217 protein-coding genes, 1 tRNA gene, 2 pseudogenes, 1 riboswitch and 1 other annotated feature (1 of these 222 only partly in view) are annotated in these 230686 nt (G+C 65.0%); of the genes and pseudogenes, 124 read left to right on the top strand and 96 right to left on the bottom strand.

Annotated elements, in window-relative coordinates; genetic code table 11:
- Positions 1 to 51 precede the first annotated feature (51 nt).
- From E5673_RS13595 to E5673_RS13580, 4 genes are all read right to left on the bottom strand, one after another.
- Positions 52 to 252 carry a DUF2842 domain-containing protein gene (locus tag E5673_RS13595; protein ID WP_056048481.1) on the bottom strand — a complete coding sequence of 67 codons (201 nt, stop codon included), beginning with the start codon at positions 250 to 252 and terminating at the stop codon, positions 52 to 54.
- A complete protein-coding gene (locus tag E5673_RS13590; protein ID WP_136190410.1) occupies positions 249 to 782 on the bottom strand; it encodes a 5-formyltetrahydrofolate cyclo-ligase in 534 nt (177 codons plus the stop codon). The genes E5673_RS13595 and E5673_RS13590 overlap by 4 nt, the downstream gene beginning before the upstream one ends.
- A gap of 192 nt (positions 783 to 974) precedes the next feature.
- Positions 975 to 1283 carry a cell division protein ZapA gene (locus E5673_RS13585; RefSeq protein ID WP_056048487.1) on the bottom strand — a complete coding sequence of 103 codons (309 nt, stop codon included), beginning with the start codon at positions 1281 to 1283 and terminating at the stop codon, positions 975 to 977.
- Positions 1283 to 1477 (bottom strand): hypothetical protein, encoded by a 195-nt coding sequence (locus tag E5673_RS13580; protein ID WP_181321090.1) that lies wholly within the window; start codon positions 1475 to 1477, stop codon positions 1283 to 1285. The genes E5673_RS13585 and E5673_RS13580 overlap by 1 nt, the downstream gene beginning before the upstream one ends.
- A 144-nt stretch (positions 1478 to 1621) precedes the next feature.
- Here E5673_RS13580 and gap point away from each other — a divergent pair, with 144 nt between their 5' ends.
- The 3 genes from gap (at position 1622) to E5673_RS13565 (ending at position 4408) form a co-directional block, all read left to right on the top strand.
- Positions 1622 to 2632: a type I glyceraldehyde-3-phosphate dehydrogenase gene (gap, locus tag E5673_RS13575; protein ID WP_056048489.1), complete on the top strand. Its 1011-nt coding sequence runs from the start codon at positions 1622 to 1624 to the stop codon at positions 2630 to 2632.
- A 127-nt stretch (positions 2633 to 2759) separates the two neighbouring features.
- A complete protein-coding gene (locus E5673_RS13570; protein WP_136191519.1) occupies positions 2760 to 3221 on the top strand; it encodes an MOSC domain-containing protein in 462 nt (153 codons plus the stop codon).
- On the top strand, positions 3218 to 4408 hold the full coding sequence (locus E5673_RS13565; RefSeq protein ID WP_136190409.1) for a phosphoglycerate kinase: 1191 nt from the start codon (positions 3218 to 3220) through the stop codon (positions 4406 to 4408). Before E5673_RS13570 ends, E5673_RS13565 begins: the two co-directional genes overlap by 4 nt.
- On the opposite strand, the pseudogene E5673_RS13560 reads toward E5673_RS13565, so the two are convergent.
- Positions 4405 to 4872: pseudogene (locus tag E5673_RS13560) on the bottom strand (TlpA disulfide reductase family protein). The gene E5673_RS13565 and the pseudogene E5673_RS13560 overlap by 4 nt on opposite strands.
- Positions 4873 to 5035: 163 nt before the next feature.
- Between E5673_RS13560 and E5673_RS13555 the strand changes: the two are divergent.
- The 26 genes from E5673_RS13555 (at position 5036) to E5673_RS13430 (ending at position 29149) form a co-directional block, all read left to right on the top strand.
- Entirely contained in the window at positions 5036 to 5266 is a 231-nt protein-coding gene (locus E5673_RS13555; RefSeq protein WP_136190408.1) for a ribbon-helix-helix protein, CopG family, read from the top strand.
- A complete protein-coding gene (locus E5673_RS13550) occupies positions 5263 to 5592 on the top strand; it encodes a type II toxin-antitoxin system PemK/MazF family toxin (protein ID WP_247599390.1) in 330 nt (109 codons plus the stop codon). Before E5673_RS13555 ends, E5673_RS13550 begins: the two co-directional genes overlap by 4 nt.
- A 13-nt stretch (positions 5593 to 5605) precedes the next feature.
- Positions 5606 to 6526: a class I fructose-bisphosphate aldolase gene (locus tag E5673_RS13545; RefSeq protein ID WP_136190407.1), complete on the top strand. Its 921-nt coding sequence runs from the start codon at positions 5606 to 5608 to the stop codon at positions 6524 to 6526.
- Between the two features lie 74 nt (positions 6527 to 6600).
- Positions 6601 to 7290 (top strand): thiamine phosphate synthase, encoded by a 690-nt coding sequence (gene thiE, locus E5673_RS13540; protein ID WP_136190406.1) that lies wholly within the window; start codon positions 6601 to 6603, stop codon positions 7288 to 7290.
- A 65-nt stretch (positions 7291 to 7355) separates the two neighbouring features.
- A complete protein-coding gene (locus E5673_RS13535; protein WP_247599389.1) occupies positions 7356 to 8369 on the top strand; it encodes a L,D-transpeptidase family protein in 1014 nt (337 codons plus the stop codon).
- 4 nt (positions 8370 to 8373) lie between these two features.
- On the top strand, positions 8374 to 8979 hold the full coding sequence (locus E5673_RS13530) for a M23 family metallopeptidase (protein ID WP_136190405.1): 606 nt from the start codon (positions 8374 to 8376) through the stop codon (positions 8977 to 8979).
- An 87-nt stretch (positions 8980 to 9066) separates the two neighbouring features.
- Positions 9067 to 9630, top strand: coding sequence for an elongation factor P (efp, locus tag E5673_RS13525; protein ID WP_056482276.1), 564 nt, complete (start codon positions 9067 to 9069; stop codon positions 9628 to 9630).
- A gap of 111 nt (positions 9631 to 9741) precedes the next feature.
- Entirely contained in the window at positions 9742 to 10554 is an 813-nt protein-coding gene (locus E5673_RS13520; protein WP_056048515.1) for an inositol monophosphatase family protein, read from the top strand.
- A 581-nt stretch (positions 10555 to 11135) separates the two neighbouring features.
- Positions 11136 to 11510 carry an NADH-quinone oxidoreductase subunit A gene (locus tag E5673_RS13515; protein WP_121903273.1) on the top strand — a complete coding sequence of 125 codons (375 nt, stop codon included), beginning with the start codon at positions 11136 to 11138 and terminating at the stop codon, positions 11508 to 11510.
- A complete protein-coding gene (locus E5673_RS13510; RefSeq protein ID WP_056058310.1) occupies positions 11501 to 12049 on the top strand; it encodes an NADH-quinone oxidoreductase subunit B in 549 nt (182 codons plus the stop codon). Before E5673_RS13515 ends, E5673_RS13510 begins: the two co-directional genes overlap by 10 nt.
- On the top strand, positions 12046 to 12870 hold the full coding sequence (locus E5673_RS13505; protein WP_136190404.1) for an NADH-quinone oxidoreductase subunit C: 825 nt from the start codon (positions 12046 to 12048) through the stop codon (positions 12868 to 12870). The genes E5673_RS13510 and E5673_RS13505 overlap by 4 nt, the downstream gene beginning before the upstream one ends.
- Positions 12867 to 14102, top strand: coding sequence for an NADH-quinone oxidoreductase subunit D (locus tag E5673_RS13500; RefSeq protein WP_056048527.1), 1236 nt, complete (start codon positions 12867 to 12869; stop codon positions 14100 to 14102). The genes E5673_RS13505 and E5673_RS13500 overlap by 4 nt, the downstream gene beginning before the upstream one ends.
- The gene (locus E5673_RS13495; protein WP_056048529.1) at positions 14102 to 14770 is read left to right on the top strand and encodes an NAD(P)H-dependent oxidoreductase subunit E; all 669 of its coding nucleotides are present in this window, start codon (positions 14102 to 14104) and stop codon (positions 14768 to 14770) included. The genes E5673_RS13500 and E5673_RS13495 overlap by 1 nt, the downstream gene beginning before the upstream one ends.
- Positions 14770 to 16071, top strand: coding sequence for an NADH-quinone oxidoreductase subunit NuoF (gene nuoF, locus E5673_RS13490; RefSeq protein ID WP_136190403.1), 1302 nt, complete (start codon positions 14770 to 14772; stop codon positions 16069 to 16071). The genes E5673_RS13495 and nuoF overlap by 1 nt, the downstream gene beginning before the upstream one ends.
- Entirely contained in the window at positions 16071 to 18065 is a 1995-nt protein-coding gene (nuoG, locus tag E5673_RS13485; RefSeq protein ID WP_136190402.1) for an NADH-quinone oxidoreductase subunit NuoG, read from the top strand. Before nuoF ends, nuoG begins: the two co-directional genes overlap by 1 nt.
- Entirely contained in the window at positions 18062 to 19108 is a 1047-nt protein-coding gene (gene nuoH / locus E5673_RS13480) for an NADH-quinone oxidoreductase subunit NuoH (protein ID WP_056058320.1), read from the top strand. Before nuoG ends, nuoH begins: the two co-directional genes overlap by 4 nt.
- Positions 19105 to 19590 carry an NADH-quinone oxidoreductase subunit NuoI gene (gene nuoI / locus E5673_RS13475; protein ID WP_055877898.1) on the top strand — a complete coding sequence of 162 codons (486 nt, stop codon included), beginning with the start codon at positions 19105 to 19107 and terminating at the stop codon, positions 19588 to 19590. Before nuoH ends, nuoI begins: the two co-directional genes overlap by 4 nt.
- Positions 19591 to 19633: 43 nt before the next feature.
- The gene (locus tag E5673_RS13470) at positions 19634 to 20245 is read left to right on the top strand and encodes an NADH-quinone oxidoreductase subunit J (RefSeq protein ID WP_056048540.1); all 612 of its coding nucleotides are present in this window, start codon (positions 19634 to 19636) and stop codon (positions 20243 to 20245) included.
- A 2-nt stretch (positions 20246 to 20247) separates the two neighbouring features.
- On the top strand, positions 20248 to 20550 hold the full coding sequence (gene nuoK, locus E5673_RS13465) for an NADH-quinone oxidoreductase subunit NuoK (protein WP_175518104.1): 303 nt from the start codon (positions 20248 to 20250) through the stop codon (positions 20548 to 20550).
- 5 nt (positions 20551 to 20555) lie between these two features.
- The gene (nuoL, locus tag E5673_RS13460) at positions 20556 to 22661 is read left to right on the top strand and encodes an NADH-quinone oxidoreductase subunit L (protein ID WP_136190401.1); all 2106 of its coding nucleotides are present in this window, start codon (positions 20556 to 20558) and stop codon (positions 22659 to 22661) included.
- Positions 22661 to 24196: an NADH-quinone oxidoreductase subunit M gene (locus E5673_RS13455; RefSeq protein WP_136190400.1), complete on the top strand. Its 1536-nt coding sequence runs from the start codon at positions 22661 to 22663 to the stop codon at positions 24194 to 24196. The genes nuoL and E5673_RS13455 overlap by 1 nt, the downstream gene beginning before the upstream one ends.
- On the top strand, positions 24196 to 25641 hold the full coding sequence (nuoN, locus tag E5673_RS13450) for an NADH-quinone oxidoreductase subunit NuoN (protein ID WP_136190399.1): 1446 nt from the start codon (positions 24196 to 24198) through the stop codon (positions 25639 to 25641). Before E5673_RS13455 ends, nuoN begins: the two co-directional genes overlap by 1 nt.
- A 2-nt stretch (positions 25642 to 25643) precedes the next feature.
- Positions 25644 to 26375: a biotin--[acetyl-CoA-carboxylase] ligase gene (locus tag E5673_RS13445; RefSeq protein WP_136191516.1), complete on the top strand. Its 732-nt coding sequence runs from the start codon at positions 25644 to 25646 to the stop codon at positions 26373 to 26375.
- 10 nt (positions 26376 to 26385) lie between these two features.
- Positions 26386 to 27162, top strand: coding sequence for a type III pantothenate kinase (locus tag E5673_RS13440; RefSeq protein WP_136190398.1), 777 nt, complete (start codon positions 26386 to 26388; stop codon positions 27160 to 27162).
- A 63-nt stretch (positions 27163 to 27225) separates the two neighbouring features.
- On the top strand, positions 27226 to 28863 hold the full coding sequence (locus E5673_RS13435; RefSeq protein WP_136190397.1) for a ribonuclease J: 1638 nt from the start codon (positions 27226 to 27228) through the stop codon (positions 28861 to 28863).
- A gap of 4 nt (positions 28864 to 28867) precedes the next feature.
- Entirely contained in the window at positions 28868 to 29149 is a 282-nt protein-coding gene (locus tag E5673_RS13430; protein ID WP_093397299.1) for a DUF1467 family protein, read from the top strand.
- Between the two features lie 147 nt (positions 29150 to 29296).
- On the opposite strand, the gene E5673_RS13425 is transcribed toward E5673_RS13430, so the two are convergent.
- A complete protein-coding gene (locus E5673_RS13425) occupies positions 29297 to 30076 on the bottom strand; it encodes an SDR family oxidoreductase (protein WP_136190396.1) in 780 nt (259 codons plus the stop codon).
- Between the two features lie 285 nt (positions 30077 to 30361).
- On the bottom strand, positions 30362 to 32569 hold the full coding sequence (locus E5673_RS13420) for a hypothetical protein (RefSeq protein ID WP_247599388.1): 2208 nt from the start codon (positions 32567 to 32569) through the stop codon (positions 30362 to 30364).
- 358 nt (positions 32570 to 32927) lie between these two features.
- Here E5673_RS13420 and E5673_RS13415 point away from each other — a divergent pair, with 358 nt between their 5' ends.
- From E5673_RS13415 to E5673_RS13405, 3 genes are read left to right on the top strand one after another with little or no spacing between them, the layout of a single operon-like run.
- The gene (locus tag E5673_RS13415; RefSeq protein ID WP_136190394.1) at positions 32928 to 34109 is read left to right on the top strand and encodes a hypothetical protein; all 1182 of its coding nucleotides are present in this window, start codon (positions 32928 to 32930) and stop codon (positions 34107 to 34109) included.
- A gap of 35 nt (positions 34110 to 34144) precedes the next feature.
- Complete coding sequence (locus tag E5673_RS13410) at positions 34145 to 35242, top strand: DUF2336 domain-containing protein (protein WP_136190393.1); 1098 nt, start codon at positions 34145 to 34147, stop codon at positions 35240 to 35242.
- Positions 35239 to 36621: a HAMP domain-containing sensor histidine kinase gene (locus tag E5673_RS13405; protein WP_136190392.1), complete on the top strand. Its 1383-nt coding sequence runs from the start codon at positions 35239 to 35241 to the stop codon at positions 36619 to 36621. The genes E5673_RS13410 and E5673_RS13405 overlap by 4 nt, the downstream gene beginning before the upstream one ends.
- Here E5673_RS13405 and E5673_RS13400 read toward each other — a convergent pair.
- The 3 genes from E5673_RS13400 to gltX are packed head-to-tail and all read right to left on the bottom strand — an operon-like array spanning position 36595 to position 39492.
- A complete protein-coding gene (locus E5673_RS13400) occupies positions 36595 to 36798 on the bottom strand; it encodes a hypothetical protein (protein WP_056058354.1) in 204 nt (67 codons plus the stop codon). The genes E5673_RS13405 and E5673_RS13400 overlap by 27 nt on opposite strands.
- A complete protein-coding gene (locus E5673_RS13395) occupies positions 36798 to 38081 on the bottom strand; it encodes a citrate synthase (RefSeq protein WP_060524737.1) in 1284 nt (427 codons plus the stop codon). Before E5673_RS13395 ends, E5673_RS13400 begins: the two co-directional genes overlap by 1 nt.
- Positions 38082 to 38106: 25 nt before the next feature.
- Positions 38107 to 39492: a glutamate--tRNA ligase gene (gene gltX, locus E5673_RS13390; protein WP_247599387.1), complete on the bottom strand. Its 1386-nt coding sequence runs from the start codon at positions 39490 to 39492 to the stop codon at positions 38107 to 38109.
- Between the two features lie 135 nt (positions 39493 to 39627).
- On the opposite strand from gltX, the gene E5673_RS13385 reads away from it, so the two are divergent.
- Positions 39628 to 41817: a ComEC/Rec2 family competence protein gene (locus tag E5673_RS13385; RefSeq protein ID WP_210731874.1), complete on the top strand. Its 2190-nt coding sequence runs from the start codon at positions 39628 to 39630 to the stop codon at positions 41815 to 41817.
- A 660-nt stretch (positions 41818 to 42477) separates the two neighbouring features.
- Here E5673_RS13385 and lexA read toward each other — a convergent pair.
- Both lexA and E5673_RS13375 read right to left on the bottom strand, forming a co-directional pair.
- Positions 42478 to 43152, bottom strand: coding sequence for a transcriptional repressor LexA (gene lexA, locus E5673_RS13380; RefSeq protein WP_136190391.1), 675 nt, complete (start codon positions 43150 to 43152; stop codon positions 42478 to 42480).
- Between the two features lie 68 nt (positions 43153 to 43220).
- Entirely contained in the window at positions 43221 to 44402 is a 1182-nt protein-coding gene (locus E5673_RS13375; RefSeq protein WP_136190390.1) for a molybdopterin molybdotransferase MoeA, read from the bottom strand.
- Positions 44403 to 44952: 550 nt separating this feature from the next.
- On the opposite strand from E5673_RS13375, the gene E5673_RS13370 reads away from it, so the two are divergent.
- A complete protein-coding gene (locus E5673_RS13370) occupies positions 44953 to 45645 on the top strand; it encodes an energy transducer TonB (protein WP_247599386.1) in 693 nt (230 codons plus the stop codon).
- Positions 45646 to 45741: 96 nt separating this feature from the next.
- Here the strand turns inward: E5673_RS13370 and moaC are convergent, their stop codons facing one another.
- From moaC to E5673_RS13350, 4 genes are read right to left on the bottom strand one after another with little or no spacing between them, the layout of a single operon-like run.
- The gene (moaC, locus tag E5673_RS13365; protein ID WP_136190388.1) at positions 45742 to 46209 is read right to left on the bottom strand and encodes a cyclic pyranopterin monophosphate synthase MoaC; all 468 of its coding nucleotides are present in this window, start codon (positions 46207 to 46209) and stop codon (positions 45742 to 45744) included.
- Positions 46206 to 46982: an indole-3-glycerol phosphate synthase TrpC gene (gene trpC, locus E5673_RS13360; protein ID WP_136190387.1), complete on the bottom strand. Its 777-nt coding sequence runs from the start codon at positions 46980 to 46982 to the stop codon at positions 46206 to 46208. Before trpC ends, moaC begins: the two co-directional genes overlap by 4 nt.
- Position 46983: 1 nt before the next feature.
- Positions 46984 to 47976, bottom strand: a complete 993-nt coding sequence (gene trpD, locus E5673_RS13355; protein WP_136190386.1) for an anthranilate phosphoribosyltransferase — start codon at positions 47974 to 47976, stop codon at positions 46984 to 46986.
- Entirely contained in the window at positions 47973 to 48656 is a 684-nt protein-coding gene (locus E5673_RS13350; protein WP_136190385.1) for an aminodeoxychorismate/anthranilate synthase component II, read from the bottom strand. The genes trpD and E5673_RS13350 overlap by 4 nt, the downstream gene beginning before the upstream one ends.
- Before the next feature lie 184 nt (positions 48657 to 48840).
- Here E5673_RS13350 and E5673_RS13345 point away from each other — a divergent pair, with 184 nt between their 5' ends.
- The gene (locus E5673_RS13345; protein ID WP_136190384.1) at positions 48841 to 49245 is read left to right on the top strand and encodes a hypothetical protein; all 405 of its coding nucleotides are present in this window, start codon (positions 48841 to 48843) and stop codon (positions 49243 to 49245) included.
- A gap of 156 nt (positions 49246 to 49401) precedes the next feature.
- Here the strand turns inward: E5673_RS13345 and trpE are convergent, their stop codons facing one another.
- Entirely contained in the window at positions 49402 to 50895 is a 1494-nt protein-coding gene (gene trpE, locus E5673_RS13340; protein WP_136190383.1) for an anthranilate synthase component I, read from the bottom strand.
- A 4-nt stretch (positions 50896 to 50899) separates the two neighbouring features.
- Positions 50900 to 52855 (bottom strand): peptidylprolyl isomerase, encoded by a 1956-nt coding sequence (locus E5673_RS13335; RefSeq protein ID WP_136190382.1) that lies wholly within the window; start codon positions 52853 to 52855, stop codon positions 50900 to 50902.
- 144 nt (positions 52856 to 52999) lie between these two features.
- Here E5673_RS13335 and tpiA point away from each other — a divergent pair, with 144 nt between their 5' ends.
- Together tpiA and E5673_RS13325 are read left to right on the top strand one after the other, a co-directional pair.
- Positions 53000 to 53749 carry a triose-phosphate isomerase gene (tpiA, locus tag E5673_RS13330; protein ID WP_210731742.1) on the top strand — a complete coding sequence of 250 codons (750 nt, stop codon included), beginning with the start codon at positions 53000 to 53002 and terminating at the stop codon, positions 53747 to 53749.
- Between the two features lie 167 nt (positions 53750 to 53916).
- The gene (locus tag E5673_RS13325; RefSeq protein WP_247599385.1) at positions 53917 to 54615 is read left to right on the top strand and encodes a hypothetical protein; all 699 of its coding nucleotides are present in this window, start codon (positions 53917 to 53919) and stop codon (positions 54613 to 54615) included.
- A gap of 108 nt (positions 54616 to 54723) precedes the next feature.
- Here E5673_RS13325 and E5673_RS13320 read toward each other — a convergent pair whose 3' ends face one another.
- Both E5673_RS13320 and E5673_RS13315 read right to left on the bottom strand, forming a co-directional pair.
- Positions 54724 to 56109 (bottom strand): leucyl aminopeptidase family protein, encoded by a 1386-nt coding sequence (locus tag E5673_RS13320; protein ID WP_136190380.1) that lies wholly within the window; start codon positions 56107 to 56109, stop codon positions 54724 to 54726.
- A complete protein-coding gene (locus E5673_RS13315) occupies positions 56106 to 57497 on the bottom strand; it encodes a serine hydrolase domain-containing protein (RefSeq protein ID WP_136190379.1) in 1392 nt (463 codons plus the stop codon). The genes E5673_RS13320 and E5673_RS13315 overlap by 4 nt, the downstream gene beginning before the upstream one ends.
- 166 nt (positions 57498 to 57663) lie before the next feature.
- Between E5673_RS13315 and E5673_RS13310 the strand changes: the two genes are divergently transcribed.
- The gene (locus E5673_RS13310; RefSeq protein WP_107954842.1) at positions 57664 to 57810 is read left to right on the top strand and encodes a lmo0937 family membrane protein; all 147 of its coding nucleotides are present in this window, start codon (positions 57664 to 57666) and stop codon (positions 57808 to 57810) included.
- A gap of 104 nt (positions 57811 to 57914) precedes the next feature.
- Here the strand turns inward: E5673_RS13310 and rimO are convergent, their stop codons facing one another.
- Positions 57915 to 59267, bottom strand: coding sequence for a 30S ribosomal protein S12 methylthiotransferase RimO (gene rimO, locus E5673_RS13305; RefSeq protein ID WP_136190378.1), 1353 nt, complete (start codon positions 59265 to 59267; stop codon positions 57915 to 57917).
- A 94-nt stretch (positions 59268 to 59361) separates the two neighbouring features.
- On the opposite strand from rimO, the gene E5673_RS13300 reads away from it, so the two are divergent.
- Complete coding sequence (locus E5673_RS13300) at positions 59362 to 60504, top strand: anhydro-N-acetylmuramic acid kinase (protein WP_136190377.1); 1143 nt, start codon at positions 59362 to 59364, stop codon at positions 60502 to 60504.
- 306 nt (positions 60505 to 60810) lie between these two features.
- Here the strand turns inward: E5673_RS13300 and E5673_RS13295 are convergent, their stop codons facing one another.
- From E5673_RS13295 to E5673_RS13280, 4 genes are all read right to left on the bottom strand, one after another.
- Entirely contained in the window at positions 60811 to 61137 is a 327-nt protein-coding gene (locus E5673_RS13295) for a hypothetical protein (protein WP_136190376.1), read from the bottom strand.
- An 89-nt stretch (positions 61138 to 61226) separates the two neighbouring features.
- Complete coding sequence (locus E5673_RS13290) at positions 61227 to 62405, bottom strand: VWA domain-containing protein (RefSeq protein WP_121903247.1); 1179 nt, start codon at positions 62403 to 62405, stop codon at positions 61227 to 61229.
- A 12-nt stretch (positions 62406 to 62417) separates the two neighbouring features.
- Positions 62418 to 64319 carry a CocE/NonD family hydrolase gene (locus tag E5673_RS13285; RefSeq protein ID WP_136190375.1) on the bottom strand — a complete coding sequence of 634 codons (1902 nt, stop codon included), beginning with the start codon at positions 64317 to 64319 and terminating at the stop codon, positions 62418 to 62420.
- A gap of 160 nt (positions 64320 to 64479) precedes the next feature.
- Positions 64480 to 65046 carry a CHAP domain-containing protein gene (locus E5673_RS13280; RefSeq protein ID WP_056482168.1) on the bottom strand — a complete coding sequence of 189 codons (567 nt, stop codon included), beginning with the start codon at positions 65044 to 65046 and terminating at the stop codon, positions 64480 to 64482.
- Between the two features lie 364 nt (positions 65047 to 65410).
- On the opposite strand from E5673_RS13280, the gene E5673_RS13275 reads away from it, so the two are divergent.
- Positions 65411 to 65836, top strand: a complete 426-nt coding sequence (locus E5673_RS13275; protein ID WP_056482165.1) for a hypothetical protein — start codon at positions 65411 to 65413, stop codon at positions 65834 to 65836.
- A 58-nt stretch (positions 65837 to 65894) separates the two neighbouring features.
- Here E5673_RS13275 and E5673_RS13270 read toward each other — a convergent pair whose 3' ends face one another.
- Entirely contained in the window at positions 65895 to 66749 is an 855-nt protein-coding gene (locus E5673_RS13270) for a MoxR family ATPase (RefSeq protein ID WP_060525606.1), read from the bottom strand.
- A 66-nt stretch (positions 66750 to 66815) separates the two neighbouring features.
- The gene (locus E5673_RS13265) at positions 66816 to 67550 is read right to left on the bottom strand and encodes a hypothetical protein (protein ID WP_247599384.1); all 735 of its coding nucleotides are present in this window, start codon (positions 67548 to 67550) and stop codon (positions 66816 to 66818) included.
- Between the two features lie 208 nt (positions 67551 to 67758).
- Between E5673_RS13265 and E5673_RS13260 the strand changes: the two genes are divergently transcribed.
- From E5673_RS13260 to E5673_RS13235, 6 genes are all read left to right on the top strand, one after another.
- Positions 67759 to 70071 carry a S9 family peptidase gene (locus E5673_RS13260; protein WP_136190374.1) on the top strand — a complete coding sequence of 771 codons (2313 nt, stop codon included), beginning with the start codon at positions 67759 to 67761 and terminating at the stop codon, positions 70069 to 70071.
- A 6-nt stretch (positions 70072 to 70077) separates the two neighbouring features.
- Entirely contained in the window at positions 70078 to 70794 is a 717-nt protein-coding gene (locus E5673_RS13255; protein ID WP_136190373.1) for an MgtC/SapB family protein, read from the top strand.
- A gap of 363 nt (positions 70795 to 71157) precedes the next feature.
- Positions 71158 to 72183, top strand: a complete 1026-nt coding sequence (locus E5673_RS13250; protein ID WP_136190372.1) for an aspartate-semialdehyde dehydrogenase — start codon at positions 71158 to 71160, stop codon at positions 72181 to 72183.
- A gap of 497 nt (positions 72184 to 72680) precedes the next feature.
- A complete protein-coding gene (locus tag E5673_RS13245) occupies positions 72681 to 77330 on the top strand; it encodes a YadA-like family protein (RefSeq protein ID WP_168711630.1) in 4650 nt (1549 codons plus the stop codon).
- Positions 77331 to 77532: 202 nt separating this feature from the next.
- Entirely contained in the window at positions 77533 to 78240 is a 708-nt protein-coding gene (locus tag E5673_RS13240; RefSeq protein WP_247599683.1) for an alpha/beta fold hydrolase, read from the top strand.
- 104 nt (positions 78241 to 78344) lie between these two features.
- On the top strand, positions 78345 to 80177 hold the full coding sequence (locus tag E5673_RS13235; RefSeq protein WP_136190369.1) for a M2 family metallopeptidase: 1833 nt from the start codon (positions 78345 to 78347) through the stop codon (positions 80175 to 80177).
- 280 nt (positions 80178 to 80457) lie between these two features.
- On the opposite strand, the gene E5673_RS13230 is transcribed toward E5673_RS13235, so the two are convergent.
- From E5673_RS13230 to E5673_RS13220, 3 genes are all read right to left on the bottom strand, one after another.
- Complete coding sequence (locus E5673_RS13230; protein WP_136190368.1) at positions 80458 to 80952, bottom strand: hypothetical protein; 495 nt, start codon at positions 80950 to 80952, stop codon at positions 80458 to 80460.
- Between the two features lie 64 nt (positions 80953 to 81016).
- Complete coding sequence (locus E5673_RS13225; protein WP_056058443.1) at positions 81017 to 82453, bottom strand: AMP nucleosidase; 1437 nt, start codon at positions 82451 to 82453, stop codon at positions 81017 to 81019.
- 181 nt (positions 82454 to 82634) lie between these two features.
- The gene (locus tag E5673_RS13220) at positions 82635 to 83114 is read right to left on the bottom strand and encodes a peroxiredoxin (protein ID WP_136190367.1); all 480 of its coding nucleotides are present in this window, start codon (positions 83112 to 83114) and stop codon (positions 82635 to 82637) included.
- 109 nt (positions 83115 to 83223) lie between these two features.
- Here E5673_RS13220 and E5673_RS13215 point away from each other — a divergent pair, with 109 nt between their 5' ends.
- The 10 genes from E5673_RS13215 to trxA all read left to right on the top strand — a co-directional run bounded on the left by E5673_RS13215 (position 83224) and on the right by trxA (position 100261).
- A complete protein-coding gene (locus E5673_RS13215) occupies positions 83224 to 83778 on the top strand; it encodes a YqgE/AlgH family protein (RefSeq protein ID WP_136190366.1) in 555 nt (184 codons plus the stop codon).
- Between the two features lie 215 nt (positions 83779 to 83993).
- A complete protein-coding gene (ahcY, locus tag E5673_RS13210; protein ID WP_107954828.1) occupies positions 83994 to 85427 on the top strand; it encodes an adenosylhomocysteinase in 1434 nt (477 codons plus the stop codon).
- A 193-nt stretch (positions 85428 to 85620) separates the two neighbouring features.
- Positions 85621 to 88719 (top strand): TonB-dependent receptor, encoded by a 3099-nt coding sequence (locus E5673_RS13205; protein WP_136190365.1) that lies wholly within the window; start codon positions 85621 to 85623, stop codon positions 88717 to 88719.
- Between the two features lie 140 nt (positions 88720 to 88859).
- Positions 88860 to 91220, top strand: coding sequence for a PAS domain-containing sensor histidine kinase (locus E5673_RS13200; protein ID WP_136190364.1), 2361 nt, complete (start codon positions 88860 to 88862; stop codon positions 91218 to 91220).
- Positions 91221 to 91338: 118 nt separating this feature from the next.
- Positions 91339 to 91788, top strand: a complete 450-nt coding sequence (gene tsaE, locus E5673_RS13195; protein ID WP_136190363.1) for a tRNA (adenosine(37)-N6)-threonylcarbamoyltransferase complex ATPase subunit type 1 TsaE — start codon at positions 91339 to 91341, stop codon at positions 91786 to 91788.
- A complete protein-coding gene (locus E5673_RS13190) occupies positions 91785 to 92753 on the top strand; it encodes a phosphotransferase (protein WP_136191511.1) in 969 nt (322 codons plus the stop codon). The genes tsaE and E5673_RS13190 overlap by 4 nt, the downstream gene beginning before the upstream one ends.
- On the top strand, positions 92750 to 93505 hold the full coding sequence (locus E5673_RS13185) for a nucleotidyltransferase family protein (RefSeq protein ID WP_247599383.1): 756 nt from the start codon (positions 92750 to 92752) through the stop codon (positions 93503 to 93505). Before E5673_RS13190 ends, E5673_RS13185 begins: the two co-directional genes overlap by 4 nt.
- On the top strand, positions 93498 to 96458 hold the full coding sequence (gene addB / locus E5673_RS13180) for a double-strand break repair protein AddB (protein WP_136190361.1): 2961 nt from the start codon (positions 93498 to 93500) through the stop codon (positions 96456 to 96458). Before E5673_RS13185 ends, addB begins: the two co-directional genes overlap by 8 nt.
- Complete coding sequence (addA, locus tag E5673_RS13175) at positions 96448 to 99873, top strand: double-strand break repair helicase AddA (protein WP_136190360.1); 3426 nt, start codon at positions 96448 to 96450, stop codon at positions 99871 to 99873. Before addB ends, addA begins: the two co-directional genes overlap by 11 nt.
- A gap of 64 nt (positions 99874 to 99937) precedes the next feature.
- A complete protein-coding gene (gene trxA, locus E5673_RS13170) occupies positions 99938 to 100261 on the top strand; it encodes a thioredoxin TrxA (RefSeq protein ID WP_055877560.1) in 324 nt (107 codons plus the stop codon).
- A gap of 53 nt (positions 100262 to 100314) precedes the next feature.
- Here the strand turns inward: trxA and argJ are convergent, their stop codons facing one another.
- Positions 100315 to 101535, bottom strand: coding sequence for a bifunctional glutamate N-acetyltransferase/amino-acid acetyltransferase ArgJ (gene argJ / locus E5673_RS13165; RefSeq protein ID WP_136190359.1), 1221 nt, complete (start codon positions 101533 to 101535; stop codon positions 100315 to 100317).
- Positions 101536 to 101681: 146 nt separating this feature from the next.
- On the opposite strand from argJ, the gene E5673_RS13160 reads away from it, so the two are divergent.
- From E5673_RS13160 to E5673_RS13145, 4 genes are all read left to right on the top strand, one after another.
- Positions 101682 to 101933: a hypothetical protein gene (locus E5673_RS13160; RefSeq protein WP_136190358.1), complete on the top strand. Its 252-nt coding sequence runs from the start codon at positions 101682 to 101684 to the stop codon at positions 101931 to 101933.
- Positions 101934 to 102032: 99 nt separating this feature from the next.
- Positions 102033 to 104771: a preprotein translocase subunit SecA gene (gene secA, locus E5673_RS13155; RefSeq protein ID WP_136190357.1), complete on the top strand. Its 2739-nt coding sequence runs from the start codon at positions 102033 to 102035 to the stop codon at positions 104769 to 104771.
- A gap of 287 nt (positions 104772 to 105058) precedes the next feature.
- Positions 105059 to 105475, top strand: a complete 417-nt coding sequence (locus tag E5673_RS13150; RefSeq protein ID WP_136190356.1) for a secondary thiamine-phosphate synthase enzyme YjbQ — start codon at positions 105059 to 105061, stop codon at positions 105473 to 105475.
- A gap of 127 nt (positions 105476 to 105602) precedes the next feature.
- Positions 105603 to 106223, top strand: a complete 621-nt coding sequence (locus E5673_RS13145) for a hypothetical protein (RefSeq protein ID WP_056059563.1) — start codon at positions 105603 to 105605, stop codon at positions 106221 to 106223.
- Between the two features lie 169 nt (positions 106224 to 106392).
- On the opposite strand, the gene mfd is transcribed toward E5673_RS13145, so the two are convergent.
- Together mfd and E5673_RS13135 are read right to left on the bottom strand one after the other, a co-directional pair.
- Positions 106393 to 109863: a transcription-repair coupling factor gene (mfd, locus tag E5673_RS13140; protein ID WP_136190355.1), complete on the bottom strand. Its 3471-nt coding sequence runs from the start codon at positions 109861 to 109863 to the stop codon at positions 106393 to 106395.
- A 118-nt stretch (positions 109864 to 109981) separates the two neighbouring features.
- A complete protein-coding gene (locus E5673_RS13135; RefSeq protein ID WP_056048683.1) occupies positions 109982 to 110248 on the bottom strand; it encodes a succinate dehydrogenase assembly factor 2 in 267 nt (88 codons plus the stop codon).
- A gap of 72 nt (positions 110249 to 110320) precedes the next feature.
- On the opposite strand from E5673_RS13135, the gene recG reads away from it, so the two are divergent.
- Positions 110321 to 112372: an ATP-dependent DNA helicase RecG gene (recG, locus tag E5673_RS13130; RefSeq protein WP_136190354.1), complete on the top strand. Its 2052-nt coding sequence runs from the start codon at positions 110321 to 110323 to the stop codon at positions 112370 to 112372.
- A 4-nt stretch (positions 112373 to 112376) separates the two neighbouring features.
- Here the strand turns inward: recG and E5673_RS13125 are convergent, their stop codons facing one another.
- From E5673_RS13125 to serS, 5 genes are all read right to left on the bottom strand, one after another.
- Positions 112377 to 112694: a PilZ domain-containing protein gene (locus E5673_RS13125; RefSeq protein WP_056058490.1), complete on the bottom strand. Its 318-nt coding sequence runs from the start codon at positions 112692 to 112694 to the stop codon at positions 112377 to 112379.
- A 107-nt stretch (positions 112695 to 112801) separates the two neighbouring features.
- Positions 112802 to 114025, bottom strand: a complete 1224-nt coding sequence (tyrS, locus tag E5673_RS13120; protein WP_136190353.1) for a tyrosine--tRNA ligase — start codon at positions 114023 to 114025, stop codon at positions 112802 to 112804.
- A gap of 100 nt (positions 114026 to 114125) precedes the next feature.
- Positions 114126 to 115274, bottom strand: a complete 1149-nt coding sequence (locus E5673_RS13115; RefSeq protein WP_136190352.1) for a M23 family metallopeptidase — start codon at positions 115272 to 115274, stop codon at positions 114126 to 114128.
- A complete protein-coding gene (gene surE / locus E5673_RS13110; RefSeq protein ID WP_136190351.1) occupies positions 115274 to 116038 on the bottom strand; it encodes a 5'/3'-nucleotidase SurE in 765 nt (254 codons plus the stop codon). Before surE ends, E5673_RS13115 begins: the two co-directional genes overlap by 1 nt.
- On the bottom strand, positions 116038 to 117315 hold the full coding sequence (gene serS, locus E5673_RS13105) for a serine--tRNA ligase (RefSeq protein WP_136190350.1): 1278 nt from the start codon (positions 117313 to 117315) through the stop codon (positions 116038 to 116040). The genes surE and serS overlap by 1 nt, the downstream gene beginning before the upstream one ends.
- Positions 117316 to 117418: 103 nt before the next feature.
- Here serS and E5673_RS13100 point away from each other — a divergent pair, with 103 nt between their 5' ends.
- The 5 genes from E5673_RS13100 (at position 117419) to E5673_RS13085 (ending at position 120263) form a co-directional block, all read left to right on the top strand.
- On the top strand, positions 117419 to 117859 hold the full coding sequence (locus tag E5673_RS13100) for a host attachment family protein (protein ID WP_056482080.1): 441 nt from the start codon (positions 117419 to 117421) through the stop codon (positions 117857 to 117859).
- A gap of 90 nt (positions 117860 to 117949) precedes the next feature.
- Positions 117950 to 118246 (top strand): hypothetical protein, encoded by a 297-nt coding sequence (locus E5673_RS19705; RefSeq protein WP_168711627.1) that lies wholly within the window; start codon positions 117950 to 117952, stop codon positions 118244 to 118246.
- A gap of 114 nt (positions 118247 to 118360) precedes the next feature.
- Entirely contained in the window at positions 118361 to 118669 is a 309-nt protein-coding gene (locus tag E5673_RS20070) for a hypothetical protein (RefSeq protein ID WP_247599714.1), read from the top strand.
- 674 nt (positions 118670 to 119343) lie between these two features.
- Positions 119344 to 119814, top strand: coding sequence for an RNA polymerase-binding protein DksA (dksA, locus tag E5673_RS13090; RefSeq protein WP_056058504.1), 471 nt, complete (start codon positions 119344 to 119346; stop codon positions 119812 to 119814).
- 59 nt (positions 119815 to 119873) lie between these two features.
- Positions 119874 to 120263, top strand: a complete 390-nt coding sequence (locus E5673_RS13085) for a PilZ domain-containing protein (RefSeq protein ID WP_056059568.1) — start codon at positions 119874 to 119876, stop codon at positions 120261 to 120263.
- Between the two features lie 50 nt (positions 120264 to 120313).
- On the opposite strand, the gene E5673_RS13080 is transcribed toward E5673_RS13085, so the two are convergent.
- On the bottom strand, positions 120314 to 120469 hold the full coding sequence (locus tag E5673_RS13080; protein WP_082441033.1) for a YdcH family protein: 156 nt from the start codon (positions 120467 to 120469) through the stop codon (positions 120314 to 120316).
- 252 nt (positions 120470 to 120721) lie between these two features.
- Here E5673_RS13080 and E5673_RS13075 point away from each other — a divergent pair, with 252 nt between their 5' ends.
- Together E5673_RS13075 and E5673_RS13070 are read left to right on the top strand one after the other, a co-directional pair.
- On the top strand, positions 120722 to 120919 hold the full coding sequence (locus E5673_RS13075; protein ID WP_056058507.1) for a DUF465 domain-containing protein: 198 nt from the start codon (positions 120722 to 120724) through the stop codon (positions 120917 to 120919).
- A 115-nt stretch (positions 120920 to 121034) separates the two neighbouring features.
- Positions 121035 to 121496, top strand: coding sequence for a DUF1465 family protein (locus tag E5673_RS13070; RefSeq protein WP_247599382.1), 462 nt, complete (start codon positions 121035 to 121037; stop codon positions 121494 to 121496).
- A 111-nt stretch (positions 121497 to 121607) separates the two neighbouring features.
- Here the strand turns inward: E5673_RS13070 and E5673_RS13065 are convergent.
- Positions 121608 to 121684, bottom strand: a tRNA-Pro gene (locus E5673_RS13065).
- A gap of 108 nt (positions 121685 to 121792) precedes the next feature.
- On the opposite strand from E5673_RS13065, the gene lepA reads away from it, so the two are divergent.
- Positions 121793 to 123613 (top strand): translation elongation factor 4, encoded by a 1821-nt coding sequence (gene lepA / locus E5673_RS13060; protein ID WP_056049136.1) that lies wholly within the window; start codon positions 121793 to 121795, stop codon positions 123611 to 123613.
- 336 nt (positions 123614 to 123949) lie between these two features.
- On the opposite strand, the gene E5673_RS13055 is transcribed toward lepA, so the two are convergent.
- Positions 123950 to 124168, bottom strand: coding sequence for a hypothetical protein (locus E5673_RS13055; RefSeq protein WP_136190349.1), 219 nt, complete (start codon positions 124166 to 124168; stop codon positions 123950 to 123952).
- 305 nt (positions 124169 to 124473) lie between these two features.
- On the opposite strand from E5673_RS13055, the gene E5673_RS13050 reads away from it, so the two are divergent.
- The 5 genes from E5673_RS13050 to E5673_RS13030 all read left to right on the top strand — a co-directional run bounded on the left by E5673_RS13050 (position 124474) and on the right by E5673_RS13030 (position 132549).
- Entirely contained in the window at positions 124474 to 126792 is a 2319-nt protein-coding gene (locus tag E5673_RS13050) for a TonB-dependent receptor (protein WP_136191509.1), read from the top strand.
- Positions 126793 to 127064: 272 nt separating this feature from the next.
- Positions 127065 to 130433 carry a polysaccharide deacetylase family protein gene (locus E5673_RS13045; protein WP_136190348.1) on the top strand — a complete coding sequence of 1123 codons (3369 nt, stop codon included), beginning with the start codon at positions 127065 to 127067 and terminating at the stop codon, positions 130431 to 130433.
- Positions 130434 to 130512: 79 nt separating this feature from the next.
- The gene (modA, locus tag E5673_RS13040; protein WP_136190347.1) at positions 130513 to 131271 is read left to right on the top strand and encodes a molybdate ABC transporter substrate-binding protein; all 759 of its coding nucleotides are present in this window, start codon (positions 130513 to 130515) and stop codon (positions 131269 to 131271) included.
- Complete coding sequence (modB, locus tag E5673_RS13035) at positions 131271 to 131960, top strand: molybdate ABC transporter permease subunit (RefSeq protein WP_136190346.1); 690 nt, start codon at positions 131271 to 131273, stop codon at positions 131958 to 131960. Before modA ends, modB begins: the two co-directional genes overlap by 1 nt.
- Complete coding sequence (locus E5673_RS13030) at positions 131950 to 132549, top strand: ATP-binding cassette domain-containing protein (RefSeq protein WP_136190345.1); 600 nt, start codon at positions 131950 to 131952, stop codon at positions 132547 to 132549. Before modB ends, E5673_RS13030 begins: the two co-directional genes overlap by 11 nt.
- A 17-nt stretch (positions 132550 to 132566) precedes the next feature.
- On the opposite strand, the gene E5673_RS13025 is transcribed toward E5673_RS13030, so the two are convergent.
- Together E5673_RS13025 and htpG are read right to left on the bottom strand one after the other, a co-directional pair.
- Entirely contained in the window at positions 132567 to 134798 is a 2232-nt protein-coding gene (locus E5673_RS13025; RefSeq protein ID WP_136190344.1) for a glycoside hydrolase family 3 N-terminal domain-containing protein, read from the bottom strand.
- A gap of 78 nt (positions 134799 to 134876) precedes the next feature.
- Entirely contained in the window at positions 134877 to 136781 is a 1905-nt protein-coding gene (htpG, locus tag E5673_RS13020) for a molecular chaperone HtpG (RefSeq protein ID WP_136190343.1), read from the bottom strand.
- Positions 136782 to 137146: 365 nt separating this feature from the next.
- Here htpG and E5673_RS13015 point away from each other — a divergent pair, with 365 nt between their 5' ends.
- The 7 genes from E5673_RS13015 (at position 137147) to E5673_RS12985 (ending at position 144493) form a co-directional block, all read left to right on the top strand.
- Complete coding sequence (locus tag E5673_RS13015) at positions 137147 to 138790, top strand: flavin monoamine oxidase family protein (protein WP_136190342.1); 1644 nt, start codon at positions 137147 to 137149, stop codon at positions 138788 to 138790.
- Between the two features lie 133 nt (positions 138791 to 138923).
- Positions 138924 to 139451, top strand: coding sequence for a RidA family protein (locus E5673_RS13010; RefSeq protein ID WP_136190341.1), 528 nt, complete (start codon positions 138924 to 138926; stop codon positions 139449 to 139451).
- 170 nt (positions 139452 to 139621) lie between these two features.
- The gene (locus E5673_RS13005; RefSeq protein ID WP_136190340.1) at positions 139622 to 140101 is read left to right on the top strand and encodes a DUF4126 domain-containing protein; all 480 of its coding nucleotides are present in this window, start codon (positions 139622 to 139624) and stop codon (positions 140099 to 140101) included.
- Positions 140098 to 141480: an FAD-containing oxidoreductase gene (locus E5673_RS13000; RefSeq protein WP_210731872.1), complete on the top strand. Its 1383-nt coding sequence runs from the start codon at positions 140098 to 140100 to the stop codon at positions 141478 to 141480. Before E5673_RS13005 ends, E5673_RS13000 begins: the two co-directional genes overlap by 4 nt.
- Entirely contained in the window at positions 141477 to 143135 is a 1659-nt protein-coding gene (locus E5673_RS12995) for an FAD-dependent oxidoreductase (RefSeq protein WP_136190338.1), read from the top strand. The genes E5673_RS13000 and E5673_RS12995 overlap by 4 nt, the downstream gene beginning before the upstream one ends.
- Positions 143132 to 143437 (top strand): UBP-type zinc finger domain-containing protein, encoded by a 306-nt coding sequence (locus E5673_RS12990; RefSeq protein ID WP_136190337.1) that lies wholly within the window; start codon positions 143132 to 143134, stop codon positions 143435 to 143437. The genes E5673_RS12995 and E5673_RS12990 overlap by 4 nt, the downstream gene beginning before the upstream one ends.
- 378 nt (positions 143438 to 143815) lie before the next feature.
- The gene (locus E5673_RS12985; protein ID WP_247599381.1) at positions 143816 to 144493 is read left to right on the top strand and encodes a peptidylprolyl isomerase; all 678 of its coding nucleotides are present in this window, start codon (positions 143816 to 143818) and stop codon (positions 144491 to 144493) included.
- A 355-nt stretch (positions 144494 to 144848) separates the two neighbouring features.
- Here E5673_RS12985 and E5673_RS12980 read toward each other — a convergent pair whose 3' ends face one another.
- Positions 144849 to 146465, bottom strand: coding sequence for an NAD(P)/FAD-dependent oxidoreductase (locus E5673_RS12980; RefSeq protein WP_136190335.1), 1617 nt, complete (start codon positions 146463 to 146465; stop codon positions 144849 to 144851).
- 54 nt (positions 146466 to 146519) lie between these two features.
- Here E5673_RS12980 and cobO point away from each other — a divergent pair, with 54 nt between their 5' ends.
- The 5 genes from cobO (at position 146520) to cobS (ending at position 150397) form a co-directional block, all read left to right on the top strand.
- Positions 146520 to 147125: a cob(I)yrinic acid a,c-diamide adenosyltransferase gene (cobO, locus tag E5673_RS12975; protein WP_136190334.1), complete on the top strand. Its 606-nt coding sequence runs from the start codon at positions 146520 to 146522 to the stop codon at positions 147123 to 147125.
- A gap of 191 nt (positions 147126 to 147316) precedes the next feature.
- A riboswitch (cobalamin riboswitch) is annotated at positions 147317 to 147511 on the top strand.
- A gap of 171 nt (positions 147512 to 147682) precedes the next feature.
- The gene (locus tag E5673_RS12970; RefSeq protein WP_136190333.1) at positions 147683 to 148090 is read left to right on the top strand and encodes a DUF1636 domain-containing protein; all 408 of its coding nucleotides are present in this window, start codon (positions 147683 to 147685) and stop codon (positions 148088 to 148090) included.
- The gene (gene cobT / locus E5673_RS12965; RefSeq protein WP_136190332.1) at positions 148087 to 149100 is read left to right on the top strand and encodes a nicotinate-nucleotide--dimethylbenzimidazole phosphoribosyltransferase; all 1014 of its coding nucleotides are present in this window, start codon (positions 148087 to 148089) and stop codon (positions 149098 to 149100) included. The genes E5673_RS12970 and cobT overlap by 4 nt, the downstream gene beginning before the upstream one ends.
- Before the next feature lie 11 nt (positions 149101 to 149111).
- A complete protein-coding gene (locus E5673_RS12960; protein WP_136191508.1) occupies positions 149112 to 149669 on the top strand; it encodes a histidine phosphatase family protein in 558 nt (185 codons plus the stop codon).
- On the top strand, positions 149666 to 150397 hold the full coding sequence (cobS, locus tag E5673_RS12955; RefSeq protein WP_136190331.1) for an adenosylcobinamide-GDP ribazoletransferase: 732 nt from the start codon (positions 149666 to 149668) through the stop codon (positions 150395 to 150397). The genes E5673_RS12960 and cobS overlap by 4 nt, the downstream gene beginning before the upstream one ends.
- On the opposite strand, the gene E5673_RS12950 is transcribed toward cobS, so the two are convergent.
- From E5673_RS12950 to E5673_RS12940, 3 genes are read right to left on the bottom strand one after another with little or no spacing between them, the layout of a single operon-like run.
- Complete coding sequence (locus tag E5673_RS12950; RefSeq protein ID WP_348769899.1) at positions 150377 to 151819, bottom strand: cobyric acid synthase; 1443 nt, start codon at positions 151817 to 151819, stop codon at positions 150377 to 150379. The two genes, cobS and E5673_RS12950, sit on opposite strands and share 21 nt — an antisense overlap.
- Entirely contained in the window at positions 151819 to 152757 is a 939-nt protein-coding gene (cbiB, locus tag E5673_RS12945) for an adenosylcobinamide-phosphate synthase CbiB (protein WP_136190329.1), read from the bottom strand. The genes E5673_RS12950 and cbiB overlap by 1 nt, the downstream gene beginning before the upstream one ends.
- Positions 152750 to 153736 (bottom strand): aminotransferase class I/II-fold pyridoxal phosphate-dependent enzyme, encoded by a 987-nt coding sequence (locus tag E5673_RS12940; protein ID WP_247599380.1) that lies wholly within the window; start codon positions 153734 to 153736, stop codon positions 152750 to 152752. The genes cbiB and E5673_RS12940 overlap by 8 nt, the downstream gene beginning before the upstream one ends.
- Before the next feature lie 82 nt (positions 153737 to 153818).
- Between E5673_RS12940 and cobU the strand changes: the two genes are divergently transcribed.
- On the top strand, positions 153819 to 154376 hold the full coding sequence (gene cobU / locus E5673_RS12935) for a bifunctional adenosylcobinamide kinase/adenosylcobinamide-phosphate guanylyltransferase (protein ID WP_136190328.1): 558 nt from the start codon (positions 153819 to 153821) through the stop codon (positions 154374 to 154376).
- A 324-nt stretch (positions 154377 to 154700) separates the two neighbouring features.
- The gene (locus tag E5673_RS12930) at positions 154701 to 155438 is read left to right on the top strand and encodes a Crp/Fnr family transcriptional regulator (protein ID WP_056058576.1); all 738 of its coding nucleotides are present in this window, start codon (positions 154701 to 154703) and stop codon (positions 155436 to 155438) included.
- A 5-nt stretch (positions 155439 to 155443) separates the two neighbouring features.
- Here the strand turns inward: E5673_RS12930 and E5673_RS12925 are convergent, their stop codons facing one another.
- Both E5673_RS12925 and E5673_RS20065 read right to left on the bottom strand, forming a co-directional pair.
- A complete protein-coding gene (locus E5673_RS12925) occupies positions 155444 to 155662 on the bottom strand; it encodes a hypothetical protein (protein WP_136190327.1) in 219 nt (72 codons plus the stop codon).
- 190 nt (positions 155663 to 155852) lie between these two features.
- Positions 155853 to 156428, bottom strand: a complete 576-nt coding sequence (locus E5673_RS20065; RefSeq protein ID WP_247599379.1) for a hypothetical protein — start codon at positions 156426 to 156428, stop codon at positions 155853 to 155855.
- Positions 156429 to 156486: 58 nt separating this feature from the next.
- Here E5673_RS20065 and E5673_RS20060 point away from each other — a divergent pair, with 58 nt between their 5' ends.
- The 4 genes from E5673_RS20060 to E5673_RS12905 all read left to right on the top strand — a co-directional run bounded on the left by E5673_RS20060 (position 156487) and on the right by E5673_RS12905 (position 159184).
- On the top strand, positions 156487 to 156879 hold the full coding sequence (locus tag E5673_RS20060) for a hypothetical protein (RefSeq protein ID WP_247599378.1): 393 nt from the start codon (positions 156487 to 156489) through the stop codon (positions 156877 to 156879).
- A 546-nt stretch (positions 156880 to 157425) separates the two neighbouring features.
- Positions 157426 to 158220 carry a TIGR04255 family protein gene (locus E5673_RS12915; RefSeq protein WP_168711626.1) on the top strand — a complete coding sequence of 265 codons (795 nt, stop codon included), beginning with the start codon at positions 157426 to 157428 and terminating at the stop codon, positions 158218 to 158220.
- Positions 158221 to 158273: 53 nt separating this feature from the next.
- A complete protein-coding gene (locus tag E5673_RS12910; RefSeq protein WP_136190325.1) occupies positions 158274 to 158720 on the top strand; it encodes a hypothetical protein in 447 nt (148 codons plus the stop codon).
- Between the two features lie 2 nt (positions 158721 to 158722).
- Entirely contained in the window at positions 158723 to 159184 is a 462-nt protein-coding gene (locus E5673_RS12905; protein ID WP_136190324.1) for a hypothetical protein, read from the top strand.
- Between the two features lie 224 nt (positions 159185 to 159408).
- On the opposite strand, the gene E5673_RS12900 is transcribed toward E5673_RS12905, so the two are convergent.
- Positions 159409 to 159846 carry a hypothetical protein gene (locus tag E5673_RS12900; RefSeq protein ID WP_136190323.1) on the bottom strand — a complete coding sequence of 146 codons (438 nt, stop codon included), beginning with the start codon at positions 159844 to 159846 and terminating at the stop codon, positions 159409 to 159411.
- Positions 159847 to 159942: 96 nt separating this feature from the next.
- Here E5673_RS12900 and E5673_RS12895 point away from each other — a divergent pair, with 96 nt between their 5' ends.
- A complete protein-coding gene (locus E5673_RS12895; protein WP_136190322.1) occupies positions 159943 to 160614 on the top strand; it encodes a hypothetical protein in 672 nt (223 codons plus the stop codon).
- On the opposite strand, the gene E5673_RS19700 is transcribed toward E5673_RS12895, so the two are convergent.
- Positions 160611 to 160772: a hypothetical protein gene (locus E5673_RS19700; protein ID WP_168711625.1), complete on the bottom strand. Its 162-nt coding sequence runs from the start codon at positions 160770 to 160772 to the stop codon at positions 160611 to 160613. The genes E5673_RS12895 and E5673_RS19700 overlap by 4 nt on opposite strands.
- Positions 160773 to 160908: 136 nt before the next feature.
- On the bottom strand, positions 160909 to 161160 hold the full coding sequence (locus E5673_RS12890; RefSeq protein WP_210731739.1) for a hypothetical protein: 252 nt from the start codon (positions 161158 to 161160) through the stop codon (positions 160909 to 160911).
- Between the two features lie 205 nt (positions 161161 to 161365).
- Here E5673_RS12890 and E5673_RS12885 point away from each other — a divergent pair, with 205 nt between their 5' ends.
- The 3 genes from E5673_RS12885 (at position 161366) to E5673_RS12875 (ending at position 162376) form a co-directional block, all read left to right on the top strand.
- Complete coding sequence (locus tag E5673_RS12885) at positions 161366 to 161632, top strand: hypothetical protein (RefSeq protein WP_136190321.1); 267 nt, start codon at positions 161366 to 161368, stop codon at positions 161630 to 161632.
- An 8-nt stretch (positions 161633 to 161640) separates the two neighbouring features.
- Positions 161641 to 161952, top strand: a complete 312-nt coding sequence (locus E5673_RS12880) for a PilZ domain-containing protein (RefSeq protein WP_136190320.1) — start codon at positions 161641 to 161643, stop codon at positions 161950 to 161952.
- Positions 161953 to 162040: 88 nt separating this feature from the next.
- Entirely contained in the window at positions 162041 to 162376 is a 336-nt protein-coding gene (locus E5673_RS12875; RefSeq protein WP_136190319.1) for a hypothetical protein, read from the top strand.
- On the opposite strand, the gene E5673_RS12870 is transcribed toward E5673_RS12875, so the two are convergent.
- Positions 162373 to 162813, bottom strand: a complete 441-nt coding sequence (locus E5673_RS12870) for an HIRAN domain-containing protein (RefSeq protein ID WP_136190318.1) — start codon at positions 162811 to 162813, stop codon at positions 162373 to 162375. The genes E5673_RS12875 and E5673_RS12870 overlap by 4 nt on opposite strands.
- 621 nt (positions 162814 to 163434) lie before the next feature.
- Between E5673_RS12870 and E5673_RS12865 the strand changes: the two genes are divergently transcribed.
- From E5673_RS12865 to E5673_RS19695, 5 genes are all read left to right on the top strand, one after another.
- Positions 163435 to 163701: a hypothetical protein gene (locus E5673_RS12865; protein ID WP_136190317.1), complete on the top strand. Its 267-nt coding sequence runs from the start codon at positions 163435 to 163437 to the stop codon at positions 163699 to 163701.
- A 136-nt stretch (positions 163702 to 163837) separates the two neighbouring features.
- Complete coding sequence (locus E5673_RS12860) at positions 163838 to 164008, top strand: Flp family type IVb pilin (RefSeq protein WP_136190316.1); 171 nt, start codon at positions 163838 to 163840, stop codon at positions 164006 to 164008.
- A 40-nt stretch (positions 164009 to 164048) separates the two neighbouring features.
- A complete protein-coding gene (locus E5673_RS12855; protein ID WP_136190315.1) occupies positions 164049 to 164306 on the top strand; it encodes a hypothetical protein in 258 nt (85 codons plus the stop codon).
- Positions 164307 to 164355: 49 nt separating this feature from the next.
- Complete coding sequence (locus tag E5673_RS12850; protein WP_136190314.1) at positions 164356 to 164562, top strand: hypothetical protein; 207 nt, start codon at positions 164356 to 164358, stop codon at positions 164560 to 164562.
- A gap of 353 nt (positions 164563 to 164915) precedes the next feature.
- On the top strand, positions 164916 to 165062 hold the full coding sequence (locus tag E5673_RS19695; RefSeq protein ID WP_168711624.1) for a hypothetical protein: 147 nt from the start codon (positions 164916 to 164918) through the stop codon (positions 165060 to 165062).
- A 187-nt stretch (positions 165063 to 165249) separates the two neighbouring features.
- On the opposite strand, the gene E5673_RS12840 is transcribed toward E5673_RS19695, so the two are convergent.
- The 16 genes from E5673_RS12840 to E5673_RS12765 all read right to left on the bottom strand — a co-directional run bounded on the left by E5673_RS12840 (position 165250) and on the right by E5673_RS12765 (position 183000).
- Entirely contained in the window at positions 165250 to 166440 is a 1191-nt protein-coding gene (locus E5673_RS12840) for an acyltransferase (RefSeq protein ID WP_168711623.1), read from the bottom strand.
- Positions 166441 to 166757: 317 nt separating this feature from the next.
- On the bottom strand, positions 166758 to 169133 hold the full coding sequence (locus tag E5673_RS12835; protein ID WP_136190311.1) for a hypothetical protein: 2376 nt from the start codon (positions 169131 to 169133) through the stop codon (positions 166758 to 166760).
- 38 nt (positions 169134 to 169171) lie between these two features.
- Entirely contained in the window at positions 169172 to 169498 is a 327-nt protein-coding gene (locus E5673_RS12830; protein ID WP_136190310.1) for a hypothetical protein, read from the bottom strand.
- Positions 169499 to 169597: 99 nt separating this feature from the next.
- Positions 169598 to 170218 (bottom strand): hypothetical protein, encoded by a 621-nt coding sequence (locus E5673_RS12825; protein ID WP_210731738.1) that lies wholly within the window; start codon positions 170216 to 170218, stop codon positions 169598 to 169600.
- 530 nt (positions 170219 to 170748) lie between these two features.
- Positions 170749 to 171072 (bottom strand): hypothetical protein, encoded by a 324-nt coding sequence (locus E5673_RS12820; RefSeq protein WP_136190309.1) that lies wholly within the window; start codon positions 171070 to 171072, stop codon positions 170749 to 170751.
- Between the two features lie 86 nt (positions 171073 to 171158).
- Positions 171159 to 171698 carry a hypothetical protein gene (locus E5673_RS12815; protein ID WP_136190308.1) on the bottom strand — a complete coding sequence of 180 codons (540 nt, stop codon included), beginning with the start codon at positions 171696 to 171698 and terminating at the stop codon, positions 171159 to 171161.
- Between the two features lie 279 nt (positions 171699 to 171977).
- Positions 171978 to 173999 (bottom strand): SGNH/GDSL hydrolase family protein, encoded by a 2022-nt coding sequence (locus tag E5673_RS12810; RefSeq protein ID WP_136190307.1) that lies wholly within the window; start codon positions 173997 to 173999, stop codon positions 171978 to 171980.
- Positions 174000 to 174051: 52 nt separating this feature from the next.
- Positions 174052 to 174453: a hypothetical protein gene (locus E5673_RS12805; protein WP_136190306.1), complete on the bottom strand. Its 402-nt coding sequence runs from the start codon at positions 174451 to 174453 to the stop codon at positions 174052 to 174054.
- A gap of 86 nt (positions 174454 to 174539) precedes the next feature.
- Positions 174540 to 176372 carry a hypothetical protein gene (locus E5673_RS12800; protein WP_136190305.1) on the bottom strand — a complete coding sequence of 611 codons (1833 nt, stop codon included), beginning with the start codon at positions 176370 to 176372 and terminating at the stop codon, positions 174540 to 174542.
- Positions 176369 to 176770, bottom strand: a complete 402-nt coding sequence (locus tag E5673_RS12795) for a hypothetical protein (RefSeq protein WP_136190304.1) — start codon at positions 176768 to 176770, stop codon at positions 176369 to 176371. The genes E5673_RS12800 and E5673_RS12795 overlap by 4 nt, the downstream gene beginning before the upstream one ends.
- Positions 176770 to 177354 (bottom strand): hypothetical protein, encoded by a 585-nt coding sequence (locus E5673_RS12790; protein WP_136190303.1) that lies wholly within the window; start codon positions 177352 to 177354, stop codon positions 176770 to 176772. Before E5673_RS12790 ends, E5673_RS12795 begins: the two co-directional genes overlap by 1 nt.
- Positions 177351 to 177944, bottom strand: a complete 594-nt coding sequence (locus E5673_RS12785) for a hypothetical protein (RefSeq protein ID WP_136190302.1) — start codon at positions 177942 to 177944, stop codon at positions 177351 to 177353. Before E5673_RS12785 ends, E5673_RS12790 begins: the two co-directional genes overlap by 4 nt.
- Positions 177941 to 179893, bottom strand: coding sequence for a phage portal protein (locus E5673_RS12780; protein ID WP_247599377.1), 1953 nt, complete (start codon positions 179891 to 179893; stop codon positions 177941 to 177943). Before E5673_RS12780 ends, E5673_RS12785 begins: the two co-directional genes overlap by 4 nt.
- 143 nt (positions 179894 to 180036) lie before the next feature.
- Positions 180037 to 180261, bottom strand: coding sequence for a hypothetical protein (locus tag E5673_RS12775; RefSeq protein WP_136190300.1), 225 nt, complete (start codon positions 180259 to 180261; stop codon positions 180037 to 180039).
- A 2-nt stretch (positions 180262 to 180263) separates the two neighbouring features.
- A complete protein-coding gene (locus E5673_RS12770; RefSeq protein WP_247599682.1) occupies positions 180264 to 182282 on the bottom strand; it encodes a terminase gpA endonuclease subunit in 2019 nt (672 codons plus the stop codon).
- An 88-nt stretch (positions 182283 to 182370) separates the two neighbouring features.
- Positions 182371 to 183000: a hypothetical protein gene (locus tag E5673_RS12765; protein ID WP_136190298.1), complete on the bottom strand. Its 630-nt coding sequence runs from the start codon at positions 182998 to 183000 to the stop codon at positions 182371 to 182373.
- A gap of 1112 nt (positions 183001 to 184112) precedes the next feature.
- On the opposite strand from E5673_RS12765, the gene E5673_RS12760 reads away from it, so the two are divergent.
- On the top strand, positions 184113 to 184703 hold the full coding sequence (locus E5673_RS12760) for an SGNH/GDSL hydrolase family protein (RefSeq protein WP_136190297.1): 591 nt from the start codon (positions 184113 to 184115) through the stop codon (positions 184701 to 184703).
- Between the two features lie 69 nt (positions 184704 to 184772).
- Here the strand turns inward: E5673_RS12760 and E5673_RS12755 are convergent, their stop codons facing one another.
- The 3 genes from E5673_RS12755 to E5673_RS12745 are packed head-to-tail and all read right to left on the bottom strand — an operon-like array spanning position 184773 to position 186246.
- Positions 184773 to 185345 carry a hypothetical protein gene (locus E5673_RS12755; protein ID WP_136190296.1) on the bottom strand — a complete coding sequence of 191 codons (573 nt, stop codon included), beginning with the start codon at positions 185343 to 185345 and terminating at the stop codon, positions 184773 to 184775.
- Positions 185346 to 185375: 30 nt separating this feature from the next.
- The gene (locus E5673_RS12750; RefSeq protein WP_136190295.1) at positions 185376 to 185636 is read right to left on the bottom strand and encodes a hypothetical protein; all 261 of its coding nucleotides are present in this window, start codon (positions 185634 to 185636) and stop codon (positions 185376 to 185378) included.
- A complete protein-coding gene (locus tag E5673_RS12745; protein ID WP_136190294.1) occupies positions 185620 to 186246 on the bottom strand; it encodes a hypothetical protein in 627 nt (208 codons plus the stop codon). Before E5673_RS12745 ends, E5673_RS12750 begins: the two co-directional genes overlap by 17 nt.
- Positions 186247 to 186525: 279 nt before the next feature.
- On the opposite strand from E5673_RS12745, the gene E5673_RS12740 reads away from it, so the two are divergent.
- From E5673_RS12740 to E5673_RS12715, 6 genes are all read left to right on the top strand, one after another.
- Positions 186526 to 186963: a hypothetical protein gene (locus E5673_RS12740; protein ID WP_136190293.1), complete on the top strand. Its 438-nt coding sequence runs from the start codon at positions 186526 to 186528 to the stop codon at positions 186961 to 186963.
- On the top strand, positions 186960 to 187250 hold the full coding sequence (locus E5673_RS12735; protein ID WP_136190292.1) for a hypothetical protein: 291 nt from the start codon (positions 186960 to 186962) through the stop codon (positions 187248 to 187250). The genes E5673_RS12740 and E5673_RS12735 overlap by 4 nt, the downstream gene beginning before the upstream one ends.
- Complete coding sequence (locus tag E5673_RS12730) at positions 187240 to 187584, top strand: hypothetical protein (RefSeq protein ID WP_136190291.1); 345 nt, start codon at positions 187240 to 187242, stop codon at positions 187582 to 187584. The genes E5673_RS12735 and E5673_RS12730 overlap by 11 nt, the downstream gene beginning before the upstream one ends.
- Before the next feature lie 103 nt (positions 187585 to 187687).
- Positions 187688 to 187939, top strand: a complete 252-nt coding sequence (locus E5673_RS12725; RefSeq protein ID WP_136190290.1) for a hypothetical protein — start codon at positions 187688 to 187690, stop codon at positions 187937 to 187939.
- A gap of 686 nt (positions 187940 to 188625) precedes the next feature.
- A complete protein-coding gene (locus E5673_RS19690; RefSeq protein ID WP_168711622.1) occupies positions 188626 to 188835 on the top strand; it encodes a hypothetical protein in 210 nt (69 codons plus the stop codon).
- 13 nt (positions 188836 to 188848) lie between these two features.
- The gene (locus tag E5673_RS12715; RefSeq protein ID WP_168711621.1) at positions 188849 to 189829 is read left to right on the top strand and encodes a tyrosine-type recombinase/integrase; all 981 of its coding nucleotides are present in this window, start codon (positions 188849 to 188851) and stop codon (positions 189827 to 189829) included.
- Positions 189830 to 189927: 98 nt separating this feature from the next.
- On the opposite strand, the gene E5673_RS12710 is transcribed toward E5673_RS12715, so the two are convergent.
- The 4 genes from E5673_RS12710 to E5673_RS12695 are packed head-to-tail and all read right to left on the bottom strand — an operon-like array spanning position 189928 to position 193623.
- Entirely contained in the window at positions 189928 to 190944 is a 1017-nt protein-coding gene (locus E5673_RS12710) for an arginine N-succinyltransferase (RefSeq protein WP_136190287.1), read from the bottom strand.
- Positions 190941 to 192146 (bottom strand): hydrolase, encoded by a 1206-nt coding sequence (locus E5673_RS12705; protein WP_136190286.1) that lies wholly within the window; start codon positions 192144 to 192146, stop codon positions 190941 to 190943. The genes E5673_RS12710 and E5673_RS12705 overlap by 4 nt, the downstream gene beginning before the upstream one ends.
- A gap of 40 nt (positions 192147 to 192186) precedes the next feature.
- Positions 192187 to 193089 carry a DUF481 domain-containing protein gene (locus E5673_RS12700; protein ID WP_056481996.1) on the bottom strand — a complete coding sequence of 301 codons (903 nt, stop codon included), beginning with the start codon at positions 193087 to 193089 and terminating at the stop codon, positions 192187 to 192189.
- 39 nt (positions 193090 to 193128) lie between these two features.
- Positions 193129 to 193623 (bottom strand): RNA pyrophosphohydrolase, encoded by a 495-nt coding sequence (locus E5673_RS12695; protein WP_136190285.1) that lies wholly within the window; start codon positions 193621 to 193623, stop codon positions 193129 to 193131.
- Between the two features lie 74 nt (positions 193624 to 193697).
- Between E5673_RS12695 and E5673_RS12690 the strand changes: the two genes are divergently transcribed.
- The 3 genes from E5673_RS12690 (at position 193698) to E5673_RS12680 (ending at position 197446) form a co-directional block, all read left to right on the top strand.
- Positions 193698 to 194600 (top strand): histone deacetylase, encoded by a 903-nt coding sequence (locus tag E5673_RS12690; RefSeq protein ID WP_136190284.1) that lies wholly within the window; start codon positions 193698 to 193700, stop codon positions 194598 to 194600.
- 33 nt (positions 194601 to 194633) lie between these two features.
- Entirely contained in the window at positions 194634 to 195995 is a 1362-nt protein-coding gene (locus E5673_RS12685; protein WP_136190283.1) for a deoxyribodipyrimidine photo-lyase, read from the top strand.
- Between the two features lie 206 nt (positions 195996 to 196201).
- Positions 196202 to 197446, top strand: coding sequence for a cyclopropane-fatty-acyl-phospholipid synthase family protein (locus E5673_RS12680; RefSeq protein ID WP_136190282.1), 1245 nt, complete (start codon positions 196202 to 196204; stop codon positions 197444 to 197446).
- Positions 197447 to 197527: 81 nt separating this feature from the next.
- Here E5673_RS12680 and E5673_RS12675 read toward each other — a convergent pair whose 3' ends face one another.
- Positions 197528 to 198238 (bottom strand): SDR family NAD(P)-dependent oxidoreductase, encoded by a 711-nt coding sequence (locus tag E5673_RS12675; RefSeq protein WP_136190281.1) that lies wholly within the window; start codon positions 198236 to 198238, stop codon positions 197528 to 197530.
- A 16-nt stretch (positions 198239 to 198254) separates the two neighbouring features.
- The gene (gene purF / locus E5673_RS12670; RefSeq protein ID WP_056058607.1) at positions 198255 to 199712 is read right to left on the bottom strand and encodes an amidophosphoribosyltransferase; all 1458 of its coding nucleotides are present in this window, start codon (positions 199710 to 199712) and stop codon (positions 198255 to 198257) included.
- 132 nt (positions 199713 to 199844) lie between these two features.
- On the opposite strand from purF, the gene hisI reads away from it, so the two are divergent.
- Genes hisI through E5673_RS12650 form a run of 4 tightly spaced genes read left to right on the top strand, consistent with a single transcriptional unit; the run spans position 199845 to position 202980 of the window.
- Positions 199845 to 200207: a phosphoribosyl-AMP cyclohydrolase gene (gene hisI / locus E5673_RS12665; protein ID WP_136190280.1), complete on the top strand. Its 363-nt coding sequence runs from the start codon at positions 199845 to 199847 to the stop codon at positions 200205 to 200207.
- Entirely contained in the window at positions 200204 to 200689 is a 486-nt protein-coding gene (locus E5673_RS12660; protein ID WP_136190279.1) for a hypothetical protein, read from the top strand. Before hisI ends, E5673_RS12660 begins: the two co-directional genes overlap by 4 nt.
- A gap of 32 nt (positions 200690 to 200721) precedes the next feature.
- Positions 200722 to 201174 carry a MerR family DNA-binding transcriptional regulator gene (locus E5673_RS12655; RefSeq protein WP_056049049.1) on the top strand — a complete coding sequence of 151 codons (453 nt, stop codon included), beginning with the start codon at positions 200722 to 200724 and terminating at the stop codon, positions 201172 to 201174.
- A gap of 3 nt (positions 201175 to 201177) precedes the next feature.
- Entirely contained in the window at positions 201178 to 202980 is a 1803-nt protein-coding gene (locus tag E5673_RS12650) for an acyl-CoA dehydrogenase C-terminal domain-containing protein (RefSeq protein WP_136190278.1), read from the top strand.
- Between the two features lie 141 nt (positions 202981 to 203121).
- Here E5673_RS12650 and E5673_RS12645 read toward each other — a convergent pair whose 3' ends face one another.
- The 3 genes from E5673_RS12645 to E5673_RS12635 are packed head-to-tail and all read right to left on the bottom strand — an operon-like array spanning position 203122 to position 206701.
- Positions 203122 to 204435, bottom strand: a complete 1314-nt coding sequence (locus E5673_RS12645; RefSeq protein ID WP_247599376.1) for a cell wall hydrolase — start codon at positions 204433 to 204435, stop codon at positions 203122 to 203124.
- Positions 204432 to 205352, bottom strand: coding sequence for a cysteine synthase A (gene cysK, locus E5673_RS12640; protein ID WP_056048760.1), 921 nt, complete (start codon positions 205350 to 205352; stop codon positions 204432 to 204434). Before cysK ends, E5673_RS12645 begins: the two co-directional genes overlap by 4 nt.
- A complete protein-coding gene (locus tag E5673_RS12635) occupies positions 205349 to 206701 on the bottom strand; it encodes an MFS transporter (protein WP_136190277.1) in 1353 nt (450 codons plus the stop codon). The genes cysK and E5673_RS12635 overlap by 4 nt, the downstream gene beginning before the upstream one ends.
- A gap of 472 nt (positions 206702 to 207173) precedes the next feature.
- Between E5673_RS12635 and pdhA the strand changes: the two genes are divergently transcribed.
- Both pdhA and E5673_RS12625 read left to right on the top strand, forming a co-directional pair.
- Complete coding sequence (gene pdhA / locus E5673_RS12630) at positions 207174 to 208226, top strand: pyruvate dehydrogenase (acetyl-transferring) E1 component subunit alpha (RefSeq protein WP_056475462.1); 1053 nt, start codon at positions 207174 to 207176, stop codon at positions 208224 to 208226.
- The gene (locus tag E5673_RS12625) at positions 208226 to 209653 is read left to right on the top strand and encodes a pyruvate dehydrogenase complex E1 component subunit beta (protein WP_136190276.1); all 1428 of its coding nucleotides are present in this window, start codon (positions 208226 to 208228) and stop codon (positions 209651 to 209653) included. Before pdhA ends, E5673_RS12625 begins: the two co-directional genes overlap by 1 nt.
- 45 nt (positions 209654 to 209698) lie before the next feature.
- Here the strand turns inward: E5673_RS12625 and E5673_RS12620 are convergent, their stop codons facing one another.
- From E5673_RS12620 to E5673_RS12610, 3 genes are read right to left on the bottom strand one after another with little or no spacing between them, the layout of a single operon-like run.
- The gene (locus E5673_RS12620; protein WP_136190275.1) at positions 209699 to 210412 is read right to left on the bottom strand and encodes a histidine kinase; all 714 of its coding nucleotides are present in this window, start codon (positions 210410 to 210412) and stop codon (positions 209699 to 209701) included.
- The gene (locus E5673_RS12615) at positions 210409 to 211002 is read right to left on the bottom strand and encodes a TadE/TadG family type IV pilus assembly protein (RefSeq protein WP_247599375.1); all 594 of its coding nucleotides are present in this window, start codon (positions 211000 to 211002) and stop codon (positions 210409 to 210411) included. The genes E5673_RS12620 and E5673_RS12615 overlap by 4 nt, the downstream gene beginning before the upstream one ends.
- Positions 210999 to 212858: a Tad domain-containing protein gene (locus tag E5673_RS12610; protein WP_247599374.1), complete on the bottom strand. Its 1860-nt coding sequence runs from the start codon at positions 212856 to 212858 to the stop codon at positions 210999 to 211001. The genes E5673_RS12615 and E5673_RS12610 overlap by 4 nt, the downstream gene beginning before the upstream one ends.
- 135 nt (positions 212859 to 212993) lie before the next feature.
- Here E5673_RS12610 and E5673_RS12605 point away from each other — a divergent pair, with 135 nt between their 5' ends.
- Positions 212994 to 213647 (top strand): squalene/phytoene synthase family protein, encoded by a 654-nt coding sequence (locus tag E5673_RS12605; RefSeq protein WP_136190274.1) that lies wholly within the window; start codon positions 212994 to 212996, stop codon positions 213645 to 213647.
- Positions 213648 to 213712: 65 nt separating this feature from the next.
- Positions 213713 to 214184: pseudogene (locus tag E5673_RS12600) on the top strand (EF-hand domain-containing protein).
- Here E5673_RS12600 and trmFO read toward each other — a convergent pair.
- Positions 214120 to 215487, bottom strand: coding sequence for a methylenetetrahydrofolate--tRNA-(uracil(54)-C(5))-methyltransferase (FADH(2)-oxidizing) TrmFO (trmFO, locus tag E5673_RS12595; RefSeq protein WP_136190273.1), 1368 nt, complete (start codon positions 215485 to 215487; stop codon positions 214120 to 214122). The pseudogene E5673_RS12600 and the gene trmFO overlap by 65 nt on opposite strands.
- Positions 215488 to 215545: 58 nt before the next feature.
- On the opposite strand from trmFO, the gene E5673_RS12590 reads away from it, so the two are divergent.
- Together E5673_RS12590 and E5673_RS12585 are read left to right on the top strand one after the other, a co-directional pair.
- Complete coding sequence (locus E5673_RS12590; protein ID WP_136190272.1) at positions 215546 to 215989, top strand: DUF488 domain-containing protein; 444 nt, start codon at positions 215546 to 215548, stop codon at positions 215987 to 215989.
- Positions 215990 to 216106: 117 nt separating this feature from the next.
- Positions 216107 to 216162, top strand: a sequence feature (sul1 is cis-regulatory element that is thought to sense ions involved in sulfur or methionine metabolism; They are found in Alphaproteobacteria).
- Between the two features lie 71 nt (positions 216163 to 216233).
- Positions 216234 to 217706: a SulP family inorganic anion transporter gene (locus tag E5673_RS12585; protein ID WP_136190271.1), complete on the top strand. Its 1473-nt coding sequence runs from the start codon at positions 216234 to 216236 to the stop codon at positions 217704 to 217706.
- Positions 217707 to 217779: 73 nt separating this feature from the next.
- Here the strand turns inward: E5673_RS12585 and E5673_RS12580 are convergent, their stop codons facing one another.
- The 9 genes from E5673_RS12580 to E5673_RS12540 all read right to left on the bottom strand — a co-directional run bounded on the left by E5673_RS12580 (position 217780) and on the right by E5673_RS12540 (position 224957).
- Complete coding sequence (locus E5673_RS12580) at positions 217780 to 218124, bottom strand: hypothetical protein (RefSeq protein ID WP_136190270.1); 345 nt, start codon at positions 218122 to 218124, stop codon at positions 217780 to 217782.
- Between the two features lie 11 nt (positions 218125 to 218135).
- On the bottom strand, positions 218136 to 219599 hold the full coding sequence (locus E5673_RS12575; RefSeq protein ID WP_136190269.1) for a L,D-transpeptidase family protein: 1464 nt from the start codon (positions 219597 to 219599) through the stop codon (positions 218136 to 218138).
- Positions 219600 to 219727: 128 nt separating this feature from the next.
- Positions 219728 to 220543 (bottom strand): RNA methyltransferase, encoded by an 816-nt coding sequence (locus tag E5673_RS12570; protein WP_136190268.1) that lies wholly within the window; start codon positions 220541 to 220543, stop codon positions 219728 to 219730.
- A gap of 107 nt (positions 220544 to 220650) precedes the next feature.
- A complete protein-coding gene (locus E5673_RS12565; RefSeq protein ID WP_133019681.1) occupies positions 220651 to 220926 on the bottom strand; it encodes an HPr family phosphocarrier protein in 276 nt (91 codons plus the stop codon).
- On the bottom strand, positions 220923 to 221330 hold the full coding sequence (locus E5673_RS12560; RefSeq protein ID WP_056058662.1) for a PTS sugar transporter subunit IIA: 408 nt from the start codon (positions 221328 to 221330) through the stop codon (positions 220923 to 220925). The genes E5673_RS12565 and E5673_RS12560 overlap by 4 nt, the downstream gene beginning before the upstream one ends.
- Positions 221331 to 221345: 15 nt before the next feature.
- Positions 221346 to 222260, bottom strand: coding sequence for an RNase adapter RapZ (gene rapZ, locus E5673_RS12555; protein WP_056481931.1), 915 nt, complete (start codon positions 222258 to 222260; stop codon positions 221346 to 221348).
- Positions 222257 to 222688, bottom strand: coding sequence for an aldolase (locus tag E5673_RS12550; protein WP_136190267.1), 432 nt, complete (start codon positions 222686 to 222688; stop codon positions 222257 to 222259). The genes rapZ and E5673_RS12550 overlap by 4 nt, the downstream gene beginning before the upstream one ends.
- Positions 222689 to 222697: 9 nt before the next feature.
- Positions 222698 to 224281, bottom strand: coding sequence for a stimulus-sensing domain-containing protein (locus E5673_RS12545; protein WP_136190266.1), 1584 nt, complete (start codon positions 224279 to 224281; stop codon positions 222698 to 222700).
- The gene (locus tag E5673_RS12540) at positions 224250 to 224957 is read right to left on the bottom strand and encodes a response regulator transcription factor (protein WP_056058673.1); all 708 of its coding nucleotides are present in this window, start codon (positions 224955 to 224957) and stop codon (positions 224250 to 224252) included. Before E5673_RS12540 ends, E5673_RS12545 begins: the two co-directional genes overlap by 32 nt.
- A gap of 179 nt (positions 224958 to 225136) precedes the next feature.
- On the opposite strand from E5673_RS12540, the gene E5673_RS12535 reads away from it, so the two are divergent.
- Positions 225137 to 226747, top strand: coding sequence for a phosphoenolpyruvate carboxykinase (locus tag E5673_RS12535; protein ID WP_136190265.1), 1611 nt, complete (start codon positions 225137 to 225139; stop codon positions 226745 to 226747).
- A gap of 128 nt (positions 226748 to 226875) precedes the next feature.
- On the opposite strand, the gene E5673_RS12530 is transcribed toward E5673_RS12535, so the two are convergent.
- Both E5673_RS12530 and E5673_RS12525 read right to left on the bottom strand, forming a co-directional pair.
- Positions 226876 to 227313 (bottom strand): NfeD family protein, encoded by a 438-nt coding sequence (locus E5673_RS12530; RefSeq protein WP_136190264.1) that lies wholly within the window; start codon positions 227311 to 227313, stop codon positions 226876 to 226878.
- On the bottom strand, positions 227313 to 228284 hold the full coding sequence (locus tag E5673_RS12525; protein WP_136190263.1) for an SPFH domain-containing protein: 972 nt from the start codon (positions 228282 to 228284) through the stop codon (positions 227313 to 227315). Before E5673_RS12525 ends, E5673_RS12530 begins: the two co-directional genes overlap by 1 nt.
- Positions 228285 to 228403: 119 nt before the next feature.
- Between E5673_RS12525 and guaB the strand changes: the two genes are divergently transcribed.
- Both guaB and E5673_RS12515 read left to right on the top strand, forming a co-directional pair.
- Positions 228404 to 229861, top strand: a complete 1458-nt coding sequence (gene guaB / locus E5673_RS12520) for an IMP dehydrogenase (RefSeq protein WP_056048837.1) — start codon at positions 228404 to 228406, stop codon at positions 229859 to 229861.
- 445 nt (positions 229862 to 230306) lie between these two features.
- Positions 230307 to 230686: the beginning of an RsmB/NOP family class I SAM-dependent RNA methyltransferase gene (locus tag E5673_RS12515; protein ID WP_136190262.1), read on the top strand. Its footprint extends 808 nt past the window's final position; the window shows 380 of its 1188 coding nt (coding positions 1-380); its start codon is at positions 230307 to 230309; its stop codon lies beyond the right edge, outside the window.

The raw sequence follows: 230686 nt of genomic DNA, 5'->3' as shown, positions 1-230686 counted from the left end.
CGGCAAGGGAGCCGGCGGCGGTGCAGCGCACCGGATTAGGGAAACGCCGGGCTACCGCCCGAGCTCCATCCAGCGCAGGACCGGCTTCAGCGGTGCGATCCAGATCAGGCCAGTGAATAGGTAGAACACCAACTGCCCCAGCCAGTGCCAGCTGCCGACGATGTTCGACAAGCTAACGATAGCCACGCACCACACCAGGATCAGCAGAAGGATGCCCAGCATCCCGACGGGTTTGCGCCAGGTTGGCGTCATGGCGTGATCCAGTCTGATTCGGTGGCGATGGCGTGGAGCGGGACGTCCCACGGGTCCGGGGTCAGCGTTTCGACCTCCTGCACCGACAACGCAACCCCCACGCGCCACGCGTTCGGGTGGGCGACGAACGCGCGGTCATAATAGCCGGCGCCCTGGCCGATCCGGTTGCCGCTGCGATCGAAGCCGACGAGCGGTGTCAGGATGATGTCGGGTTCGAGTTCGGCCGCGTCCTCGGCGGGCTGGTGCAGTCCGAATGGCCCGGCGATCAGGGCTGCCTCGGTTGCCCAGGACAGGAAGCGCATCGGCAGCGAGCGGCGGACGACATGGGGCAGGGCGATGACGCACCCGGCATCGACGGCGGCGCGCGCGAAGGGCGAAGGATCGGCCTCGCCGCCGAACGGGACATAGGAGGCGACCGTCAATCCGGGTTTCAGCCGTGCCAGAAACGCCGACGGCACAGGAAGCTCGACCGGCGGGCGCGCTTCCCGCGCGGCGCGGAGCGAGGCTCTCAGCGCGCTCTTGTCGGTCATGCGGCGACCTTGGAAGATGGTGGTGTGGCGGGCCCACCATGGCCGTGTGCCGGGTTATCCACTGACGCACGGTACGTCAGGTGGGGACCATGTGCTTCGGACCAGGATCCTAACAGGGACAGCCCCCTATGGATGATGAATAGCCTCAGGGATAATAAAGGCTCGTACCGGGCAGAACCCGCCACAGCCAATCTAGGCGTTCGGAGGGCTTAGCTCAAGGGCTTGTGCAAGCCCTTCGAGACGATCGGCGATCCGGGTAAGTGCGATCTCGCTGACCGCGGAGCCTTCGGGTGGGCGGTGCGCGGCTTCGTCAAGGTCGTCGGCGAGCATCAGCGCGACGAACAGCATCGCCCGCTCGGCGCTGAGGCCACCCGCCGCGCGGTCCGCGGTCGCCCAGCGTTCGGCGACCATCGCACCCAGCAGCCGCACGCGCGACTCTTCGCCGTCACGGCAGGCGACGGCGTGGGGACGGCCGCCGATATCGAGCATGACCTGGGCCATCAGTTGGGGCTCCCGCGCGTGATGACGTCGTCGAGCGCGGCGACGGCTTCGGCCATCCGCGCCTTGAGAGCGGCGTGGCGCTTGGCGAGCGCGTCGCCGGCTTCGGTGCGGGCTGCAATGGCGGATTCGATCCGTGCGATCGCGGCGTCGATCCGTTCGACGGCAGTTGGTCCGTCGGGAAGTGTTTCTGACATGCCATGCGAGATAGCATGGACGGGGGGTGCGACAAGTCGGTTTAGGCGAAACCCATCACCATCCACGGTGTTGACAGGGCGCCCCACCGCCCCGCAAAGGCTGCGCGCCCGGAACGGACTCGCGGGCGTAGCGGAGATACAGCAATGACGGTCAAGGTTGCGATCAACGGTTTCGGGCGCATCGGCCGTCTCGTCGCCCGTGCGGTACTCGAACAGTCGAACGGCGCACTCGAACTCGTCGCGATCAACGATCTCGGCGATGCCAAGTCGAACGCCTGGCTGTTCAAGCGCGACAGCGTGCACGGCAAGTATCCGGGTGAGGTTTCGGCCGAGGGCAACGAGCTGGTCGTCGACGGCAAGCGCATCCGCGTCACCGCCGAGCGTGACCCGGCGAACCTGCCGCATGCCGAGCTGGGCGTCGACATCGTGCTCGAATGCACCGGCTTCTTCACCGACAAGGCGAGCTGCCAGAAGCATCTCGATGCCGGCGCCAAGAAGGTGCTGATCTCGGCACCGGGCAAGAACGTCGACCTGACCGTCGTCTACGGCGTCAACCACGACAAGCTGACCGCCGAGCACACGATCGTCTCGAACGCGTCGTGCACCACCAACTGCCTGGCGCCCGTCGCCAAGGTGCTGAACGATGCGATCGGTATCGAGCGCGGCCTGATGACGACCGTGCATGCGTACACCAACGACCAGAAGATCCTCGACCAGATCCACCCTGACCTGCGTCGCGCACGCGCTGCTGCGATGTCGATGATCCCGACGACGACGGGAGCCGCTCGTGCGGTTGCCGAAGTGCTGCCGGAGCTGAAGGGCAAGCTCGACGGCTCGGCGATCCGCGTGCCGGTGCCGGACGTGTCGCTGATCGACCTGACCTTTACCCCGTCGCGCGATACGACGCGTGAAGAGGTGAATGCGGTGCTGAAGGCGGCCTCCGAGAGCGGCCCGCTGGTCGGCGTGCTCGACTGGTCGGACGAGCCGCTGGTGTCGATCGATCTGCAGCATACCCCGGCGTCGTCGACGATCGACAGCCTGGAGACCGCGGTGATCGACGGCAAGCTGGTCCGGGTGGTCAGCTGGTACGACAACGAATGGGGCTTCTCGAACCGGATGGTCGATACGGCGACCGCGATGGCGAAGTTCATCTAAGCCTGCGATCCATGCCCCCCCTCTTCCGTTCGCTTCGAGCGCAGTCGAGAAGTCGTCTCCCGTGACAGATGGTGTCTCGACTGCGCTCGACACGAACGGGGAGGGGGCGGTGGCTCAGGCCTTCGGGATGGTGGGCACCATCGCCGGCATCGCCCGACACCCCCGCGCGAAAGCCCCGATGGAGGTCATCGACCATGTCGAGATCACCATCGAGGCCGGGCTGCACGGCGACTTCCGCGGCTATGTGAAGCCCGGCGGCATGGGCCGGCGCCAGGTCACGTTGCTGGAACGCAGCGACTGGGCCACGGCGATGGCCGAGGTCGGCCAGGATATCCCATGGTATGAACGCCGCGCGAACCTGCTCGTCGACGGCTTCGACTTACCCCAGATACCCGGCACCCGGCTGCGCATCGGCGCGGACGTCGTGCTGGAGGTGACGCGCCACACCGATCCGTGCGAACGCATGGAGGCATTGGCGCCAGGATTGTTCGCCGCGCTGACGCCCGACTGGCGGGGCGGGGCCTGTACCCGAGTTTTGATGGGCGGCAGTATCGCCGTCGGTGATGAGATCAGGATCGAAGAACCATGACCAAGCCATTCAAGACGCTCGATGATATGGGCGACATCCAGGGCAAGCGCGTGCTCGTCCGCGAAGACCTGAACGTGCCGATGGCCGAGGGTCGCGTCACCGACGACACCCGCCTGCGCGCGACCGTCGCCACCGTTGGGGAACTCGCCGACAAGGGTGCGATCGTCCTTGTCCTAGCACATTTCGGCCGTCCCAAGGGTGTGCCGAGCCCGGAGTTCTCGCTGTCGCAGGTCGTGAAGCCGTACAGCGAAGTGCTCGGTCGCGAAGTCCGCTATATCGATTGGGAAGGCGCCGACGCCGCGGTTGCGACGCTGGAACCCGGCGACATCGCGGTGCTGGAGAACACGCGCTTCTTCGGCGGTGAAGAGGCTAACGACGCAGCGGTGGTCCAGCGGTTCGCCAGCCTCGGCGATCTCTACGTCAACGATGCCTTCTCCGCTGCACATCGCGCGCACGCCTCGACCGAAGGCCTTGCACACTTATTGCCCGCCTTTGCCGGCCGCGCGATGGAAGCCGAACTCGACGCGCTCCAGAAGGCGCTCGGTGCGCCCGAGCATCCGGTCGCGGCGGTCGTCGGTGGCGCCAAGGTATCTTCGAAGCTCGACGTGCTACGCCATCTCGTCACCAAGGTAGATCATCTGATCATCGGCGGCGGCATGGCCAACACCTTCCTCGCGGCGCGCGGCGTGGATGTCGGCAAAAGCCTGTGCGAGCATGAGCTTGCGAGCGTTTGCGAACAGATCATGGAAGCGGCGGACAAGGCGAACTGCACGGTCCACCTGCCGTACGACGTGGTGGTCGCCAAGGAGTTCAAGCCGAACACCGCCACCCGCACCGTCAACGTCCACGAAGTCGCCGCCGACGAGATGATCCTCGATGTCGGCCCGGCCGCGGTCGAGTCGCTCGGGGACGTTCTCAAGAACTGCCGCACGCTGGTCTGGAACGGCCCGCTCGGTGCGTTCGAGACGGTGCCGTTCGACAAGGCGACCGTCGCGCTCGCCAGGACGGCGGCGGCTCTGACCGAAGGCGGCTCGCTCGTCTCTGTCGCCGGTGGCGGCGATACGGTCGCTGCGCTCAATCACGCCGGTGTCGCGGACGCCTTCACGTTCGTCTCGACCGCTGGCGGCGCGTTCCTGGAATGGATGGAAGGCAAGGACCTTCCCGGCGTTGCAGCGCTGACCCGTTAGGGCGCTGGTTCCCGCAGCAGCGGGACCAGCAGGCAGTTCAAGTCGTTAAGGTCGAACGCGCCGGTTTTCGCATAGCGAACGATACCGGCGCGATCGATGATGAAGTTGGTGGGGAGGGCGCCCAGGTGCGTGAACGGTCCCTTGATCCGCCGTGCGGACTGGATCGCCATCGCGGCGAACAGCGGCTTGAGCCTCGCCGCGGACAGTGAATCCTCCGTCGCCACCGCGAAAACGCGCAGGCCATTGTCCTTTCGAAGCCTATAGTAATTATCGAGCAGCGGCAGTTCGGCCTTGCAGGGGCCGCACTAGGTCGCCCAGAAATTCAGGACGACGACCTGGCCGCGAAGGTCGGCGCTGCGGACCTTGCTGCCGTCGATGAGCGTCAGTTCGAAATCGGGTGCACGCTCGCCGATCTTTACTGCCGCCGTTGCTGGTCCCGGTGCTACGGATGCCGCCATCAGCATCGCGCACGTTATGATCCCGCGCAAAATCGTCATCGCCCTCGTCCCCCTGTGGACATTCTCCGCGTCCGACGACCTTCCGTCAATCGCGCGGCCAACCGAGCGGGCAGGGGATTGATCCCGGCCATTCGCGCGCCTATGTTTAACATGTTAAACGGAGACTCGGATGCTCGGCGTCAGGCTCGATAGCGAACTCGAAGAACGACTCGCGGCAGTTGCGCGCACCCAAGGGCGCAGCAAAAGCGATATCGCACGCGAAGCCGTGCGACGCTATGTCGAACGCCACGACGAGGCGTTCCTTGCGGAGGCACGGCGTCAGTCGCTCGCGGCGGCGGACCATGATCGTCGGGCCGGTGAAGAAGATTGGGACGCACTGATCGCGGCGCCACTTGCATGAAATTCGTGCGCGGTATGATCGTAGTTGGGACTGGCAAGGGCGATTTCTCTGGAAAACCGCGCCCTTTTCTCGTTGTCCAGTCCGACCTCTTTGCGGATCATGCGACGATTTCTCTGTGCCCGCTGACGAGTGTCATCAGCGGGACGAACCTGTTTCGCGTCTCGCTCGAGGCGTCTCCCGAGACCGGCCTTCTCCGCGACAGCGATATCCAGGTCGACAAGCTTGATACGCTCGACCGCAACGCGATCGTAAAAATCATCGGTACGATACCCATCACCACCATGACCCGGGTCGACGACGCACTGCGCCGCTGGCTCGAACTCTAGACAGGAATTCAGCATGACCTCGACAATCACCCCGCAAATCAAAACCATTCTCGACAAATACGAAGCCACCAGCCCGGCGGTGAAGGCGAACCTCGCGCGCATCCTGATGCAGGGCAAGCTCGGCGGCACCGGCAAGATGGTGATCCTGCCGGTCGACCAGGGGTTCGAGCATGGCCCGGCGCGCAGCTTCTCGGTCAATCCGGCGGCGTACGACCCGCACTACCACTATCAGCTGGCGATCGACGCGGGGCTCAGTGCCTATGCCGCGCCGCTCGGAATGCTCGAAGCGGGAGCGGATACGTTTGCCGGGCAAATTCCGACGATCCTGAAGTGCAACAGCTCGAACAGCTGGGCGACGACGATCGATCAGGCAGTGACGGCCACGGTGTCGGATGCAGTGCGGCTTGGCTCGGCGGCGATCGGCTTCACCATCTATCCTGGCGCGGAACAGTTCTTCGACCTCGTCGAGGAAATCCGCGAACTGAGCGAAGAGGCGAAGTCGGTCGGCATCGCGACGGTGATCTGGTCGTATCCGCGCGGCGGCGAGCTGACCAAGGACGGCGAGCTCGCGCTCGACGTCGGCGCCTATGCCGCGCATATCGCGGCGCTGCTCGGCGCTCACATCATCAAGACCAAGCTGCCGACCGCGCATATCGAGCAGAAGGAAGCCAAGCCGCTGTATGCGAACACCGACTGGTCGAAGCAGTCGGACCGCGTGAAGCACGTCGTCCAGTCGAGCTTTGCCGGGCGCCGCATCAACGTCTTCTCGGGCGGCGCGTCGAAGGGCGAGGACGCGATCTTCCAGGACGCGCGCGACATCCGCGACGGCGGCGGCAACGGCTCGATTATCGGCCGCAACACCTTCCAGCGTCCGCGTGACGAAGCGCTGGCGATGCTCGACCGGATCATCCGGATCTACAAGAACGAAGAATAGCCTCGGTTTGCTTGCACCTCACCTCGGTCATGCGCCGGGGTGACGTGGCGGGTATGAGCGGCTAGGGGGCGGACATGACCGAATTCGAAGATCCGCTGGGCCCGCTCGATCCCAATTTCGCCGAGAATTTCCGCCGCGACATGCGCCGGCCGGCTTGCCAGTTGTATCTGGTATCGCCGCTGGACGTCGGGGGTGACTTTCCGGAGCGTCTTGCTCGCGCGCTTGATGCTGGCCCCGTGGCTGCGTTCCAGTTCCGCGTGAAGGATATCGACCAGCATGCGGCGGCCGCGCTGGGCGAGCCGTTGCGCGCGATCTGTGCCGAGCGCGACGTCGCGTTCATCGTCAACGACGATATCGGACTGGCCAAGCGGCTCGACGCGGATGGCGTACATCTAGGGCAGGACGATGGCGATCCGCGCGAGGCGCGCGCGCAGCTCGGGCCCAATGCGCAGATCGGGGTGAGTTGTCACGGCAGCCGCCATCTGGCGATGGAAGCGGGCGAGGCTGGGGCCGATTACGTTGCGTTCGGGGCGTTCTATCCGACGACGACGAAGGTCGCGACGCACACCGCTGAGCCGGTGATCCTGTCGTGGTGGTCGACGCTGTTCGAGATGCCATGCGTCGCGATCGGCGGGATTACGCCGGAGAATGCTGGTCCGCTGATTGCTGCGGGTGCCGACTTCATTGCGGTGTCGAGCGCCGTTTGGGGTAGCGACGAGGTCGCTGCGATCAAGGCGTTCGGCGAGGTTCTCGCGAAGCGCTGAGCCGTTGGAAACAACCGTCGTCCTGACCGTTTGATGCAGCAGCGTAACGGTTTGGGATGATGGGCATGACGGCATTTGCGATGAAGGCTTCGGTTCTTGCGGCATGCCTGCTGGGTGCCGCGTCGCCCTCGTTGGCACAGACGGCACCAGCCAAGCCCGTACCGATCGATCGCAACATCCTGCACGTACAGGTTATCCTCGACCATCTCGGCTTCGGGCCGGGCGTGCTCGACGGGCGCGGCGGGCAGTCGCTGGTGGCGGCGCTGAAGGGGTTTCAGGAGGCGAAGGGGCTGCCAATTACCGGCAAGTCTGACGCGCGGACGTTGCAGGCGCTGTATCCGTACCGCGCCGCGCGGCCGACGGTGACGGTCGCGCTGACGCCGGAAATGCTGGCAGGGCCGTTCGTTAATCCGTTCCCGAAGGATCCTGCCAAGCAGGCTGAACTGCCGTCGCTGGGCTACAAGAATGTCATGGAGAAGCTCGGCGAGATGTTCCACACGACGCCGGCGGTGATCGTGGCGCTGAACTCGCCGACGACGAAGCTGGCGCCGGGCACCAAGGTCGTGTTTCCCAACGCACTGCCATCGTCGCGCGCGTACGATCCGAAGCTCAAGCCCGACTGGATCGCCACGCTCACCATGCTGAACGTCGATGCGAAGCAGCCGCAGGCGGACCATGTCGTGGTCGACAAGTCGGACGGCGTGCTGCGCGTGCTCGACGCGAACGACAAGCTGATCGCGCAATTCTCGGCGACGATGGGGTCGAGCCACGATCCGCTGCCGCTCGGCACGTGGACGATCAAGGGCTCCGATTACAATCCGAAGTTCCACTTCAATCCGGCACTGTTCTGGGATGCGAAGAAGGGGCAGACGAAGGAGATGTTACCGCCGGGGCCGAATGGTCCGGTCGGTGTCGTATGGATGGATCTGTCGAAGGAGCATTATGGCATTCACGGCACGCCGAACCCCGAGACGATCGGGCGTGCCGAGAGCCATGGCTGCATCCGCCTGACCAACTGGGATGCGGCGCGATTGTCGATGATGATCAAGCCGGGGACCAAGGCCGTGTTCCAGGCTTGAGGCGATGACGCGGACGTTCTGGATCATTCTCGGGCTGATCGTGGTTGTGGTCGGCGGCTTTGCGTCGATGGTGTCGTTCGGGAGCAGCGGTAGCGGCATCGAGCGGCGGGTGCCTTGGCGTAAGTCGGCGCCCCCGGCTGAGGTCGCTACCGTTTCCGTGACGCCGGGGGCGCTGGTTGTCCCAGTGGCAGGCGTCCCACGCAAGGCGATTGCGAACAGTTGGAACGATGCGCGGGGCGGCGGGCTGCGAGGCCATCATGGCACGGATATCATGGCACCGGGCGGCACGCCCGTCGTCGCGGCTGCGCCGGGGCGGGTCGAAAAGCTGTTTCAGAGCGGGCTTGGCGGCATCACGCTTTACGTCCGCTCGCCGGATCGCCGCTGGACCTATTATTACGCGCATCTTGCGGGGTACGCGGCCGGCATTCGCGAGGGGATGGCGGTCAAGGCGGGCGACACCTTGGGCTATGTCGGCGACTCCGGCGATGCGGGGGCAGGCAACTACCACCTCCATTTCGGGCTGACCAAGATGCAGCCGGGTGAGCGCTGGTGGCAGGGCGAGAACGTGAACCCGTACCCGCTGCTTGCCGGACGCGAGCGCGCCCGCTAAAGCCCGCCGCTTCGGGTTTCCGCAGAGCCACGCCTTGATGGCCATGCTTCGCGGACAGCCCCTAGCTCTTTCCAGCAGGAATCGGTCATGAAGATCAACGCGGTCGAGATTCGTCCCGGCAACATTCTTGAATATGAGGGCGGCATTTGGCGCGCCGTCAAGATTCAGCATACCCAGCCCGGCAAGGGCGGTGCCTATATGCAGGTCGAGATGAAGAACCTCATCGACGGCCGCAAGAACAACACCCGCTTCCGCTCCGCCGAGAGCGTCGAGAAGGTGCGGCTCGAGACCGTCGACTTCCAGTTCCTGTTCCGCGAAGGCGACATGCTCACCTTCATGGACAAGATCAATTACGAGCAGATCTCGCTCGACGCCGACATCCTGGGCGACGCCGCGGCGTTCCTGCAGGACGGCATGGACGTGGTGATGGAGCTCTGGGAAGAACGGCCAATCTCGGTCCAGCTGCCCGACACGATCGAGGCGCTGATCGTCGAGGCGGACGCCGTCGTGAAGGGGCAGACTGCTTCGTCGAGCTACAAGCCTGCCGTGCTGGAGAACGGCGTGCGCGTAATGGTGCCGCCGCATATCGGTGCGGGCACGCGGATCGTGGTCGATGTGTACGAGCAGACCTACGTGCGTCGCGCGGACTGAGTTCCCCTTCCGCTTGCGGGAGGGGTTAGGGGAGGGCCTTCTTCCAGCTTCGCGTATCGGTTCAAGCCCTCCCCCGACCCCTCCCGCAAGCGGGAGGGGAGGAGATTTCTAATGCCCAGCCATTCCGGCATCATGACCGTCATCGAGCGCGCCGCCCGCAAGGCCGCGCCGCGCCTGCGCCGCGACTTCAACGAGGTCCAGCAGCTCCAGGTGAGCCGCAAGGGTCCAGCCGATTTCGTCAGCCAGGCCGACCAGCGCGCCGAGCAGACGATCTTCGAAGAACTCAGCCACGCCCGTCCCGACTGGGGCATGCTGATGGAAGAGCGCGGCGAGGTCGAGGGCGATCCGAACAAGCCGCGCTTCATCGTCGATCCGCTGGATGGTACGTCGAACTTCCTCCACGGCATCCCGCATTTCTGCATCTCGATCGCAGTCGAGGAGCCGATGCCGAACGGCAAGCGCGAGGTGACCACCGCGCTGGTGTATCAGCCGCTGACCGATGAAAGCTTCTGGGCGGAGAAGGGTCGGGGTGCTTGGCTCACCGACCAGCGCCTGCGCGTGTCGTCGCGGCGTGATCTGTCCGAATCGCTGATCGCGACGGGGATTCCGTTCCTGGGGCATGGTGACTTCGCTCAGTGGAGCCGGATTTTCGGCGCGGTTGCGCCTGAGGTTGCGGGCATCCGTCGTCTTGGTGCTGCGGCCCTCGATCTGGCATGGCTTGCGGCCGGTCGGTTCGACGGCTTCTGGGAATCGAACCTGAAGCCTTGGGACGTTGCGGCTGGCATGCTGCTGGTTAAGGAAGCCGGTGGCTTCGTCACCGACTTCCGTGGCGGCGATCGTGCAATGGAGCGTAACGAGTTCCTCGCTGCGAACGATGCATTGCACTCGCGTCTGCACAAGCTGGTGGCCGGAGCGCTGCGCTAAGGCGGATGAACGATCCTCCCCCGCAAGGGGGAGGTGGCAGGCGTTTGCCAGTCGGAGGGGGAGGTAGGGCAACCTCTGTTCCGCGTCCTCCCCCTCCGTCACCTTCGGTGCCACCTCCCCCTGGCGGGGGAGGATCGTAAGGTTGGAGGGCATCAGCGCGCAGTCCGTGATGCCGGCTTGTTCCGGCATCCACTCGCGCAAAACATCTTCCGTCGTCTGTTTGCGATACCGGAGGACTTCGGGACTACTCGGTGTACCCCCTAGAGCCGAAGTTAGCTTGTCTCCCCGCGAAGGCGGGGATCTAGATTGGACTCCCGCCTTCGCGGGAGAACAAGGAGGCGGGGGCTGTCTTTCGAACGCGGCGTCGTCTTTGCTTCTCAGCAAGGCGCCGGACACGTCCGAGGTGACGGATCGGTATCGGCGACGTCATGGGGCGCCAACGCTCGTCCACGCCAGGTAACGCATGTTTCCCGTCACTCCGTCCGTCCACTTGCGAGTGATTCTCACACCCTCCACGCCTTGCCCATCACCCCCCATCGGCCTAAAGCGGCCCCGTTCCGTTCGCACTTGCGAGAAGCAATTTGGTCGACCTGTCGCACTATCTTCCGATCCTCCTGTTCCTCGGGGTCGCCATCGCATTGTCGAGCACGTTCGTGTTCCTGCCGATGGCCGTCTCGCGCCTCACGGGGTCACACAAGCCTACGCCTGAGAAGCTCAGCGAATACGAGTGCGGCTTTCCCGCATTCGAGGATCCGCGGAGCCAGTTCGACGTACGCTTCTACCTGATCGCCATCCTCTTCATCATCTTCGATCTTGAGGCCGCGTTCCTGTATCCCTGGGCCGTCTCGGTCTTCACGCTCGGCTGGACCGCGTGGATTTCGATGATGATCTTTATCGGCGAATTGGCCCTTGGCCTCGTCTACGCATGGAAGAAGGGAGCACTCGATTGGGAGTAGAGCTTCAGCCCGCACCCGGTTCGCCCAGTTCGCTGGTGCCACCCGACCAGGGCTTTTTCGACGGTTTGAACGGTGAACTGACGGACAAGGGTTTCCTCGTCACGTCGACCGAAGAGCTGTTCCAGTGGGCCCGTACCGGCTCGCTGTGGTGGATGACGTTCGGGCTCGCGTGCTGCGCGGTCGAGATGATCCACGTCAACATGCCCCGCTACGATCTGGAGCGCTTCGGTGCCGCACCGCGCGCGTCGCCGCGTCAGTCGGACGTGATGATCGTTGCCGGCACGCTCTGCAACAAGATGGCCCCGGCACTCCGCAAGGTCTATGACCAGATGTCCGAGCCCAAGTACGTGATCTCGATGGGATCGTGCGCGAACGGCGGCGGCTATTATCATTACAGCTACAGCGTCGTGCGTGGCTGCGATCGGATCGTGCCGGTGGATATCTACGTTCCTGGGTGCCCGCCGACGGCTGAGGCGCTGCTGTACGGCATCATGCAGTTGCAGCGGAAGATCCGGCGGTCCGGGAGCATCGAGCGTTGAGGGCTCCCGCACCAGCTTACGCGTCGAACGACGGCGTGATCGACAGCGCCCGCGCGGCGCTCGGCGGCATGCTGATCGACGCGGTCGATCATGTCGGCGAAGTCGCGCTGCACGTTCGTCGTGAAGACCTGTACGACGCGATGATCGCGCTGCGCGATACGCCGGGGCTTGCCTACCAGCAGCTCATGGAGATCGCCGGCGTCGACTATCCGGATCGTGCTGAGCGCTTCGAGGTCGTCTATTGCATGTTGTCGCTGACGCGGAATCACCGCCTGCGCGTGCATGTCGCGACCGACGAGGAAAAGCCGGTGCCGTCGGTGACGGACATCTGGCCGGTCGCCGGCTGGCTCGAGCGCGAAGTGTACGACATGTACGGCGTGCTGTTCAGCGGTAACCCGGACCTGCGCCGCATCCTGACCGACTACGGCTTCCGCGGTCATCCGCAGCGGAAAGACTTCCCGCTGACCGGGTATGTCGAGCTGCGCTATTCGGAAGAGTCGAAGCGCGTCGTGTACGAGCCCGTTCAGCTTGCGCAGGACTTCCGTACGTTCGATTTCATGAGCCCGTGGGAGGGCGCGAACTACGTCCTTCCGGGTGACGAGAAGGGCGCATTGCCCGAGGCCAAGGGTGCTCCGACGCCGCTCAAGGCTGACACCATCGTAAAGGCGGACGCGGCGCAGTCGCCTACCCAGGCGCCGACCGAACCCAAGAGCACCGAGTCGACCGCACAGACGGGCGCCGGCAAGTCGGAGTCCGATGCGACGCCGAAGCCTGCGAACCCCGACGTGGTCCCGACTAAGGGTGGAGGACAGAACCAGTGAGTCTGTATGTCGAAGAGCTTCTGGGCGAGGCCGACGCAGCCGATCCCACGACCGGCGACGTCACGATCCAGAACTACACGATCAACTTCGGTCCGCAGCATCCCGCCGCGCACGGCGTGTTGCGCCTCGTCATGGAGCTCGACGGCGAGATCGTCGAGCGCGTCGATCCGCATGTCGGCCTGCTCCACCGCGGCACCGAGAAGCTGATCGAATACAAGACCTACACGCAGGCGCTGCCGTATTTCGATCGTCTCGATTACTGCTCGCCGTTGTGCATGGAGCATAGCTGGGTGTTGGCGGTCGAGAAGCTGCTCGATCTCGAAGTGCCCGAGCGCGCGCAGTATCTGCGGGTGTTCTTCGCCGAGCTGACGCGCATCTCGAACCACATGCTCAATCTGGGCTCGCACGTCATGGACGTCGGCGCGATGACGCCGAACCTGTGGCTGTTCGAAATCCGCGAAGACTGCATGAACTTCTTCGAGCGTGTCAGTGGCGCGCGCATGCATTCGAACTATTTCCGTCCGGGTGGCGTGCATCAGGATGCGCCGCTTAAGTTGCTCGCCGATATCGGCGACTGGCTCGACACGCGCCTGCCGCGGCTGTTCGAGGACGCTATTTCGCTCGTCGCGGACAACCGCATTTTCAAGCAGCGCAACGTCGACATCGCCGTGGTCAGCCGTGACGACGCGATCAAATGGGGCTTTTCCGGCCCGATGATCCGCGGCTCGGGTATCGCCTGGGATCTGCGCAAGTCGCAGCCCTATGACGCCTACGCCAAGATGGACTTCGAGGTGCCGGTCGGCACGCGCGGCGATTGCTATGACCGGTTCATGGTACGCGTCGAGGAAGTGCGTCAGTCCGCGCGGATCATGAAGCAGTGCCTGCGCGACATGCCCGAGGGGCCGATCGCGTCGCTCGACCGCAAGGTCGTGCCGCCCAAGCGCGGTGAGATGAAGCAGTCGATGGAAGCGCTGATCCATCACTTCAAGCTCTACACCGAGGGCTTCCACGTGCCCGCCGGCGACGTCTATGTCGCGACCGAAAGCCCCAAGGGCGAGTTCGGCGTGTATCTGGTCGCCGATGGCTCGAACAAGCCGTACCGCTGCAAAATCCGCCCGACCGCGTTCTCGCATCTGCAAGCCATGGACTTCATGGCGAAGGGCCACATGCTGGCGGATACGACCGCGATCCTCGGCGCGATGGATATCGTTTTTGGTGAATGTGACCGCTAATGGCTGAAGCTCCGAAAATTCCCGACGAGGCCGAGACTCGCGCACGCTGGGGTTCGTTCGCGTGGACGGACGAGAATCAGGTGAAGGCGAACGAGATCCTCGGGCGCTATCCCAAGGGTCGCGAGCAGTCGGCGTCGATCCCGTTGCTTGATCTGGCGCAACGCCAGGTCGGCGCGGAAACGCAGACGCAGGGCTGGTTGCCGGTGCCGGTGATCGAGTTCGTCGCGCGTCAGATCAGCGTGCCGTACATGCGCGTGTACGAGGTCGTGACCTTCTACACGATGTTCAATCTCGCGCCGGTCGGTCGCTTCCACGTCCAGGTCTGCGGCACGACGCCGTGCATGCTGCGCGGGTCGGACGACGTTCTGGCCGCGTGCAAGAATCGCGGGCTGGTCAAGGGCGGCACGACGCCGGACGGCATGTTCACGCTGACCGAGGTCGAGTGCCTGGGCACGTGCGCGAATGCGCCGATGGTGCAGATCAACGACGATAACTTCGAAGATCTCGACTACGACAAGACGACCGAGATCCTCGAGGCGCTGGCCAATGGCGGGCACCCGACGCCGGGTCCGCAATTCGGTCGTCGCGCGAGCTGCCCCGAAGGCGGCCCGACCTCGTTGAAGGCGATGGTCGACGCGAACCACGATTACCGGGGGGAGTGGGCCTGATGCTCGCCGACAAGGACCGCATCTTTACCAACGTCTACGGTTTCCAGCCGTGGAACATCGCCGCAGCGATCATGCGCGGCGATTGGGACAACACCAAGGATTTGATGGCGCTCGGCCAGGACGCGATCATCGACGTGATGAAGGCGTCGGGTCTGCGCGGCCGTGGCGGTGCGGGCTTCCCGACCGGCACCAAATGGTCGTTCATGCCGAAGGAGCCCAAGCCCGACCGGCCGAACTTCCTCGTCATCAACGCCGATGAGTCCGAGCCGGGCAGCTGCAAGGATCGCGAGATCATCCGCCACGATCCGCACAAGCTGATCGAAGGCGCGCTGATCGCCGGGTTCGCGATGCGCGCGCGTGCCGCGTACATCTACATCCGCGGCGAATATATTCGTGAGGCCGAAGTGCTCTTCGCAGCCGTTGCCGAGGCTTACGACCGCGGCTTCATCGGCAAGAACGCGTGCGGCTCGGGCTACGACTTCGACGTGTTCGTGCATCGTGGCGCCGGCGCCTACATCTGCGGCGAAGAGACCGCGATGTTGGAAAGCCTCGAGGGCAAGAAGGGTCAGCCGCGGCTGAAGCCTCCATTCCCGGCGGGTGCCGGTCTTTATGGCTGCCCGACGACGGTCAATAACGTCGAATCGATCGCGGTTGCGCCGACGATCCTGCGGCGTGGCGCTGCGTGGTTCTCCAGCTTCGGCGCGGAGAACAACCGTGGCACCAAGCTGTTCCAGATCAGCGGCCATGTGAACAAGCCGTGCGTCGTCGAGGAAGAGATGAGCATCTCATTCCGCGACCTGATCGAGACGCATTGCGGTGGCATCCGTGGCGGCTGGGACAATCTGCTCGCGGTGATCCCGGGTGGTTCTTCGGTGCCGCTCGTGCCCGCCGCGCAGATCATGGATTGCGCGATGGACTTCGACGGCCTGAAGGCGGTCGGCTCGGGCCTCGGCACCGCGGCGATCATCGTCATGGACAAGTCGACCGACATCGTCCGCGCGATCAGCCGCATCTCGTATTTCTACAAGCACGAGAGCTGTGGCCAGTGCACGCCGTGCCGCGAAGGCACCGGCTGGATGTGGCGCGTGATGGAGCGGATGCGCACCGGAGACGCCGAGCTGTCCGAGATCGACATGCTCCAGCAGGTCACAAAGCAGGTCGAGGGTCACTCGATCTGCGCGCTCGGTGACGCTGCAGCCTGGCCGATCCAGGGCCTTATCAAGCATTTCCGCCCCGAGATGGAGCGCCGTATCCGTGAGCGCGGTGGCGACACCGCGCCGATGATGGAAGCCGCAGAGTAATGCCCTTAGTCAAAGTCGATGGCGTAGAGATCGAGGTGCCGCAGGGTGCCACCGTGCTGCAGGCGTGCGAGCTTGCCGGCAAGGAGATCCCGCGTTTCTGTTATCACGAGCGGCTGAGCATCGCCGGCAATTGCCGGATGTGCCTGGTCGAGGTGAAGCCTGGTCCGCCCAAGCCGCAAGCGTCGTGCGCGCTGCCGGCGGCGGACAAGCAGGAGATCTTCACCAACTCGCCGATGGTCAAGAATGCCCGCGAGGGCATCATGGAATTCCTGCTGATCAACCATCCGCTCGATTGCCCGATCTGCGATCAGGGTGGCGAGTGCGATCTCCAGGACCAGTCTGTCGCCTACGGCCGCGGCCACTCGCGCTACGACGAGAACAAGCGCGCGGTCACTGAGAAGTATATGGGTCCGATCGTCAAGACGGTCATGACCCGCTGCATCCAGTGCACGCGCTGCATCCGGTTCGCCGAGGAAGTGTCCGGCGTCGAGGAGATCGGTGCGATCTTCCGCGGCGAGGACATGCAGATCACCTCGTATCTCGAGAATGCGGTCAAGAGCGAGCTGAGCGGCAACGTCGTCGATCTGTGCCCGGTGGGCGCGCTGACGTCGAAGCCGTACGCGTTCGAGGCGCGCCCTTGGGAATTGCGCAAGACGCTGACGATCGACGTGATGGATGCGGTCGGCACCAACATCCGGCTCGACAGCCGTGGTCGTCAGGTGCTGCGCTGCGTACCGCGGATCAACGAGGACGTGAACGAGGAGTGGGCGACCGACAAGACGCGCCACGCGATCGACGGCCTCGTCCGTCGTCGCCTCGACAAGCCTTATGTCCGGGTGAACGGCAAGCTACAGCCTGCGACGTGGGATGAAGCGTTCGAAGCGATCAAGGCGGTGAACGCCGGGTCGAGCGTCGCGGCGGTTGCCGGCGATCTGGTCGATTGCGAGACGATGTACGCCGCCAAGGCGCTGCTCGCGAAGATGGGGTCGAGCCTGCTCGAAGGTCGTCAGACCGGTATGGACTATGACGCGACGAGCATTGCCGCGGTCAATTTCAACACGACGATCGCCGGTACCGAGCGTGCCGACGCGATCCTGTTGGTGGGTACCAACCTGCGCTGGGAAGCGCCGCTGGTGAACACGCGGGTGCGCAAAGCCATCAAGAAGGGCGCAAAGGTCTTTGCGATCGGGCCGGAGACGGATTTGACCTACAAGGTCGAGTGGCTCGGCGACGATCTGGCGCTGCTCGGCAATCTGCCCGAGGCGGTGACCGAGGCATTCGCGAAAGCAGAACGCCCGATGGTGATCGTCGGTGGCGGCGCGCTGAAGGGTGGCCATGCGGCTGCGCTCAAGCTCGTCGATACGCTGGGTGTCGTGAAGGACGGCTGGAACGGCTTCAACGTTGTCCACATGGCGGCCTCGCGGATGGGCGGGCTGATGCTCGGCTACGCGCAGAAGGGCGGGATCGCCGACGTGATGGGGGCGAAGCTCGGCTTCTTCCTCGGCGCGGACGAGGTCGATTATGCGAAGTTCGCAGGCTTCAAGGTGTTTGTGGGCCATCACGGCGACAAAGGTGCGGCGGCTGCCGACGTAATCCTGCCGGGTGTCACCTACGCCGAGAAGTCGGGCACGTGGGTCAATCTCGAAGGGCGCGTTCAGCGCGGCGAGCGCGCTGTGTTCGCACCGGGCGACGCGCGTGACGACTGGTCGATCTTCCGAGCGCTGTCCGACACGCTCGGCCACACGCTGCCGTTCGACAGCTTCGAGGGGCTGCGCGAGGAAATGTACGCAGACGTGCCTGCGTTGCGGCATCAGGCGCTCGCGACGTTCGAGTGGAACCCGCCTTCGCTCAACGGTGCAGGTGAGGGTGTCCTCGCCGGCTATCCGATCAAGGACTTCTACCTGACCAACGCGATTTGCCGTGCGTCGCCGACGATGCAGCGCTGCTCGGCCGAACTTCTCCACGGAGAAGATTACGCGGAGGCAGCCGAATGATCTCCTGGTTCGAATCCTCGCTCGGTTACGACTGGGCGTTCTTCCTCGCGACGATCATCGACATCCTCGTGATCGCGTTGCCGCTGATGCTGGCGGTGGCGATGATCATCTATGCCGACCGGAAAATCTGGGCGGCGATGGCATTGCGGCGTGGTCCCAACGTCGTCGGTCCGTTCGGCTTGCTGCAGAGCTTTGCCGACGGCCTGAAGGTGTTCCTGCAGGAGACGATCGTCCCCGCAGCCGCCAACCGGACGCTGTTCCTGCTGGCACCGATCATTACCTTCACGGTCGCGCTGATCGTCTGGGCGGTGGTGCCGTTCGGCGTCGGCGTCGTGCTCGCGGACATCAACGTTGGGCTGCTCTACGTGCTCGCGGCCTCGTCGCTCGGCGTCTACGGGATCATCCTGTCGGGTTGGGCGTCGAATTCGAAATACCCGTTCTACTCGGCGCTTCGTGCGGCCGCGCAGATGGTGTCGTACGAAGTCGCGATCGGCTTCATCCTGATTTCGGTCGTGCTGTGGACCGGCAGCTTCAATCTGTCGGCGATCGTGATGGCGCAGAAGTCGCATGTCTGGTTCTTCAACGGGTACATCCTCAATCCGCTGATGTTCCCGATGGCGGTGATGTTCTTCATCTCGTCGCTGGCCGAAACGCAGCGCGCGCCGTTCGATCTGACCGAGGCGGAGAGCGAGCTCGTCGCCGGATACCAGACCGAATATTCGTCGATGTCGTTCGCGCTGTTCTGGCTCGGCGAGTACGCCAACGTGCTGCTGATGTGCGCGCTCAACGCGACGCTGTTCTGGGGCGGCTGGCTGCCACCGGTCGACTGGGCACCGCTGTATTACGTGCCGGGGATCATCTGGCTGTTTGCCAAGATCCTGTTCTTCTTTTTTCTGTTCAGCTGGGTGAAGGCGACCGTGCCGCGCTATCGCTACGATCAGCTGATGCGGCTCGGCTGGAAGGTCTTCCTCCCCGTCTCGCTGTTCTGGGTTTTCCTCGTGTCGGGCTATCTCATGCTGACGCGCGTTGGAGTGGGTTCATGAGCGTCGCTCAGATCATCAAGTCGTTTACTTTGTGGGAATTCGTGAAGGCGCACGCGTTGACGCTTCGCTATTTCTTCAAGGAAAAGGCGACGATCAACTATCCGTACGAGCGCAATCCGGTGTCGCCGCGGTTCCGTGGTGAGCATGCGCTGCGTCGCTATCCGAACGGCGAAGAGCGGTGCATCGCGTGCAAGCTGTGCGAGGCCGTGTGTCCCGCGCAGGCGATCACGATCGAAGCCGAGCCGCGCGACGATGGTTCACGCCGCACCACGCGCTACGACATCGACATGACCAAGTGCATTTACTGCGGCCTGTGTGCCGAGGCGTGCCCGGTAGATGCGATCGTCGAGGGACCGAACTACGAGTTCGCTACCGAGACGCGCGAAGAGCTCATCTACGACAAGTCGAAGCTGCTCGATAATGGCGACCGTTGGGAAAGCGCGATCGCGGCTAACCTTGCCGCCGATGCGCCGTACCGTTAATGGCGCGCTCATTCTTCTCGTGGGCGTCTAAGGGGCCGCAATCGTGATTCAGGCCTTAGCCTTCTACCTCTTCGCCTTCGTCGTCGTCCTGTCGGGCGCGCTGACGATCGCGTCGCGCAACCCGGTCCATTCGGTGATGTGGCTGATCCTCGCGTTCTTCAACGCGGCGGGGCTCATGATCCTGGTCGGTGCCGAGTTCATCGCGATGCTGCTCGTCATCGTCTATGTCGGCGCGGTCGCGGTGCTGTTCCTGTTCGTGGTCATGATGCTCGACATCGACTTCACCGAGCTTCGTGCAGGCGTCGCCCGGTATTTCGGGATCGGTCTCGCACTCGCGGTTGCACTCGCGGCCGAGGTGATGATCGCGATCGGCGCCTGGAGCACCGGTCCGATCCAGCTCGCACGTCGTGCCGCACCGATCGACGACACCGTGCCCAACATCCAGGCGATTGGTAACCTGCTCTACACGCGCTATCTGTTCGTATTCGAGGGTGCCGGCCTGGTGCTGCTGGTCGCGATGATCGGTGCGATCGTGCTGACCCACCGCCAGCGTGGCGGCGTCAAGGCGCAGAACATCAGCCGCCAGAACGCGCGTCGTCCGCAGGACGCCACGCGCAACACGAGCCCGGTCGTCGGGCAGGGAGTCGAACTGTGACGATCGGTCTCGTCCATTATCTGGTCGTCGCGGCGATCCTGTTCACGATGGGGGTGCTCGGCATCTTCCTGAACCGCAAGAACCTCATCGTCATCCTGATGGCGATCGAGCTGATCCTGCTGGCGGTGAACATCAATCTCGTCGCGTTCTCGGCGTTCCTCCACGATCTCGTCGGACAGGTGTTCGCGATGTTCGTGCTGACGGTCGCCGCGGGTGAAGCCGCGATCGGCCTCGCCATTCTCGTGATCTATTTCCGCGGTCGCGGCACCATCGCGGTCGACGACGTCAACCGGATGAAGGGGTAATACGGTTGATCCAGCTTATCGTCTTCCTGCCGTTACTGGCCGCGATCGTTGCCGGGTTCGGCAATCGCGCGATCGGCAACGTGCCGGCGAAACTCGTCACCACGGCTGCGCTGTTCGCGTCGTGCCTGTTGTCCTGGCCGATCTTCATCGGCTTCCTTTCGGGCGCCAGCACGGCCACCGTCGCGCCGCTGCTCGACTTCATCCACTCGGGCGACATGAACGTCGCGTGGTCGCTGCGCGTCGATGCGCTGACTGCGGTGATGCTCGTGGTCGTCACGTCGGTCTCGGCGCTCGTCCATCTGTATAGTTGGGGCTATATGGACGAGGATCCCGACCAGCCGCGGTTCTTCGCGTATCTGTCGCTGTTCACCTTCGCGATGCTGATGCTCGTGACGGCGAACAACCTTGTCCAGATGTTCTTCGGCTGGGAAGGCGTGGGTCTCGCATCCTACCTCCTGATCGGGTTCTGGTTCCGCAAGCCTTCCGCCAGCGCCGCGGCGATCAAGGCGTTCGTCGTCAACCGCGTCGGCGATCTTGGCTTCATGCTCGGTATCTTCGGCACGTTCCTGGTGTTCGGCACGGTCTCAATCCCCGAGATCCTCGCCGCGGCTCCTGGCATGGCGGGCTCGACGCTCGGCTTCCTCGGCTACCGCTTCGATACGATGACGGTGCTCTGCTTACTCCTGTTCGTCGGCGCGATGGGCAAGTCGGCACAGCTCGGCCTGCACACCTGGTTGCCGGACGCGATGGAAGGCCCGACCCCGGTGTCGGCGCTGATCCACGCGGCGACGATGGTCACCGCTGGCGTGTTCATGGTCTGCCGCCTGTCGCCGATGTTCGAGATGAGCCCGGTCGCGTTGACCGTGGTCACCTCGGTCGGTGCCGCGACCTGTTTGTTTGCGGCGACCTGCGGTCTCGTGCAGACCGACATCAAGCGTGTGATCGCGTATTCGACCTGTTCGCAGCTCGGCTACATGTTCTTCGCGGCCGGTGTCGGCGCGTACGGCGCGGCGATGTTCCACCTCTTCACACACGCGTTCTTCAAGGCGCTGCTGTTCCTCGGCGCGGGCTCGGTCATCCACGCGATGCACCACGAGCAGGACATGCGCTATTATGGCGGCCTGCGTAAGAAGATCCCGGTGACCTTCTGGGCGATGATGGCAGGTACGCTCGCAATCACCGGCGTCGGCATCCCCGGTATCTTCGGCAACACCGCGATCGGTTTCGCAGGCTTCCATTCGAAGGATGCGATCATCGAGGCGAGCTGGGCTGCGGGTCAGCCGGGCGTGTGGTTTGTCGGCGTGCTCGTCGCGTTGCTGACCAGCTTCTATTCGTGGCGCGTGATGTTCCTGACCTTCTGGGGCAAGCCGCGTTGGGCCGCATCGGAGCACATCCAGCATGCGCTCCATGACGCACACGGTCACGATGACCAGGCGCATGACGCGCATCATGTCGACGATCACCAGGCGAACCCGGCGCAGGCCGAGGACGCAGGTCATGCGCCACACGGTCATCACGACGCAGCGCATGCGCCGGCCGAGGGCGACGGTGGGTATCACCCGCACGAGAGCCCGCTGCCGATGCTGATCCCGCTGATCGTCCTGTCGATCGGCGCGGTCCTCGCCGGCTTCGTGTTCCATGGCTTCTTCATCGAGCCGACCGCAGGCGAAGAGTTCTGGAAGGGCGCACTCGCGTTCCGCGAACATCTGATGCACGAGATGCACGGCGTGCCGTTGCTGATCAAACTGTCGGCGACGATCGCGATGCTGCTCGGCCTGCTGACCGCCTGGTACGCCTATATCAAGGCACCGATGTTCCCGGCCAAGGTCGTCGAACAGTTCGGCGTGCTCTACGACTTCCTGCTGCATAAGTGGTATTTCGACGAGCTGTACGACCTGATCTTCGTCCGCCCGGCCTTCGCGATCGGCCGTTTTCTGTGGCACCGCGGCGATGAGAAGACGATCAACCGGTTCGGGCCCGACGGCGCGACCTGGGTCGTCCAGATCGGCGCCCGTGTCGCCAACCGCTTCCAGACGGGATACCTCTACACCTATGCCTTCGTCATGCTGATCGGGCTGACCGCAGCCGTAACCTGGGCGATCGGACTGTAATGACCGGCTTTCCTATCCTTTCCGTCCTGATCGCGGTCCCGATGATCGCAGCCGTCGTGTGCCTGTTCGTCTCGGCGAACACGGCGCGGACTTTGGCTCTGGCGGCGACGCTGATCGACTTCGTGCTCGGCATCATGCTGTGGATGAACTACGACATCGGCGGCGCGCAGTGGCAGTTCGTCGAGCATGCCCCTGGCATCTTCGGTCCGTTCGGCTGGTCGCTCGGCATCGACGGCTTCGCGCTGATGCTGATCATGCTCAGCGTGTTCCTGATGCCGATCTGCATCGGCGCCAGCTGGCGCTCGATCACGACGCGCGTGCCCGAATACATGGCGGCGTTCCTGTTCACCGAAGTGCTGATGATCGGCACGTTCGCGGCGCAGGACCTGTTCCTGTTCTACGTGTTCTTCGAAGCCGGGCTCATCCCGATGTACCTGATCATCGGCATCTGGGGCGGTGCGAACCGGATCTACGCGTCGTACAAGTTCTTCCTGTACACGCTGCTCGGCTCGGTCCTGATGTTCATCGCGATGCTGTACATGGCGAAGACCGCGGGCACGACCAACATCCCGGCGCTGATGAACTACGACTTCCCGGCGCACGTCCAGACGTGGCTGTGGCTGGCGTTCTTCGCATCGTTTGCGGTCAAGATGCCGATGTGGCCGGTCCACACCTGGTTGCCCGACGCGCACGTTCAGGCGCCCACCGCTGGCTCGGTGATCCTGGCAGGCGTGCTGCTGAAGCTCGGCGGATACGGCTTCCTGCGCTTCCTGCTGCCGATGTTCCCCGAAGCCTCGGGCCAGTTGACCTGGCTGATCTTCGGCCTGTCGGCGGTCGCGGTGATCTATACGTCGCTCGTCGCGCTCGTTCAGTCGGACATGAAGAAGCTGATCGCCTATTCGTCGGTCGCGCACATGGCGATCGTCACGATCGGCCTGTTCGCGTTCAACCGGCAGGGCATCGAAGGCGCAATGATCATGATGCTGAGCCACGGCCTGGTATCGGGTGCGTTGTTCCTGTGCGTCGGCGTGATCTACGACCAGCTCCATACCCGCGAGATCTCGCGCTATGGTGGCCTCGCGATCAACATGCCGAAGTACGCGATCTTCTTCCTGTTCTTCACGATGGCCTCGATCGGCTTGCCGGGCACCAGCGGCTTCGTCGCCGAGTTCCTGTCGCTGATGGGCACGTATCAGGTCTCGACCTGGACCGCGCTGCTCTGCACGACGAGCATCATTCTCGGCGCTGCATACATGCTGTTCCTGTACCGTCGCGTCGTGTTCGGCGAGATCAAGTCGGACGACGTCCGTGCGATGGTCGATCTGTCCGGCCGCGAGATGTGGCTGCTCGCACCGATCGCAGCCGTCGTGCTGTGGATGGGCGTGTATCCCGAGAGCTTCCTGGCACCGATGCGCAAGGACGTGGGCGTACTTCTCGCCCGGGTCGACCGCGCCAAGCCGGCCAGCGACTCCAACCCAACTGCGGGGAAGCCCGCCGCAACCGTCCATAGTGCCGCGCACGGGGAGGCACACTGATGGATTACGCCGCTAATATCGCAATGACGCTGCCCGAACTGGTCCTGGCGTTGGGTGCGATCGCCCTGATGCTCGTCTCGGCCTGGGGCGGGGACAAATCGACGCGCGCCGTCTCGATCGCCGCTGTGTTCGTCCTCGTGGGGGCAGGGATCGCACTGGTCGGTCCCGCCTCTTCGGGTGGCTATGCGTTCGACGGCCTGTACCGCGCGGACGCGTTCGGCGCGTTCGCCAAGGTGCTGATCTACATCGCCTCTGCGGTCGCGATCGTCATGGCGCCGAGCTTCTTCGCACGCACGCACGGCGACGATCTGCGTCCTGAATATCCGGTGCTGATCCTGCTGTCGGCCTGCGGCATGGGGATTATGGTCTCGGCCACCGACATGCTGACGCTGTATGTCGGTCTCGAGCTCCAGAGCCTTGCGGCCTACGTCCTCGCCAGCTTCATGCGGCGTGACGGGCGTTCGGCGGAAGCCGGTCTGAAGTATTTCGTGCTCGGCGCGCTGGCCAGCGGCATCCTGCTGTACGGCATATCGCTGGTCTACGGGTTCAGCGGTACGACGTTGTTCTCGGGCATCTCGGAAGCCTATGCCGGCAGCAAGTCGCTCGGCCTGCTATTCGCTCTGGTGTTCGTGTTCGCAGGGCTCGCGTTCAAGATCAGCGCCGTGCCGTTCCACATGTGGACGCCCGACGTGTACGAAGGCGCACCGACTCCAGTCACGGCGTTCTTCGCGTCCGCCCCCAAGGTCGCCGCACTTGCGCTCAGCGTCCGCGTGGCAGTCGATGCGATGGGCCCGGCGACCGACCAGTGGCGTCAGATCGTGATCTTCGCGGCACTCGCCTCGATCATCCTCGGTGCGGTCGCGGCGATCGGCCAGACCAACATCAAGCGCCTGCTTGCTTACTCGTCGATCAATAACGTCGGCTTTGCGCTGATCGGTCTTGCGGCTGGGACGCCGGAAGGCGTGTCGGGCGTGCTGATGTACCTGACGATCTACGTCGCGATGACGCTCGGTTCGTTCCTGGTCGTGTTGCAGATGCGTGGTGACGACGGGCAGCCGGTCGAGACGATCGACAGCCTCGCCGGCATGTCGCGGACGCGGCCTGCGCTGGCCGCGGCACTCGCGATCTTCATGTTCAGCCTTGCCGGCATCCCGCCGCTGTTCGGCTTCTACGCGAAGTTCGCAGTGTTCAGCGCAGCCGTCGATGCCGGGCTGTTCCCGCTGGCGGTGGTCGGTATCGCTGCTTCGGTGATCGGCGCGTATTACTATCTGCGCGTCGTCAAGACGATGTACTTCGACGATCCGGCACCCGCGTTCGCGCCGATGGAGAGCAAAGTCGAGGGTGGCCTGATCGCCATCGCCGCGGTGTTCGTGTCGCCAGCCGGCTACCTCCTCATCCCCGTGCTTGGTGCGTGGACGATGTCGGCCGCACGGGCGTTGTTCTGAGCATCATCCGCACCGTCGCGGAGACAGGATCGACCAACGCCGACCTGCTGGAGCTTGCACGCGGCGGTGCCGAGGACGGTCTCTGGTTGCGCGCGATCCGGCAGACGGCGGGGCGGGGGCGGCTCGGGCGCGAATGGTCGTCGCCCGAGGGTAACCTCTACGCGAGCACGCTGGTGTGGCTTCGACCGAACGATCCGCCGGCCGCCAGCCTCGCGCTGGTCGCCGCGGTAGCCTTGCAGGAAACCGTCTCGACGTTCCTCGTCGCCGGGATCTGCCAGGGTACGACTGACGCGAGCGAAACGCTGGTCCTGAAATGGCCGAACGATCTGTTGCTCGCGGATGCCAAGCTGTCGGGCATCCTGCTTGAACGCGCGGATGACGCGGTGATCGTCGGCTACGGCGTCAACATTGCGCATCATCCGGATTTGGCCGACCGTGCGACGACCGATCTTGCGGCTCACGGCGTGGTGGTCGACCCGGCTATGTTCCTCGACATCCTGGCCGACAGTTTCGCGCGATGGATCGGCCGCTGGCGCACCGAGGGCATCGCCCCCGTCCGCGAGCGCTGGGTCGATTGCGCCCATCCCGCCGGCACCGCGCTGACCGCTCGCCTCCCCGATGGCAGCGGCATCGACGGTCTGTTCGTCGGGCTCGACACCGACGGTGCGCTGATCCTCCGCTTGGCGTCTGGCGAGCGGCGTGTCATTCACGCTGCCGACGTCTTCCTGCTTTGAGGCCCCGCTGATGCTGCTCGCGATCGATGCCGGCAATACCAATGTCGTGTTCGCGCTCGTCGAGGGCGGCGAGATCGTCGCGCGCTGGCGGATCGCGACCGATCCGCGGCGCACGGCGGACGAGTATGCGGTGTGGTTGAGCCAGTTGATGCAGCTCGGCGGGCATGATCGTAATGCGATCGAGGGCGTGATCGTCGCCACCGTCGTGCCGCGCGCGCTGCACAATCTCCAGGTGCTCGCGTCGAAATACTTCGACACCGAAGCGCTGATCGCCGGCCACGCGCCAGTCGAATGGGGCATCGCGATCGACGTCGACGAGCCGGCCTCGCTCGGCGCCGACCGTGCGGTCAACACGATCGCCGCGCACGCGCTGCATCCAGGCGACCTGATCGTGATCGACTTCGGCACCGCGACCACGTTCGACGTCGTCGACTATAGCGGCGCGTACAAGGGCGGGATCATCGCGCCGGGGATCAACCTCTCGCTCGACGCGCTGGTGACCGCGGCCGCGAAACTGCCGCGGATCGCGATCGAGGCGCCGGTAGACACGAGTGTCATCGGGCTCAACACCGTCTCGCAGATGCACATCGGCATCTATTGGGGCTATGTCGCGATGATCGAGGGGCTGGTCGCGCGGATGAAGCGCGAGATCGGCCGTCCCGTGAAGGTCGTCGCCACCGGCGGCCTCGCCACATTATTTGAGAAACAGACCGACGTGTTCGACGTCATCGAAGCCGACCTGACGATCCAGGGGCTGGCGATGATGTGGGATCGTCACCATATCTAGGGCCATTGGGCTCGCGCCGACCGGCCTGCGGGCCATATTCCTGTATAATCCTGAAAGTAATCAATGACTCCGAAGAACGAACTCCTTTTCTGTGGCCTTGGCGGCTCCGGCGAAATCGGCATGAACGTCAACCTGTACGGCTGCCAGGGCAAGTGGGTGATGGTCGATCTCGGCATCACCTTCGCCGATCCGCAATATCCGGGCGTCGACGTGATCCTGCCCGACCTGTCCTTTATCGAGGACCGGATCGACGACCTGCTCGGCATCGTCATCACGCATGGTCATGAAGATCATATCGGTTCGCTGCCGTACCTCGCCGAGGACCTCGGCGTGCCGATCTACGCGACACCGTTCACGATGGGCCTGATCCGCGGCAAGCTCGAGGAAGAGGGCATCGCCAACCGCGTGAAGCTCAAGATGATCCCGATGGGCGGCAATTTCCAGCTTGGGCCGTTCGGCTTCACCTTCGTCGAGATGTCGCATTCGATTCCGGAAGCGAACGCGCTGCTGATCGACACGCCTTATGGTCGGGTGTTCCACACCGGCGACTGGAAGCTCGACAAGAACCCGGTGATCGGCAACCCGACCACGCCCGAGGGCTTCATGGCGATCGGCGACAAGGGCGTCGACGTGCTGGTCTGCGATTCGACAAACATCTTCAACACCACCGCATCGGGCAGCGAGAGCACCGTGCGGAAGGGTCTGTTCGAGGAGGTCACCAAGGCCAAGGGCCGGGTGATGATCACCAGCTTCGCGTCGAACGCCGCGCGGCTGCACACGTTCGGTGAAGTCGCGAAAGAAACCGGGCGCAAGCTGTGCGTCACCGGGCGCTCGCTCGATCGGATCATCAAGGTCGCGCGTGCGACGGGCTATCTGAAGGACTTCCCCGACACGATCAGCCCCGACGAGGCGATGCGCCTGCCCAAGAACAAGGTGCTGGTCGTCGCTACCGGTGGCCAGGGTGAAGAGCGCGCGGCGCTCGCGCGCGTCGCCAATGGCCAGCACACGATCACGCTTGAGGCCGACGACACGGTGATCTTCTCGTCGAAGCAGATCCCGGGCAACGAGGTCCAGATCGGTCGCATCCAGAACACGCTGGCGGCCAAGGGCATCCGCATGATCACGGAGCGCCAGGCGCACGTTCACGTGTCGGGTCATCCGGGTCAGCCGGAACTCGCGCAGATGTACGACTGGCTGCGTCCCGAAGTGCTCGTGCCGACGCACGGCGAGATGCGCCACATGATGGAGCATGCGCGCTTCGGTCTCGAGCAAGGCATTCCGCGCGCGATCGTGCAGAGCAATGGCGACATCATCCGCCTGGCCCCTAAGGGCCCGGCGAAGATCGGCAACGCGACGGTCGGGCGTCTGGTGCTCGACGGCGACGTGATCCTGCCGGCGGACGGCGCGACGATCGCCGAGCGCCGCAAGCTGGCGATCAACGGCCAGATCTCGGTCGGTGTCGCGCTCGGCAAGGACGGCCGGATGGTCGGCCAGCCGCAGGTTCGCGTGCAGGGTGTGCCGGTCGAGGAAGACCGCGCGGCGTTCATCGCCGATGCGGTGCAGGCGGCGGCGGATACGGTACGTGGCGGCAAGCGCGAGAGCGAGAAGATGCGCGAGCAGATCCGTCTCGCGGTTCGCAAGGTCGCCAAGCGCTGGACCGGCAAGCAGCCGATCGTCGACGTGCTGCTGATCGAGGGCTGATCGGGTGCGCTGGACCTCGGCACTCGCGATCTACGTTCTGTTCTGGTCGTTCTCGGTGTTCCTGGTCCTGCCGTTCGGCGTAAAGACGACGCGTGAGGTCGGGGGCGAACACGTCCCCGGCCAGGCCGAAAGCGCGCCGCACGAGTTTCGGTCGGGGCGGACGGCGTGGCGGGTGACTGTGGTCGCGACGGTATTGTTTGTGTTGTTCCAGCTGAACTATTCGTACGGGTGGATTACGCCACAGAGCGTCGACCTGTTCGACCGCGGGAACATGGTCACGCGCTGAATTACCTTAGCGATCCTCCCCCGCAAGGGGGAGGTGGCTGGCTATTGCCAGACGGAGGGGGAGGTAAGCGCAAACCTCTGCTCCGTATCCTCCCCCCGTCACCTTCGTGCCACCTCCCCCTGGCAGGGGAGGATCACACGGTCGGCGTTATCCCGGCGTGGCAGCGGACCCTGCCAGCAAACCGCCGTCGATACTGATCTCGGTCCCCGTGATATACGTCGCCTCGTCCGACGCGAGCATTACCGCGACCGCAGCCACCTCGTCCGACATCCCGAACCGCTTCAACGGCGTATCGGCCACCAGAGCCGCCATCCGCGTCTCCCGGTCCATCCCATCCCCGAGCATAGGCTCCCAGATCGGCGTCAGAATCGCTGCTGGATGCACCGAGTTGCAGCGGATTTTCCACCCCTGCTGCGCGCAATACAGCGCGACCGTCTTGCTGTGATTGCGGATCGCCGCCTTTGACGACGCATAGGCTGCAGCGAGGGGAATGCCGACCAGCCCCGACCGCAACGAGATGTTGATGATCGAGCCGGTACCCCCCGTTTTCATCGCACCGATCGCATAGCGACAGCCGAGGAACGTGCCGTCAAGGTTGACCGCATGGACCGCGCGCCAATCCGACAAGGTCGCATGCTCGGGATCATGCGCGACCATGCCTTGCTCGAAACCAGTTACGCCCGCATTGTTCACGAGCACGTCGACCACCGGAACGATCTCCGCGAGGCGCTGCCAATCCGCCTCCTCGCGGACGTCCAGCTTTTCGAACCGGCAGCCGATCGCCGCCGCAGTTTCGACGCCAGCGGTTTCGTCGATGCCGGTGAGGATGACGATTGAGCCTTCGTCATGGAACCGCTCCGCGATGGCGCGGCCGATACCGCGCGCTGCGCCGGTTACGACGCAGATCTTGTTGTTCAGTCTTGGCATGTGAACCTCAAAATAATTGTCCGGTCCGCGGATTGCTCCCCCGGCGAAGGCCGCGTCAGCGGTGACGCTGGATTATTTCGACGACTCCTATGTGTTTGCTCGTGTGGCAGCGCGTTGGGAGCAACCAGATCAGCCAATTTCTCTGCCATGCTGGGCTCGTTTCGGCATCCACCGTTCCACATGCTCGATGGTCATGGGTGTGCTGAAGGGTGGACCCCGGAACCAGTCCGGGGCGACGGAGATGTCCTGCCGATAGGCCAGCCGAAACAGCGACGGTCGACGGGACTAGCGCAGGCGTTCGATGGCCTGTGCCAGTGCGACGTACAGCTTGCCCATGTCGGACGACAGCAACGTGACCCCGAGCGGCGAGCCGTCGCGTTGCGTCAGGATCGTGCGGAGCATTGCTTCGAAATCGTGGATGTAGCGGTTGACCATCTCGCGGAAGGGCTCGTCCTCGTCATAGAGACCGGCGATCTCGCGGACTTCGCTGGCGTCCAGGATACGGACGGCACGTCGGGTGAAGACACCGCGGTCGCCCTTGAGATATGCTCCCCAGACACTGTCGGAGATTTCGGGGGCGATCGCCTTGGTGATGTCGATCGACGCCGAATTTAGCGATTCGATCAGCAGAGAGACGCGGCGTGCGAAGGTGTCCTGATCGGCGTCCTCGCGCTCGGTTCGCGCTTCCTGGAGCCGCGTTTCGACGATCGCGGTCTGGTCGACGATCGCCTGGACTTCGCGCGCGAGGCGTTCGGTCGCGCCTGTGGCGGCGTCGACCGCGGCACCGGTGGCGTCGGTGAGCGCCTTGACCTGGCGTTCCACAGTGTCGTTGGTCGCGCGGCGCATCGCGTCGGCGCTGGCCGCTTCGAGTGCGGCGGCGGCTTCGGGGATGACCTTCGACAGCGTCTCGCGCGCCTCGTCGGCGGCGACGGCAGCGGTCTCGCGGACGCGGTGGAGCGCCTCGATCAACTGCGGCGCGGCGTCTTCGACGAAATGCTGAGTCCGGCCGATCGCCTCGTCGACCATGTGACCGAGCGCATCGGCCTTCGCGCGGCCTGTGTTGAGCGTGTTGAGCAGGTCGGTCGAGAGCGTGTCGAGCACATGGCGCTGTTCGCCGATCACCCCGGCGATCGCCTCGATCGCGTCGTGCGTGCTCTCCGCGGCAGTGACGAGCGCGAGCAGTTCGGGGCGTGCCGAAACGACGATGCTCTTGCTGGCGAGGACCTGCGTATCGAGGCGGCCGAGTGCGGCTGGCATCGTTTCGTCGATTTCGCGCGCGGCAGAGTCGAGGGCGACGAGCAGTGTTTCGGTCGTCGCGATAGTCCGGTGCGCCATGTCGTCGCCAGCCCGAAGCGCTTCGGTCATGGCATCCGCGGAGCCGCCTAGCGCGCTGATCGATACCGCGAGATCCTGCGTGCGCTCGGTGCCGTGGCGATGGAGCAGTTCGATCCGGGATTCGACTTCGCCGAGTCCGGTGTGAAGATCGTCGACGATACGGTCGCCGGCGCTGCGTTGCAGGTCGAGACGGATCGCGACGCGTTCGATCGCGTCCTCGACACTGGCGATCCGCTTGGCGAGCGCTTCGGCGCTGTCGCGAGCGGCGCTGTCGAGTGCGGCTTGGTTCGCGCCGACCATCGCCAGCATCGCGTCACCCTGCGCGGCGATGCCACGGCGCGAGTGATCGACCGCGTCGGCGGTGCGGTTGAGCAGTGCGTCGACTGCTGCGGACATGCCGTCGGTGACTGATTCGAGATGCGCGCCGGCAGTCTGGCTGGTCGCCTCCATGCGGACGATATGCGCGGCGAGGCGCTGTGCGGCGCCGCTCGCCATCGCGTCGGCGTCTCGGCCGCGTTCGGCCAGCGCTACGATCTGCGCGTCGAGCGCTGCGGCGTGTTCGCTCGCAGACAGCCCGGTGCGTTCGAGGCGCTTGGCGACGTCGTCGATATCCGCCTGCGCGCGGGGGAGGGTGGCGATCAGGACGCCGAGGCTGGTCTGCGCGCCGGCAGTCGAGGTCGCGAGATTGCGCGCGTGCGCGGCGGCCTGGTCAATCTCGGAGACCATGCCGCGGCCGATCGCCGCGAGTTGTTCGGTCGCGCCACCGCCCATCGCCATCAACGCGTTCAATTGCTCGGCGAGTTGCTGGCGGTTGGCGTCGATCGTGTTCGACAAGGCGGCGACGGTGCGTTCGAGGCTGGCGGCCTCGTCACGCATCGCCTGCGCGGTGATGCCGAACCGGTGCGCCTCGCTACGGCTGGTGCGCATCGCGAGCAGCCAGACGATGCCGATCAGCGCGGGGACGACGCAAAGCGCAGCGATGAACTGGACCAAGGCAACCGGCTCGATCGTCGCAAGCGAACGGCGCGCGAGCCACAGCATCGCCGCCAGCCAGACGACCACGACGGCAACCGCGATACCTACGTAAAGGCGTCCGCGGTCGGGCGCAGGGTCTTCATAAACCTCATCGAAACTGGATTCTGTGACGGTGTCGGACATGTTTTCTATCACCGGATCCATCACGATATCCGCGCAAATGGGATGGGCATTGCCTGCCGACGCGCGAAACCCGATCATTGACGAACCCCCGTTCATGAACTGCGGAAGTATCATGAATTGCGGCGGGACAAAACGGATGATGCGATCCTTGCGCGTTCATCCGTCCGGTAAGCAGGGCGGCACGGCGTACGATCCGGCGACCATAAGGTCAGGGACCCTTGATCGACGGAACGCGCGAGAATTCGAGCATCGATCGACGTGCGGTTTCGTGCCCTCAACGCCGAACCGAGCCTTGGCGCAGGGCGGTTCGGCCGAACGCGGGCTTTGCAGGACGGCGCGTACCGCCTAACAGCCTGCAATGCTTGCCGGCCTATTATTTGCAATTCATGACGCCGACGATCGCCCCGATCGTCTTGCTGCGACCTTGCCCTTCAGCGGCGTGACGTTGATCGAGTATCAGGCGCGGTTGCTGATCGCCGCCGGCGTTTCGCAGATCATCATCGTCGTCGCGCGCATGACCCCAGAATTGCTCGGGGCGATCAACCGCATCGGACGACGCGGCGTGAGCGTCGATACGGTACGATCCGCGATGGAAGCGGGCGAGAAACTTCACCCGCTGGCACCGGTGCTCATGCTCGGCGACGGGCTCGTCACCACCGACGCGATCGTCAAGGCGATGGCGGTCGAAGAGGGCGACTGCCTGCTCGTCGTCCCCGAGAGCGACGCGGGGCCGGGGTTCGAGCGTGTCGGCGGGCACATGGCGTGGGCCGGCGTCGCTCGGCTGAGTTCGAGCCGGATCGCCGAAGTCGCGGGCTTGCCGCAGGATTACGATCTCCAGTCGTCGCTGTTGCGGTTCGCAGTGCAGTCGCGCGCGACACACGTGCTGTTGCCGACCGATGCGGTGCGCGGTGGGCACGGGATCGAGCGCCAGGCGCGGACGCTGGAAGAGCGCGGGCGCGCGGTGCTGATGACGATCGTGTCGGGGCGGCGAGGCTGGTTCGACCGCTTTGTTCTCGCACCGATCGCGCGGCTCGCTTTGCCGCTGCTGGTCGATCGCGGTGCGGCTGGTACAACCGTTGGAGCGGTCGGCGCAGCGCTGGGCGTGGCCGGATTGGTGACGATCGGCTTCGGGCTGCCGTCGATCGGCCTGGTCCTGTCGCTCGTAGGATGCATAGCCTTGGCACTCGGCTCGGTGCTCAGTGGACTTCGCGACGATGCGCCGATGGCCCGTGGGCAGACCCTCGCGATCGGCGGCGTGGCGGCGGCATCGATCCTGGTCTTCGCGTTTTTCGTCAGTGGCTATGCGGGAAACAACACCGCATTGGCGATCGGTACCGCGCTCGTCGCGATCGGCGCGCTGGCCGAACGCGCCATACTCGAGCGCGAACGGAAGATGTGGTGGGGAAGTCCGGCAGCCTATCTGTTGATCGTCGCGCTGTTCGCGATCCTGGGGTTCCCGGTGTTCGGGCTCGGCCTGACCGCGGTGTATGCGACCGCGACGCTGGCGGTCGTGATCGAGCGACTTCGCCGAACGCCTTAGGCGGACCTTAACGTCCGGAGGCTAAGCACGGGATCATGTCGGTCGGTCCAGACCCAGTGCGCGACGTCGTGTCGCCCTATGATCCCGTTGCGCGAGCGGAGGATGCACGCCTGCGCGCGGACGCGCGGCTGACCGGAACGATCGCGGATTTCTTTCTCGATGCCGATGCACGGCTCGACGACCGGACGCGACTGATGCTCGCGCAGGTGCTTGGCGCGATCGTCGGGGCGATCGAATGGGATATCCGCCGACATGCCGCACGACTGCTGGCGGGCGGCGGCGCGACGCAGGCCGGCGAGGCGATGTTGAAGGCCGGGGCGGGGGGCGTTCTGGATCGGCTAACGCGTGCGGGATTGCTCCGCGATGAAGAATTGATGGACGAACTGATCGCGCGCGTACGCCATGACCTGATCGCCGCGTCGTTGCCGGTCGAGGTCGCGGAACCCGACGAAGCGAGCCTGCTGGTGAGGCTGGCGGGGGTGCCGGACAGCGTGGTGGCATCGGCGGCGTCTGCATTGCTGGCTGCGGAAAGCCGGCGGCGGGTGGCGAACGAGCAGGGATCGGTCGGGGGCAGTGAGTTACCCGCCGAACTGCATCACCGGCTGGTCTGGTGGGTGGCGGCGGCCGTGCGCGACGGCTTGAAGTCCGTCACGGGGGAAAGCGACCGGGCGATCACCGATGCGGCGCAGCGTAGTCTCGCCGCGCATGACGAGGGCGAGCGGCCCGATGCGGTGGCGACGCGGCTTGCCGGTGCGCTCGATGCCCGACCGAACGAACTGCCCGCGGTACTGGTCGAATCGATCGGCGACCGGCGGCTGTCGTTGTTCGTCGCGGTGCTGGCGCATGCGATCGGGATCGCGTTCGATCAGGCGCGGGCGATCACGCTGGACCCGGAGGGCGATCGGCTGTGGCTGGCGTTGCGTGCGATCGATCTCGATCGGCCGACGATCGCACGGATCGGGCTGGCGCTATCGGAGGCGGATCCGCGGCGCGATATCGAGGCGTTTGCAGATGCGCTCGATGCGATCGTGTCGGTCGGGGTCGAGGATGCACGTGCGTCGCTCGCGCCATTGGCGCTGAACCGCGATTTTCGGATGGCGTTGCGCGCTCTGGCGCGTACGGATCGGCGATGAGCGTGTTCGACCCTTCGATCGAAAGTCCGATTGCGCACGCGATCGTGGCGCCCGACGGTTCGCTGTCGTTTGCGGACCCGGCGCTGGTTGCGCTCAACCAGCGGGCGGGCGGGATGCGCGGTGCGCCACTCGCGGTGCCGCAGCTTGCGACGATCGCCCGGTTGGCGCGTCGGCTGGGGATCGTCGTGTCGCGCGGCGTGGTCGTCGCGGACGACGAAACGGATGTGGACCTCTGGGTGCGGGCTCAACCGGATGGTGAGAACGTACGGCTGACGGTGAGCGGCTGGCGCGAGATCGCGGCTTGGCGGCCGGCCCGACCGTCGCCGGATACGCAGGACGATTTCCACGGCAGCGATACGGATTGGCGGTGGGAGACGGATTCCGCGCTGCGGCTGACGTTTGTCACGCTCGATGCAGGGCCGAAGCACGGGTTCGACGCCCTCGCGCTGCTCGGCCAACCGCTGACGGCGATGTTTTCGCTGGATGCCGGTACGGATGGGGCTTTGCCGATCCTCGATTCTCTCGCCCGGCGACGCCCGATGACGGCGCAGCCCGCGCGGCTGCGGAGTTCCGGACGCGCGGTGACGTTGACGGCCAATGTTCGACACGATGCGGCGGGCGACTTTGCCGGGTTCGTTGGCGCTGCACGCATGGTGGTCGAAGACGCGCCGTCCCCTGCTGCCTCGGCCGATACACTGTCGCCGACCTTTACGAGCGGACTCGACAAGGCGTTGCGGGTTCCGCTCGCGCGTATTGTCGCCAACGCAGACAGCATCAATGCGCAGGCGGATGGCCCGGTGCAGGGCGATTACGCGGATTACGCCGCGGATATCGCCAGCGCCGGACGGCATCTGCTCGAACTGGTCGATGACCTCGTCGATCTCCAGGCGGTCGAGCGGCCAGATTTTGCGCTGTTGCCCGAGCCGATCGACCTTGCCGATGTGGCGCGACGGGCGGCCGGGCTGTTGTCGGTGCGCGCGGCGAACGCAGGCGTCACGATCACGCGCCCGGCGCTGGACGTGCGTGTTCCGGCGCTCGGCGATTTCCGCCGCGTGTTACAGGTTCTGGTCAATCTGGTCGGCAACGCGGTGCGTTACTCGCCACGCGGTGCGCAGGTGATCGTCACGGTGACGCGCACGCAGACCCATGCGGTCGTCGCGGTCGCGGATAAGGGCAAGGGAGTCGCGCCCGAGGATCAGGTGCGGATTTTCGAGAAGTTCGAGCGGGTCGATCCGTCGGAGGCCGGCGGTAACGGGCTCGGCCTGTATATCGCACGGCGTCTCGCGCGGGCGATGCAGGGGAATCTCACGGTCGAGAGCGCGCCCGGCGAAGGCGCGCGGTTCGTGCTGACGTTACCGGCGGATCCGGCGCGCCACTAATATCAACGCGAGGCCGAACGCGGCAAGGAATGCGCCGCGATCCGCCCATGGCCGCTGGTCGAGCATGAAGCTCGACTGCGGCCAGTGGACGTACCCGAGCCCCTGACCGATCCAGAGCAAACCCATCAGCGCGCAGAGCACGCCGACGACCATCAGGATCGGCCGGAGCGTCTTCATCAGCGTGACGCCATCGGGACGTAGTCACGCGCGGTCGGGCCGCTGTAGAGCTGGCGCGGACGGCCGATCTTCTGGTCGGGATCGGTGATCATCTCGTTCCACTGCGCGACCCAGCCGACGGTGCGGGCGAGCGCGAAGAGGACGGTGAACATCGAGGTCGGGAAGCCGATCGCCGACAGGATCACGCCCGAGTAGAAATCGACGTTCGGGAACAGCTTCTTCTCGATGAAGTACGGATCGCTGAGCGCCAGACGCTCGAGCTCGATCGCGACGTCGAACACGGGGTCGGTGACGCCCAGTTCGCCGAGCACTTCCTTGACGGTCGTCTGCATGACGGCCGCGCGCGGATCGTAGTTCTTGTAGACGCGGTGACCGAAGCCCATCAGGCGGAACGGATCGTTCTTGTCCTTGGCGCGGGCGATGTACTCGGGGATGCGGTCGACGGTGCCGATCTCATGCAGCATGTTGAGCGCGGCTTCGTTCGCACCGCCATGCGCGGGGCCCCACAGGCAGGCGATGCCGGCGGCGATGCACGCGAACGGGTTGGCGCCCGACGAGCCGGCGAGACGGACAGTCGAGGTCGACGCGTTCTGCTCGTGATCGGCGTGGAGGATGAAGATGCGGTCCATCGCCTTTTCGACGATCGGGTTCACGACGTACTTCTCAGCGGGGACGCCGAACGTCATCTTCAGGAAATTGCCGGTGTAGCTCAGCGTGTTGTCCGGATAGACGAACGGCTGGCCGACGCTGTACTTGTACGCCATCGCGGCGATCGTCGGCATCTTGGCGATCAGGCGGTGCGACGCGATGACGCGCTGCGCCGGATCGTGGATGTCGGTCGAATCGTGATAGAAGGCCGACAGCGCGCCGACGACACCGCACAGGATCGCCATCGGATGTGCGTCGCGGCGGAAGCCACGGAAGAACTGCGCAAGCTGCTCGTGTACCATCGTGTGGCGCGTGATCGTGGTCGAGAAGTTCGCCAGCTCGTCTTCGCTCGGCAGTTCGCCGTTGAGCAGGAGGTACGCGACCTCCATGAAGTTCGACTGCTCGGCCAACTCGCCGATCGTGTAGCCGCGGTGCAGCAGCGTGCCCGCGTCACCATCGATATAGGTCAGCTTCGACTGGCACGACGCCGTCGAAGTGAAGCCCGGATCATAGGTGAAATTGTCCGTCTGCGCGTACAGCTTGCGGATATCGATGACATCGGGTCCGACCGTACCGGACATCACCGGATACTCGAAATCCTTGCCGTCGACCTTGAGGGTTGCGGTCTCGCTCATGCTTGTATCCTTCCTCGAAATCTTATCAGCTAGCCATCCGGTCGGCGATCCGTCCCAGGCTCTCGTCGCGCCCGAGCAGGTCGAGCACATCGAAGATCCCCGGCGACGTCTTGCGTCCCGTCAGCGCGGCGCGAAGCGGCTGTGCGACCTGGCCGAGCTTGACGCCCCGCGCTTCGGCCACGCGCCGTACCGCGCCTTCGAGCGCTTCCGTATCCCACGTGGCGAGCGCGTCAAGTTCGGCATGGACATTGACCAAAATCGCACTCGCTTCACCCTGTAAAAGGCTCGCCGCGGCGTCATCCATCGCCAAAGGACGCTGGCTGAACAGGAAATTCGATCCTTCGGCCAGCTCGTTCAGGTTTGCGGCACGCGGCTTCAGGACGGGCATCGCGCGGGTCAGAAGATCGAGTCCGCCGCTCGGCAGGTCGTGACCGAGCCGGTCGGCGGCAAGTTGAGCCAGCCGTGCATCGTCGGCCTCACGGATATAATGCCCGTTGAGGTTTTCGAGTTTCTTCAGGTCGAAGCGCGACGGCGACTTGCCGACGCCCGACAGGTCGAACCATTCGACCGCCTGCTCGCGGCTGATGATCTCGTCGTCGCCGTGACCCCAGCCGAGCCGGAGCAGGTAATTGTCGAACGCCTCGGGAAGGATGCCCATCTCGTCGCGATACGCTTCGATGCCGACCGCGCCGTGACGCTTCGACAACTTGGCGCCATCGGGGCCGTGGATCAGCGGGATGTGCGCGTAGATCGGCTCAGGCCAGCCCATCGCGCGGTAGATAGGCAACTGGCGGAACGCGTTGTTGAGGTGATCGTCGCCGCGGATGACGTGCGTCACACCCATGTCGTGATCGTCGACGACAACCGCGAGCATGTAGGTCGGCGTGCCGTCCGAGCGCAGCAGGACGAGGTCGTCGATCTCTTCGTTCTTGACCGTGACCGCACCTTGCACGCGGTCCTCGATCGTGACGGCGCCTTCCTGCGGCGCGCGCAGGCGGACGACGTGGGGAAGGTTCGGCGCTTCGCTCTCGGGGCGATCGCGCCAGGGGCTGCGGATGCGGAGCGGCTTCTTCGCGGCCTGTGCCTCGGCGCGCATCGCCGCAATCTCGTCGTTGGTCATGTAGCAGCGATAGGCGTGGCCGTTCGCGACCATCTCGTGGGCGACCTGCGCGTGACGCTCGGCGCCCGCGAACTGCATGACGACGTCGCCGTCCCAGTCGAGCCCGAGCCAGCGCATGCCGTCGATGATCGCGTCGATCGCCGGCTGGGTCGAGCGGACCCGGTCGGTATCCTCGATCCGCAGCAGGAATTTACCCCCGTTCGCCTTGGCGAACAGCCAGTTGAACAGCGCGGTGCGCGCGCCGCCGAGATGCAGGAACCCCGTCGGCGACGGAGCGAAACGGGTAACCACGGGTGCGGCCGAAGCGGCGGTGCCCGTATCAGATATTGCGCCCAACCGCGGGTGCTCCCAGACTGATGAAACGATGGAGAAACGATGGCCATGACAGCCGTCGCCGCCCCTAGCATGCGTCCTTGGCGGCGACAAATGGGCGTGCCGCGATGGGGGGCTGTCGTCGGGCTTGCCGTGGAACGCTGGCTCGAGGTGGAGCGCGACCAGCTGGTGTTGTGGCTGCCGGTGATGCTGGGTGGCGGGATCGCGTTGTGGTTCGCGTTGCCGGACCCGGCGGCGTGGTCCGTGGCGATGCTGCTGTTGGTGGCGAGCGGGTTGGGGTGCCTCGCAGTGGGGCAGGGCGGCCGCGCGGCGCGGTCGCTGGCGATCGGGTTGCTGACGACGGCGTTGGGGCTTGGGCTGATCTGGGCGCGCTCGGAGTCGGTAGCGCGGCCGGTGTTGGGCGGCCCGACGATCGCGAGTTTCTCGGCCAAGGTGGAGGCGATCGAACCGCTGGTCGCGCGGAAGCTGGTCCGGCTGACGCTGCTGCCGATCGGGAAAGGCGCGGAGACCGACGGGCAACCGGTTGCCCTGCCATACCGCGTCCGCGTCAATCTGGCGGAGGCGGATGCGCCTAAGCTGTTGGGGCCTGGGGCGGTCGTGCATCTGCGAGCCCGGCTGATGCCGCCGCCACTGCCTGCGGTGCCCGGCGCCTACGACTTCGCCCGGGTCGCGTGGTTCGGCGAGATCGGTGCGACGGGGCGGGGCTTCGCACCAATAGTCGTGACGACGCGAAGCGAATCGGGAGCCGGTATCCGTGTCGCGTTGTCGCACCATATTGTGTCGCGACTGGACGGCAGCGCAGGCGGTATCGCTGCAGCGCTCGCAACCGGCGACGTCGGTGCGATCAGCGAGGAGGATTCGGAAGCGATGCGCCGCGCCGGACTCGCGCATCTGCTGTCGGTGAGCGGATTGCACATCACCGCGGCGGTGGCGGCGACGATGTTGATCGTGCTGCGGCTGCTGGCGCTGAGCCCGTGGTTGGCGCTACATGCGCGCTTGCCTTTGATCGCTGCGTTGGCGGGAGCGGCGGCAGCGATCGGCTATACGTTGTTGACCGGTAGCCAGGTCCCGACGATCCGGTCGTGCGTGGCGGCATTGCTTGTGCTGGCGGCGCTCGCAATGGGGCGTGAGGCGATGACCTTGCGCCTCGTCGCGGCGGGGGCGGCGTGCGTCATGCTCGTGCTGCCCGAATCGGCGGCGGGACCGAGCTTCCAGCTTTCGTTTGCGGCAATCACCGCAATCATGGCGCTGCACGAACATCCAGCGATTCGCGTATTCTTCGGGCCACACGAGGAGGGCCGACCGCGCCGTCTCGCTCGTGGGGTAGCATCGCTGTTGCTAACCGGCCTGCTCGTCGAGTTCGCGCTCATGCCGATCGCGGTCTATCATTTCCACAAGGCCGGGCTCTACGGCGCGTTCGCCAACATCGTCGCCATTCCCTTGACGACCTTCGTCGTTATGCCGCTGGAAGCTTTGGCGTTGCTGCTCGATGCGGCCGGGCTCGGGGCGCCGATATGGTGGCTGGTGCAGCGATCGCTCGATGCGCTGCTGTGGCTGGCACACGGTGTTGCCAGCGCACCAGGTTCGGTGCGGTCGTTGCCCGCGATGCCGACGGCGGCGTTCGCGCTGATGATCGTCGGGGGGATTTGGATTGCGCTCTGGCGGACGCGGTGGCGACGCCTCGGGCTGATGCCGCTAGCAGCCGGCGCGGTCTGGGCGCTGACCACGCCAGCGCCTGACGTTCTGGTGACGGGAGACGGGCGCCACGTTGCGGTACGAACCGCGGCGGGGCTCGCGATGCTGCGCGACCGAGCGGGCGACTACACGCGCGACATGCTGGCCGAGAATGGCGGGGTGGATGGCGAGCCGCTGCTGCTGGCGGACCAACCCGATGCGCGGTGCAGTCGCGATCTGTGCGTCACCGATATCGCCGCACGGGGACGGACGTGGCGCATCCTCGCGACCCGCAGCGCCTATATGGTTCCGATTGCTGAGTTCATCGCCGCCTGTCACGGCGCCGATGTCGTCGTCAGCGAACGCGGTCTGCCGAAACGGTGTGTACCGCGGTGGCTGAAACTGGATCGTCGTGTCCTTCGGCGTACGGGCGGCGTCGCGCTGACCTTGGGGAGCGGGACAGTCGTGACCATCCTGAACGCAGGCGATCGTCACCCCTGGCGCGATCCGCCTCTCCTCGAACGCACCGCGTCCTCGTTTAGGCCGCGCCATGATCGGTTTCACGGTACTGTATCGGCGTTTCGCGCCGGCCAAGGCCGTCAAAAATAGAACTGTTCACGCGAAGGCGCAAAGGCGCGAAGGTGATGCGGCTTGGGAGGCCTTACACCTCCATGAACGATAAGCCGACGTCAGTTTTTTGCCGCCAGCGAAAGCCGGTAAGCGCTGATCCAGGCACCATATCTTCGCGCCTTTGCGCCTTCGCCTGAACAAAATCTTTCGTCTTCCCGTGCGGTCACAGCAAGACGAACTGGTTCACGCGGAGACGCGGAGAAGGTTGTTGTATGACGGGGTGGCTCGGGCTGGGGACTGTTTAGTCTTCCTTCCGAAGACGTTTGGAGGTGCTTCGTTTTCCCTAAGCGCAACCCCTCCGCGTCTCCACGTAAACCAATTCTTCGGCCGCGCTGAAGATTGAGGACGAGATGTTCGCGCAGAGGCGCAGAGACGCAGAGATTGGGCATTCGAGTCGAGAACGCGACTATGCATCAGAGCGTGAGAGGGGCTTCCGGACGCTTGGGGGCTGGTTGGGCGTGTCGAAAAACTAGCCGCTTTTCGACACGCCCAGTACATCTCGCTTAACTTGCCCAAGAGATCCGGCCGCTGTTGTCGGCCGGAGAAGCGACTTGGCTTAAGGCTAGGCTGTCGCTTTTCCCGAGCAACCAGAAACCGAAACCGGCCTGCGTCGTGATGACGGAGGCCGGTCCAGGCAGTTCAGTCGTAGCGGCGGAGGATGCCGGAGAGTTTGCCTTGGACGCGGACTTGGGCGGGGGCGTAGCGTTGGGGGTCGTAGGCTCGGTTTGCCGGGTCGAGGCGGACCATGGCGCCTTCGCGACGGAAGTATTTTAGAGTGGCTTCGCTGTCTTCGATCAGGGCTACGACGATCTCGCCGTCGCGGGCAGTTTCGGTGCGGCGGATCAGGGCGTAGTCGCCGTCGAGGATGCCGGCTTCGACCATCGAGTCGCCCGAAACCTCGAGTGCGTAGTGTTCGCCGGTGCCGAGCAGCGCGGCGGGGACGGCTAGCATCGTGCTGCCCTCGAACGCCTCGATCGGGACGCCGGCGGCGATGCGGCCATGCAAGGGGATCTCGATGACGTCGTTGGCCGGTTGTGGCGTTGCAGCGGCGGGGGCTGCCTTCACGTTCGATGGCTTGGACGGCGTCTTTTTTTCCGCACGTTCGGGCATGCGCAGCACTTCGAGCGCGCGCGCGCGGTTTGGCAGGCGGCGGATGAAGTTGCGCTCCTCGAGCGCGCTGATCAGACGGTGGACGCCCGACTTCGACTTGAGGTCGAGGGCGTCCTTCATCTCCTCGAACGACGGCGAGACGCCGGTATCGTTGAGGCGATCGTTGATGAAGCAGACGAGTTCGTGCTGCTTGCGCGTGAGCATGGCGGTTCTCCGTCCGGAACAGACTGGGAACTTCTATGGAACATAATTAACGCCGTCAAGCGCTCGCTTCACGCGATCACGAGGATTTCCGCCGATTCGCCTGTCTTTGCGACGGGTGCGTTGCCGGGGCGGACGATCAGGCACGTCGAGCGGGCGAGCGTGAGCAGCATCGAGCTGTCCTGGATCGTGGAGGCATAGGCTTTGCCGTCGCGGAGTTCGGCGCGGAGATAGTCGGTGCGGGCGTTGTTGGCGGGGAGGTCTTCGCCGAGCAGCGCGTGCGTCGACTGGGGGAGCGGGTCGCGTGCGCCGGCCATGTGCGCGACGACGGGTTTGACGAACAACGTCGCGGTAACGAACGCGGAGACCGGGTTGCCGGGGAGGCCGAGCACCATCATGTCGCCGATCCGGCCGGCCATCATCGGCTTGCCGGGGCGCAGCGCGATCCGCCAGAAGTCGATCGTGCCGCCGGCGGCTTCGATCGCCGGGCGGACTAGGTCGTGATCGCCAACCGATGCCCCGCCGGTGGTGACGAGCAGGTCTGCCTGAACGCTGGCGAAGGCTTCGCGGAGGATCTCGAGATTGTCGGCGAGGATGCCGAGATCGATGATGTCTACCGGCATGTCGGCGAGCATCGCGGCGAGCATGATGCCGTTCGATTCGGGAAGCGCGACGCCGTCGGTAGTCGAGCCGGGGGGGACGAGTTCGTCGCCGGTGGCTGCGACGGCGACGCGGACGCGGCGGTTGACGGTGAGGCTGCCGTGGCCGCCGGTTGCGGCGACGGCGATGCGCGCGGGGCTGAGGCGGTCGCCGGCAGCGATCAAGCGGGTACCGGTGGAGAAATCCAGGCCCTTGCGGCGGGTGTTGCGGCCGAGCGTCGGGGGGCCTTCGCCGGCTAGGATCAGGGTTTCGCCGTCACGCTCGGCTTCTTCCTGGACCATGACGGTGTCGGTGCCTTCGGGCATGGCGGCGCCGGTGAAGATGCGGGTGGCTTGGCCCGGGGCGACCTGGCCTGCGAAGGGGCGGCCGGCGGCGCTTTCGCCAATGACGGTCCAGGGGCCGGGGAGGTCGGCGTAACGGATCGCGTAGCCGTCCATCGCGGACAGGTCTGCGGCGGGCTGCGTGCGGCGGGCGAGGATGTTCTCGGCGGCCCAGCGGCCAGCGGCTTCGCGTAGCGTCACGGTCTCGTGGCCGACGCGGGGGGCCATGGCGAAGAGGCGGGTCTGGGCTTCTGCGACGGGGACTAGGGTCATGCGTAAGACTCTGTTTTTGGGCGGCTCTCCTGCTGGAAGTGCAGGAAGTTCACACGCTGGGAGACATTTGGCGGGTGCGGTTCTGGGGGTCAGGTTTGGAACGGTCTCGTCCGGTAGAAGGTCCGGCGGGAGGGGAGTTTTGGCGTGTCTGGCGCTTTGCCATGGGTTTGGGACGTAGGACAGGTGTTGTTGGGGTTTCGGAGGGCGGCGGGGCGGTCCGGCGCGGCTGGTGCACCCTTGTTCTCCCGCGAAGGCGGGAGTCCAGTCTGGGTCCCCGCCTTCGCGGTGAAACATGGGTTTGGCGGAGCGGTCGCTACGGATTACTTCGGCTTTCCCAACTGGGCCCCGGCCTTCGCCGGGGTGGTGCTGATAGTGTTCCGCTGTTTTCTCCGCGGCCCGACAAGGAGTTCGGGCTAGTCGGCATCGTCTTCTCCAAACGCTCGGCCAGCGCCGGTTCATCCTGAACGGGGCTTTGTTTGGGGGAAAGAGACACCAGATCAGTATGATGACACGTAATCAGCCTCGGGCGAGAGACAGGATCGGGGCGGCGGTGGGTGCTGTCCTGTTGCCGGGGGTGCTGGGCTATGCGCTGCTCAACGGGCTGGTGGTGACGATGCCGGCGGCGGTGAGCGATGCGTTGAAGGTGTTCGATGCGGCGCCGCCCCCGCCACCGCCGCCCGAGGAGAAGGTGAGGCCTCGACCGTCGCCTAGTCGGAAGCCGGAGGGGGCTGCGTCGCCGCCTAATCTGAAGTCGAAGGCTACGGAGGTGGTGGCGCCGCCGCCGGTGGTGCCAGTCGTTATACCGCCGCCGGTCGTGGTCGCGGAGAAGGCTGGGGTGGGGGCGCAGGCGACGGCGGGCGCTTCGGATATTCGCGGGCCGGGGACCGGGAGTGGGGGGATCGGCAATGGCACCGGGAGTGGGGGATATGGCGATGGCGACGGCGGGGGTGGCGAGGAGACGCCGCCGCGGTGGCGAAAGGGGCGGTTGAAGGATTCGGATTATCCGGATGACGGTGCGGAGACCGGGATCAGAGGGCGCGTATTCGTGCGGTACGTGGTTGAAACCAATGGGCGCGTGTCGGGGTGTCGGGTGACTCGGTCTAGCGGGAGCCGGGAGCTTGATGCACTGACGTGTCGGTTGATCGAGCAGCGATTCCGGTACGACCCGTCGTTGGATGCGGCGGGGCGGCCGGTCGAGTCGACGATCGTCGAGAGCCACGACTGGTCTATCGATGATGACTAAGGGGCTTTAGCTAAGCGCGTTCTGCTTGGCTTGGCTTGCCCTCACCCTCGCCGACTTTGGCGTCTTTCCCTCTCCCCTGGGGGAGAGGGTTTTGTTTTACGCGGTCCAGTTGCCGGATTTTCCGCCGGACTTTGCACGGACGCGGATGTCGGTGAGGACCATCGTCTTGTCGATCGCTTTGGCCATGTCGTAGATCGTCAGGAGCGTTACCGTGGCTGCTGTGAGCGCCTCCATCTCGACGCCGGTCTTGCCTTCGGTCGAGGCGCTAGCGGTGGCGGTTACGCCGGTTTCGTCGACGACCAGGTCGATTTCTACCTTGGTGAGGGGGAGCGGGTGGCAAAGCGGGATCAGGTCGCTGGTGCGCTTGGCCGCCATGATGCCGGCGACGCGCGCGACGGCGAGGACGTCGCCCTTCTTTGCAGTGCCGGCGCCGATCGCCGCGGCGGCTTCGGCGGACATGGTGATGCGTCCGGAGGCTACGGCTTCGCGGGCGGTGACCGCCTTGCCGCCGACGTCGACCATTCTCGCCGCGCCGGCTTCGTCGATGTGGGTTAGGCCGGTCATCCGACGAGCGCCCGAGTAGCGGCTTCGACGTCGTCCTGGCGCATGAGCGCTTCGCCGATCAGGAAGCAGTGGATGTCGTGCGCGGCCATCGCGTCGAGTTCGGCGCGCGTCGTGAGCCCGCTCTCGGCGACAAAGGTGCAGTCCTTGGGCGCCTTGCCGACGAGGTCGTAGGTGCGCTGGAAGTCGACCGAGAAGTCGCGCAGGTCGCGGTTGTTGACGCCGATCAGGCGCGACTTGAGCCGCAGCGCGCGCTCCATCTCGTGCGCGTCGTGGACTTCGACCAGCACGTCCATGCCACATTCTAGCGCGGAGGCTTCGATCTCGGCCATCTGGATGTCGTCGAGCGCGGCGACGATGATCAGGATGCAGTCGGCGCCGATCGCGCGCGCCTCGGTCGACTGCCACGGGTCGACCATGAAGTCCTTCCGCAGGACGGGGATCGAAACAGCGTCGCGCGCCGCGGTCAGATAGGCATCGGAGCCCTGGAACCACTTTTCGTCGGTCAGGACCGACAGGCATGCGGCGCCACCAGCTTCGTAGGCGCGGGCATGGGCTACGGGATCGAAATCGGCGCGGATCAGGCCTTTCGAGGGGCTCGCTTTCTTGACCTCTGCGACCAGCGCGTAGCCGGTCTTCGCGTCTAGCGCGGCCCGGAAACCGCGCGGCTTCGACATGCGGGCGATGCCGGCATCAATGTCGGCGAGCGAGGTGGTTGCCTTGCGCGCGGCAACTTCGGCGCGCTTGGTCTCGAGGATACGGTCGAGCATGGTCATGTCAGTAGGCGATCCAGCGGGCGAGCAGCGCGTCGGCGCTGCCGGTGTCGAGGGCGGCGGCAGCCTTGGCCGCGCCGTCGACAAGATTGGGGACGGTGCCGGCCACCATCAAGGCGGCGGCGGCGTTGAGCAGGACGGCGTCACGGTAGGCGCCGGCCTCGCCCTTGAGCAGGCGGCGGAGTGCGTCGGCGTTGTGGTGTGCGTCGCCGCCGCGGATGTCGGTGATGGCGTGGCGGGTGAGGCCGGCGTCTTCGGGGGTAACCTTGCCGGGGAGCGCGACGGTGCCGACCGAGGCGACGATGCTTGGGCCGGCGCCCGACAGTTCGTCGAGGCCTTCTTCGCCCGAGACGACCAACGCGGCTTCGGTGCCGAGCTGTTCGAGTGCTTCGGCGTAGAGCGTGACGTAGTCGGGGCGAGCGATGCCGATGAGCTGGCGGGTGGTGCCGGCCGGGTTGGCAAGCGGGCCCATCAGGTTGAAGATGGTGCGCTTGGCTATGCGTTGGCGGATCGGGGTGATGCGCTTCATCGCCGGATGGTGGTTGGCGGCGAACAGGAAGGCGATGCCGATTTCGTTGAGGCTTGCCTCCGCGGTGGCGCCGGCGCGGTCCATGTCGAGGCCGAGGACTTCGAGCGTGTCGGCGGCGCCGGCCTTGCTGGAGGCGGCGCGGTTGCCGTGCTTGGCGACCGGGACACCCGTTGCCGCGACGACCAGCGCGACGGCGGTCGAGACGTTAAGCGTGTGGTGGCCGTCGCCGCCGGTGCCGCAGACGTCGATCGCGCCCGCGGGGGCGTCGATCGGGATCATTCGGTTGCGGAGCGCGCGCGCGGCTTCGGCGATCTCGATGCTGGTTTCGCCGCGGGTCGCCAGATCGGTGAGGAAGGTGGCGATCGCGTCGTCGCTCGCGCGGGCGTCGAGGATGTCGGCGAACGCTTCGCGGGCGGATTCGCGCGAGAGGGGGGAGAACGGGTCGGGAAGCAGGGCGACGGTGGTCACATTCCCCTCCCGCTTGCGGAAGGGGTTAGGGGAGGGGCTTCCTGTTCAGCTAAGGTCGTGGGTGCGGCGCGGCCCTCCCCCGACCCCTCCCGCAGGCGGGAGGGGAGTTGGTGGGGGATGTTCGCCATCTTGAGGAAGTTCGCGAGCATCTCGTGGCCATGCTCGGTCGCGATGCTTTCCGGGTGAAACTGGACGCCGTGGATCGGCAGGGTCTTGTGGCGGAAGCCCATGACCGTGCCGTCCTGCGCGGTCGCGTTGACGACCAGCGTGTCGGGGACTGCGTTGACGATCAGCGAGTGATAGCGCGTGGCGATGAACGGCGAGGGCAGGCCGGCGTAGAGCCCGGTATCGTCGTGGACGACGGGCGAGGTCTTGCCGTGCATGAGGCCGCCGCGTTCGACCTTGCCGCCGAAATGCTGGCCGATCGCCTGGTGGCCGAGGCATACGCCGAGCAGCGGCTTGCCGGCGTCCGCGCAGGCGGCGACCAGATCGAGGCTTACGCCCGCCTCGGTCGGCGTGCAGGGGCCGGGGGAAATGAGGAACGCGTCCGCGCCCGACGACAGAGCCTGCCCGGCGGAGATCGCATCGTTGCGGACGACTTCGACCTCGACACCCAGTTCCATCAGATAATGGACGAGGTTCCAGGTGAAGCTGTCGTAATTGTCGACGACGAGGATCATGGCGCCGCCATAGCCGATGCGGAGCGCGGTGCAACAGCGCTCGGCCGGGACGGTTCGGCGCTAATTGTCCTAGGCTAGGTCGCGAACGGCGATGGCGGTTCCTATATCGCCTGGGCAGGCGACCATCATTCAGTGCGGAGCAATGCTGCATGACGGACGTTATTCGCTCAAAGGAGCCTGATCCATGTTTCGTACCGCCGTCCTCGCCGCACTGATCGCATTCCCCGCCATGGCGTACGCGCAGGAGGCGCAGGTCGACACCCCGCCGCAGCGCATCCGCAGCGTGACGCTGACCGGGGACCAGGCGTGCCCGAAGTCGACCGCGGGTGAAGTCGTGGTGTGTTCGACGCTCGACCAGCCGTATCGCATCCCGAAGCAGTTGCGCGACGACAAGCCGATCGCGGCGCAGAACCAGAGCTGGGTCAATCGTGCGGCGTCGATGGATCAGCTAGGGCGTGTTGCTGGCGGGTTGCCGGATACGTGCTCGGCGGTCGGGACCGGCGGCCAGTCCGGCTGCTTCCTCGCGCGGAACAATGCCTATGCCCAGGAGCGTCGTGCGCCGGCGAGCGAGACGAATACGACGCCGTAAGCTTTTTTTCGTAAGAGATTTTGAGATGTACACCCCCCCCCCGGCGAAGGCCGGGGCCCAGTTGGGGAACGGCGCCAACGGATCGCTGCGCTTCGTTACTACGGCCTTTCCAACTGGGCCCCGGCCTTCGCCGGGGTGGCGCTAATCGGCTATGGTCTACTGGCCGAAGCCCGACGCCTTAGCTCGGCTGACGGCTTCCCGTGCTGCCGCCAAGATCGCGCCGGCCTTGGCCTCACATTCGCGTTGTTCGTATTCGGGGATGCTGTCGGCGACGATGCCGGCACCGGCCTGGACGTGGATCGTGCCGTCCTTCACCACCGCAGTGCGGAGGACGATACAGGAGTCCATCGAGCCGTCGGGCGAGAAATATCCGACACCGCCCGCGTACGCACCGCGGCGTTCGGGTTCCAACTCAGCGATGATCTGACAGGCACGGACTTTCGGCGCGCCGCTGACCGTCCCGGCCGGGAACCCGGCGAACAGCGCGTCGAGCGCGTCCTTGTCGGGGGACAGCGTGCCGACGACGTTCGAGACGATGTGCATGACGTGACTGTAGAATTCCACGCCGTAGCTGGCCGTCACCTTCACGGACCCCGGTGCCGCGGCGCGGCCAACGTCGTTGCGGCCGAGATCGAGCAGCATCAGGTGTTCCGCACGCTCCTTCGGGTCGGCGAGCAGGCTGATGCGGTTCGCCTCGTCCTCGGCGGCGGTCTTGCCGCGTGGCCGCGTGCCGGCGATCGGGCGGATCGTCACTTCGTCGTCGCGGACGCGGACGAGGATCTCGGGGCTCGAGCCGATCAGCGCGAAGCCGGGGAGGTCGAGGTGATACAGGAACGGCGACGGGTTGATGCGACGGAGCGAGCGATAAAGCTCGAACGGCGGCAGTGCGAACGGCGTGCTGAAGCGCTGCGCGAGCACGACCTGGAAGATGTCACCGGCGAGGATGTAGTCCTTCGCCGCGGCGACCATCTCGCCGTAGCGGCCTTCGGGGAGCGCGGGCGTGTAGGTCGGTTCGGCGACGTCCGCGCGGATCGGCGCGGGGACCGGCGTACTGGCAAGCTTGGCGGCGACCGCGTCGAGACGCTCCTCGGCTTCGGTCACGATAGCGTCGGCATCGCGGGCGGGATCGGGCCAGGCGGGTGCGACGAGGTACAACGCGTCGGTCAGGCGATCGAACACGAGGATGACGGTCGGCCGTACGAAGATCATGTCGGGCAGGCCGAGCGGGTCGACCGGCGGCTGCGGCAGAGTCTCGACCAAGCCGATCGTCTCATAGCCGAAATAGCCAACGAGACAGGCGAGCGCGCGCGGCAGTTCGGCGGGGACCTCCGCGCGACATTCCGCAACCAGCGCGCGCAACGCATCGAGCGTGGGCACCGGGCATGGCTCGAACGTCTCGCGATCGGTTGCCCAGTTGCGGTTGATCTCGGCGCTGTGGCCATGCGCGCGGAACAGCAGGTCGGGGGCGAGGCCGATCAGGCTATGGCGGCCGCGGGTCTCGCCGCCCTCGACCGATTCGAGCAGGAAGTCGCCGCGCCCGGGCTCGATGAGCTTCAGCGCGGCGGCGACCGGCGTTTCGGTGTCAGCGACCTGACGACGCCAGACGAGCGCGGGACGCCCTTCGGCCAAGGCTTCAAGCGCGCTCGTCATACGATCAGTTCCCGGCGCCGCCCTGGCCGAGCAAATCGGCACGGACGCGCGCGAGTGCGGACGGGTTGGTCTTCACGCCGACATCGGCACGGACCGCCTTGGCGAACTGCTCGACATATTCGCGACCGACGGAGCGGGCGATGTTGCCGCGCGCTGCCTTGATCGCCGCGTCGTTGCCAGCCGCGTTGCCGCTCTGGACGTTGTCGAGCTTGATGACGAACCAGCCGCTGTCGTCGGGGGCGGCCAGCGTCTTAGCGGTGTTCGGCGCCATGCTGAACATCAGCGCGAGTGCGGGCGGTGCACCGCGCGGATCGGCGGCGAGCTGCGCACGGGCAGCGGTCAGCGTACGGGCAGGCGGCATCGGCAGCTTGGTCTGCGCCAGCGACTGCTGGATCGGCATACCCTTGTTGATGCGCGCGAGCACTTCGCCGGCGACGCGACGGGCGGCCTGGCGAGCGCGATCGGCGGTCACGTCCTTGAGCACCGCGGCGCGAACCTGTGCCAGCGGACGCGGGGCGGAATGGACGACGCGGCCGAGCGCGACGACGGCGAAACCGCCATCGGTGCCGACCTGGACCAGCTGCGAGCCGTCGCCATCGGCCGCCTGGAACGCTGCGGCGACGAGTGGCGTCAGCGCAGGGTCTGGCTTGCTGGCGGGATCGTCGGGATTGATGCCGCTGGCGATCAGCGCGGGCGTGGTGACGGCCGCGAGCTTCTGGTCGGCGATGACTTCGTCGAACGTCGCATTCTTCGACAGCGAATCGTCGATCTTGTCGTGGATAGCCGACAACGCTTCGGCCGACTTGCGGATACCGAGCGCGGCAGCGATCTCGCCACGGACCTGATCGAGCGAACGCGCCGCGACCTTTTCGATCTTGTCGACCTTGGCGACGGTCCAGCCGAGTGGCGTGCGGACCGGGCCGATCACTGCACCGCTGGCGGCCGCGAAGACGGCATCGGCGACCTGCGCGGACGTCGTTCCGGCATAGGCAGCCTTCTCGACACCGGTCTGGGTCGAGGCTTCGAGACCGGCACCGCGAGCGGCGTCGGCGAGGCTGGTGCCACCCTTCACCTTGGCGGCGATCGCGGCGGCACCGGCTTGGTCGGCGACGACGACCTGCGTGATGTCACGCTTCTCGGTCGCGGCGTAGCGTGCGCTGTCCTGCTGGTAGGTCTTGGCGATCTCGGCGTCGGTCGGGACGGCCTGTGCCTTGACGGCCTCGGGCGTGATCATCGCGTAGCGGACGACGCGGCGCTCGGGGACGGTATAGCGGGCGATGTTGCGCTGATAGAAGGTGTTGAGGTCCGTATCGCTTGGCGCTGGGCCGGCGGGGACCACGGCGGCGGGGATGAAGCCGATCGTGCCGGTGCGCTTTTCGAGCAGCAGCGACGCGTAGGGGAGCGCGAGCTGGCTGGCGACCTGAGTCGCGCCGTTCGAGGGCAGAGTCAGCTGCTGCGCGAAGGTGTCACGCTCGATATCGCTGCGGATCTGCGCGTCGGTCAGCTTCCGCTGGGCGAGCACCTGGCGGTAGAGATTCTCGTCGAACTTGCCGGTCGGGCCCTGCAAGGCGGGGATGCTGGCGATCTGGCCATCGATCGCGCGCTTGCTGACGACCATGCCCTGCGCACGGCCGAACTGCTCGAGCGCCATGCTGGAGATGATCCGGTCGAGCGTGCCGTCGAAGCCGCCCTGGTTGACGAAGGTCGCCATGTCGAGCGTCGGCTGCTGCTGACGGAAGCCCTCCATCTCGGTCTGCGCCTGCGTCTTCAGCTGGTTCGCGGTGACGTCCGCCTTGCCGACCTTGGCGACGTCGCCGCCGGTGATCCCGGCACCGCCGGTCATCGAGCTGAGCCCGGTGACGTCCCCCGCCGCGAACGCGAGCGCGATCACGCCGAGTACCAGGAACGTGATGATCACGCCGACCTTCGAATGGGTAAGGCGGCGGAAGAAAGCGAGCATGGACAGCCGATCGACAGGGATGGGAACGCGGTTGCTTTACGGGGGCGAGGGCGGCTCTTCAAGTCGGGCGCGCAACGTTGCTTGGGGTTGTGTGGGGTTGTGCGGGGCGGGTGCGGCGCTATCGCTGGGCAAAACACGCGGGAGATGACGATGCGGCGTAAGCTTGTAGCCGGAAACTGGAAGATGAACGGGTCGCGCGCGGCGCTGGCCGAGCTCGATACGATCGCTGCGGCAGCGGCCGCCGCGCCGGGCGTCGATGTCGCGGTGGCGGTGCCGTTCACGCTGATCGACGCGGCGTCGCAGCGCGTGCCGGGGTTGGCGATCGGCGCGGAGGATGTGCACGAGGCGGATTCGGGTGCGCATACCGGGTGCGTGTCGGCGTCGATGGTCAAGGAAGTCGGCGCGAGCTTCACGATCGTAGGTCATTCCGAGCGTCGCGCGGACCAGCACGAGACCAGCCATGACGCCTGGGCGAAGGCGGCGGCGGCGCGGCGGCAGGGGCTGAACGTAATCCTGTGCTGCGGCGAGACCGAGGCGGAGCGCGACGCGGACCGTGCCGAGCGAGTCGTACAGGCGCAGATCGAGAAGTCGGTGCCGGACAATGCGGACGGCAGCTGGTTCACGCTCGCGTACGAGCCGCGCTGGGCGATCGGGACGGGTCGCACGCCGACACTGGACGAGATCGCGGCGATCCACGCGATCGCGCGCGCGAAACTGCGGATGCTGATCGGTGATGCGGCGGCCGGGGTGCGGATCCTGTACGGCGGGTCGGTGACGGGGGCGAATGCGGCGTCGATTCTCGATACGCCGAACGTCGACGGGGCGCTGGTCGGTGGCGCGAGCCTGACCGCGGACAAGTTCGTGCCGATCATCGAGGCTGCGGCGGGACTGTGACGGTCGGTCCGGTCGATCTTGATCCTGATCTGGACGTTTATGATCCGGATCTCGGGTAGAGCGTGTTAAGTCTCGATAAACATGGCGGTCTTATGGTCCGTGACACGATTCGACGGTCGAGTTTCGGGCCGGAGCGTTAATCGGATAACTTCGGTGCGAGGGTTGATATGGCCAGGTGGTTCCCCGGTTGCGTGAGTGCCTCGCTGATCGCGAGCGCCGTCCTGTGCCCGATCGCGGCGCGTGCCGAGACGCCGCGCGAATTGCTGACGCAGGCCGGGTTCGTCGACCGCGATCGCAACGTCGCGCTGGCGCGGATCGACCGGGCGGCGGCGGCGGCGGGGCAGGCGCTGAGCCGTTCCCCGAACGACGCCGAGGCCGCGATCATGCAGGCGATGGCGAAGGGGTATCGCGCCAAGCTGCTCGGCAACCGAAGCGAGGCGATCGCCGCGCGGAAGCAATATGAGGCGCTGGTCGTCCGTTATCCGCGCAATGCCGAGGCGCAGGCGGCGCTTGGCGCGTGGCATGTCGGGGTGATCGCCAAGCTCGGGCGGTTCGTTGGACGCGCGGTCGCAGGCGCGCAGAAGGCGACCGGGTTCGAGGCTTTGGACAAGTCGGTGGCGTTGGGTGGTAACCGCGCGATGTTCGCGGGGCTTGCCGGGTTGTTGCGGCTGGAGTTGGATCCGAACGATGCCCGGGGACGGGCGCTGGTCGAGACGGCGAGCAAGGCCCCGACGCCGACCGCGATCGACGGGTATGTGCGGAAAGCTGCGGTGGCGGTGCTGGTGCCGTTGCGCGCTGGCGATGCGAATGCGACGAAGGCTCTGGCGGATAAGCTGCTGCCGTTCGGGCAGTTTGCCACGAGTTAGACCTGCGCGGAACTCGGTAAAATACCCAGTTCCCCCGCGGAGGCGGGGGCCCAGGATCTCACAGGCTGACTTTCGTGACCCTGGACCCCCGCCTCCGCGGGGGAACGGCTAGGCGCCGTACCGCTTAGCCAACATCGCGAACGCGGCACGCAGGGCGTAAGCTTCGCCTCCCTTCGGCCTGCCTGGTTTGGCGGATGGCCGCCACGCGAACACGTCGAGATGCGCCCAAGCGGCGGTCTTGGGCACAAACCGACGCAGGAACAGCGCGGCGGTGATCGCGCCCGCGAACCCGCCATCGGGTGCGTTGACCATGTCGGCGATGTCCGACTTGAGCATCTCGTCATAGCCGTTCCAAAGCGGCAGGCGCCACATCTGGTCGTTCTGTTCCAGCCCCGACGCGAGCAGGTCCGCCGCGAGCGATTCGTCGTCGGTGAACATCGGCGGCAGGTCGGGGCCGAGCGCGACGCGCGCCGCCCCCGTCAGCGTTGCGAAGTCGAGGATCAGTTCGGGGTTGCTCTCGCCCGCCTTGGTCAGCGCATCGCCGAGCACGAGGCGACCCTCCGCGTCAGTGTTGGTGTTCTCGACCGTCAGCCCTTTGCGCGTGGCGAGCACGTCGCCGGGGCGGAATGCGTTGCCGGCGATCGAGTTCTCAACCGCGGGGATCAGCAAATGGAGGTGGACCGGGAGTTTGGCCGCCATCACGAGGCTCGCGAGCGCCAGGGCGTGTGCCGCGCCGCCCATGTCCTTCTTCATCAGTCGCATGCCCGCGGACGGCTTGATGTCGAGCCCGCCGGTGTCGAAGGTAACGCCCTTGCCGACCAGCGCGATGCGGGGGTGCGAAGGGTCGCCCCATTCGAGTTCGATCAGCCGCGGCGCGCGGTCCTTGCTCGCGGCCTGGCCGACCGCGTGGATCATCGGGTAGCCGGTCGCGAGCGCATCGCCGCGCGTGGTCGTGACGGTCGCGCCGTGGCGTTTGGCGAGCGTTTCGGCGGCGGCTTCGAGATCGGCGGGCCCCATGTCGGACGCGCCGGTGTTGACGAGGTCGCGGACGAGCGCGGTGGCTTCGGCGAGGCGAACCGTCTCGTCGATGTGCGCGGCGTCCGCGGTCAGGAGCACGCGCGGGCCGGTCGCGTCGGGCTTCACGTACCGCGTGAACTGGTGCTGGGCGAGCATCCAGCCGAGCCCGGCCGCGCCGACGGGGCCTTCCGCGAGTCGGTAGGTACCCGCCGGCAGCGACGCGCCGAGCGAGGCGATCCGCCAGGGGGACGTGACGGCTTCGTTGCAGACCAGCAGCATCGACCAGTCGTCCGCGGTCTCGCCGGGCAGGACCGCGCGGTCGCCGGGCTTGCCGGTCAGGCGGTGCGCGGCGATCGTCGTGCGGATGCGCTGCGACTGTTTGGCGAGCCAGCTTTCATACGCGTCGGGCTCGACGACGTGGATCGTCCGCGCGGGCTGGCCGCGGTCGGGTTGGAGCATCGAAGCGAAGTCGGTCATTGTGCGGGCGCCACCAGGAGTTGTTCGTATCGGCCGCTGGCGCCGGGCTCGGCATAGGTGCTGAGCGAGAGCGTGCGGTCGGGATAGGTGATGCGGTAGGTGCGGTTGACGAAGCCGCCGCGCAAGCGGGTCTTGCCGGTTTGTGCGAACGCGGTGGGCTCGCCGAGCGCGCCGAGGCTGGTCTTGTAGTCGGCGAGCGCGACCGGCTTGAAGTAATAGTTGGCGTCTTCGGTCAGCCCTTTGCGGTCGAGCGTGCCGGTGCGGAGCTGGTCGTAAACCTTGCGGGCTCGAGCGAGCGCGGCGGTGTCCTCGGCATTTGCGGGTGCGGTGGGCAGGACGATCTTGGCCACGCCCGCGGCGATGCGGCCAGTTGCGTCGCTGAACCAGCTGTTGGTGAGGACGACGATGGCCGCCTTGTCGTCGGGATAGACGGTGTTCTCGGACAGGAAACCGACCGCTTCGCCGCTGTGCTCGACATAGCGGCGGCCGTTTGCGCTGCCGGTGAAGACGCCGAGGCCGTAGCCGTTGCTCGATCCGTCGGCGAGCTTGACGGGGGTTTCCTGCGTAGTCCAGTCGTCGGCGGGGAGCGTGGTGCGGTTGAGGCGCGCGACGTCCCATTTGGCGAGGTCTTCGGCGCTCATCGAGAGTTCGCCGGCGGCGTAGAGCCAGCCGTCTGCGCTCGGGGTCTCGGGGCGGACCGGGCCAAGCGCGAAGCGGCCATAGCCTTGCGGGAACGTCTTGCCGATCGCCTTGTCCTGGTCGAGCGCGCGGATGTCGAGCGGCTCGAAGATGCGCTGCTGGAGGAAGCTCAGCAGCGGCTGTTTCGCGACCTTCTCCACGATCATACCGGCCACCACATAGCCGGTGTTGGAATATTGCCACTGTGTGCCGGGCTGGAAATCGAGCGGCTTCTTGGCCCAGCGGTCGATGATCTGCTGCGGCGTGACGGGCTTGGCCATCGCGGTGAAACTGTAATCCTGCGGCCAGTAATCCTGCAGGCCCGAGGTGTGGCTGAGCAGCTGGCGGATCGTGATGCGGTCGCCGCCGGTTATGCCGGGGATGTATTTCGCGACAGTGTCGTCGAGCGACAGCTTGCCTTCGTCCTCGAGCAGCAGGATCGCGGCGGCGGTGAACTGCTTCGAGATCGAGGCGATCTGGTAGGGGAGTTTCGGGTCTGCCCTGGCGATCGCTTCGGAGGGTTTGCCATACGCCTTGGCGAACACGATCCTCCCGCCGCGGACGACCGCGATCGAGGCGGACGGCACGCCGGTGTCGCCGAGCGCGCCGGTGACCAGCGTATCGATTTGCGCGGTTTCGGCGGGGGTGAGCGACTGCGCGATGGCGGGGGCGGGGAGAAGCGCGGCGACGGCGAGGAGGCGGAGGATCATGGCGCGCAACGAAGCAGAACCGGCGTGCGCGCGCAACGCCCACGATTTTTATTCCGTGGCGGTTGAAGGGGTTAGCCTAGGGCAGAAATGTTGACGGAACACGCCGTGTTACACGCACGTTTCATCGTCCGACCGGGAGCCTTTTCACGTCTTAGGGGACACAACCATGCTGTATACCATCGCCGTCATCCTGCTGATCCTCTGGCTGGCAGGCTTTGCCTTCCATGTCGCAGGCGGACTGATCCACATCCTGCTGGTGATCGCGGTCATCGTCGTTCTGGTGAAGCTGTTCACCGGTCGCAACGTCGTCTGACGGACTCGCGAACTTGGCCGTTCTCCCGCGGACGCGGGAGTCCAGGATCACCAACGGTATCGTTCGAGATTCCTGGACCCCCGCTTTCGCGGGGGAACAGCTAACTAGACGGGCACGCCGTAGAGGTCGTGATCGTCGGCGTCTTCGATCGTGACCGGCACGATGTCGCCGACCGTCAGGTGACCGGCATCGCGGAGGAAGACTTCGCCGTCGATCTCGGGCGCATCCGCCTTTGAACGACCGGTAGCGCCTTCTTCGTCGACCGCATCGATGATCACGTCGAGCGTGCGGCCGATCTTGGCCTGCAACTTGGCCGCGGAGATCGCTGCGGTCTTTTCCATGATGCGGGCGTAGCGCTCTTCCTTGAGCTCCTCGGGCACGTGGTCAGGGAGCAGGTTCGCCGCCGCCCCTTCGACCGGTTCGAAGCGGAATGCGCCGACACGGTCAAGTTGTGCTTCGTCGAGCCAATCCAGCAGATACTGAAAATCCTCCTCGGTCTCGCCGGGGAAGCCGACGACGAAAGTCGAGCGGATCGTTATGTCGGGCGCGATCGTCCGCCAGTTGTGGATGCGCTGGAGCACTTTCGCGTCGTTGCCGGGGCGCTTCATCCGGCGCAGCACGGACGGCGCGGCGTGCTGGAACGGGATGTCGAGATACGGCAGCACGAGGCCTTCCGCCATCAGCGGAATGACGTGGTCGACGTGCGGATATGGGTAGACGTAGTGGAGGCGCACCCACGGCGCGATCTTGCCGAGTTCGCGCGACAGGTCGGTCATGTGCGCGCGGACTTCGCGGGCCTCACCGCGTGCCATTGGGCCGCCAGTCTTTACCGGCCAGCTGGCATGGCGCAGGTCGACGCCATAAGCTGACGTGTCCTGGCTGATGACCAGCAGTTCCTTGGTGCCGGCTTCGACGAGCTTCTCCGCCTCGCGCAGGATCGCGTCGGGGCGGCGGCTGACGAGGTCACCGCGCAGGGATGGGATGATGCAGAACGAGCAGCGGTGATTGCAGCCTTCCGAGATCTTCAGGTAGCTGTAGTGGCGCGGGGTCAGCTTCAGGCCGGCGTCGGGGATCAGGTTGAGGAATGCCGACGGCGGCATCGGTGCGGCCTCGTGGACCGCGCCGACGACTTGCTCGTATTCGTGCGCGCCGGTGATCGCGAGGACCTGCGGGAAGCGCGCGCGGATCGCGTCGGCTTCCTTGCCCATGCAGCCGGTAACGATGACGCGGCCGTTCTCGGCGATGGCCTCGCCGATCGCCTCGAGGCTTTCCTCCTTGGCGGAGTCGAGGAAGCCGCAGGTGTTGACGAGCACGATGTCGGCGCCGGCATAGTCGGGCGACATCTGGTAGCCGTCGCCGCGAAGCTGGGTGAGGATCCGCTCGCTGTCGACGAGGTTCTTTGGACAGCCGAGCGATACCATGCCGATCTTCGGCGGGGAGGGGAGTGTTGTTGCCATGAAGCCCGCGCACATAGGCGCAAAGTTCGGTTTTTTCTAGGCGGGCGGAATCGCATCCTGCATGGATGGGCGGATTACGCGGGAAGGAACCGATATGCTGGCGATTGGACTGATGTCGGGGACGTCGCTCGACGGGATCGACGCGGCGTTGATCGAGACCGACGGCGAGGCGTTCGTGCGGCCGATCGCGTTTCGCGGCGAGCCCTATTCGGATGCGGCGCGGGCGCAGTTGGCGGAGGCTACGCGGATGGCGCTGACGTTCGACAAGCCGCGGGCCAGTCCGCCGGTGGTCGCCGCGGGCGAGCTAATTACGCGCGCGCATGTGTTCGCGGTGCACAAGTTGCTGGCGGATGCGGGGGTTGCGGCGGCGGAGGTCGATGTGATCGGCTTTCACGGGCAGACGATCGCGCATCGGCCGGATCGGCGCTGGACGTGGCAGATCGGCGATGGGGCGGCGGTGGCGCGGGCTACCGGGATCACGACGGTGTCGGATTTTCGCTCGGCGGACGTGGCGGCGGGCGGGCAGGGGGCGCCGTTGCTGCCGGTGTATCATGCGGCGTTGGCGGCGGGGCTGGAGGGGCCGGTCGCGGTGCTGAACCTTGGTGGGGTGGGGAACATCACCTTCATTCCCGGCGGGCGGGACATGCACGACTCGCGCGAGATGTCGCCGGAGCGGGCTCAGATGATGGATCGCGACGGGCTGGTGGCGTTCGATACCGGGCCGGCGAACGGGTTGATCGATAGCTGGGTCGAGGCGGAGACTGGTGCGCGGTATGACGCTGGGGGGGCGTTGGCGGCATCTGGGCGGGTGGACGAGACGGTGCTGACGGCGATGCTCGATCACCCGTTTTTCGATGCGCCTCCGCCGAAGTCGCTGGATCGGAATGACTTTACGATCCAGCCGGCGCGGGGGTTGTCTGCTGCGGATGGCGCGGCGACTTTGACGGCGTTTACCGCGGCGACGGTAGCTGAGGCTTTGCGGCATTTGCCGGCTCGGCCGGTGCGGTTGCTGGTGGCGGGAGGTGGTCGGCATAATCCGACGATGCTGGCGATGATTGCGGAGCGGACCGGGTTGGTGGTGGAGCCTACCGATGTGCTCGGGTGGAACGGCGATGCGCTGGAGGCCGAGGGGTTTGCGTATATGGCGGTTCGGACGCTGAAGGGGCTGGCGATTAGTTTTCCGGGGACGACTGGGGTTCCGGTGGCGATGGCTGGTGGGGTTGTTGATCGGGCCTAGTTTGCCGACCGGTGCGGAAAAGCTTGTTCTCCCGCGAAGGCGGGAGCCCAGACTGGGCTCCCGCCTTCGCGGGAGAACAAGGAGGCGGGGGGCGCCGCTTGGGTCACTCGCACCCGCTCCCCAACCTATCGCCTTTACCCTGAAACGACGCCACCCCGGCGGAGGCCGGGGCCCAGTTGGGGGACGTTGCTAACTGAGGCTGCACCCCACCACTGCGACCTTTCCAACTGGGCCCCGGCCTTCGCCGGGGTGGTGCAGGGTGGAGTGGGCGGCGGCCTCGTATTCTCGTATTTTCGTATTGATGTATCAGTGCGGCTTCTTCGCCTTGGCCGGCTTCTTCGGCTCGGGCTTCTTTGCCGGTGCCTTCTTCTCCGCCGCATCCTTCGCGCGCAACGCAGGCGCTGCGATCGCCGCTGCGATACCCGCGATCACCGTCGCGCCAACCGCGATCGCGGTCTTCGGGTGCGACTTCACCGCATCCGTGGCCGTCGCGAGGCCGGCCTTGGCCGCGTCGGTCGCATCCTCGACCCAGTCGCTGGTCGCCGCGGTCTTCTTCGCGTCGGGCTTCGGCTTGTGGTCGTCGTCGTGATGGACCTTGGCGTGCGGCATGGCGGAGTTGGGGATCGACGACATAGGGCTTGTCCTTCGGTAAGGGATGATGCCCGATAAACCGATCGCGTCCGTGACGGTTCCGTTACGGTCAGCCGCTCACCGCGCCGAAGTCACCGTTTGCGCGTCAACTCGCGCATCGCGTCGTCGAGCCCGGCGAGGCTCAGCGGGTACATCCGGTCGGTCATCAGCTCGCGGATGATCCGCACCGACTGCGAATAGCCCCATTGCGCCTCGGGCACCGGGTTAAGCCACGCCGCCGCCGGATAAGTATTCGTCAGCCGCTGCATCCATACCGCGCCCGGTTCCTCGTTGAAATGCTCGACCGAGCCGCCGGGATGGGTGATCTCGTACGGGCTCATCGACGCGTCGCCGACGAAGATCAGCTTGTAGTCGTGGCCGTATTTGTGGAGCAGATCCCACATCGGCGTGCGCTCCGCGAAGCGCCGCGTGTTGTCCTTCCACACGCCTTCGTACGGGCAATTGTGGAAGTAGAAGAATTCGAGGTTCTTGAACTCTGTGGTCGCGGCTGAGAACAGTTCCTCGCAGAGCTTGACGAACGGGTCCATCGAGCCGCCGACATCGAGAAACAGCAGCAGCTTCACCGCATTGCGGCGTTCGGCGCGCATGACGATGTCGAGATAGCCTTGGCGCGCGGTGCCGGCGATCGTGCCGTCGATGTCGAGTTCGTCGGCGGCGCCGTCGCGGGCGAAGCGGCGCAGGCGGCGCAGCGCCACCTTGATGTTGCGGGTGCCGAGTTCCTTGGTGTTGTCGAGATTGCGGAACTCGCGCTGGTCCCAAACTTTCAGCGCGCGCTTGTGCGTGCTTTCGCCGCCGATGCGGACGCCTTCGGGGTTGTAGCCGCCGTTGCCGTAAGGTGACGTGCCGCCGGTGCCGACCCATTTGTTGCCGCCCTGGTGGCGTTCCTTCTGCTCCTCCAGGCGCTTCTTGAGCGTCTCCATGATCTCGTCCCACGAGCCGAGCGACTTGATCGCCGCCATTTCCTCGGGGGTCAGGAATTTCTCGGCGACTGCTTTCAACCAGTCTTCGGGGACTTCGCCGGGGGCCGTGCCGTAGCTGGTGGCGAGGCCGCGGAAGACCTTGGCGAAGACCTGGTCGAACTTGTCGAGCAACCCCTCGTCCTTCACGTACACCGCGCGGGACAGGTAGTAGAAATCCTCGGGCGTCCGCTCGATCACCTCGGCGTCGAGCGCCTCGAGCAGGATGAGGTGCTCCTTGAGGCTGGCGGGGATGCCGGCGCTGCGGAGTTCGTCGAGGAAGTTCAGGAACATGGGGTCACTCCGTCACTTGGCCGCGGCGATCGGCAGTTCGATCGCGCTGGGCTGCGCGGCCGAGTGGAAGACGCTGATCGTGGCCTTGCGGTAGTCGGCGGGCTTCGCGTCGAAGATGTTGGCGACGTAGGTCTGCGGGTTGCGGTCGTAGAGTGGGAACCAGCTCGACTGGACCTGGACCATGATGCGGTGGCCGGGGAGGAAGACGTGGCTGGCGTTCGGCAGGACGACGCGGAAATGCGTGGGCTGGCCGGCGACGATCGGGGTCGGCTTCTCGAAGCTATCTCGGTAGCGGCCGCGCAGAATGTCCATCGAGACGGCGAGCTGGTAGCCGCCCATCTCGGGCTTGTCGGAATATTCGGCTGGGTAGACATCGATCAACTTCACCACGAAATCGCCGTCGGTGCCGGTGGTGCTGGCGATCAGGTCCGCGACGGGCGCGCCGGCGATCGCGACCGGGCTGGTGAGCGGTGGCGTCTGGTAGGTGAGGACGTCGGTGCGATCGGAGAACGGGCGCTGGTCGTCGACGAGCCATTGCCGCCAGGTCGAGCCGGTCGCGTAGGTCGGGCGGATCGGGCGGAGGCGGTAGGGGATCGGCTTGGCGGGGTCGGAGATATAGTCGTCGTGGCCGTCGCTCGCCGGGGCGGTCGGCGCGAGGCCGCTGGCGGGTTGGAAGTAGAGTTTCTGCGTGGCCGTCGAGTTCGGCCAGCCGGCGAGCGTCTGCCACTGATTGGTGCCGGTCTGGAACGCGGTGACGGGGGCGAGCGCGGGCGGTGTCGCGCCGGTCTTCAGCGCGCCGTTGAGAAAGGGAAGCAGGACGTTCTTGCGGAACCAGAGCGCGGTGTCCGCATCGAAGCGGATCGCGCCCAAGGTCGAGCCGTCGCCGTTCGCGCCGCCATGCGCCCAGGGGCCAAGCGCGAGGTGGTTGACGTGGTTCGGATCGACTTTAGATACGGCCTCGTAGGCCGCGACGGCACCGTAGATGTCTTCCTGGTCCCATTGGCTGGCGACCCAGAGCGTCTGCACGGTCTGTGGCTGCTTGGGGAGGATCGTTTCTAGTGCCTGGCCCTGCCAGAACGCGTCGTAGGTTGGGTGATCGTGGAGGCGGTTGACGAACGGGAGCTGTTCGAGTCCACGGCTTTTCACGAACGCGCTAGCGGACCCGGCGCGGAGGAAGGTGTCGTAATCGTCGTACGCGTCGCGCCACAGGTCGCCGGCTTCGCCCTTCGCCGCGTCCTGCGTGTAGTAATAGTCGTAGCCGATCTGGCGGAACGCGCCGCCGTGGAAATCGTCGTCGCCCTTCCAGGTGTTGATCACCGGGTTCATCGGGACGGCGGCCTTCAGCGCGGGGTGCGGGTTTACCAGTGCCATCGCGGCCATCATACCGTCGTAGCTGCCGCCAATGATGCCGACGCGGCCGTTGCTGTTTTTCAGGTTCTTCACGAGCCAATCGATCGTGTCGTAGGCGTCGGTGGAGTGATCGACTTTCGTCTGGTTGAGCGGGCCGATCAGCGGGCGCTCGTTGATATAGGCGCCGTTCGAACCGTTCTTGCCGCGGACGTCCTCGAACACGCGGATATAGCCCGCGTCGAAGAACATCGCGTCGGATGCGCGGAGGTTCATCGCGCCGCTCGGGCTGGAAGATCGGCTGGCGACGCTCTCGGCGTTGTAGGGGGTGCGCTGGAGCAGGATCGGCGCGTCGGTGACGCCCTTGCGCTGGACGATGACCGCGTGGAGCGTGACACCGTCGCGCATCGGAATGTCGACCTCGCGGCGGTCGAAGTCGAAGCTGGCGTTGGCGGGGACGAACTTGGCGGGAATATCGCCACCGGGGGGCGGGGACTTTTCCTTTTGCGCCAGCGCGGACGTCGTGAGCAGCGCCAGCGTGATCGTCGTCAGAGCCTTTAACCGCATCGTTATCCCCACCGTCTTTTCGGCTACGGTGGTGGCACGATTTCAAGGGTGGCGGCAATCCATTCGCGCCGTCATCCTGACGAAAGTCAGGATCCAGGGTTACGAACGCTGTCTTTCTTGGCTCTGGATCCTGACTTTCGTCAGGATGACGGACGCGGGTTCAGCGGGCGATGGGCTCGCCGCTTACCGGAACATACGCGTCGATCAGCGCGCCGACATAATCGGGGTTGCGGCTCGTCAATTCAGCGGCCGCATGCGCGTGGCCGTAGATAAAGCCGTACACCGGATACACCCCGCCGCCGAGGCCATCCACATCCTTGTACCAGACCTTCACGTCGCTCCAATCGTTGTTGCGCGAGACGTCGAACAGCGTGACGTCCTGTTCGGCATGCCCGCGCTCGCCGTTCTGGCGTGACCAGTTGGCGTGGGTGAGCATCACGACGCGCTTCTCGACCACCCGGCTGACGACCGCGACATGGCCGAACGGCAGGCGCGGGGTCTTGGCGAAGACGATGACGGCGCCTTCCTTGGGCTTGTGCGTGCGTTCGTACTTGCCGTCGGCCTGCTCCCACCAGGTCCAGGCGTTGCCGTAGATCTGGATCCCCGACGCGGCGCGCGCGAACGGGACGCACTGGCCGACATAGTCGAGCAGAGAGGCGGATGCGGGGGCGGCCATGCCGATTGCCAGCAGTGCCGGCGCCCAACGACGGAAAGCATACAATCTCATGCCGTCACCTTGCCGGACAGGTATGGCATTATTGTTGCTGCAGATGGTTAATGTGCATCAATATCTAATCCGTCGAACTTCGCCGCGATCTGCTCGCCAATCGCCGTGACCGTCTCGACGAATTGCGGTCACAATGGCGCGGAATAGCTGAACGGACGGTGACGTCGATCCTGTTGATTCAAATACGTATAGTTCTCGAATACGGCCCACGAAAACTGCGGCGTCGTGCAATAACTCCGAAGTGGTCGCGTATCGACGGACCGATCCTGGGATTTGCGTTCAAAGAGACTACGTGGTTCCCCGATCGGAATACTTCGCTTGTCCGACTGAGTGATCACCGCTTCACCATAAAAGGATTGTGATCATGTCGGTCGATATCAGCGATACAATCGATGCAGTTGCGGCAGAAGCACTGCTGGCCAACGTTGTAGACTGGAAGCAGTATGACGGATTGCGCGTTACATCGCACACCAGCGGGGCAGTCTATCTGGTGATGTGGGGCCAGCTTCACTGGATCCCGGATCCCGCAACCTTCAATAGCGTGTTCAAGGACTGGAACGGGATCGTCAACAGCGATTACATCGTCGACAACATGCCGAAGGCGTTGTCGCTGGCACCCGGTTCGTTCATCGCGATCAGCGGAGCGTCGCCGGCGTGGTATTTCGTGACGCTCGGCAAGAAGTTGCACATCCCCGATCCAGCGACGGTGAATCGCTTCAACTTCCGCAGCCCGATCTCGCTGCCGCATCTGGCGCTGGACTATATCCCGACGGGTCCGAACGTCACGTAACGCTCGAACTATCGGACCGGCGGCGGTGCTCATCCGCGGCCGCCGGTTCCTCGATAGCTTACCCCTGGTTCTTCTGGCGCTTCGCCATGAAGGCGAGGCGTTCGAACAGCATGACGTCCTGCTCGTTCTTCAGCAGCGCACCGTGCAAGGGCGGAATCGCCTTGGTCGGGTCGCGGTTCTGGAGGATGTCTAGCGGCATGTCCTCGTGCAGCAGCAGCTTCAGCCAGTCGAGCAGTTCGCTGGTCGACGGCTTCTTCTTGAGGCCGGGCACGTCGCGGACGTCGTAGAACAGGTCCATCGCCTTGCTGACCAGGATCTTCTGAATGCCGGGGAAGTGGACGTCGACGATCGCCTGCATGGTCTGGCGGTCGGGGAACTTGATATAGTGGAAGAAACACCGGCGCAGGAACGCGTCGGGCAGTTCCTTCTCGTTGTTGCTGGTGATGATGACGATCGGGCGCTCGACCGCGCGCACGGTTTCCTTGGTCTCGTAGACGTGGAATTCCATCCGATCGAGTTCCTGCAACAGGTCGTTGGGAAACTCGATATCGGCCTTGTCGATCTCGTCGATCAGCAGGACCGGCGGGGCGGGTTGCGTGAACGCCTCCCACAATTTGCCCTTGCGGATATAGTTGCCGATGTCGTGGACGCGCGCGTCGCCGAGCTGGCCGTCGCGCAGGCGGGCGACCGCGTCGTACTCGTACAGACCTTGCTGTGCCTTGGTGGTCGACTTGATGTTCCACTCGATCAGCGGCGCACCGAGCGCCTTGGCGATCTCGTAGGCCAGCACGGTCTTGCCGGTGCCGGGTTCGCCCTTGATCAGCAGCGGGCGGCGCAGCGTGACGGCGGCGTTGACCGCGACTTTCAAATCGTCGGTCGCGACGTAGCTCTGGGTGCCCTCGAAGCGCTTCATGCGATGTCCCGTCCGGTTCTGAATACCGGGTATGGATAGAGGGGAAGCGTCGGTCAGCGCAAGCGGTCAGAGGTCGCCGCGCGCGCTCGATCGCGCTTCGAGTAGCGACCACAGCCCGCGATGCTGCGCGAAGAGTTGCTGCGCGCCGAACAGGATCGCGCGCTGGCAACCGGGCGATGCACCGAGTTCCGCGACGAGCGCGGCGGTATCGGTCTCTGACGGAAGCGTGAGCCCGGGGACGGCTACCCCGAACCGCTCGGCGGCGACATCGAGCACGCGGCGGATCGCGCGCCAGTCATGGAGCAGCGCGGCCACCGCCCCGGTCGCGCAACCACGACGCTCCGAGCGGGCGAGCATTTCGAGCGCATGACGTTCGCCGACCAGTGCCGACTCGCTCTCCGCCTGGCCGGGGGTCGACGGAAGGGGGCCGACGGCCGCGGTGAGCTGTGCGAGATAGGTGCGCTCGTCCGCGAAGCCACTGGCGGCGGCGGCGAGCCAGTCCGATGCCTCGGGCTGGATCGCGCGGGCGAGCACGTCGACGATCAGGCCGGGATGGTCGCCGTGGACCGCGCACAGCGCGTGGACCGCGTCGGAGAGGTTACGCTGGCCCGGACCGCCGGCGATCAGGCGCGCATGATGCGGATGCGCTGCGCTGCCGTCCGCGTCGGCGAGCGTGACGAACGCATCCCATGCGCTCCGCTCGCTCGGCTCCCCGTCCTGTATGCCCGCGTTCGAAACCATCATTCCCCGGCCGTGCTGCACCACGGAAAGCTCGATCCGCGACGATGTCCCGCTTGCCATAAACGAAGGACGTAAAGACGGAGTTTACGGAGCGTTCATTATGCCGTGTTGGAGGGAAATGACGATGATGCGAGTCAGGGGCGTTTCGGCTCGCTCGGCATCACAATGCGCCCTTTACGGCGGGCCATGCCGCCGCGATAACGCGCGACCGAAGATTTTCGGGTCCGTCGGGCGGTATCCGGCGGGATGATCCCACGGAGACTACAGGATGCGCACATGGTTGCTCGGGCTTGCACTTGCTTCGGTCGGAACCGCCGCGATGGCCGCTGATCAGGTCACGCCGCCGGCTGCACCCGCTGCACCCGCCCCTGCACCGATACGTCCGGTCGAAGCCGCCAAGCCCGGCGACCTGACGATGGCGCGCGTGTTCGGCAATCCGGACCTGTCGGGATCGCAGCCGAAAGCGGTGCGGCTTTCGCCCGACGGCACGCTGCTGACGAGCTTGCGCAACCGCGCCGACGAGAAGGAGCGCTTCGATCTCTGGGCGGTGGATACCGCGACGGGCCAAGCGCGGATGCTGGTCGATTCGAAGACCGTCGGCAGCGGCGCCGAACTGACCGAGGCCGAGAAGATGCAGCGCGAGCGGGCGCGGATCGGCGGCCAGAAGGGCATCGTCGCGTACGACTGGGCACCCGATGGCAAATCGATCCTCGTGCCGCTCGACGGTGATCTGTATCTCGCCGGGCTCGACGGCAAGGTGAAGCGGCTGACCAACACGCCCGGCGGCGAGCTGAACCCGGTGGTGAGTCCCAAGGGCAGCTTCGTCTCGTTCGTCCGCGACCAGAACGTCTTCGTGCAGCCGCTCGCCGGCGGCGACGCGCGCGCGGTGACGACGGGCGGCGGCGGCACGGTCCACTTCGGCGAGGCGGAGTTCGTTGCGCAGGAGGAAATGCACCGCGATACCGGCTATTGGTGGTCGCCCGACGAACGCTATGTCGCGGTCGAGCGCTTCGACGAGGCCCCGGTCCACACCGCGACGCGCGCGTCGATCGGCGCGACCGGGACCAAGGTCTACGAGCAGCGCTATCCCGCGGCGGGCACGCCCAATGTGCTGGTCGACCTGTACATCATGAAGCCGGACGGCTCGGGTCAGGTGAAGGTCGATCTCGGCACCAACCCCGACATCTATCTCGCGCGGGTCGACTGGACGCCGGATGGCCGGATGCTGCTGGTGCAACGCCAGAGCCGCGATCAGAAGCTGCTGGAGATGCTCCGCGTCGATCCGGCGACGGGCAAATCGACCGTGCTGTTCACCGAGAAGTCGGGCGTGAAGAGCTGGCTGAACCTGTCCGATGCCTATCGCGTTTTGAAGGATGGTAGCCTGATCTGGCGGTCGGAGCGGAGCGGCTACGGCCAGCTCTACCGGTTCGCGTCGGGAAAATGGACCCAACTGACCAAGGGCGACTGGGTCGTCACCGATCTGGTCGGCGTGGACGAAGCAAAGGGTCGTCTGTTCTTCCTCGGCAACAAGGACGACGTGCTCGAGCAGCAGCTCTATTCGGTCGACGTCGCCAAGCCGAACGTCATCACCAAGCTGACCGAGACGGGCTGGTGGAACAGCGCCACGATGGATGCCGCCGCGAGCCGGTTCATCATCTCGCGCTCGAACCCGAAACAGCCGACGCAGGTCTATCTGGCGGACGCGACCGGCAAGCGGCTCTCGTGGATCAACGAGAATGCGGTGGTCGAGGGGCATCCCTATTACCCGTATCTCGCCAGCCATCAGGAGACCAAGTTCGGCACGCTGAAGGCGAAGAACGGCATGACGCTCCATTACGAGATGATCACGCCGCCGCTGGAGCCGGGCAAGAAATACCCGGTGTTTTTCGAGCATTACGGCGGCCCCGGCACAGGTCAGGTCGTCACGCGCGGCTGGCAAGGTGCGCTGCCGCAATACCTCGTCGATCGCGGGTGGATCTACTTCAAGATCGACAATCGCGGCTCGTATAATCGCGGCAAGGCGTTCGAGGATCAGATCTATCATGCGATGGGGACGGTGGAGGTCGAGGACCAGCTGTCGGGTGCGAATTATCTGAAATCGCTGCCGTTCGTCGAGCCGAGCAAGATCGCGACCTATGGCTGGTCGTATGGCGGTTATATGTCGCTGAAGATGCTGGAGAAGACGCCGGGCGTGTATGCGGCCGCGGTCTCGGGCGCGCCGGTCACCGACTGGCAACTGTACGACACGCATTATACCGAGCGCTATCTGGGCGATCCGGCGAAGGACCCGGCGAGCTATGCGACTTCGGCGGCGGTCGAGGAGGCCAACCGCATCGTCGATCCGTTGCTGCTGATCCATGGCATGGCGGACGACAATGTATTCCTCGACAATTCGACCAAGGTTGCCGCGCGGATGCAGGCGACCGCGACGCCGTTCGAGATGATGTTCTACCCCGGCTATACGCATCGCGTTTCGGGGCCGGGGATCAGCGAGCATGTCTGGGGGACGATCCTGAACTTCCTCGACCGGACGGTGAAGGACAAGCCGGTGCCCGAGGCGGCTGCGGTTCCGGTCAAGTAAACGCCGGTGCGGTTCGTCGAGACGTTTCACCTGTGGCCGTTCCTCGACACGGTGGTGAGCTATATCGCCGCGTTCGTGTTCGGGACGCTGATCGGGGCGGAGCGGCAATATCGCCAGCGGACCGCGGGGTTGCGCACCAACACGCTGGTCGCACTGGGGTCGGCGGCGTTCGTCGATCTCGGGCAGCGGCTGGGCGGGGACGTCGAGTCGATCCGGATCATCGCCTATGTCGTGTCGGGGATCGGCTTCCTCGGCGCGGGCGTGATCATGAAGGAGGGGATGAACGTCCGCGGGCTGAACACCGCGGCGACCTTGTGGTGCTCGGCGGCGGTGGGGTCGTGCGCGGGCAGCGACATGATTGCGGAGGCTGGGTTGCTGACGTTCGTCGTCCTGCTCGCGAACACCGCGCTGCGGCCGCTGGTCGACGGGATCAACCGGATCCCGACCGAGGGGCGGACGATCGAAGCCACCTATAGCGTGATGGTGACGGTTGCGGCGGGCGATGCGGGGCCGATCGGCGATCTGGTGGTCGAGCATCTGGAGGCTGCGCAGTTGCAGGTGGCGGAGCTGGATGTAACCGAGCGGGGGGAGGACCGGGTGGAGATCGCGGCGACTCTGGTGGCGACGAACGTGCCGGCGGAAGAGCTGGATGCGATCACGGATCACCTCGCGAAGGTGCACGGGATCGAGCATGCGACCTGGCAGGCGCGGACGCACGACTGAGGAGCGCACTTAGCCGTGCCTCCTCCCCAGCCACCACCCCGGCGAAGGCCGGGGCCCAGTTGGAAAGGTCGCAGTAATGGACTGCGCGCCGTTAGCAACGTCCCCCAACTGGGCCCCGGCCTCCGCCGGGGTGGTGCTACTGCTGGTGCAGGTGCTGATCCATCTCGCTAAGCTAGCTTGTTCCCCCGCGGAGGCGGGAGTCCAAACTGGGCTCCCGCCTTCGCGGGAGAACAAGGAAGCAGGTGCACCGGTCGCCGCGATCTACTCCCCCAAACTCCCCTATCCGCGCAACAAGTCGAAAGCCGTTGGACCTCGCCGCGCAACGTCGGTACTGCCCGCCCCAAGTCCAATCGGAGTGACAACATGGGTTATCGGGTGGTGGTCGCGGGTGCGACCGGCAATGTCGGGCGTGAGATCCTCAACATCCTGGCGGAACGCGAGTTTCCGGCGGATGAGATCGCCTGCGTCGCGTCGTCGCGCAGCCAGGGGTTGATGGTCGACTATGGCGACACCGGCAAGCAGATTAAATGCACGAACATCGAGCATTTCGACTGGAACGGCTGGGACATGGCGCTGTTCGCGATCGGCTCCGAGGGCTCGGCAATCTATGCGCCGATCGCTGCCGCCGCCGGCTGCGTGGTGATCGACAATTCGTCGCTCTACCGCATGGACCCCGACGTGCCGCTGATCGTGCCCGAGGTGAACCCCGAGGCGATCGACGGCTACAAGGTCCGCAACATCATCGCCAACCCGAACTGCTCGACCGCGCAGATGGTCGTCGCGCTGAAGCCGCTGCACGATGCGGCGAAGATCCTGCGCGTCGTCGTCTCGACCTATCAGTCGGTATCCGGCGCGGGCAAGGCGGGCATGGACGAGCTGTTCGAGCAGAGCCGCAACATCTTCGTCGGCGATCCGGCCGAGCCCAAGCTGTTCACCAAGCAGATCGCCTTCAACGTGATCCCGCACATCGACAGCTTCCTCGACGACGGCTCGACCAAGGAAGAGTGGAAGATGGTCGTCGAGACCAAGAAGATCCTCGACAGGAAGATCAAGGTCACCGCGACCTGCGTCCGCGTGCCGGTGTTCGTCGGCCATTCCGAAGCGATCAACATCGAGTTCGAGAATGAAATTTCGGCCGAGGAAGCGCAGAACATCCTTCGCGAGGCGCCCGGCATCATGCTGGTCGATAAGCGCGAGGACGGCGGCTACATCACGCCGATCGAGTGCGTCGGCGACTTCGCGACGTACATCAGCCGCGTGCGCGAGGATCCGACCCTCGAGAACGGCCTGAACCTGTGGTGCGTCAGCGACAATCTCCGCAAGGGGGCGGCACTGAATGCGGTGCAGATCGCCGAGTTGCTCGGGCGTCGGCATCTGCAGAAGGCGTAGTCGGGCGGGGCCATCGCGCCTCCAACACGCTCCAAATGACCGTTCGAAACCGCGTCGTCACCCCGTGTGACGGCGCGGTTTTGCGATTCGCTTTCGCTGACGAGCGCGAGCGGCTGAACGCACCGATCGAACCGAATTGCGGTGATTTTGCTGGCGCGGTTGGATAGCGACCAGTTTGGATGTGATCATTAACGATCCGAAATACCGGATATAGCAACAGTCTGGTCTCAAACTTCATCGATGCAACAAGAACGGTTTTATGTTTCAATCGATATGGATTGAAGTTGTGTAGAATAACGATGATTTGCTTTGTCTGTTCCGCGTCTATGCTTATTTATTACGGTAACAGACTGTTAGTATTACAGGGGTGAACATCCTCCCGTTCCGATAGTCGAATCTAGAGTTCGGCGATGCGGGAAATCAGGGCTGCTGTTGCAGTCGTCAGTGGAGGTTGTTTGATGTCCAACGCGTTTGTTCGCCCGCAAGATCGAGACGCCGTGACGCCGACTGGCGCCAAGACGTTCGCTTCGCATCCTGCAAAGTCGCCCACCTTTACCCGCACCCTGCGCCGCCTGCGCGATGGCGCTTCGTTGATCGGGCTGGCGACCACGTCGCTGCTCGCGACCCAGGCCGCTTCGGCGCAGGCAGCCACGCCGAACATCGTCAGCGTATGCTCGGGCGTCAGCCTGCCACGCTCGGTCGTCACCGATATCCTGACGCCGGTGGTCAACGGGATCGTCACGCCGATCCAGAACACGGTCGATCCGATTACCGGGGGCATCAACACGTTGCTGCCGTTTCTTGGCGTGCCGGCGCTCACCATCAACGCATCCGCGCTTCTGACGAATGCGGCGGCGGGCAACAACATTACTTTGCAGGTGCTCAACGCCAACGGACAGCTTGTCGGACCGGCGGACCGCTGCGATACGCAGGCGGACAGTTTCACGTTGCGGACGCCGGCCGGCATCGCGATCGGCGGCAATCGGATCACCGGGCTCGGCGCGACCGGCGCCGAAGCGTCTGCAGGAGAGGGAAATTCGATCGCATTCGGTAACAGAGCGCTGACCAGCGCGACCGCGCTCGGCTCGATCGCGCTCGGCACCGGATCGACGGTCGGCGCCAATGCAACCGGCGCGATCGCTCTGGGTACGGGAGCGATCGCGACCGGCGCGAACGGCGTCGCGCTCGGTGCAGGGAGCGTTGCCGCACGCGGACCGCTGGCAGGCTATACCGCGATCGGGCTCGCTGTTCCCCAGAACTCGGCCGGCGAAGTCTCGGTCGGCGCGGCGGGTGGCGAACGCCAGATCACCAACGTCGCGGCGGGCACCGCGGCAACCGATGCGGTCAACGTCGCCCAGCTCACCGGCGTTCAGGCGCAGATCGGCACGCTCGCAAGCGGTGCGGTCCAATATGATGGTGCGACCCGCACCAGCGTGACGCTGGGGGGAGCCGGTACCGGCGCGCCGGCGGTGGCGCTCCGCAACGTCGCCGCAGGCACGCTCGGCGCTGCCTCGACCGAGGCGGTCAACGGCAGCCAGTTGTTCGCGACCAACACCAACGTCACGAACCTGACGACCAACATCAGCAACGGCGCGATCGGTGCCGTGCAATACGCCAACGCCGCGACGCCGACGGTGCCGAACGGTGGCACGCCCACCAACGACGTCGCGCTGGTCGGCGCGACGCCGGGCGCGGTCGGGCTGCACAACGTGGCAAACGGCAACGTCGCCGCGGGCTCGACCGACGCGGTCAATGGTGGACAGCTTGCCACGGTCACCGGGCAGGTCGGCACGCTGGCCGGGCTCGCCGTCCAGTATGACGACGCGACGCGCGTGCGGGCGACGCTTGGCGGCGTGGGCACGGGTGCAGCGCCCGTCGCGCTCGGCAACGTCGCGGCCGGCACGCTGGGTGCGACCTCGACCGATGCGGTCAACGGCAGCCAGCTGTTCGCGACGAACACCAACGTCACCAACACCAATACCGCGCTGACGAACCTGACGACCAACATCACCAATGGCGGCATCGGCGCGCTGCAATATTCGAACGCGGCGACGCCGACCGTGCCGAACGGTGGCGTCCCGACCAACGACGTCGCGCTGGTCGGTGCAACGGCAGGACCGGTCGCTCTTCACAACGTAGCCGATGGCACTGTCGCGACCGGGTCGACCGACGCGGTGAATGGCGGGCAGCTTGCCACCGTGACCGGCCAGGTCGGCAACCTCGCCGCGCTGTCGGTCCAGTATGACGACGCGACGCGCGCTCGCGTCACGCTCGGGGGTCTCGGCACGGGGGCCGCTCCGGTGGCGATCGGCAATGTCGCGGCGGGTACGCTCGGCGCGACCTCGACCGACGCGGTCAACGGCAGCCAGCTGTTCGCGACCAACACCAACGTCACCAACCTGACGACCAACATCACGAATGGCGCGATCGGTGCGCTGCAATACTCAAGCGCGGGTGCGCCGACCACGCCGAACGGGGGCGTGCCGTCGAACGACGCGACGCTCGTGGGCGGTGCCGCCGGCGCGGTCGCTCTGCACAATGTCGCCGATGGCGCCGTCGCGGTGGGTTCGACCGACGCGGTCAATGGCGGTCAGCTTGCCCTGGTCTCGGGGCAGGTCGGCACGCTGAACGGTTTGGCGGTGCAGTATGACGATCTCAGCCGGTCGCGCGTGACCTTCGGCGGCGCGGGTGCTGCACCGGTGGTGCTCGGCAACGTCGCGGCGGGGACGCTCGGCGCCGCCTCGCTCGAGGCGGTCAACGGCAGCCAGCTGTTCACGACCAACGCCAACGTCACCAACACCAACACCGCGCTGACCAACCTCACGACCAACATCACCAATGGCGGGATCGGCGCGGTGCAATATTCCAACGCCGCGACGCCGACCACGCCCAATGGCGGCGTGCCGAGCAACGACGTCGCGCTGGTCGGTGCGGCGGCTGGCCCGGTCGGATTGCACAATGTCGCGAATGGCAATGTCGCGGTGGGATCGACCGATGCGGTCAACGGTGGTCAGCTTGCGAGTGTCTCCGGGCAAGTCAGCGGCCTGTCCGCACTCGCGGTGCAGTATGACGATGTCGGCCGCTCGCGGATCACGCTTGGCGGCGTCGGTACGGGTGCAGCCCCCGTCGTGATCGGCAATGTCGCGGCAGGCGCGCTCGGTGCGACCTCGACCGAGGCGGTCAACGGCAGCCAGCTGTTTGCGACCAACACCAACGTCACCAACCTGACGACGAGCATCGCGAATGGCGCGATCGGTGCGCTCCAATATTCGAGCGCAGGCGCACCGACCACGCCCAACGGCGGCGTGCCGTCGAACGACGTGACGCTGGTCGGGGGTGCCGCTGGTGCCGTCGCCTTGCACAATGTCGGCAACGGCGTGGTCGCGGCGGGCTCGACCGATGCGGTCAACGGCGGCCAGCTGGCAACCGTCTCCGGCCAGGTCGGCAATCTCGCCGCGCTGTCGGTGCAGTATGACGATCCGACCCGGACGCGCGTGACGTTCGGTGGAGCAGGCGCGGCGCCGGTCGTGCTCGGCAACGTCGCGGCGGGAACGCTCGCGGCAGGGTCGACCGACGCGGTCAACGGCGGGCAGCTCGTCGGGCTCGGCACCTCCGTCGCGGCGGGGCTGGGCGGCCTGTCGAGCTATGACGCTGCCACCAACCGCGTGCTTGCTTCGATCGGGTTCGGCGGGGTGCAATATGGCAATGTCCAGTCGGTCTTCGATGCGGTCGATGGCGCGATCAACGGCGGTGCGGGCATCCGGTATTTCCGGGTTCTCTCGACCCGCGGCGACAGCGTCGTGACGGGTACCGACAGCATCGCGATCGGGCCGGAAGCGACCACGACCGCGGACAACAGCGTTGCCATCGGCACCGGCTCCTCAGCGCTTCGTGGCGGTACTCTTGGCTATGCCGCGCTCGGGCTCGCCGGCTTGCAGAACTCGGTCGGTGAAGTGTCGGTCGGCTCGGCTGGTGGCGCTCGGCAGATCACCAACGTCGCGGCCGGCACCGCGGCAACCGATGCCGCCAATGTCGGCCAGGTCGCAGGGGTCGCGGCGCAAGTTGCGGCTCTGGGCACCACCACCGTCCAGTACGACAACGGCACGAAGAACTCGATCACGCTCGGCGGTGCCGGCGGTACGGTCATCACCAACGTCGCCGCCGGCAACGTCGCCGCCGGGTCTACCGACGCGGTCAACGGCGCGCAGCTTGCGGCGACCAACACGCAGGTGGCGAACAACACGACCGCGATCACCAACCTGGGCAACCAGATCAGCAACGGTGCGACCGGGCCGGTGCAATACTCCAACCCCGGCAGCGCAACCACGCCGAACGGTGGCACGAAGACCAACGACCTGACGCTGGTCGGTGCGGCGGCTGGCCCCGTCGGCCTGCACAATGTCGCGGGCGGTTCGATCACGGCGGGTTCGACCGACGCGGTCAATGGCGGACAGGTCTACGCCCTGGCGCTGACGGCGGTGAACGCGGTGTCGTACAACACCGATGCCAACGGTGCGCGGACCAATACCGTGACGCTGGCGGGTGGCAACGCGGCGGCGCCGGTGACGATCGCCAACGTGGCCGCCGGTACGGTCGCGGCGGGGTCCGCCGAAGCAGTGAACGGTGGGCAGCTCTACACCACCAATCAGGCGGTCGCGACGGCACAGGGCACCGCGAACAGTGCGCTCGCGCTGGGCAGCAACTCGGTGCAATATGGTCCTTCGCGTACCAACGTGACGTTCAACGCCGGCGGTCAGGCGACCGTGCTGAGCAATGTCGCGGCGGGCGTGTCGACCACCGACGCGGTCAACGTCGGGCAGCTGAACTCGGGCATCAATTCCGCCGTGACGCAGGCGAACGCCTATACCGACGGACGGATCGCGGCGCTCGACTTCGATCTGCGCAACCTCCGCCGCGACAGCTTTGCCGGGACCTCCAACGCGCTGGCAGCAGCCGGACTCCCGCAGGCGTATGAAGCGGGCAAGGGGATGATCGCGATGGGTGGTGGCACCTATGCCGGCCAGTCGGCGGTCGCGGTCGGGATGTCGAAGGCGTTCAGCGATGGCCACACGGTCGTCAAGCTGAGCGGCACCTACGACTCGCAGGGCCGTGCCGGTGCATCGGGCGGGATCGGGTATCAGTTCTGATCCTGTCTTTCGAAGTTGGGAACGGGCGGCCTTCGGGTCGCCCGTTTTCGTTTGGGGCTAAGGGGCGCTCGACATGCAGGGAGCTAGCGCGGGTTGACTTGGGCGGCGGCCGCCACGAATTGGCGGCGAACCAATGCAGGATGTGACCGTGGCCAGCACCCCGAGCGATACCCAGTTTTTCGAAAGCTTCGACGGCACGCGGATCGCGTGGCGCGAGGTCGGCGAGGGGCGGCCGGTGGTGCTGATCCACGGCTATTTCTCCGACGCGAAGACCAACTGGATCCGCTACGGCCACGCCGCGAAGATCGCCGCCAAGGGTTTCCGGGTGATCATGCCGGACCTGCGCGCGCACGGTGAGAGCGAGAAGCCGCATGGGCTAGAGGCGTATCCGGCGGATGCGCTGACGCAAGATGGCCACGCGCTGGTCGCGCATCTTGGGCTGACGGACTATGACCTTGGCGGCTACTCGCTGGGTGCGCGGACGACCTCGCGGATGCTGGCGACGGGCGCGACGCCGCGGCGCGTGATCTTCTCCGGAATGGGTCTCGAAGGGCTGACGCAGACGTCACGCCGCGCCGGGCATTTCCGCAATATCCTGACCAGGCTGGGGCAGCATGTGCAGGGTACGCCGGAGTGGCTGGCGGAGGCGTTCCTGAAGACGACGGGCGGCGATCCGATCGCGTTGCTCGGTATCCTCGAGACGTTCGTCGATACGCCGCTCGAGTCGGTGAAGGCTATACAGCAGCCGACGTTGGTCGTGTGCGGCGGCGAGGATCAGGACAATGGTTCGGCACCGGATCTGGCTGCGGCGTTGCCGAACGGGACGTATGTCGAGACTCCGGGCGGTCATATGAGCGCAGTGGTGAAGCCCGAACTGGGCCAGGCGATCGCGGACTTCCTGGCAGGCTGACGCCCTAACCACGATCCTCCCCCGCAAGGGGGAGGATTGGAAAGATCGGCGTTGACCAGACTTGGTCGGATGCTCACTCTGGAGGCATAATCTAGGGGAAGATCATGATCCGTACCGTCTCTCTGATCGCGCTTGCGTGCGCGATCGCCGTGCCGTCCGTAGCGCAGGCCCAGACTGCAGCACCCGCTACCACCGGCAAGCCGACCGTCGCGCAGGCCGATGCGTTCGTCGCTGAGGCGGAGAAGGCGATGGCGACTGCCTCGCTCGACGCGAACCGCGTGGCGTGGGTCAACGCGACGTACATCACCGACGATACCGATGCGCTGGCGGCGAAGTCGGGCGCGGAGATGACCGATCTCGGGGTGAAGTACGCGCTCGGCGCCGCGCGCTATGCGTCGCTGCCGGGGCTTTCGTTCGATACCAAGCGCAAGCTCGATCTGCTGCGCGGCGGGCTGACGCTGCCGGCGCCGACGCGGGCAGGGGCGTCCGAGGAACTGTCGACGCTGACCACGAAGATGTCGTCGTCCTACGGCAAGGGCATGGGGACGCTCGACGGCAAGCCGATCAACGGGTCGGACATCGAGGCGGCGATGGGCTCGGTGCGCGATCCGGCCAAGCTGACCGAGATGTGGACGAGCTGGAATGACAAGGTCGGCGCGCCGATGCGTGGCGATTATGCGAAGATGACGTCGATCTCGAACGAGGGCGCGCGCGAGCTCGGCTACAAGGATGTCGGTGCGCTGTGGCGCTCTGGCTACGACATGACGCCCGAGCAGTTCGCGGCGCTGACCGACAAGATCTGGAAGCAGGTCGAGCCGCTCTATATGGCGCTCCACACCTACACGCGGTGGAAGCTCAACGAGAAATACGGCGACGCGGTGCAGGCGAAGACCGGACCGATCCGCAGCGACCTGCTCGGCAACATGTGGGCGCAGGAATGGGGCAATATCTACGACATCGTCGCACCCAAGGGCGCCGGGGATCTGGGGTTCGACACCGGCGACCTGCTCAAGGCCAAGGGCTATGATCCGCTGAAGATGGTGAAGCAGGGCGAGGGCTTCTATTCGTCGCTCGGCTTCGCGCCGTTGCCGGAGACGTTCTGGAAGCGGTCGCAGATCACCAAGCCTGCCGACCGCGACGTGATCTGCCATGCGTCGGCGTGGGATATCGACGCCAAGGACGATATCCGGATCAAGATGTGCACGAAGGTGAACGCCGACGACTTCGTCACGATCCACCACGAGCTTGGCCACAACTACTATCAGCGCGCGTACAAGGCACAGCCGTTTCTGTACGCGAACGGTGCTAACGACGGTTTCCACGAGGCGATCGGCGATACCGTCGCGCTGTCGATCACGCCGGATTACCTGGTGAAGATCGGCCTGCTCGACCAGGCGAAGGTGCCGAGCGCGGACAAGGACATCGGGCTGCTGCTGCGCCAGGCGATGGACAAGGTCGCGTTCCTGCCGTTCGGGCTGCTGATCGACAAATGGCGCTGGGGCGTGTTCTCGGGGCAGATCCCGGCGACAGGGTATCAGGCGGCGTGGGATGCTTTGCGGCTTCAGTATCAGGGGATCAAGCCGCCGGTCGCGCGCGACGAGACCAAGTTCGACGCGGGCGCGAAATACCATATCCCGGCAGCGGTGCCTTACACGCGCTACTTCCTGGCGCGGGTGTTGCAGTTCCAGTTCTACAAGGCGGCGTGCGACCAGTCGGGCTGGAAGGGGCCGCTGCATCGTTGCTCGTTTTACGACAACAAGGCGGTGGGGACGAAGCTGAACGCGATGCTGAGCATGGGGCAATCGAAGCCTTGGCCGGATGCGTTGCAGGTGTTCACCGGCAGCCGCGAGATGTCGGGCACGGCGCTGGTCGAGTATTTCGCACCGTTGAAGTCTTGGCTGGACGTGCAGAACAAGGGGAAGCCGACCGGGTGGTGAGGGGGACGTTGGCTTATCGCCAGCTGACGTTCGCCCGCTAACTCCTAGTTCCCCCGCGGCGGCGGGGGCCCAGGGTTACGAACGCTTCCATGGTTTTAGCTGGGCCCCCGCCTCCGCGGGGGAACGAAGGCGGCGTGGGGGGGGCGACACCTACAACGCACCACCCCGGCGAAGGCCGGGGTCCAGTTGGGAAACGTCGCTAACGGAGCGATGAGCTTCGTTACGCAAGACGTTCCAAATGGGCCCCGGCCTTCGCCGGGGTGGAGTATCTTGGGGATACTTACTCCGGGACCGTCCCCGGGTCGGCAATGCCGGCGTCGAACGACTTCGACGAGTCCGTCCCGTCAGCCTGATGCGCGTGCGTACCCTTCGGTTTGGGTGCTGTCTGAGCCTTCGGCGTACTGCCGCGTAAAGTCAGCAGCGCCCCAACCGCTGCACCAGCCACCGCGACACCGCTGAAGATCGCCGCAGCCCCCCATTTCCCACGGGTCTTCTCCGGAGGCTTGGCGACCGCGACCGGCGTGGCCGTATTGCGTGCAGGCACCGGGCGGGGCGTGCTGCGCTTGGTCGAGCGCGGCTTTGGCGTCGGCTTGGCCACTGGTTTCGACGACGCGGCGGTGACAGGCTTGTCCGCAACCGGCACGGGCTTGGACGCGACCGGCTTGGCCGACGACGTGGCAGCCGGTGCCGCCTTTGGCGCGCTCGTCTTGCGCGGCGCGCGACGGCGGGCGGCGGGCTTGTTTGCTTCCGTATCGGGCGTGTCGGTGTCGGCCACTTCTATCTTCCCTCAGCAATGATTCCGGAAGCGTAACGCATTCCCATGCGATCCGCTCCGATTTTTACCTGAACGGGGGCTCGTCGAACGCGCGGAGCTTGCGGCTGTGGAGCTTAGACCCTTCCAGACGGAGCTGCTCGCAGGTTTCGATCCCGATCCGCAGATGCTCGCTGATCGCGCGTTCGTAGAAGCGATTGGCCTGGCCCGGCAGCTTCAGCTCGCCGTGGAGCGGCTTGTCCGAGACGCAGAGCAACGTGCCGTACGGGACGCGGAAGCGATAGCCCTGCGCGGCGATCGTCGCGGATTCCATGTCGATGCCAACCGCGCGACTGAGCGAGAAGCGCAGCGCGGACTTCGAGTAACGAAGCTCCCAATTGCGATCGTCGGTGGTGACGATCGTGCCGGTGCGGAGGCGGCGCTTGAGTTCCTCGCCCGACTGACCCGAGACGATCTCGGCGGCCTTGGCCATCGCGAGCTGGACTTCGGCGATCGCGGGGATCGGGATTTCGGGGGGCAGGACGTCGTCGAGGACATGGTCGTCGCGCAGATAGGCATGCGCGAGGACGTAGTCGCCGATCCGCTGGCTGGGGCGCAGGCCGCCGCAATGGCCGATCATCAGCCACGCCTCAGGGCGCAGCACGGCGAGATGGTCGCAGATCGTCTTCGCGTTCGACGGACCGACGCCGATGTTGACCAGCGTGATGCCGGTGCGGTCGTCCGCCATCAGGTGATAGGCGGGCATCTGGTGCCGCCGCCAGGCGCTGTCGGAGATGATCTTGTCGATGTCGTCGCCCGACGAAATCGTGATCCCGCCCGCGCCCGATAGGCTGGTGAAGCGCGAGCCTTCGCCCAACTGCGTGCCGGCCCAACGGACGAACTCGTCGACATAGCGGTGGTAGTTGGTGAACAGCACGAAGCGCTGCGCGTGTTCGGCGGGCGTGCCCATGTAATGGCGCAGGCGGGCAAGGCTGAAATCGGTGCGCAGACCGTCGAACAGCGCGAGCGGGCGCGTCTCGTCCTGCGCGATCCAGAGGCCATCGGCGATCTCGTCGCCGATATGCGCGAGCTCGGTCGCGGGGAAGTGGCGCGACAATTCGGTCGCGGAGACCTCGTCGAGGCTCAGCGCATGGCCGGGTTCGATCACATAAGGGAACGGGATTTCCTGGCGGCCTTCAACGGCTTCGACAGTGACGTCGTAATCCTCGATCAGCAGCGTAAGCTGTTCGGTCAGGTATTCGGCGAAGATCGCAGGCTTGGTGACGCTGATGCGGTATTCGCCTGCGTTGACCAGACGGCCGAACGAGCGGAGCGGGGTGGGCCGGTCGACGCCGCCCTTATAGGTCAGCCGGATCTCGGGATAGGCGAACGAGCCGTCGGTGCGGCTGACCGGATCGGGCGTCGTGCCGTCGGCGATATACGCGCTCATGGCGGCTTGGAGGCGCTCGACGGAGGCGCGGTAGAGGCGGTCGAGTTCGGCGACGAGGTCGGATGCGATTGTCATCGGGCAGTGTTAGGTGGCGCAGGTTACGGTGGCAAGACCACCTAAATCCTCCCCGTGTCGGGGAGGTGGCAGCCCACTCGGGCTGACGGAGGGGGCGCTCCACAAACGTAACGCTCGCGGTGAGCCCCCTCCACCCTCTGGCAAAGGTGCCGAACGGTCCCCCTCCCCGTGCCGGGGAGGATCAGATCTCGCTGAGGAGGTACTCGGCCGAACTAACCTTGAACTCGCCGGGTGCCTCGACGTTCAGCTGCTCGACCACGCCGTCGTTCACCAGCATCGAGTAACGCTGGCTGCGCGTGCCCATGCCAAAGCCCGAGCCGTCCATCGTCAGCCCGATAGCCTTCGCGAAATCACCATTGCCGTCCGCCAGCATCGTGATGTCGCCGGCGCCCGCCGACTTGCCCCACGCGCCCATCACGAACGCGTCGTTGACCGACACGCACGCGACCTCGTCGATGCCCTTGGCCTTTAGCTCGGCTTCCTTCTCGACGAAGCCGGGGAGATGCTTGGCCGAGCAGGTCGGCGTGAACGCGCCGGGGACCGCGAACAGCGCGACCTTGCGGCCCTTGAAGAAGCTGTCGGTATCGACCTGGTCGGGGCCGTCGGCCGTGGCCTTGACGAGATTGGTGGTGGGAAGCCGGTCGCCGACGCTGATCGTCATCTGAAATCTCCTGTCGCCGCGCATTGGTCGCGGGCGAGCCGTACCTTGGACGCGGGCGCGCGTATTTCAAGCGTGGCGGGGACTCGTCCGCGTCGCTATGTTCGAACGCATGGACAAGACGCCCTTTCTTTCCGGACAATTCCTGCTCGCGATGCCGGGGATGAGCGATCCGCGGTTCGCCCGCGCGGTGATCGCGATGTGCAGCCATGACGAGAATGGCGCGATCGGGATCGGCGCGACGATCGACGGTCTGGGTTTCCACGATCTGCTGGAGCAGTTCGGGATCGAGCCGGGCGATGCGCCGAACGCGCCGGTGCATTTCGGCGGACCGGTCGAGCCGCGGCGCGGGTTCGTGGTGCATTCGTCCGACTGGGGCGGGCAGGACTCTGTCGACGTCGCCGGGCGGTGGAAGCTGTCGAGCACGGTCGACGTGCTCCGCGCGATCGCCGAGGGGAAGGGCCCGTCGGAGTGGGTGGTGGCGCTTGGCTATGCCGGTTGGGATGGCGGGCAGCTCGAGGGTGAGCTGTCGCGGCCGGGCTGGTTCAACGTGCTCGGCGACACCGAATTGCTGTTCGATACCGCTGCGGAGGATCGCTGGACGATGGCGTTTGCGCAGGCTGGTGTGGATCCGCGGTTGCTGGTGGCGGAGACGGGGCGGGCTTAGCCGTTCTCCTGCGAACGCAGGAGCCCAGGGTAATGAATGATGTCCTTTGTGATCCTGGACTCCTGCGTTCGCAGGAGAACATGCTGCCCAAGGGACACCGACACGTCATATAAAGATATCTTTATATTTGATTTGAGCCCTCCGATCCCCTAAGTGGCACGGCATCCGGCACGGGCATGAGGCTCGCCGATCACAGAATTTCCAGGAGACCCATCGTGGCCACCACCCTCGCCCCCGCGCAGTCCGGCAATGCGACCGACTACGTCGTCGCCGACATCAGTCTCGCCGATTTCGGCCGCGCCGAGATCAACATCGCCGAGACCGAGATGCCCGGCCTGATGTCGCTGCGCACCGAGTTCGGCGCAGCGCAGCCGCTTAAGGGCGCGCGCATCACCGGCTCGCTGCACATGACGATCCAGACCGCGGTGCTGATCGAGACGCTGACCGCGCTCGGCGCCGACGTTCGCTGGGCGACCTGCAACATCTTCTCGACGCAGGACCACGCCGCCGCCGCGATCGCCGCGACCGGCGTGCCGGTGTTCGCGATCAAGGGCGAGAGCCTCGCGGACTATTGGAACTATGTCGGCGACATCTTCTCGTGGGATCGCGACGTAGAGGGCCAGACTGCCAACATCATCCTCGACGACGGTGGCGACGCGACGATGTTCGCACTCTGGGGCGCCAAGCTCGAAGCCGGCCACACGATGCCCGAGCCCGAGAACGAGGAAGAGGTCGAGATGCAGCGTGCGCTCAAGGCGTACGTCGCGAAGAACCCCGGCTACCTGACCGAGACCGTCAAGAACCTGAAGGGCGTCTCGGAAGAGACCACCACGGGTGTCCACCGCCTGTACGAGATCGCCAAGAAGGGCGAGCTGCCGTTCCCCGCGATCAACGTCAACGACTCGGTCACCAAGTCGAAGTTCGACAACCTCTACGGCTGCAAGGAATCGCTGGTCGACGCGATCCGTCGCGCGACCGACGTCATGCTCGCCGGCAAGGTCGCCTGCGTCGCCGGTTTCGGTGACGTCGGCAAGGGCTCGGCTCAGTCGCTCCGCAACGGCGGCGCGCGCGTGATGGTCACCGAAGTCGATCCGATCTGCGCACTGCAGGCAGCGATGGAGGGCTTCGAGGTCGTGACGATGGAAGAGGCCGTCAAGCGCGCCGACATCTTCTGCACCGCGACCGGCAACGCCGACGTCATCACCGCCGATCACATGAAGGCGATGAAGCCGATGTCGATAGTCTGCAACATCGGTCACTTCGACTCGGAGATCCAGATCGCCGCGCTGTCGAACTACGACTGGACCGAAGTGAAGCCCGGCACCGACCTGGTAAAGTTCCCGGACGGCAAGCAGATCATCATCCTGGCGAAGGGTCGCCTGGTGAACCTCGGTTGCGCCACCGGCCACCCGTCGTTCGTGATGTCGGCCTCGTTCACCAACCAGACGCTCGCGCAGATCGAGCTCTGGACCAAGGGCGAGAACTACAAGAACGAAGTGTACGTCCTGCCGAAGCACCTCGACGAGAAGGTCGCGATGCTCCACCTCGAGAAGCTCGGCGTGAAGCTGTCGAAGCTTTCGGACAAGCAGGCCGGCTACATCGGCGTGCCGGTCGAAGGCCCGTTCAAGCCGGATCATTACCGCTACTGATCTTAGGATTTAGTAGGGTCTTCGAAAAGCCGCGTTCGCCATCAGGCGGGCGCGGCTTTTTCGTTACGCATCCGTGTTGCAGCTCTGCAACATGTTTGTAATGTTTTGCTGCCCGGATTGAAAAACGGGCAGGAAAGGTGTCCTTCTGACCTCAGTAAAAGATTGGGTTCAGGGGTTATTTAATATGACTGGCATGCCGATCCGGAAGTCCGGATTGTTCGTAACAGCGTCGACGGTGGCGTTCGTATTGGTCTCAATGATCCCGGCAGCGGCGCAGACTGCAACACCGGTTGACGCGCAAAGCCAGGCGCCCGGCACCGATCCAACCGCTCCGGTTGGTTCGGACACTACGACGGGCGCAGTTGCACAGACGGTGGCGGCCGAAGCCAATGCCGGCAGCGAGATCGTCGTCACCGGTTCGCGCATCGCGCGGCCGACGCTCAATTCGCCTATCCCCGTCACCACCGTGACGCAGGCCGACCTGACGCGGACCGGCGCTGTCGTGATCGGCGACGTGCTGAACGACCTGCCGTCGCTGCGCTCGACCTACAGCCAGGCGAACTCGACCCAGTTCATCGGTACTGCCGGCATCAACCTGCTCGATCTTCGTGGTCTTGGGCCATCGCGTACGCTGGTTCTCGTCAACGGCCGCCGTCACATCACCGGATCGACCGGCGAGTTTCTCGTCGACACCAACACGATCCCGACCGATCTAATCGACCGCGTCGACATCGTTACCGGCGGTAGCTCGGCGGTGTATGGTTCGGACGCCATGGCCGGTGTCGTGAACTTCGTGCTGAAGCGCAATTTCGACGGCGTATCGCTTAATGCCCAGAGCGGGATCGCGGATCGCGGCAATCGCGGCACGTATCGCCTGTCGGGCACCTTCGGGACGAACTTCGCCGAGGGGCGCGGCAATATCGCGCTCGGTCTCGAATATAACCAGGCCGATCTGCTGACTTATACCGACCGTCCGGGGTTGACCGGTGCCTATGATGGCCGGAACCAGTTCCAGCGTATCGCGACCAACGCGTCCGGTCAGCCGCAGCGGACTTTCCTTACGGGTGTCCGTAGCTTCGGCTATGACAATGGCGGCAACTTTATCGCCTATAACGGCGGCAACCTGCTGGGCTGCGGTGGTGGCGTAGCTGCTGCCTGTCGTGCGAACGGCGCTCCCCGCGTGTTCGGCTTCGGGTCGAACGGGCAACTCTCCGAGTATAATTACGGGAATGATTTTCGATCGGTAGGCTCGAACAACAACCAGAACGGCAGCGGCGCGACGCTGACCGATACGGGTACGTTGGATCCGTCGCTCAAGCGCTACGTCGCAAACTTGATCGGCCATTACGACGTATCGGAGGCGTTCAAGCCGTTCTTCGAGGCGAAGTTCGTGCGCGTTGAAAGCTTTGCCCAGTCGAGCGGTACGTTCAACCAAGGTGGATCGCAGGGGACCGATGCCGAGGGCGAGACGTATCTTGGTGGGGGCGTGCCGATCGCATTCGACAATGCGTTCCTCAATCCTCAGGCTGCGGCGACCATCCGTTCGTTGTTGCCGGCGGGCTCGGAGTATTTCCGCCTCAATCGCAACAACACCGATCTCGGCACGCGTGATGAGGCCGATCGTCGCGATACCTATCGCATCGTCGTCGGTGCAGAGGGGACTTTCAACGACGACTGGAAGTATGATTTCTCGGTGAACTACGGCGAATTCCGTACGAAGTCGAAATTCTACAACAACCAGTTCCAGTCGCGCTTCTACAACGCGATCGATGCGGTCCGTAACGGGGCCGGCCAGATCGTCTGCCGCATCAACCAGGCGACTGTCGTCGATCCGTCGTGCGCTCCGCTCAACATTCTGGGCGAGGGGCGTGCTAGCCAGGCCGCACTGAACTACATCAACACGACCTCGACCAGCCGCGGCAAGGCGACTGAGTTCGACGTGACGGGCAACATCGTCGGGGACAGTTCGCAGCTGTTCGAACTACCCGGCGGTCCGGTCCGGTTCGCGGTCGGCGGCGAGTATCGTCGCGAAACGGCGTTCTCGGCGTATGACGATACCATCAAGGGCGGCGACACGTTCTTCAACGTCATCCCCGACTTCCGTCCACCCGCATTCGCCGTGAAGGAAGCGTATGGCGAGATCGAACTTCCACTGTTGAAGGACATCAGCTTCGCCAAGGAACTGACGATCAACGCTGCAGGTCGTGTCGCGGATTACAAGGGGTCCACGGGAACGGTCTATGCTTATAATTTCGGCGGGATCTATGCGCCGATCAACGACATCAAGTTCCGCGTGAACTATTCTCGGTCGGTCCGGGCGCCTACGCTTGGCGATCTGTATGCTTCGAACAGCCAGGACTTCCCGCAGCTCGACGATCCGTGCGATGTCAACTTCATCACCACGGGGCGCTCGACCCGTGCTGCAAACTGTGCGGCAGCAGGTGTTCCGGCTGGTTTCATCAACAGCACGGCCCGGGCTGGTTCCACTGAAATCCTGTCAGGCGGCAATCCCAATCTACAGGCCGAGAAGTCACGGAGCTGGACCTATGGTGCGATCTTCCAGCCCAGCTTCCTTCCAGGCTTTGCGCTCACGGTCGATTATTACGACATCAAGATCAACAAGGTCATCAACGCTGTCGACGCACAGACGATTCTCGATGCCTGCTACGACGCTCCGACGCTGAACAACCAGTTCTGCAGCCTGATCAATCCGCGCCAGGCGAACGGCCTGTTCGCACGGCCGGCGCTGTTGCAGAGCACGGTCAACTTCGCCGCGCTCAAGGCCAAGGGCATTGATTTCGACGCCAGCTACAACCGCCGGTTCGGTGCGGACACCAAGGCTGCGGTGCGCGTGGTGGGGACCTGGGTCCGCGACCGGACCGACTTCCCGTATCTCGACGAGCCGAGCCGCCCCGACCGGGTGAAGGGCGAGCTTGGCGATCCGATCTGGAACGTCAACGCATCGGTCGACCTGACGCACAAGAACTTCACGATCGGCTATCAGGTCCGCTACATCGGTCGCCAGTCGATCACCGATTGGGAAGCGCAGCACGACACCAACGGCGTTCCCGCGCTCAACCCGAACTATGCCGACGTCGTCTATTACCCGAAGGTGTTCTATCATGCGGTTCGCGCGTCGGTCGACGTCGACAAGCGCTTCACCCTGTACGGTGGCGTCGACAACCTGACCGACAAGAAGCCGCCTTATGGCCTGCTCGGCAATGGCGACGGCGATGCGATCTACGACAACATCGGTCGCGCGATGTATATCGGAGCCTCGGTGAAGCTGTAAGCGCAAGCCAGTTTCCACCGTTAAGATCGCGAAGGGGCGGGTCCGCATGTCGGGCCCGCCCTTTTCGTTGTCTCGTGGCTTTCCCCGGGGGGACGGATTGGCCTACATGGTCGGATGATGTCGCCACGGGCTTCCCGATAATGGTCCTCGGGACCGGTGCTGCCGTGATGGTAGGGGCGTTACTGCTATTGGCGATCCTCGCCGGCTTGGTTGTCCTTTACTCTGGCCTGCGCGCGCGTGCCGATGCTGCGGGCGCGGTAGACGCAAGCGCGCAGTTGCAGACGATCCTCGACGGGTCGCCGGCGATCGTGACGGTGATCCGCTCGGGCGGCCGGATCGAGATGACGCAGCGAATGGCGGACTGGCTTGGGCTCGACGCGCCACCGCGGTCGATCGCGGAGCTTGCTGCCGGGGGGGCGGGGCTGTCCGCCGACGATGCCGCGCGGTTGATTGCCGACGTCACGGCGGCGCAGCGGTCGGGGCGGGCGTTCGTGCGGTCGGTGCGGTTGCAGGGCTCGACGCGGGCGATCACGTTTCGCGGTGGGCGCGCGCCGGGCGAGATGGGCGCGACCGGGGCGGTATTGCTCTGGGCGTTCGATGCGACCGACAGCGAGGCGGAGATCGCACGACTTGGTTCCGAGACTGCGCGACTCGGCGAGGCGTATGAGTCGCTGACGGGGCTGATCGAGGCGGCGCCGATGCCGATGTGGTATCGCGCGACCGACTTGCGACTGGCGATGGTGAACTCGGCCTATGTCGACGCTGTCGAGGGGCGCGATGCCGCGGACGTCGTCGCGCGTGGGCTGGAGCTGGTCGAGGGATCAGGACGTGGCGGGCCGCTCGCTGGTGCTGCGGTCGCGCGCGAGCAGGGACGCCCGCATCAGCAGGTCCTGCCCGCGACGATCGACGGTGCGCGACGGTCGCTGCAAATCTACGACGTACCGTTGCCGAGCGGCGGCGTGGCCGGGTTCGCGATCGATATCGAGGAACTGGAGCAGGCACGGTCGGGCGCCAAGCGTTTTGCCGAAGCCCAGCGCGCGATGCTCGACCGGCTATCGGCAGGGGTGGCGCAGTTCGGTGGGGATCGCTCGCTCGTGTTCTGCAACCAGCCGTTCCGCCGGATGTTCGCGATGCGGAGCGAATGGCTGGCTGATCGACCCGAGTTCGACCGGGTGTTGGAGCGGATGCGCGAGGCGAACCGGCTACCGGAGGTCCGCGATTTCCCGAGCTGGAAGGCGGAGCGGCGCGACTGGTTCATGCAGACCGGCTCGACCCAGGGCGGCGGTGCGATGGAAGAGAATTGGCATCTGCGCGGCGGCACGCATCTCCGCGTGGTCGCGCAGCCGCTTCCCGATGGCGGCTTGTTGCTCATCTTCGAGGATCGCACCGAGCAGGTCCAGCTTGCCAGCGCGCGCGACACGTTGCTGCGGGTGCGGACGGCGACGTTCGACAATCTGTTCGAGGCGCTTGGCGTGTTTGCGGCGGATGGTCGGTTGCAGTTGTGGAACAACCGGTTCCGCGCGTTGTGGGGCCTGGAGGAAGAATTTCTCGCTTCGCACCCCCGCGTCGATGCGTTCGCCGAAGCCGCCGGTGCGAAACTCGCGACACCTGGCCGGTCGGCATTGATCCCCGATCTCGTCCGGTCGGCGACGGTCGGGCGCCAGCAGCGCGGCGGTCGCGTGGCATTCGCGGACGGGCGGCATTTCGAGTTTGCGGGCGTGCCGTTGCCCGATGGGAATGCGCTGTTCACGATGCTCGACATCACCGACAGCCGGCGCGCGGAGCAGGCTCTACGTGACCGTGCGGACGCGCTCGAGGCGACCGACAAGGTGAAGACCGCCTTCGTTGCGAACATGAGCTACGAACTGCGCACGCCGCTGACGTCGATCAGCGGGTTCGCGGAGATGTTGCATGGCGGGTACGCGGGTGCGCTGACGCCGCAGGCCGAGGGCTATGTCGGGGCGATTCTCGAGTCCGTCGAGCGGCTGGGGTTGCTGGTCGACGACGTGCTCGACCTGACGCGCGCGGAGAGCGATCGTGCGGAAACCGATCGCAGCGACGTCGATCTGGCCACTACCGTGCGTGCGGCGGCGGAGACGATCCTGCCGTCGGCCAAACGACGAAAGCTTGATTTCGCGATCGAGGTGGCGCGGTCGACTGGGCGCGTGAACGGCAATCCGAAGCGGTTGAAGGAGGTCGTCGAACATCTGTTGCGCCATGCGGTTGCGGCAACGCCGGACGGCGGGCGGGTGCTGCTGCATACCGACGGTAATGCGACGTCCGCGCGGATCGTGGTGTCGGACGATGGGGTTGGAATGGATGCGGAGGCGGTGGCGCACGCGTTCGACAGGTTCGCGGAGTCGAAGCCTATGGGGGATCGCGCTCTGGGTCTCGGACTGCCGTTGGCGAAACAGTTCGTCGAGGCACACGGCGGGACGATAGAACTGGTGTCCGAGCCGGGCGCCGGTACGCTGATCACCGTCGAGCTACCACGCCGATGAGCGCCGATCTTCTGCTCCCTCTCCCCTCCGGGGAGAGGGTCGGGGTGAGGGGTCACCAAGCAGTGCAGCGCTTGGAACAGCCCCTCACCCAACCCTCTCCCCGAGGGGGAGAGGGCTAATGCACGCAATCCTCCTATCCGATCCGCAAGCGACCGAAGCGTTCGGGGCGCTGTTGGCCGACCGCGTTCGCCCGGGCGACGTGATCACGCTTGTGGGCACGCTCGGCGCCGGCAAAACCAGCGTCGCGCGCGGCCTCCTCGCCGCACTAGGCCTCGCCGGCGAAGCGCCATCCCCCAGCTTCGCCATCGTCCAGCCCTACGAGCCCCCCGAAGTGCGCTTCCCCGTACTGCACGTCGATCTCTACCGCATCGACGACCCCGCCGAGATCGAGGAACTCGCGCTCGACGACGCCCGCTATGATTCGCTTCTGCTGGTTGAATGGCCGGAACGCGCAGGCCCGGATTACTGGCCGGATGCGCTTCGCCTGAGCCTGACGATCGAGCCCGACGGCACGCGCGGCTTGACTATCGGCGTGCCGGAAGCTTGGAGGTCGCGATGGCCGACATGACCCCGCCGCCCGGCGCCGCCGCTTTCCTCGATGCCCATGGCTGGGGAGGCGCGCAGATCCTCCCGGTCGCGGGCGACGCGTCGTTCCGGCGCTATTTCCGCGCGATCGGAGCAGGGCGGAAAGCGATCCTCATGGATGCGCCACCTCCGCACGAGGATCCCCGCCCGTTCATCGCGGTGGCCAAATGGCTTGTCGAACGTGACTTCGCCGCGCCGGCTATCCTGGCGTGCGACCTCGACCAAGGGCTCGTGCTGATCGAGGATTTCGGCGACGATCGGCTGCGCGAGGCGGTCGATGCTTCACCGGGGGGGGAACTGTCGCTGTATGCGCCTGCGATTGACCTGCTGGTCCGACTTCGTGCGGAGCCGGCTGGGCCGGTCCCCCCCTATGATCGCGCCGTGCTGAAGCGCGAGGCGGGGCTATTCGTCGAATGGTATTGCCCGGCGGTTGGGATCGAGCCCGATCTCGCAGGTTGGGACGCGGCTTGGGAGTCGGTGTTCGACCACGCCATCGCCGAGACGCCGGTTACGGTATTGCGCGATTATCATGCCGAAAACCTGATGCTCGTCGGGCCGGAGCGATCACTCGGCCTGCTCGATTTCCAGGACGCCTTGGCGGGGCATCCAGCGTATGACCTCGTGTCGCTGTTGCAGGATGCGCGGCGGACGGTCGATCCGGCGGTCGAGGCGGCGATGCTGGAGCGATATCGCGCGGCGGCGGACGCGGGGGAAGACTTCATGAACGCGTATCACGTGCTCGGCGCGCAGCGGAACGCGAAGATCCTCGGCATCTTCACACGGCTGTGGAAGCGCGACGGCAAGCCGCATTATGCGACGATGTGCCCGCGCGTCTGGACGTATCTGGAGCGCGATCTGGCACAGCCGGTAATGGCGCCGGTCGCGGCATGGTTCGCGGCGAACGTGCCGCCCGCGCTGCGCGGCGATCCGCTGGCCTTGAGCGCGTGAGCCGCCAGCAGACGATCCGGCCTGTCCCGCGCGGGATCGTGCCCGAGACGGCGATGGTGATGGCAGCGGGCCTGGGCAAGCGGATGCGCCCGCTGACCGCGACGAGGCCAAAGCCGCTGGTGCAGGTCGCAGGCAAGCCGCTGATCGACCACGTCTTCGAGCGGTTGCAGGCCGCCGGGATCAAGCGCGCGGTCGTCAACGTGCACTATCTGGCGGACACGCTGGAGGCGCACGTCACCGACCGGTTCGATGGGATCGAGGTCGTGATCTCCGACGAGCGCAAGATGCTGATGGAGACGGGCGGCGGGCTCGTCCAGGCGCGGCATCTGCTCGGGAACGCGCCGGTGCTGGTCGTCAATAGCGACAATCTCTGGATCGACGGGCCGATGGACGCGATCAGGCTGCTCGCGTCGCGCTGGGACGACGCGAAGATGGACGCGCTGCTGCTGATGGTGCCGCTGGCGCGCGCGAACAATCACGGCGGCATGGGCGATTTCTACCTGGGCAGCGACGGGCGGATCGCTGGCCGCCGCAAGCCCGGCCGCGTCGCACCGTTCGCCTATACCGGCATCCAGATTCTCCACCCGCGCCTGATCGCGGACTGGCCGGAGGGGCCGTTCTCGACCAACCTCTTCTGGGATCGTGCGATCGCCGCCGGCCGCGCTTACGGCCAGGTCCATCAGGGCCTGTGGTTCGACGTCGGCACGCCCGCCGCGATCCCGAAGACCGAGGCGATCCTAGCGGATGGCTGACGTCGCCACGGCGGATCGCCCGACGCTCTACACGATCCCCGCGCACCGCGCGTTTGCGGACGCGCTGGTCGCCGGGCTGACCCGGCGGGCGGGGCGCGATCCGCTGGCGCTCGCCCGCGCGCTCGTCGTGCTGCCGAACAACCGCGCGGTGAAGGCGGTGACCGAGGCGTTCGTGCGTGCAAGCGGCGGCGGGCTCGTGCTGCCGCGATTGGTGGCGCTGGGCGATCCGGAGATGGGCGAGGCGGTCGGCGCCGCGCTCGATCCCGCGGACGACATCGATCCGCCGCTGCCCGCGGTACCGTCCTATCAGCGGCGCATGATCCTCGCGCGACTGGTGTCCGAAGAGCGGGCGCGCGAAGGCCATCCCGTCGATGCCGCCGAAGCGGTGCGGCTCGCGGGTGAACTCGCGCGGACGCTCGATCAGTTGCTGGTCGAGGAAGTGCCGCCGACCAAGTTGCGCGATATCGAGCTCGGCCCCGAACTCACCGAGCATTGGCGTCGCGCGCTGGCGACGTTCGAGATCGTGCTGCAACGCTGGCCGGGCGAACTCGCGCGGCTGGAGCGGATCGACGCGGCGACGCGACGCTCGGGGTTGCTCGACCGGCTCGACAAGCGCTGGCGAAACGCACCGCCCGCCGGGATCGTCTGCGCGGCCGGCGTGACCGATTCCGCGCCAGCGGTCGCGCGCCTGCTCCGCTGCATCGCCGGCATGCCGCAGGGCATGGTGGTATTCGCCGGCCTCGACCTGGCGCTGCCGGACGAGGAATGGGACGCGCTCGGCCCGCACGATCCGAACCCGGTGACCGGGCTCACGCGGCGCTCGATCGAGACGCATCCGCAGTTCGATGCGAAGCTGATGCTCCTGCGCATGGGCGTCGCCCGGGGCGAGGTGCAGACATGGCGCGAGGGCGGCGGGCACGATGCCGACCCCGCGCGCGGCCGGGCGATCGCCAACGCACTGGCGCCCGCGGATTTCACGGGGAAATGGACGCAGATCGCGGCGGAGGATCGCCGTTTGAAGGGCGTGACCGCCGCCGAACTCGCAACGCCAGCAGAGGAGGCGCAGGCGATCGCGCTCGTCCTGCGCGAGGCGCTGGAAGTGCCCGAGCGGACCGCCGCCCTCGTCACGCCCGATCGCGCGCTGGCGCGGCGCGTGGCGGCGCATCTCGGCCGCTGGGGCATCAGCATTGACGATAGCGCAGGGCGGCCCTTGTCGATCCTGCCGCCGGGCACGCTCCTGCTCGCGCTGGCCGAAGCGGCGGCGCAGCGCTTCTCGCCGCTCGCGCTGCTGGCGTTGCTGAAGCACCCGCTGGTCCGTGCAGGCGAGGATCGCTTGCTCTGGCTCGACGGCGCGCGCGCGCTCGACCGACGGTTGCGCGGGCCAAGGCCGGCGGCGGGGCTCGACGGGATCGCCGGACATCTGGAGGAGCGCAAGGGCACGGCGGCGACGTGGTGGACCGACGTCCAGCCGCTGCTGACGCCGCTGGCGAACGCGTTCGACCAGGGACCGCAGCCCTTGGCGTCGGTGCTCGCGTGCCTGCGCGAGACGGCGCAGACCTTGTGCGGCGACAATCTCTGGTCGGGGCTCGCAGGGCGTGCGGCAGCGGAGTTCCTTGCCGATCTGGAGGCCGAAGCGCCCGCCGGACCGCCGCGGATTGATCCGCGCGAGCTGCCGCAACTGTTGCGAACGTTGCTCGACGAAGTCGCGGTGCGGCCGGCGCCGGGTGGGCATCCACGGCTGGCGATCTACGGCCTGATCGAGGCGCGGTTGCAGACCGCCGACGTCATGGTCCTCGGCGGGCTGAACGAGGGCGTGTGGCCGGGGCGGCCTGCGCCCGACCCCTGGCTGGCACCGCGCATACGGATGGAGCTTGGCCTGCCGGGTCTGGAGCGACGTGTCGGCACTGCGGCGCACGATTTCGCGCAGGCGCTGGGGGCTCCCCGCGCTGTGGTCACGCGGGCGCGGCGGGATGCGAAGTCGCCCGCTCTGGCCTCGCGCCTCTGGCTCCGGTTGCAGGCGCTCGCAGGCGATAGGTTCGAGCGCGCATCGGCGCTGGAAGGCTGGACGCGGGCGCTCGACGATCCGGGCGTGCACGAACCCGCCGACCGGCCCGCACCGTCACCGCCGGCGCTGCTGCGTCCGAAGGCCATCTCCGTCACCGAGGTCGATCGCCTCAAGGCCGACCCCTACGCCTTCTACGCGCGCCGTGTTCTCGGCCTTATGCCGCTCGATCCGGTCGATGCCGATCCCAGCGCGGCGTGGCGCGGGACGGCGGTGCACGACATTCTCGAGCAGTGGTGGAAGCAGGACGGGTGCACCGTCGACACGCTGCGGCTGCGCGCGAAGGCGATGCTCGACGACGAGCGCACACATCCGATGATGCGCGCACTCTGGCAGCCGCGGTTGCTTGAGGCGATCGACTGGATCGCCGGCGCTATCGTCGCACAAGGTGAGGACGGCCGGAGCGTCGCCAGCGCCGAGGGCAGGGGCAAGATCGAGATCGCGGGGGTGACGCTATCGGGTCGCTACGACCGCATCGACAAGCTGCCCGACGGGCGCTTGGCCGTGATCGACTACAAGACCGGGAAGCCACCGTCCCCAACCGCGGTGCGCGCCGGGTACAGCCTCCAGCTCGGGCTGCTCGGCCTGATCGCCGAACGCGGCGGGTTCCCAGACGTCTCCGGCATCGCGGGCGCGTTCGAATATTGGTCGCTCGGCAAGAAGCGCGACGCGTTCGGCTATATCGAGAGCCCGGTCGATCCCGAGGGTAAGCGCGACAAGATCCCGACCGCCGAATTCACGTCGATCGCTGCGCACAACTTCACCGAAGTCGTCGGCGAATGGCTCACCGGCAGCGCCGCGTTCACCGCCAAGCTCGTCCCCGAATACGCCCCCTATGCCGAGTATGACCAGCTGATGCGACGCGACGAATGGTATGGCCGTGAGCGGTGATACGCTCGCCACGCTGCCCCGGCTGAGGGGCGCGCAGGCCGATGCGAGCAACCCGGCCTCGCACGTCTGGCTGTCCGCGTCGGCCGGCACCGGCAAGACGCAAGTGCTCGCGGCACGCGTGTTCCGCCTCCTGTTGCGCGGTGTCGATCCCGGCGCGATCCTGTGCCTGACCTTCACCAAGGCGGGCGCGGCGGAGATGGCGCAGCGGATCAACGGGCGTCTCGCCGCGTGGGTGCGGATGCCCGCGCCGGCGCTGGCGGCGGACCTGATCGCGCTCGGCGAGAGCCCGGTACAGGCCTTGCAGGACCGCGCGCGCACCCTGTTCGCCAAGGTGCTCGACGCGCCCGGCGGCGGTCTGCGCATCCAGACCATCCACGGTTTCTGCCAAGGCTTGCTGGCAGCATTCCCGGTCGAGGCCGGGCTGACTCCGGGGTTCCGACCGCTGGAAGCGCGCGAAGAGGCGGGGCTCGCGCGTGAAGCATTGGCATCGATGCTGTCAGACGCCGAGCGCGAGGGACGCGAGCGTCCCGTCGAGATCGTCGGTCGGCTATCGCTGCGGCTGGGCGAGGGCGGCGCGGAGGCGTTCCTGCTCGCCTGCGCCCGCGCGTTGCCCGCGTTGGAGGCGCTGCCGGTCGGGATCCAGCCCTGGCTTCGACGCGAACTCGGCCTGCCCTCCGGCGATATCGACGAGGCGATCGCGGAATGGTGCGACGCGCTCGACCTCGATGCGATCGCACGGATTGCCGCGGCCAATCGCACCTGGGGGACCGCTACCGGGCAGGCCGCAGCGGCGACCGTGCAGCGCTGGCTCGATTCCGAGGATCGCGCGGCGACCCTGGACGAACTCGCCAGCGTCGTGCTGACCGGCACGGGCACGCAGCGCAAAGCCTCGAAGAAACTGATTGATGCCGAACCCGATTACGAAATCCTCGCACGCGACCTGGGCGAGGCGTGCACCGATGTCCTGTCGATGGTCCAGCGTGCGACCTATTGCGACCTGCTCGCCGACGGACTTGAGGTCGGGCGCGATTATGCGCGGGGGTACGCGCTGGCCAAGCGGCGCGCGGGGGCGGTCGATTTCGACGACCTGATCGCGACGACGGTGGCGCTGCTCGATCAGCCGGGGATCGGCGAATGGGTCCGCTACAAGCTCGACCAGGCGACGGAACACCTGCTGATCGACGAGGCGCAGGACACCAATGGGCACCAGTGGAGGATCGTGCGTGCGCTGGCGGACGAGTTCTTCGTCGGTCGCGGTATCTATGCGCCGTCGACGCGGACGCTGTTCACGGTCGGCGACTACAAGCAGGCGATCTTCGGCTTCCAGGGGACCGATCCGCTCAATTTTCAGGCTGCCGAACAATATTTCGGCGGTCGTGCGAGCGAGGCCGAGGGCGACGACGACTGGCCCGAGGAAGAGCGTGGGCTCCCCTTGGCGCGACTGTCGCTGCGCCATTCGTTCCGATCGACGCGAACCGTGCTGGAGTTCGTCGATGCGGCGATCGAAGCGATCGGCGAGCCGGGGCTCGGAATCGCGGGAGAAGTCGAACAGCACGCCAGCGAGGTCGCCGGGCCGGGCACCGTGACCTTGTGGCCGCCGGTGTCGGCGGGCGGCAGCGAGGACGACGAAGAGGGCTGGGTCGACGACGCGGTGCGCAAGCTCGCCAGCGATATCGCGCGCGCGGTGAAGGGCTGGCTCGCGTCCGACACGGGCTTGATGCTCGAGAGCAAGGGGCGGCGGTTGCGGCCCGAGGACGTCATGATCCTGGTCAAGCGACGCGGCGATCTCGCCTCGCTGATCATCGCGCGGCTGTATGCCGAGGGCGTGCCGGTGGCGGGCGTCGATCGCCTGCGGCTGAACGCGCCGCTTGCGGTGCAGGATCTGCTCGCGACGATCCGCTTCGTGTTGCAGCCGGAGGACGATCTCAGCGTCGCGGCGCTGCTCGTGTCGCCGCTGATCGGCTGGACGCAGGACGAATTGATGGCCGCCGCCCCGCGCGAGGCCGGCCCGTTGTGGCGGCACCTGCAACGCACGCAACCCGCGACGCGGCTCGCCCCGTTGCTGGCGATGTTGGCACGCGCGGACATCGCCACGCCGTACCAGTTCCTGGAGGAACTGCTCTCGGGGCCGCTCGACGGACGTCGGAAACTGATCCGGCGGTTGGGGACCGAGGCACGCGATCCAATCGAGGAACTGCTCAACGCCGCGTTGACGTTCGAGAGCACCACGACGCCTTCGTTGCAGCGCTTCCTCGACTGGTTCGACCGCGGCGATGTCGAGATCGTCCGCGATCCGTCGGCGCCGCTCGATGCGGTCCGGGTGATGACCGCGCACGGTGCGAAGGGGTTGCAGGCGCCGCTGGTAATCCTGGCGGATGCGACCGCGGACCCATCGGCGGCACCGCGCTCGATCCTTAAATGGGCACCTGAGCCAGGAGCCGCGCCGATCCCGGTGTTCCGGCCGCGGTCGAGCGAGCGCGGCGGCCCGCTGGATGCCGTCGTATCGGCCGCCGAGCAGCGCGAACTGGAGGAGCATTGGCGGCTGTTCTACGTCGCCGCCACGCGCGCCGAAGAGCGGCTGGTGATCGCCGGTGCGCTCGGGCCGCGCGCGAAGGGCGTGCCGCCGGAGAACAGCTGGTACGCTGCGGCCGACCGTGCACTGACGGCGCTCGAAGTGCCGATGGGCGAGGGCGCGCGGACGTTCGCCGGGGTCGAGCCTCAGCCTGCGGTAATCGCCAAGGCTTCGACATCGGTGGAGGTTGCGGCGAACGCGCAGCTACCGGCCTGGGCGCATGAACCCGCACCGCAAGAAGCGCGTCCGCCTCGTCCGCTGTCACCGTCTGCGCTGGGTGACGACGCGGTGTCCGATCCACCGCCGACGCCCGCGATGCGCGTCGCAGCGGAGCGGGGCCGACTGATCCATGCGCTGTTCGAGCGTCTGCCGGCGGTTGCTGCCGCCGATCGTGCGATGGCAGCCGATCGCTGGCTGGCAAAAGCAGGCGGCGTCGACGATCCCGCAGCACGGTCCGAAATCGTGCAGAGCGTGGTCGCCGTACTCGACGATCCGCGCTTTGCCGAGCTTTTCAGCGTGGATACGTTGGCCGAAGCGCCGATCGCCGCGACCCTCGCGAACGGCATGGTCGTGTCGGGCACGGTCGATCGCCTGTTGATCGAGCCCAACCGCGTACGGGTCGTCGACTTCAAGACCGGGCGGCGCGCACCGCGCAGCCTCGACGACGTGCCGGACTACCATCTGAAGCAGATGGCAGCCTATGCCGAAGCCTTGAGCGTCATCTTTCCAGGGCGGTCGGTCGAGGCGGCATTGCTGTACACGGCCGGACCGCGGCTGATCGTGCTGAACGACGAGACGCTGGCCGCGAACAAGCCGCACTATCGGCCCACGGAGCAAAGCTAGCGCCCCGGTGGTTGAGCGCACATGCGAGCGACCTTAGATACGACTCAACCAAGGAGAATTCACGATGGCGACCAAGCAGATCACCGATGCCAGCTTCGATGCGGACGTACTGAACGCCGACGGCCCCGTGCTCGTCGATTTCTGGGCGGAATGGTGCGGCCCGTGCAAGATGATCGGGCCGTCGCTCGAGGAGATTTCGGAAGAACTCGGCGAGAAGGTGACGATCGCCAAGCTCAACATCGACGAGAACCCGGACGCGCCGGGCAAGTACGGCGTCCGCGGCATCCCGACGATGATCCTGTTCAAGGGCGGCGCACCGGCAGCGACCAAGGTCGGCGCCGAGCCCAAGGGCCGGCTGAAGGCTTGGCTTGAGGGTGAACTGGCGTAAGCTAAACTTCCGCCGTCATCCCAGCCAAAGCTGGGACGACGGCATTAGCGGAATCAGCTCCGATAGTCGGCGTTGATCGAGATATAACCGTGCGTCAGGTCGCAGGTCCAAACGTTGGCCCGGCCTTCGCCTAGCGCCAGATCGACGCCGATTTCGATCTCGTGGCCCTTGAGATGCGCAGCGACTGGCGCTTCGTCGTAGCCGCTCAGCGCCAAGCCGCCTTCAGCAACCTGCGTATTTCCGAAACGGATCGAGAGCGTGTCGCGATCGGCGGGTTCGCCGGCCTTGCCGACGGCCATGACGACGCGGCCCCAGTTGGCGTCCTCGCCGGCAATCGCGGTCTTCACCAGCGGCGAGTTGGCGATGCTCATCGCAATGCGGTGCGCGCTGCGGTCACTGTCCGCGCCGGTCACCTGGATCTCGATCAGCTTCTGCGCGCCCTCGCCGTCGCGAACCACGAGCATCGCCAGTTGATGGCACAGGTCAGCCAGGGCGGCGCGAAAGGCGTCCGCCCCCACGCTGTCATCATCCGACAGCGCGACATTACCTGCCTTGCCCGTCGCGAAGGCAAGTACCGTATCACTGGTCGAAGTATCGCTATCCACGGTGATGCACGAGAAGCTCGGCGCGTTCGCCTTCGACAGCGCGGCTTGCAGGAACTCCGGCTCGACTGCTGCGTCGGTGAAGATGAAGCCAAGCATCGTCGCCATGTCCGGCGCGATCATCCCAGAACCCTTGATGATCCCGACGAGGCTTACGGTGCGGTCCCCGATCACCGCGGTCGTCACCGCGCCCTTGGTGAAGGTGTCGGTCGTCATGATCGTCGCGGCGGCATCCTCCCAGCCGCACGGCGCGGCGGCGAATGCGCTGTCGAGCCCGGCTTCCGCCTTGTCGATCGGCAACGGCACGCCGATCACGCCGGTCGAGGACACGAACACGTCCGAAGGCTGACACCCCAGATGCGCCGCAGTCCGCGCCGCGATCGCCTCGACCGCCGCCCGACCGCGCAATCCGGTGAAGGCGTTCGAATTGCCCGCATTCACCACCAGCGCGCGCGCCTGACCGAGCGTCAGCGCCGCACGGCACCACTCCACCTCGGGCGACGGGCATTTGCTCGTCGTGAGCACGCCCGCAACCACCGTCCCCGGATCGAGCGTCACGAACGTCAGGTCGCACCGATCCCACGCCTTGTACTGCGCGCGAGCAATATGCAGCGCGACTCCGTCGATCGAAGGGGCGTCGGGGAAGGGCAAGGCGAGGGGCGAGGTCTGCATGACGCCTTCATAGTCGCTGCCGGGCCCGCGACAAGACGACGCGCGCGCAGATTGCCTGGACGCATGCTCCACAGCCGCGTCCGCCGGGTGCGTCCCTGAGACGAACGGTAGATTTATCGTGCAAGCTCGCATACAGCCGGTCCCGCATGAACCTGCTGCTACTCCTCTCTGCTCTGCTCTCTGCGTTGACCGGCGCGGTGCCGGGCGTGTGTGGTCAGTCGGCGCAGGCCGTAGCACAGGGCAGCGTCTGCTCGCAGTCACCGGTAGCAACGCCGGCCAAGGTCTTGATAAGGCCTGCATCCGGCATCGTCACGCTGCTTCAGGTTGCCGTTGCTACCATGCTGCGCACGATTGCAGTCGTCTCGCTACCGCTATGGGCAGAGCGCCGCCGCGAATAGCGTCTTGGTGTGACCTTATCGTAACCTTTGGATCCGAGCGATCCGCTTCCGCGTGCGCCCACCGTGTGCCGCCGCGTCTCAAATTCAGGAAATCAGCCCATGTTCGGTGGCCTCGCCAAATCCTTGTTCGGTTCGTCCAACGATCGGTACGTCAAGTCGCTCAACCCGATCCTCGCCAAGATCGCCTCGTTCGAACCGTCGCTCCAGGCGATGTCGGATGAGGAGCTCTCCGCGCAGACCGTCAAGTTCCGCGCGCGGCTCGCAGAGGGCGAGAAGCTCGACGACCTGCTCCCCGAGGCGTTCGCGACCGTCCGTGAAGCCGCGCACCGCGTGCTCGGCCAGCGGCATTACGACGTGCAGATGGTCGGCGGCATCGTCCTCCACCGCGGCGAGATCGCCGAGATGCGCACGGGCGAGGGCAAGACGCTCGTCGCCACGCTCGCGACCTATCTCAACGCGCTCCCCGGCGACGGCGTCCACGTCGTCACCGTCAACGACTACCTTGCGGCGCGCGACGCGGAGTGGATGGGGCAGGTCTATACCTTCCTCGGCATGACGATCGGCGTCATCATCCCCAACCTGTCGGACGAGGAACGCCGCGCCGCCTACGCCGCCGACATCACCTACGGCACCAACAACGAGTTCGGGTTCGACTATCTCCGCGACAACATGAAGTACGAGCGCAGCGCGATGACGCAGCGCGCGTTCAACTTCGCGGTGGTCGACGAGGTCGATTCGGTGCTGATCGACGAAGCGCGCACGCCGCTGATCATCTCCGGCCCGACCGACGACAAGTCCGAGCTGTACATGCAGGTCGACGCGGTCGTGAAGCAGCTGGAGCCTATCGACTACGACAAGGACGAGAAGCAGAAGACGATCATCCTCACGGAGGACGGCACCGAGAAGGTCGAGCGGATGCTCGAAGCGGCCGGGCTGCTCGAGGGGCAAAATCTGTACGACTTCGAGAACACGCAGGTCGTGCATCACCTCAACCAGGCACTGCGCGCGATCGTGATGTTCAAGTCGGACATCGACTACATCGTCAAGGACGGCAAGGTCATCATCATCGACGAGTTCACCGGCCGCATGATGGACGGCCGGCGCTGGTCGGACGGCCTGCACCAGGCGGTCGAGGCGAAGGAGGGCGTCCAGATCGAGCCCGAGAACCAGACGATGGCCTCGATCACGTTCCAGAACTATTTCCGCATGTACCCCAAGATCGGCGGCATGACCGGCACCGCGGCGACCGAGGCGGCCGAGTTCTACGACATCTACAAGATCAACGTCGTCAGCATCCCGACCAACGTCGAGGTCAAGCGCGTCGACGAGGAAGACGAGTTCTACAAGGACACCAAGGACAAGTTCGCGGCGATCGCCAAGAAGATCAAGCATCACGCGGACCTGGGCCAGCCGGTGCTGGTCGGCACGGTGTCGATCGAGAAGTCCGAGATGCTGAGCGAGTTCCTGGTCGGCGAGAACGTCGATCACAAGGTGCTCAACGCGCGCTTCCACGAGATGGAGGCGCACATCGTCGCGCAGGCCGGGCGCAAGTCCGCGGTGACGATCGCGACCAACATGGCGGGCCGCGGCACCGACATCAAACTCGGCGGCAACCTCGAATTCCGCATGCTCGACGAGCACTCGGAATTGGTCGAAGGCACGCCCGAATATGACGAGGCGGCGGCGCGGATCACGATCGAGATCGAGGCGGAGAAGCAGGCGGTACTCGCCGCGGGCGGCCTGTTCGTGCTCGGCACCGAGCGTCACGAGAGCCGGCGCATCGACAACCAGCTGCGTGGTCGTTCGGGTCGTCAGGGCGATCCCGGCCTGTCGCGCTTCTATCTCAGCCTCGACGACGATCTGCTGCGCATCTTCGGGCCGGACACGCTGTTCGCCAAGATGATGCGCAACAATATCGAGGACGGCGAGGCGATCGGCAGCAAGTGGTTGTCGAAGGCGATCGAGACCGCGCAGAAGAAGGTCGAGGCGCGCAATTACGACATCCGCAAGCAGGTCGTCGAATATGATGACGTGATGAACGAACAGCGCAAGGTCATATACGAGCAGCGCGCGGACATCATGGATGCCGATACGGTCGGCGACGTGGTGACCGACATGCGCGCGGAGACGGTCAACGTGATCGTCGGCGATGCGTGCCCGCCCAACTCGTATCCCGAGCAGTGGGATGTCGCGGGGATGAAGACGCGGCTTGCCGAGGTGATGAACCTCGAGCCGCAGATCGACGCGTGGCTGTTGGAAGAGTCGGTCGATCCCGAGGTGATCGAGGAGCGCGTCCGCGCGATGGCGGACGAGGCGATCGCGCAGAAATCCGCCGATCTTGATACGGAGACGTGGACGTCGGTCGAGAAGTCGATCCTGTTGCAAAACCTCGATCATCACTGGAAGGAGCATCTCGCGACGCTCGATGCGCTGCGTCAGGTCGTCCATCTGCGCGCCTATGCGCAGAAGACGCCGATCAACGAGTATAAGCAGGAGGCGTTCTCGCTGTTCCAGCGGATGCTCGAGACGATCCGCGAGGACGTGACCAAGACGATCGCGCATGCGCAGTTCCAGATGCAGGCGCCGGTCGGGCTGCCCGAGCTGCCGGACTTCATCACGACGCATTTCGACCCGTTCACGGGGGAGGATGATTCGAACGACTTCGATGCGGGCACTCGTGGCCACATCACGTCGACGATGCCGCCATTGCAGATCCCGCAGCCGCAGGAGGCCGATATCGGCGAGGATCCTGCGAACTGGGAAGGCGTGGTGAGCCGTAATGCGCCTTGCCCTTGCGGGTCGGGGCGCAAGTACAAGCAGTGCCACGGGGCTGTTTGAGCGATAAGCACTGAACCGGTCCACCACCCCGGCGAAGGCCGGGGCCCAATTGGTGAGGTCGAAGTAACGGAGCGCATCCGTCGTTGGCAGCGTCCCCCAATTGGGCCCCGGCCTTCGCCGGGGTGGTGCGGGATGATACGGCCCCCTCCAGTTCTCCCGCGAAGGCGGGAGTCCAGGGCATTGGCGATGGTATATGGGACTCCTGGACCCCCGCCTTTGCGGGGGAACTGCTGTTCGCTGGTGGGCGGTAGTGTGGAGCAACCCGTCCGACAGATCGTTAGGACCCAATGCGCCAAGCCACCACGATCCTCGCCATCGACACGACCCGCCAGGGCCTCGTCGAAGTCACCCAACAGATAACCCGCTGGGTTCGTGATCAAAGCCTCACTGAAGGTCTGTTGACGGTATTCTGCCGTCACACCTCCGCCTCGCTCCTCATCCAGGAGAACGCGGCCCCTGAGGTCCGTACCGACCTCGAAGCTTATTTCGCCCGCATCGCTCCTGAGTCACGTGAGTACGAACATGACGATGAAGGCCCGGACGACATGCCCGCGCATCTCCGCACTGCGCTCACGCAGGTCCAGCTCTCGATCCCGCTGATCGACGGCCGACTCGCGCTCGGCACATGGCAGGGCATCTACCTCTTCGAGCATCGCCGCCGCCCGCATCGCCGCACATTGGCGCTGCACTTGATCGGCGTTTAGACGAAATGTGAAAAATGAGTCAGCAAGGTGGCGCATTGGAGCGAACCCGTTCATCAACCGTTCCACCACTGACGGCTAATAAGAGGCGTTTCGCCGCACTCGCCGCGAACGGAGACATACCATGTTCATGAAACCTGGTCGCAAGGTCGCATTGGCAGCGCTCGCAACGGGCGCTCTGTTGCTGGCCGGTTGCGCGACCGAGACCACTTATCGGCCGGCGACGGGCCAGGGGTTCAGCCGCACCGGCTATAGCGACCGGCAGGTAGAGCCGGGTCGCTTCCTCGTCAGCTTCGCCGGCAACAGCGTCACGTCGCGCGATACCGTCGAGCGTTATCTGTTCTTCCGCGCGGCCGAACTGACGTTGCAGAACGGCTACGACTATTATCTGATGGCGGACCGCGACACCAACCTCCAGTCGCGGACCTACTCGACGCCGGGGATCGGTGGCGGGTTCGGTTATGGCGGCTTCGGCGGCTATTGGGGTCCGTCGTGGCGCTATTACGGCCGCGGCTTCGGCTGGCGCAACTGGAGCCCGTATGGCGGCTTCGGTGGTGGTTTCGGCGGCGGCTATGGCGGTTTCGGTGGTGGCCCATGGGGCAACGACTTCGATATCCGCACGATCGATCGCTATGAGGCGACCGCGGAGATCGTGATGCGCAAGGGCCCGATCCCGCGCGACAATATCCGCGCGTTCGATGCGCGCAAGGTTGTGGACAGCATCGGACCGAGTGTCGTGCTGCCGAAGTAAGCGTTACCTTCGAGATGCCAAAAAGGCCGGGCTACCTCAGTGGTAGTCCGGCCTTTTTCGTGGCGCTGCTCCCTCTCCCCTGCGGGGAGAGGGCCGGGGTGAGAGACTGTTGTAGAGCGCAGCATTTGCGGCGCCCCTCACCCAACCCTCTCCCCGAGGGGGAGAGGGCTTAAGAAGCCGCTTTCGCCAGCCCCTTCGACAACTGCAACGCACCATGCAGCCGCGCCTTCGGATCACCCCACGCGCGTTGCAGCACCAGCTTGCTGTCCGGCCGCAACCGAGCAACCCCGTTCAGCCGCTCGACATAGGCCAGCAGCTTGTCGATGTTCGGCGGCTTGTCGTCGTGGAATGATACCAGCACGCCCTTGGGCCCGACGTCGATCTTCGACACGCACGCGCGTTTCGCGTTCAGCTTGATCTCGATGACCTTGATCAAATTCTCGGTCGCATCCGGCAGCGGGCCGAAACGGTCGATCATCTCGGCGGCGAACGCCTCGATCTCCTGACCCTCGTCGAGATCGTTGAGGCGACGATACAGCCCCATCCGCAGGTCGAGATCGGGGACGTAATCTTCCGGGATGAGGATCGGTGCGTCCACCGTGATCTGCGGGGAGAAATCGCGCGGCCGCGACGAGGGCATGCCGCCGGCCTTGGCGTCCATGATCGCCTCCTCCAGCATCGCCTGGTAGAGTTCGAAGCCGACCTCCTTGATATGCCCGGTCTGCTCGTCGCCGAGCATGTTGCCCGCACCGCGGATATCGAGATCGTGGCTCGCCAGCTGGAAACCGGCGCCGAGCGAATCGAGATCGGACAGCACCTTCAGCCGCTTCTCCGCCGTCACCGTCATCTGGCGTTCGGGCGGCGTCACCAGATACGCGTACGCCCGCGTCTTCGACCGGCCGACACGACCACGTAGCTGATACAATTGCGCTAGGCCGAAGCGGTCGGCGCGGTGGACGATCATCGTGTTGGCGGAGGCGATGTCGATCCCGCTCTCGATGATCGTGGTCGAGACGAGCACCTCGAACTTCTTGTCGTAGAACGCGGACATGCGCTCCTCGACCTCGGTCGGCGACATCTGGCCGTGTGCGACGACGAAGCGGATCTCGGGCACCTGTTCGCGCAGAAAATCCTCGATCTCGGGCAGATCTGCCACGCGCGGCGTGACGACGAAGCTCTGGCCGCCGCGGTAATGCTCGCGCAGCAACGCCTCGCGCAGCACGACCGGATCGAACGGCATGATGTACGTCCGCACGGCGAGGCGATCGACCGGCGGGGTCTGGATCACCGACAGCTCGCGGATGCCCGACATCGCCATCTGCAGCGTGCGCGGGATCGGCGTGGCGGTCAGCGTCAGCATGTGGACGTCCGCCCGCAGCGCCTTGAGCCGCTCCTTGTGCGTCACGCCGAACCGCTGTTCCTCGTCGACTACCACCAGCCCGAGCCGCTTGAAGTCGATATTCTTCGCGAGCAGCGCATGCGTGCCGATGACGACATCTATCGTGCCGTTCGCCAGCCCCTCCTTGGTCGCCTTGGCTTCGCTCGCGGTGACGAGCCGCGACAGCCGGCCCATGTTCATCGGGAAGCCTTCGAAGCGGGCAACGAAGTTGTTGTAGTGCTGGCGTGCGAGCAGCGTCGTAGGGCAGACGATCGCGACCTGCTTGCCGCCCATCGCCGCGACGAACGCGGCCCGTAGCGCGACTTCGGTCTTGCCAAAGCCGACGTCGCCGACGACCAAGCGGTCCATCGGTTTGCCCGCCGCCAGATCGCCGAGCACGTCCTCGATCGCGCGGTCCTGGTCCTCGGTTTCCTCGTACGGGAAGCGGTCGACGAAGCTCGGATAGCCGCTTGCATCGGGTTCGAGCACGTCGCCCGGATGCAGCGCGCGTTCGGCGGCGGTCGCGATGAGTTCGCCGGCGATCTCGCGGATCCGCTCCTTCATCTTCGACTTGCGACGCTGCCAGCCTTCGCCGCCGAGACGGTCGAGCGTCGCGCCTTCCTCCGACGAGCCGTAGCGCGAGAGGACGTCGATATTCTCGACCGGGACGTACAGCTTGTCGCCGCCGGCATAGCTTAGCGCGACACAGTCGTGTGGGCTCTGACCCACGGGGATCGAGGTCAGGCCTTCGTACCGCCCGATGCCGTGCTCGGTGTGGACGACCAGATCGCCCGGCGTCAGCGTCGCCAATTCGGCGAGGAACGCGTCGGCAGATTTCTTGCGCTTCTTGCGGTGGACGAGCCGGTCGCCGAGCATGTCCTGCTCGGTGAGGACGGCGATCCCCGGTGCGGTGAAGCCGTGATCGAGCGGCAGGACGATCAGCGCGACGCCGAAGCTGCGCGCAGTGTCGGCGATGCCGAGCGCCTCCTGCCAGGTCTCCGCGTGTTTACCTCCCTTCATGCCGTGGTCGGCGAGCAGGCTCCCCAGGCGTTCACGCGCGCCGATCGAGTAGCTGGCGAGGATCGGCCTGCGACCTTGCTTCCGGAGCTTCTCGACGTGATCGGCGACGGCTTCGTAGATGTTCGCCTGCGCGGCACGCTCAGGACCGAAATCGCGCGGGCCGTCGACGTCGAAGTCGAGCACGGTGTCGCTCGGCGGTTCGTGGAACGGCGAGGTGATGTGCGCCGCGAACGCCTCGACGCCGCCGGACCATTCCTGTGCGTCGAGGTACAGCGCCTTGGCGGGCATCGGGCGGTAACTGCCGGGCTGGGCGGCCTCCGCGCGTTTGCGATTCTCGTAATAGTCGGCGATCGATTCGAGCCGGCTTTCCACCGCCGCCGCGACGCCATTGTCGCGCACGACGACGTCATCGGCGCCGAGATGGTCGAACAGCGTCGCCATCTTCTCCTCGAACAGCGGCAGCCAATGCTCCATGCCCGCGATTCGCCGGCCTTCGGAGATCGCTTGGTACATCGGATCGCCGGTCGCGGTCGCGCCGAACGCGTCGCGGTAGCGGGTACGGAAGCGCTTGATCGAGTCCTCGTCGAGCAAAGCCTCGGAGGCGGGGAGCAGGACGAAGCCATCGATCCGGCCGGTGGTGCGCTGGTCCGCCGCGTCGAAGGTGCGGACGCTCTCGATCTCGTCGCCGAAGAAATCGAGTCGCAGCGCATGGTCTTCGCCCGACGGATAGAGATCGATGATCCCGCCGCGCACCGCATATTCGCCCTGGTCGTGGACGGTGTCGGTGCGGACGTAGCCGTTCGCCTGGAGCAGCATGGCGAGCTTGTCGCGGCCGATCCGTTCGCCGGGCGCGAGCCGCGCGACGAGCTGGCGGATGCGGAACGGGGTGAGGACGCGCTGCGTCGCTGCGTTTGCGGTCGTCAGCAGGAGTTGCGGACCCTTGGGCTTGCCTTGCAGGCGTTGCAGCGCCGCGACGCGCTCGGCCATGATGCGGAGCGTCGGCGAGGCGCGGTCGTAGGGCAGGCAGTCCCAGGCCGGGAAGCTCAGCACTTCGAGATCGGGCGCGAAATACGCCGCGGTCGAGGCGACCGCGCGCATCGCCGCATCGTCGGGCGCGATGAACACCGCGCGCGTCTTCGCGGCGCGCGCGAGGTCGGCCAGCAGCGACGGCTGGAAGCCGGACGGCACGCCCGAGAGGATCAGCGGGCTCGTCGCGGAGAGGATCGTCTTGAGGTCTGGCATTGGCTTCCTAAAGCCCTCTCCCCGTCGGGGAGAGGGTTGGGTGAGGGGCTGTTCCGGGCGCTGCGCTGCTTGGCTGCCCCTCACCCCGGCCCTCTCCCCGGAGGGGAGAGGGAGTGCGTTACTTCACGACCGTCACGTAGTTGATGTCGCGCATCGCCTGCATCATCGGGCCGTCCCATTCGGGCGGGCACACGATCGAACCGATCGCCCAGCCCATGATGTCGACATCCTGTTCCTCCAGCAGCGCCTCGAACCAGTCGAGCTCTTCCGGCGTCCACGTCCGGCCATAGGTCGCGAAGAAGCCGCCGATCATCATGTCGGCTTCGCGCGTGCCGCGGTGCGAGCTGCGAAAGCCGAGGCGCTTGAGGCGGGTTTCGTGATCCATCGTATCTCCAACGCCGATAGACCGGCGACCGCTGGCGGCGGGCGTCGGCTTGGCTATATGGAGCAGATAGTCATGCGACCCGAAATCCTCAATCCGCTGTTCGCCGAAACCCTCGTCCTGAAAGGGGTAGGGCCTGCGCTCGCCAAGCCGCTCGACCGGCTAGGGCTCGCGCGCGTCGTCGACGTCGCCTTCCATCTGCCGACCGGCTACGTCGATCGTCTGCCGCGCTCCGAGCTGATGTCGAGCGACGCCGGGCGGATCATCACAATCACGCTAACCCCGCGCGACTACAAGATCAGCGCGGGGCGCGGCCCCACGCGCGTGCAAGCGACTGACGAGCACGGCAATTACGTCAGCCTCGTCTTCTTCGGCGGCAGCTCTGGCTGGGCGAAGAAGCTGCTGCCGATCGGCGAGGCAAAGCGTATCTCGGGGCGGCTCGACGAATACGGCCAGGAATTGCAGATTGTCCATCCCGACATCGTCGAACCCGACGAGGAGTTGCGCGAACGCGAGCCGATCTATCCGCTGTCGGAAGGCCTCACGTCGCGGCGACTGGCGGCGATGACCACACAGGCGGTCGCGCGCGCGCCCGACCTGCCCGAGTGGATCGAGCCCGGCCTCAAGGCGAAACGCGAATGGCCGGGGTGGCACGAGTCGCTGGAGCGCATCCACGCCGACCCGTCGGACGCAAAGGCGCGCGAACGGCTCGCCTATGACGAGGTGTTCGCGAACCAGCTCGCGATGACGGTCGTCCGCGCGGATACCCGCAAGCGGCGGGGGCGGGCATTGCAAGGCGACGGCCGGCTGCGCGACCTGCTTAAACTCCCCTATACGCTGACCGGCGCGCAATCGCGGACGGTCGGCGAGATCGAGGGCGATCTCGCGCAGACCGCGCCGATGCTGCGGCTGCTGCAAGGCGACGTCGGCTCGGGCAAGACGCTGGTCGCGGCGATGGCGATGCTGATCGCGGTCGAGGCAGGCGCACAGGCGGCAATGCTCGCGCCGACCGAGATCCTCGCGCGCCAGCATTACGAGACGCTGAGAAAGACGCTCGCCGGCCTGCCGATCGAGATCGGCGTGCTGACCGGTCGCGACAAGGGCCGCGTGCGCGAGGCGACCCTTATGGCGCTGGCGAGCGGGGAGATCGACATCCTCGTCGGCACGCACGCGATCTTCCAGGATGCGGTCGGGTACAAGGACCTGGGGCTCGTCGTAGTGGACGAGCAGCACCGCTTCGGCGTCGCGCAGCGGATGACATTGCAGGCCAAGGGTGTCGCGCCGCCGCACCTGCTCGCGATGACCGCGACGCCGATCCCGCGCACGCTGACGCTCGCGCAATACGGCGAAATGGACGTCAGCCGTCTCGACGAGATGCCGCCGGGCCGCCAGCCGATCGAGACGCGCGTGATCTCTGAGGACCGCCTCGACGACGTGGTCAACGCCCTCGGCCGGCATCTGGCGGATGGCGGGCAGGCATACTGGGTGTGCCCGCTGGTCGAGGAGAGCGAGAAAAGCGACCTCGCCGCCGCCGAAATGCGCGCGGAGACGCTGCGTGCCCGCTTCGGCGACAAGGTGGCGCTCGTCCACGGCCGCATGAAGCCTGCGGAGAAGGACGCGGTGATGGCCGAGTTCTCCGCAGCCCGCACGTCCGTCCTCGTCGCTACCACTGTGATCGAGGTCGGCGTCGACGTTCCCAACGCGACCCTGATCGTGATCGAGCACGCCGACCGCTTCGGCCTCGCCCAGCTCCACCAGCTCCGCGGACGGGTGGGGCGCGGCACCGGCCGTTCGATCTGCCTGCTGATGCGCGGATCGTCGCTCAGCGAGACATCCCGCGCGCGCCTCGCGCTGATGCGCGAGACGAACGACGGTTTCCGTATCGCCGAGGAGGACCTCCGCCTCCGCGGTGCAGGCGAACTGCTCGGCACCAAGCAATCGGGCGAGATGGCGTTCCGGCTCGCGACGCCGGACATGATGGCCGACCTGCTGCAATGCGCGCACGACGACGCGCGGCTGCTGATCGATCGTGACGGTGGACTGGAGGGACCGAGAGGGCAGGCGGCGAGGACAGCCCTATACCTGTTCGATCGCGACGCCGGCGTGGCGCTGCTCCGCTCCGGCTGAGCCGTCAGCTGTTGCGGATCATCACCGTGAGCATCGTGTAATACTCGGCGAGCGGGATCGTCCGTTCGAGCTCGCAGCCGATCCGACCGCCAAGCGACCAGCGCACGACCGCGTCGACATAGCCGAAGATCGGCAGGCGAATCCGCAATCGATCACCCGCGGCCGGATCGCCGTCGCACCGTGCCATCAGGCCGTTGGCGGACATGTTGACCAGCACCAGCTTGACCATGCGATCGTCGCCGTCGAGCGCATGCGTGCGGTGCATGACTTCGTCGCGGGGCTCGCCGCGCGCATCGCGAACGGCCATTGCGTAGCGTGGCATCGATCGCTCCCCTGGAATAACCATCCCGCCTGTGTACGGCGCGTGGCGTGAACCCGATACGAACGGTGATACTTAACGCGACGTTCTTCGAAACGAGAATGCCTCTATTACGAGGGGGTTAGCATTCCATGTCGTTTCTTGCCGAGGCTAAGCCGGACGGGCGACGCGACGTCGATGCTGGTGGTCGGCTCGCGGACGGCCTCGCCATCGACACGCACCGCGCCCTCGGCGATCTTCCGTCGCGCCTCGCCATTGGAGGCGACGAAGCCCAGTCCCACCAGCGCTTCGACGACACCGATCGACCCACCGGAAACGGCGTAGCTCGGCAGCGAATCGCCCGACGCGCCTTCCTCGAACGTCTTCCGCGCAGTCTCGGCGGCCTGTTCGGCGGCATCGCGACCGCGGCACATCGCGGTCGCTTCGTTGGCGAGCACGATCTTGGCGGCGTTGATCTCCGCGCCTTCGAGCGCTTCGAGACGCGCGATCTCGTCGAGCGGGAGGTCGGTGAACAGCTTCAGGAAACGGCCGACGTCGCGATCGTCGGTGTTGCGCCAGAACTGCCAGTAATCGAAGTGTGGCAGCTGATCCTCGTGCAGCCAGACCGCGCCCGACATCGTCTTGCCCATCTTGCCGCCATCCGCCGTGGTAATCAGCGGGGTGGTGACGCCGTAGACCTCGGTCGAATCCATCCGGCGCGACAGTTCGATGCCGTTGACGATGTTGCCCCATTGATCCGATCCGCCCATCTGCAACCGGCACTCGGCGCGGCGCGACAGTTCGAGGAAGTCGTAGGCCTGCAGGATCATGTAGTTAAATTCGAGGAAGCTCAGCGACTGTTCGCGGTCGAGGCGGAGCTTGACCGAGTCGAACGCGAGCATCCGGTTGACCGAGAAATGCTGGCCGACGTCGCGCAGGAACGGGATATATTCAAGCGCGTCGAGCCACTCGGCATTGTCGAGCATCACCGCGTCCGTGGGCCCATCACCGAAGGTCAGGAAGCGTTCGAAGATGCGGCGGATCGAGGCGACGTTGGCCTTGATCCCGTCCTCGCCGAGCAGTTTCCGGGCTTCGTCCTTGAAGCTAGGATCGCCGATCTTGCCGGTGCCGCCGCCCATCAGGACGATCGGCTTGTGCCCGGTCTGCTGGAGTCGGCGGAGCAGCATGATCTGGACCAAGCTGCCGACATGCAGCGACGGCGCGGTCGGATCGAAGCCGATATAGCCGGGCACCACCTGCTTGCCGGCCAGCGCATCGAGCGCGGCCGCGTCGGTCATCTGGTGGACATAGCCGCGCGAGGTCAGCGTGGTGAGCAGGTCGGACTGGTAGGTCATGGTGCGTCTCGTTCCCCTTCCGCTTGCGGGAGGGGTTAGGGGAGGGGCTTCCTCGCCCCCATGCCCTCCCCCGACCCCTCCCGCAAGCGGGAGGGGAGAATCACGTTCGCGGCAACTGCGACGTTGGATCGACGGGGGTGCGCCCCTTGCGCAGTTCGAAGTGCAGCTCGGGTCGATCCGCGAACCCGGTGTCGCCCGACAGCGCGATCGTCTGGCCTCGCTTGACGCTCTGGCCGCGTTGCACGAGCAGCTTAGACGCGTGGCCATAGACGCTCGTCCAGCCGCCGCCGTGCTTGATGATGACCAGCCCGCCCAGCGCCGCGATGCCGTCGCCGACATAGGCGACGACGCCGTCCGCGGCCGCATGGATCGGTGTCGAGACCGGTACGGCGATCTTGATGCCGTCGTTGCGTTCGCCGCTTGCGCCGTGGCCGAAGCGCTTCACGACCTTGCCGTCGACCGGCCACAGGAACCCGCCGCTCGCGAGACGCGCGGGCGCGGTGACGACCGCGTTCGACGGTAGCACGCGCCGTGGCGTCGCGATCGGTCTTGCCGGCGCCTGGTTGCTGGCGAGCGCGGGTTCGCCGCCGGTCAGGATGTCGTCGATGTCGAGCGTGAAAGCCTGCGCGCGTTCCGATGCGCTCGCGGTGCCGCCGCTCGGCTCGCCAGGGATCTGGATACGCTGGTCGGCGCGGAGCACGTAGGGTTCGACGAGCGCGTTGGCGGCTACGATCCGCGACCATTCGACCCCGTATGCGCGCGCGATCGCGATCCCGGTCTCGCCGCGGCGGACCTGGTGATAGCGGCCGCCGGGGATCTGCAACCGCTGGCCGGCTTGGATGGAATAGGGTGATTCGAGGTCGTTCGCGCGCGCGATCGCTTCGAGGCTCGCACCGCTGCGATCGACCACGCGGCTCAGCGTATCGCCGGGCTGGACGACATAGGTCGTATCAGGAATCGTCTTCGCATCGGCGCTGACCGGGCGAGCCTCCCAGGCGGGGCGCGGGGCGGGCAGGGTGGTGACCTCGCCCGTGTCACGTCCGGGAATGTCCTGCGGCTGCCGGTCGTCACGCGGCGTATCCTCGCGCGGCGAATCGTCACGGGGAGGCGCCGGATTGTCGCGGCGGGGCGGCGGATCGCGGTACGGACGCTGTGGCGGGTTACCGTAGCCGGCGGGGCGATCGACGTGCGGAATGCACGCGGTCAGCACGAGCGTCGCCAGTGGAACCAGGACGCCCGCACGCCGCATCAACGATAGGCCTGCGTCAGCATATCCATCGATTCGAAATGCGTTAGGTCGAGGTGCAGCGGCGTGACCGAGACGTACCCCGCCGCGGTCGCTTCCAGATCGGTAGCGTGCGCCGGCGTCTCGACGGTCCGGCCAAGCGCGAACCAGTGATATTCGTAGCCGCGTGGATCAGTGTTGCTGACGATCTGCAACCGGCCATAGTCGCGGAAGCCCTGACCGACGACGCGCACGCCCTTCACCGCATCAGCGGGGACAGCGGGAAAGTTGACGTTGACCAGCGTGCGCGGCGCCAATGGTGCGTCGACCAGAGGCCGCAAAACGCGCTCGCCCCAGGCGGCAGCGGCCTCGAACGGTACGCTGTCGCCCATGCCTTCGCGGCTGTAGATCTGGCTCAGCGCGATCGACCGGATGCCGCCCAGCGCGCCCTCCATCGCTGCCGAGACTGTGCCCGAATAGGTAACGTCCTCCGCAAGGTTCGCGCCCCGGTTTACGCCGGACAGGATCAGGTCGGGCGGACAATCCTTCATGATCTTGGCGAGTGCCATCATCACCGCGTCGGTCGGCGTGCCCGCGACGGCATATCGCTTCTCGCCATGCTTCCGCACCCGGATCGGCCGCGACAGCGTGAGCGAATGCCCGGCGCCCGATTGTTCCTCGGCGGGTGCGACGATCCAGACGTCGTCGGACAAGGTCCGGGCGATCGTTTCCAGCACCTTGAGACCGGGCGCATGATAGCCATCGTCGTTGGTCAGCAGGATCCGCATCAGCGCTTCGGCTCCAGGACGGTCAGCCCGCCAAGATACGGCTGGAGCACGGCGGGAACCGCGACCGAGCCGTCCTCCTGCTGATAATTCTCCAGCACCGCGACCAGCGTCCGCCCGACTGCGAGCGCCGAGCCGTTGAGCGTATGGACGAACCGCGTGCCCTTCTCGCCCTCGGGCCGATACCGCGCGTTCATCCGGCGCGCCTGGAAGTCGGTGCAGGTTGAGACGCTGCTGATCTCGCGATAGCGCGCCTGGCCCGGTAGCCAGACTTCGAGATCGTACGTGCGTGCCGCGGTGAAACCCATATCGCCGGTGCATAGGAGCATCCGCCTGAACGGTAGCTGCAACGCGTTGAGCACGCCCTCCGCGCACGCGGTCATGCGCTCATGCTCGGCCTCGGACATGTCGGGGGTGACGATCGAGACCATCTCGACCTTGTCGAACTGATGCTGGCGGATGTAGCCGCGCGTATCGCGACCCGCAGCGCCCGCCTCGGAACGGAAGCACGGCGTCAGCGCGGTGAAGCGCAACGGCAGTTCGGCTTCGCTGAGGATCTGTTCGCGGACGATGTTGGTGAGGCTCACCTCCGCGGTCGGGATCAGCCAGCGGCCGTCGGTTGTCCGGAACAAGTCCTCCGAGAACTTCGGGAGCTGGCCGGTGCCGAACACTGCCTCATCGCGGACTAACAACGGCGGCGAGACCTGCTCGAAACCGGCGTCGGCGACATGATCGAGCATGAACTGGCCAAGCGCGCGTTGCAGCTTGGCGGCAGGCCCGCGGACCAACGTGAAGCGCGCGCCCGACATCGCCGCACCGGTCTCGAAATCGAGGCCGATCGCAGGACCGATCGCGTCATGCTCGCGCGCCGCGAAGGCGAACGTCGTTGGCGTGCCGCGCGTGTGGACGAGCGCATTGTCGTCCTCGCTGCCGCCCTCGGGCACGTTGGTTGCGGGAAGGTTCGGGATCGCGGCCAGCATGGCCTGGAGTTCGCCACCGAGCCGCGCTTCGTCGGCTTCCAGCGCGGGCAGCGCCTCCTTCAGGCTCGCGACCTCGGCCATCAGCGCCTGCGCCTTGGCCTCGTCCTTCTGCGCCTTGGCCTGGCCGATCGCCTTCGACAGTTCGTTGCGGCGGGTCTGCGCGGTCTGCGAGTCCGCGATCGTCGCGCGGCGCTGCTCGTCGAGCGTCACCAGCGAGGCGGACTGCGGTGCGACACCCCGCTTGGCGAGGGCGGCGTCGAAGGCGGCGGGATCGTCGCGGATCAGGCGTATGTCGTGCATGACTGGGCTATGCCGAGGGCGAGGGGCGTACGCAAGGCGGCGCAACCTCCCCGGCACGCGGCGCGTTCACCCCGCATACGCATAGCGAAAAGGAGAGACACGCATGCATCTTCCCCACAACTCCGTCGTGCTCGTCGCGGACGGCCGGAAAATGCTGTTCCTGCGCAACGAGGGCGACGCCGAGTTCCCCAATCTCGTCGTCGAAAAGGCGCAGGAGCAGGACAATCCGGCGACGCGCGACCAAGCGACAGATTCCGCCGGCCGTGCCTCGTCGCCACAGGGCGGTGTGCAGAGTTCGGTAGAGCCGACCGACTTTCACCAGATCGAGGAAGATCGCTTCGCCGCCGACGCGGCCGACTTTCTGAAGACCGGTGCGCTGAAGAACAAGTATGACTCGCTGATCGTGATCGCACCGCCGAAGACGCTCGGCGAACTGCGCAAGCACTATCACAAGGAAGTCACCAGCCGCCTCAAGGGCGAACTCGACAAGGACCTGACCGGGCATCCGATCAAGGACATCGAGAAGGCCCTCATGAACGCCTGATCGCTATTCAAGAAAAGGCCCCGTCGGAGGATCTCCGGCGGGGCCTTTTCTATGCGAAGTTGCAGAGGTTAAGCTGCAACCGCCTTCGTTTTGGCGAAACGCTTCCGCGCGACGAGCGCTGCTGCTGCCGCACCGAACAGCAACACCATCGGCGGAGCGGGAACGGGTGCCGGCGGACCGCCGCTCGATCCCGTGCTGCCGCTCGAACTTGCGCTGCTCGCGCTCGACGCGCTGCTGGCACTGCTTGCACTCGAACCACTCGATCCGCTTGAGGCCGAACCACTGCTGCCCGACGATGCGGAGCTGCCGGACGATCCGTTCGAGCTCCAGCCACCGGTCGAGTTCCAGCCGCCGCTCGATCCCCAACCCTTGCTGCTCGATCCATAACCGGACGAACTACCGCTGCTGGCCGAGGACGCGGAGGAGGCCGACGATGCCGACGACGCGCTGCTGGTCGAGGACGACACGTCGCCGCTCGATCCACCTGATGCCGACGAGACGTTGCCGCTCGATCCACCCGATGCGGACGATACGTTGCCGCTCGAGCCACCGGTCGACGATGTGCTGGAAATGGTCGCGCCACCCGTACTGGTCGACGATCCGCCGCTCGATGTCGAAGACCCGCCGCTGCTGGTCGACGATCCACCGGTCGAGGTCGATCCACCGCTCGACGTCGAGGAGATGACGATGCTCCCGCTCGATCCGCCGCTGCCACCGAACCCGCCGCCGAATCCGCCGGGCGTACCGAAGAACCCGCCGCTGCCGCCGACTGCGATCGGGTCCGGACCCGCGCCGCCGCCGCCAATGTAACCGGTGCCGACCGGAACCGGGACGGGCGCTGCGTTCGCGACCGTTACAACGGTCGGCGCGCACGTCTGGCGAGTCGTGGTGACCACGCGGCGGACACGCGGCCGAGTCACGGCGGCGATCTGTGGCCGCGCGACTCGCTTGACCAAGACTCGCTTGGTATTGGCGGTTCGCTGCGGGCGCTCGGCAATATGCACCGCGCCGCCGCCGATCAAAGCGCCACCGCACGCGCACGCGCACAATTTCGCCAGGGCCATCCTCACCGACATATCGTCACTCTTTCGTTGCCGGCACCCTCGTGTTGCCGGATCCCCGTACGCAGTATTCGGAACTGCTATCCGACTAACTGCAAAACAAAGCGTTAAGCGCAAGTGGCTTAACCACATTCCGGATGGTTAAACGAGGATTTACTTATGCGGAAACCAGCGCGTCATCGTTAACGTGCCGCGCTGGGACAAAGTATACCCCTGGCGCGCCGCGGACCCGTCCCGTGCCGAAAAACGCTGACGTGACATGGGTTATCCGGGCGCCGCAATAAAATGTCGGTTTCGGGGCAGAATGCGCAAGCGCTGTCGCTTGTGGTCGCATGCCCGTGAGACTATAGGCGCTTTCACCATTTGGGGGGCGGTCCTTGGAAATCAGCGAGGCTGATGCGACGGGGCCAGAGGGAGAGTGGTATGGCGACCGTAATGAATCGTGTGGACGATACCGGGAATTCCAGTCGAGAGGCCGCCAACGACAGCGGCGAGGATGGTTATCGTCCAGACGCGGACGAGCCGTTCATGAGCTTGAAGCAGCAGGCGTATTTCCGCCGCAAGCTTCAGGAGTGGAAGGAATCGATCCTGCGGGAGTCGCAGGAAACGCTTTCGCAGTTGCAGGTCGATTCGTTGCGTGAGGCGGATCTCACCGATCGTGCATCGAGCGAAACCGACTGGTCGATCGAACTGCGCACGCGCGACCGTCAACGCAAACTCGTCTCGAAGATCGAAGCCGCGATCCGGCGGATCGACGAAGGCGAATATGGCTATTGCGAGGTCACCGGTGAGCCTATCAGCCTGGCGCGGCTTGAGGCACGACCGATCGCGACGATGACGGTCGAGGCGCAGGAACGGCACGAGCGTAACGAGAAGGTGTCGCGCGAGGATTAATCGCGCCCACCGACGGGGAAGAGAAAGCTGTGTTCGATCATGGTAAAATCGGTCGCGGCATGAGCATCGACACCGGGTCGCCCGGCGGCAACGAGAACCGCCGACAGCGTGAGCGGGACAGCTTGCTGCTGGTCGCGCAGGTGCGGATCGGCGACGAGACGACTGCCCGCGAGGCGAGGGTTCGTAATCTGTCCGAGACGGGTTTGATGGCCGAGCTCGCTAAGGTTGTCGATGTCGGGACGCCGGTCACGGTGACGCTGCGCGGGATCGGCGAAGTTGCCGGCACGGTCGCGTGGTGCACCGAGGGGCGGATGGGCATATCGCTCGACTCGCCGATCGATCCGCTGCTGGTGCGCAAATCGCCCGGTGGGACCAAACCCTTGTCGCCGTCCTATACCGTCAAGGCGTCTGACAGTGCGTACGCCTTGCGCAATCCGAAGCCACTGTAACTCCGGCAAGTGGCTCCCCGGATCTAGCCGGGGAGCGGTATCGACGACCGTTATACGCTGACGATCTCTTCCTTCAGTCGCAGCTTCTGCTTCTTCAGGCTCGCCAAAAGGTTCGCGTCGGGTAGCGGACGGTGCGTTTCGTCGGCGATCCGCTGCTCCAGCACGGCATGCTTGGTTTCCAGGGCTGTCTGATGAGTCGTCTGCACGGTGGGATGCCTCCTGCATTCGGGTTGGGGAACGGAGTAAACCACTCCGTCATCGAAATGTCTTCATCGGAAACGGACCAAATCGATTGGGCGAACGATTTGGCGCGACGGACCGAACGTGCGCGGTGGGGTCGCGATTCGTCTTGAAGTACGTTTTCGACCCCGGTCCGCCTTGCAGGGACGGTTTCGCACTCGCGCACTGCGCTGCGTTTGCTAAGGGCACCGGATACGACGGCAGCCATCGGGGGGCGAGTGGACGACGCGCAGACCAGAGTTCGACTTGATTCATTGCGGATCGAGCATCGCGATCTCGACGACGCGATCGCCGCCCTCGCGTTGGCGTCGACGCCCGACCAGTTGCAGATGGCGCGGCTCAAGAAGCGCAAATTACGGCTTCGAGACGAAATTGCCTCGCTCGAAGACCTGCTCATCCCGGATATTATCGCGTGATTGCAACGTCCTAAACTGGAACGCGCACGTACTGGCGCATTTTGGGACAGGTGATGGTTAGCGCGTCGTTAACCTCTCTGGATGACGTCTGGCCGGTGTGCCATTTGTCCAATCGATGACCCACGCCGGCTATGAATCGCGGATGCAGCGCCGCCTGATCGACGCTCTGTATAGCGAAGCGATGTTGCTGGCCGACGAGGCGCGGACCTATTTCGACGAAGCCGGGCGGGTCGAACGCGAGGCGCTCGATCCGCTGATCCGGGTCAGCTTCAGTTGCGAATCGCTCAAGGTGACGACGCGGCTGATGCACGTCATCGCATGGCTGCTGACGCAGCGCGCGGTCCAGGCGGGGGAGCTGCGCCCGCGGGATGCGCTCGATCCCGCGCGGCGGCTGGGCGATGCGCCGATTACCGATGCGGCGCTGCTCGCGATGCTGCCGACGCGCGCGCGAGAGATGATCGGGTCCAGCACCGACCTGCACCGGCGCGTGGCCCTGATGGATGAGGCGCAGGATATGCCGGAGGTGATCGCGAGCCCGGTTCGGTCGATGCAGAAGCGGATCGCCAACGCGTTCTAGGGCGCTGAGTTTTGTCTCGGCGGCATGGTGGCCCGTTGGGCGGTGCGCGCTTCATCATCACGTAGAGTTTGGGTTCGGGGAGGGGGCAAACTCACCCCGTAAAATCGGCAATGGTCGGGGCGATAGGATTCGAACCTACGACCCCTGGACCCCGAGACCAGTGCGCTACCAGACTGCGCCACGCCCCGACAACATTGCCGGTGAGCGCCCTAGCCGCGACATCCCGAACGTTCAAGACAATTATGGTGTGTGTCCGCGATCTATCGCGCACGCGGCGTCGCTGCTAGGAGCGCGCCATGACTCCGCTCGACCGCATCCGCAATTTTTCCATCATCGCCCATATCGACCATGGCAAGTCGACGCTCGCCGACCGGCTGATCCAGGAAACTGGCGGCCTGACCGCGCGCGAAATGTCCGAGCAGGTGCTCGACAACATGGACATCGAGAAGGAGCGCGGGATCACGATCAAGGCGCAGACCGTGCGCCTCGCGTATCACGCCAAGGACGGTCTCGATTACGTCCTCAACCTGATGGACACGCCGGGGCATGTCGACTTCGCGTATGAGGTGAGCCGCAGCCTGGCCGCTTGCGAAGGCGCGCTGCTGGTGGTCGATGCCGCGCAGGGCGTCGAGGCGCAGACGCTCGCCAACGTGTACCAGTCGATCGAGCACGACCACGAGATCGTGCCGGTGATCAACAAGATCGATCTGCCCGCCGCCGAGCCTGAGAAGGTGCGCAAGGAAATCGAGGACGTGATCGGCATCGATGCGTCCGAAGCGGTGCTCGCGTCGGCGAAGTCGGGGATCGGCATCGTCGAGATCCTCGAGGCTATCGTCACCAAGATCCCGCCGCCCAGCGGTGATCCCGAGGCGCCGCTGAAGGCGATGCTCGTCGACAGCTGGTACGATCCGTATCTCGGCGTCGTCATCCTCGTGCGCGTAATCGACGGGGTCCTGAAGAAGGGCCAGCAGATCAAGTTCATGCAGACCGGCACGATGCATCTGGTCGACCGGGTCGGCTGTTTCCGTCCGAAGATCGAGCAGCTAACAGAGCTCGGCACCGGCGAGATGGGCTTCATCACCGCACAGATCAAAGAGGTCGCCCAGACGCGCGTCGGCGACACGATCACCGACGCGAAGCGGCCGGCTCTTGAAGCGCTCGCGGGCTTCAAGGAAGTCCAGCCGGTCGTGTTCTGCGGGATGTTCCCGGTCGATGCCGCCGAGTTCGAGAAGCTGCGCGAGAGCATTTCGAAGCTGCGCCTCAACGATGCGAGCTTCTCGTTCGAGATGGAGACGTCGGCCGCACTGGGCTTCGGCTTCCGCTGCGGGTTCCTCGGGCTGCTGCATCTGGAGATCATCCAGGAGCGGCTCACACGCGAATATGATTTGGACCTGATCACCACCGCGCCTTCCGTGGTCTATGAGATCGAGCTGACCCATCCCGATCCGTCCGGCACGACGCATATCGAGCTGCACAACCCCGCCGACATGCCCGAGCCGAACAAGATCGCGACGATCAGCGAGCCGTGGATCGAAGCGACGATCTACGTCCCCGACGAATATCTCGGCAGCGTCCTGAAGCTCTGCCAGGATCGCCGCGGGATCCAGAAGAACCTGACCTATGTCGGCGGTCGCGCGCAGGCGACCTACGAGCTGCCGCTGAACGAAGTGGTGTTCGATTTCTACGATCGGCTGAAGTCGATGTCGAAGGGCTATGCGAGCTTCGATTATCACCAGATCGGCTACCGCGAGGGCGACCTCGTCAAGATGGGCATTCTCGTCAACGAGGAGCCGGTCGACGCGCTGAGCATGATCGTCCACCGCGGCACCGCCGAAGTCCGCGGCCGTGGCATGGTCGAGCGGCTGAAGGAGCTGATCCCGCGCCATCTGTTCAAGATTCCGATCCAGGCGGCGATCGGGGGCAAGGTGATCGCGCGCGAGACGATCAGCGCGATGCGCAAGGACGTCACCGCGAAGTGTTACGGTGGCGACGCGAGCCGCAAGAAGAAGCTTCTGGAGAAGCAGAAGAAGGGCAAGCTGAAGATGCGCGAATACGGCTCGGTCAGCATCCCGCAGGAGGCGTTCATTGCCGCGCTGCGGATGGGCGACGACGCGTAGGCGCCCAAGGCTAAACGGCGCAGCAGCTTAGCCGCGGTCCATCGCCAAGCCGGACGGCGACAGACCAAGCGTGTACTCGGTCATGTCGTTCGATTACGCGGCTTTGCCTTGGCGCAGCTTAGGCTAAGTTCGAACGCCAGTTCGCTCTTCCTTGTTCTCCCGCGCAGGCGGGAGCCCAGTCTGGGTCCCCGCCTTCGCGGGGAAACATGCTACCACTGCGTGCGGGGATCGACGTCGAACCTTTCCGACGTGGAGGAGCGACGACGTTGAAACACTCGTCAACCTAAACCCCGAATGCCTACCCGTGCTGGAACGGCGCATCACCGCCCGTCGCCGTCACTCGTACGTCGCGACCCCAAACGCGATGTAGCCGATGCACAGGATAATCCGCGTTAGCCACGCCGCTTCGCCGTGCAGCACAACGCTAGCCGCGATCGCGGCGATAAACACCGCCATGATCGCCCAAGCCTGCCAGGCGAAAGGGAATGGGAAGATGCCGCCCGTCGCACTGGGCTCGAACCAACCCGAACGCCGAATGGTCAGCCAAAATCGCATCACGAAGTCCATAGGGCGAAGCTAGCATGGCGTTTCCGCTTCCTGCCATCGGCAAAAATATCGCACCGTGTCGCAAACCTGCAATTACCCAAAACGCCGTAACCAACTGTCATCATACCAACACAATCCCCGCCTAACCGCCGAGCCGGGGAGTGAGCGTCGCGAGGCGTCGTCGGGCCGTCCGGGGAGGGCGGTCGATGGCGCGTAGCGGCGTTGCGTATTGGGATGTGCGGCCGGTCGTCAGGGACGCCGCTGCACTATTGGGGAATATCATCTTGAAGATTTCGGTCGTTAAGTCGGCGTTGATGCTCGGCGTCGCGTTTGGTTCGATTGTGAGTGGATCGGCTGCGTTCGCACAGGCCGCGCCGGTCCAGGATCAGGCCCAGACTCAGACTGGGCAGTCTGCTCCCGAGGAAGGCTTGGACGACATCGTCGTCACAGCCGAGCGCCGTTCGGAAAACCTCCAGAAGGTCCCGCTCTCGGTCGGCGTCGCGTCGGGCGATGCACTGCGCGCCTTTACCGCCGGCGGCGACGATACGCTGCTCGCGCTGTCGGGTCGCGTCCCCGGCCTGTACGTCGAATCGACCACCGGCCGTATCTTCCCGCGCTTCTACATCCGCGGCCTCGGCAACATCGATTTCTACCTCGGCGCCTCGCAGCCGGTCACGATCATCCAGGACGACGTGATCCTCGAGCATGTCGTGCTGAAGTCGAACCCGGTGTTCGACGTCCGCCAGGTCGAAGTGCTCCGCGGCCCACAGGGCTCGCTGTTCGGTCGCAACACCACCGCCGGCATCATCAAGTTCGACACGAACAAGCCGACCAACGACTTCGAGAGCCGCGCATCGGCCTCGGTCGGCAGCTATGGCAGCGTCAGCCTTGATGCGGGCGTCGGTGGTCCGCTGATCAAGGACCTCCTCTCGATCCGCCTGTCGACGTTGCTCCAGCATCGCTCGGATTACATCGACAACGCTTATGCCGGTGTAAGCCAGGACAGCACCGCGACGCCGCGCAAGGACGCGATGGGCGGCTTTGACGATCGCAACGTCCGCGTGCAGCTTGCGCTGACACCGGGCGAGCGCTTCACCCTCGACCTGTCGGGCCACGCGCGCTGGTATGACGGCACCTCGACGTTGTTCCATCGCGGCGCGCTAAAGAAGGGTTCGAACGACGTCTCCGCCGAGCCGCGCAATACCGTGTCGCTCGACGAGGGTAACGACAACCCGCAGAGCTACAACACCTATGGCGGCTCGGCGCGTGCGTCCTACGACTTTGGTCCAGCCACGCTGACTTCGATCACGGCATACGAGACCACGTCCGGGTTCAGCCGCGGCGATACCGATGGTGGTGCGGGCGCGAATTTCCCGATCCGCGGCGTCGCCAACGGCTTCGGCCAGTCACAGGGCCAGATCCGCGATCTGGATCAATGGTCGCAGGAAGTGCGCGTCGCCGGCACCCCCGGCGGCCGCTTCAACTGGCAGCTCGGTGGCTTGTACTTCGACAACCGCGACATCACCGATTTTTATCAGCGGACGTTCTTCCTGACGACGGCGGCGCGCAATCCCAACAACTGGGTGCGGTTGCATGACGTCAACACCTCGTGGGCGGGCTTCGGCCAGGTCAGCTACGAGCTGATGGACAAGCTGACGGTAACGCTCGGCGGGCGCATCACCGAGGACAAGAAGCGTACGCAACTGCTGAAGACCGTTCAGAATGCGGCTGGCGTCAATCAGTATCCGACCAACTTCCGTCGTGACGTCACGCTCAAGTCGACCAAGCCGAGCTGGGATGCGAGCATCCTGTATCAGGCGAGCCCCGATATCAGCCTGTATTCGCGCGTCGCCCAGGGCTTCCGCGGACCGACGATCCAGGGTCGTTCGGCAGTGTTCAACTCCGACTTCTCGACCGCGAACTCGGAGACGATCCTGTCGTGGGAGACGGGGATCAAGACGCGCCTGCTCGACAATACGCTGACGCTCAATGCCACGGTGTTCGGCTACCGCGTCAACGACATCCAGCTGAACGGCAACGACGTCAACGGCAACGGCATCCTGTTCAACGGCAACAAGGCCGAGGCGTACGGCATGGAAGCCGAGGCCAATTGGAAGCCGGTACCGAACCTCACGCTGGGCGCAGGGCTAAGCCTGTTGCACAGCGCGATCCGGGACAAGACGACCGAGGTGCAGATCTGCGCGCTCAACAACGTCGTGGTCTGCACGCCCTCGGCGCCGGTCCGCGCGGTTCCCGGCGCTTTCGGTACGACGTACCTGGTCAAGATCGACGGCGAGCCGCTGCCGAATGCGCCGGAGTACAATGTCGACCTCACCGCGCGCTACGACCAGCCGCTCGGCAATGGTGGTCGCGCGTTCATCGCGGGCGACTTCAACATCCAGGGCTACACGCGGTTCGTACTGTACAAGACCAAGGAGTTCACCGCGAACGGCAACTTCGAGGGCGGCGTGAAGATCGGTTACGCGGCGCCGGACGATGCCTATGAGCTGGCGGTATTCGCACGCAACATCACCGGCGAGAAGAATCTCAAGGGCGTGATCGAGAACTACATGGCGGCGGTATTCAACGAACCGCGGATCATCGGTGTGTCGCTCAGCGGCAAGTTCCGTTGATCTGACCTCCCGCTTGCGGGGGGCTTCCCTTCCCCCCTCCCGTAAGCGGGAGGGGCTGGGGGTGGGCTCGCGCTATCGTCAAGGGCAGCATGTGTTGGGGCCGGGCGCCCACCCCTCGGTCCCCTCCCGCTCGCGGGAGGGGATGCAGAAGAGCTATCGGCCCGTCCCTAAACTACGCGTGACGCATTTTTCAGCAGCGCGGGCGCAAACGGCATTGTAGCGCAACGTTGCGGCGAGTTGCCGTTTTCCTTCGGCCGGTTGATACTCGCTCCATGTCGCTCAATCCCGTATTCTATGATGCAAGCGGCCGTCGTCGTCGGCGGTTCACCTTTGGCGTCGCGGCGTTCATCGCCCTGCTTCTGCTGTCGATCGCGATGTTCGCCGTCTCGATCGGTGCGGTGCCGACTGCGCCGCTGCTCCCGATCGAGCCCGAGCATCCCGCGCTCCACAAGCTGCCCGCACCGCGCGGCGGTATCCTCCGCGAGACCCGGCGCGACCTCAATTACTACGCCAAGCAACTGTTCGGGACGAGCGCGGCCAAGCCCGGTGTCGGCAACGGCGCCAACCCTGCACTCGCGATCGCCTTCCACGCGCCGTGGGACGAGGCGAGTACGGCAAGCCTCGCGCGGCACGTCGAACAACTCGACTGGCTGATCCCCGGCTGGGTCTCGATCACCGGCAAGGATCACCACATCACCGTGTTCCGCGACCAGGCCGGACGCGACATCCTCAACAAGGCGGTCCACCGCCCGGTGATCCTGCCGATGGTGCAGAACGCGGTCGACGGGAACTGGGACGGCGCGGGCAGCGCTGCTCTGTTCGCCGATCCCAAGGCCCGCGCAGCCTTCCTGGATAAGCTCGTGCCGTTCCTCAGCGCGAACCATGCCGGCGGCGTGTTCTACGATTTCGAGGATCTGCCCGCATCGGCGCAACCCAATTACCGCGCCTTCCTCGCCGAAACGCGCGCGCGCTTTGCCCCGCGCGGTTGGGTCGTCGCGATCGCGGCGCCGGTCGCCAACCCCGACTGGAACCTGCCCGCCTATGCCAAGGTAACCGACAAGGTCTTCCTGATGGCTTATGACGAGCACGAGACGAGTGGCGCGCCGGGGCCGATCGCGTCGCAACGCTGGTTCGCGCGCATGGTCGCCGACGCTGCGCGTGGTATCCCCCCCGCCAAGCTAGTCGTCGCGATTGGCTCGTACGCCTATGACTGGCACGCAGGCGCGGATAGCGGCAACGGCGACGCGCTCGACGTCGAGGAGGCATGGCAGGCTGCAGCGGACTCGGGCACCGTCCCGACTTTCGACAAGACCAGTGGCAACAGCAGCTTCGCCTATTCGGAGGGCGGGGTGCAGCATCAGGTCTGGTTGCTCGACGCTGCGTCGGCCTATAACCAGATCGCGTTCCTGCAAAAGGCGGGTCTCGGCAGCGTCGCGCTGTGGCGTCTCGGCTCCGAGGACCCGGGGCTCTGGTCGATCTGGGGCCGCGATCATCGCAAACTGCCGATCCCCGATTCGATCGATAACATGCCCGCCGGCACTAACGTCGATATCGAAGGCAGCGGCGAAATCCTCAAGATCGCCGCCGAGCCCGTCACCGGCATTCGCGACGCGGTGCCGGCGAAGGACGGCACGATCGCCGACGTCAACTTCACGCGGATGCCGTCGCCCTATGTCGTGGTGCGGACCGGCTATCGTCCGAAGCAACTGGCGCTGACGTTCGACGACGGCCCCGATCCCGAGTGGACGCCGCAGATCCTCGACATCCTCAAGCGCGAGCATGCGCCCGCGACGTTCTTCGTCATCGGCGAGAACGCGCTGACCGAGCGGCCTTTGCTCCAACGGATGGTCGATGAAGGCCATGAGATCGGCAGCCACACCTATACGCATCCGAACCTCGCCAACGTCTCGCAGCGACAGGTGAAGTACGAGCTTAACACCACGCAGCGGCTGTTCCAGGCGTTCACCGGGCGCTCGCTCCGGCTGTTCCGCGCACCCTATTTCGGCGATGCCGAGCCGAGCACCGCGGACGAGATCCTGCCCGCGCTCGAGGCGCAGCAGCGCGGCTATATCTCGGTCGGTCTCCACGTCGATCCCGACGACTGGAAGCGGCCCGGTGTGCAGGCGATTATCGACCGCACGATCGCCGGCGTCGAGGCGGGCAATCCCGAGCGCAGCGGCAACGTCATCCTACTCCACGATGCCGGCGGCAACCGCGCGCAGACCGTCGCCGCGCTGCCGGTCATCATCGAGCGGTTGCGCGCGATGGGCTACAGCTTCGTTCCCGTCTCGACACTCGCCGGGCTGTCGCGCAACCAGTCGATGCCGGTGATCTCGTCGAGCGACCGCGTCGCCGCGGTCGCTGACCTCGCGCTGTTCAGCACGCTCGGCGGGATCGTCGTCGCGCTCCGCTGGATTTTCGGCATCGCGATCACGATCGGCATCATCCGTGCGCTGGCCTTGTCGGCGCTCGCGCTGATCCAGGCGCGGCGCGAGTTGAAGACGGTGTTCCCGGCGATCGATCCGTCGCGGTTCGTTACGGTGATGATCCCCGCGTTCAATGAGGAACGCGTGATCGTCCGCGCAGTCGAGGGGGTGCTGGCGTCGAACGACGTCGCGATCGAGGTCATCGTGATCGACGACGGATCGAGCGACGGCACCAGCCGCGTCGTCGCCGAGGCGTTCGCCGGCGACGACCGCGTTCGCCTGCTCACGCTGGAGAACGGCGGTAAGGCCCGCGCGCTCAACCGCGGGCTCGAACTGGCGCGCGGCGAGATCGTGATCGCGCTCGACGCCGATACGCAGTTCGAGCCGATGACGATCGCACGTCTGGCGCGCTGGTTCGACGATCCGAAGCTCGGCGCGGTCGCGGGTAACGCGAAGGTCGGCAACCGCGTCAACCTGATCACCAAATGGCAGGCGCTCGAATACATTACCGCACAAAACCTCGAACGGCGTGCGCTCGCGCGGCTGAACGCGATGACCGTCGTGCCGGGGGCGGTCGGCGCATGGCGGCTGGAGGCGATCCGCAGCGTCGGCGGCTATCCGGACGATACGCTCGCGGAGGATCAGGACCTCACGATCGCGATCCAGCGCCACGGCTGGAAGGTCCAATACGACCAGTTCGCGATCGCCTGGACCGAGGCGCCCGAGACGATGCGTGCACTTGCCAAACAGCGGTTCCGCTGGGCATTCGGGACGTTGCAGTGCCTCTACAAGCACCGCTCGGCGATCGGCCGGTCGCACCCGCGTGGGCTCGGCTGGGTCGGGTTGCCGCAGGCGATCGTGTTCCAGATCGTCCTCGCGTCGATCTCGCCGATTATCGACCTCGCGCTGCTGGTCAGCTTCGCCTCGACCTATGTCGCGGTGCAGGCGCATGGCTGGGAGCAAACCAGCCACGACGTCTATACGATGCTCGCCTACTGGCTGATCTTCACCGCGATCGATCTGCTCGCTGCCACGATCGCCTTCGCGCTGGAGCGCAAGGAACGCTGGCGGCTGCTCTGGTTGCTGATCCCACAGCGGATCGGCTACCGTCAGGTGATGTACTACGTCGTCCTGAAGGCGATCGCGCAGGCGTTGCGAGGACCGCTGGTTGGCTGGGGCAAGCTGGCGCGGACGGGACGGGTCACGGCGAACTAAGCGCGCAACGTATCGAACCGGCTGGCGTTATGGCCCGGCGCTATATATCGGTACGCGCAGAGTTCGAGAGGTAGGTGGCATGCGGTATCTGACGACGGCGCTGGTCATTGCGGCAAGTCTTGGGTCGACGGGTGCGCAGGCACAACAGCGTCCTCCGTTGGTGCTTGCCGCAGCTTCGTTGCAGGAGTCGCTGACCGCGGCCGCCGATGCGTGGGCGAAGAAGGGGCATGTGAAGCCGACGATCTCGTTTGCGGCATCGTCGGCGCTCGCGCGGCAGGTCGAGTCCGGTGCACCGGCGGATTTGTTCGTGTCGGCGGACGAGGATTGGATGAACGCACTTGCCGCGAAGAGCCTGATCGTCGCCAGCAGCCGTGTCACGTTCCTCGGCAACCGCCTCGTCGTCGCGGCGCCGGCGGGTAGCAAGGTGCGGATCCCGGTGCGCCCGCCCGCTGCGCTCGTTCGCGTACTGACCGCCGGGCCGTTGGCGATGGCGGATACCGCCGTGCCCGCCGGAAAATACGGGCAGGCGTCGCTCGAGAAGCTCGGCGTCTGGGCGCAGGTGTCGCCGAAGGTGGTACGCGCGGAGAACGTCCGCGCGACGCTGGCGCTGGTTGAACGCGGCGCAGCGCCGCTCGCGATCGTCTACGCGACCGATGCCAAGGCGTCGGCAAAGGTTCGTATTGCCGGTGTCTTCCCCGAGACAACGCATCCCGCGATCACCTATCCGATCGCGCGGCTGAAGACGTCGATGAACCCGGAGGCCGAGGGTTTCCGCCGCTTCCTCGTCTCGCCCGCGGGCAAGGCGATCTTCGTCCGCTACGGGTTCTCCGCGCGCTAGTGCTCGACGCGACCGAATGGGGAATCGTCGCGCTGTCCTTGAAGGTCGGCGGCGTCGCGATGGCGGTGACCTTGCCGATCGCGTTCGCGCTGGCGTGGCTGCTCGCGCGCGTCCGTTTTCCGGGCAAAGTCGTCGTAGACGCGGCGATTCATCTGCCTTTGGTCGTGCCGCCGGTCGTCACCGGTTGGCTGCTATTGCTGGCGTTCGGACCCAATGGGCCGATCGGCGCTTGGTTGCAGGACTGGTTCGGCGTGACGGTTTTGTTCCGCTGGACCGGCGCGGCGATCGCGGCGGGCGTCATGGCGCTGCCGTTGATGGTCCGCGCGATGCGGATCTCGATCGAAGCGGTCGATAGGCGGCTCGAGAATGCGGCGCGATCGCTAGGTGCGGGGCCGTGGCGCGTGTTCTGGACGCTGACGTTGCCGCTCAGTATCCCCGGCGTGCTGGCCGGCGCGGTGCTCGGGTTCGCGCGATCGATCGGTGAGTTCGGCGCGACGATCACCTTCGTTTCCAACGTGCCCGGCGAGACGCAGACCTTGCCGCTGGCGATCTATTCCGCGCTCCAGCAGCCCGGCGCCGATGCACTTGTGTGGCGATTATCCTGCGTATCCGTAGGCCTGTCGTTGTTCGCCCTGATTGCGTCGGAACTGTTGACGCGCCGTGCAGGGCGGGCTCTCCATGTCCTTTGAGATCGATATCGAGAAGCGGCTCGGCGATACGCAGGTGTCGTTGACGCTGGAGGCGGGCGAGGGGGCGACGGTGCTGTTCGGCCCGTCTGGCGTCGGCAAATCCAGCGTTCTCAACATGGTCGCCGGGCTACTCCGCCCGGACCGCGGCCGGATCGCGGTCGATGGCGAAACGCTGTTCGGCGACGGCGTCGACGTGCCACCCGAGCGCAGGAAAGCCGGATATGTCTTTCAGGAGGCGCGGTTATTCCCGCACTTGCGTGTGCGCGCGAACCTGCTTTACGGCGTCCGCGGCGAGGCCCAACGGTTCGAGGACATCATCGGCTTTCTCGGCATCGATCTTCTGCTCGATCGCTGGCCGCGCACGCTCTCCGGCGGCGAAGCGCAGCGGGTGGCGATTGGCCGGGCGCTGCTCAGTCAACCGCGCTTCCTGTTGCTCGACGAACCGCTGTCGTCGCTCGATCGTGCGCGCCGCGACGAGATCATGCTCGCGATCGAGCATGTCCGCGACGTGCTCAAGCTTCCGATTCTGATGGTGACGCACGACCCTGAAGAGGCCGAGCGGATCGGAAACCGGGTCGTGCGGATGTAGCTTCGCGGAAGACCCAGTTATACCAATTCGAAGCTCTGTTTCTCGCCATCGACCGAACTCGTCGCAACCCAGAGGTCGAACAGGCCCGGTTCGATCACCCAATCGCCGTCACCCCAGAAGCGCAGGTCTTCGCGCTTTAAGGTCAATGTCACGCGCTTCGATGCGCCGGGTGCCAGCGAGACGCGCGCGAACCCCTTGAGTTCGCGGACAGGCCGCGTGCGGCCGGCGACCCGGTCGTGGATGTAGAGCTGCACCACTTCGTCGCCGGCGCGCGCACCGATGTTCGTAACGGTGGCGGTCACCGTGAGTGTATCGGTCATTTGCGCTGGCACGGCGACGTTCGAGACCGAAAAGCTGGTGTAGCTCAGGCCGTGACCGAACGGATAGAGCGCCTCGTTCTTGGTCTCCCGGTAGCGCGACTTGTATTCCTGGCTGCCCGTATCCGGCGCCGGGCGACCCGTGTTCTTGTGATTGTAGAAATACGGTTCCTGCCCGCTCTCGTTGGGGAAGCTGGCGGAGAGCTTGGCTGAAGGGTTGACGTCGCCGAACAGCACGTCGGCGATCGCGTTGCCGCTTTCGGAACCGAGAAACCATGTCGCGAGGATCGCTGGTGCGGCCTTCACTGCGCCGTGCAAGGCGAGAGCGCGGCCATGGCGGAGGAGGACAATCATTGGCTTGCCGGTCTTCGCGATGGCTTCGGCGAGTGCCATCTGTGGTGCTGGGATCGTAATTTCGGTACGCGATTGCGCTTCGCCCGACATCAGCTGCGATTCGCCGACCGCGAGCAGGACGATGTCCGCGTTTTGCGCAGCGGCGACGGCTGCAGCAATTCCGCCGGGCAGGGGGGCTTCGATTTCCGACCCCTGCGCCGTCGTCACGGTCAGCCCGCGAGCGCGGAGCCCTTGGGCGATCGAAACGCTGAGCTTTTCGTCGGCCATAAACGCCCAGGTGCCGACGACGTTTTTGCGATCCTCCCCGAACGGGCCAATCAAGGCGACGCGGCCGGGGTTCTTCTTCAAGGGCAGCAAGTTACCGTCGTTCTTTAGCAATACGATCGAACGCGCCCCGGCTTCGCGGCTAAGCTTCAACATGGCGGGCGTCGAGACGCTGGTGCGTTCCGCCTTCTGGCTGACCGAGCGATAGGGGTTGTCGAACAGGCCGATCGCATCCTTCAGGTGCAACACGCGTCGAACGCCTTCGTCGAGCCGCGCGAGCGGGACCTCGCCCTTCTCGACTAGGTCGGGGAGCCACAGATTGAACAGGTTGGACTGCATGGCCATGTCCATGCCGGCCATGAACGCCTTTTTCGCAGCGTCGCGGCCATCCTTGGCATAGCCATGCGCGATCAGTTCCTCGTCGGCGGTATAGTCCCCGACCACCATCCCGCGGAACCGCCATTCGCCACGCAGGAGGTCGGTCATCAGCCAGTGATTTCCGCTGGAAGGAACGCCGTCGATGTCATTGAACGCACTCATCAAAGTCGCCACGCCAGCATCGACCGCAGCCTTGAACGGAGCAAGATGGACTTCGTGCAGCGTTGCGGGCGATATTTCGGTGAAGTTGTAATCCTGGCCACCGGAAACCGCTCCGTACGCGGCGAAATGCTTGGCACAGGCAGCGACGCGCGTGGGGTCGCGAAGATCGTTGCCCTGAAAACCGCGGACGCGCGCTTTGGCCAGTTCCATGCCGAGGTACGGATCCTCGCCCGAGCCTTCCGCGACACGACCCCAGCGTTGATCGCGCGCAACGTCGACCATCGGCGCAAAGGTCCAGTGGATGCCGAGCGACGTGGTCTCAAGCGCGGCCGCACGTGCGGTGCGCATCGCTAGGTCGGGGTCGAACGCGCAGGCCTCTGCGATCGGCAGCGGGTAGGCGGTGCGCAGGCCGTGGATGACGTCGCCAGCGAATATCAGGGGAATCTTCAAGCGGGTCGCGAGCGCGGCGTCCTGCGCCGCCTTGGCACCGGCATAGCCGACACCGTTGAAGAGCATGCCGATCTGCCCGGTCTTGATCCGAGCAAGCTGCTCCGCCGCGCCGCCGGTGGCGAGGCCCGGGTTGAAGGGGACGCCGATCGGGCGGATCTGATCCGAGAAGCAACTGAGCTGGCCCGCTTTTTCAGCGGGTGTCATCTTGGCGATCAGGCTCTCGATCCGGTCGCTCTGCGCGAACACGGCGGTCGAGCCGAGCGACAGGCCAGCGATGGCCGCGCCGCCGGTCAGCATCTGGCGACGGTCTAGAATGGGCGACATATCCTGCTCCTCAGTCTTTGGAACGGGGTAGTCGCTGGACCGCGGTTCCGCAAACCTGCGAAACCGCGGCCGGGGCGGTTAGCCCAGCGCGCGCGTGAAAAGCCGCGTCAGGCGAGCGGAGAATGCCCGGGCATCGATCGGGCGCTCCCCGTCGGCAATCTGCGCCTCGTCGAACAACAGGTGCGCCGCGTCCTCCCGCAGGGCCGTCTCGTCCTCGCCGAGCGCCGCCAGCTTGGCGATCAAGGCTGAGCGCGGGTTTATTTCCAGCACTGGCTTGGCGGCCGGCATCGCCTGGCCGCTCGCCGCAAGGATGCGTTCGAGCTGACGGTCCATCCCGCTGTCCGCCGCGACGAGGCAGACAGCGCTGTCGGTAAGGCGCTCGGACGCTCGAACCTCGGAGACGGCATCGGCAAGCGTCGTTTTCACGAACGCGATGAAGTCCGCGACTTCGGGCGTCGTATCGGCGGTCGGCTCCTCGGCACCGCCGACGAGCGGGATCAGGCCGAGATCGGCCGCACCCTGCGTAACCGACTTGAACGGCTTGCCGTCATGATCGATGCCCGCCGTTACCCAGAACCCGTCGACCGAGTCCGGCAGCAACAGCACTTCGATCCCACGCGCGCGGAACCCCTCGAGCTGCGGGGAGGCTTCGAGCCGGTCGAGATCGGTACCGACCGCGTAATAGATCGCGGTCTGGTTGTCCTTCATCGCCGCGACATAGTCAGCAACCGAACGCCAAGCACCGCCGGACGTCGTGGTCTTGAACCGTGCGAGCTTCAGCAGCGCCTCGCGACGTTCGAAATCCTCGTATAGCCCCTCCTTCAGGACGGCGCCGAAATTCTCCCAAATCTTGGCGTACGCCTCGGCATCCCGCGTCGCGAGCTTGTCGAGTTCGCCAAGCACGCGCCCGGTCACACCCTTGCGGATCGCCGAGAGCATCGGGCTCTCCTGAATCATCTCGCGCGAGACGTTGAGCGGCAGGTCGGATGAATCCACCAACCCGCGCATGAAGCGGAGATAGCGGGGCAAGACTTCTGCATCGTCGGTGATGAAGACGCGTTTGACGTATAACTTCATGCGTCCGTTGCGGTCGGGGTCGAACAGGTCGAACGGCTTGGCACCCGGGACATAGGCGAGCACCGAATATTCGTGCAGCCCTTCGGCGCGGTAGTGGAGCGTCAGCGCGGGTTCGTCATACTGGCCGGAGACGCTGCGGTAGAAATCGGCATAGTCCTCGACCGAGATATCCGCCTTCGGCTTGGTCCACAGCGCGGCGCCGTCGGCGATGTCGGCCGGATCGGCATCGGGCTTTTCGCGCAGCGTGATCGGCACGGGTACGTGGCCCGACTGGTCCTTGATGAGGCGCTCGACCGTGAACCGGTCGGTGTAGGTGGTCGCGTCCTCCAGTAGGTGAAGCACGACGCGGGTGCCGCGGGCAGGGGAGTCGGCGGTCGGCACGTCGGCGATCGTGTAGGTGCCGAGGCCGTCCGACGACCACAGCGAGGCGATGTCCGCCCCGGCGCGTCGCGAGATCACGTCGACCTTCGATGCGACCATGAACGCGGAATAGAAGCCGACGCCGAACTGGCCGATCAACTGCGCGCCATCCGAGCCGCTCGATGCCGCGATCCGATCCATGAAGGCCTTGGTGCCCGAGCGCGCAATCGTGCCGAGCGCCTCGCCCATGTCCTCGGCGGTCATGCCGATGCCGTTGTCCTCGATCGTCAGCGTCTTGGCGTCGGGATCGAGCGTGATCGCGATCGCCAGCCGGGTCTCGTCGCCAAGCAACTCGGACGCGCTCAACGACTCATACCGCAGCTTTTCACACGCATCGGCGGCGTTCGAGATCAGTTCGCGCAGGAATACGGTCTTATCCGAATAGACCGAATGCACCATCATGTGGAGCAACCGCGCGACGTCCGCCTCGAAGGCATGGGTTTCGGGCGCGGAAGTTTCAGGTGCGGAGGCGGTTTCAGTGGTCATAGGATGTGACGGTCTCTTGGTGAAAGGATCAGTCCGAGAATTGGCCGGAGGTCGAGCGGAATTCAAGACCTGTAGGTCCGCCGGATAAGTCGTGGATCGGCAACGACGGTCGAGTTCCGCGGCAAGAAAGATTTCATTTGCGTTACATGCTGAAGCAATGTTCAATCCGAATCGTTCAGTCAAAAGATGCAACGTGTCGGATTACCGGGCGAAAGCGAACTATGTGTTCTTTTCCGTTCCTGCTCTGACGTCCATCGGGATTGATCGGGGGATGATGTTCCTGAGAGGCCGCTGACGGGTTCGAGCCGGCGGTGTTTCTGACGTCCGGCAAGCGCTGGGAAGGCTTGTCGCCTCGGGGGGCCTCGATGACTACACACGCCGCGATTACACGCAGGACGATATTGCGACGACTTGGCCTGATGGGAGGGCTGAGCGCCACACTCGGTGCGATGCAGGCGCTGGGATTGACCGAAGGACTGATCGGCACGTCGCATGCCGAAGCGCTCGCCACGCTGACGCCGAATTTGGGCAAGGGAACGCACGTCGTCGTGCTCGGGGCCGGGATCGCCGGGCTGACCGCCGCCTACGAGCTCGAACAGGCTGGCTTCCGGGTCACGTTGCTCGAAGCGCGCGAGCGGGTCGGCGGGCGCGCCTGGACGGTGCGCGACGGCGACAAGATCGAGATGATCGGGGAGCAGACGCAGACTGCCAAATTCTCCAACGGAATCTACTTCAACGCGGGGCCGGCGCGCATTCCGAGCTTTCACCAAGGACTGATCGGGTACGCGAAGAAGTTCGACGTGCCGCTGGAGGTCGAGGTCAATTCGAGCCGTTCGGCGTACGTGATGGGCGAGAACGGCAGCAAGATCCGGATGCGGACCGCGATCAACGACATGCGCGGCCACATCGCCGAACTGTTGGCGAAGGCGATCAACCAGGGTGCGCTCGACCAGTCGGTAACGGCGGCGGACAAGCAGAAATTGCTGCCGTTCCTGAAGGCCTATGGCGACCTCGGCACCGACTATGTGTTTGCGGGCACCGAGCGATCGGGGTTCGGGACTGCGCCGGGTGCGGGCGTTACCTTCTCGTCGGCAGGCAGCGCAGTGCCGATGGACCAGCTGCTGGCGAACGAACGGCTGCCGATGACGCTGTTCGAGGACAATCTCTACATGCAGGCGACGATGTTCGAGCCGGTCGGCGGCATGGACCGTATCCATGACGGGTTCGATCGCAACCTGCGCCGTCCGGCGATCCGCGGTGCGGAGGTCACCAGGATCCGCCATACCTCGCGCGGCGTCGACGTGACCTACCGCGACAAGGCGAGCGGCGTGGTCGACACCGTGGCGGCGGATTACATCATCTGCACGATCCCGTTCCCGGTGCTCGCGACGATCGATACCGACTTCTCGCCCGCAATGAAGAAGACGATCGCGGGCGTCGTCTACGATCATTCGAACAAGGTCGCGTTCGAGAGCCCGCGTTTTTGGGAACGCGAACAGATCTATGGCGGCATCTCGTTCGTCGGCGGCCCTACCACGCTGATCTGGTATCCTTCGGCAGGACTGCATTCCGCGCGCGGCATGATTCTCGGCTGTTATTCGTCGGGACCCAACGCCGCCGAGTTCGCCAAGCGGCCGATCGCCGAACAGATCGCGTTCTCGCGCGGAGTGATCGACCGGCTGCATCCGGGTCATGGCGGCGACCTGGTCAACGGCATCGCGGTGAACTGGCACAAGATCCCGTACAGCCTGGGGCCGTGGCCCGACTGGAATGCGGGCAGCGCGAACGGCCGGCAGGAGGGGCATATCGATACGCCCGAGTTTCGCTTGCTCCAGCAACCCGACGGCCGCGTCTATTTCGCGTCCGCCGCGCTCAGCCAGACTCCGGGCTGGCAGGAGGGCGGCATCCAGTCCGCCCAGGGCCAGGTCATCGCGCTGGCCAGGCGGGTTGCGGCGCAAGGCGCCAACCGGGCCGCCTTGGGGGCGGACCGCTCGCGACGCGCGGCATGACGTGGACGTTCGGCCCGACAGGATCGAAGGGTGAGTATTCCGCCCGCGAGACCGTCAGTCTCGAAGAGATCGGGCGCGGTGCCAAACCGTGCCGCGCCCGAACCATTCGCATCCGCAACTGGGAGAGAAACACATGACGATCAAGACGAACTCCATCGCGCTGGCCGTGGCGATCTGCACGGTGCTCGCCTTGCCTGGCTTGGCGATGGCCGCAGATGGCAAGTCGGTGATCGTCCGGCACGCTAACACTCCGCCCGGGCTGATCCTGCAGGGCGTCACCGTGCCGGCGGGTGCGAAGATGCTGTATCTTAGCGGGCAGCTGGCAGCGCCTATCGATCCGGCCAACAAGACGTCGTCGGCACAAATGACGACTGCCGATTTCGGCGATACCAAGACGCAGACGATCAGCGTCTTCAGCAAGATCAAGGCGATACTCGCGGCGCAGGGCTATGCGATGAGCGACATCATCAAGCTGACCGTGTTCGTTGCGGGCGATCCGAAGCTCGGTGGCAAGATGGACTTTGTCGGCATGAACGACGCGTTCAAGATGTATTTCGGGACGGCGGAGAACCCCAACACCGTCGCGCGATCGACCGTTCAGGTGGCAGCGTTGGCGGGGCCGGCGTTCCTGGTCGAGATCGAGGCGACGGCGGCGAAATAAATTCGGGCGAAAATGGCCTCGTGTTCGCTTTCGATATCAGGCGCTTGGTCCGATCGCTCGGGTCGTCGAGCGCGACGAGCGACCGGATCGACGCCAGATCGGATGCGTAACGAATTGACGCTTTCGGCAGTGCGTGGGACGATGTCGAACGCACCGGATCGGAGACCGCCATGCTCGTCCCCCAGCTCGTTCACGGACTGATCCTCGCCTTTGTCATCGGCATCGTCGCCGGTTTGCGCGCGATGCTGGCGCCGGCTGCGGTAGCCTGGGTTGCGAGCAAGGGTATGCTGCCGTTGCAGGGCACGTGGTTGGCGTTCCTCGGCTACCGGTTCACGCCGTGGATCTTCACGCTGCTCGCGGCCACCGAACTCGTCACCGATCAGTTGCCGTCGACGCCCAGCCGCAAAGTGCCGCCGCAGTTCGTCGCGCGGCTGCTCACGGGCGGGGTGTCGGGCGCTGCCGTGGGGTACGGCATCGGTGCGCCGTTGCCGGGGATCGTTCTCGGCATCGTCGGTGCGGTCTTCGGAATTTATGGCGGCGCGGCCTTGCGCGCGCGACTGGCGGCAACGTTCGGCAGCGATCGACCGGCTGCGCTGATCGAGGATGCCGTCGCGATCCTCCTGGCGGTGCTGGTGGTGCTGTCGATCTGATGCGGAATTTCGATGCGATCATCGTCGGTGCCGGGCAGGCCGGGCCACCGCTGGCAGGCCGCCTTACCGCCGGGGGCATGACAGTCGCGCTGATCGAGCGGAAGCTGGTCGGCGGGACCTGCGTCAATACCGGCTGCATGCCGACCAAGACGCTGGTGGCGAGCGCCTATGCCGCGCACCTCGCGAGGCGCGCGGCGGATTTCGGCATCGCGACCGGCGACGTCACGGTCGACATGCCCGCCGTCGCGGCCCGCGCGCACAAGGTCGTGATGGACGCGCGATCGGGGAACGAGCGCTGGCTCGAGGGTATGGCCGGGCTCACCTTCCTGCGCGGCCACGCCCGCTTCACCGGACCGCGGACGATCGCCGTCGACGGCGAGGAGATGACCGCGCCGCGCATCTTCCTCAACGTCGGTGGGCGGGCGAGCGTGCCGGACATGCCCGGTGTCGGCGACGTGCCGCATCTCGACAATACCGACATGGTCGCGCTGGAGCAGGTCCCCAAGCATCTCGTCGTCGTCGGCGGAAGCTATGTCGGGCTCGAGTTCGCGCAGATGTATCGCCGGTTCGGCGCCGCGGTGACGGTGGTCGAGCGTGGCGAACGCCTGATCGCGCACGAGGATGCCGACGTGTCGGACGCCGTGCGGGGCATATTGGAAGACGAGGGGATCACGGTGCGGACGGGCGCGAACTGCATCGCGTTCGCGCGCCATGCGGACGGTGTCGCGGTGTCGGTCGATTGCCAGGCGGGCGATCCGAAGGTGATCGGCAGCCACGTGCTGCTGGCGGTCGGCCGGCGCCCCAATACCGACGACCTCGGGCTCGATCTCGCCGGGATCGAGACCGATCCGAAGGGCTATGTCACCGTCGACGACATGCTGCAGACCAACGTGCCGGGCGTATGGGCGCTCGGCGATTGCAACGGGCGCGGCGCATTCACGCATACCGCGTACAACGATTTCGAGATCGCCGCGGCGAACCTGCTCGATCATGACGACCGGACGCTGAGCGAGCGGCTGGTTGGCTATGCGCTCTATACCGATCCGCCGCTTGGCCGGGTGGGGATGACGCAGGCGCAGGCGGAAAAGACGGGGCGGCCAATCCTGGTCTCGAAACGGCCGATGACGCGCGTCGGGCGCGCGGTCGAAAAAGGCGAAACGAAGGGATTTATGAAGATCGTGGCGGATGCGGATACACAACGAATTTTGGGGGCGGCGATCCTCGGCACCGGCGGCGACGAGGCGATCCACGGGATACTCGACATGATGAATGCCGATCAGCCGGTGTCCGCGCTGCGCTGGGCGGTACCGATCCATCCGACCGTGTCCGAGCTGATCCCGACGCTGTTGCTCGGGCTCGGACTGGTGCCGCGGGCATGAGCGATCTCGGCGCGCGCGACCACCAGATGTTCCCGGTACTCAACGCGGAACAGCTTCAGACGGCCAAGCGCTTTGCGAGCGGTCCGGCGCGCGTCTTTGCCGCGGGCGAGCAGGTCTATGCGATCGGCGAGCAAGGCGTCGCGGCATGGCTCGTGCTCGAAGGAACGATCGACGTCGTCCGTCGCGACGGGCTCAGCCACGAGGCGCCGATCACTACGCACGGCCCCGGGCAGTTGACGGGCGAGGTCAACCAGCTTGCCGGGCGCCCGACGATCGCTGGCGGCACGGCTGGCCCCCAAGGGTGTACCGCGCTGCCGTTCGATCCGGCGCATCTGCGCGCGCTGATGGTCGGCTCGGCGGACGTCGGCGAGATCGTGATGCGCGCGCTGATCCTGCGCCGCGTCGGCCTGATCGAGCAGGGCAGCGGGGGGACGGTGATCGTCGGCCTGCCGGACAGTCCCGATGTCGTCCGGCTGCAGGGGTTTCTCACGCGGTCGGGCTATCCGAACATCGTCCTTGATGCGGCATCCGACGACGAAGGGCGTGCACTGGTCGAGCGCACCGGCGTCGCGTCGAGCGATCTGCCGCTGGTGGTCTGCCCCAACGGTACGGTGCTGAAAAGGCCGTCGGATATCGAGGTCGCCGCGTGCCTCGGCATCACGCCGGAGCTCGATCCCGACATCGTGTACGACGTCGCGATCGTCGGCGCGGGGCCGGCGGGGCTAGCGGCGGCGGTGTATGCGGCGTCCGAGGGGTTGTCGGTGATCGTGCTCGACGAGCGTGCGATCGGCGGGCAGGCGGGGGCGTCGGCGCGGATCGAGAATTACCTGGGCTTCCCGACCGGCATTTCGGGGCAGGCCTTGGCCGGGCGCGCATTCAATCAGGCGCTTAAGTTCGGCGCGGAGATCGCGATCCCGCTGACCGTCGAACATCTCGATTGCGACGAGGATCGGCCCACGGGCGACCCGCTGGCGCTCGAGCTGCCGGGCGATCGACGCGTCCAGTCGCGGACCGTTATCGTTGCGTCGGGCGCGCGGTATCGGCGGCCGGACATTCCCGACCTTGCGGAGTTCGAGGGCGCCGGCGTATCCTACTGGGCGTCGCCGATCGAGGCGCGGTTGTGCGAGGGCGAGGAGGTCGCGTTGGTCGGCGGCGGCAACTCGGCCGGGCAGGCGGTGGTGTTCCTCGCACCCCGCGTGAAGCACCTTCACCTGATCGTGCGCCGCCCGTTGGCCGCGACGATGTCGAAATATTTGATCGACCGGATCGCCGCGCTGCCCAACGTGACGATCCGCGTCGGCACCGAGATCGTCGGGCTGGAGGGCGAGCGCGCCACCGGACTCACGGCAGCGATCTTCCGCCAACGCAGCGACGGCGTGGAGACTCGGGGCGCGATGCGGCACCTGTTCCTGTTCATCGGCGCGGACCCCAATGCGGGGTGGCTGAAGGGTTGCGTCGATACCGACGAAAAGGGATTCATCGTCACCGGTGCCGCCGAGCTGCCGTTGCAGACGAGCCGCGCGGGCGTCTTCGCGATCGGCGACGTCCGCGCCGGATCGACCAAGCGCGTCGCGGCGGCGGTCGGCGAAGGCGCGGCGGTGGTCGCGCAGATCCACACGGTTTTGGCAGACATGGCGGAAAGGCACGCGGAATGAGCTACGGTTGCACGCACATGGATACGATCCGCGAGGTAACGCCGAGCGCCAAGGGCTGCGAGGAGTGCCTCGGGATCGGCAGCGAATGGGTGCATCTGCGGCTGTGCCGGGAATGCGGTCATGTCGGCTGTTGCGACGACTCCCCGCACCGTCACGCGACCGCGCACTTCCACGCGACGCGACATCCGATCATCGAGGGCTATGACCCGCCGGAGGGCTGGGGCTGGTGTTTCATCGACGAGACGATGGTGGACCTGCCGGACCAGACGCCGCAGGTGGGGCCGATTCCGCGCTATGTTTGAGGGGACAGGGGGGGCGGTCGGTTTCGCCGTGCAATACTAATTATCCGGCGCACACGAGAGCTTTAGACGAACCATCAACCAGTACACCTCCCCGGCGGAGACCGGGGCCCAATTGGTATGGCCTGAGTGGTTTAGCACAAACCTACATCACCGACGTCTCCCAATTGGGCCCCGGCCTCCGCCGGGGAGGTGCCTAGGGAGTAGGCGTTCGCCACACTGATCTAAGGTGCAAGCTAGTTGGAGCCCCCGCACGGTCTAAAACTGGCGCCGCTGTCGTGCAGCGCTCCACCACATACCCCTCCACGCTTGCCTCGCCGCAAACGGACAGGTAGCCGGCCCCAACCGGTAAAGGCGTGAGTGATCGAAATGCGACGTTTGATGATCGGCTTCGTAGCCATTGCGGCCTTGGCGACGGCAGGAACGGCGCAGCCGGCAAGTCGGCAGGTTCAGCGCGCCAAACCGGGACCGAAGCCGGGCTTGGTACGCGTGCGCCTAGTCACGTCGGAGGGGCCGATCCTGCTGGCGCTCGACGCCCGCCATGCGCCGAAGACGACCGCGAATTTCCTCGCCTATGTCGATGACGGCCGGTTCGACGGCACCGACTTCTACCGCGCGAGCCGCCAGAAGTCTGTGCCGAAGCTCGGCTTCATCCAAGCGGGCATACGCACCGATGCACGGCGGATCCTGCCGCCGTTTCCGCTCGAAACCACGGCGATGACGGGTATCAAGCATCTTGACGCGACGATCTCGATGGCGCGGGGGATGACGCCAGCGTCGGCTGGCGGCAATTTCTTCATCACGGTCGGGCCGGCGCCGGCGATGGACGCGCGCGCGGGGTATCCGGGCTATGCCGCGTTCGGGCATGTCGTCGCGGGGATGGACGTGGTGAAGCGCATTCTCGGCAAGCCGACCGGCGGCGGGATGGACGCGTTCAAGGACCAGATGATCCTGAAGCGGGTCGCGCTGGTGAGTGCGCGACGGCTGGACGGGGTGGCCAAGCCGACGGGACTGCCGCGGGCGTGGTTGATCGAGACGGGGCCGCAGCGGCGGAGGTGAGGGGTGGGGGCGCGATCTGGACCTTGCTTAGCACATGGACTGCGCGACTCTTACTTTAGTCCGAGGAAGCGTTGGTCCCATTGCAGGCTTCTGTCGCAAACTCGGTCGCCGTCGACGTGCACCGCCCCGGCGAAGGCCGGAGTCCAATTGGAAAGGTCGGAGTAACGATGCTCGGCCTCAGTTAGCGGCGTCCCCCAATTGGGCCCCGGCCTTCGCCGGGGTGGTGTTTTGTCTTGGCAGGGTCATAAGTCAGTTGCCGCAACCTTTAGTTCTCCCGCGAAGGCGGGAGCCCAGGGTAACGAACGCAGGTATTTGTGGCTCCTGGACCCCCGCCTTCGCGGGGGAACGAAACGGCTTAGGCAGTGAGGCTCAACGCAACCGCTTCCGCGACCTTGATGCCGTCGACCGCGGCGGAAAGAATGCCCCCCGCATAGCCAGCACCTTCGCCCGCCGGGAACAGGCCGGCGGTATTGAGGCTGACGAAATCATCGCCGCGCGTGATCCTGACCGGCGATGACGTCCGCGTCTCGACCCCTGTGAGCACCGCATCGGGATGATCGTAACCCGGAATCTCACGCCCGAACGCCGGCAGAGCCTCCCGCAGCGCAGCGATGGCGAAGTCGGGCAGGCACTCCGACAGGTCGGTCATGTGCACCCCCGGCTTGTACGACGGGATCACCGAGCCCAGCGCAGTCGACGCTCGCCCCGCGAGCAGGTCGCCGATGCGTTGCGCGGGAGCCTTGTAGTTCGAGCCGCCGGCGACATATGCGCGCGATTCCCAGTGGCGTTGCAGCTCGATCCCGGCGAGCGGGTGGCCGGGATAGTCGCGTTCGGGGTCGATGCCGATCACGATCCCCGAGTTCGCGTTGCGTTCGTTGCGCGAATATTGGCTCATGCCGTTGGTCGCGACGCGGCCTTCCTCGGACGTCGCGGCGACGACGGTCCCGCCCGGGCACATGCAGAAGCTGTAGACGGTGCGCCCGTTCTTGCAGTGGTGCGACAGGCTGTACGCCGCCGCCCCGAGGTCGGGGTGGCCGGCGCAGGGCCCGAACCGGGCTTCGTCGATCCAGGATTGCGGATGCTCGATGCGGACGCCGATCGAGAACGGCTTGGCTTCGACATGAACGCCTTTGGCATGGAGCATTTCGAACGTGTCGCGCGCGCTGTGGCCGACCGCGAAGACGACATGGTTCGCCTCGAGATAGTCGCCGGTGCTGAGGTGGAGCCCGCGGAGTTGGCGGGTGCCGGCCTCCTCGACGATGTTGAGACCGTCGACGCGGGTGGAGAAGCGGTATTCGCCGCCCAGCGCCTCGATCGTCGCGCGCATGCTCTCGACCATCGTGACGAGGCGGAACGTGCCGATGTGCGGGTGCGCTTCGGTGAGGATCTCGGGCGGCGCGCCGGCTTTCACGAATTCGGTCAGGACTTTGCGGCCGAGATGGCGCGGGTCTTTGATCTGGCTCCAGAGCTTGCCGTCGGAGAAGGTGCCGGCGCCGCCCTCGCCGAACTGGACGTTGGATTCGGGGTTGAGCACGCTCTTGCGCCACAGACCCCAGGTGTCCTTGGTACGCTCGCGGACGACTTTCCCGCGGTCGAGGATGATCGGGCGGAATCCCATTTGCGCGAGGATCAGGCCAGCGAACAACCCGCACGGCCCTGCGCCGACCACCACAGGGCGGGGGCCGGTGTAGCTCGCGCCGCCCTTGGTGACGAAGCGGTAGCCTGTGTCGGGGGTGCGCTGGACGTGGCGATCCTTGCGGAAGCGGGTTAGGACGGTGTCCTCGTTCTTCAGCGTGACGTCGACCGAATAGACGAGCTGGATGTCCATCTTGTCACGCGCATCGTGCGCGCGACGCGCCACGGTGTAACGGATCAGGTCGCGTGGGGTGACGCGCAGGCGGTCGCGGATCGCGGCGGGGAGCGCTTCGTCGGCGTGGTTGAGCGGCAGCTTGAGGTCGGTAATGCGGAGCATGTCGGTCGCTCTAGCGCCGCGCGGCGCGATCCGCCATCGGGTGCGCGAGAGGACATGACCATGCGGACCGACGAAGAACAGAATGCCAAGAGCGCCAAGCGCAAGGAGGTCCACGACCGGATCGTCGCGAGCAAGACGATCGAGAAGGGGCTGGTCATCGTCCACACCGGCAAGGGCAAGGGCAAGTCGACTGCCGCGTTCGGCATGGCGGTGCGGATGATCGGTCATGGGCGCAAGGTCGGCGTGGTGCAGTTCGTCAAGGGCGCGATGGCGACCGGCGAGAAGGCGGTCTTCGATGCGTTCCCCGCGCTGTGCGAGTTCAAGCCGATGGGGGAGGGGTTCACCTGGGACACCCAGGATCGCGCGCGCGACATCGCGGTGGCGCGCGAGGCGTGGGACGAGGTGAAGCGGATGATCGCCGATCCGTCCTATGCGATGGTCGTGGCGGACGAACTGAACATCGTGTTGCGGTATGAGTATCTGCCGGTCGACGAGGTTCTGGCGGTGTTGGCGGCGAAGCCCGAGATGACGCATGTCGTGGTGACCGGGCGGAACGCGCCGGATGCACTGATCGAGATGGCGGATCTGGTGTCCGAGATGACGCAGGTGAAGCATCCGTTCCGGTCGGGGGTCAAGGCGCAGGCGGGCGTGGAGTTTTAGGCGGCTTCGTATTCTACGGCCCGTTATGACCACCGTCCGTCATCCTGACAAAAGTCAGGACCCAGAGCCACGGAGGCCACCGCCCGTTACCCTGGGTCCTGACTTTCGTCAGGATGACGGGAGGGCGTGGGGACGGCTCGCGGACTTCTAACGGACGTAGCCGTGTCTTGCGTCGTCTCCACCTCCCGCCTATCGCTGCCCCCGCGACAGGTTCCCCCGATGCTCGCGCGGAGGGGGATGAAAATGGGAACGGGAAACACCCGGCTGCCCCTGCAACTGTACGCGGCGAGCCATCGTGCCTCATGCCATTGGGATGTTCCCGAGAAGGCGGCGCGGACGGCGTTGACCCGCGAGCCAGGAGACCTGCCCGTCGCGGTCGTCTTTCGTCCGGCCAGGGTGCGCCGAACGGACGGGTAACACCCCGAGCGACGACATCGCTTCGCGTCGCGCGGAGGCTGGAGGCGTGCGCCTTTCGCCCTTCGCGCGGTGCGGGATCGACTGTCCGAAGGGGTTCCTATGCCAAGTTCACGTCATTCCAATATCGTCCGGGCACGGACATGCTGAAGCCGGTCGAAGACGGCGTTGCCGTGGTCGCGTGCAACACGTGCCGCCATTCCACCGATGCGCGTGACGACGAGCAGGGTCAGCGCGGCGGCGCACGGCTCGTTAGCGCGCTGAAGGCGATGCAGGCGAGCGATCCCGCTTATGCCGACGTGGCGGTGCAGGAGATGCCGTGCCTGTTCGCCTGCCAGGATTTCTGCACGATCCACCTCCGCGCGCCCGCCAAGGTCGGCTATGTGCTCGGCCGTTTCGAGCCGACCGAAGACGCTGCCCGTGCGATCTTGGATTACGCACGGCTCTACGGCGAGAGTGCGTTCGGACAGGTGCCGTTCAAGCAATGGCCGCAGGGCGTGAAGGGCCACTTCATCACCCGCACGCCGCCCGCCGGGTTCGTCGTGGAATGACCTTTTTTCCGACGGCCGGGGCATTTCTAACATCCTTGAGCGCGTTGCCGCAGCCGGACGAAGCTGCTCGATTGGCGGCAGTGGCGCGGCAGGGCGAACTGACCAAGCCGCCGGGCTCGCTCGGGCGGTTGGAAGAGATTGCCGTCTTCATGGCCGGCTGGCAGGGCCATGAACGCCCGCGGCTCGATCGCGGCCGGGTGGTGATCTTCGCGGGTAATCACGGCATCGTCGATCGCGGCGTCAGTGCGTTTCCGGCCTCCGTCACCGCGCAGATGGTGGCCAATTTCCAACATGGCGGTGCGGCGATCAATGCGCTGTCGCGCGCGGCGGGGCTCGATCTCAAAGTCGTTCCGCTCGACCTCGACCGGCCGACCATCGATTTCACCGTCGCCCCGGCGATGTCGGAGGAGGAATGCCTCGATGCGATCAACGCGGGCGCCGCAGTCGTTGCGGACGCGCCCGACCTGATCGTGCTCGGCGAGATGGGGATCGGCAACTCGACCTCCGCCGCCGCGCTGTGCCTCGCCAGCTTCGATGGCTCGGCACGCGACTGGGTCGGGCCCGGTACGGGAGTCGACGACGACGGCATGGCCCGCAAGATCGCGACCGTGGAGGCCGGGCTGGCGCTGCACCGGGACGCACTGACCACCCCGTTCGAGACGCTACGCAGGCTTGGCGGTCGTGAACTTGCGGCGATCGCTGGCGCGGTCCTCGCGGCGCGTCTGGCCGGCGTACCCGTCATGCTCGACGGCTTCATATGCTGTGCCGCGGTCGCGCCGATCGCCGCTGCGTGCCCGGATATCCTCGCACATTGTCTTGCCGGCCACGTGTCGGCCGAGCCGGGTCATGCGCGCCTGTTGCGGGCATTGGGCCTCGATCCGCTGCTATCGCTAGGCATGCGGCTCGGCGAGGGAAGCGGCGCGGCGACTGCGACGTTGCTCGTTCGTGCGGCGCTGGCGGCGCATGACGAGATGGCGACCTTTGCCGAGGCGGGGGTCTCAGTCGCGTGACCGGTTCGCACATGCTGTACCTGATGCGGCATGGTGCTCCCGTCCGCGAAGGCCTGTTGCTGGGGCGAACGGACGATCCGGTAACGGAGGCCGGTATTGCGGCGTGCGTCCAGCGAGCCGCAGGGCTGGAGGTTGCTGCGATCGTGTCGTCCGGTCTGAGGCGTACGCGCGATTGCGCGACGGCGATCGGCAGCGCGCGGGGCATCGTCGGCGAGGTCGATCGACGGTGGCGCGAACTCGACTTTGGAGCATGGGACGGCTTGCGTCCCGCCGATGTCGATCCGGCCGCCTTCGCGCGGTTCCACGATGATCCGGACGCCGCCCCGCCGCCGGATGGTGAGCGATGGTCGTCGTTGTTGGACCGTGTCGGCAATGCCTTGGCGGTACTTCCCCCGGTGCCGACGTTGGTCGTCACGCACGGTGGCGCTATCCGGGCGGCGCTGGCGGACCTGTGCGGGTTCGATCGTCGTCAGACATGGGCGTTCGACCTGCCTTATGCCGCGCTCGTGTCGTTGCGGATCTGGCCTGGGCCGGATCGGACTGTTCAGATCGTCGGGCTGGCGACGTGAAGCGGCTGGTCATCGCTTTCGGTTTCCTGACGCGCCTGCCGATGCCGCGGGTCGAGGCCGGGGCTCACGACTTTGCCGCGGCGATCCGATACTATCCGCTCGTCGGACTGGCGATCGGCGTGCTCGTCGCTGCGGCGGGATGGGCAGGCGCATCGATCGACCCCTGGACCGGGGCATGCACCGCATTGCTGACGTGGATCGCCGTCACGGGCGTATTGCATCTCGACGGGCTGGCCGATCTTTCCGACGGACTGGGCGCGGCGCATGGCGATCGGACGCGGTTGCTCGCGGTGATGGCCGATCCGCATATCGGCAGCTTCGGCGTCGTCGCGATCGTCGCCCAGATGATCGCCAAGCTGGTTCTGCTGCACGCGGTCGGGTCGAAGGCGTGGTGGCTGGTCATCCTGGTGCCGTTTGCGGCCCGCATGGGACCGCTAGCCTGGGCAGTCCTGTTGCCGCCGTTGCGGGCGGGCGGATTGGGCGCCGCGGTCGCCGGCGCAGTCCGATCGCGCGACCTGGTCGGCTGGGGACTCCTCCTGACGCTCGCTGCCGTCGCTGCTCCGGCGCTAATGGCGGTTCCACTCCTGATACTGGCCGTCGCCGCGTGGTTGCGGCGTAAACTGGGAGGCGTGACCGGAGACGCGCACGGGGCGGGGATCGAGCTTGTCGAGACCGGCGTCCTGCTCGCTTTTGCCATCGCCGGTGCGTCAGCCGGCGCGCTGGGCTAGGTCGAGCATCGCATCGAGATCGACGTGACGTTCGAGCGTTGCCGCGATCGCGTCGAGTGCGGCATCGATCGAGGTAGCATGGTCCGGTCCGACCGCGTTGACGCCGAGCCGCGCCAGCCACGCTCCGCGTTGCTCGGCAAGCCCGAACAGGCCGTGGACATAACTCCCGTGAACCAGTCCGTCGGCGCTCGTGGCGCCTTCCGCACTGCCGTCGGAGCGATGACCGACGGGGCGGTTCAGGTCGCCGCCGGTCGTCGCGCCCATGTGCATCTCATAGCCTTCGAAGCGCGCGCCGTTGGCGATCCCCTCGATCCGCTCGAGCGTCTTGGTCGCCGTGAGAACCGTGTCGACATCGAGCAGCCCAAGCCCCGCGATCGTCGTCGCCGTGCCTTCGATACCGTGCGGATCGGCGATGCTGCGACCCAGCATCTGGTAGCCGCCGCAGAGCCCCAGCACGGGCTTTCCCCGGCGGTGGTGCGCGAGGATGTCGATGTCCCAGCCTTGCGCGCGCAGGAAGGCGAGATCGGGGATCGTGGCTTTCGAGCCGGCCAGCACGATCATGTCCGCCTCGGGGATCGGGGTGCCGGGCGGGACCATCACCAGCGCGACGCCGGGTTCTAGGCGTAGCGGATCGAGGTCGTCGAAATTGGCGATCCGCGGCGTGATCGGGCAGGCGATCGTCACACGACGTTCGACCGACGCAGAAGGGCGTTCGAGGATCACTGCGTCTTCGCTGGGCAATCGCGCTGCGTCAGTTAGCCAGGGTACGACGCCGTAGCCGCGCCATCCGCTGCGTGCTCCGATCGCCCGATAGCCGTCGTCGAACAGTGTGGGATCGCCGCGGAACTTGTTGACGAGGAAGCCGTGAATCATCGCCGCGTCGGCAGGGTCGATCACCGCGCGCGTGCCGACGATCGAGGCGATGACCCCACCGCGGTCGATATCGCCGACCAGAATCACGGGGACGTTGGCGGCGCGGGCGAACCCCATGTTGGCGATGTCGCCTGCGCGCAGGTTGATCTCCGCCGGGCTCCCCGCGCCCTCGACGATTACGAGGTCGCAGCTTGCCGACAGTCGTTCGAAGCTGTCGAGCACGTCGACGAGCAATCCTTCGCGCCCTTCCCGCCACCGCGCGGCGGCGAGCGTACCGCGGACTTGCCCACGGACGATCAGCTGCGACGTGCGATCGCCCTGCGGCTTGAGCAGTACCGGGTTCATATCGACGCTCGGCTCGACCCGACACGCGATCGCCTGCGTCGCCTGAGCGCGGCCGATCTCGCCACCGTCGGCGGTGACCGCCGCGTTGTTCGACATGTTCTGTGGCTTGAACGGTCGGACCGAAAGGCCGCGGTTGGCGAACGCGCGGCACAGTCCGGCGACGAGCACTGACTTGCCGACATCGGAGCCGGTGCCCTGGAGCATCAAAGCCGCCATGCGAGTACTCCGGCGACGACGAGGAGAAGGATGCAGGCCCGACGATAGATCCCGAGTGCCGCGCGGAGGTCCGTGGCGGTCACGTCGGCGCGACCCTCGCCGATATAGGGTTTCGCGGTGATGACACCGTCATAGGCGATCGGTCCGGCAAGACGAAGGCCCAGCGCGCCGGCCATTGCCGCCTCGGGCCACCCTGCGTTGGGTGAGGCATGGTTGCCAGCATCGCGTACCATCGTCCGCCAACCGCCCCAGCCGGCAACGCAAAGCAAAACGCCGCTGATCCGCGCGGGGATGAGGTTGGCGACGTCGTCGGTCCGCGCCGCCGCCCAGCCGAATGCGCGCCATCGGGCCTCTCGGTGTCCGATCAGGCTGTCCGCGGTGTTGATCGCCTTGTACGCCCAGAGGCCCGGCAGGCCGGCGACCAGTAGCCAGAACAGCGGTGCGACGACGCCGTCGCAGACGCTTTCCGCGAGGCTCTCGATCGCGGCGCGCGCGACGCCCGCCTCGTCGAGCGTCGCGACGTCCCGGCCGACGATCATCGCGACGCGGGCGCGGGCTGCTTCGAGATCGCCGGTTTCGCGGGCGCGCGCGACCGGCACGATATGGTCGTACAGGCTGCGGATCGCGAGCCCAGGCGCCGCCATCAGGGCGATCGCGATCCAGGCCATGGGGCCGAGTATCCAGCGCGCGACGGACGTTGCGGCGAGCGCTACTGCAACGGCTATTCCGATGAGTGAGACGATCGTGACGACACCGGCGGCGCGACGGACCGTGCCCGATAGGGTAGGGCGGTTCCAACGCGTCTCAGCCCAGCCGATCATCCATGCGAAGCCACCAACCGGATGACCGATCCGAGCATAGAGCGGCGCCGGCCAGCCGACCGCCGCGTCTATGATGATCGCCAGCACGGCGACCGGCTCAACCACCGCCAAGCGCCTCGTCGAGCCGTGCAAAGGCTTGGTCGCTGCCCGGGACGCCCATACGAAGCCAGCGCGGCGAATGATCGAAGGTTCGAGTCAGGATGCCGACTTGTGCAAGCCGTTCGAACAGCGCTGGTGCCGCGTCGGTGTCGATCAGCCGGAACAACGCGCAATCGCCACGGGCTTGGAGGCCATGACGTGCCAACATCGTGTCGAGCCTCTCTGCGCGTTCGACGATCGAGACCCGCGCGGCGGCGATCCATGTGGTGTCTCGGTAGGCCGCGCCGCCATAGGCCACGGCGTGCGCCGATATCGGCCAGCTGCCGAGCCGCCGCCGCATCTCGGCGACGTTTTCCGACGGCCCGATCATGAACCCGAGCCGCACGCCGGGCAGGCCGAAGAATTTGCCGAACGACCGAAACACGATCGCGCGGTCGTCGGGGCGGAGCAGTGGGATGAGGCTAGATTCGGGCGCAACGTCGGCAAACGCTTCGTCCACGATCAGGAAGGCACCGCTGCGGGCGATCGTCAGCAGGCGTTGCGGCGTGTCGCACTGGCCGTCCGGATTGTTGGGGTTGGCCAGCAGCAGCGTGCCGTCCGCGAGCGTCTCGATCGCATCCCGCGCTATCGCAACGGCACCGTCGATCGCTTCGGCATGCGTGGCGTAACTCGGCACGACGAACCGGGCGGGGGTAGGCAGGTCCAGCGCGGCCAGCATTCGCAGACCGAGTTCACTGCCGGGCAACGCGACGACCCAGTCTGCGGTCGTACCGAACACCGCCGCCGCCGCCGCTTCCAGATCGGCGATCGCGGCGGGCGAGGGGAGGCTGTGCAGATCGACCGTCGGGACGCGATCGGTCGGCCACGCGCAGGGGTTGATACCCGTCGACAGGTCGAGCCATGGTCCCGGCGCATCCGGATAGTGGACGGCGGCGAGGTCGATCCGTCCACCGTGGATGCGCAGGGCGTTCATACTGTCTTTCATTCGGATCCGCGGGCTTTCGCTTGATCTTCCGAGCGTCATCGTCATTCCGGGCCCGTCGAGCAAGCGTGAAGGAAACGGTAGGATGCAATCGGTCGGAAAGCCGTTCGGAAAAAGCCTGTTCGTGTTGGGTGGCGCGCGCTCGGGGAAAAGCCGCCACGCGCAAGGCATGGCCGAAGCCGCGGCGACGGACCACGCGACGCGGCTCGTCTATATCGCGACCGCGCAGGCATTCGACGGCGAGATGGAGGATCGGATTGCACGCCATCGTGCCGATCGCGACGATCGGTGGCGGACCGTCGAGGCTCCGCTGGCGCTTGGCGAGGCACTGAAGAGCGAAGACGGCCCGGACGTCGTGATGCTGGTCGATTGCCTGACCCTGTGGGTGTCGAACCTGCTGCTAGCCGACGAGGCTATCGCCGCGCGCGTGGACGATCTGGTCGAGACGATCGCGCGGTTGGAAGGCCGCGTCATCCTCGTGTCGAACGAGGTGGGGTTGGGTATCGTCCCGGACAATCTGCTGGCTCGGCGTTTCCGGGATGCAGCAGGGTTGCTGCATCAGCGGATCGCGGCGGAAGTCGATTCCGTCGACATGGTCATGGCTGGGTTGGTTCGGCGCTGGAAGACGCCGAACATGGATTAGAGATCTATGAATGACTAGCGATCGCCTTTTCCACGGTGAACAAGTATTCGCGATGCCCGGAAGCGATCATTTGTGCGATAAAAAAAACTGATCTGGTTTTTAGTATCTCGAATTTCTGCAATATGATCGGCAGATCGTGAAACCGATATTTTTAATTTTATTTGTGCGACCCCAAAATTAATTGGAGCAGATCGGTCCGCTCAAACATTAATTAAAACATTTCCATTCGAGCTATGTTAAAAGAGCTTATCGCCAGCCGATTTTTGGGCCCTGACGACCGAGAGATGCATGTGCTCCCGCCCCGAATTTTGCGGGATTACTCTCATGGCTACGACGCTCAGCCCCTTGGCGCTGATGGTTCGGAAGTTGGAAACGCACGCTGTGCTGGACGACGGCGATCGCAAGGCGCTGCTCGCGCTGCCATATACCCTTCGCACGTTCGAGCCGTCCTCCTACCTCGTGCGCGAAGGCGATGCGCCGGATCAATGCGCGGTACTGTTGTCGGGGTTCGCGTATCGCCAGAAGCTGACCGGCGCGGGCATGCGACAGATTGTGTCGCTGCACATTCCCGGTGAGCCGCTCGACTTCCAGCACCTGTTCCTCGACGTCGCGGACCACAACGTCCAGACGCTCACGCGCGCGGAGGTTGCGACGATCCCGCGATCGGCGCTGCGCGAACTGGCGCGGAACCGTGCGGCCATCAGCAACGCGATCTTCGTCAATACGCTGGTCGAGGGATCGATCTTTCGCGAATGGATTCTGAACATCGGTCGCCGCGATGCGCGGTCGAGGCTGGCGCATTTCCTGTGCGAATTCGCGATCCGTCTCGACATGCAGGGGCTGACCGGCGCCGATGGCTATGAATTGCCGATGAGCCAGGAGCAGCTCGGCGATGCACTCGGACTGACGGCGGTGCATGTGAACCGCACGATAAAGTCGCTCGAGGCGGATGGTCTGATCGGGCGCAATCGTCGCCGGATCAGCTTCCCGCAATGGGATGCGCTACGCGAACTCGCCGACTTTTCGAGCCGCTACCTCCACCTCGCGCAACAGACCAGCTGACGGTCCTATTGTTGGTGCGCGTGATCGACCGAATCGATGATCCGTCCGCCAGCCATGAAGACGGCGATCGGGCAGGCGGCGAACAACAGCCAGCCCCCGTATCCGGGATATTGCTGGAGGTAGTGCATCCCGCGTTCGACCGCGCCAACGCCTAGGCCGTAGATGACGAGAAAGGCCTCGAACTTGGTCTTGATGATGAAGAGGCGAGCAAACCGGGTCCACATGGCGAGCGTATGAGCAAGGTGCGTGCCAGTGGCTGATATGCGCGGTTCTGACGCCAAAAAATATGGTTACCTGTAAATTAACCCGACAGGGCAGAACTCTGCGCTTCTGACGGGAGAATACCGGAAAACCTCCGCTGTTTCCACCGAGACAAAGGGTGTGAAATGGAAAACCGTCAGGGCTTCATTCCAGTTAATTTTGAATCCCGCCGTGATTGAGGTGCTCGACCTGTTCAGCGCCGCTGCGGGCGGCTGGTCGCTCGGCATGCATCGCGCCGGCTTCACCACAATGGCTGCCTGCGAAGTCGAGGCATGGCGACGCGCCCTCTATTCCGAAAACAACCCGAACACGAAGGTCTATGACGATGTCCGCACCCTTACGGCAGACCGACTTCTCGCTGATCTTGGACGACTTCCGTCCGTCGTTGTCGGCAGTCCCCCATGCCAAGATATCAGCAGCGCCAACACCAAAGGCCGGGGGGTCGAAGGCGAGCGGTCCGGCCTCTACTTCGAAGCCGTCCGCCTCATCGGAGAGTGCCGCCCTCGTTGGTTCGCTCTTGAGAACAGCGCTAATCTCCGAACTCGAGGTGCTGACGCCGTCGTCACTGCGCTGGAGGCGATCGGCTACGCCTGCTGGCCGTGCGTGGTACGTGCTGGAGACGATCCGCGCGGCGCCGGCGCTGGCGTCGGGGCGAACCACGAACGGGAGCGGTGCTGGCTTATCGGAGCGGATCTCGACCAAGTTGCCGACACCGCTGTCACGAGACATGCAGGGTGGGGCGCGCTACGATCCGGACGGGAAGCGCGGGATCAGTATGCGCGAGATCATGACGCCTCGTGCATTAGATCGGTGGGAAGCCGAGGCGCTGCCAACGCCGACCAAGCGCGACAAGCGCATGGACGCGTGGAGCCCAGCCTACGACAAACGGAAATCGCCGACGATGGACGCGGTGCTCGATGGAGCAATGACCGATCGGGCTCCGTCCAAGTGGGCGTATGCGCGCCGGATCGCAACACTGCTCTCGGGCGCCGGGCTGACTGGTCCCTCGCAGACCTTGCCGATCACCTACGGCTGGATGATGGGCTATCCACCCGGCTGGCTGGCCACCGCGTTGATATCGGCAATGGCAAAGGGCAGTCTGCGGCCAGCCTCATCGTCGAGGCGTTCGGCGATGCCGTCATCCCGCAAATCCCCGAAGCCATCGGCCGAGCCATCCTGAGAACGGAACGGGCGTTGTCGGAGATATACGGGAGAGCCGCGGCATGACATGCGCCAAGCAAGTCGTCACGGCGACGATCATCGCTATCGACGGCCGCCGGTTTGTTGGGACGAACTTCGCCCTAGCGCCGCAGCCGGCCTGCCCGCGTGGGGATATACCATCTGGGCGACGAGCTCTGCGTGTCGGTATGCCGCCAGACGGCGCACGCGGAGATAATGCGATCGCTGCGGCCGGTGACGCGTCGCGCGGCGCGCTGCTCTATCTGGAGGGGCACTCGTATGCCTGCGCAGCCTGCACCGCGGCGTGCGCTGCGGCTGGCATCGCCGAGATCATCGTCGCTCCACCGCCCCGCATGATCATCGCTTCCATCTCTCACCGGAAGGAAGGCTGTTACAGTACATGGCCGGTGCTCCCTTCGTGAGAAAAATTATCACTTCCCAGTTGGGCACAGGCCACAGTTTTTCCTTCGCGATGCAAATTTGACGATTGTTTGCGTTTTAATGGTTGAGTGATATCCACCTGCGGATGATCCCGGGGAATGAGAACATGGCTATCGGCCCAGTCTACGTAAGGCCGCCAATCAACGAGATCGCCCTATCTGTGAGCTTGGCTACGGCCACTCTGTTCGACGCTTACGACGTTCGCAGCTTTCATGATTTATTCCGACACGAGTTTCCCGGTCATGAGCGAACAGACCCTATCGAAGGTGTCGATTTCGAGCAGTACGCCGGACTGACCCCACTGAATGCCGACGGGCGCGCTACGCGATGGTGGTTCACGTCAGCAGACGGAGCCGATATCCTTCAGGTTCAGCAAAACTTTATCGCTCGAAATTGGAGGCGCATGGTCGGCATCGACGACGCCCCAAAATACCCTGGATTTACCGAAGTTCGGGGGAGCTTTGACAAAGCCGTTGACCAAAGTCGTTCCTGGCATCGAGGGCAGGGGCGCGACATGCCTAAACCGCGTGCCGTAGAGCTGATGTACGACGATGTTTTGCCGGGATTGATTGAAAACGAGAAGTTCATGCTGTCGAGTATGCTCAACCATCTCAGCAGTCTGGGCTCTCGCATGGCCAATTGGCAGAATGCATGGATCGAATCGGTAACCGTGCCAGGCGCGCCGGATGCGACACTAAGCGTGCAGATCGTGGCCGCGGCTGCGTCAGTCGCCGGGTCATCGGAACCGAGACCGGTCGTTCGTATAATTTGGCGAGCGGCGATGGAAACGGACTCTTGGTCCACCGTTGCAGCTTTCTTTGACGCTTCTCACGCCCATATTGGCCGTAGGTTTCACGAAATTGTTGCTGATAAGGTGAAATCAAACTGGAGCGTCCTGTGAGTGTGATCAAGAGTGCGACATCAGCGTTTGCGCTAGTTTCTATGTCGATGCCCGTGACTTACTCGCGTGCCAGCGCGACCGCACCGTCGCAGCCTGATGCTGAGATACAGTTGCTTTTCAACGCGCCCTCGAAGCACCGCTCGGTCGCGCCGTCGGGGGTAAGCTGGGCGGATGAACAGTTGCGACTGATAGCCATGCTGCCAAATGATTGGGACGGTTATGGCGCCGCGATGTTGAGCATCGATAGGCTGTCTCAGATTTCAGGGATACTTGCGGAACACTTCGCTCACGGCTTACCTGCCGGCTCGGTCGTGCCCGGCGCTGACGGATCGATACAGCTCGAATGGCATTTTCCAAAAATGTCGTTTGGATTTTCGGTGGAAGACGACGGTTCGCTATATAGCTGGGCCCGTACGAGAGATACCGGCCACTACGTTGATAGCGACGGGGGAGCAGCCGTCACGTTGTTGCAGACTTCCGCGTTGCAAGCTCTCGTCTAAATATGTGCACGCCTGTTCGGCAGGACTATCTTTCGGACGAAAGATTCGATGACAATGAAATCGGAAACGATGACAGACTGCTTCGGCATTGCCGAACCCCTATCCAGATTGTGAAATGCCCGATCAACGGATATCGTCTCTCATCTCAAGCTTTCCGCCCCGGCAAAGGCGAGACACATGTATCGGTCGATCTTGAATGCTTATTGTTGAAAGATGGACTTGAAGCTGACGCCCGATATGGTGCGATGCCAAACACGTTTGCGTTGGCTGCAGTTACAGCAGGTGCTGCACGTGAGCATGCCCAAGGCGCGGCTTGGACGCCCAAACCGGAGATGGTTGGTCTGCCGGGAGCCGCTGGCGACGAAAATATCTATCATGGTGAAATTATTGGTCCCATGACCAAACGAAACTACCAGGATTTGGCAGAAACCATAGTTCTTGTCCGAACTGATCTTAATCCCTGATACAACGCCTAAGACCCGAACTGCGGCTCTTCCTCCTCAGGATAGAACGCGCGGCAGATTGGTGCTGCGGCGGATCCTCCGATCAATTACGGAGCAACCGCGATCTGGTGGGTATCGCGAGAGAGCTTAGCCCCGCCGCAGCGAGACGGGGGTAGGCGAAAAGTTCTTGACAAATCGTTACGTGACGCTGGACCCACCTCGACCAGATGGTCGGGGAGGGGACCCTAGCGAATGAAGATCGTCAGCAGGATCATCACTAGAAGCGGCACATACGGAATCCAGACGAACGGCTTGCCGAACCACTTGAGCAAGCCCCTCAGCCCCCATTTCTCCCGGATACGCCGTGAGATCGCATGACTCTGAAAAGCGCAGGTCAACTGAGCACCGCCCGCGAAGTGAGCCTCCAGCGCATCGATGCGGCTGCCATTAGAATGCTGAAACACTTTCCACTGAGCCTCTAATACCCACATTGCCACAATAAGAACCGCGAGCCCGACGGCAAAGCCCATGCTTGCCTCGGGCTTCGATGCCCATGCGAACATTGCCGCGATGCTACCCGCAGCAGTCCACCCCTTGATCGTCAGAACGCGCCGGTCGAAGTCGTCCCATACGGCTGAGAGGTGCAGATATTCCTTCTGTAGCGCCTCGTCTAAATTACTCATATTCCGCACTCTGAACCCTCATGGTTGCGACACAGGTCTTTCACTGCTGCGTAACGTTTGCTTTTATATGCGCTCAACCTGACCTATCGGAAGGCAGTGGAGATAGATAAACACGAGCCAACCGCTGTTGAGACCCTTTCGCAGGAGCTAATTGAAGGGCTTGAATCTCTGCTCGGGTATGAGTTGCAGCGCTCGGCGGACGCAGGGAAGTGGTCCTTAGGTGCTCTTTTGACCATCAATGGCGGTGCCATACTCGCTCTTCTGAGTTCCGAGGCGCGGTTTTCCGACCCAATAAGGCCTGGTATCATGTTCGCCGCCGGTATGCTGCTGGCGTTGGGAAGCGCCTCAGCACTTAGAGCGGATATTAAATTTGACGTGAACCGCGCGCGTACCGTTGTTCGCCATGCCAAACGCGTCATTGATAAGAGGTCGAGCGCCCCTAAAACTGTCGACGAGCTTCAAGATATTTGGGAGAAGGGCAAGTCGAGTAAGCTGCTTCCGCTTCTGCCGGGTATTTTCGAAGCATGTTCGGCGTTACTTTTCCTGGTTGGCGCTGTTTGGGCTATAGCGAACATCGACCCCGGCAAAGCAGCAAACCTCAGGAGGTGCGAAGCCTTGCAGACTGACATGCTTCGCGCACGCGGCCTTCGGCCCGACAGCAAGGAAATTTTTGTAGCGCTAGGTTGTCGCCCGCGGGGAGAAGGAAGCGTGTTCGCTAAGCCGCGAACTCCGGCCCTTCCTCATCAGGATAGAACGCGCGGTAGCTAGGCAGTACCAGCGAATTCGGCCTCGAGGGCATCAGCGGATCGATCGAGCGCGAGGGCGACCTGCTCGATAGCCTCGCTCAGTACGCTTCCTGTCAGATGCGCGTGCAGTTCACGGTATTCCTGTGCCTGCCGACGCATTTGCTCCGGTGTCTTATTCATGCGGACCAGATAGCGACCGAAGCTTTGTGGGACATGACGCATTCCAACCATGGCCCATTGCCAAATGTACTACGAAAGGGTGCCGAAGCTACCGGTATAGCGCGATGGGCCAGCACCGTAGCGCCGGCCCAGTTACTCAGTTGCTGTCCGAGTTATCGTTGTCGTCGATAGCCAGGTAGAGCCCGCCGCCAACGGCAACTGCCGCGAGGGCAACGACAATGAGGCCGCCGCCCGCAAGCTTGCTCTTCTTCGCGGTAGGGGTGGCTGCACGAACTGCCTTCGATACCGAAAGGCTGGTTGCAGCGGCAGCCGGCGCAGCGCTGGCGGCAACAGGAGCAGCGATCAGGGCCAGACCTGCCGAGGCCATCGCGAGGGATTTGATGAACATGTGGATCTCCATTGGTTGTAACGCAGCTAGTCGATCAACCGTTACAATAGGGGACTTCACCAAATTGTTAACGCTTAGAGGTCACGCGCCGAGCTCTGGCCTTTCCTCATCAGGATAGAACGCCGACCGTGAATCGTACTGAGCCAAAGCAGTAGGGGCGGGCGATCCTGTTCCACGATCGTTGCCACGGTTTCGGAGAATACCAATGGCTGAGACACTGCGACCAGACGAGGTTGAGGTTACCGCCTTTGAGGGGCGGGTGCTCGTCGAGGCGCCGGGGTTGGTTGTAACCGTTGATGTCGAGGCCGCTTCTTTGCTCTCAGACCGGTTGCTAGCGGCATGCGGCTCTGCGCGGCTGCAACAGCACGCCTCGATCGATCGAGCATCGGGCTCAGGCTCTTCCCCACAGGATCCCTTCGCTGAGAAACTTGATGCGCTTTGCAATGTGGAAATGTTAGACAAGCTGGCCTAACAATAGTTATGTTCAGCGCAGACTACGAAACCGCGAAGGCTCGCAATCGTGGAGCGGTCAGGTCCAAGCTCGGTTTAGATGCTGAGCTCGACGTCTCACATCGCACGCTTTGCCGGGTGTCAGATATTTCAGTTAGCGGGGCCAGGCTTCAAACTTATTCCGGATTGAAAGTCGGCTCGGTCATCTGGCTGACCCTGCCGCTGGTGGGGCGGGTCTCGGCAACTGTAAAATGGGCCGACGAATACAACTCGGGTTGCCCGTTCGTCGCCCCACTAAGCAACGACATGTTGGCGGCCTTGTTGGCAGAGGCGGGACGATAGACCCTCGGGAACGAACGAGATCGTTACAATAGCGTCTCGGACAAAGCTGGTTAACGCGTTCTTCAGTCGCGCGTGCAACGAATGACGCATGAGCATCCATAACAATTTGTCGCTAAAACCAAGCTGGCTGCTCGAAGACGCGCGGGTCGTCAGCCGAGCGTTGATCCATCTGCCGGTATTCCTGACGGCACCAGGGGGCGATCCGTTTTCGGCAACCGTGGTCGATATCGCTACCCACGGTTTTCGGGTTCGGTCGGGATACCCAGCGAAATTAGGGCAATTCTTAGCAATTGAGGTGCCAGCGTTCGCTCGCTACTCGGGGTGGGTTGCTTGGGCGCACTCCGGTGAGTTCGGTTTCGACGTAGCCAATCCGCTACCCGAACCAGTGGTAGATCATATCCTCAGCTTAGCGTTACAGGATTAGGCGCCAAACTCCGGCCCTTCCTCGTCAGGGTAAAACGCGTGGGGATCGTAGACCGGTCGCTGCGCCGACCGCATCTGGCGGGGAGGCTGGGGCTTCGGAACGTCAGGGACCGGGTCGGGCAGGGTAGGTAACCCGCCTCCGAACCGGATCCGGATATAGGCCCCGCTACCGTGCATCGCCTGGAAGACCGCGGTCGCGTCGTCTTCCTTCATCCGCTTGCCGATCAGGGGCGCACGCTCGGCGCTGACGTAGCCCAGCTGCGTGCCGCGATCGGACCAGACGGCAACGGCATTCTCGTCGAACGGGTTCTTCGGCTCGAGGCGTAGCTCGACGACGTCACCCGGGGCGCAGAGCATGCACTCCATGCGCCTGTTGCTCTTCGACTTATCCTGGTTCGGGAAGTCTATGCCGACAATGGAGGTGGTGAGTTCATCCATAGACCGAACATAGTCTTGCGGAAGGACACCGGAAAGGTAGAGAGCGCGAATGAGCAGAGTAAGCGATGAGTTGCGGGCGCGTGCAGCGTCGGATCGAGCCGAAGCGGAATCTACAAAGTTGATCAATAAGAAGGCGGTTCTGATCGCATCTGCAATCAAGCTTGATGATCTTGCCGCCCGAGCTGAACGGGTTGAGGTATTGAGCGTCGGGCGTCCCGTGGGTAGGCGTCGTCCCTCTGAGGAATAAGCTGACTGCCTGAATCGGTCGATCGCGCCTAGGCTGGAGGTGGAGTTCGTCCATGCAGCGACATTATGGCCTTGCGCGCAACTGGGAAAGGCATAGGCCAATCCCAATGCTGATCAGCGCCTTCGATTTTATTGTAGCAGGAGGCATCCTTGTAGCCTTGTTGGGGGCGGTGGTTTGGTTGCTGGTGGCCGGAAAGCGGGCTGAGGACAGAGACCGCGAGCGAACGGCACATTGGCTACACCAGTATTTTCATGAGGGCGGACTAGCCCGTGCGCTAATGGCGCGTTGGAAGCGTCAAGGTCGGCTTACGGATAGATCGGAACGAGACGGCGATTGAGTTGCCCGGACTGGTCGACCGCATATAGGGTAACGTCATGAACGACAGTGATTTAACCCGCCTACGTAGCCTGCTGAACAGCGCTAGTCGGATCGACCGCGGCGACTTACGCACGCAAGATGGGTCTGGTAGGGACACGACCCAGGAGAACCTAAAACTGTACCGCGAAAAGGCCGGTCAAATTCTTGACGCGCTGACGGATGTGCAGCTTGTCGAAACCTACCGGCAGACAGATGGAGAGGTTGGCGATCCTTACGGAGACGCGCTGCTTGCTGAGCTTAAGCGGCGTAATTTGCCCATTTGACGAGCGATCACGACGTTTGGGTGAAGTTGGTTGGCCATGTCGCTCCGTACCAAACTGCTAAAGCGGAACTAGGAGCAAGCCGGCGCCAATCCGATCTTAACAATTGTCGTCCACTCCCGCCGTGAAAGGAACGATAATGCGCCAGTACATCACTTCACTTCTTCGAAACTCCCGCGGGGCCACCGCCATCGAGTACGGCCTTATCGCCGCACTGATCGCTGTTGCTGCGATCGCGGCAATGCAGGGTTTAGGTAGCAGCCTCAACAAGACGTTCAACAATGCTTCGTCTAACATGAAGGCTGGCTGAGCGGTTGCCAGAATCGGTCGGGTGCGCATAGGCTTCGAAAATGCCTGACTTCGACGATTCTGCGGACCCCGAGTTCGGCGAGGCGTGCAAGCGCCTCGCCGCGTGGGTCGAACCTCTACCGGAAGGTCAGGTCATTGACCGGGTATCCGGTCTCACTGAGCGGGATCTGGCGATGATCCTACGTCATCTGTACGTAACGCGGGAATTGGCGCCGGTCCCCATCTTGACCGTGGATGAAGCTGCAGAGCGCTATGAAAGGCCATCGGTCCCATTGACTAAAAAAGGCCCGTGGGCATGAAAGCGAGTTTGCCGCGAGACAAGGCCGAACGGCGCGTTCTCGACATCTGATGGCGCGTGCAGGCCCGATGGAAGATCGCGAGGTCTGGATACAGGCCGGTGCTATTCTCGCCGCTCACGGCGAACTGACGGCAGACTATATTATTGATCAGTTGACCGATGCCCTTGGCGATCGGATTGCAGTCGAAGACTGGCGCCGGGTTGCTGCTGCCGTCGACACGATAACCGGCGACCGTGGCCCTACTTCGAACTGCTAACCTCGGAATACGCCCCCGAGCGGCGCAGCTGCCGCACGATCCCGTTGAACGAGGCAGTCACGCTCTGGCTGCGCCCGATCTCGTTATCCTGCTGCGCACCTTCCCAGAACATTACGAGAGGCCAGCGCTCGGGGCAGTGCGACCATAAGCATCGCAACGCTAGGCGAACCGGCACCGTGTCGACGCGACCGTTCGACGTTTCCGCCAAGGTATCCCGAAGGATCTGGACCGCCAAGTCGACCGTGATTCGCGTTTGCCGGTGCATCGCCCTATGGAACGCAACGGGAACAAACTTGCAAGGATTCGATATGTCTGCTCGGTGCCGGCTCTGCACGAGCAACGATGATGATGCCGTGATTGAGCACGTTGCGGCGTACATGTGGGAAAGCCGAATGGAGCGGGTCGAGGACCGGACGCCCTGGGCGGACGCGGGTGCTACATGGAAGACCGCGTTCCGCGAGATGGCAGTTGCCGCTAAGCAAGCGTTGACGCTACCCTGATACGTCGCAGCGAGCATTCTTAAACCGTGCTTGTCACATGGGCTCGTCGCGACATGGTTCCATTTTGTGATTTCGCGGAGATTGCTTACCAAAAGGTTAAGTGCCAGTATCGCGACATCGCAGCGGGTTGAGCATTCCCAAGACGCCTCCCCGCTGCGGTGCCCCTCTCAGGTCAAAGATCGCAGTACTAGACGCTTGGTGGGCGCTTTGCGGTTTTCTGCGTTCCGAACCCTTCTTCAGCGACAGCGCGGCGACCAGTCCACCATGCCGCGGCACGGCGGCCGATGTTCTGCGATTGGGTCTCGGCAGCTAAGCGGAATACTTGAGCGGCTCCGATAGCCACGACGGGAGTTATCACAAAAGGTAGCCATACCGGAACGAGATCGTGCAGCGAACGCACCAGCACCTGCATCACGATCAAGTGAACGAGATACAGACTGTATGAGATTGATCCTAGGTAGATAGCGGCCGGATGCCGCAGCACGGACTTCTCGAACCAGCCCGGCGTGAGTGCGAGGCATATAAGACCAGCGGAACCGGCACCCGAAATTATCAGGTAAAATACCTGACTAAGCGAATCAAGCGGCAGAATACTGTTCGGCGCTGTAGAAATCGCAGCAAGGCACGTCAGCGTAAGCGCGAACAGCTTCAACCCAGATAGTTGGCGAAGATGTCGAACAATCGCCCCGCCGTGCGCCACCAGCATTGCCCCAAATGCGAAAATAAGAACGTACTGAACGCTAGTTACGTAGTTTTGAATGTTCGGATGTGGCTGTAAGTTATGACTGAGCGGCGACAACACTACCGAAACTGCGAACAGACCTGCGATAGTGGCTTTTGGAAAGCGTGTGATTGCTAGTGCCAGAAACGGGATCAGGAGCGAGATACGCAATTCGTGGGACAGGCTCCACACCGCGTTATCAAGATCGATGCTATTCATGACTAGATGTGATGCGATGACCCGAGCGGTTACGGGTCTATGCCAACCGGCCGAATTGAACCAGTCTCCAGCTGAACTGACCGGCGCATAACCCAACTGCCAACACAGGGCTGCGGCCAGAAGGATCGCAGCGGCAAACGGCAGATAGATCCTGATCACCCGTTTGATTGCGAAGGGAACGTAAGCCCTATCTTTTTCGAGGTACGTCTTCGTCAGAACGAGACCACTAAGAACGAAAAAAAGGATCACCGATCCTGCGCCTGAGAGCACGATCCGGATGCCAAAGTGATCGACGTAATTGTACCAGCCCAACGCCAGAGAGCAGTGATGTAGGACGACGACGAGGGCCGCGATGCCACGAAGTGAGTCGAGCGCATCAACTCTGCCCGACAAAACCAAGCCGTTCGTTTCAACCGTGTCGACTTTTCCCAATTTCACGCCCCCAGCCACCGCTTTGGGGCCACGTACTCATATTATGTCGCGGCGTCATCTCTGCCTTGGTGAGTGACGCGGCGACATATCCTACTCCAGAGGCAGGCGAACGCGCCTCCAGCCACGCTCAACCGCCGTCCACCAGAAGACGTAGAGGATTTTCGCAGCTGATCAGCGCGTAGCCTCGGCCGATCCGCCCCATAGAACGACAGATCTCGCGAGCTGAGGGTTCAGCAGGGTCGTACAGTGCGAGCCGCGCTTCGGTCTCACCGATGACGACGCTTGCCTCGACTTGGTGATTGCCGGTGCTTCATAGGACCGCCTCACAGCAGTGACGCCGCAACGTTATCGATACGCGCACCCGCGGTCGCAGTTGAAACGCCGATGATCTGCGCCAGGCCAACACCTCCGCTTGCTGCGATACTCGTGTCAGTCACCGTCGCCACGGTCACTCCACCCACCTTGAGCGTGAGAGTAGAACCGCTCGCCTCCAAGCGAACTCGCCTCACATCGCCAGCAGATGGCGTGTAAAGCGCGGCACCGCTTGGTGCGGGCGAGATCTGCGTAAAGGTCGTGTTGCCGTTATACATGGCAATGACCCAGCCGCCCTGCGAAGAGCGGTAGAGGCCCATGTATCCGGTGTTCTTGTCGATGACGCGGACGGCCACGCCAAGGTTCGCTGTCTGGATAGTGGTGAACTCGAGGTCCGCCTCCATCGCGATATTCTGCCCGGAGAACGACGAAACTGCGCTGATCACCGTGTTCGCAGCCGGAGCGTAAACCTTGTTGTTCGCGATGGTCCAGCCAGTGCTGAACTGCGCCCAGCTCTGGCCCGTATCAGCCGTGTGCGCGGACAACAGCGAACCATCGGTGGCGGTGAACGCGTCGGTCAAGCCGGGACTAGGTGCGGCGGAATCGTCGTTCACAATCGCGCCGCTGGCGCTAGCAGATCCTAAGGAATAGCCAGAGGGGGCCAAAATGTTGACGGAAAATGTTTCATCTTGCTCGACCGTGGTGTCGCCATTGACGCTGACGGCAAACGCTCCGGTCGTCACCCCGTCCGCGATTGCGATACTACCGCCAGTTGGCAAGACGCCCCCGGTATAGTCGGCTGCGTTTGTAATCCCTGCAGAAAACGCCCACGGCACATTGATCGCGCCGATGCTGACCGACCGGGTGACGGTGTAAGTGTACAGCGTCGCGCCGCTGTTGCCTTCGGCCTTAGATTGCCCCGCTGACAGCGACACGGTGGGCGTTGGCGCCACTGGACTATAGCCGCCGCGGCGAATGGCGGCATCTTCATAATTGGCAAGAATCGGCCCTAGCGAGGTGTAGTAAGCTCGCTTCGGATGCAGGTTATCGTACATGTTTCCGGCGTTGTTGACGGTCGTGTAATCGCCCATCGCGCCGATAGTATCGATATACCCAAAACCTTGTGTCGTCGCCATGCTGTACAACACGGCCCCAACTTGAGGCATGGTCAGCGTGCCGTTGCTCGAAGCGGGGCTAATATCATTCGGCCCGCGTAGCACGATGTCGGCTGTAGACTTCAGCGCATCGAAGACGACCTGCATCTGCGTTCGGAACGAGGCTTCCGTGAGCGTTGAGCCGTCGCGGAAGTCGTTGATGCCGAGCGCGACATCGGCGCCATGCGGCGCAAGATAGGCCAGCATGGAAGACGGAGCATAGGGCTGGGAAACGCCCTTCCAATCGCTTGCCGCCCAACCGCGTACGCCCGCGTTGATAATGATCATCCGTTTGATCGTGGTACTGCGCGCGATGATGCCAAGGAGATTGACCTTGGTTGCGTCGAGGCTGTCGATCGCGATCGTGTGTGCGCCCATGGCGCCTGTAGCAACGGTCGTCTTCCGGATAGCGATCGCGCCCGCCGCCTGCGCTACCTGCGTTGCCGTGCCGCCGTCGACAGAGATGGTAAGCGTTCCATAACCCGGCCCGTCTACCGTATAGACATCGAAGACGTCGCACGGATCGGTCGGCGTGAAGACGAGCGCGCCCGGCGTGGCGGAGGTTTTCTCGAAATTGACGCCGCCCGCGCTGGTTAGCGTCCCGACCGCCCAGCCGCCCACTGCCACAGCGGGATTGTACGCAGCGTAACCGCCAATGGTCGCGTTGCCTGCGCTCCCGAAGAAAGCATCGGTGCTAGTTGGATAGCCAAGCGCCTTGAAACGTGCGGCAGAATACGAGGTCGTCGTATAGGGTCGCGCACCTGTCGTACCGGACGGATCACCGGAACCGTTGCCCATCGACGTGCTATCGCCAACGGTCATGTAGTACGTGTCAGCCGTTCCCGCCTTAGTCGCATTGAGCGCAGTTGCGAGCCTGTTCATGATGAAGCTCGGCGTCGGCATCGGCGTTGGCGTTGGGGTGGGTGTCGGAGTGACGCCGCTAGGTATCGGCGTGCCAATGGATGCGAGAACGCCAGCCAATGCACCGACCATGACAACGCTGTACGGCAGGAAGACGCGGCGGGTTAATCCGCCCGAGCCATGCTGCAGTACGACCTCGGTGAGCATAGTAGGATCGAGTGCGCCGCCTGCGGACAGCGCTCCAGCCTCTGCCGGGTTCGCAGCTGCTGCAACACCGGCGCGAATGGCAGCCGATGCAACCGTATCCTCGACAGTAAGGCGCGAGGGGCGACGATCCGGGAACCGAGGGTCCCAGAGTAGAATGGTTTTCATCGATGATCCTTCGATATGGCAGCCGCAGATGGTGGTTTTTACTGTGCCGTGGTCTCGACAAGCCAAGTCGCCGCTTCCGCCTGCTTCAGTACCGCCAGCTGTTCGGCAGCCGTGGCGGCGTATCGGGCAGCGGTGAGACCACGCTCAGCAAGCGACATCGCGAGTCGGATCCGGGCCGCACGTTCTGGCGACAGGAAAGGCAGGACGAGGTTGGCCGACGCCGCAACCCGGTCGTATGCCGCCTGCGCTCGATCGACAGCGGTCCCGATCTGCGCTGCCGTTGCATTCGACGGGGGCGGCAGGGTCGAGCAGCTGGCAAGCGCCATCGACGCCGCGCATAGTGCAGCGGTCAGTAGTTTCTTCATAGGAAGCTCCTGTTAGGTGTTTTGTAAGGACATTTCGGTAGAGGCGAGGATGGCCGTCGGGGTTTATCGCTCGTCAAAGCACCCGACGGTCGAGTTCCCTCAGATCCATCCGCCAGCGACCAGCCCTGCCTGGAAGAACATCGCGTAACCCGCGACCTTCTCGGCGCGGTCGATCCCGTTGATGATGCGGCGCGCGGAGGTGAACTGCACCGTCGTGGCTGGCCCCTTCGCGGGCAGGTAGCTGGCAAACCGCTTCCCGGTGAACCAGCCTTCCGTCATGCCCAGCACCATGATCTGCGCGGAGATCTCGGTCTCTAGGGCGCGGTCATAGTTCGACGTCAGCGCGCCTTTCAGCCCGAGTTCGTTGTCCGCGCGCTCGTAGTTATAGTCCCACGTCAGCTGGACATCGCCGCGGCCGTAGGCGATCTGACCGCTATGCTTGCCCGGCTTGCCATATGGATAGTTTCGGCCGCGTCCGATCTCTGGGATCGGCTGCATGCGCTGGGCGGTTTCATGGAACGAGGTGGCGAGCCCGTAGGCGACGTATGCCAGCGGCGCGCCGATCGCAGCGAACGCGACCAGCTTCGCCTGGATGCCCTCGACCTGCGCCTTCGTCATCGTCCCGAACAGCGAGCGAATCGACGCGAAGAATTTGTCCGGAGACGCCAGTCCGTGCGCAGGGCGCGCAGGGGCGGTCGCCGGCTTTGATGCCGTCGCCATATATATTCCTTCCGATGTGATCCGATGAGGTGGTCGGGCGTTTAGTCCGCGCCGGGTCGCTCCCAACGTGACCAGGCCGGCCCGCCTTGCGTAGTCACTCACGTTCGAGGCGGGCCGTTACCGTCGTGAAACCGTAACGGTGGTGTGTTCGTAACTAGCTGGCCGGTGTAACCCCAACATGCGCTGGTCGGCCCGTCCTTGGATTTCGCCAGGGGCGGGCCGTTACCGAAAGCGGAAACTTTGCCCTACCGCTGCGTTGTTGATCGCTAGGCTTGCTTGGCAGTGGCCTAGTCGGCTCGCTCTTGGCTGACCCTGGGGGCGGGCCGTTATTCATTGCGCGCGTCTCGATCATCGCTAATAGCGCAGCGCCACCATTCGGGGGATTGTTGGCTCGGCCTGCCTCGCGTTCCTGCCGCTTGAGACAGGCCGTTACCTATTGCGATGCCTAGCCAAATTTGCAATTGGACCGCATCGGGACCTTCTGAGGTCGCGGTCGGCCCGTGCCACACCACCCCTGCTGGTGCGGGCCGTTACGGCAGTTTATCAAGGCCGCGTAGGGTCGCCGTCATATCTGGCGGTACCGCGGGCTTGCCGGGGAGGGCGGCGTCGAGGGCGTCGATCGCGCTTTGCCCGCGCCGCTTGAAGAATGTGATGATGCCCGCGCCGACCGCGCCAGCACCGCCCCCCGTGCCGAGCGCAGCGAACAGGTCCACCTGATGCTCGACGATCCAGACCGCGGTGATGAGCATCGCAAGCCCAGTGACGATCCCGTCCAGCAGCCAGCGCTTAGGACCAGGTGCGTCGAGAGTGATGAACAGCCGGACCATGAAGCAGGCGAGCAGCCCGACGATCATGGACCCAGCTGGGAAAGAATAGCCAAGGACAGACCAGATGACCGGTACCGTTACGCTCGGTACCGCAGCGATAGCCCCCTCCTTCATCACCGCAGCCCGACGGCAGCACCCGCCATCAAGAGGCTGACGACCAGCACCGCGGCTGGCCTCCGAAGCTGGGGCCACCGCGACCACATATCGACGGGCAACGGGGCCTTGCGCAACTGGTGCTCGATCATGGGCTCGGCGAGCATGTGCAGGGTCATCCACACGAACCCGCAGCCAACCGAAAGCGGATCAAGCCAGCGTTTCAGTTCCGCAATCCGCTCGATCGTGCGCGCGTCACCCGATGACCACGACCACAGGCTGACGGCTTCGGCGCCACCCCGGCTCGCGATCGCGCAACCGGCAAGAAAGATGATGATGCGGTAGATCGATACCGGGTCGGTCGGGTGATCAACGTTTCGTGCCGCCCATAGCCGGCGCCCTTGGCGGCCCGCCATCATGAGTCCGAGGCACATAGCCGCGGTCATGACGAACAGGTTCCAGGCGAGCAGCCCCGGATTGTTGGCAAGGGAGGGCGGGGCAAGCGCCGCGGTCGCCCGCATTGCCTCCCCGATGTAGTTGCTCGTGGCTGTCGCGGTCATGCGTCATCCTTTCCAGCGACCGAACGGGCCGCATCATGTGCTCGGTTTGACAGTATTTGCCGGTGGAGATTGAAACCCGCGTGCAGTAGGACGCTGTCGGCTTGCTCAGGAGATTGACGATGTCGCTATATGCTACACTTACGCGGATCTTGAGCGACCCGAACTGCTCCTACGGCGATTGGGCGTCGGCAACCTGCAAAGGCTGTTTTTCGGATCGCCAGTGGGCGGGCTCTATGCCCGACGATCATGCCCGTGATTCAATGCCGATCGAGGCAGAGGCTAAGCCGCTAACGCCATATTCACCGCTGCTTCCAGGATTGGCGACAGGAACCGATAGCCGAGCGTTACCGGGTGCAGCTTGTCCGCGTACAGCGTGACGTCGTTGGGTGCCGTTGCGGCCCCCATGACTGCATCCGCGGCATAATCGACAACGCCCTCAGCACTCGCGGTATTTGAACGGACGAGCGCGTTGTAGGCGTCGATCACCGTCTTCTTATCGACAACCGTTTCCGGCAATAGCGTCGATATCAACACCTTGGCGTAACCGTTTGCCTTTAACCAAGTGACATAACTGGTCTGCTGCGCATACAGATCTGCAGCAGTCACGCCGTTGTTGATGTCGTTGATGCCGGCAGCGAGCAACGCGACGTTGGGGATGCCTGCAGCGACGACCTGGCCGTCGAACTGAGTCCGCCTCGCGTACAATTGCGACAGGCGAACGCCTGCTGCGCTAAGATTATAAACTGAAATAGATCGGTTGAAACCGTTCGAAGCAAGCGCCTTCTGGCCCAGCGTGTACGTGCTCTTCACCGCCTCGTGGATACTGTCGCCGATGATTACAAGATTGGCCACCGGTGGTGTAATCCCGAACCGGGCCATCAGTTCGTAGCTGATCGCGTCAGCATCCTCGTCGGTCACAGCTTTGTCGATGAATACCGCAGCGCCGAACTGGAAGTTCGCATTGAAATTATCGCCCGCGCTTGGCCCGTAGCCAAGAGCAAAGCGAGCCAAAGTGCCAGGTGCGAAGGCAGACCCGACCGTTTTCGCTGCCCCGTTTATCGAAATGGTTGAGCCACCCGGTGAGAGGCAGATAACCATCACGAAAGGCGACGACGGGATCTTCGGCTTAGTGCCGGCCGTGATTCCGCCGTTTGCGCTATCGGTAAAGTTCGCCCCGTCCAAGTTGGTATTGATGTCGATCAGCGTTCCTGAGCCGTTGGCGTTGATGTAATATTCCCAGAAAATCTGAGGGACGGCAGAAACGCTTGGATCGATAACGGCAACGAACGTGCAATCTGTGCGAGACAGGGAGTGCGAGGCGAGCATGCCCCTTGCCTGAGCAGTGTCGCCCGCGTTTGTGCGACGCCCATCAAACAAGATCGGGAGCTTTCCGCCGATCAGTACATCCTCTCGAATAGCCGGCATATATGCGAACGATGTCTGCGTTAGGTCACGGCCAGCACCAGACTGATCGTAAATCCGGCTCACGCGGGCGACATCTCCAGTGCGAAGCGCTCGCACCGTCGATAGCGCGACACCTTCGTCGCCTAGGCCCATTGCCAACCGCGGCGACGCATCCGAAGCCACGGCCTGTATCAAAGGACCGCTATAGCCATCGGCCAGTCGCTCGCTCGAGTAGACCGCATGGTACTTGGCGCCTGCGGTTTTAAGCTTAGGGAGCCGCCGCCCATCTACTAACACTGCGAACTCGTCGCGGATCGCAATAGTCGCAGCCTGTGCCGCAATAGCCTCGTCGCGCGCGTCCTCTGCACGGACGACGGACAAAGAAACAAGATCAGCGCCGTCGATCGTGACCTCGACTACGTCATCTGTACCGATCGTCAGCGTCGCCCCGGCCGACGGAGCGTTTGACACCTGGGCGCCATAGCTTGCGGGCCGGCTGGTCGGTGCAGCATCGCTGTCGATTGCGTGCGCCAGAATACGCATGTTGCCGAACAGTCGGGTTCGCCCCGCAATCTGGAATGCCAGCGCGAGCAATGCGGCGTCGCCGAGCTCGCCCGCGTAGGGCAATGCCTGCCGCGTCGACTTGTTCAGGCGGATCCGCACATCGTTCGTGAACACGCCGTCGACCAGCGACACCCCCGCAAGGCGGATGCCCTCGGCGTTACCGTTCGTCACGAGCGCGAGATCAACGAGGGGAGCGCCGGGCGTGTCAGGCGCGAGGCGAACCTGCGCGCGCATTGCTACACCCGTCAGGTCCGGACCGCGAACGCGCAGCGGGAACTCGTACAATTCGTCATTACGCCAGACGTCGAGCGTCAGCGATGCTGCAGTTGCCATGGATATCTCCGGTGATCAGGTGTTGAGGCGCGAGACCCGCAGCGAGAAGAAGCTAGGCTTCGATCGTAAGGACGGTGACGGTCGCGCCCACCAGGGCGGACACGATGCCGGCGAGGGATGCTGTGGTAACTTTCACTTGGCAGCCGTCCTTGGTGACCGACCCGGCAACAAGTTCGGACTTCACCGCGCCGAGCAGGACGGCAGGAGTGGCGCTGACCACCGCGACGGTGGGAGGCGAGGTGAAGCCAGTGAACGCGATGTTGGTAATGCCGTTCGCGATCGAGATGCCGCTGAAGAACGCGACCCGCTTCGCTGCGTTGAGGTTGGGCGCTTTGGCCTTTGTCGTGATCCCAGTGGTGCCGACGTAGCCGACATCCGGTTTTGTGCCGGTACCGCCGGACCAGTCGACCACCTCGAGGTATCGTGCCGTCCCATCCGCCTCGATCGCCAGCATAGGCGTCCAAGCAGACGCTCCGTCCGCCGGCGCTATTGGATCAAGCCCCGCCGGGTTGCGGACGGCAACGGAGCTACCGAGCAGCTTCACGACACCACCACCGTGATCGCCGGACTGTCCATCGTCGATGCTCCATCAGCGGTGAATGCGCGGATGCGGTAGGTGTAGCTGCCGGCCGAGGGGGGATTGTCGGTTGCCGACAAAGCTGCTCCTAGCCCGCCGACGATTGGAGTCGCAGACGCTACCCCGTTGCGGACAATGACGATGTGATCGAACTGCGAGGACTTCGGATTGCGCCAGTCGAGCTTGACAGCCAGCGGACCAGTCTGCGCGCCAGAGAATTCCGTTGGCGCGTCGAGGGACGGTGCTGCGTCGGACGTCGCAGCGCTATCCAACACCTGCGGATCGGTCAGAGATGGCGTCGGGGGCGCTGTGCCTGTCATACCAAGCGCGAACGCATGCTTGGCGACCGTCTCGCTAGCCATGGTAAGCTCAACAGCACCCGTTGCGACGTTCAGCTTGCGGTTGAGAATGACCGCTAAATGATCGTTGAGGCCCTGATCGGGCAGCCGCAGCGTGATCGCGTCGCCGGGGCGATAGTACCACATTCGCGGTTTGCAGGGGATGACGATCGGGCCGAACTCGCGGGCATTGACGATGTCGTATGCCGCCAGCTGCGCAGCCTGATCGACGTCCTGACACAACGAGTATTCGGCTTCCTTGGTCCGCTGGCCCTTATCCTGAGCGACATACGCCGCAACGCGCACGACGTTGGCCGGCACGATCTCCCACTTGTTCGGCTCTGAACGGTAGCGCGGAACGATTCCGTTGATCCGCTCGCGCCGGGACAGCATAGCCGGGATGCTTATTCGACCGTCCGCTAGGTCGTCGGGTGTCAGGATGCCGATCGCGACGCGTGGTGCCGAGACCTTGCACGAGAGCTTGGCACCGACATGGATCGGTTCGCCCCCGCCCGCCTGACACATCTGCTTCAGGTTGTTCCATTTGGCACCGTTACCAACGTCGTACGTGACTCCGCCGATCGTCCAGGCATTCGCGTCAGCGATGTTCGCGGCTGACACGTAAGCGGCAATATCGATCCCGCGCTGCGGCAGGCCGACGCCCACCACTAGTTTGCCATTCTGCCTACGTCCGATGGCGTAGGTCAGAGCGTGGCACCACGGGTTCAGCGCAGCTGGACCGCCGACATAGGTGGTTTCGTCACCGAAGCGGCAAGGACCACTTCCGCCGGGCCACGTGCTGTCCTGCCGCGCATCGTAAACTCGCACGCCGTTGAGAACGGCGCCGAACTTTGGCGTGCCTGCGCTGTAGACCTTGCCCTTCGAATCATATTTCAGCGTGAGGATCGACGCGGCGTATCCCGACAGCTTCGATGACGGGCCCCATTTTGGAAAACCTGCGAAAGGCGGGGTCAGGGCTGCCGCTTCGGGCGCCTGCCCCAGCTGCGACGACAGCCACATCCAGCCGGCATAGTATCCGACCGCGCCACTGCCGGCGAAGGTTACTGGCATGTCGTCGGTCTGGAACGTCTCGAAGCCTTGGATAGGGCCTGCGCCGCTGTAGACGATGACGATCGAGCGGTACGCCCGCTTCGAACCATAAGCGTCGATGTGCCGGATGACGCCTGCGGTATAGGTGCGGCCAATGACGTACGGTATGCCGGCGTCGCTCTCCAGCTTCCATTCGGTCTGGTCGCCCGTACTCGTCGTCTTCGGCGCCTTCGCCGTCATCGAGCCGATCGCTGCGAGACCGCTGCCGACCGCCGTGATGGTCGCGACCGAGATCCCGCCGACCGACAGCGTGCCCGCCAGCCCGCCCAGCGCGAGCGCGCCGACGCCGGTGTAGATCAGGCCAGCAGCGGCGACGATCGTGCCGATCTTGATCAGGGCCTTGCTCACAACCGCCAGGCCCCGACATAGCTGTTCGGCTGGAAGAACACGGGAACGTCGACGCCTTCAACCCAACAGAAGATGCGACCATTGCCAACCACCACGCCGATCGCCTCGAACACGTCGCCTTCGACCGCGACGAGGTCGCCGACCCATGCCATCGCCGGCGCAATGCGTGGCAGCATAGCGTCCAGCGCGCTGGCCAAACTCTCGTGACCGAATTTGCGCATCGTGGTGCGCGCGGAGACGGCCGTGCGGTACGCGGGCAGAGCTTTGGGGCGATGTCCGAGCGAGCGCATTTGCCGATAGGCGAGACGAGCACAGTCATATTGGCCCCAAGCGAAGGCCTTGCCGGTATACGCCGCGAGCGTTTCCTCGGTCGCCACGCGACGCTTTTCGAGCAGCATCAGTACCCGATCCCGGTGGGCGCCTTATCGGCACCCCAATAGTCGCGCTTGGCGACATCGGTGACGTTCGCCATGCCTGTCTCGCCGGGCCATGTTTCCAGATGGAAGGCGTTCGATAGGCGGGTACCTTCGTTGTCCGCAAAGAACCGCTCGGACGCCGAGACGAACTCCATGTCGAGTGTTCGACCGCCACGTTCCTCATTGAGCGTCGTGGTGTCGAGCTCGCCATCGAAAACTAGGTCGGGCTCGTCGATCAGCTTGCCCGTCATCGCATCAACGGCACCGAAGTGGAACGACAGAGCCGCGCCCTGAAAGTCCGGGGACGACAGTTCGACTGCCGCCGAAGTGCTGGCCGGTAGCAACGTCAGCTGCCCTGCAGGTGCTTCGTCGCCGACGCCGTCGGTGAAGTCCTCAACGGACTGGATAGAGCCGAAGCGCGCGTCCCTCGACACGAACCGCTGACCGTTCCAATCAAGCCAGCCGCCATCGCAGATCGCTAGATTGTACCCGGGCAGCGCCGCCTGGACGAGACCGACGATCATCACCTGACGCCGAGACAGCGCGGCTTGAAGGGCGGGCGTCATGCGTATTCCTCGATCTCGAACGAAAGGCCGATGTCGTGGGCGAGGCTCATCTCCCAGCCGATCTCGTCGCCCTTGATGAAGCCCTCGATCATTGGCCGGGTGAACTCGGCAACGCCGCCATCAATTGTCGGCGCGCGCAGCATCGGCGTGATCTGGACGGTCGCGGTACCGGCGGCGTCTGCCACGGCAGCAAGGTCAACCGAATAGACGTAGCGGCCTTCCGGTTGGACTAGCGCGAACGGTTGGCCTTCCCGGATCCCATAGTTCGGCGTGAGATTGCGCAGCTTGAGCAACCGCCCACCCTGATCGGCGCCATTGACAACGGGCTGGCCACACAGCCCTGGTCGGAAGGACAGCAGTGGATATTCCATGCGAACCCCTTCCGTCTTTCCGCGCTTTAGACGCTGCACGAAGATGCGACCGTCCTTCTCACTCCCAAGGGGAGGCAAGCTGACGGATAGCCGGTGGCGATTGCCCATGCGGTCCAACCGCTGCACCCGGCCGCCAAGGAGCGGGACGAGGAACCCGCCGAAATCGACGAGGTACGCGGTCGCACCGTTTGGCGCGGGCCATTCGGGGAGCTCGATCATGCGCCGCCCAACTGCCGGTTCTGCCGACGTGCCATGTTCGACTGGGCAAGCGACGCTCCGCTAAGCGCGCCACGTTCCGCCATGGGCTGCGCAACCGATGCCGCGCGTCCATCAACGACCGCATCGAAGTAGGGCGACGGCGTGATGGTGACCTTGGACGACGGACCCGCACCGCGACCACCGTTTGGGATCACCGTGCCGCTCACGCCAGGCGCGAACAGTTCGGGGCCCTTCTCTCCGACGACATACCAGCTGCTCGGATCGATCCCGCCGCCCTTGGCCTTGCCGCCCCCGAAGGTCGATGCGAGGAATGACCCGATCGAGCCGACGAAGCCACCCGATCGGTTGCCCGACGCATCAGCCGCGCCGAACAGGCTGTTCGCAAGCGGCTTGATGACGGCCTGCTGAATAGCGATGTCGAGCAGCGAGGCGATGATGCGCTTGCCCATGTTGGCGAATGCGCTGGCCAGAGACTTGGCGCCGAGAATCGCGTCGGACAGCTGCGTGTTGAGATCCTTCAGCGCGGTGACGCCGATGTCCTGGACCTGCTCCTTGATCGCCGACGACGACAGGTTCAGCGACCGCATGTAACTGTCCGCGGGCCCTTCGTTGCTGCGTTTGATGGCATCGGCGCGCATTGCGTAGACGCCAGCCAGCGCAGCCTTGCGCTTGTCCGCATTCGCCCATTCGGCCGATGCTGTCGCCTTCGTGGCAAGGATCAGTTCGAGATCGGCCTCCTCCTGCTGATGCTGTAGGTCGAGCAGGCGAAGCTCGGCATCACGACGGCCGGCAACGCTATCCGCCATTGCGCTCTGCGCCTGAGCGACTTCTTGAGCAGCATCGTTCTGTGCCTTCGCAAGGTCATACCCGATCTGCTCTATGGCAGTGTGGCGCGCGCGCTCGATGACAGCGCGTCGGATCTCTTGCTCGGCGTCCTTCTCGGCCATCAGGGTCGAGCGCTGCGCAGCGGTCAGCCTATCGTCGGTGGCGAGTTGCTTGGCGTATGCAGCACGGTCCGCCTTGAGGCTGTCCATGTCAGCACGGTACCGAGCTTCATGACTTTCGGTCAGATCGGCATCTGCCTGGAGTTGTGCGTTGCGTACCTCCGCCAGCTTAGCCGCAAAGTCTTCGTCATCTGCCGACGTATCACGGCCCTTTTTAGTCTTTTTCACTTTCGCAGGGTCATCGAAGTTCATGTCGATCTTGGCATTCGCCGGATCGGGCGTGTGGATTGCCGTCGTGAACTTATTGACCGCGTCGATCATGGTACCGACGTTGTCGATGCTCGCCTGCAGATCGACCCGCGCCTGATCGACTGCCTGCTGTCCGGCGAACCGTGCAGATGCGTTTGCGGCCTGTCCCGCGCCGCCACCGCCCGAATAGGACCCGCTGCCCATCGATACCGCAGAGATGGTCGGCAGTGAGGCCTTCGTGCGGACAAATGCAGCTTTTGCCGCCTGAAGATCGGCCTGCGCCTTCTTCATAGCTGCTACTGCCGCCTGTCGGTCGGCCTGCGCCTTGCGAAGCAGTTCGACGCGCAGCTTGACGACGCCGACGAACGCAGATGCCAGCTTCTGCCGGGTCAGTTGCGCGTCTTCGAAGTCGGCGAAATCCTTCATTCGCAGCACGATCGGCGCCAGCCAGGTCGCGCCGTGCTCCATCTCCGGCCGGTCAGCGCGGAAGACGTGGGCGATGTCGACGGCCGGAATGAAGGTCGAACCGAGCGAGGTCGTTCGGCCACTGCCGGGGTGGCCGTTGTAGAGCCAGTATCCCTCGCGCGTGCCGATCGGCGTGAACTGGACGCCGTTGATTAGGAAACCTCCATTGACGCCGGGGGCTGCCGCCAGCGGGCCGTGCTTGGATGGGTCGATATAGTCCGGCTCGAGCACCTGCATCTGGAAGGGCAGCGGCAGGCGGTCGGACAGTCGACGCCAGCGCCGGCGCAGCACGACAGCGCCGCTCGCGCCGTCATACTCCGCCCGCGGGCCTCGGCCCCTCGCAATGCGCTGCTTCGGTGCCACCGGCGCGGGAGGTGTTGCCTGCTGCGGCTCCCGGCGCAGGAGCCGATCGATCAAGGTGCGATCTGACAAGGTCAGAGCCCGCTACGGTAGTAAGGAACGCGACGGCGCAGCACGCCACTCTTCGCGCTGGCCTGCATCTTGATCTGGGCGTCAACGACGGCGATCGCCGCGGTGACCGCTTCGACGGACTGGAAGGTCGTCTCGCGGCCGTCGGCGAAACGCACCTTCTGCGCGCCCATCGCAACCGCCAGCAACGACTGGTGCAGCTTGTCGAGGTCGGATTGCTGATATGCCACGCCTACCTCCTTCGATTGCTAGTGAACGGGTTCGTTTTCGCCCGCTTGGCCTTGGGGGTCGGTTCGCGGGTTTGATCGGCGCTCGTCGAGAGCCATTCAGGCTTCGGCTTCGCGGCACGTTCTTCGGCTTTTTGCTTCGCTACCGCCTGAGCGACTTCCGGATCGGTCGAGACCGCTGCAACAACCATGTTCAGCTTCATCCCGAGCTGGAGAAGACCGGCCAGCGCAGCCATAGCGTTGACGCGACAGTCGGTGGCCTCGTTTGCCTTGCCCTTTGGGCAGTCCCAGACTTGGTAGACCCGGCCGCTAGCGACCTTCGGAACAAGGCGTTCCGCGGTCAGCTGCTCGTACCAAGCCAGTTCGCGCTTCGTGCTGAAGTGCATGTAGCCCGGCCCGGGATCGGTGAATGTCAGCCGGGCGCGCAGCGTGTCTTTCGCGGAATTGACGCCGATTATGATCGGCTTGAACGTGGTTCGGGTTCGGTTGCTAGGCTTGACGGTCGGCCATAGCGGCGATCGCTTGCCAGTCCGGTCGGATGCGCCCTTCGTCGCCCAAACTTTGCGGCCGAGGCGGGCTTTCGAGAACTCGTAGACTTCCTTAGCGCGGTGACCGCCAGAATCGATGCACGTCGCGTCGACTGCGAACTCCCGCCCGTCGGCACGTTTGAACGTTCGCAGCAGCTGATGATCAACTTCGTCCCACGTCGCCTTCTTCGACGTATCGCCTTCGACAACGACGTAGAGCAGTGACCAACTTTCCTCGTTGGCGCCCCAGCCCACGAACTCGAGTTCAACGCGATCGTCCTGGGTATCGCCACCGACCGTGATAACGCCGACACCGTCGGGCACTTCGGCCGCCCAGTTCTCCGCTCGGGCAGCGAGAAGCTCGGCGACAACTTCCTTTGACGACGATCGCTTATGCGGCTTGCCTAACTGCGTGTTGTCGAACTTCACCCGCTTGTCGGGATCGTTCTTACTTGCCAGCCACTTCGCCGCAATCTTCGGAGGCGCATCGTTCGGCCAGGGGCTGAACACTTTGCCCGCCGTGAAGCTCGCATGCTCGTTGGACACCGGCCATGTGCCGCAGTCCGGACAGCGTGCCCGGTAGACGGCATGCCGCGGGCCTTCCCACCAATCCCATGTCAGCGCGACGGCATCACATTCCGGATCAGCCTTCCAAGCCGCCGCGTACGCCAACAACGGGTCAACGTGTTTGCCGCAGCAGCGGAAGCGCTTGGTCTGATGCCACCGGATCGTGCCCAGCGCCGTTAAGCGCTGGCCTTCATTCCAGCCGCACCCACATTCTTCGCAAAGCACCTGCGCCGTTCGGGGATAATGAGCGGTGACGTTGCCGTCCTCGTCGTAATCCTTGTCCCAGTTGATGTGCTTGAAGAAGTCCAGGAAGTTGCGGTGCCCGCATTCGGGGCACTCAACCGAAGCCTGCCGCTGATCACCCTCTAGGTAGCTGCTTTCGATCAGGCTCTCGCCCTCGATCGTCGGCGAACAAACCCGCACCGACAGCGACCCAACGTACGTTGCCATGCGCTCGTCAGCGAGACCGATCGGATCGCCCTCGCGGGTGATCGGATACTTATCCGTCTCGTCGCAGAACACGCGCTTGACCGGGCGACGCGCCAGGTTGTCCGGACTGCCGGCGCCCGCGAGGGCGAGGAAGCCGCCGGGAAACGCCTTGTACAGGAGCGTCTCTTCGGCCGACCGCGTCTTCTTGGTGCCGATCAGCTTCCGCAAGACAGGCGTGACCCGAATGAGCGGGGTGATGCGCTCTTTCGAGAACTGCTCGGCAGCCGCCTCCTTGGGCTGCACGATGAGCATCGGCGCAGGGTCGAGGTGAACGAAGAAGCCGACCGCGTTCTCAATGAGCGCGGTCTTCATCAACTGCGTACAGACCATGCCCGTGATCGTCTCGACGCCGAGCTCGGTCACCGCGAGCATCGGCCCGCGCGCAATCTCTACGGTCCTTGTCGACCAATCGCCCGACGTCGAGCCAGCCTCGGGGGCCAGCTTGCGGAAGCGATCAGCCCACTCGGGGACGCTGATATGTGGCGGCGGGGTAAGCCCTCGCCGCCACGATCGTTCTAGCCGTTCGTCCTTACTCGGCGTTTGCGAAGTCGGCTTCCGGCTCGCCGAGGGAGGCGAGGTGCTGCTGGACATGCTCGTTCAGCGCCTCCAGCAGCGGCTCGACAGCGATCTCTAAGGAGGCGGCGATCAGCGGCGAGACGCGCGACGGCCAGTTGAGCCAGGCATCACGCAGCGACCGCGCCATGTTGAACAAGAGGGTCTCGGCAACTTCAAGATCCACGACATCGCCGGCTTCACGGCGGGCGGCTAGGAGGCTGCGAGCAGCGAGTCCGTTTTCCTTTACCCGTTCGGCTTCGCCGGTGAGGGCGAACCTGCCGGCGAGCACCTCGGCAATGAAGTCCTCGTCGTCGAGACGGAGCGGATCGGGCAGCTGGTCCGCAGGTGCGGACACTTTCGCGCCGCGTTTCGGAGTGCGGACAGAAGGTGCGGACATTTGCACGTTGTCCGCACTACTGTCCGCACCCTCCGCAGCGCGCCGATTGGTGCGCCGCCACCCAGTTCCGGCAAGCGATCTATCAAGCTTGCCGTCAGCTGAAACCGGCAGTTTTCCTTCACTTATTGCCCGCCGGACAAGCTTATCGCTGCACCCATCGAGGCGGGCAAACTCACGAATGCTCACGGTGTCGGAGGGTGCGGACATTCTAAGTGCGGACCCCTTTGGCGAGTTGTAGCTGGGGATCGTTCACGCCTTTGCCCCCCGTATTACCCGGGATGGCCGGAAGGACCCAAAGGGCCGCGCCGGCCCTATGCTGATGGTGCGTCGGCACGCAACAATCGTGCGCCAAAACCGAGGCAGATCGAAGGGTAAGCTCTTGCGGTTTGAATACTCGCCGACCCGACCAGTCCTTCAAGGCGGCGTGCAAGTTGTTAATCTTTGACACCTTACGTTGCCAATAAGGGAGTCGGACCATGCTCGTGGCTTTGGGGATATTGCTACTATGGATCAGTGGCAACGTGCTGCTGATCGCTGGACTCTACTTATACTCAGGCGCTGTCGCCGAACTTCGGGCTCTAAACCGGTTCGGAGATCGCCGGGCTAGGGCGAGGGTAATCGCTGTTGATGACTAACTAGAAATCGGCTTCAAGTAAGACACACTTTCGCCCACCCGCGCTCGCTGCTTGCTCGTCCTGCTCGATCTAGCGCTAACTGCGCTCCCTTGAGGCCATGCCCTCGACGATACGTAGCACGCGCATGCCGATCGCCTTAACCACATCAACGGTAGTCGGCTTGTACCGTGTGGTCACATGACGCCCTCCGCGGCACATACGACAAGAGCGGCAACCCCTGTGGGCGCGGCTCTAACAACTGGTTATTTACGTAGCTTGCGGGGGTGATCGCGTCAACCTCTTACAAGCATGCCTTAACAATGGTCTGATTGATTGACCGCGATCGGTTATCCCAAGGTCACAACATTTGCGAATTTGGGATTGCGGTGCGTCAAACGCGCCGTAAAGCCAGGGGACGAACAGGTTTTGCGCTCTCGAGCAGACTGCGAAATTGCAACACGAAGCTGAGAAAGCTCTCGCCAAATGATCGCGCGGACGATGTACGATAGACGACAGTTCGTTAGGCACTCTTTGTCAGCGGGGGTGACGCTGTTCGTTACAGGTTGCGGATCTGATTCTGGTAGTAAGCCTGACGTTAATAGTAAGTCGGGCATCACTACGATACCCGAAATGCCTGCTTCGTCGGTGCCAGCGGCGCCGCCAACGTCAACGCCATCGTCCTCGCCCAACCAATCTGCTGCGCCTTTGTCCGGCTTAATCGTGCAAGCTGGCGACAGCATCGGCTACGGCACCGGCGCCGGGGATTATGCGGCAATCGACCATCTCGGCCTAGGAGGCAACATTTCGATCTTTAACGATAGCGTTCCTGGCAGAACAATGTCGTCGGGTTATGACAACGTCGGCGACTTACTTGCGCGTCACATAGCATCATCTGCATCGATTTTCATACTTCAACAGGGCACCAATGACCTTGGCGCGGGGCGAGACGCAATATCGCTTTACCGGTCAATCGCCATGCCATTCCTTGCCGCTATGCAGCAGGGGGGTTTTTATACTGTCCACAACACGATCTTGCCTCGTTTAGATGGCGGGTGGAGTGCCGAAAAGGAAAGGGAAAGAGCGACTTACAACGCCCTTGTGCGCGGTAACTCGGCAGGTGCTGATGTCGTCAATGATGTTGCGGCCGACCCAATCATTGGCAACTCGAACCCTGCGTGGCTTTCGTACTACTCAGACTCGCTCCACCCGGGTCTTTCGGGGCAGCAGCGGCTGAGCTCCATAATTGCAGCCATAGTGATCCCGCTACTGGGGAGAGCACCCAAGTCCTCTACCTAGGCTAGGCGTTCGGAAGTCGGAGCAACTCGTGAGGTTCCAATTTCGGCGGGAGGACCAAGTCGTTAATCGTCAGAACAGTCGCTCTTTCATCGCGATGATGTCAGCGACGAACTGCACGGTCGTCCGCGCAGCACTAACCTGATCATTCCGGCAGGTTGTCAGGTCCGATCCGGCGAAACCGGCAGCCATGTCGAAGCGGCATACGTTCTCGAAAATTCTCCAGTACTTGGGCGGCACATAGCCCTTGATCCGCTTCAGATCGTCGAGGGCTTCCTGCTCTGCCCACCCGTTGCCCTGCCCAGCGCCGGGGATGCGCGCCAGATCCATGACAAGGGCCTTACCGCCTAGGCGGGACCATAGCGTCTCGCAGTGGTCGATCGCGGCGACTTGGCCATCGGACAGGAGCTTCGCAGCCTTCCAGCGCGCAACAGGCGTGCCACCCCGGTTGATCAGCGTGTGCTCGGTCACCACCCGACCGGCATCGCGCAGTGGCACGTCCACGATAGCGTGAAAGCCCCGCGCGACCTGGATCGCCGGAGCACCTATCGCCTCTCCCTTCGACGTCACCGCCTCAGCCATGCGCTGCGCCGGTGTCTTCGACTGCCGTTTGATCTTTGTGCTGGTCTTCGCTGCCCGCGCCATCGTCCTACCCTCTGCTCTTATAGATATGTGTCATGCTGCCCGCGCGATGTTCGGCGTCAGGTTGCGCTCGCGGATCCAGTCTTGGCTGGCGATCTCCGCGCGCCATTCGACGGTCTTCCGGTCGCCCGCCTGAATGACAGCCCACATTCCCCGGCGTCGCTCGCGGGCGTTAAGCCAGCCGCAGTAATCGTGGATGTTGGTCGGCACCTGCTCACCCTCGACCGTCACGAAGGCGGTCAGCGCGCCCGTCGTGCGGGGGCGGTCCATCAGCGGATTACGATGCTCGGTCATAGCTACCCTCGACGAGCTTCACGAAGCTCTTCTGCTGGAGAAAGAAATCGAAGTCCGCTCGCCAGCCGCGATCGTTCTCGCCATGCATCCACGGGTTCCGCTCGACGCATTCGATGGCTTCCGTGAAGTCGGTGACGGAGAAGGCGCGGATCCTGACGTTCAGGAGCTTCCGGCGCTCTGCGGTCATCTTGGCCTTGGGCAGCCCGATGCGTGCCGCCATGTCGTTCCATGCTTCGAGAACATGATCGGGCAGCAGGGTCGGCTTTGCCGGCCCGTCCTTCTTCGGAGATTGCGTAGCAATCGTAGAAGGAGAGGGTTCAGAAGGGTTAGGGTCAACCTGCTTGACCCCCTCGGCATGCGACGTTGACCGGTCAACCTGCTTGACGGGTGGCTGACGTTGACCGGTCGTTTTAGCTGACCCCCGCTTCGCGCGCTCGGCATGGCACTTGACTAGGGGCAGGGCCTCCAGCGCATCCACGACGATACCGTATTCGACGGTGAAACCGCTGGGCACACGCCGCTGCCCGAGTTCCTCCAAAAGGCCGTCGGCGAGGAAGCCCTTGATCGTGTCGAGGATGGCCTGCTTCGAGCAGCAGAGCTCGTCCGCCATTGTTTGCTTGGACGCGTAGATGAGGGCATGTCACTGGGACGAGGCGCGCGATAAAGGTACCTCCACAAAGGTCGCCGACCGCTTCACGCTCCCGATGTGCGATGGGCACCACGCGGAGCAGACCGACGATCTCGGATGGCCCAAGTTTCAGGCGAAGTATGCCTTCAGCGCTGAGGCGTTCTGCGCCACCCTTTGGAAGTCGTGGCCGGGCCTCTCTGCATGGAACCGCGCCGTAGCTGGCAACCCACGGACGCGGATCGATGCGCCAATGGTGCGCGCGTGACCGAGACAATGACCCGCGACCCGGATCTCGACACTGCCTGCGACCAGCTGCGCTTCACCGCTAGCCAGCTACGCGGCGTCGACGAAAAGCTCCGCACGATGGACCCGATCAAGGACTACAAGCTCTTGGCTCGTCTCGAGTACGAGCGCGGCAACTGCCGGGGCGACATCATCGCGAAGGCTCGCACGCTAAACATGCCGTGGCGCACGCTGCTCCTGTTCGTCGAGGAAACCGACCGCCTGCGTCGTAAGCACAAGCGCCGCCCGACCGTGCAGATGCTGGAGAATGCCTTCGAGGCGATTCAGTCCGCCATGGAACGGGCCGCGATCGAGACCGACGCATCGATGGTGCTCCTTCAGATGAAGAACGCCGCGGCGAAAGACACGATCAACGCCGCGGGCGCCGGGCGCGAATACATGAAGGCAAGCGCATGACGATGGTCTGCACCCCCTCATCGAACTGGCAGGGCACCGAACAGGATGGCTCGCGCTGGACGACGCAGCAGGTCAGCGTGCTCATGAAGCTGGGCAAGGATCCGCTGGTCGTCCGCACCGCGACGATCCTGCGCGCCGGCGAGGTCGACGCGGTCAACTGGTTCATGGCGCCCCCGAAGGTCGAGGTGGTGCTTCCGTGCCTCATGATCACGAAGGACGGCAAGCGGGCGAAGGTCGTGCTGCCGTCGGGCTGGACCCAGTGGATGGAGCTCGCCCGTGGCCGATAAGAAACTGATCGCCGCGATCGCAGCTGGGGGTATCCCGCCTGAGGACGCCGAGGACATGATCACGCGCGTACTCGATGCGGTGCATTCGCTGCTCGTCGACGAGAAGACCGTGCACCTGGACGGCATCTGCAGCCTGACCGCAAAGAAGCCGAAGACGATCTTCGTTCTGGGCAGCCGGGACCGCAAGCGGGTCCAGCAGCGCAAGGTGACGATGCGCGGCGCGGCGATCGTCTGGCAGAGTGAGGAGTGGGAGGTCGACAAGCCGATCGATCCGCAGGTCGCTTCCTATGAATGGGGCCAAGCTGTCCGAGCCGCTCGTGAGGCTCAGTCGTGACGCCCACGCAGCCCCGCCCGCAGGCGCCCGACCTCTGCGGCAAAGTCACCCCTGAAGTCATGACCGAGCTCATGCTCGCAATCCTTAATCGTGGAGATCGTCGATGACGTGGAACGTTGCCATGCACGCCCTTGGCTGGGCTTCGTTGATTACGATCGCTGGCGTGTCGCTGGCGATCATCGCGGACTCGCTCGTCCCTAACTGGGCGCGCATCTGGGACACCGCCTGCGGGCGACCCTGGCCGATCGCGCGCCACCCCTTTTCCCCGACTGCCTCGGTCCTGCCCCTCAGGACGTCTGTACCCCCGCTGCGCGCTGTCGAGGCCGACGCCCAGCTAACCGACAAGGCCGCCTGATGGCTGACGTAGCCGACATGGCGAACGACGTCGCGCAGGCCGCGCTCGATCGCAACATCCGTGCGGCGAGTGCGCCCATCGCCATCGGCGTGCCCGGTGAATGCCGGGAGTGCGGCAACGATAGCCCGCGGCTAGTCATGGGCCGCTGCGCTCCTTGTCGTGAACCTAAGAAGGGATATGCCCGTGGTTGCTAGCAACAACTTTGCAACGACGACGCGTCGACTACGCTCCTATCCGCTAAAATCGGTAACTGTCACTTCGAGCGCTCTGGGGCTTCCACCTCGCTTGTCCAAGCGCCGCAGTACCGCCGCCTCGAGCGCAGAACCTGCAGAGCCGGATGCTTTCGTTTCTTCGATGCGGCGGAAGCGACTCAATGCGCCAGGCGATAGGGTTCCGCGAACGACCACAACCGAGGGTTCAACCACTCCCGGAACGCCGGGACGTTCAATTTCTATCTCGAATACGCCGTCTTCGCTTACCATCGAGCCGCCTTTTCCGTGCCTACGACCCCTTGTCCTCCGGGTAGGGCGTGTCAAGTTTCACCAGTGGGCCTCCCGCAGGAACGCCTTACGACGCGGCATACGCCTGTCTCGCGACATGAATCGCCAGCTCGCTGACCGATGCTTCATTATTCTCTCAGGACGTTGGGCAACGGTATTATGAGCGCAGCACCGTATTGGCCCCGCATGCTTAAGCGATCGACGGCCGCCCAGTATTGCGAGCTGACACCGCAGCAGTTCGACGCCGAGGTCTTCGCTGGCCGCCTGCCGATTTCGGTGGCGATGGCCGGCGGGCCGCGGTGGGACCGTGCTGCCCTGGATACCAGCCTCGATGAGATGTCGGGCGTGGGCAATGACTGGCGCAAGGATCAACCGGGGCTGCGCAGTGCCGCATGATCTCCCCAAATATGTGAAGCGTGTGCGCTCGAAGGGTAAGGAGTATCTGTACTTCGACACCGGCAAAGTGGTCGACGGGAAGCGCCTGATGACGCGCCTACCGGCGCTTCGCGCCGACGGGTTCGGGGGCAGCTATGCCGCCCTGATGGGCCACCGCAACCGGAAGGTGAAGTCGGCGCTGATGACCGTGCCGGTACTGGTCGATCTGTATCAGCGCAGCGTGGCCTATAGCACGCTCAAGCCGGCGTCGAAGAAGCTGTACGACATTTACCTTCGTCGTCTGGAGAAGGCGCTGCCGACCGCGCCAGTTACCGGGATCACGAAAGGCGACATGCGGACGCTGCTTGATAGAATGGGCGCCACGCCAGGTGCGGCGAACGCCTTCTTGCGGACAAGCGGCGCGCTGTTCGCATGGGCGGTTGATCGCGACCACATGCCGAAGAATCCGTGCGACGGTATTGCGCGGATGACTGGTGGCGAGCACGAGCCATGGCCTACTGCGGTTCTCCGCGCGGGCTTGGCCGCTGAAGATGACGCCGTACGGCTCCTCGTGAACCTGCTCTACTATACTGCGCAGCGGCTGGGCGATGTGCTCAAGATGCAGTGGTCTGACGTGGCGGACGATCGTGTCGAGGTCGTCCAGGACAAGACGAAGAAGCCGCTCAGCATCCCGATCCACAGCGCGCTCAAAGCCGAACTCGCCAGCCGCCGACGGGGCGAGGGTCAAATCTGCCTGACGGGGCACGGAAAGCCGATGCGCGATGACAACGCGCGGAAGATCCTCAAAGCGTTCTCAGCCGCCGCCGGTGCGCCGAGCGTGCCTCACGGCCTGCGCAAGAATGCCGTCATCGCGCTGCTCGAGGCTGGCTGTTCGGTCGCTCAGACCGCCGCCGTCAGCGGTCAATCTCTCTCAATGGTGGAGTGGTACGCCCGCCGCCGCAATCAATCGACGCTCGCCGATGCCGCAATGGAGGCATGGGAGAGCAAATCGTGAACTTACAAACAGTGGAAAACTCCGCTCGCGACTCGCGCATTTCCGCCATCTCGGGTTATCTGTAAATTAACCCGACGATCTACGTTGGATTGCGGCGGTCAGATGCGAGCGACGTGCGTGACCCGGTCGGCTTCGCCGACGTCCAACGAGCGCGCGCAATTCTCGGCCAGCACGACCCCGTCCTCGGTCTCGCGGACTTTCCCGAACGCCGCGCGGAAGTCGGCGAGGTTGCCCGTCGCGACCAGGGCGTCCTTGCCGTCGTCGCCACCGATCCCGACCACGTTGCTGTCGCGCGCATCGGCGATCGAGCGGACCTGATCGGTGCGGGCGGTCATCGTCGGGCCGCCATCGAAGATGTCGACATAATTCTCGAACGCAAAGCCCTCGTTCTCGAGCATCCGCATCGCCGCGCGGCCCGAGGGATGCGGCAGTCCGATCGCGGCGCGCGCGGTCTCGGTCAGCATCGCGGTGTAGATCGGGTGCTTGGGCATCAGGTCGGCGATGAACTGGTGGCCGTTGATGGCATTGAACTGATCCGCATCCTGGAAATTCATCCCGAAGAAGCGGCCTGCGAGGCCGTCCCAGAACGGCGAGCCGCCAGCCTCGTCGATGACGCCGCGCAGTTCGGCAAGTATCCGGTCGGCAAAGCGGGCACGGTGCATCTTGATGAAGAGGTAGCGGCTGCGCGCGAGCAACAGGCCGAGGCCGCCGGCGCGTTCGCCGGGATGGAGGAACAGCCCGCCGACCTCGCTTGCGCCTTCCAGATCGGTGGCGAGCGTGAGCATGTCGGCGCGGAAGGTGCGGTTCAGCTCGCGGCTGTGCTGCGTGAGTTGGCCGATCCGGTAGCTGTAGAACGGGTATCTCTGGCCCACCTGCGTGAAGATCTGGCAGGTTCCGCGGACTTCCTTCGTCTCGATGTTCTCGAGGATCAGCACGAACAGCTCGTCCTGGACTGGGCCGTCGGTGCGCGCGAAGGCGGCGTGGCTGCGTTCGAGCTTGGCCGTGAGCGCACGACGATCGGGCGGCAAATTGGTGAAGCCGCCGCCGGTCAGCTTGGCCATTTCGTAGAGGTGCTGAAGGTCGTCGTCGACCGCGGCCCGGATCCTGAAGCTCACAAGCGGCCCTCCGCGATACGCAATATGGTGACCGCCGACAGCGCCGCACGTTCGGCGAGGCTGTCGGGGATCATGAACTCGTCGGTCGAATGGATCGCGCCGCCGCGGACCCCCATCGTGTCGACGACCGGCACGCCGGCGGCGGCGATATTGTTGCCGTCGCAGACGCCGCCGGTGGCTTTCCAGGCGATATCGAGACCGAGGTCCGCGCCCGATGCCTTGACCAGATCAAACAGCCGCGCGGCGCCGTCGTCGATCGGCTTCGGCGGGCGGTTGAAGCTGCCATGGACCTCGATCCGGACGTCATGTTCGGCCGCCACGATGGCGACCGCGGAGTCGATATGCGATTGCGCCCGCGCGATGTCGTCGAGCGTGGCAGGGCGGAAGTTGATGCGGAGGATGGCGAGATCGGGGACGACGTTGTTCGGGCCACCGCCCTCGATCCGCGCCGGGTTCACCGCGAGGCGTGGGCCGCGGACTTTCGACAAGCGCACCGCAATGTCGGCGGCTGCGACGAGCGCGTTGCGGCCGTCCTCGGGGTTGCGACCGGCGTGCGCGCTGCGACCGTGGACGATGATCGAGAAGTTGCCTGTGCCGCCGCGTGCGCCCGCGAGCGTGCCGTCGGCGAGCGCGGGTTCGTAGGTCAGCGCGGCGACCTTTCCGTGCGCGGCGCGGGCGAGCACCGCGGCAGAGGAGAAGGAGCCGGTTTCCTCGTCCGAGTTGATGACGACGTCATAGCCGATCCGCGCGGCGAGGGGGCTGGCCTCGACCGCCTGAAGTGCAGCAAGCATCACCGCCAGCCCGCCCTTCATGTCCGCGACGCCGGGGCCGTTCAGTCGGCCGTCGTCGAGCCATTGCAGAGAATGGAACGCGTGATCGACCGGGTAGACCGTGTCCATATGGCCCGTGAACAGCATACGGACGGGCGCGTGGGGACGCACGACGAGGTGCAGGTGCTTGCCGTGCTCGATCGCCGAGACCACGCCGTCCGCGCCGACATTGTCGACCGGTGCCGGCTCGACCAGCGTGATCTCGCCCGGCAGGTTCGCGAACGCGTCGCCGAGCAATCCGGCCATCGTCGCTAGCCCGGCAAGGTTGCGCGTACCGCTGTTGACGGCCGCCCAGGCCTCGACCTGCGCCAGCATCGGTGCAGCGCCCGCCGTGTCGACGGCATCGCGCTCTATCGGTGTAAGTCCCCTCATCACGCGACCCTAGCGAAGCCGGGCGCACGTGGGAACAGCGTCAGAAGCTGTAGACCAGCGAGGCGCGGCTGGTGGTGTCGGTCGAGACCGAGCCGACCGGAGGTTCGCTTTCATACTGCACGCTGTACGACAGCGCGGCGGATAGCGGCCCGATCAGCTTGGCGTTGAGCGATGTCGTGCCGCTGAGCGTGCTGTTGTAGCGCTGGACATAGGCGGAGGCGACTTGGCTGACCGACAGGCCGCTCAGAATTCGCACGCTGAAATTCGCCGTGCCACGCGCGGCGATGCTGCTCTGCTCGGTATCGTCAGTAAATTCGGTGTAGCGATACGCTGGCCCGAGTTCGAGATCGAGCTTGGTCCCCGCGGTCTTGATGACGCTGTAGCCCGCACCGACCGAGGTCGAATAGCGGTTGAAATAGCCGAGGAACCGATCGCCTTCATATTGCGCGACGCCGTAGATATAGGCGCGGTCGTCGATCTTGTAGTTGGGCTCGTACGAGGCGAGGTAGTGCTCGCGCGTCGTGATGTTCTGGTTCGACTGATAGTCCGCCTGCGCATGGAATTTCTGGCGCCAGCGAAGGCCTTCGCGGTTGAGGTCGAGCACCGCGGTGCCGCCCGCCGTGTCGGAATTGCCCGTCGTCAGATACCCACCGACCTCCGCCTTGCCGCTCCACAGGTCGAGGAAGCTGGCCTGACGGATAACCTGCGTGCGTTGCGCTGCGCGGTCGGCTTTCCACTTTTCGGCGATCGCCAACACCGCGTCGCCGCTGAGTGGATCGGCGGCGCGCGCGTATTTGGCGATCGTGTTGACGTCCGCTTCGTTCCCCGCCTCCAGCGCCGCGTCGAGCATCGCGCGGATCGTCTCGGGGATCATCACCGACTGCGGGTCAGGCGCGTTCGCCAGCAGCAGCGGGGCGAGCAGGAGAGGGGCTAAGCGGCGCACAGCCGTTCCGTAACGGCAGCGTGACGGAATGGGAACTGTTCAGCGTGTCGAGGTTGCGCCGAGATGTGGCGCGAAGGCGGCGAGTACCTGTTCGTAGAGCGCCTTCTTGAACGGCACGATCAGCCGCGGAAGGTCGGCGGGATCGCTCCAGCGCCATGCACGGAACTCCTCGTGGTCGGTGGCGATGTTCACGTCCGCGTCGGTCCCGTGGAAGCGGTACAGGAACCAGCGCTGCGTCTGGCCGCGCCATTTGCCCTTCCACACTTTCCCCAGCAGTTCGGGGGGAAGGTCGTAGACGAACTCGCCGGGGGCTTCTGCAACCAGCTCGACTTTGTCGGGCATGACGCCGGTTTCCTCGCCGAGCTCGCGCAGTGCGGCAGCTTCGGCGTCCTCGCCCGGATCGATCCCGCCCTGCGGCATCTGCCATGCCTCCAGCGGCGAATCATTGCGCTGGCCAACGAAGATCTTGCCGTCCGCGTTCATGAGCATGATGCCGGCGCAGGGGCGGTAGGGCAGGGTCGAAACGTCGGTCAAAATAATCTCCGCAACGCAGGTGCTTGGGGCTCGGGCAACTTGGGGGTCGGCAGGCGCGCTCCTACCTACGGAGCATGATCCATGTCGTCCACCATCCCGACTATGTCGCCCCTGCGCCAGCGCGCTCGACCTATCGCTGGAACAAGAACGGGCTGATCCGCGACCTGTTGCTCGAAAAGGGCGATGCGGTAGCGTGGCACCGGGCCGAAGCGACGCCGACCGCGTGGCTGGAGGCGGTGCATGACGAAGATTACGTCGCCGAAGTTCTCCGCGCGGACGTGCCGAAGGAGAAGGAGCGGCGTATCGGCTTTCCGGTGACCGCGGCGGTGGCGTCGCGCGCGGCGATTGTGCCGCACGGGACGTGGCTTGCGGCGTGCTTGGCGCTGGAGCACGGATTCGCGGCGAACACCGCGGGCGGGAGCCATCATGCGCTGGCGAATACCGGTGCGGGGTTCTGCGTGTTCAACGATCTCGCAGTGGCAGCGGCGCGGCTGATCGACGAGGGGCGGGTGGCACGCGTGCTCGTCGTCGATTGCGATGTGCATCAGGGCGACGGGACTGCGGCGCTGCTCGCGGGGCGGCCGGAGATCGCGACCTATTCGATCCATGCGGAGAAGAATTTCCCGGTGCGGAAGGCGCGCTCGACGGTCGACGTGCCGTTGCCGGACAAGGTCGGCGACGAGGCGTATCTGGCAACGCTGGAGGCGACTCTCGTGCCGTTGCTCGACGAGTTCCGGCAGGAGCTGATCCTGTATCAGGCGGGCGTGGATCCGTTCGAGGGCGACCGACTCGGGCGATTGGCGCTGACCTTGGATGGCTTGGCCCGGCGAGAACGGCTCGTCGCGGGCCTCGCGATTGCGCGAGGCGTGCCACTCGCGAGCACCGTAGGCGGCGGATATGGCGAGGATGCGCTCGCGATCGCCGAGCGGCACGTGGCGGCAATAATGACGCTGGGTGAAACTTTCGCGGCGGCGTGATGCTGGATCGCGGGTTGCTGCGTTGGGCAAGCGATGACGACACCTGTTCTTCTCTGGCTGCGCCAGGACCTCCGCCTTCACGATCACCCCGCGCTGATCGCCGCCGGGCATGCCGGGCCGGTGATCCCGGTCTACGTGCTCGACGACGACGCGCCGGGGAAATGGACAATGGGGGGCGCTCAGCGGTGGTGGCTGCACCATACGCTCGACGCTTTCGGCAGGTCGTTGGCGGACAAGGGATCGAAGCTCGTCCTGCGACGCGGTGATGCGGTCGAGGTGCTGACGGCATTGATGAAGGAAACCGGTGCCGAGCAGGTGCATGCGATCCGGCACTACGAGCCTTGGTGGCGCAAGGCCGAGGCAGCGCTTGGAGATCGGCTGTGCCTGCATGACGGTAACCATTTGGCCCGAGTGGAGGATGTGAAGACGGGGTCGGGCGGGCAGTTCAAGGTGTATTCGTCGTTCTGGAAGGCGCTGAACCAGTTGATGCCGCCGGGTGACCCCGAGCCCGCGCCGCGGACGATCCCAGCGCCTGGGTCTTGGCCAAAAACCGATACGCTGGCGGAGTGGGGTCTCCTGCCGACCAAGCCGGACTGGTCGACCGGGTTCGGCGACTGGACGCCGGGCGAGGCGCAGGCGTTGAAGAACGCGAAGGCGATGGCGCCGATCGTCGAAGCGTATGACGTCGATCGCAACATGCCGTCGATCGAGGGCACCTCGCGCCTGTCGCCGCATCTCCATTTCGGCGAGATCTCACCGCGTGTGGTGTGGCATGCCGTCGATGGTCACGGCGATGCGACGACGTTCCGCAAGGAACTGGCGTGGCGGGACTTTACCGATGGCGTCGTGCTGACGATGCCGAACTACGGCGATACGAACGGGCGGCCGAAGTTCGACAAGCTGCCCTGGCGGTCTGGCAAGGTGGCCGAGGCGGACCTTAAGGCGTGGCAGGAGGGCAAGACCGGGTATCCGATCGTCGATGCCGGGATGCGCCAGCTTTGGGCGACCGGTTGGATGCACAACCGAGTGCGGATGATCACGGCGAGCTTCCTGGTGAAGCATCTGCTGATCGACTGGCGCGAAGGCGAGCGCTGGTTCTGGGACTGCCTCGTCGATGCGGATTACGGGAATAATTCGGTGAACTGGCAATGGGTCGCCGGGACCGGGGTGGACTCAAACATGTTCGGGCGGATCATGGCGCCGCTGACGCAGTCGGAGAAGTTCGATGCGGGCGACTATATCCGCGAGTGGGTGCCGGAACTGGCGGAAGTGACCGGCGACGCGATCCATGATCCGGACGAGTCCGGCTGCCGGCCGAAGGCGTACCCCGCGAAGATCGTCGGCCATCGCGAAGGCCGCGAACGCGCGCTCGAAGCCGGCCGGCACGCACGGTAGTGCCACATCTGCTCCCCTCCCTGGAAGGGAGGGGCGGGGGTGGGTTGGCCAGTTCGAGCCAACGACCGTCGACTAAGCGGAACCCGACCCACCCCCAACCCCTCCCTTTCAGGGAGGGGAGTGCGTTGTAGCCTTGATTACGTTCCAGCCGTTTCGGCGCCGACGCCTCTTTCCTAGCCGCCGCCCGTGTTGCATGGAGCGCCGCGATGACCGCCGTTCCCGCTTTCGACGATGTGCCCGCCGCGCAGGTTTCCCCGGTCGCGCGCATCGTCGCGCCGGTGTTCCACCACCTGCTCGACCGGATAGATGCCGGGCTGGAGAGCGGCGGCATCGATGCGCACTTGCCCGACGGAACGCGGCGGCTGATCGGCGGGCGTGCGCCCGGGCCTTTGCCGGTCGTCGTCGTACATCGCTGGCGCGCGCTGGTGAGGCTGGCGACGGCCGGGTCGGTCGGCTGGTACGAGGGCTGGGCGGCAGGCGACTGGTCGAGCCCCGATCCGGTGCCGCTATTCGACCTGTTCATGCGCAACCGCCGCTCGCTCGGGAGTTCGGCACGGTCGGGCGGCGTGGTGCGGCTGGCGGCGCGGGCTTGGCACCGGATGCGACGGAACGACCCGACTGGCTCGCGCAAGAACATCGCCGCGCATTACGACCTCGGCAACGACTTCTACGAGACTTGGCTCGATCCCAGCCTGACCTATTCGAGCGCGATCTTTACCGAGCCGATGGACGATGCCGAACCGCATGAGGCGGCGCAGGCGACCAAGCTGCGTGCGATCCTCGACCGGACTGGGGCGCGGGCAGGCGACACTATCCTGGAGATCGGCTGCGGTTGGGGATCGTTCGCCGAGATGGCAGCGCGCGCGGGTGTCGGCGTTGATGCGCTGACGCTATCGGTCGAGCAGAAGCGCCAGGTCGACGATCGGATCGCGGCGGCGGGGCTTGAGGGGGTGCAGGTGGCGCTGACCGATTACCGCGACGTCACCGGCACCTATGATGCGGTGGCAAGCATCGAGATGGTCGAGGCGGTCGGCGAGGAATATTGGCCGGTGTATCTCGACGCGATCGCGCGCGCGTTGAAGCCAGGCGGGCGTGCGGCATTGCAGTATATCTCGATCGACGATGCGATTTTTGACTCCTATTCGCGGAGTGTCGATTTCATCCAGCGCTACGTGTTTCCGGGCGGGATGCTGTTGTCGGAGCCGCGGTTTCGCGCGCTTGCGGAGGCGCGTGGGTTGGCGTGGGAGGACCGGCGCGGGTTCGGACTGCACTATGCCGAGACGTTGCAGCGGTGGCGGGTCGCGTTCGATGCGGCGGTCGCGGAAGGGCGGTTGCCGGCGCGGTTCGATGCGCGGTTTGTGGCGTTGTGGCGCTACTATCTGATGTATTGCGAGGGCGGGTTTCTCGGCGGCGGGATCGATGTCGCGCAGGTTACGCTGGTGAAGCGGTAGTGTTTTCCTGCGAACGCAGGAACACAGGGTAACGGGCGGTGCCGATTGTGACCCTGGGCTCCTGCGTTCGCAGGAGAACGGTTAGCCGACCCGCTCGAAGTGACCGGCTTCGAAGCCTTCGATTGCCAGCGCGACGATGCGATCTGCCACAACTGTCGGTTCCTTGACCGAGTTCGGATCCTCGCCCGGATAGGCGCGCGCACGCATCTTGGTCCGCGTCGCGCCGGGATCGACAATCGCGGTACGGATTGCACTGATCTCCGCCATCTCGTCACCGTATGCGCCAAGCAGCGTCTCGAATGCAGCCTTCGAAGCGCCGTAGAGGCCCCAGTACGCGCGGGGCTTGCGGCCTACGCTGGAGGTCACGCCGATTACTTTGGCGGACTTGGCCTTCTTCAACATCGGATCGAACGCCGCGATTAGCGCGGCCTGTGCGCTGACGTTGAGCGTCAGAACCTGCGCCATTTCCTTCGGATCGATCGCGGGGACCGACGACAGCGAACCGAGCATGCCCGCGTTAAGGACGAGGATGTCGAGCGCATCCCAGCGATCGCCGATCGCCGTCGCCAGCCGCCCGATGGCTTCACTTTCGGCCAGATCGAGCGGGGCGATCGTCGCCGAACCACCCGCGGCATGGATCGTCGCCTCGACCTCTTCGAGACCACCCGGCGTACGCGCCGTCAGGACGACATGCGCGCCATTTGCCGCCAGCGCGATCGCCGTCGCAGCGCCGATGCCGCGGCTGGCACCAGTGACCAGCGCCAGCCGGCCTTCAAGAGGCTTGTCCGTCATAATCGCTCCGCGAGTATCAGATGACGCGTTCGGCGAGCATCGCGAACTGGTCGACTTCCGAGCCTTCGTCATGGTCGGTCAGCGTCGTCGGGTAATCGCCGGTGAAGCACGCATCGCAATATTTCGGGCGGACATCCGCGCGCTTCGCCTCGCCGAGCGCCTTGTAGAGGCCGTCGATCGAGATGAAGTTGAGGCTGTCGGCATGGATGAAGCCGGTCATGCCACCCAGATCGAGCTTGGCCGCAAGCAGCTTCTCGCGCTCGGGCGTGTCGACGCCGTAGAAGCAGGAATGCCGCGTCGGCGGGCTGGCGATCCGCATATGGACTTCGGCGGCACCTGCCTCGCGCATCATCTCGACGATCTTGAGCGAGGTGGTGCCGCGGACGATCGAGTCGTCGACGAGGATGACCCGCTTGCCCTTGATCAGCGCGCGGTTGGCGTTGTGCTTGAGCTTCACGCCGAGGTGGCGGACCTTGTCGCCGGGCGAGATGAAGGTGCGGCCGACATAGTGCGAGCGGATGATGCCGAGCTCGAACGGGATGCCCGACTGCTGCGCATAGCCGATCGCGGCCGGCGTGCCCGAATCGGGGACTGGGATCACGAGGTCGGCATCGACCGGCGATTCGATCGCGAGCTGCGCGCCGATCGCTTTGCGCACCGAATAGATCGAGTGATCGTCGACGATCGAATCGGGGCGCGAGAAATACACCCATTCGAAGATGCACGGCCGCGCCGCCATCGGGGCGAACGGGCGGATGGAGCGGATCTCGGAGCCCTGGACGATGACCAGTTCACCCGGCTCGATCGCGCGGACGAAGGTTGCGCCGACGACGTCGAGCGCAACTGTCTCGGAGGCGAAGATCACCGCGTCGCCCAGCTTGCCCATGACAAGGGGACGAATGCCGAGCGGATCGCGGCAGGCGATCATGCCCTCGGGCGTCATTACGATCAGCGAATAGGCACCCTCGATCTGCTTCAGCGCATCGATGAAGCGATCGAGCAGCGTGCGGTAGTTCGACGTCGCGACGAGGTGGATGATCGTCTCGGTATCGCTGGTCGACTGGAAGATCGAGCCGCGGCGGACGAGTTCGCGCCGCAGTCGCATTGCGTTCGAGATGTTGCCGTTATGCGCGATCGCGAAGCCACCGGTCGACAGCTCGGCATAGAGCGGCTGGACGTTGCGCAGCGCGGTCTCGCCGGTCGTCGAATAGCGGACATGGCCGCAGGCAACGGTGCCTGGCAGCGAGCGGATCACGTCGTCGCGGTCGAAGTTTCCGGCGACGTGGCCCATCGCGCGGTGCGTGTGGAAATGTGCGCCGTCGAAGGTCGTGATGCCGGCGGCTTCCTGGCCGCGGTGCTGCAACGCGTGCAGCCCCAAGGCTACGAGTGCGGCCGCGCCATCGGTGGCCGAAACGCCAAACACCCCGCATTCTTCGCGGAGTTTGTCGTCATCATAAGGGTTTGTCGTCAGCATGCCGGTTCTCACGTCGTGCGGAAGCTGCCCTATACGAGCGGATCGCCGGCTTGTCGCCTGTTTGTAATAACATTGCGCGGATCGTTTTGAGGGGGCGGTCGCATCGGAGCAGGTTTCGGGTATATCCGGCGCATGACACACAGCCGCGACACGGGCCTGACGCTCGATCCGAAATTCGATTCCGCCGGGCTCGTGACTGCGGTCGTCACCGATCGCGTATCGGGCGACGTGCTGATGGTCGCGCATATGAACGCAGAGGCGCTGGCGGAGACGCAGGCGACCGGCGAGGCGCATTTCTGGTCGCGGAGCCGCGAGAAGCTCTGGAAGAAGGGTGAGACGTCGGGGAACGTGCTCCGCGTCGCCGAGTTGCGGATCGACTGCGATCAGGATGCGGTGTGGGTGATCGCGGATGCCGCAGGGCCGGCGTGCCATACCGGCGAGCGCACCTGCTTCTTCCGGCGGATCGAGGGGGGCAAGTTGGTGCCTGCCGAATGAAGCGGGTGCTGCTGCTTGCGTTGATGCTCGGCGGGTGTGGGCGGGAGCCAGCGACCGCGGTGGCGAACAGCGCGGGGGCTCGGCTCGAGGCCGCGGCGGAGACGGCGGGAATCGTGCCCGATCCGAATGCGCCGCTGCAAGGATCATGGGCGCGCGATACGGACCGCGTCTGCGTCGTCGGCACGGAAAAGACCGCACGGATCGGCGTCAGCGTCGACTATGGCGAGGATCAGGCGTGCGCCGCGTCGGGCACCGTCGAGCGGTCGGGCGATGCGCTGAAACTCGCGTTCGGTGCCTGCAAGTTCGACGCGCGCTTCGACGGTGACCGGATCGTGTTTCCCGCCGAAGTCCCCGAAGCCTGCGAGTCCCTCTGTACCGGCCGCGCCTCGCTCGCGGCACTGGCCGTCGACCGGCTCAGCGAGTCGCGATCGGAGGCCGCGACGCTACGGTCAACGAAGGGAAAGTTGCTTTGCGGCAATTGACGTTGACGTAAACGAGAGTTATTTCTCCGGGGATGGCGACACAAGCATCCCCTCGATTGCAGGCGACCCCGCAATCCTACGCGGTGATCGAGCCTCGGCATGATCGCGAAAGCTTCACGATCTCCGACCTCTCCGCCGAGTTCGACGTCACCGCGCGGGCGTTGCGGTTCTACGAGGACGAGGGCCTGATCGCGCCTGAGCGTCGTGGCACGCAGCGCATCTATTCGCATCGTGATCGCGCGCGGCTTGCCTGGATCCTGCGCGGCAAGCGCGTCGGGTTCAGCCTCGGCGAGATCCGCGAGATGATCGACCTCTACGATCTCGGCGACGGTCGGCGTGCGCAGCGCCAGGTCGTGATCGAGCGCAGCCAGGCGCGGATCGCGCTGCTGACCGCGCAGAAGCGCGACATCGATCTCGCCATCGACGAACTCACCAGTTTCGTGGCCCTCCTCGAAGTGAGCCGCGCCCAGGACAACCAAGGATAAACCATGCCCCAGTATACGCCCCCCGTCCGCGACACGCGTTTCGTCCTCGAGCATGTCGTCGGTCTCGATCGCTACAATAACCTCCCCGGCTTCGATGCGGCCTCGCCCGACGTCGTCGACGCGGTGCTGGAGGAAGGCGGCAAGTTCGTCGCCGAAGTGCTGTTCCCGCTCAACCTGTCGGGCGACCAGCAGGGTTGCACGCGGCACGAGGACGGCTCGGTGACGACGCCGGACGGCTTCAAGGAAGCGTATAAGCAATATGTCGAGAGCGGCTGGGCGACGCTCGGCAACCAGCCCGAATATGGCGGGCAGGGCATGCCGCACGTCGTGTCGACCGCGTTCCAGGAATACATGATCTCGTCGAACATGGCGTTCGCGATGTATCCCGGGCTCACGCACGGTGCGATCGCCGCGCTGATCGCCAAGGGTTCGGATGCGCAGAAGGCGATGTACGTGCCGAAGATGGTGTCGGGCGAATGGGGCGGCACCATGAACCTGACCGAGCCGCAGTGCGGCACCGATCTCGGCCTGATCCGCACCAAGGCCGAGCCGCAGGCGGATGGCTCGTACGCGATCACCGGCACCAAGATCTTCATCTCGAGCGGTGAGCATGACCTGACCGAGAATATCATCCACCTCGTGCTGGCCAAGACGCCGGGCGCGCCGGACAGCTCGAAGGGCATCTCGCTGTTCGTCGTGCCGAAGTTCCTCGTCGAGGAGGACGGGTCGCTCGGCGCGCGCAACGGCGTCACCTGCGGCTCGATCGAGCACAAGATGGGCATTCACGCGAACTCGACCTGCGTGATGAACTATGATTCGGCGACCGGCTGGCTGGTCGGCGAGGAGATGAAGGGCCTCGCCGCGATGTTCATCATGATGAACGCGGCTCGTCTCGGCGTCGGTCTCCAGGGTCTCGGCGTGGCCGAAGTCGCCTACCAGAATGCGGTCCAGTACGCGCAGGACCGTCGGCAGGGCCGCGCGCTGACCGGGCCGAAGGAGCCGCAGGAGAAGGCGGACACGCTGTTCGTCCATCCCGACATCCGCCGCATGCTGATGGAGGGCAAGTCGCTGACCGAAGGCCTGCGCGCGCTGATCCTGTGGACCGCGCTGCAGGCCGATCTAGAGCATCACGCCGAAACCGAGGAGGAGCGCCAGCTGGCCGGCGACATCATCTCGCTGCTGACCCCGGTTATCAAGGGCTATGGCACCGATATGGGCTATGCGATCGCGACCAACGCGCAGCAAGTGTACGGCGGCCACGGCTATATCGCCGAATGGGGCATGGAACAGTATGTCCGCGATGCCCGGATCGCGATGATCTACGAGGGCACCAACGGCGTTCAGGCGATGGATCTGGTCGGACGCAAGCTCGCGCAGAACGGTGGACGCGGGATCCAGGCGTTCTTCAAGCTGGTGGCGGACGACGTTGCTGCGGCGAAGGGCGATGAAGCGACCGCATCGTTTGCCGAAGCGCTGGAGAAGGCGAACGGCCAGCTTCAGGCGGCGACGATGTGGTTCATGGCGAACGGCATGAAGAACCCCGAGAACGTCGGCGCCGGTGCGGTCAGCTACATGCACCTGATGGGAATCGTCGCGGTCGGCGTCATGTGGCTGCGGATGGCGGTCGCTGCGGCGAAGCTGAAGGCAGCGGGTGAGGGCGAGGCTGCGTTTCTCGACGCCAAGCTGGTGACGGCGCGCTTCTATGCCGAGCGGATCCTGCCGGATGCGGGCGCGCTGCGTCGGAAGATCGAGAGTGGGGCGGAGTCGCTGATGGCACTGCCGCCCGAGATGTTCATGGCCGCCTGATCGGATCTGCCTTTTGCTCCCCTCCCTGGAAGGGAGGGGCAGGGGGTGGGTCGGTTTCCGCGGATCCGAACCGTTGTGGCTCAAGCGGGCCGACCCACCCCCAACCCACCCCTTCCAGGGAGGGGAGCAGGTTGCGCTTCCCTACTTAGGAGCGGCGGTAGAGGCTGGCGTGGTCGCCGGCAGGGGCGGGGTAGCCACCACCGTCTTCCGCCGCACCCCGTTCAATTCGGCACCCGCCGGAGCAGTTGGCGCAACGGCGGCAGGCACCGGCACAGCCGTCAGCGTCGCCTGAACCTTCATGCACTGCGTCGGATCGGCGCGTTTGAACTGGCGGCAGTTCCACAGCGACTTCTCGTAGCCGCTGGCCCGATCCCGCAGATAACTGAAACTGAGCGCCGCCGTCTGTGCCGGTGCCAACGGGAGCGACGTCGCCGCCTTGCTGCCGTCGGTCCACGCCATGTACCGGCAGAACGGCTTGTCCCCGCACGCTTGAGCCGCAAGCGCAGTGAGTCCGTCGGCGGTCTGGCCACGCGGCAGGGCTACGAGGATAGTATCGCCATCGAATGGCGCCGCGGGAGCAGCCGTCGTTTCGGTAACTGGTCCAAACCCCATCGCGATCGAAGCCTCCGCCAGCGCCGCATCCGCCTCAGCCAACGCAGCGCCGGTTTTGTGCGCGTCCGACAGCTCGGCAAGCTGGGCGATGACCGGCTCGACGGTCTCCGGATGACGGCCGAACGCAGGCGGCGTGCCCCACCAGCCCGACCAGCGGAAGAACAGATGCGTGTTCACCGCGGCGATCTTGTCGAGGCTCGACTGCCAGTACGGCACCACCCAGTCGGTATGGTAGTGCGTCGCGTAACCAACTTGCTTGAACACCGCGCCCGACAGCGACGCCGCAGCCACTTCGCGCGCCCGACGCCACGCGTCCTCCGTCGGATGCCACCGCGTGAGCGCGCCGTCGCAGCTGAAGCTGAACTGGCAGCCGGTCGAACGGTCCTGCCCCTCGAACACGACGCCGCACACGGTCTTCGGAAAGGCCGGGTGGCGCAAGCGGTTCAGCACGACCTGCGCGACCGCGCGTTCGCCAAGCGTATCATCGCCCGCCTCGTAGAGGATGCCCGCCGCCATGCAGTCCGTCGCGCGCGCCAGATCCTCTGGCCCACCGGCAAAGCGAAACGGTCGTGCCGCCGGGTTGGGATCGGTCGAGAACGGCACGGTCGCGTTGAACGCACGCGCGTCCTCGGGGCTGAGATCGACGAACTTGACCGGCTCGACCTCAGGCACTTCGGCTTGCGGCACGACCCGGCCCGCGGGCAGCTTCACCCGCTTCGAGGCGTGGACGATCGTGGGCGGGTTGGCGACGACCAGCGCAGGCCCGACGATCGCCAGCGCGGAGACGCCGACGAGGATGGCGCGCAGCACCGTCGTGCCGCGCGCGGAAAGCTCTGCTGTCACTGTTCGGGCAGGAAGTCCGGGACCGACAGATAGCGCTCGCCGGTGTCGTAGTTGAACCCGAGAACCCGAACGTTGTCAGGCAGATCGGGGAGCTTCTGAAGGATCGCTGCGAGCGTCGCGCCCGAGCTGATGCCGACCAGCATGCCCTCTTCGGTCGCCGAGCGCCGCGCCATGTCCTTGGCCACCGCGGCGTCGACCTCGATCACGCCGTCGAGTGCCTGCGTGTGGAGGTTCACCGGGATGAAGCCCGCGCCGATGCCCTGGATCGGGTGCGGCCCCGGCTGGCCACCCGCGATGACCGGCGACGCGGCGGGCTCGACCGCGTAGACCTTGAGCGACGGCCATTCCTTCTTCAGCGCCTCGGCGACGCCGGTGATGTGGCCGCCGGTGCCCACGCCGGTGATGATCACGTCGATCGGTGTATCGCGGAAGTCGGCGAGGATTTCCTGTGCGGTCGTAGCGACATGCACAGCGATGTTCGCAGGGTTTTCGAACTGCTGCGGCATCCACGAGCCTGGCGTCTGCTCGACCAGTTCCTTCGCACGCTCGATCGCGCCCTTCATGCCCTTCTCGCGCGGGGTCAGGTCGAAGGTTGCGCCGTATGCGAGCATCAGGCGGCGGCGTTCGATCGACATGCTCTCGGGCATGACGAGGACGATCTTGTACCCCTTTACCGCGGCGACGAGCGCCAGGCCGATGCCGGTGTTGCCGCTGGTCGGCTCGATGATCGTGCCGCCGGGCTGGAGGTGACCGTCCTTCTCCGCCGCCTCGATCATGGCGAGCGCGATGCGGTCCTTGATCGAGCCGCCGGGGTTCGAGCGCTCCGACTTCACCCAGACTTCGGATTCGGGGAACAGCTTCGACAGGCGGACGTGCGGCGTGTTGCCGATCGTGTCGAGGATCGAGTTGGCCTTCATGGCTTGGCTTCTCCGTGCTGAGGTTCGGTCTCTAACATCTCAGGCGGGTCAAAGGTTTTGGCCGCCTTGAGTTCCGGGAACAGTCGCGCCCAGCCGATCGTGATCGCAATAGCACCGACGCCGCCGAACACCACCGCGCCGACCGGACCGAGCAACGACGCCATCACGCCGCTCTCGAATTCACCGAGTTCGTTCGAGGCTGAGATGGTGAGCTGCGATACCGCGCTGACGCGGCCGCGCATCGCGTCTGGGGTGTGGAGCTGGATCAGCGACTGGCGGACATAGACCGAAATCATGTCCGCGCCGCCCGCGACGATCAGCGCGACGAGGCTGAGGACGAAGGCCGGCTGGACGGGGATGCCGGCGATTGTGCCGGGTGCGATGCCGAGCAGGTTTACGATCGGTGTGGCGACGCCGAAGGTCAGGATCGCGAGGCCGAACACGACGACGGCGATCAGCATCTTCACGCCGACATTGGTGCTCATCGGGCGGACCGAGAACCAGATCGCCGTCACCGCCGCGCCGATCCCCATGCCCGCCGCGAGAACGCCGAGCCCCTGCGAGCCGACGTGGAGGATGTCGCGCGAGTAGACCGGGAGCAGCGAGGTCGCGCCGGCCAGCAGCACCGCGAACAGGTCCAGCGTGATCGTCGCGAGGACGAGGCGGTTGCGACGGACATAGGTGAAGCCCTCGATGATGCGGGCGAGGGGGCGGTGATCGGTCTGCGCGGCGGGCTGAGGCACCGGACCGATCAGGAACATGAATAGCAGCGCGACGACGAACAGGATCGTCGCGACGCCGTAGGCGACCTCCGGGTGGATCGCGTAGAGGAGGCCGCCGACGCTAGGGCCCGCGATCGTGCCGACCTGCCAGGCGATCGAGCTGATCGCGATCGCGGTCGGGAGTACCGCGCGGGGGACTAGGTTGGGGGCCAGCGCAGAATAGGCCGGGCCGGAGAACGCTCGGGCGACGCCGAAGGCTACCGCAGCGACGAACAGTACGCCAAGCGTGAGGTGGCCGGTCCAGGTCAGTAACCACAACGTCGCGGCGGTTAGCACCAGCAGAGCCGTCGTGCCGCGGACGATCCAGCGGCGGTCGAAGCTGTCCGCGACCAGGCCGGTGATCGGGGTGAGGAGGAACAACGGCACGAACTGCGCGAACCCGATCATGCCGAGCATGAAGGCCGCCTGGCGGATGTCCATCGTCTCGCGGGCGATGTTGTAGACCTGCCAGCCGATCACGATCGACATCGCGCTGACGGCTATGGTGCCGGTGAAACGGGACAGCCAATAGGCGCGGAAATTGGCGATCCGTAAGGGATGCTGGTGGGGGTCTGTCGTGGGAGCCATTGCGATTGGCTTTAGGCGGTGGCGAACGGGGAGGGCAACCGGAGCTTTGCTTGGGGTGGGGATAGCGGCCTGGCCGAGCGTGCCCAACCGAAGAAAGCTTGTTTCCCCGCGAAGGCGGGGAGCCAGACTGGGCTCCCGCCTTCGCGGGAGAACAAGGAAGCGGGAGCTGTCCCGTCTGAGCAACCGGATCGTCATCACCGCTACCCGTGCATATGGTACCACCCCGGCGAAGGCCGGGGCCCAATTGGGGGACGTCGCAACTGAGCGATGGGCATCGTTACTGCAGCCTCACCAATTGGACCCCGGCCTTCGCCGGGGTGGTGGTACGCTGATCACTAGGGCTCGCGCGACGTACCGTACCCCCATCCCAAGCCCCCAAAACTAACATACCCCAGACGGGAATTGATGTTCCGCCCCGTCCGCGCCTATAGGCTCCCTCAACTCCCCTACGGAAAACGAGGTTTCCCACATCGTGGCCAAGACCCCCCCACCAGTACGCGCTATCGCCGAACCGCCGATCACCAACCGTGAACGGCCGGCCGAACCGAAACCGTATGAGGCGTCGAAGGACGAACTGCTCGAAATGTATCGGCAGATGCTGCTGATCCGCCGTTTCGAGGAAAAAGCGGGCCAGCTCTATGGCTTGGGCCTGATCGGTGGCTTCTGCCATCTGTATATCGGCCAGGAAGCGGTCGCTGTCGGCCTGCAGTCCGCGCTCAACGGCGAGACCGACTCGGTGATCACCGGCTACCGCGATCACGGCCACATGCTCGCCTACGGGATCGACCCGAAGGTGATCATGGCCGAGCTGACCGGGCGCAATTCGGGTATCTCGAAGGGCAAGGGCGGGTCGATGCACATGTTCTCGACCGAGCATAAATTCTACGGCGGCCACGGCATCGTCGGTGCGCAGGTGTCGCTTGGCACCGGCCTCGCGTTCAAGCACAAATATTCGAACGACGGCGGCATCTGCATGGCCTATTTCGGCGATGGCGCCGCGAACCAGGGCCAGGTGTACGAGAGCTTCAACATGGCCGAGCTGTGGAAGCTCCCGATCATCTTCGTGATCGAGAACAACCAGTACGCCATGGGCACGAGCGTCAATCGCGCCTCCGCCGAGGACCAGCTGTATCGCCGCGGCGAGAGCTTCCGCATTCCCGGCATCCAGGTCGACGGCATGGACGTGCTCGCCTGCCGCGGTGCTGCCGAGGAAGCGCTGGCGTGGGTCCGCGCGGGCAAGGGCCCGGTCATTCTCGAGATGAAGACCTACCGTTACCGTGGCCATTCGATGTCCGATCCGGCCAAGTACCGCACGCGTGACGAGGTCCAGGCGGTCCGCGACAAGTCGGATCCAATCGATCACATGAAGAAGCTGCTCGATGCGCAGGGCGTGACCGAGGCGGACCTCAAGTCCCTTGAACAGGAAATCAGGAAAATCGTGAACGAAGCCGCCGATTTCGCCGAGCAGACCCCGGAGCCGGATGCTGCCGAGCTCTACACCGACGTTCTGGTGGAGAAGTACTGATGGCGATCGAGATCAAGATGCCCGCGCTCTCCCCGACGATGGAAGAGGGCACGCTGGCCAAGTGGCTCGTCAAGGAAGGCGACAGCGTCAAGTCGGGCGATATCCTCGCAGAGATCGAGACCGACAAGGCGACGATGGAGTTCGAGGCGATCGACGAAGGTACGATCGGTTCGATCAGCGTCGCCGAGGGCACCGACAACGTGAAGGTCGGCACGGTCATCGCGACGATCCTCGAAGAGGGCGAGAGCGCGAGCGACAGCAAGCCAACCGAGGCACGCTCCGGCGATGCGGCCAACGCCGCGCCGAAGGAGACGCCGTCGGACGACAAGGCACCCCCGGTTCCCGAAGGCGCGTCGCCTGCGAAGGCCGAGAGCGGCACGCAGCAGCTCGTCGCGTCCGCCGAGAAGGTCGGCATCTCCGACCCGGCGATCCCCGAGGGCACCGAGATGGTCAAGACGACCGTCCGCGAAGCCCTTCGCGACGCGATGGCCGAGGAAATGCGCGAGGACGACCGCGTCTTCGTGATGGGCGAGGAAGTCGCGCAGTATCAGGGCGCGTACAAGGTCACGCAGGGGCTGCTCGACGAGTTCGGCGACCGTCGCGTCATCGACACGCCGATCACCGAATACGGTTTTGCCGGCATCGGTGCGGGCGCGGCGATGGGCGGCCTTCGCCCTATCGTCGAGTTCATGACCTTCAACTTTGCGTTGCAGGCGATCGACCACATCATCAACTCGGCCGCCAAGACCAACTACATGTCGGGCGGCCAGATGCGCTGCCCGATCGTGTTCCGTGGTCCTAACGGCGCCGCGTCGCGCGTGGGTGCACAGCATTCGCACAACTTCGCGGCCTGGTATGCGAGCGTCCCCGGCCTGATCGTGATCGCGCCGTATGACGCGGCGGACGCGAAGGGCCTGCTCAAGGCCGCGATCCGCACCGAGGATCCGGTCGTGTTCCTCGAGAACGAGCTGATGTACGGTCGCAGCTTCGACGTCCCCAAGCTCGACAACCACGTCCTGCCGATCGGCAAGGCGCGGATCGTCCGCGAGGGCAAGGACGTCACGATCGTCAGCTACTCGATCGGCGTCGGCATTTCGCTCGAAGCCGCCGAGAAGCTTGCCGAAGAGGGCATCGACGCAGAGGTTATCGACCTGCGCACGCTGCGCCCGCTCGACACCGAGACGGTCCTGAAGAGCCTCGCCAAGACCAACCGCATGATCATCGTCGAGGAAAATTGGGCAACCTGCTCGATCGCCTCGGAGATCGTGTCGGTGGTGATGGAACACGGCTTCGACGACCTCGACGCGCCGGTGCTGCGCGTGACGAACGAGGACGTGCCGATGCCCTATGCGGCGAACCTCGAAAAGCTGATGCTGGTCGACGTCGCAAAGGTCGTGACGGCGGTGAAGAAGGTTACGTACAAGTAAGAAGATACGCCGGGGTTTCGCAACAAGCCCCGGCGTGTGCCATCGTCAGGTCGTGAACTTGTCGCAGGTCGATCGGATTGCGGCGGTTGCCGGTGCAGGATTGAAGATCTGGGAAAAATCCCGTCTGTCCCTGACGATGAACGACGCGATATAGTGGAGCTTGGTGGCGCCGCTTGGCAGCCAAGCGGTACCCACGACCGGCATATAGTCGTAGTTTATCTCGACGAACATTAGCCCCGAATTCGGCGGCGCGATGACCTTGGCGCCTGCGTCGCCCATGCCCCCGGCGGATACGATGCCATCGTTGGCGGGAGTAGCATCAGTGCCGTCGGTCGCCGACGTGGCACCATAGCTCGATGCATAGCCAGCCCCTGACTTCAGTCCCAGACAGCGCTGCCAGTGGATCACCTGATTGCCGTTCTGTTCCTCCAGGCTCGACAGCGTCACGCGCCCCCGCGTCGATAGCTTCATCGCCGCGCCCTGGTTGCGCAACGCTGCCAGAACGTCGTTGATATCGACCTCGCGGAGTTGCTCAGTCGCAAGCGAACTCTGTACGCCGACGCGAGACGCGTTGTCGGCGAGGTTCAGCGCCATCTGGCTGATGCGCAGATTTGCCAGCGCAAGATTTGCCGTCTCGACGCCGTACAGGCCGAGCGCGAGAACGATCGGCATCGACAGCGCGAACTCGAGCAGCGCAAGCCCCGAGCGGTCGCCCGACAACCTGCGCGCCGATCGGCAAACGCGTGCGATTCTGGTCATGTGCATACCGACTTTACCGTAATCGTGGTTTGCGTCGCATAGGGCTGGTTCTTGAGCAGGGTCTTGGCGCGAATCGTCTGGGTTGGCGCAACCCCGAAGAAACTCATGACCGGAAACAGGCGGGGATAGACGACGGTGACCGTATACAGCGTGACGTCGTCGGCACCGCCCTGACCAGTCTTGCCCGGATCGAGATCATAGGTGTTGTTCCCGTTGATATCGTCGAAGCATTCCTTGGGATCACGGACGCCGTTGCCGTTGGTATCCGTAAACGGTTCCGGATTGACCGAACTGAAGCTGGCGTAGCTTTTGCGGGTCGCGGAGAAGGTCGCTTGCGCGGCGATACTCTGCACCATCGTCGCCACCTTGGAATCGATGACCGCGGTGTTCTCCGAACCACCCTGGATAGCGGAATCCCGTCCAGCCTTTTGAAGCGCACCGTCGAGAATGGACTGGACATAGGTCTGATAGATCAGTTCACCCAGGCCCATGATCATCGCCAGCATGACGGGAAGGACGATCGCGAACTCGATGATCGTCGCACCGGTCCGATCGAGTGCAAGCGACGAGACCTTGCGGCGCCGGGTCACTTGGACACCCGCAGCATCGCAACCTGCGTCGCGATATTCTGGAATACATCCCGCAAATCCTTGTCGGATTTTGGCGCGAACGCCATCGCGGTCGTGGTCGCGCAAGCCTTTTCCTCGTTAGTGATGGCATCGCCCAGCGCGACGACATAGACCCGGATGTTGCGAGCCCGCGCGGCGTCGCACTCTGCGAGGAACCGGGCGTTATGCCGTGCAGTATAATCGTCCATGTCGGGATAGTTGCCGCCGGTTACGCGTTCGTCATACCGCTCGACGCCGTACATCCCGTAAATACTGGCGTTCGGTAACATCGCGCCATCGGTCATGAACACGATATAGCGATTGGGGGCGTTGCGGCCGGGCCAGGCCGCGGTATCGTCCTTGAATATACCCGTCGGGGATATGAACCGCATGCCCCAGATCATGCCGGTATCGTGATACGTGCCCCCAATGGCCCGAAAGTCCGTGGCATTGACGTAACCGCTGACGTCGTTGCGACTCATCGGCGCGAGCCTCCGCGCCGGCTTGCCGCACGACACAAAACCTGACTTCAGATATGCGGGATCACCACCGTAATTCTGAAACGATCCAGGATAATCACGGTCGCCAACGTCAATGCTGTCGTAATCATACCGATAATAGTATTGCTGGGGCCATAATGGCTTCCAGCGCGTGGCGTCGCTGTCGGGCACGTAGTCGGGGTCCAAATCGTCAGGCAAGTTTGCGGGATCGAACGAAGTACTCGAAGTCGTATCGCGTTCCTCGATGCATCCCTGCCACCGATTGTCGTTGGGGCCGTTCAGCTTGCTGGGATCGGCGACGTAGTCACCGGCAACATACCGCGATACGTCCATCAAGGGCGTCTTGGCATAGCGCCACAGCGGAACCACCGTCTGGTCCGACAGGGTGCACGTGCCGCCGTTAAATGAACTCCAACTCGATCTCCGAACGACTGCTTCGCCCGCGCTGTTGTAGCCAGTCGGCGGATACCGGCCTGCTGCTGCCGTACAGTTCGCCTGCGAGGTCCTGGTGCTCGACGACCGCGGATTCCCGACCGCGTCATCCCCGACGATCCGCCGCGACTGATAGGACCAGTTCTTGACGAGGTAATTGGGGTCGATCGCCGTGATCGCCGCGCCGACGTTCACCGTCGAAGTATAGGGCACGAAGCCATAGCGAATATGCGTCGACGGATCGGCGTTGGCGGCGAGCGTGTCGTAGAAGACCATGACGGCGTTGCGGAGCGCGACGATCCGTGACGTCGGTTTTTCCGTGTAGGAATAACCCGGAGTCCCGTCGGGACGCGTATAGGTCTCGTTGGTCATCGTGCACCCACCCGTCTCGGAAGGCGCGCAGGTCATCGACCCGGTCGTGTCGAGGATGAACATGACGTCGGTGTCGGCCACGTCGTACCGCGCTTCGCACGTCACGGTGAGCGTGACGTCCGGCGCTGCGAACATCTTCATGATCGTCATCGGAACGACCGACTTGGCGATGCCGGCAACCTGCTGGTCGGACGTCTTGGACGGGGTAAAATCCGCGGTCTTCGTACCCAGCCAGCCCAACCGAAAGTTGTTTTTGAAGAACGCGTTGGCCTGTGCTGTTGCAGTCGAGTCGAGCGTGGTGGCGTTGCTGCTCGTCATGAACTTGCGACCGGCAAGTGCGCCGGCATCGCACGCCTGCTGCAACCTTACCTTGACCACATACATGCGCGCCACGTCGATCGCCGATCCCGCCAGCGCCGCCAACGGGATCAGCGACGCCGCCATGATCGCAAGCGTATTGCCGCGGACGTCCGTTCTCAGCCGCCCCAGCACGGTGGTCGGCGTATCCGCCCGTTTGCTGTGATTGATGCGCATGCTAAGTCCCTGACGTCGATCGGTATCGACCACGCTGCCTCCTTGCGCGACGATCCGGTAAGCCCGGCTCAAGGAACATGGTTAACAAGCCCGGGAATAGATGCGGTGCGCCCTACGCTTCGCTATTGCGTCGGGATGATATCGCCCAATCCCGAGCAAAGGCTTGCGCTCAGCTATGCCCCCCCAGAAACCCGTCAGGCGCTCAAAACGCTGTTCTCGCTTGATGAAACTCTGGGGGCAATCGTCCGAACGACGCGCGAGCCGATCATAGGCCAGATGCGACTGACATGGTGGTACGAAACGCTCGGCCGTCTCGATACGGTTCCGGCGCCCGCCGAACCCGTGCTGGCGGCACTTCAGAACGAGGTACTGCCATTCGGGGTATCGGGCGCGATGCTGGGCAAGTTGACCGATGGTTGGGAAGCGCTGCTCGAGCCCGATCTCGATGCAGGCGCGATCGAGCGTTTCGCACGCGATCGTGGACGGCGTCTGTTCGATCTCGCGGCGACGATCGTGTCGGTGACCGACGACCGGATCGGCCTTGCGGGAGAGGGGTGGGCGCTGGCCGATCTCGCGCAGAAGCTGACGGAGACGGCAGGTCGTGAGTTGGCCCGTGTTCGGGCGAGAGCGGCGCTCGATCAAGCTTTGCAGGGCCGATGGCCTTCATCGGCGCGCGCTCTGGGGGCGCTTGCCGTGTCAGCCCGGTTCGACATGACGTCCGGAGCCGCTGGATCCGGCAGTCCGAAGCGCGTGGTGCGGTTGGCTTGGCATAGATTGACCGGATACTGACCAATCGGATGGGGATCGTCTGCGGCGAGGCCTAGCGTGCGCGCTGGGCAATGGGGGCGGCGTCGATGTGGCGATATCTGGCGGGTGGGGCGGCCGTGATCGCGTTGATCGCGGCAGGGTTCATGTTTTTTAGCGGGAAGGCGCGGCCTGGTCCGCTACTACCGCCGCAACCCGTGGCACAGGTTGGCAGCGGAGCGGTCACATCGGATCCGCTACCCGATGCCGCGCCCGAGGCGACTGAAAAAAACCCGCGAGCAGAAGCGGTTCGATCGCTACGACAAGGACCGCGACGCGAAGATCACGCGCGAAGAATATCTGGTCCAGCGGCGCAAGGCTTACGCGCGGCTGGACGTGGACGGCGATGGCAAGCTGTCGTTCGACGAATGGGCGGTGAAGGCGACAACCAAGTTCGCCGACGCCGACCGTGACAAATCCGGCGCGATGACCGCCCCGGAATTTGCCACGACGGCGGTCAAGCGGAAGGGGCCAGCTCGGGTGAATTGTCCGCCGGTTCAGCCTGTTGCCGAGGAGAGTTGAGCCACTCTGCGAGCGCCGCGCGGCCACGGTCGGTATACATCCGCTTGCGATCCGCCTTCTTGGTGCGGCCCGTGATCGGCGGGAACAGCCCGAAGTTCACGTTCATCGGCTGATACGTCTCGACCTCTGCGCCACCGGTGATGTGGCCGAGCAGTGCACCGAGTGCCGTCGCATACGGCGGAGGCGTGAGCGTCTTGCCGGTGAGTTCGGCCGCCGCGAACAGCCCCGCGAGCATGCCGATCCCGCAGCTCTCGATATAGCCTTCGCAACCGGTGATCTGGCCGGCGAACCGGATGTTCGGGCGCGACTTCAACCGCAGCGTCTCATCGAGCAGTTCGGGCGAGCGGATGAAGGTGTTGCGATGCAGTCCGCCCAGCCGCGCGAACTCGGCGTTCTCTAGGCCGGGGATCGTCCGGAACAGGCGGACCTGGTCGGCGTGCTTCATCTTGGTCTGGAAGCCGACGATGTTCCACAGCGTGCCCTGCGCATTGTCCTGGCGAAGCTGGACGACGGCGTGCGGCCAGCGCCCGGTCTTCGGGTTGTCGAGCCCGACCGGCTTCATCGGGCCATAGCGCAGTGTATCGACGCCGCGCTCCGCCATCACCTCGATCGGCATGCAGCCGTCGAAATAGGGCGTGTCTTTCTCCCACTCCTTGAACGGGGTCTTCTCGCCGTCGATCAGGCCCTGGTGGAAGGCCAGATACTGGTCCTTGTCCATCGGGCAGTTGATGTAATCCTTGCCCTCACCCTTGTCCCAGCGCGACGCGAACCAAGCCGTGTCCATGTCGATCGAATCGCGGTGGACGATGGGCGCGAGCGCGTCGAAGAACGCCAGCGCCTCACGGCCGGTCTCCGCGCCGATACCCGCGGCAAGCGAGGCGGCGGTGAGGGGACCGGTGGCGATGATCGTCGGGCCATCCGGCAGTGCGTCGATGCGTTCGCGAATGAGCGTAATGTTCGGGTGCTGGTCGATAGCCTCCGTCACGCTGGCCGAGAAATTATCGCGGTCGACGGCGAGCGCGGAGCCGGCGGGGACGCGGTGAACGTCCGCCTGCCGCATGATCAGCGAGTTAAGCGTGCGCAGCTCCTGATGGAGCAGCCCAACCGCGTTGGCTTCGGCATCGTCCGACCGAAAACTGTTCGAACAAACGAGTTCGGCGAGGCCGTCGGTCTGGTGCGCAGGCGTTTCTTCACCGCCGCCGCGCATTTCGGACAGGCGGACCTTGAGGCCGGCTTCGGCAAGTTGCCAGGCGGCTTCGGAACCGGCGAGCCCGCCGCCGATGACATGGATATCGTGGGTCATTCGGGTCAGATAGCGTCGGACGCTTGCCGTGTCAGGTCCGCAATACCACTTCGCCTGCATGACAGACCCGACGAAGATCTTCACGATCGGCTATGAGGCCACGACGATGGCCGATTTCCTCGCGGCATTGAAGGCGGCGGGGGTGGAGCGGGTGATCGACGTCCGCGCGCTCCCGCTGTCGCGGCGACCAGGCTTTTCGAAGACCTCGCTTGCCGCTTCGTTACGCGAGGTCGAGATCGATTACGTGCACCTGAAGGCGCTTGGGACGCCGAAGCGTGGACGTGATGCGGCCAAGAAGGGCGACGTCGCGACGTTGACCGCGGTGTATGACGAACAGCTCGAGCTTCCCGAGGCGCAGGCGGCCGCAGCGATGATGCTCGGGCTGGCGGCGGAGAAGCCGAGCGCGCTGCTCTGTTACGAACGAGACCCGTGCCATTGCCACCGTACCTTGCTGCTGCAGGCGGTAGGCGAGGGGACCGAGGTGGTGGATCTGTTCACTTAGGAGAGGTCGAACTCGCTTCAAACGCTCCGTCATCCTGACAAAAGTCAGGATGACGGGCGGGGGGCTGGGCCGAATGTTGCATAGAGCCTCACGCGCCGCTAACGAGCACCCATTCGCCCTGGACCCGGTGCAATTCCGGGTGGCTATTCCGGCCGCCGATCCGCCGGACAACGCAACGACGCCTCTGAAGTGAACCGCCTGCCAAGACAGCGCCGCGGTTCGTGCGTCCTATGCGGATACATCCATGACATCCTTATCTCTTTCTCGTTACCGAGCCGAATGGTTCAGCGGCCCGACCGCCGCACGCCGCGACATCCTCGCCGGCATGGTGGGCACGTTCGCGCTTATCCCCGAAGTCATCGCGTTCTCGTTCGTCGCGGGCATCGATCCCGAAGTCGGCCTGTTCGCGTCGTTCGTGATCGGCATCGTCATCGCCTTTGCCGGCGGGCGCCCAGCTATGATCTCCGGCGCGGCCGGCTCTGTTGCGCTGGTAGCCGCCGCGCTGGTCCACGCCCACGGCCTGCAATACCTGCTGGTCGCGACGATGCTCGCAGGGCTGCTCCAGATCGCGTTCGGGCTCGCCAAGCTCGACGTGCTGATGCGGTTCGTCTCGAAGTCGGTCCGCACCGGGTTCGTCAACGCACTCGCAATCCTGATCTTCTCCGCGCAGGTGCCGCAGATGGTCGGCGTCAGTTGGCCGGCCTATGCGATGATCGCCGGTGGTCTCGCGATCATCTACCTCATGCCGCGCATCTCGAACGCCATCCCGTCGCCGCTGATCTGCATCGTCGTGCTGACCGCGATCGCGATGTGGGTGCCGATGCCCCTCAAGACGGTCGGCGATCTCGGCAAGCTGCCCTCCACGCTGCCGTCGTTCGGGATCCCCGACGTGCCATTCACCTGGGACACGTTGCGGATCGTCGCCCCCTATGCGCTGGCGATGGCCGCGGTCGGGTTGCTCGAATCGATGATGACCGCCAGCGTGGTCGACGAGCTGACCGAGACGACGAGTTCGAAGGCGCGCGAGTGCACCGGGCTGGGCCTCGCCAACATCGCCGCGGGCGCATTCGGTGGCATCGCCGGTTGCGGCATGATCGGCCAGACCGTCGGCAACGTCCGCTATGGCGGGCGAGGACGGCTGTCGACGCTGGTCGCAGGCGTGTTCCTGCTGGTTGTCATGGTACCGCTCAGGCCTTGGGTCGCGCAGGTGCCGGTCGCGGCGCTGGTCGCGATCATGATCATGGTGTCGATCAGCACCTTCTCCTGGGGCTCGATCCGCGACCTTGCGCGGCATCCCAAGATGTCGAGCGTGGTGATGGTCGCGACCGTGGTTGTCACCGTCGCGACGCACGACCTGTCGCTCGGCGTCGGTGTCGGCGTACTGCTCAGCGGCGTGTTCTTCGCATGGAAGGTCACGCGGCTGATGGACGTCACGGTCGAGCACGACGCGGCGAGCGACACGCGAATCTATCGTGTCGGCGGGCAGGTGTTCTTCGCCAGTGCGGATATCTTCGCGGATCGCTTCGATCTTCGCGAGACCGCGCGGGCAGTGCGGATCGACCTGACGCGTGCGCATCTATGGGATGTCACCGCTGTAGCGGCGCTGGAGGATGTGGTGGCGAAGCTGCGGCGTCACGGCACGACCGTCGAAGTCGTCGGGCTGAACACGGCGAGCGAGACGCTGGTCGATCGCCACGCGCCCCTGCTGCTCGACTAACGTCCAGCAGCGTACAGGCTTGGCAGCTTCACCGAGGTAACGCTGCCAAGCCGCTGTTGTAGAATGGTTTTGCTTACTGCTGAGGAACGGTGTCGTTCTCGGCCGGGGCCTCATCGCGCGTTACACGCGCGGTCATGCCCGTCGCATCGGCATCGTCGCGCATCTGCTCGTCGGGCGCGACTGGCGGTTCGCGTTCGGGCTCGACCGCGTTCACCGTCGGAGGAGTCTCGACCGGTGCAGTCTCGACCGGCGCCGGCGCGGGCGTCGGCGCGGCTTCGGACTCGGTCACACCGGTATCCTCAACCATGTTGGTATCGGTCGGCGGCTGGTCGGGCTCCGAGCGCGAGCAGCCTGCCATGGCCATCGCGGCAAGCAGGCCGCCGGCAATGGCGGTACGCGTGCGGTTGGAAATCGTCATGTCTGGTCCTCTCAACGAGCGGCGATCGTCTGGCGAGCGGTGCGCGCCTCGATCTTGGAAGCGAGGGTGCCGTCCCAGTTATAGGGATCGGCGCGGAAGTTCATCTGGCCGTTGCCGCTGGCAAACGCGGTCCAATACAGCAGGTACACCGACACCGGCTTTACCAAACGGGCACGGACCGTGTCACCCTTGGCGACCGCGGCGTCGACCATCTCGGGCGTCCAGGACGGATCGCCCTTGAGCAGCAGGTCGGCGAGTTCCGCAGGCTTTTCAAGGCGAACGCAGCCATGGCTCGCAAGCCGGCTGAAGCTCGCGAACTTCGCACGGCTCGGTGTATCGTGGAGATAGACCGAATAGTCGTTAGCGAAATCGAACTTGAACCGGCCCAGCGCGCTCTGGTCGCCGGCCTGCTGCTGAAGCCGCGTGCCGTCGATCACCTTGATGCCGTTGCGCTTGAAATAGCCCGGGTTGGCCTTTTCCTTCGGCCACAGTTCCTTGGTCGCGATCGACGTCGGCACGTTCCACGGCGGATTGATGACGATGCTGTGGATCGTCGAGGACAGCATCGGCGTCTCGTCGCCGGGGCGCCCCGTCACCGCGCGCATCGACTGCACCGGCGTATCGCCGTCGAACACCGTCAGCACGGCCGCAGCGATATTCACCTGGATACGATCGCGCGGCAGGTCCTGCGGCAGCCAGCGCCAGCGTTCCATGTTCGCCATGATCTGGCGTACGCGGTCGCCTGCGGTGACATTGAGCGCGGCGAGCGTTTGCGTCGACACGATCCCGCTGGGGTTGAGGCCATAGCGACGCTGCGCGCGGCGTACCGCTTCCACCAGCGGCGCGTCGAACCGGTCGCCGCTCGTCGCAACGTCCTTGTCCTCCGCCGCGAGACGCTTACGCAGCGCGATCACGCGAGGACCGGTCGCGCCGATCGTGAAGTCGGGACCGGAGGCAAGCGGTGCCCAGCCGCCGGCCGACGCGATCGACCGATAATTCTGGAGGCCCTTCCGCAGGCCGTCATACCCCGCATAGGGCGGCGGTAACGACGCGAACCATGCCGCGATCCGGTCGAGCCGCACGGCATCGGCAAAGGCAGGCGTCGGATCGTACGCCGGCGGACGCAGGCCCCAATCCCGCTGAAAGTCGGCTTCGCTCAGCCGCCCGGCATGCACCGCGCGGGCATGGTCGAGTGCCGCGCGGACGAGTTCGTCCTTGCTCGGCGCGGTGGTCGACGCGGTTGCGGCCGACTTCAGGCCCTGCGCGACGATGTCGCCGTTGAGCAGCCTGTCGAGCAGCGCGGCCTGCGTATCGCTCAGCGGCGGCACGGTGATCACCGGCGGCGCGAGCGTCGGCGTTGGCATCGCAGCGGGCGTGGTCGGGACGACCGGCGGCGGCGTAACCTGCGCGAACGACGGGGTTGCCATCAACAGCGGTGTTGCCGCGAGCACCGACCGGATCACGCCAGTCTTCATTCGTCCATCATCGAAACCGCGAGCCATAATCGTCCTGTCTTGTATCTGGTCGATGCTTTCGCACGACGTAGCTCTCCCTTAGCTGAACCGGACTCGCTAAGCATCGCCAATCGGGCAAAATTAACCTTTCAGGCCAGGGGAGGGGATTTTTCCTGCCGGGCCAGCACTTCATAGGCCATCACCGCGGTCGCGACCGCAGCGTTGAGGCTGTCCGCCTTGCCGAGCATCGGGATCTTGACGAGCACGTCGCACGCCTCGGCCATCTCGGGCGGCATGCCCTGCGCTTCGTTACCCGTCAGTAGGAAGGTCGGGCCGGTATAAGTGGCCGCCCGGTAATCGGTGTCGGTGTCGAGGCTGAGACCAACGAGCTGGCCGGGGCCGGTCCGAAGCCAGGCGTGGAACGGCTCCCATTCGGTCTTCACCACGGGAATTGTGAACAGGGCGCCCATGCTCGCGCGGACCGCCTCGACCGAGAAGGGATCGACCGACTCGCCGATCAGGATCAGACCGCCCGCGCCGACCGCATCGCCGGTGCGCAGGATCGTGCCGAGATTGCCCGGATCGCGCAACCGTTCGGCGACCAGCCAGATGCCCGACGTCGTGCGATCGAGGTCTTCGAGCGTCGCGTCGAACTCGTCGAATACGCCAACGACAGCCTGCGGGTTGTCCTTGCCCGACAGCTTCGAGAGAATGTCCGGCGTGGTCTGGATCGAATCACCGCCGGCATCCTCGACGTCCATCGACAGCGCGTGGACGAGCGGATGGTTCGCACTCGCCGCAGCATAGAACAGCGTACGGGGCAGGCGACCAGTCTCGCGCGCTTCGGTGAGGATCCGCAGACCCTCGGCGAGGAACTGCTTGGCCGCACGCCGATGCCGTTTGTCGCGCAGGTCGCGGACGTACTTGATCAGTGGGTTCGAAAAGGCGGTTATCTCGCGGGGCATCTAGCGCCCCTTCCGCTTGCGGGAGGGGTTGGGGGAGGGGTTTGTAAACACGCCGTCGCTCATGCCCTCCCCCGACCCCTCCCGCAAGCGGGAGGGGAGAAAGACGGTCAATCCTCGCCGAACTTCGCCTCGACCAGTTCGGCGAGCGCGGCGACCGTATGTTCCGCGCCGTCGCCGGTCGCGCTGATCGTGATCGCGTCGCCCATCGCCGCGCCGAGCATCATCAGCCCCATAATCGACGTGCCGGTGACGTGATCCGACCCGTCCTTGGTCACGCTGACCTCGACCGGATGCGACGACGCGAGCGTCACGAACTTCGCACTCGCGCGCGCGTGGAGCCCACGGCGGTTGGTGATCTGGACGGTACGAGAGACCTCGCTCACGCCGCAGCCTCGCCGAGAACCTCGGAGGCTACCGAAATGTATTTGCGCCCAGCCTCACGCGCCGCCGCGACCGCCGCGACGACGGTCATCGATTTCCGCGCCGACCCGAGCCGGATCAGCATCGGCAGGTTCATGCCCGCAATCACTTCGATCCGGCCGCGCTCCATCAGCGAGATGGCGAGATTGGAGGGCGTGCCGCCGAACAGATCGGTCAGCACGATCACGCCGCGCCCGACATCGACCGCCTGGATGGCGGCGGCGATATCCGCGCGGCGCTCCTCCATGTCGTCGTCGGGACCGATCGCAATCGGCGCGACGCGTTCCTGCGGGCCGACGACGTGGATCATCGCGCGAACGAATTCCTCGGCCAATCGACCGTGCGTTACCAGAACAAGGCCGATCATGTCAGCGTTTCATACTCATAAGACGACCGGTGATCCTTCGAGCGCATCTTGTGGAGCGGCCCCCAGGTCGCGGTGTGCGATACTGGGGGAAAATCCCGCGTCGCGCAACCGTCGCGCCACGCGGTCGGCGACGTGGACCGACCGGTGTCTCCCTCCGGTACACCCGAACGCGACCGTGACATAGGACTTGCCCTCCGCCCTGTAGCGCGGAAGCAACAGCATTAGCAGCTCCTCGATCCGACTTACGGCCGCCTCGTAGGCGGGGTCGTCCATGATGTAGGCAGAGACGTCGGCGTCGAGCCCGGTGCCGGGGCGCAACTCCGGGTCCCAGTGCGGATTGCGCAGAAAGCGCATGTCGAACACGAGGTCGGCGTTGCGGGGCAGGCCGCGGGCGAAACCGAACGAGCGAATCGACAGCGTCGGCGCGCCGAGTTCCCCGCCGGCAAAGCTCGCGCGGATCTGTTGCGCGAGTTCGTTGGCGGCCATGTCGGTCGTATCGATCAGGCGGTTCGCCCAGTCGCGAAGTGGCGCGAGCAGCTCGCGCTCGCGGCTGATCCCGTCGTTTGCGGGACGGTCTAGTGCGAGTGGATGACGGCGGCGGGTCTCGGAGTAGCGGCGTTCGAGTTCGGCGCCCGAGCAGTCGAGGAACAGCATTCCGATCTCGAGCCCATGACGGTCCCGGAGATCACGGATGCGGCCGACGATCCGTTCGGGGTCGAAGTCGCGCGTGCGGGCGCCGATGCCGATCGCGAGCGGCTGCGAGTCGTTGGTCGATCCTTCGGGGAGCGGTGCGTCGAGCAGGCGATCGAGCAGCAACAGCGGGAGGTTGTCGACCACTTCCCAGCCGAGATCCTCCAGCGTCTTGAGGACGGTCGACTTGCCCGCCCCGGACATGCCGGTGACGAGCAGGATGTCCTTGGGACGCGTCATTCTATGGGCTCCGGATTGCGCAATGCGAGTTCGACCTTGATTGGGGCGGAGGCTTCGAAGGGATCGACCGCGAACTGGCGGACGTCGATCCCGGCAATGTTACATACGCGGCGTTCGGGCATCCGTTCGACCGCGCCATCGACGCGGACGAGGAGCCCGACGGGAACGTCCTCGACGTACGGCATGGCGACGATGCCGATCCCGCGGACTTCGATCCGTCCGGCGATCGTCGTCGGTGCACGCGCGAGCAAGGTTGCGCCCGCGCGCACCACGAGCGTCTGGTCGTCGCTGACGAGGATTGCGCCACGATCGATTAGGCGCAACGCGAGGTCGGACTTGCCCGATCCCGATGCGCCCTCGATCAACACGGCCATGCCGTCGATGGCGACCGTGGTGGCGTGGAGCCTGTCGGAGGAGGGGACGACCACGCGGCGTCCTTACTCCGGCAATTCGGCGAGCGGTAGCCTTACGACGAAGCGCGCGCCATCGAGCCTGTCCTCACGCGATTCGACGAAGATCGCGCCCTGGTGTCCGTCGACGATGGTGCGCGCGATCGCGAGGCCCAGCCCGGAATGCTGGCCGAATGTCTCGCTGTCCGGACGGACCGAGTGGAAGCGCTTGAACACGTCTTCGCGCGCGTCTTCGGGAACGCCGGGACCCTCGTCCTCGACCCGGATGACGAGGTCCTCGCCCTCGCAGATTGCGGAGATCGCGATCAGGCCGGCGTCGGGCGAGAAGGACAGCGCGTTGTCGATCAGGTTCTCGAACACGCGTTCGAGCCGCGCGCCTTCGCCGAGTATGATCGTTCGATCGTCGGGGTTGCGATCGAACCGGAGGCGGATGCCGCGCTCCACACCACGCGCATCGCGTTGCGCGACCAAGCCGTCGATCATCGCGGCGATGTCGACCGGCTCGAACTTGGCGCGGCTGAGCTGGGCGTCGAGTCGGGAGGCTTCGGAAATATCGGAGAGCAGTCGGTCTAGCCGGTGAACGTCGTCGCGGACGATCGCGAGCAACTGCGCCTGAAGCGCCGGGTCCTTCACGCGCGACAATCCCTCCACCGCGGACCGGAGCGAGGCGAGGGGGTTCTTCATCTCGTGCGTAACGTCGGCGGCGAATGCCTCGGTCGCGTCGATGCGAGCGCGGAGTGCGAGACTCATGTCCGAAAGCGCGCGCGCGAGCATGCCGAGTTCGTCACGGCGCGAAGGGAGGCGCGGCACGACGACTTCACGTGCACGACCTAACCTGACTCGCACCGCCGCCCGGGCGAGACGACGAAGCGGGCGGACGATCGTGCGGGCGAGGAACAGCGACAGCAGGACCGAGACGATCGACACGCCGAGCAGCACCATGCTGAGCCGGAACCGCTCGATCCGCACCGTCTTCGTGATGTCGCGTGCGTTGACCGTCGTCATCACGACCCCGCCAGCGCGGAGCGGCGCGGCGGCAGTCAGCACGGGCGTGCGGTCGGGCGCGCGCCAGACCGTCGTGGAGACGGCGCTGCGTCCGCGGACTGCGCTCACGTCGGGCCATTGCTGCGTACCGCTGCGCTCGCGGTAGAGCGGCGGGCGGGGCGCCATTACGATCACGTCGATCGACGCGTCGAGAAAGCGGGCGATCGTCTGGTCCCAGTCTTCCTTGTCGGGGTCCATCAGCACAAAGTTGCGCAAGCCCAGAGCGCGGCTGTCGGCGATCGTCCGCCCGCCCGCATCGAACAACCGGATCCGCGACCCCGTATCGCGCGCGAGCCTCAGCACCAGCGGATCGCGCAACGCCGGATCGACCGCGGCGATCGCCTCGCCGATCAGCCGCGCTTCGCGCGCCGTCTGCGCAACCCGGTTGTCGACCACCCGGCTGCGATACGAATCAAGATAGAAGAACCCGCCCGCAAGCAGCAGCAACGCGAAGATGTTGACCGCCAGGATCCGCCGCGTGAGCGAGATCTGCCCCGACCACCGCAGCGTAAGATCGCGGCCGTCGACGCCGAGCTCATTCCTCAGAAAATCGATACCCGGCACCATATAATGTCTCGATAGCGTCGAAGGCTGGATCGACCTGCCTGAACTTACGGCGGAGTCGTTTTATGTGGCTGTCGATGGTCCGGTCATCGACATAGATGTCGTCCTGATACGCGGCATCCATTAGCTGGTTGCGCGTTTTTACGATCCCGGGACGCTGCGCGAGCGTCTCGAGGATCATGAATTCGGTGACGGTAAGCGTAACTGGTTCGCCACCCCACAGCGTGCGATGCCGCGCCGGGTCCATGCTGAGCCGTCCGCGATCGAGTGGTCCGGCAGCTTCCGCCTCGGTCTCGGTGCCCGGCGATTGCGTCAGTTCGGTACGGCGCAGGATCGCACGGATGCGGGCGATCAACAGCCGCTGCGAGAACGGCTTGGCGATATAGTCGTCCGCGCCCATCGCGAGGCCGAGCGCCTCGTCGAGTTCGTCGTCTTTGCTGGTGAGGAAGATCACCGGGATCTGGCTCTTCTCGCGCAGCCGACGGAGCAGTTCGAGCCCGTCCATCCGCGGCATCTTGATGTCGAATACCGCGAGGTCCGGAGGGTTGTCGGTCAGCGCCTTCAACGCCGTCTCGCCATCCGAATAGACGCGCGTGACGAAGCCCTCGGTCTGCAGCGCGATCGACACGGAGGTCAGGATGTTGCGGTCGTCGTCGACCAGCGCGATCGTTGCCGTCATCTGGGGAGCTTTGCCTCGGTCGTTGGCGTGTCGGCGTAGGGCAAACCGCCGCCGCACTCAACTAGAGCCGTATCGGGACGGCGCTGCGGATCAGTGGATTTGACCGGCGGAAAACTGCCCCGTACAGCCGGCCGCAACGACATACATACGTATGCGATAAAACTTAGGAGAGAGAGCCCGTGTCGAGCGAGCGTATTCCGGCCGTCGGCCTATCCGCGCAGGGGATCGAAACCCGTGCCAATCTACACTGGAACATGGTCACCGCGCAGCTCGTCGAGGCGGCGTTGGAGCGGAACGAGGGGACGCTGTCCGCGGACGGCCCGCTGGTCGTCGAGACGGGCGCGCATACCGGTCGTTCGGCGCAGGACAAGTTCATCGTCCGCGATGCCGAAACCGAGACGACCGTGTGGTGGGGCAAGAGCAACAAGGCGATGGAGCCCGCACATTTCGCCGCGCTGAAGGAGGATTTCTTCGCGGTGCTGGCGCAGAAGGACGAGCTGTTCGTGCAGGACCTGTACGGCGGATCGCAGCCCGATCACCGCGTCAACGTCCGTGTCGTCACCGAACTGGCGTGGCACAACCTCTTCATCCGGACGATGTTGGTGCGGCCCGAGCAGGCGGCGCTGAAGGGCTTCGTGGCGGACTACACGATCGTCGACCTGCCGAGCTTCCGCGCCGATCCCGCTCGTCACGGCTGCCGCAGCGAGACGGTGATCGCGGTGAACTTCACGGACAAGCTGATCCTGATCGGCGGCACGAAGTATGCCGGCGAGATGAAGAAGTCGGTGTTCGGCTTGCTCAATTACCTCCTTCCGCCGACCGGGGTGATGCCGATGCATTGCTCGGCGAACATGGGCGCGAACGGCGACACCGCGGTGTTCTTCGGCCTGTCGGGCACCGGCAAGACGACGCTGTCGGCCGATGCCAGCCGGACGCTGATCGGCGACGACGAGCATGGCTGGTCGGATACCGCGGTCTTTAATTTCGAGGGCGGGTGCTACGCCAAGATGATCCGCCTCTCGGCCGACGCAGAGCCGGAGATCTTCGCGACCACCAAGCGCTTCGGCACGGTGCTGGAGAACGTCGTGATGGACCCGGCGACGCGGCTGCTCGATCTCGACGATCACACGCTCGCCGAGAATAGCCGCGGCGCGTACCCGATCGACTTCATCCCGAATGCGTCCGCCGAGAACATGGGGCCGGTGCCGCGCAACATCGTGATGCTGACCGCGGACGCGTACGGCGTGCTGCCGCCGATCGCGAAGCTCACGCCCGACCAGGCGATGTATCACTTCCTCTCCGGCTATACCGCGCGTGTCGCTGGGACCGAGATCGGCGTGACCGAGCCCGACGCGACGTTTTCGACGTGCTTCGGCGCACCGTTCATGCCGCGGCATCCATCGGTCTACGGCAACCTGCTGAAGGAGCGGATCGCGAAGGGCGGCGTCGACTGCTGGCTGGTCAACACCGGCTGGACCGGTGGCAAATATGGCGTCGGCAACCGCATGCCGATCAAGGCGACGCGGGCGTTGCTGAACGCCGCGCTGGACGGGAGCTTGAATGATGCGGAGTTCCGTACGGACCCGAACTTCGGGTTCCAGGTGCCAGTGAGCGTGCCAGGCGTCGACAGCGCGATCCTCGATCCCCGCACGACCTGGGCGGATAAGGACGCCTACGACTCCACCGCGGCGAAACTGGTCGACCTGTTCGTCGAGAACTTCGCGCAGTTCGCGGAGCATGTCGACGAGGGTGTCCGGCAAGCGGCGCCAAAGGTGAAAGAGTCGGCCTAAACTCCTCTCCCCTTGGGGAGAGGAAGGGGCCCACACGACGAAGTCGGGTGGGAAGGTGAGGGCACGTGGTACGGCGTGCCCTCACCCTCGCCGCTACGCGGCTTCCCTCTCCCCTGAAGGGAGAGGGTTTAGAGAGTCTCCACCACCACCTCGCCATCGACAACCGCAGCAACGCGAACCCGCACTCCAACCGCGGCATCTTCACCCCGAGCCGGCCAACTCCCGTCGCCCACCAATACCCGGCCACGCCCGCCAACCAGCGCGGTCTCCACCACCACAACCTGACCCACCAGCCGCGCCGAGCGATCGTTCAACATCGGATCGCCGCCCTCGACCGGATAATCCCGGTACCAGCGCTTGCCGATCAGCACGGTCACCGCGCTCCAGACTGCAAACGCCGCCAGTTGCGCAGCCACCGGCAAGTCCGGCAACACGTACACTGCCACGCCCGTCACCGCCGCGGCGATGGCGAGAAACACCAGGAACACCCCCGGCACCGCCAGTTCGGCGATTCCCAAAACCAGTGCCGCGATCAGCCAGGCGCCAGCCGCCCCGATCCCATCCATCAGCTTTTCGGCAACTCGAACGGACCCTTCCGCGGCTCAGGCTTGACCGGCGGCGACGCGGTCGCGTCGCGCAACGCGTCCTTAGCCAGCTCGCCAATCCCCCCAAGCGTCCCCATCAACTGCGTAGCCTCGACCGGAAACAGGATCGTCTTCGCATTGGGCGAGGTGGCGAACTTGCCGATCGCCTCGACATATTTCTGCGCGATGAAGTAATTGATCGCCTGCGCGCCACCCTCCTCGATCGCCTGCGACACCGCACGCGTCGCCGAAGCCTCCGCCACCGCGGCCCGCTCGCGCGCCTCGGCATCGCGGAAAGCCGACTCCTTGCGCCCCTCGGACTCGAGAATACGCGCCTGCTTCTGCCCCTCGGCGCGGAGAATCTCGGAAGCCCGAGAACCCTCCGCATCCAGAATGTTGGCCCGCTTCTCGCGCTCCGCCTTCATCTGCCGCCCCATCGCGTTGACGATGTCGGCCGGCGGACGAATGTCCTTGATCTCGACGCGCGTGATCTTCACGCCCCAAGGCGTCGTCGCGTGATCGACCACGTTGAGCAGCCGCGCATTGATCTCGTCGCGTTTCGACAGCGTTTCGTCGAGGTCCATCGACCCCATCACCGTGCGCAGGTTGGTCGTCGTGAGCTGCAACAGCGCCTGGTACAGGTCCGACACCTCGTACGCCGCCTTCGCCGAGTCGAGCACCTGGAAGAACACGACCCCGTCGGTCGAGATCATCGCATTGTCCTTGGTGATGATCTCCTGGCCGGGGATGTCGATCACCTGCTCCATCATGTTCACCTTCCGCCCGACGCGGTAGAAGAACGCCGGGTAGAAATTGAAGCCGGGCCGCGCGACCGTGGTGAAGCGGCCGAAATGCTCGATCGTGTATTGATAGCCCTGGTGGACGATCTTGATGCTGGTGAAGAGGTACAGCAGCACCAGCGCCAGCAGGAGCGCGGCAACGATCAGGCCCATCGAACAATCCCCATCCGTGTATCGCACCGCTATAGCACGTGCGTGAAGGACAGGCCTAGCCGTACGCCGCGCCTTTGGTTACATGGCGCGCCACCTCACACCCAGGAACGGCAGCTCTCATGGATATCCGCCTCGGCCTCACATTCGACGACGTCCTCCTGTATCCGGGGGAATCGGACGTGCTGCCAAGTCAGGCCGATACCCGTACGCAGCTGACGCGCGGCATCGCGCTCAACATCCCGATCCTCTCGTCCGCGATGGACACCGTCACCGAAGCCGACATGGCCATTGTGATGGCGCAGCTCGGCGGCATCGGCGTGCTCCACCGCAACCTGACCGTCGAGGAGCAGGTCATCGCGGTCCGTCAGGTCAAGCGGTTCGAGTCGGGCATGGTGGTCAACCCGATCACGATCAAGCCGACCGCCACGCTCGGCGAGGCGCAGGCCCTCATGTCGGGCCACCGCATCAGCGGGATCCCGGTGGTCGAGGCGGACGGCAAGCTCGTCGGTATCCTCACCAACCGCGACGTGCGGTTCGCGGGCGATCCAAAACAGCCCGTCAGCGAGCTGATGACGCACGAGAACCTCGCCACCGTCTCGACGGAGGTCGGCAAGGAAGAGGCGCGTCGCCTGCTCCACGCCCGCCGCATCGAGAAGCTGTTGGTGGTCGACGCGCAGTATCGCTGCGTCGGGCTGATCACCGTCAAGGACATCGAGAAGGCCGTGATGTTCCCGGACGCCACCAAGGACGAGGCGGGCCGCCTGCGCGTGGCGGCGGCGACGACGGTCGGCGACAAGGGCTTCGACCGGACCGAGCAACTGGTCGACGCCGGCTGCGACCTGATCGTGATCGACACCGCGCACGGCCATAACCGCGACGTCGGCCGTGCGGTCGAGCGCGTGAAGAAGCTGTCGAACTCGGTGCAGGTCGTCGCTGGCAACGTCGCGACCGGCGAAGCGACGCGTGCGCTGATCGGTGCTGGCGCGGACGGGATCAAGGTCGGTATCGGCCCCGGCTCGATCTGCACCACCCGCGTCGTGGCCGGCGTCGGCGTGCCACAGCTGACCGCGGTGATGGATTGCGCCGAAGCGGGTCACAAGGCTGGCGTCCCGGTGATCGCCGACGGCGGCATCCGCACCTCGGGCGACATGGCCAAGGCGCTCGCGGCCGGCGCATCGACCGTGATGATCGGCTCGCTGCTCGCCGGCACCGACGAGGCGCCGGGCGAGACGTTCCTGTACCAGGGCCGCGCGTACAAATCGTACCGCGGCATGGGCTCGGTCGGCGCGATGGGCCGCGGGTCGGCGGACCGCTATTTCCAGGGGGACATCAAGGATCAGCTGAAGCTGGTTCCAGAAGGCATCGAGGGCCAGGTCGCGTACAAGGGGCCGGCAAGGGATGTCGTTCACCAGCTCGTCGGCGGCATCAAGGCGGCGATGGGGTATACGGGCTCGGCGACGATCCCGGATCTCCAGGCGCGGGCGGAGTTCGTGCAGATCACCGGCGCGGGCTTGATGGAGAGCCATGTCCACGACGTGACGATCACCCGGGAAGCACCGAACTACCCAACGCGGTAAGAGCGGGAACTTCCCCCCTCCCTGAAAGGGAGGGGCAGGGGGTGGGTCGGTTTCCGCAAGCTCGGCCGCTGGTGACTAAAACGAGCTGACCCACCCCCAACCCCCTCCCTTCTTGGGAGGGGCAAGTCGCGCCGAGTCCACTTGGCGCCCTAATCGCGATCCTAACCCAAGCAGTTTCCCGTCATCCCGGCGAACGCCGGGACCCACGGACACGGCGGAGCCAGTGAAGCGCGCAACCACCACCCAAACCGCAACCGTGGGTCCCGGCGTTCGCCGGAATGACGGGGAAAAGGATGACGGGGGCGGGGGATGAGAACCACCGCAACGCGCACCGCGCCCCGAAATTATTCCCCTCCCGCCCGCGGGAGGGGCTAGGGGAGGGGATGATGACGAACACTCCCTACCAAGCCTCCCCTAGAACCAACGCAAAGTCGGGAGCCCAGAAGTGACTCCCCCAGCACGCACCCAAGCCGCGATCGAACTCCTCGACCAGATCATCGCCGCCGCCCGCGAGTCCGGCGCCGCCGCCGACACGCTGATCGCCCGCTATTTCGCCACCCGCCGCTACGCCGGCTCCAAGGACCGCCGCGCCGTCCGCGACCTCGTCTACGCCGCGATCCGCAAGGCCGGAGACCGCCCCGAGAACGGCCGCACCGCGATGTTGCTCGTCGCCGACTCCGATCCGGAAGTGGCGGCAACCTTCGACGGCTCCACCCACGCACCCGCCCCGATCGCCAAGGACGAACCGCGTGCTCGCGCCGGCGTCGCGCCGCAGTGGCTGAGCAAGGCCCTCCGCGCCTCCGGCCTAGACGGCGCCGCGCTGAC

Source organism: Sphingomonas sp. PAMC26645 (genome assembly GCF_004795835.1).
In the GTDB taxonomy this organism is placed as follows: domain Bacteria; phylum Pseudomonadota; class Alphaproteobacteria; order Sphingomonadales; family Sphingomonadaceae; genus Sphingomonas.
The sequence above is the reverse complement of the archived record's forward strand: the minus strand, read 5'-3'. Positions and strand labels throughout refer to the sequence as shown.

Coding starts and splice junctions, on each gene's coding strand:
- E5673_RS13595 (WP_056048481.1), bottom strand. CDS start 252: ATGACGCCAACCTGGCGCAAACCCGTCGGGATGCTGGGCATCCTTCTG.
- E5673_RS13590 (WP_136190410.1), bottom strand. CDS start 782: ATGACCGACAAGAGCGCGCTGAGAGCCTCGCTCCGCGCCGCGCGGGAA.
- E5673_RS13585 (WP_056048487.1), bottom strand. CDS start 1,283: ATGGCCCAGGTCATGCTCGATATCGGCGGCCGTCCCCACGCCGTCGCC.
- E5673_RS13580 (WP_181321090.1), bottom strand. CDS start 1,477: ATGTCAGAAACACTTCCCGACGGACCAACTGCCGTCGAACGGATCGAC.
- gap (WP_056048489.1), top strand. CDS start 1,622: ATGACGGTCAAGGTTGCGATCAACGGTTTCGGGCGCATCGGCCGTCTC.
- E5673_RS13570 (WP_136191519.1), top strand. CDS start 2,760: ATGGTGGGCACCATCGCCGGCATCGCCCGACACCCCCGCGCGAAAGCC.
- E5673_RS13565 (WP_136190409.1), top strand. CDS start 3,218: ATGACCAAGCCATTCAAGACGCTCGATGATATGGGCGACATCCAGGGC.
- E5673_RS13555 (WP_136190408.1), top strand. CDS start 5,036: ATGCTCGGCGTCAGGCTCGATAGCGAACTCGAAGAACGACTCGCGGCA.
- E5673_RS13550 (WP_247599390.1), top strand. CDS start 5,263: ATGAAATTCGTGCGCGGTATGATCGTAGTTGGGACTGGCAAGGGCGAT.
- E5673_RS13545 (WP_136190407.1), top strand. CDS start 5,606: ATGACCTCGACAATCACCCCGCAAATCAAAACCATTCTCGACAAATAC.
- thiE (WP_136190406.1), top strand. CDS start 6,601: ATGACCGAATTCGAAGATCCGCTGGGCCCGCTCGATCCCAATTTCGCC.
- E5673_RS13535 (WP_247599389.1), top strand. CDS start 7,356: ATGACGGCATTTGCGATGAAGGCTTCGGTTCTTGCGGCATGCCTGCTG.
- E5673_RS13530 (WP_136190405.1), top strand. CDS start 8,374: ATGACGCGGACGTTCTGGATCATTCTCGGGCTGATCGTGGTTGTGGTC.
- efp (WP_056482276.1), top strand. CDS start 9,067: ATGAAGATCAACGCGGTCGAGATTCGTCCCGGCAACATTCTTGAATAT.
- E5673_RS13520 (WP_056048515.1), top strand. CDS start 9,742: ATGCCCAGCCATTCCGGCATCATGACCGTCATCGAGCGCGCCGCCCGC.
- E5673_RS13495 (WP_056048529.1), top strand. CDS start 14,102: ATGGCTGAAGCTCCGAAAATTCCCGACGAGGCCGAGACTCGCGCACGC.
- nuoF (WP_136190403.1), top strand. CDS start 14,770: ATGCTCGCCGACAAGGACCGCATCTTTACCAACGTCTACGGTTTCCAG.
- nuoG (WP_136190402.1), top strand. CDS start 16,071: ATGCCCTTAGTCAAAGTCGATGGCGTAGAGATCGAGGTGCCGCAGGGT.
- nuoH (WP_056058320.1), top strand. CDS start 18,062: ATGATCTCCTGGTTCGAATCCTCGCTCGGTTACGACTGGGCGTTCTTC.
- nuoI (WP_055877898.1), top strand. CDS start 19,105: ATGAGCGTCGCTCAGATCATCAAGTCGTTTACTTTGTGGGAATTCGTG.
- E5673_RS13455 (WP_136190400.1), top strand. CDS start 22,661: ATGACCGGCTTTCCTATCCTTTCCGTCCTGATCGCGGTCCCGATGATC.
- nuoN (WP_136190399.1), top strand. CDS start 24,196: ATGGATTACGCCGCTAATATCGCAATGACGCTGCCCGAACTGGTCCTG.
- E5673_RS13440 (WP_136190398.1), top strand. CDS start 26,386: ATGCTGCTCGCGATCGATGCCGGCAATACCAATGTCGTGTTCGCGCTC.
- E5673_RS13435 (WP_136190397.1), top strand. CDS start 27,226: ATGACTCCGAAGAACGAACTCCTTTTCTGTGGCCTTGGCGGCTCCGGC.
- E5673_RS13425 (WP_136190396.1), bottom strand. CDS start 30,076: ATGCCAAGACTGAACAACAAGATCTGCGTCGTAACCGGCGCAGCGCGC.
- E5673_RS13420 (WP_247599388.1), bottom strand. CDS start 32,569: ATGTCCGACACCGTCACAGAATCCAGTTTCGATGAGGTTTATGAAGAC.
- E5673_RS13415 (WP_136190394.1), top strand. CDS start 32,928: ATGCTTGCCGGCCTATTATTTGCAATTCATGACGCCGACGATCGCCCC.
- E5673_RS13410 (WP_136190393.1), top strand. CDS start 34,145: ATGTCGGTCGGTCCAGACCCAGTGCGCGACGTCGTGTCGCCCTATGAT.
- E5673_RS13405 (WP_136190392.1), top strand. CDS start 35,239: ATGAGCGTGTTCGACCCTTCGATCGAAAGTCCGATTGCGCACGCGATC.
- E5673_RS13400 (WP_056058354.1), bottom strand. CDS start 36,798: ATGAAGACGCTCCGGCCGATCCTGATGGTCGTCGGCGTGCTCTGCGCG.
- E5673_RS13395 (WP_060524737.1), bottom strand. CDS start 38,081: ATGAGCGAGACCGCAACCCTCAAGGTCGACGGCAAGGATTTCGAGTAT.
- E5673_RS13385 (WP_210731874.1), top strand. CDS start 39,628: ATGGGCGTGCCGCGATGGGGGGCTGTCGTCGGGCTTGCCGTGGAACGC.
- lexA (WP_136190391.1), bottom strand. CDS start 43,152: ATGCTCACGCGCAAGCAGCACGAACTCGTCTGCTTCATCAACGATCGC.
- E5673_RS13375 (WP_136190390.1), bottom strand. CDS start 44,402: ATGACCCTAGTCCCCGTCGCAGAAGCCCAGACCCGCCTCTTCGCCATG.
- moaC (WP_136190388.1), bottom strand. CDS start 46,209: ATGACCGGCCTAACCCACATCGACGAAGCCGGCGCGGCGAGAATGGTC.
- trpC (WP_136190387.1), bottom strand. CDS start 46,982: ATGACCATGCTCGACCGTATCCTCGAGACCAAGCGCGCCGAAGTTGCC.
- E5673_RS13350 (WP_136190385.1), bottom strand. CDS start 48,656: ATGATCCTCGTCGTCGACAATTACGACAGCTTCACCTGGAACCTCGTC.
- E5673_RS13345 (WP_136190384.1), top strand. CDS start 48,841: ATGTTTCGTACCGCCGTCCTCGCCGCACTGATCGCATTCCCCGCCATG.
- trpE (WP_136190383.1), bottom strand. CDS start 50,895: ATGACGAGCGCGCTTGAAGCCTTGGCCGAAGGGCGTCCCGCGCTCGTC.
- E5673_RS13335 (WP_136190382.1), bottom strand. CDS start 52,855: ATGCTCGCTTTCTTCCGCCGCCTTACCCATTCGAAGGTCGGCGTGATC.
- tpiA (WP_210731742.1), top strand. CDS start 53,000: ATGACGATGCGGCGTAAGCTTGTAGCCGGAAACTGGAAGATGAACGGG.
- E5673_RS13325 (WP_247599385.1), top strand. CDS start 53,917: ATGGCCAGGTGGTTCCCCGGTTGCGTGAGTGCCTCGCTGATCGCGAGC.
- E5673_RS13320 (WP_136190380.1), bottom strand. CDS start 56,109: ATGACCGACTTCGCTTCGATGCTCCAACCCGACCGCGGCCAGCCCGCG.
- E5673_RS13315 (WP_136190379.1), bottom strand. CDS start 57,497: ATGATCCTCCGCCTCCTCGCCGTCGCCGCGCTTCTCCCCGCCCCCGCC.
- E5673_RS13310 (WP_107954842.1), top strand. CDS start 57,664: ATGCTGTATACCATCGCCGTCATCCTGCTGATCCTCTGGCTGGCAGGC.
- rimO (WP_136190378.1), bottom strand. CDS start 59,267: ATGGCAACAACACTCCCCTCCCCGCCGAAGATCGGCATGGTATCGCTC.
- E5673_RS13300 (WP_136190377.1), top strand. CDS start 59,362: ATGCTGGCGATTGGACTGATGTCGGGGACGTCGCTCGACGGGATCGAC.
- E5673_RS13295 (WP_136190376.1), bottom strand. CDS start 61,137: ATGTCGTCGATCCCCAACTCCGCCATGCCGCACGCCAAGGTCCATCAC.
- E5673_RS13290 (WP_121903247.1), bottom strand. CDS start 62,405: ATGTTCCTGAACTTCCTCGACGAACTCCGCAGCGCCGGCATCCCCGCC.
- E5673_RS13285 (WP_136190375.1), bottom strand. CDS start 64,319: ATGCGGTTAAAGGCTCTGACGACGATCACGCTGGCGCTGCTCACGACG.
- E5673_RS13280 (WP_056482168.1), bottom strand. CDS start 65,046: ATGAGATTGTATGCTTTCCGTCGTTGGGCGCCGGCACTGCTGGCAATC.
- E5673_RS13275 (WP_056482165.1), top strand. CDS start 65,411: ATGTCGGTCGATATCAGCGATACAATCGATGCAGTTGCGGCAGAAGCA.
- E5673_RS13270 (WP_060525606.1), bottom strand. CDS start 66,749: ATGAAGCGCTTCGAGGGCACCCAGAGCTACGTCGCGACCGACGATTTG.
- E5673_RS13265 (WP_247599384.1), bottom strand. CDS start 67,550: ATGGCAAGCGGGACATCGTCGCGGATCGAGCTTTCCGTGGTGCAGCAC.
- E5673_RS13260 (WP_136190374.1), top strand. CDS start 67,759: ATGCGCACATGGTTGCTCGGGCTTGCACTTGCTTCGGTCGGAACCGCC.
- E5673_RS13250 (WP_136190372.1), top strand. CDS start 71,158: ATGGGTTATCGGGTGGTGGTCGCGGGTGCGACCGGCAATGTCGGGCGT.
- E5673_RS13235 (WP_136190369.1), top strand. CDS start 78,345: ATGATCCGTACCGTCTCTCTGATCGCGCTTGCGTGCGCGATCGCCGTG.
- E5673_RS13225 (WP_056058443.1), bottom strand. CDS start 82,453: ATGACAATCGCATCCGACCTCGTCGCCGAACTCGACCGCCTCTACCGC.
- E5673_RS13220 (WP_136190367.1), bottom strand. CDS start 83,114: ATGACGATCAGCGTCGGCGACCGGCTTCCCACCACCAATCTCGTCAAG.
- E5673_RS13215 (WP_136190366.1), top strand. CDS start 83,224: ATGGACAAGACGCCCTTTCTTTCCGGACAATTCCTGCTCGCGATGCCG.
- E5673_RS13205 (WP_136190365.1), top strand. CDS start 85,621: ATGCCGATCCGGAAGTCCGGATTGTTCGTAACAGCGTCGACGGTGGCG.
- E5673_RS13200 (WP_136190364.1), top strand. CDS start 88,860: ATGGTCCTCGGGACCGGTGCTGCCGTGATGGTAGGGGCGTTACTGCTA.
- tsaE (WP_136190363.1), top strand. CDS start 91,339: ATGCACGCAATCCTCCTATCCGATCCGCAAGCGACCGAAGCGTTCGGG.
- E5673_RS13190 (WP_136191511.1), top strand. CDS start 91,785: ATGACCCCGCCGCCCGGCGCCGCCGCTTTCCTCGATGCCCATGGCTGG.
- addB (WP_136190361.1), top strand. CDS start 93,498: ATGGCTGACGTCGCCACGGCGGATCGCCCGACGCTCTACACGATCCCC.
- trxA (WP_055877560.1), top strand. CDS start 99,938: ATGGCGACCAAGCAGATCACCGATGCCAGCTTCGATGCGGACGTACTG.
- argJ (WP_136190359.1), bottom strand. CDS start 101,535: ATGCAGACCTCGCCCCTCGCCTTGCCCTTCCCCGACGCCCCTTCGATC.
- E5673_RS13160 (WP_136190358.1), top strand. CDS start 101,682: ATGAACCTGCTGCTACTCCTCTCTGCTCTGCTCTCTGCGTTGACCGGC.
- secA (WP_136190357.1), top strand. CDS start 102,033: ATGTTCGGTGGCCTCGCCAAATCCTTGTTCGGTTCGTCCAACGATCGG.
- E5673_RS13150 (WP_136190356.1), top strand. CDS start 105,059: ATGCGCCAAGCCACCACGATCCTCGCCATCGACACGACCCGCCAGGGC.
- E5673_RS13145 (WP_056059563.1), top strand. CDS start 105,603: ATGAAACCTGGTCGCAAGGTCGCATTGGCAGCGCTCGCAACGGGCGCT.
- mfd (WP_136190355.1), bottom strand. CDS start 109,863: ATGCCAGACCTCAAGACGATCCTCTCCGCGACGAGCCCGCTGATCCTC.
- E5673_RS13135 (WP_056048683.1), bottom strand. CDS start 110,248: ATGGATCACGAAACCCGCCTCAAGCGCCTCGGCTTTCGCAGCTCGCAC.
- recG (WP_136190354.1), top strand. CDS start 110,321: ATGCGACCCGAAATCCTCAATCCGCTGTTCGCCGAAACCCTCGTCCTG.
- E5673_RS13125 (WP_056058490.1), bottom strand. CDS start 112,694: ATGCCACGCTACGCAATGGCCGTTCGCGATGCGCGCGGCGAGCCCCGC.
- tyrS (WP_136190353.1), bottom strand. CDS start 114,025: ATGACCTACCAGTCCGACCTGCTCACCACGCTGACCTCGCGCGGCTAT.
- E5673_RS13115 (WP_136190352.1), bottom strand. CDS start 115,274: ATGCGGCGTGCGGGCGTCCTGGTTCCACTGGCGACGCTCGTGCTGACC.
- surE (WP_136190351.1), bottom strand. CDS start 116,038: ATGCGGATCCTGCTGACCAACGACGATGGCTATCATGCGCCCGGTCTC.
- serS (WP_136190350.1), bottom strand. CDS start 117,315: ATGCACGACATACGCCTGATCCGCGACGATCCCGCCGCCTTCGACGCC.
- E5673_RS13100 (WP_056482080.1), top strand. CDS start 117,419: ATGCATCTTCCCCACAACTCCGTCGTGCTCGTCGCGGACGGCCGGAAA.
- dksA (WP_056058504.1), top strand. CDS start 119,344: ATGGCGACCGTAATGAATCGTGTGGACGATACCGGGAATTCCAGTCGA.
- E5673_RS13085 (WP_056059568.1), top strand. CDS start 119,874: ATGAGCATCGACACCGGGTCGCCCGGCGGCAACGAGAACCGCCGACAG.
- E5673_RS13070 (WP_247599382.1), top strand. CDS start 121,035: ATGACCCACGCCGGCTATGAATCGCGGATGCAGCGCCGCCTGATCGAC.
- lepA (WP_056049136.1), top strand. CDS start 121,793: ATGACTCCGCTCGACCGCATCCGCAATTTTTCCATCATCGCCCATATC.
- E5673_RS13055 (WP_136190349.1), bottom strand. CDS start 124,168: ATGCGATTTTGGCTGACCATTCGGCGTTCGGGTTGGTTCGAGCCCAGT.
- E5673_RS13050 (WP_136191509.1), top strand. CDS start 124,474: ATGCTCGGCGTCGCGTTTGGTTCGATTGTGAGTGGATCGGCTGCGTTC.
- E5673_RS13045 (WP_136190348.1), top strand. CDS start 127,065: ATGTCGCTCAATCCCGTATTCTATGATGCAAGCGGCCGTCGTCGTCGG.
- modA (WP_136190347.1), top strand. CDS start 130,513: ATGCGGTATCTGACGACGGCGCTGGTCATTGCGGCAAGTCTTGGGTCG.
- E5673_RS13030 (WP_136190345.1), top strand. CDS start 131,950: ATGTCCTTTGAGATCGATATCGAGAAGCGGCTCGGCGATACGCAGGTG.
- E5673_RS13025 (WP_136190344.1), bottom strand. CDS start 134,798: ATGTCGCCCATTCTAGACCGTCGCCAGATGCTGACCGGCGGCGCGGCC.
- htpG (WP_136190343.1), bottom strand. CDS start 136,781: ATGACCACTGAAACCGCCTCCGCACCTGAAACTTCCGCGCCCGAAACC.
- E5673_RS13015 (WP_136190342.1), top strand. CDS start 137,147: ATGACTACACACGCCGCGATTACACGCAGGACGATATTGCGACGACTT.
- E5673_RS13010 (WP_136190341.1), top strand. CDS start 138,924: ATGACGATCAAGACGAACTCCATCGCGCTGGCCGTGGCGATCTGCACG.
- E5673_RS13005 (WP_136190340.1), top strand. CDS start 139,622: ATGCTCGTCCCCCAGCTCGTTCACGGACTGATCCTCGCCTTTGTCATC.
- E5673_RS12995 (WP_136190338.1), top strand. CDS start 141,477: ATGAGCGATCTCGGCGCGCGCGACCACCAGATGTTCCCGGTACTCAAC.
- E5673_RS12990 (WP_136190337.1), top strand. CDS start 143,132: ATGAGCTACGGTTGCACGCACATGGATACGATCCGCGAGGTAACGCCG.
- E5673_RS12985 (WP_247599381.1), top strand. CDS start 143,816: ATGATCGGCTTCGTAGCCATTGCGGCCTTGGCGACGGCAGGAACGGCG.
- E5673_RS12980 (WP_136190335.1), bottom strand. CDS start 146,465: ATGCTCCGCATTACCGACCTCAAGCTGCCGCTCAACCACGCCGACGAA.
- cobO (WP_136190334.1), top strand. CDS start 146,520: ATGACCATGCGGACCGACGAAGAACAGAATGCCAAGAGCGCCAAGCGC.
- E5673_RS12970 (WP_136190333.1), top strand. CDS start 147,683: ATGCTGAAGCCGGTCGAAGACGGCGTTGCCGTGGTCGCGTGCAACACG.
- cobT (WP_136190332.1), top strand. CDS start 148,087: ATGACCTTTTTTCCGACGGCCGGGGCATTTCTAACATCCTTGAGCGCG.
- E5673_RS12960 (WP_136191508.1), top strand. CDS start 149,112: ATGCTGTACCTGATGCGGCATGGTGCTCCCGTCCGCGAAGGCCTGTTG.
- E5673_RS12950 (WP_348769899.1), bottom strand. CDS start 151,819: ATGCTCCAGGGCACCGGCTCCGATGTCGGCAAGTCAGTGCTCGTCGCC.
- E5673_RS12940 (WP_247599380.1), bottom strand. CDS start 153,736: ATGAAAGACAGTATGAACGCCCTGCGCATCCACGGTGGACGGATCGAC.
- cobU (WP_136190328.1), top strand. CDS start 153,819: ATGCAATCGGTCGGAAAGCCGTTCGGAAAAAGCCTGTTCGTGTTGGGT.
- E5673_RS12930 (WP_056058576.1), top strand. CDS start 154,701: ATGGCTACGACGCTCAGCCCCTTGGCGCTGATGGTTCGGAAGTTGGAA.
- E5673_RS12925 (WP_136190327.1), bottom strand. CDS start 155,662: ATGTGGACCCGGTTTGCTCGCCTCTTCATCATCAAGACCAAGTTCGAG.
- E5673_RS20065 (WP_247599379.1), bottom strand. CDS start 156,428: ATGTCTCGTGACAGCGGTGTCGGCAACTTGGTCGAGATCCGCTCCGAT.
- E5673_RS20060 (WP_247599378.1), top strand. CDS start 156,487: ATGACGCCTCGTGCATTAGATCGGTGGGAAGCCGAGGCGCTGCCAACG.
- E5673_RS12915 (WP_168711626.1), top strand. CDS start 157,426: ATGGCTATCGGCCCAGTCTACGTAAGGCCGCCAATCAACGAGATCGCC.
- E5673_RS12905 (WP_136190324.1), top strand. CDS start 158,723: ATGTGCACGCCTGTTCGGCAGGACTATCTTTCGGACGAAAGATTCGAT.
- E5673_RS12900 (WP_136190323.1), bottom strand. CDS start 159,846: ATGAGTAATTTAGACGAGGCGCTACAGAAGGAATATCTGCACCTCTCA.
- E5673_RS19700 (WP_168711625.1), bottom strand. CDS start 160,772: ATGAATAAGACACCGGAGCAAATGCGTCGGCAGGCACAGGAATACCGT.
- E5673_RS12890 (WP_210731739.1), bottom strand. CDS start 161,160: ATGTTCATCAAATCCCTCGCGATGGCCTCGGCAGGTCTGGCCCTGATC.
- E5673_RS12885 (WP_136190321.1), top strand. CDS start 161,366: ATGGCTGAGACACTGCGACCAGACGAGGTTGAGGTTACCGCCTTTGAG.
- E5673_RS12880 (WP_136190320.1), top strand. CDS start 161,641: ATGTTCAGCGCAGACTACGAAACCGCGAAGGCTCGCAATCGTGGAGCG.
- E5673_RS12875 (WP_136190319.1), top strand. CDS start 162,041: ATGAGCATCCATAACAATTTGTCGCTAAAACCAAGCTGGCTGCTCGAA.
- E5673_RS12870 (WP_136190318.1), bottom strand. CDS start 162,813: ATGGATGAACTCACCACCTCCATTGTCGGCATAGACTTCCCGAACCAG.
- E5673_RS12865 (WP_136190317.1), top strand. CDS start 163,435: ATGAACGACAGTGATTTAACCCGCCTACGTAGCCTGCTGAACAGCGCT.
- E5673_RS12860 (WP_136190316.1), top strand. CDS start 163,838: ATGCGCCAGTACATCACTTCACTTCTTCGAAACTCCCGCGGGGCCACC.
- E5673_RS12855 (WP_136190315.1), top strand. CDS start 164,049: ATGCCTGACTTCGACGATTCTGCGGACCCCGAGTTCGGCGAGGCGTGC.
- E5673_RS12850 (WP_136190314.1), top strand. CDS start 164,356: ATGGCGCGTGCAGGCCCGATGGAAGATCGCGAGGTCTGGATACAGGCC.
- E5673_RS12835 (WP_136190311.1), bottom strand. CDS start 169,133: ATGAAAACCATTCTACTCTGGGACCCTCGGTTCCCGGATCGTCGCCCC.
- E5673_RS12830 (WP_136190310.1), bottom strand. CDS start 169,498: ATGAAGAAACTACTGACCGCTGCACTATGCGCGGCGTCGATGGCGCTT.
- E5673_RS12825 (WP_210731738.1), bottom strand. CDS start 170,218: ATGGCGACGGCATCAAAGCCGGCGACCGCCCCTGCGCGCCCTGCGCAC.
- E5673_RS12820 (WP_136190309.1), bottom strand. CDS start 171,072: ATGATCGTCGGGCTGCTCGCCTGCTTCATGGTCCGGCTGTTCATCACT.
- E5673_RS12815 (WP_136190308.1), bottom strand. CDS start 171,698: ATGACCGCGACAGCCACGAGCAACTACATCGGGGAGGCAATGCGGGCG.
- E5673_RS12810 (WP_136190307.1), bottom strand. CDS start 173,999: ATGGCAACTGCAGCATCGCTGACGCTCGACGTCTGGCGTAATGACGAA.
- E5673_RS12805 (WP_136190306.1), bottom strand. CDS start 174,453: ATGCTGGCGATCGAGGCGGATGGGACGGCACGATACCTCGAGGTGGTC.
- E5673_RS12795 (WP_136190304.1), bottom strand. CDS start 176,770: ATGCTGCTCGAAAAGCGTCGCGTGGCGACCGAGGAAACGCTCGCGGCG.
- E5673_RS12790 (WP_136190303.1), bottom strand. CDS start 177,354: ATGACGCCCGCCCTTCAAGCCGCGCTGTCTCGGCGTCAGGTGATGATC.
- E5673_RS12785 (WP_136190302.1), bottom strand. CDS start 177,944: ATGATCGAGCTCCCCGAATGGCCCGCGCCAAACGGTGCGACCGCGTAC.
- E5673_RS12765 (WP_136190298.1), bottom strand. CDS start 183,000: ATGTCCGCACCCTCCGACACCGTGAGCATTCGTGAGTTTGCCCGCCTC.
- E5673_RS12755 (WP_136190296.1), bottom strand. CDS start 185,345: ATGGCGCGGGCAGCGAAGACCAGCACAAAGATCAAACGGCAGTCGAAG.
- E5673_RS12750 (WP_136190295.1), bottom strand. CDS start 185,636: ATGACCGAGCATCGTAATCCGCTGATGGACCGCCCCCGCACGACGGGC.
- E5673_RS12745 (WP_136190294.1), bottom strand. CDS start 186,246: ATGGCGGACGAGCTCTGCTGCTCGAAGCAGGCCATCCTCGACACGATC.
- E5673_RS12735 (WP_136190292.1), top strand. CDS start 186,960: ATGACGATGGTCTGCACCCCCTCATCGAACTGGCAGGGCACCGAACAG.
- E5673_RS12725 (WP_136190290.1), top strand. CDS start 187,688: ATGACGTGGAACGTTGCCATGCACGCCCTTGGCTGGGCTTCGTTGATT.
- E5673_RS19690 (WP_168711622.1), top strand. CDS start 188,626: ATGCTTAAGCGATCGACGGCCGCCCAGTATTGCGAGCTGACACCGCAG.
- E5673_RS12705 (WP_136190286.1), bottom strand. CDS start 192,146: ATGAGGGGACTTACACCGATAGAGCGCGATGCCGTCGACACGGCGGGC.
- E5673_RS12690 (WP_136190284.1), top strand. CDS start 193,698: ATGATCCATGTCGTCCACCATCCCGACTATGTCGCCCCTGCGCCAGCG.
- E5673_RS12685 (WP_136190283.1), top strand. CDS start 194,634: ATGACGACACCTGTTCTTCTCTGGCTGCGCCAGGACCTCCGCCTTCAC.
- E5673_RS12680 (WP_136190282.1), top strand. CDS start 196,202: ATGACCGCCGTTCCCGCTTTCGACGATGTGCCCGCCGCGCAGGTTTCC.
- E5673_RS12675 (WP_136190281.1), bottom strand. CDS start 198,238: ATGACGGACAAGCCTCTTGAAGGCCGGCTGGCGCTGGTCACTGGTGCC.
- purF (WP_056058607.1), bottom strand. CDS start 199,712: ATGCTGACGACAAACCCTTATGATGACGACAAACTCCGCGAAGAATGC.
- hisI (WP_136190280.1), top strand. CDS start 199,845: ATGACACACAGCCGCGACACGGGCCTGACGCTCGATCCGAAATTCGAT.
- E5673_RS12660 (WP_136190279.1), top strand. CDS start 200,204: ATGAAGCGGGTGCTGCTGCTTGCGTTGATGCTCGGCGGGTGTGGGCGG.
- E5673_RS12655 (WP_056049049.1), top strand. CDS start 200,722: ATGGCGACACAAGCATCCCCTCGATTGCAGGCGACCCCGCAATCCTAC.
- E5673_RS12650 (WP_136190278.1), top strand. CDS start 201,178: ATGCCCCAGTATACGCCCCCCGTCCGCGACACGCGTTTCGTCCTCGAG.
- cysK (WP_056048760.1), bottom strand. CDS start 205,352: ATGAAGGCCAACTCGATCCTCGACACGATCGGCAACACGCCGCACGTC.
- E5673_RS12635 (WP_136190277.1), bottom strand. CDS start 206,701: ATGGCTCCCACGACAGACCCCCACCAGCATCCCTTACGGATCGCCAAT.
- E5673_RS12625 (WP_136190276.1), top strand. CDS start 208,226: ATGGCGATCGAGATCAAGATGCCCGCGCTCTCCCCGACGATGGAAGAG.
- E5673_RS12620 (WP_136190275.1), bottom strand. CDS start 210,412: ATGACCAGAATCGCACGCGTTTGCCGATCGGCGCGCAGGTTGTCGGGC.
- E5673_RS12610 (WP_247599374.1), bottom strand. CDS start 212,858: ATGCGCATCAATCACAGCAAACGGGCGGATACGCCGACCACCGTGCTG.
- E5673_RS12605 (WP_136190274.1), top strand. CDS start 212,994: ATGATATCGCCCAATCCCGAGCAAAGGCTTGCGCTCAGCTATGCCCCC.
- trmFO (WP_136190273.1), bottom strand. CDS start 215,487: ATGACCCACGATATCCATGTCATCGGCGGCGGGCTCGCCGGTTCCGAA.
- E5673_RS12590 (WP_136190272.1), top strand. CDS start 215,546: ATGACAGACCCGACGAAGATCTTCACGATCGGCTATGAGGCCACGACG.
- E5673_RS12585 (WP_136190271.1), top strand. CDS start 216,234: ATGACATCCTTATCTCTTTCTCGTTACCGAGCCGAATGGTTCAGCGGC.
- E5673_RS12580 (WP_136190270.1), bottom strand. CDS start 218,124: ATGACGATTTCCAACCGCACGCGTACCGCCATTGCCGGCGGCCTGCTT.
- E5673_RS12575 (WP_136190269.1), bottom strand. CDS start 219,599: ATGAAGACTGGCGTGATCCGGTCGGTGCTCGCGGCAACACCGCTGTTG.
- E5673_RS12570 (WP_136190268.1), bottom strand. CDS start 220,543: ATGCCCCGCGAGATAACCGCCTTTTCGAACCCACTGATCAAGTACGTC.
- E5673_RS12560 (WP_056058662.1), bottom strand. CDS start 221,330: ATGATCGGCCTTGTTCTGGTAACGCACGGTCGATTGGCCGAGGAATTC.
- rapZ (WP_056481931.1), bottom strand. CDS start 222,260: ATGACGCGTCCCAAGGACATCCTGCTCGTCACCGGCATGTCCGGGGCG.
- E5673_RS12545 (WP_136190266.1), bottom strand. CDS start 224,281: ATGGTGCCGGGTATCGATTTTCTGAGGAATGAGCTCGGCGTCGACGGC.
- E5673_RS12540 (WP_056058673.1), bottom strand. CDS start 224,957: ATGACGGCAACGATCGCGCTGGTCGACGACGACCGCAACATCCTGACC.
- E5673_RS12530 (WP_136190264.1), bottom strand. CDS start 227,313: ATGGATGGGATCGGGGCGGCTGGCGCCTGGCTGATCGCGGCACTGGTT.
- E5673_RS12525 (WP_136190263.1), bottom strand. CDS start 228,284: ATGGGCCTGATCGTTGCCGCGCTCCTGCTGGCGCTGGTGCTGCTGTAC.
- guaB (WP_056048837.1), top strand. CDS start 228,404: ATGGATATCCGCCTCGGCCTCACATTCGACGACGTCCTCCTGTATCCG.